205 protein-coding genes, 5 tRNA genes, 1 other RNA gene and 1 pseudogene (1 of these 212 cut by a window edge) are annotated in these 230686 nt (G+C 70.0%); 136 read left to right on the top strand and 76 right to left on the bottom strand.

Features of this window, described 5'->3' with window-relative positions:
* Positions 1-18: 18 nt before the first annotated feature.
* Complete coding sequence (locus HSO01S_RS05035) at positions 19-333, top strand: YbjQ family protein (protein ID WP_066039465.1); 315 nt, start codon at positions 19-21, stop codon at positions 331-333.
* A 252-nt stretch (positions 334-585) separates the two neighbouring features.
* On the top strand, positions 586-1890 hold the full coding sequence (locus HSO01S_RS05030) for an LCP family protein (RefSeq protein WP_066039464.1): 1305 nt from the start codon (positions 586-588) through the stop codon (positions 1888-1890).
* Here the strand turns inward: HSO01S_RS05030 and HSO01S_RS05025 are convergent.
* Both HSO01S_RS05025 and HSO01S_RS05020 read right to left on the bottom strand, forming a co-directional pair.
* Entirely contained in the window at positions 1836-2831 is a 996-nt protein-coding gene (locus HSO01S_RS05025; protein WP_157078917.1) for a hypothetical protein, read from the bottom strand. The two genes, HSO01S_RS05030 and HSO01S_RS05025, sit on opposite strands and share 55 nt — an antisense overlap.
* A gap of 190 nt (positions 2832-3021) precedes the next feature.
* Positions 3022-4299, bottom strand: a complete 1278-nt coding sequence (locus HSO01S_RS05020; RefSeq protein ID WP_066039462.1) for an extracellular solute-binding protein — start codon at positions 4297-4299, stop codon at positions 3022-3024.
* Between the two features lie 136 nt (positions 4300-4435).
* On the opposite strand from HSO01S_RS05020, the gene HSO01S_RS05015 reads away from it, so the two are divergent.
* On the top strand, positions 4436-4909 hold the full coding sequence (locus HSO01S_RS05015) for a MarR family winged helix-turn-helix transcriptional regulator (RefSeq protein WP_066039461.1): 474 nt from the start codon (positions 4436-4438) through the stop codon (positions 4907-4909).
* Positions 4910-4920: 11 nt separating this feature from the next.
* Here the strand turns inward: HSO01S_RS05015 and HSO01S_RS05010 are convergent, their stop codons facing one another.
* Positions 4921-5880 (bottom strand): hypothetical protein, encoded by a 960-nt coding sequence (locus HSO01S_RS05010; RefSeq protein WP_066039460.1) that lies wholly within the window; start codon positions 5878-5880, stop codon positions 4921-4923.
* A gap of 85 nt (positions 5881-5965) precedes the next feature.
* A complete protein-coding gene (locus HSO01S_RS05005; protein WP_066039459.1) occupies positions 5966-6373 on the bottom strand; it encodes a hypothetical protein in 408 nt (135 codons plus the stop codon).
* Positions 6374-6529: 156 nt separating this feature from the next.
* Between HSO01S_RS05005 and HSO01S_RS05000 the strand changes: the two genes are divergently transcribed.
* Both HSO01S_RS05000 and HSO01S_RS04995 read left to right on the top strand, forming a co-directional pair.
* Positions 6530-7117, top strand: a complete 588-nt coding sequence (locus tag HSO01S_RS05000) for a DUF4232 domain-containing protein (RefSeq protein ID WP_066039458.1) — start codon at positions 6530-6532, stop codon at positions 7115-7117.
* Between the two features lie 143 nt (positions 7118-7260).
* Positions 7261-8676 (top strand): beta-propeller fold lactonase family protein, encoded by a 1416-nt coding sequence (locus HSO01S_RS04995; RefSeq protein WP_169799938.1) that lies wholly within the window; start codon positions 7261-7263, stop codon positions 8674-8676.
* 101 nt (positions 8677-8777) lie between these two features.
* Here HSO01S_RS04995 and HSO01S_RS04990 read toward each other — a convergent pair whose 3' ends face one another.
* The 4 genes from HSO01S_RS04990 to HSO01S_RS04980 form a co-directional block, all read right to left on the bottom strand.
* Positions 8778-9800, bottom strand: coding sequence for a hypothetical protein (locus tag HSO01S_RS04990; protein ID WP_066039456.1), 1023 nt, complete (start codon positions 9798-9800; stop codon positions 8778-8780).
* Entirely contained in the window at positions 9797-10720 is a 924-nt protein-coding gene (locus tag HSO01S_RS04985) for a cation diffusion facilitator family transporter (RefSeq protein ID WP_066039455.1), read from the bottom strand. The genes HSO01S_RS04990 and HSO01S_RS04985 overlap by 4 nt, the downstream gene beginning before the upstream one ends.
* Before the next feature lie 112 nt (positions 10721-10832).
* Complete coding sequence (locus HSO01S_RS18640; RefSeq protein ID WP_157078916.1) at positions 10833-10976, bottom strand: hypothetical protein; 144 nt, start codon at positions 10974-10976, stop codon at positions 10833-10835.
* A gap of 249 nt (positions 10977-11225) precedes the next feature.
* Positions 11226-13433: a cell wall-binding repeat-containing protein gene (locus HSO01S_RS04980; protein ID WP_066039454.1), complete on the bottom strand. Its 2208-nt coding sequence runs from the start codon at positions 13431-13433 to the stop codon at positions 11226-11228.
* A 136-nt stretch (positions 13434-13569) separates the two neighbouring features.
* Here HSO01S_RS04980 and HSO01S_RS04975 point away from each other — a divergent pair, with 136 nt between their 5' ends.
* Entirely contained in the window at positions 13570-16911 is a 3342-nt protein-coding gene (locus tag HSO01S_RS04975; protein WP_157078914.1) for an efflux RND transporter permease subunit, read from the top strand.
* A 19-nt stretch (positions 16912-16930) separates the two neighbouring features.
* On the opposite strand, the gene HSO01S_RS04970 is transcribed toward HSO01S_RS04975, so the two are convergent.
* Positions 16931-17320 carry a DUF1304 domain-containing protein gene (locus HSO01S_RS04970; RefSeq protein ID WP_066039453.1) on the bottom strand — a complete coding sequence of 130 codons (390 nt, stop codon included), beginning with the start codon at positions 17318-17320 and terminating at the stop codon, positions 16931-16933.
* A 50-nt stretch (positions 17321-17370) separates the two neighbouring features.
* Between HSO01S_RS04970 and HSO01S_RS04965 the strand changes: the two genes are divergently transcribed.
* Positions 17371-18291, top strand: a complete 921-nt coding sequence (locus tag HSO01S_RS04965) for an NAD-dependent epimerase/dehydratase family protein (protein WP_066039452.1) — start codon at positions 17371-17373, stop codon at positions 18289-18291.
* On the opposite strand, the gene HSO01S_RS04960 is transcribed toward HSO01S_RS04965, so the two are convergent.
* Complete coding sequence (locus HSO01S_RS04960; protein ID WP_066039451.1) at positions 18288-19820, bottom strand: amino acid permease; 1533 nt, start codon at positions 19818-19820, stop codon at positions 18288-18290. The genes HSO01S_RS04965 and HSO01S_RS04960 overlap by 4 nt on opposite strands.
* Positions 19821-19930: 110 nt before the next feature.
* On the opposite strand from HSO01S_RS04960, the gene HSO01S_RS04955 reads away from it, so the two are divergent.
* From HSO01S_RS04955 to HSO01S_RS04915, 9 genes are all read left to right on the top strand, one after another.
* Positions 19931-20515: a TetR/AcrR family transcriptional regulator gene (locus HSO01S_RS04955; RefSeq protein WP_157078913.1), complete on the top strand. Its 585-nt coding sequence runs from the start codon at positions 19931-19933 to the stop codon at positions 20513-20515.
* 77 nt (positions 20516-20592) lie between these two features.
* Positions 20593-23577 carry an MMPL family transporter gene (locus HSO01S_RS04950; protein ID WP_084361316.1) on the top strand — a complete coding sequence of 995 codons (2985 nt, stop codon included), beginning with the start codon at positions 20593-20595 and terminating at the stop codon, positions 23575-23577.
* Positions 23574-25478, top strand: a complete 1905-nt coding sequence (locus HSO01S_RS04945; RefSeq protein ID WP_066039450.1) for a YhgE/Pip domain-containing protein — start codon at positions 23574-23576, stop codon at positions 25476-25478. Before HSO01S_RS04950 ends, HSO01S_RS04945 begins: the two co-directional genes overlap by 4 nt.
* Positions 25479-25592: 114 nt before the next feature.
* The gene (locus tag HSO01S_RS04940) at positions 25593-26843 is read left to right on the top strand and encodes an MFS transporter (RefSeq protein ID WP_066039449.1); all 1251 of its coding nucleotides are present in this window, start codon (positions 25593-25595) and stop codon (positions 26841-26843) included.
* 83 nt (positions 26844-26926) lie between these two features.
* Entirely contained in the window at positions 26927-27853 is a 927-nt protein-coding gene (locus HSO01S_RS04935) for an LLM class F420-dependent oxidoreductase (RefSeq protein WP_066039448.1), read from the top strand.
* Between the two features lie 73 nt (positions 27854-27926).
* The gene (locus tag HSO01S_RS04930) at positions 27927-28223 is read left to right on the top strand and encodes a putative quinol monooxygenase (RefSeq protein ID WP_066039447.1); all 297 of its coding nucleotides are present in this window, start codon (positions 27927-27929) and stop codon (positions 28221-28223) included.
* A gap of 256 nt (positions 28224-28479) precedes the next feature.
* Positions 28480-30954 (top strand): DEAD/DEAH box helicase, encoded by a 2475-nt coding sequence (locus tag HSO01S_RS04925; RefSeq protein WP_066039446.1) that lies wholly within the window; start codon positions 28480-28482, stop codon positions 30952-30954.
* 15 nt (positions 30955-30969) lie between these two features.
* Positions 30970-31938: a DMT family transporter gene (locus HSO01S_RS04920; protein ID WP_066039445.1), complete on the top strand. Its 969-nt coding sequence runs from the start codon at positions 30970-30972 to the stop codon at positions 31936-31938.
* A gap of 190 nt (positions 31939-32128) precedes the next feature.
* Entirely contained in the window at positions 32129-33706 is a 1578-nt protein-coding gene (locus HSO01S_RS04915) for a hypothetical protein (RefSeq protein ID WP_066039444.1), read from the top strand.
* Positions 33707-33733: 27 nt separating this feature from the next.
* On the opposite strand, the gene HSO01S_RS04910 is transcribed toward HSO01S_RS04915, so the two are convergent.
* Entirely contained in the window at positions 33734-34084 is a 351-nt protein-coding gene (locus tag HSO01S_RS04910; protein WP_066039443.1) for a DUF202 domain-containing protein, read from the bottom strand.
* Positions 34081-34506: a YidH family protein gene (locus HSO01S_RS04905; RefSeq protein ID WP_066039442.1), complete on the bottom strand. Its 426-nt coding sequence runs from the start codon at positions 34504-34506 to the stop codon at positions 34081-34083. The genes HSO01S_RS04910 and HSO01S_RS04905 overlap by 4 nt, the downstream gene beginning before the upstream one ends.
* A 102-nt stretch (positions 34507-34608) precedes the next feature.
* Here HSO01S_RS04905 and HSO01S_RS19000 point away from each other — a divergent pair, with 102 nt between their 5' ends.
* Entirely contained in the window at positions 34609-34764 is a 156-nt protein-coding gene (locus HSO01S_RS19000; protein WP_169799937.1) for an LPXTG cell wall anchor domain-containing protein, read from the top strand.
* 15 nt (positions 34765-34779) lie between these two features.
* Here HSO01S_RS19000 and HSO01S_RS04900 read toward each other — a convergent pair whose 3' ends face one another.
* Positions 34780-36063, bottom strand: coding sequence for an isochorismate synthase (locus tag HSO01S_RS04900; RefSeq protein WP_066039441.1), 1284 nt, complete (start codon positions 36061-36063; stop codon positions 34780-34782).
* A gap of 190 nt (positions 36064-36253) precedes the next feature.
* Between HSO01S_RS04900 and HSO01S_RS04895 the strand changes: the two genes are divergently transcribed.
* Genes HSO01S_RS04895 through HSO01S_RS04885 form a run of 3 tightly spaced genes read left to right on the top strand, consistent with a single transcriptional unit; the run spans position 36254 to position 39402 of the window.
* A complete protein-coding gene (locus HSO01S_RS04895) occupies positions 36254-36958 on the top strand; it encodes a demethylmenaquinone methyltransferase (protein ID WP_169799936.1) in 705 nt (234 codons plus the stop codon).
* Positions 36959-36968: 10 nt separating this feature from the next.
* Positions 36969-38024 carry a polyprenyl synthetase family protein gene (locus HSO01S_RS04890; RefSeq protein WP_066039439.1) on the top strand — a complete coding sequence of 352 codons (1056 nt, stop codon included), beginning with the start codon at positions 36969-36971 and terminating at the stop codon, positions 38022-38024.
* Positions 38025-38049: 25 nt separating this feature from the next.
* Entirely contained in the window at positions 38050-39402 is a 1353-nt protein-coding gene (locus HSO01S_RS04885) for an FAD-dependent oxidoreductase (RefSeq protein WP_066039438.1), read from the top strand.
* Positions 39403-39552: 150 nt separating this feature from the next.
* Here HSO01S_RS04885 and HSO01S_RS04880 read toward each other — a convergent pair whose 3' ends face one another.
* Positions 39553-40515, bottom strand: a complete 963-nt coding sequence (locus HSO01S_RS04880; protein ID WP_084361315.1) for a DMT family transporter — start codon at positions 40513-40515, stop codon at positions 39553-39555.
* Between HSO01S_RS04880 and HSO01S_RS04875 the strand changes: the two genes are divergently transcribed.
* The 3 genes from HSO01S_RS04875 to HSO01S_RS04865 all read left to right on the top strand — a co-directional run bounded on the left by HSO01S_RS04875 (position 40514) and on the right by HSO01S_RS04865 (position 51429).
* Complete coding sequence (locus HSO01S_RS04875) at positions 40514-41968, top strand: aminotransferase-like domain-containing protein (RefSeq protein WP_066039436.1); 1455 nt, start codon at positions 40514-40516, stop codon at positions 41966-41968. The two genes, HSO01S_RS04880 and HSO01S_RS04875, sit on opposite strands and share 2 nt — an antisense overlap.
* Positions 41969-42222: 254 nt before the next feature.
* Positions 42223-49908, top strand: coding sequence for a DUF5979 domain-containing protein (locus HSO01S_RS19585; RefSeq protein ID WP_157078910.1), 7686 nt, complete (start codon positions 42223-42225; stop codon positions 49906-49908).
* Between the two features lie 117 nt (positions 49909-50025).
* Positions 50026-51429 (top strand): FAD-binding oxidoreductase, encoded by a 1404-nt coding sequence (locus tag HSO01S_RS04865; protein WP_066039434.1) that lies wholly within the window; start codon positions 50026-50028, stop codon positions 51427-51429.
* Positions 51430-51444: 15 nt separating this feature from the next.
* On the opposite strand, the gene HSO01S_RS04860 is transcribed toward HSO01S_RS04865, so the two are convergent.
* Together HSO01S_RS04860 and HSO01S_RS04855 are read right to left on the bottom strand one after the other, a co-directional pair.
* Complete coding sequence (locus HSO01S_RS04860; protein WP_245635890.1) at positions 51445-52158, bottom strand: NUDIX domain-containing protein; 714 nt, start codon at positions 52156-52158, stop codon at positions 51445-51447.
* Between the two features lie 5 nt (positions 52159-52163).
* Positions 52164-52652 (bottom strand): YajQ family cyclic di-GMP-binding protein, encoded by a 489-nt coding sequence (locus HSO01S_RS04855; protein ID WP_066039432.1) that lies wholly within the window; start codon positions 52650-52652, stop codon positions 52164-52166.
* A gap of 45 nt (positions 52653-52697) precedes the next feature.
* Here HSO01S_RS04855 and HSO01S_RS04850 point away from each other — a divergent pair, with 45 nt between their 5' ends.
* The 4 genes from HSO01S_RS04850 to HSO01S_RS04835 all read left to right on the top strand — a co-directional run bounded on the left by HSO01S_RS04850 (position 52698) and on the right by HSO01S_RS04835 (position 56201).
* The gene (locus HSO01S_RS04850) at positions 52698-53465 is read left to right on the top strand and encodes a lytic murein transglycosylase (protein WP_084361361.1); all 768 of its coding nucleotides are present in this window, start codon (positions 52698-52700) and stop codon (positions 53463-53465) included.
* Positions 53466-53551: 86 nt separating this feature from the next.
* Positions 53552-53636: transfer RNA gene (locus tag HSO01S_RS04845), tRNA-Tyr, on the top strand.
* A 16-nt stretch (positions 53637-53652) separates the two neighbouring features.
* Positions 53653-54531 carry an inositol monophosphatase family protein gene (locus HSO01S_RS04840; protein WP_066039430.1) on the top strand — a complete coding sequence of 293 codons (879 nt, stop codon included), beginning with the start codon at positions 53653-53655 and terminating at the stop codon, positions 54529-54531.
* A gap of 293 nt (positions 54532-54824) precedes the next feature.
* Positions 54825-56201 carry a M23 family metallopeptidase gene (locus HSO01S_RS04835; protein WP_066039429.1) on the top strand — a complete coding sequence of 459 codons (1377 nt, stop codon included), beginning with the start codon at positions 54825-54827 and terminating at the stop codon, positions 56199-56201.
* Between the two features lie 121 nt (positions 56202-56322).
* Here HSO01S_RS04835 and HSO01S_RS04830 read toward each other — a convergent pair whose 3' ends face one another.
* Positions 56323-58134: a glycoside hydrolase family 13 protein gene (locus HSO01S_RS04830; protein WP_084361313.1), complete on the bottom strand. Its 1812-nt coding sequence runs from the start codon at positions 58132-58134 to the stop codon at positions 56323-56325.
* 140 nt (positions 58135-58274) lie between these two features.
* Here HSO01S_RS04830 and HSO01S_RS04825 point away from each other — a divergent pair.
* Positions 58275-58346 (top strand) — tRNA-Thr (locus tag HSO01S_RS04825).
* A 48-nt stretch (positions 58347-58394) separates the two neighbouring features.
* A tRNA-Met gene (locus HSO01S_RS04820) sits at positions 58395-58468 on the top strand.
* Positions 58469-58551: 83 nt separating this feature from the next.
* Here the strand turns inward: HSO01S_RS04820 and HSO01S_RS18225 are convergent.
* From HSO01S_RS18225 to HSO01S_RS18995, 3 genes are all read right to left on the bottom strand, one after another.
* Positions 58552-59022 (bottom strand): tyrosine-type recombinase/integrase, encoded by a 471-nt coding sequence (locus HSO01S_RS18225; RefSeq protein WP_169799935.1) that lies wholly within the window; start codon positions 59020-59022, stop codon positions 58552-58554.
* 395 nt (positions 59023-59417) lie between these two features.
* Positions 59418-59711 carry a family 1 glycosylhydrolase gene (locus HSO01S_RS04815; protein WP_281177810.1) on the bottom strand — a complete coding sequence of 98 codons (294 nt, stop codon included), beginning with the start codon at positions 59709-59711 and terminating at the stop codon, positions 59418-59420.
* A 157-nt stretch (positions 59712-59868) separates the two neighbouring features.
* Complete coding sequence (locus HSO01S_RS18995) at positions 59869-60060, bottom strand: hypothetical protein (RefSeq protein WP_169799934.1); 192 nt, start codon at positions 60058-60060, stop codon at positions 59869-59871.
* On the opposite strand from HSO01S_RS18995, the gene HSO01S_RS04810 reads away from it, so the two are divergent.
* The gene (locus HSO01S_RS04810) at positions 60050-60364 is read left to right on the top strand and encodes an alpha/beta hydrolase (protein WP_169799933.1); all 315 of its coding nucleotides are present in this window, start codon (positions 60050-60052) and stop codon (positions 60362-60364) included. The genes HSO01S_RS18995 and HSO01S_RS04810 overlap by 11 nt on opposite strands.
* 11 nt (positions 60365-60375) lie before the next feature.
* Here the strand turns inward: HSO01S_RS04810 and eno are convergent, their stop codons facing one another.
* Entirely contained in the window at positions 60376-61650 is a 1275-nt protein-coding gene (gene eno / locus HSO01S_RS04805; RefSeq protein WP_066039426.1) for a phosphopyruvate hydratase, read from the bottom strand.
* Positions 61647-62663 (bottom strand): phosphotransferase, encoded by a 1017-nt coding sequence (locus tag HSO01S_RS04800; RefSeq protein WP_066039425.1) that lies wholly within the window; start codon positions 62661-62663, stop codon positions 61647-61649. The genes eno and HSO01S_RS04800 overlap by 4 nt, the downstream gene beginning before the upstream one ends.
* Positions 62664-62808: 145 nt before the next feature.
* On the opposite strand from HSO01S_RS04800, the gene HSO01S_RS04795 reads away from it, so the two are divergent.
* The 9 genes from HSO01S_RS04795 to HSO01S_RS04755 all read left to right on the top strand — a co-directional run bounded on the left by HSO01S_RS04795 (position 62809) and on the right by HSO01S_RS04755 (position 72653).
* Entirely contained in the window at positions 62809-63570 is a 762-nt protein-coding gene (locus HSO01S_RS04795; RefSeq protein ID WP_066039424.1) for a DeoR/GlpR family DNA-binding transcription regulator, read from the top strand.
* A 39-nt stretch (positions 63571-63609) separates the two neighbouring features.
* Positions 63610-64989, top strand: a complete 1380-nt coding sequence (locus HSO01S_RS04790; protein WP_066039423.1) for an ABC transporter substrate-binding protein — start codon at positions 63610-63612, stop codon at positions 64987-64989.
* Positions 64990-65139: 150 nt separating this feature from the next.
* Complete coding sequence (locus tag HSO01S_RS04785) at positions 65140-65973, top strand: carbohydrate ABC transporter permease (RefSeq protein WP_245635889.1); 834 nt, start codon at positions 65140-65142, stop codon at positions 65971-65973.
* Between the two features lie 50 nt (positions 65974-66023).
* Complete coding sequence (locus HSO01S_RS04780) at positions 66024-66827, top strand: carbohydrate ABC transporter permease (RefSeq protein ID WP_306306970.1); 804 nt, start codon at positions 66024-66026, stop codon at positions 66825-66827.
* Positions 66828-66874: 47 nt separating this feature from the next.
* Complete coding sequence (locus HSO01S_RS04775) at positions 66875-67681, top strand: class I fructose-bisphosphate aldolase (RefSeq protein ID WP_084361309.1); 807 nt, start codon at positions 66875-66877, stop codon at positions 67679-67681.
* An 11-nt stretch (positions 67682-67692) separates the two neighbouring features.
* Positions 67693-68703, top strand: a complete 1011-nt coding sequence (locus HSO01S_RS04770) for an NAD(P)-dependent oxidoreductase (RefSeq protein WP_066039419.1) — start codon at positions 67693-67695, stop codon at positions 68701-68703.
* Between the two features lie 4 nt (positions 68704-68707).
* Entirely contained in the window at positions 68708-70180 is a 1473-nt protein-coding gene (locus HSO01S_RS04765) for an FGGY-family carbohydrate kinase (protein ID WP_066039418.1), read from the top strand.
* Positions 70181-70193: 13 nt separating this feature from the next.
* Positions 70194-71204, top strand: coding sequence for an alcohol dehydrogenase catalytic domain-containing protein (locus HSO01S_RS04760; RefSeq protein ID WP_066039417.1), 1011 nt, complete (start codon positions 70194-70196; stop codon positions 71202-71204).
* Positions 71205-71219: 15 nt separating this feature from the next.
* The gene (locus tag HSO01S_RS04755) at positions 71220-72653 is read left to right on the top strand and encodes an aldehyde dehydrogenase family protein (RefSeq protein ID WP_066039416.1); all 1434 of its coding nucleotides are present in this window, start codon (positions 71220-71222) and stop codon (positions 72651-72653) included.
* A 31-nt stretch (positions 72654-72684) separates the two neighbouring features.
* Here the strand turns inward: HSO01S_RS04755 and HSO01S_RS19715 are convergent.
* The 3 genes and pseudogenes from HSO01S_RS19715 to HSO01S_RS04745 form a co-directional block, all read right to left on the bottom strand.
* Positions 72685-74058 (bottom strand): annotated as a pseudogene (locus HSO01S_RS19715) (YobI family P-loop NTPase).
* A complete protein-coding gene (locus HSO01S_RS19710) occupies positions 73982-74212 on the bottom strand; it encodes a YobI family P-loop NTPase (protein ID WP_373280204.1) in 231 nt (76 codons plus the stop codon). Before HSO01S_RS19710 ends, HSO01S_RS19715 begins: the two are co-directional and overlap by 77 nt.
* A 44-nt stretch (positions 74213-74256) precedes the next feature.
* Positions 74257-74871, bottom strand: a complete 615-nt coding sequence (locus HSO01S_RS04745; RefSeq protein WP_157078909.1) for an ROK family protein — start codon at positions 74869-74871, stop codon at positions 74257-74259.
* Between HSO01S_RS04745 and HSO01S_RS19705 the strand changes: the two genes are divergently transcribed.
* On the top strand, positions 74822-75007 hold the full coding sequence (locus HSO01S_RS19705; RefSeq protein ID WP_169799932.1) for an NPCBM/NEW2 domain-containing protein: 186 nt from the start codon (positions 74822-74824) through the stop codon (positions 75005-75007). The genes HSO01S_RS04745 and HSO01S_RS19705 overlap by 50 nt on opposite strands.
* Positions 75008-75962: 955 nt before the next feature.
* Here HSO01S_RS19705 and HSO01S_RS04740 read toward each other — a convergent pair.
* Complete coding sequence (locus HSO01S_RS04740; protein WP_066039413.1) at positions 75963-78104, bottom strand: alpha-galactosidase; 2142 nt, start codon at positions 78102-78104, stop codon at positions 75963-75965.
* Between the two features lie 169 nt (positions 78105-78273).
* Here HSO01S_RS04740 and HSO01S_RS04735 point away from each other — a divergent pair, with 169 nt between their 5' ends.
* From HSO01S_RS04735 to HSO01S_RS04695, 9 genes are all read left to right on the top strand, one after another.
* On the top strand, positions 78274-80673 hold the full coding sequence (locus HSO01S_RS04735) for a glycoside hydrolase family 97 catalytic domain-containing protein (protein ID WP_169799931.1): 2400 nt from the start codon (positions 78274-78276) through the stop codon (positions 80671-80673).
* 86 nt (positions 80674-80759) lie between these two features.
* Positions 80760-81986, top strand: coding sequence for an ABC transporter substrate-binding protein (locus HSO01S_RS04730; protein WP_245635888.1), 1227 nt, complete (start codon positions 80760-80762; stop codon positions 81984-81986).
* A 71-nt stretch (positions 81987-82057) separates the two neighbouring features.
* Positions 82058-82903, top strand: a complete 846-nt coding sequence (locus HSO01S_RS04725) for a carbohydrate ABC transporter permease (RefSeq protein ID WP_218003769.1) — start codon at positions 82058-82060, stop codon at positions 82901-82903.
* The gene (locus HSO01S_RS04720) at positions 82896-83741 is read left to right on the top strand and encodes a carbohydrate ABC transporter permease (protein ID WP_066039410.1); all 846 of its coding nucleotides are present in this window, start codon (positions 82896-82898) and stop codon (positions 83739-83741) included. The genes HSO01S_RS04725 and HSO01S_RS04720 overlap by 8 nt, the downstream gene beginning before the upstream one ends.
* On the top strand, positions 83738-84898 hold the full coding sequence (locus HSO01S_RS04715) for an ROK family transcriptional regulator (RefSeq protein WP_066039409.1): 1161 nt from the start codon (positions 83738-83740) through the stop codon (positions 84896-84898). The genes HSO01S_RS04720 and HSO01S_RS04715 overlap by 4 nt, the downstream gene beginning before the upstream one ends.
* A 193-nt stretch (positions 84899-85091) precedes the next feature.
* Positions 85092-86081, top strand: coding sequence for a permease (locus tag HSO01S_RS04710; protein WP_157078936.1), 990 nt, complete (start codon positions 85092-85094; stop codon positions 86079-86081).
* A complete protein-coding gene (locus HSO01S_RS04705; protein WP_245635886.1) occupies positions 86074-86946 on the top strand; it encodes a TIGR03943 family putative permease subunit in 873 nt (290 codons plus the stop codon). The genes HSO01S_RS04710 and HSO01S_RS04705 overlap by 8 nt, the downstream gene beginning before the upstream one ends.
* Positions 86936-88438 carry a hypothetical protein gene (locus HSO01S_RS04700; RefSeq protein WP_066039408.1) on the top strand — a complete coding sequence of 501 codons (1503 nt, stop codon included), beginning with the start codon at positions 86936-86938 and terminating at the stop codon, positions 88436-88438. Before HSO01S_RS04705 ends, HSO01S_RS04700 begins: the two co-directional genes overlap by 11 nt.
* A gap of 160 nt (positions 88439-88598) precedes the next feature.
* Positions 88599-88772 carry a CsbD family protein gene (locus tag HSO01S_RS04695; RefSeq protein ID WP_066039618.1) on the top strand — a complete coding sequence of 58 codons (174 nt, stop codon included), beginning with the start codon at positions 88599-88601 and terminating at the stop codon, positions 88770-88772.
* Positions 88773-88848: 76 nt separating this feature from the next.
* On the opposite strand, the gene HSO01S_RS04690 is transcribed toward HSO01S_RS04695, so the two are convergent.
* The 4 genes from HSO01S_RS04690 to HSO01S_RS04675 all read right to left on the bottom strand — a co-directional run bounded on the left by HSO01S_RS04690 (position 88849) and on the right by HSO01S_RS04675 (position 90953).
* Complete coding sequence (locus tag HSO01S_RS04690) at positions 88849-89157, bottom strand: DUF7882 family protein (protein ID WP_066039407.1); 309 nt, start codon at positions 89155-89157, stop codon at positions 88849-88851.
* Positions 89129-89467: a hypothetical protein gene (locus HSO01S_RS04685; RefSeq protein WP_157078908.1), complete on the bottom strand. Its 339-nt coding sequence runs from the start codon at positions 89465-89467 to the stop codon at positions 89129-89131. The genes HSO01S_RS04690 and HSO01S_RS04685 overlap by 29 nt, the downstream gene beginning before the upstream one ends.
* A gap of 130 nt (positions 89468-89597) precedes the next feature.
* Positions 89598-90551: an AraC family transcriptional regulator gene (locus HSO01S_RS04680; RefSeq protein ID WP_084361305.1), complete on the bottom strand. Its 954-nt coding sequence runs from the start codon at positions 90549-90551 to the stop codon at positions 89598-89600.
* 33 nt (positions 90552-90584) lie between these two features.
* On the bottom strand, positions 90585-90953 hold the full coding sequence (locus HSO01S_RS04675; protein WP_066039404.1) for a hypothetical protein: 369 nt from the start codon (positions 90951-90953) through the stop codon (positions 90585-90587).
* Positions 90954-91153: 200 nt separating this feature from the next.
* On the opposite strand from HSO01S_RS04675, the gene HSO01S_RS04670 reads away from it, so the two are divergent.
* The gene (locus HSO01S_RS04670; protein ID WP_066039403.1) at positions 91154-91642 is read left to right on the top strand and encodes a VanZ family protein; all 489 of its coding nucleotides are present in this window, start codon (positions 91154-91156) and stop codon (positions 91640-91642) included.
* Positions 91643-91653: 11 nt separating this feature from the next.
* Positions 91654-92475 (top strand): TrmH family RNA methyltransferase, encoded by an 822-nt coding sequence (locus tag HSO01S_RS04665; protein WP_066039402.1) that lies wholly within the window; start codon positions 91654-91656, stop codon positions 92473-92475.
* A 15-nt stretch (positions 92476-92490) separates the two neighbouring features.
* Here the strand turns inward: HSO01S_RS04665 and HSO01S_RS04660 are convergent, their stop codons facing one another.
* Positions 92491-93426, bottom strand: coding sequence for a Ppx/GppA family phosphatase (locus HSO01S_RS04660; protein WP_066039401.1), 936 nt, complete (start codon positions 93424-93426; stop codon positions 92491-92493).
* Between the two features lie 41 nt (positions 93427-93467).
* Between HSO01S_RS04660 and HSO01S_RS04655 the strand changes: the two genes are divergently transcribed.
* From HSO01S_RS04655 to HSO01S_RS04635, 5 genes are all read left to right on the top strand, one after another.
* Positions 93468-93917 carry an FAS1-like dehydratase domain-containing protein gene (locus tag HSO01S_RS04655; RefSeq protein ID WP_066039400.1) on the top strand — a complete coding sequence of 150 codons (450 nt, stop codon included), beginning with the start codon at positions 93468-93470 and terminating at the stop codon, positions 93915-93917.
* Positions 93914-94345, top strand: coding sequence for a MaoC/PaaZ C-terminal domain-containing protein (locus tag HSO01S_RS04650; RefSeq protein ID WP_066039399.1), 432 nt, complete (start codon positions 93914-93916; stop codon positions 94343-94345). The genes HSO01S_RS04655 and HSO01S_RS04650 overlap by 4 nt, the downstream gene beginning before the upstream one ends.
* A gap of 14 nt (positions 94346-94359) precedes the next feature.
* Entirely contained in the window at positions 94360-95556 is a 1197-nt protein-coding gene (locus HSO01S_RS04645) for a UDP-N-acetylmuramate dehydrogenase (RefSeq protein WP_066039398.1), read from the top strand.
* Positions 95557-95635: 79 nt separating this feature from the next.
* Positions 95636-96616, top strand: a complete 981-nt coding sequence (locus HSO01S_RS04640; protein ID WP_066039397.1) for an ATP-binding cassette domain-containing protein — start codon at positions 95636-95638, stop codon at positions 96614-96616.
* Between the two features lie 3 nt (positions 96617-96619).
* Positions 96620-97372, top strand: coding sequence for an ABC transporter permease (locus HSO01S_RS04635; RefSeq protein ID WP_066039396.1), 753 nt, complete (start codon positions 96620-96622; stop codon positions 97370-97372).
* Between the two features lie 37 nt (positions 97373-97409).
* Here the strand turns inward: HSO01S_RS04635 and HSO01S_RS04630 are convergent, their stop codons facing one another.
* From HSO01S_RS04630 to HSO01S_RS04610, 5 genes are all read right to left on the bottom strand, one after another.
* A complete protein-coding gene (locus tag HSO01S_RS04630) occupies positions 97410-98261 on the bottom strand; it encodes an ABC transporter permease (RefSeq protein WP_066039395.1) in 852 nt (283 codons plus the stop codon).
* Positions 98258-99166, bottom strand: coding sequence for an ABC transporter ATP-binding protein (locus HSO01S_RS04625; RefSeq protein WP_066039394.1), 909 nt, complete (start codon positions 99164-99166; stop codon positions 98258-98260). Before HSO01S_RS04625 ends, HSO01S_RS04630 begins: the two co-directional genes overlap by 4 nt.
* An 84-nt stretch (positions 99167-99250) precedes the next feature.
* Positions 99251-100450, bottom strand: a complete 1200-nt coding sequence (locus HSO01S_RS04620) for a pyridoxal phosphate-dependent aminotransferase (RefSeq protein ID WP_066039393.1) — start codon at positions 100448-100450, stop codon at positions 99251-99253.
* 9 nt (positions 100451-100459) lie between these two features.
* A complete protein-coding gene (locus tag HSO01S_RS04615) occupies positions 100460-101071 on the bottom strand; it encodes a MarC family protein (protein ID WP_157078907.1) in 612 nt (203 codons plus the stop codon).
* Positions 101072-101076: 5 nt separating this feature from the next.
* Positions 101077-102111, bottom strand: a complete 1035-nt coding sequence (locus HSO01S_RS04610) for an AI-2E family transporter (RefSeq protein WP_066039391.1) — start codon at positions 102109-102111, stop codon at positions 101077-101079.
* 142 nt (positions 102112-102253) lie between these two features.
* Between HSO01S_RS04610 and HSO01S_RS04605 the strand changes: the two genes are divergently transcribed.
* From HSO01S_RS04605 to HSO01S_RS04565, 9 genes are all read left to right on the top strand, one after another.
* Positions 102254-102326 (top strand) — tRNA-Trp (locus tag HSO01S_RS04605).
* Positions 102327-102353: 27 nt separating this feature from the next.
* The gene (gene secE, locus HSO01S_RS04600) at positions 102354-102629 is read left to right on the top strand and encodes a preprotein translocase subunit SecE (protein ID WP_066039390.1); all 276 of its coding nucleotides are present in this window, start codon (positions 102354-102356) and stop codon (positions 102627-102629) included.
* 35 nt (positions 102630-102664) lie between these two features.
* Entirely contained in the window at positions 102665-103582 is a 918-nt protein-coding gene (gene nusG / locus HSO01S_RS04595; protein WP_373280203.1) for a transcription termination/antitermination protein NusG, read from the top strand.
* A gap of 123 nt (positions 103583-103705) precedes the next feature.
* Positions 103706-104137, top strand: a complete 432-nt coding sequence (gene rplK, locus HSO01S_RS04590; RefSeq protein ID WP_066039388.1) for a 50S ribosomal protein L11 — start codon at positions 103706-103708, stop codon at positions 104135-104137.
* Between the two features lie 14 nt (positions 104138-104151).
* Entirely contained in the window at positions 104152-104841 is a 690-nt protein-coding gene (gene rplA, locus HSO01S_RS04585) for a 50S ribosomal protein L1 (RefSeq protein ID WP_066039387.1), read from the top strand.
* A gap of 182 nt (positions 104842-105023) precedes the next feature.
* Entirely contained in the window at positions 105024-106328 is a 1305-nt protein-coding gene (locus HSO01S_RS04580; protein WP_066039386.1) for a cell wall-binding repeat-containing protein, read from the top strand.
* A 147-nt stretch (positions 106329-106475) separates the two neighbouring features.
* Positions 106476-107747, top strand: coding sequence for a cell wall-binding repeat-containing protein (locus HSO01S_RS04575; RefSeq protein ID WP_157078906.1), 1272 nt, complete (start codon positions 106476-106478; stop codon positions 107745-107747).
* 158 nt (positions 107748-107905) lie between these two features.
* Positions 107906-108460 (top strand): GNAT family N-acetyltransferase, encoded by a 555-nt coding sequence (locus HSO01S_RS04570; protein ID WP_066039384.1) that lies wholly within the window; start codon positions 107906-107908, stop codon positions 108458-108460.
* A gap of 218 nt (positions 108461-108678) precedes the next feature.
* Positions 108679-109686, top strand: a complete 1008-nt coding sequence (locus HSO01S_RS04565; RefSeq protein ID WP_169799930.1) for a cell wall-binding repeat-containing protein — start codon at positions 108679-108681, stop codon at positions 109684-109686.
* 47 nt (positions 109687-109733) lie between these two features.
* Here the strand turns inward: HSO01S_RS04565 and HSO01S_RS04560 are convergent, their stop codons facing one another.
* Entirely contained in the window at positions 109734-110759 is a 1026-nt protein-coding gene (locus HSO01S_RS04560) for an NADP-dependent oxidoreductase (protein ID WP_066039382.1), read from the bottom strand.
* A gap of 228 nt (positions 110760-110987) precedes the next feature.
* On the opposite strand from HSO01S_RS04560, the gene HSO01S_RS04555 reads away from it, so the two are divergent.
* Positions 110988-111695 (top strand): DUF998 domain-containing protein, encoded by a 708-nt coding sequence (locus tag HSO01S_RS04555; RefSeq protein WP_084361301.1) that lies wholly within the window; start codon positions 110988-110990, stop codon positions 111693-111695.
* A gap of 97 nt (positions 111696-111792) precedes the next feature.
* A complete protein-coding gene (locus HSO01S_RS04550; RefSeq protein ID WP_066039381.1) occupies positions 111793-113088 on the top strand; it encodes a cell wall-binding repeat-containing protein in 1296 nt (431 codons plus the stop codon).
* 7 nt (positions 113089-113095) lie between these two features.
* Here the strand turns inward: HSO01S_RS04550 and HSO01S_RS04545 are convergent, their stop codons facing one another.
* Positions 113096-113887, bottom strand: a complete 792-nt coding sequence (locus HSO01S_RS04545; protein ID WP_066039380.1) for an alpha/beta fold hydrolase — start codon at positions 113885-113887, stop codon at positions 113096-113098.
* A gap of 79 nt (positions 113888-113966) precedes the next feature.
* Positions 113967-114605, bottom strand: coding sequence for a YqaJ viral recombinase family protein (locus HSO01S_RS04540; protein ID WP_373280202.1), 639 nt, complete (start codon positions 114603-114605; stop codon positions 113967-113969).
* 193 nt (positions 114606-114798) lie between these two features.
* Here HSO01S_RS04540 and HSO01S_RS04535 point away from each other — a divergent pair, with 193 nt between their 5' ends.
* From HSO01S_RS04535 to rplL, 5 genes are all read left to right on the top strand, one after another.
* Positions 114799-115545: a response regulator transcription factor gene (locus tag HSO01S_RS04535; protein ID WP_373280206.1), complete on the top strand. Its 747-nt coding sequence runs from the start codon at positions 114799-114801 to the stop codon at positions 115543-115545.
* Positions 115542-116993 carry a sensor histidine kinase gene (locus tag HSO01S_RS04530; protein WP_066039379.1) on the top strand — a complete coding sequence of 484 codons (1452 nt, stop codon included), beginning with the start codon at positions 115542-115544 and terminating at the stop codon, positions 116991-116993. The genes HSO01S_RS04535 and HSO01S_RS04530 overlap by 4 nt, the downstream gene beginning before the upstream one ends.
* Before the next feature lie 73 nt (positions 116994-117066).
* Complete coding sequence (locus tag HSO01S_RS18990) at positions 117067-117228, top strand: hypothetical protein (RefSeq protein WP_169799929.1); 162 nt, start codon at positions 117067-117069, stop codon at positions 117226-117228.
* Positions 117229-117491: 263 nt separating this feature from the next.
* Positions 117492-118007, top strand: coding sequence for a 50S ribosomal protein L10 (gene rplJ, locus HSO01S_RS04525; RefSeq protein WP_066039378.1), 516 nt, complete (start codon positions 117492-117494; stop codon positions 118005-118007).
* Positions 118008-118057: 50 nt separating this feature from the next.
* The gene (gene rplL, locus HSO01S_RS04520; protein ID WP_066039377.1) at positions 118058-118441 is read left to right on the top strand and encodes a 50S ribosomal protein L7/L12; all 384 of its coding nucleotides are present in this window, start codon (positions 118058-118060) and stop codon (positions 118439-118441) included.
* Between the two features lie 84 nt (positions 118442-118525).
* Here the strand turns inward: rplL and HSO01S_RS04515 are convergent, their stop codons facing one another.
* On the bottom strand, positions 118526-119548 hold the full coding sequence (locus tag HSO01S_RS04515; protein ID WP_066039615.1) for a LacI family DNA-binding transcriptional regulator: 1023 nt from the start codon (positions 119546-119548) through the stop codon (positions 118526-118528).
* Positions 119549-119855: 307 nt separating this feature from the next.
* Here HSO01S_RS04515 and HSO01S_RS04510 point away from each other — a divergent pair, with 307 nt between their 5' ends.
* The 4 genes from HSO01S_RS04510 (at position 119856) to HSO01S_RS04495 (ending at position 125398) form a co-directional block, all read left to right on the top strand.
* On the top strand, positions 119856-121178 hold the full coding sequence (locus tag HSO01S_RS04510; protein ID WP_066039376.1) for an ABC transporter substrate-binding protein: 1323 nt from the start codon (positions 119856-119858) through the stop codon (positions 121176-121178).
* A 147-nt stretch (positions 121179-121325) separates the two neighbouring features.
* Positions 121326-122456, top strand: coding sequence for a carbohydrate ABC transporter permease (locus tag HSO01S_RS04505; RefSeq protein WP_066039375.1), 1131 nt, complete (start codon positions 121326-121328; stop codon positions 122454-122456).
* Positions 122453-123436 carry a carbohydrate ABC transporter permease gene (locus HSO01S_RS04500; RefSeq protein ID WP_066039374.1) on the top strand — a complete coding sequence of 328 codons (984 nt, stop codon included), beginning with the start codon at positions 122453-122455 and terminating at the stop codon, positions 123434-123436. Before HSO01S_RS04505 ends, HSO01S_RS04500 begins: the two co-directional genes overlap by 4 nt.
* Before the next feature lie 72 nt (positions 123437-123508).
* Positions 123509-125398 (top strand): ABC transporter ATP-binding protein, encoded by a 1890-nt coding sequence (locus HSO01S_RS04495; protein ID WP_218003768.1) that lies wholly within the window; start codon positions 123509-123511, stop codon positions 125396-125398.
* Positions 125399-125519: 121 nt separating this feature from the next.
* Here the strand turns inward: HSO01S_RS04495 and fgd are convergent, their stop codons facing one another.
* Positions 125520-126533, bottom strand: a complete 1014-nt coding sequence (gene fgd / locus HSO01S_RS04490) for a glucose-6-phosphate dehydrogenase (coenzyme-F420) (protein ID WP_066039614.1) — start codon at positions 126531-126533, stop codon at positions 125520-125522.
* A gap of 321 nt (positions 126534-126854) precedes the next feature.
* On the opposite strand from fgd, the gene HSO01S_RS04485 reads away from it, so the two are divergent.
* Together HSO01S_RS04485 and HSO01S_RS04480 are read left to right on the top strand one after the other, a co-directional pair.
* Entirely contained in the window at positions 126855-128222 is a 1368-nt protein-coding gene (locus tag HSO01S_RS04485) for a cystathionine beta-synthase (RefSeq protein ID WP_066039372.1), read from the top strand.
* A gap of 35 nt (positions 128223-128257) precedes the next feature.
* Complete coding sequence (locus HSO01S_RS04480) at positions 128258-129475, top strand: cystathionine gamma-synthase (protein WP_084361299.1); 1218 nt, start codon at positions 128258-128260, stop codon at positions 129473-129475.
* Here the strand turns inward: HSO01S_RS04480 and HSO01S_RS04475 are convergent.
* Together HSO01S_RS04475 and HSO01S_RS04470 are read right to left on the bottom strand one after the other, a co-directional pair.
* On the bottom strand, positions 129472-131256 hold the full coding sequence (locus HSO01S_RS04475; RefSeq protein WP_218003767.1) for a M1 family metallopeptidase: 1785 nt from the start codon (positions 131254-131256) through the stop codon (positions 129472-129474). The two genes, HSO01S_RS04480 and HSO01S_RS04475, sit on opposite strands and share 4 nt — an antisense overlap.
* An 8-nt stretch (positions 131257-131264) precedes the next feature.
* Positions 131265-132185 carry a DMT family transporter gene (locus tag HSO01S_RS04470; RefSeq protein ID WP_066039371.1) on the bottom strand — a complete coding sequence of 307 codons (921 nt, stop codon included), beginning with the start codon at positions 132183-132185 and terminating at the stop codon, positions 131265-131267.
* Positions 132186-132225: 40 nt separating this feature from the next.
* Between HSO01S_RS04470 and HSO01S_RS04465 the strand changes: the two genes are divergently transcribed.
* The 6 genes from HSO01S_RS04465 to nrdF all read left to right on the top strand — a co-directional run bounded on the left by HSO01S_RS04465 (position 132226) and on the right by nrdF (position 138254).
* Positions 132226-132735 carry a MarR family winged helix-turn-helix transcriptional regulator gene (locus HSO01S_RS04465; protein WP_066039370.1) on the top strand — a complete coding sequence of 170 codons (510 nt, stop codon included), beginning with the start codon at positions 132226-132228 and terminating at the stop codon, positions 132733-132735.
* A 100-nt stretch (positions 132736-132835) separates the two neighbouring features.
* The gene (locus tag HSO01S_RS04460) at positions 132836-134176 is read left to right on the top strand and encodes an APC family permease (RefSeq protein ID WP_066039369.1); all 1341 of its coding nucleotides are present in this window, start codon (positions 132836-132838) and stop codon (positions 134174-134176) included.
* 259 nt (positions 134177-134435) lie between these two features.
* Positions 134436-134675 carry a glutaredoxin-like protein NrdH gene (nrdH, locus tag HSO01S_RS04455; protein ID WP_066039368.1) on the top strand — a complete coding sequence of 80 codons (240 nt, stop codon included), beginning with the start codon at positions 134436-134438 and terminating at the stop codon, positions 134673-134675.
* Positions 134676-134678: 3 nt separating this feature from the next.
* The gene (gene nrdI, locus HSO01S_RS04450) at positions 134679-135089 is read left to right on the top strand and encodes a class Ib ribonucleoside-diphosphate reductase assembly flavoprotein NrdI (RefSeq protein ID WP_066039367.1); all 411 of its coding nucleotides are present in this window, start codon (positions 134679-134681) and stop codon (positions 135087-135089) included.
* Positions 135074-137221, top strand: a complete 2148-nt coding sequence (gene nrdE / locus HSO01S_RS04445; RefSeq protein WP_281177807.1) for a class 1b ribonucleoside-diphosphate reductase subunit alpha — start codon at positions 135074-135076, stop codon at positions 137219-137221. Before nrdI ends, nrdE begins: the two co-directional genes overlap by 16 nt.
* Before the next feature lie 46 nt (positions 137222-137267).
* Positions 137268-138254: a class 1b ribonucleoside-diphosphate reductase subunit beta gene (gene nrdF, locus HSO01S_RS04440; RefSeq protein ID WP_066039365.1), complete on the top strand. Its 987-nt coding sequence runs from the start codon at positions 137268-137270 to the stop codon at positions 138252-138254.
* Positions 138255-138316: 62 nt separating this feature from the next.
* Here nrdF and HSO01S_RS04435 read toward each other — a convergent pair whose 3' ends face one another.
* Complete coding sequence (locus HSO01S_RS04435; protein ID WP_066039364.1) at positions 138317-139306, bottom strand: 2-hydroxyacid dehydrogenase; 990 nt, start codon at positions 139304-139306, stop codon at positions 138317-138319.
* Positions 139307-139440: 134 nt separating this feature from the next.
* Here HSO01S_RS04435 and HSO01S_RS04430 point away from each other — a divergent pair, with 134 nt between their 5' ends.
* From HSO01S_RS04430 to HSO01S_RS04385, 10 genes are all read left to right on the top strand, one after another.
* Positions 139441-140580 carry a glycerate kinase gene (locus HSO01S_RS04430; protein WP_066039363.1) on the top strand — a complete coding sequence of 380 codons (1140 nt, stop codon included), beginning with the start codon at positions 139441-139443 and terminating at the stop codon, positions 140578-140580.
* A gap of 32 nt (positions 140581-140612) precedes the next feature.
* Positions 140613-141182 carry a PadR family transcriptional regulator gene (locus tag HSO01S_RS04425; protein WP_084361298.1) on the top strand — a complete coding sequence of 190 codons (570 nt, stop codon included), beginning with the start codon at positions 140613-140615 and terminating at the stop codon, positions 141180-141182.
* The gene (locus tag HSO01S_RS04420) at positions 141179-142807 is read left to right on the top strand and encodes an MFS transporter (RefSeq protein ID WP_066039361.1); all 1629 of its coding nucleotides are present in this window, start codon (positions 141179-141181) and stop codon (positions 142805-142807) included. The genes HSO01S_RS04425 and HSO01S_RS04420 overlap by 4 nt, the downstream gene beginning before the upstream one ends.
* A 296-nt stretch (positions 142808-143103) precedes the next feature.
* Positions 143104-143631, top strand: coding sequence for a hypothetical protein (locus HSO01S_RS04415; protein ID WP_066039360.1), 528 nt, complete (start codon positions 143104-143106; stop codon positions 143629-143631).
* 154 nt (positions 143632-143785) lie between these two features.
* Positions 143786-144586 carry a CPBP family intramembrane glutamic endopeptidase gene (locus tag HSO01S_RS04410; protein ID WP_157078905.1) on the top strand — a complete coding sequence of 267 codons (801 nt, stop codon included), beginning with the start codon at positions 143786-143788 and terminating at the stop codon, positions 144584-144586.
* A gap of 128 nt (positions 144587-144714) precedes the next feature.
* Complete coding sequence (locus tag HSO01S_RS04405; protein WP_066039358.1) at positions 144715-145989, top strand: saccharopine dehydrogenase family protein; 1275 nt, start codon at positions 144715-144717, stop codon at positions 145987-145989.
* A 109-nt stretch (positions 145990-146098) separates the two neighbouring features.
* Positions 146099-147175, top strand: coding sequence for an o-succinylbenzoate synthase (gene menC / locus HSO01S_RS04400; RefSeq protein WP_444542529.1), 1077 nt, complete (start codon positions 146099-146101; stop codon positions 147173-147175).
* On the top strand, positions 147168-147833 hold the full coding sequence (locus tag HSO01S_RS04395; RefSeq protein WP_066039357.1) for a GNAT family N-acetyltransferase: 666 nt from the start codon (positions 147168-147170) through the stop codon (positions 147831-147833). Before menC ends, HSO01S_RS04395 begins: the two co-directional genes overlap by 8 nt.
* A 94-nt stretch (positions 147834-147927) precedes the next feature.
* Positions 147928-148641 (top strand): DNA polymerase beta superfamily protein, encoded by a 714-nt coding sequence (locus HSO01S_RS04390; protein WP_066039356.1) that lies wholly within the window; start codon positions 147928-147930, stop codon positions 148639-148641.
* Complete coding sequence (locus HSO01S_RS04385; protein ID WP_066039355.1) at positions 148638-149144, top strand: phosphatase domain-containing protein; 507 nt, start codon at positions 148638-148640, stop codon at positions 149142-149144. Before HSO01S_RS04390 ends, HSO01S_RS04385 begins: the two co-directional genes overlap by 4 nt.
* 15 nt (positions 149145-149159) lie before the next feature.
* On the opposite strand, the gene HSO01S_RS04380 is transcribed toward HSO01S_RS04385, so the two are convergent.
* From HSO01S_RS04380 to HSO01S_RS04370, 3 genes are all read right to left on the bottom strand, one after another.
* A complete protein-coding gene (locus tag HSO01S_RS04380) occupies positions 149160-149786 on the bottom strand; it encodes a hypothetical protein (RefSeq protein ID WP_066039354.1) in 627 nt (208 codons plus the stop codon).
* 268 nt (positions 149787-150054) lie between these two features.
* The gene (locus HSO01S_RS04375) at positions 150055-152574 is read right to left on the bottom strand and encodes a cell wall-binding repeat-containing protein (RefSeq protein ID WP_066039353.1); all 2520 of its coding nucleotides are present in this window, start codon (positions 152572-152574) and stop codon (positions 150055-150057) included.
* Between the two features lie 251 nt (positions 152575-152825).
* Positions 152826-153641 (bottom strand): alpha/beta fold hydrolase, encoded by an 816-nt coding sequence (locus HSO01S_RS04370; protein ID WP_066039352.1) that lies wholly within the window; start codon positions 153639-153641, stop codon positions 152826-152828.
* A 68-nt stretch (positions 153642-153709) separates the two neighbouring features.
* Here HSO01S_RS04370 and HSO01S_RS04365 point away from each other — a divergent pair, with 68 nt between their 5' ends.
* The 3 genes from HSO01S_RS04365 (at position 153710) to HSO01S_RS04355 (ending at position 159563) form a co-directional block, all read left to right on the top strand.
* Positions 153710-156130 carry a phosphoketolase family protein gene (locus HSO01S_RS04365; protein ID WP_066039351.1) on the top strand — a complete coding sequence of 807 codons (2421 nt, stop codon included), beginning with the start codon at positions 153710-153712 and terminating at the stop codon, positions 156128-156130.
* Between the two features lie 273 nt (positions 156131-156403).
* The gene (locus HSO01S_RS04360) at positions 156404-156841 is read left to right on the top strand and encodes a DUF3151 domain-containing protein (protein ID WP_066039350.1); all 438 of its coding nucleotides are present in this window, start codon (positions 156404-156406) and stop codon (positions 156839-156841) included.
* 103 nt (positions 156842-156944) lie between these two features.
* On the top strand, positions 156945-159563 hold the full coding sequence (locus HSO01S_RS04355; protein ID WP_066039349.1) for a LamG-like jellyroll fold domain-containing protein: 2619 nt from the start codon (positions 156945-156947) through the stop codon (positions 159561-159563).
* A 115-nt stretch (positions 159564-159678) separates the two neighbouring features.
* Here the strand turns inward: HSO01S_RS04355 and HSO01S_RS04350 are convergent.
* Positions 159679-159766 (bottom strand) — tRNA-Ser (locus HSO01S_RS04350).
* Between the two features lie 91 nt (positions 159767-159857).
* On the bottom strand, positions 159858-160511 hold the full coding sequence (locus tag HSO01S_RS04345; protein WP_066039348.1) for an SDR family oxidoreductase: 654 nt from the start codon (positions 160509-160511) through the stop codon (positions 159858-159860).
* A gap of 70 nt (positions 160512-160581) precedes the next feature.
* Between HSO01S_RS04345 and ffs the strand changes: the two genes are divergently transcribed.
* The 4 genes from ffs to HSO01S_RS04325 all read left to right on the top strand — a co-directional run bounded on the left by ffs (position 160582) and on the right by HSO01S_RS04325 (position 164947).
* Positions 160582-160678, top strand: an RNA gene (gene ffs, locus HSO01S_RS04340) — signal recognition particle sRNA small type.
* Positions 160679-160764: 86 nt separating this feature from the next.
* Positions 160765-161427, top strand: coding sequence for a hypothetical protein (locus tag HSO01S_RS19255; RefSeq protein ID WP_066039347.1), 663 nt, complete (start codon positions 160765-160767; stop codon positions 161425-161427).
* 62 nt (positions 161428-161489) lie between these two features.
* Positions 161490-163757, top strand: coding sequence for a phosphate acetyltransferase (pta, locus tag HSO01S_RS04330; RefSeq protein ID WP_245635885.1), 2268 nt, complete (start codon positions 161490-161492; stop codon positions 163755-163757).
* Positions 163754-164947: an acetate/propionate family kinase gene (locus tag HSO01S_RS04325; protein WP_066039346.1), complete on the top strand. Its 1194-nt coding sequence runs from the start codon at positions 163754-163756 to the stop codon at positions 164945-164947. Before pta ends, HSO01S_RS04325 begins: the two co-directional genes overlap by 4 nt.
* 1 nt (position 164948) lies before the next feature.
* Here the strand turns inward: HSO01S_RS04325 and HSO01S_RS19295 are convergent, their stop codons facing one another.
* Positions 164949-166088 carry a GNAT family acetyltransferase gene (locus HSO01S_RS19295; RefSeq protein WP_218003765.1) on the bottom strand — a complete coding sequence of 380 codons (1140 nt, stop codon included), beginning with the start codon at positions 166086-166088 and terminating at the stop codon, positions 164949-164951.
* An 87-nt stretch (positions 166089-166175) separates the two neighbouring features.
* Between HSO01S_RS19295 and HSO01S_RS04315 the strand changes: the two genes are divergently transcribed.
* The 9 genes from HSO01S_RS04315 (at position 166176) to HSO01S_RS04275 (ending at position 179095) form a co-directional block, all read left to right on the top strand.
* Entirely contained in the window at positions 166176-166649 is a 474-nt protein-coding gene (locus tag HSO01S_RS04315; RefSeq protein WP_245635884.1) for a GNAT family N-acetyltransferase, read from the top strand.
* 43 nt (positions 166650-166692) lie between these two features.
* Positions 166693-169509, top strand: a complete 2817-nt coding sequence (locus HSO01S_RS19190; protein ID WP_066039345.1) for a DNA polymerase III subunit gamma and tau — start codon at positions 166693-166695, stop codon at positions 169507-169509.
* An 86-nt stretch (positions 169510-169595) separates the two neighbouring features.
* The gene (gene recR / locus HSO01S_RS04305) at positions 169596-170195 is read left to right on the top strand and encodes a recombination mediator RecR (RefSeq protein ID WP_066039344.1); all 600 of its coding nucleotides are present in this window, start codon (positions 169596-169598) and stop codon (positions 170193-170195) included.
* A 27-nt stretch (positions 170196-170222) separates the two neighbouring features.
* The gene (locus HSO01S_RS04300) at positions 170223-172214 is read left to right on the top strand and encodes a bifunctional 3'-5' exonuclease/DNA polymerase (protein WP_066039343.1); all 1992 of its coding nucleotides are present in this window, start codon (positions 170223-170225) and stop codon (positions 172212-172214) included.
* A gap of 132 nt (positions 172215-172346) precedes the next feature.
* On the top strand, positions 172347-173615 hold the full coding sequence (locus HSO01S_RS04295; RefSeq protein WP_066039342.1) for an aspartate kinase: 1269 nt from the start codon (positions 172347-172349) through the stop codon (positions 173613-173615).
* A 30-nt stretch (positions 173616-173645) separates the two neighbouring features.
* Positions 173646-174734 carry an aspartate-semialdehyde dehydrogenase gene (locus HSO01S_RS04290; protein WP_281177805.1) on the top strand — a complete coding sequence of 363 codons (1089 nt, stop codon included), beginning with the start codon at positions 173646-173648 and terminating at the stop codon, positions 174732-174734.
* A 63-nt stretch (positions 174735-174797) separates the two neighbouring features.
* Positions 174798-175541, top strand: coding sequence for an SGNH/GDSL hydrolase family protein (locus HSO01S_RS04285; protein WP_066039340.1), 744 nt, complete (start codon positions 174798-174800; stop codon positions 175539-175541).
* Between the two features lie 31 nt (positions 175542-175572).
* Positions 175573-178071 (top strand): EAL domain-containing protein, encoded by a 2499-nt coding sequence (locus HSO01S_RS04280; RefSeq protein ID WP_066039339.1) that lies wholly within the window; start codon positions 175573-175575, stop codon positions 178069-178071.
* 55 nt (positions 178072-178126) lie between these two features.
* Positions 178127-179095: a glycoside hydrolase family 6 protein gene (locus HSO01S_RS04275; protein WP_066039338.1), complete on the top strand. Its 969-nt coding sequence runs from the start codon at positions 178127-178129 to the stop codon at positions 179093-179095.
* Positions 179096-179122: 27 nt separating this feature from the next.
* Here HSO01S_RS04275 and HSO01S_RS04270 read toward each other — a convergent pair whose 3' ends face one another.
* Positions 179123-179470, bottom strand: coding sequence for a hypothetical protein (locus tag HSO01S_RS04270; RefSeq protein ID WP_066039337.1), 348 nt, complete (start codon positions 179468-179470; stop codon positions 179123-179125).
* Between the two features lie 71 nt (positions 179471-179541).
* On the opposite strand from HSO01S_RS04270, the gene HSO01S_RS04265 reads away from it, so the two are divergent.
* Positions 179542-180471 (top strand): response regulator transcription factor, encoded by a 930-nt coding sequence (locus HSO01S_RS04265; protein ID WP_066039336.1) that lies wholly within the window; start codon positions 179542-179544, stop codon positions 180469-180471.
* A 37-nt stretch (positions 180472-180508) separates the two neighbouring features.
* On the opposite strand, the gene HSO01S_RS04260 is transcribed toward HSO01S_RS04265, so the two are convergent.
* Positions 180509-180856, bottom strand: a complete 348-nt coding sequence (locus tag HSO01S_RS04260; RefSeq protein WP_066039335.1) for a hypothetical protein — start codon at positions 180854-180856, stop codon at positions 180509-180511.
* Positions 180857-180879: 23 nt separating this feature from the next.
* A complete protein-coding gene (locus tag HSO01S_RS04255) occupies positions 180880-182328 on the bottom strand; it encodes a glycosyltransferase family 2 protein (protein WP_066039334.1) in 1449 nt (482 codons plus the stop codon).
* 104 nt (positions 182329-182432) lie between these two features.
* On the opposite strand from HSO01S_RS04255, the gene HSO01S_RS04250 reads away from it, so the two are divergent.
* On the top strand, positions 182433-183077 hold the full coding sequence (locus tag HSO01S_RS04250) for a hypothetical protein (protein WP_066039333.1): 645 nt from the start codon (positions 182433-182435) through the stop codon (positions 183075-183077).
* 38 nt (positions 183078-183115) lie between these two features.
* Here HSO01S_RS04250 and HSO01S_RS04245 read toward each other — a convergent pair whose 3' ends face one another.
* Positions 183116-184285, bottom strand: a complete 1170-nt coding sequence (locus HSO01S_RS04245) for a GGDEF domain-containing protein (protein WP_066039332.1) — start codon at positions 184283-184285, stop codon at positions 183116-183118.
* 40 nt (positions 184286-184325) lie between these two features.
* The gene (locus HSO01S_RS04240) at positions 184326-185960 is read right to left on the bottom strand and encodes a sensor histidine kinase (RefSeq protein WP_066039331.1); all 1635 of its coding nucleotides are present in this window, start codon (positions 185958-185960) and stop codon (positions 184326-184328) included.
* Between the two features lie 91 nt (positions 185961-186051).
* Here HSO01S_RS04240 and HSO01S_RS04235 point away from each other — a divergent pair, with 91 nt between their 5' ends.
* The 3 genes from HSO01S_RS04235 to HSO01S_RS04225 are packed head-to-tail and all read left to right on the top strand — an operon-like array spanning position 186052 to position 189037.
* Positions 186052-186708 (top strand): response regulator transcription factor, encoded by a 657-nt coding sequence (locus tag HSO01S_RS04235; RefSeq protein ID WP_066039330.1) that lies wholly within the window; start codon positions 186052-186054, stop codon positions 186706-186708.
* On the top strand, positions 186705-187907 hold the full coding sequence (locus HSO01S_RS04230; protein WP_066039329.1) for a sensor histidine kinase: 1203 nt from the start codon (positions 186705-186707) through the stop codon (positions 187905-187907). The genes HSO01S_RS04235 and HSO01S_RS04230 overlap by 4 nt, the downstream gene beginning before the upstream one ends.
* Entirely contained in the window at positions 187904-189037 is a 1134-nt protein-coding gene (locus HSO01S_RS04225; protein ID WP_066039328.1) for a hypothetical protein, read from the top strand. The genes HSO01S_RS04230 and HSO01S_RS04225 overlap by 4 nt, the downstream gene beginning before the upstream one ends.
* Positions 189038-189093: 56 nt before the next feature.
* Here the strand turns inward: HSO01S_RS04225 and HSO01S_RS04220 are convergent, their stop codons facing one another.
* Positions 189094-189558: a MarR family winged helix-turn-helix transcriptional regulator gene (locus HSO01S_RS04220; protein ID WP_245635883.1), complete on the bottom strand. Its 465-nt coding sequence runs from the start codon at positions 189556-189558 to the stop codon at positions 189094-189096.
* A gap of 4 nt (positions 189559-189562) precedes the next feature.
* On the bottom strand, positions 189563-190102 hold the full coding sequence (locus HSO01S_RS04215) for a MarR family winged helix-turn-helix transcriptional regulator (protein ID WP_066039326.1): 540 nt from the start codon (positions 190100-190102) through the stop codon (positions 189563-189565).
* A 130-nt stretch (positions 190103-190232) separates the two neighbouring features.
* Here HSO01S_RS04215 and HSO01S_RS04210 point away from each other — a divergent pair, with 130 nt between their 5' ends.
* Positions 190233-191207 (top strand): TetR/AcrR family transcriptional regulator, encoded by a 975-nt coding sequence (locus HSO01S_RS04210; protein ID WP_157078904.1) that lies wholly within the window; start codon positions 190233-190235, stop codon positions 191205-191207.
* On the opposite strand, the gene HSO01S_RS04205 is transcribed toward HSO01S_RS04210, so the two are convergent.
* Together HSO01S_RS04205 and HSO01S_RS18630 are read right to left on the bottom strand one after the other, a co-directional pair.
* Positions 191106-192281, bottom strand: coding sequence for a diguanylate cyclase domain-containing protein (locus tag HSO01S_RS04205; RefSeq protein ID WP_066039324.1), 1176 nt, complete (start codon positions 192279-192281; stop codon positions 191106-191108). The genes HSO01S_RS04210 and HSO01S_RS04205 overlap by 102 nt on opposite strands.
* A 2-nt stretch (positions 192282-192283) precedes the next feature.
* A complete protein-coding gene (locus HSO01S_RS18630; protein ID WP_157078903.1) occupies positions 192284-193078 on the bottom strand; it encodes a hypothetical protein in 795 nt (264 codons plus the stop codon).
* A gap of 49 nt (positions 193079-193127) precedes the next feature.
* Between HSO01S_RS18630 and HSO01S_RS04195 the strand changes: the two genes are divergently transcribed.
* A complete protein-coding gene (locus HSO01S_RS04195; protein ID WP_066039322.1) occupies positions 193128-193724 on the top strand; it encodes an arsenate reductase/protein-tyrosine-phosphatase family protein in 597 nt (198 codons plus the stop codon).
* Between the two features lie 75 nt (positions 193725-193799).
* Here the strand turns inward: HSO01S_RS04195 and HSO01S_RS04190 are convergent, their stop codons facing one another.
* Positions 193800-194507, bottom strand: coding sequence for a GntR family transcriptional regulator (locus HSO01S_RS04190; protein WP_066039321.1), 708 nt, complete (start codon positions 194505-194507; stop codon positions 193800-193802).
* Positions 194508-194657: 150 nt separating this feature from the next.
* Here HSO01S_RS04190 and HSO01S_RS04185 point away from each other — a divergent pair, with 150 nt between their 5' ends.
* The 4 genes from HSO01S_RS04185 to HSO01S_RS04170 all read left to right on the top strand — a co-directional run bounded on the left by HSO01S_RS04185 (position 194658) and on the right by HSO01S_RS04170 (position 198126).
* Positions 194658-195509, top strand: coding sequence for a cysteine hydrolase family protein (locus HSO01S_RS04185; protein ID WP_084361289.1), 852 nt, complete (start codon positions 194658-194660; stop codon positions 195507-195509).
* A complete protein-coding gene (locus tag HSO01S_RS04180) occupies positions 195509-195985 on the top strand; it encodes a cupin domain-containing protein (protein WP_066039320.1) in 477 nt (158 codons plus the stop codon). The genes HSO01S_RS04185 and HSO01S_RS04180 overlap by 1 nt, the downstream gene beginning before the upstream one ends.
* A gap of 90 nt (positions 195986-196075) precedes the next feature.
* On the top strand, positions 196076-197254 hold the full coding sequence (locus HSO01S_RS04175; protein WP_066039319.1) for a nitrate ABC transporter substrate-binding protein: 1179 nt from the start codon (positions 196076-196078) through the stop codon (positions 197252-197254).
* 80 nt (positions 197255-197334) lie between these two features.
* Positions 197335-198126 carry a creatininase family protein gene (locus tag HSO01S_RS04170; RefSeq protein WP_066039318.1) on the top strand — a complete coding sequence of 264 codons (792 nt, stop codon included), beginning with the start codon at positions 197335-197337 and terminating at the stop codon, positions 198124-198126.
* Between the two features lie 179 nt (positions 198127-198305).
* Here HSO01S_RS04170 and HSO01S_RS04165 read toward each other — a convergent pair whose 3' ends face one another.
* On the bottom strand, positions 198306-199502 hold the full coding sequence (locus HSO01S_RS04165) for an IPT/TIG domain-containing protein (RefSeq protein ID WP_066039317.1): 1197 nt from the start codon (positions 199500-199502) through the stop codon (positions 198306-198308).
* Between the two features lie 117 nt (positions 199503-199619).
* Between HSO01S_RS04165 and glgX the strand changes: the two genes are divergently transcribed.
* Together glgX and HSO01S_RS04155 are read left to right on the top strand one after the other, a co-directional pair.
* Complete coding sequence (glgX, locus tag HSO01S_RS04160) at positions 199620-201680, top strand: glycogen debranching protein GlgX (protein WP_066039608.1); 2061 nt, start codon at positions 199620-199622, stop codon at positions 201678-201680.
* 133 nt (positions 201681-201813) lie between these two features.
* Positions 201814-202206 (top strand): hypothetical protein, encoded by a 393-nt coding sequence (locus HSO01S_RS04155; RefSeq protein WP_066039316.1) that lies wholly within the window; start codon positions 201814-201816, stop codon positions 202204-202206.
* A gap of 79 nt (positions 202207-202285) precedes the next feature.
* Here HSO01S_RS04155 and HSO01S_RS04150 read toward each other — a convergent pair whose 3' ends face one another.
* Positions 202286-203068, bottom strand: a complete 783-nt coding sequence (locus HSO01S_RS04150) for a GNAT family N-acetyltransferase (protein ID WP_066039315.1) — start codon at positions 203066-203068, stop codon at positions 202286-202288.
* A gap of 211 nt (positions 203069-203279) precedes the next feature.
* On the opposite strand from HSO01S_RS04150, the gene HSO01S_RS04145 reads away from it, so the two are divergent.
* Positions 203280-203624: a DUF7882 family protein gene (locus HSO01S_RS04145; RefSeq protein WP_066039314.1), complete on the top strand. Its 345-nt coding sequence runs from the start codon at positions 203280-203282 to the stop codon at positions 203622-203624.
* Here HSO01S_RS04145 and HSO01S_RS04140 read toward each other — a convergent pair.
* Positions 203607-203861 (bottom strand): hypothetical protein, encoded by a 255-nt coding sequence (locus tag HSO01S_RS04140; protein ID WP_157078901.1) that lies wholly within the window; start codon positions 203859-203861, stop codon positions 203607-203609. The genes HSO01S_RS04145 and HSO01S_RS04140 overlap by 18 nt on opposite strands.
* A 255-nt stretch (positions 203862-204116) precedes the next feature.
* Positions 204117-204302, bottom strand: a complete 186-nt coding sequence (locus tag HSO01S_RS04135; RefSeq protein WP_066039312.1) for a hypothetical protein — start codon at positions 204300-204302, stop codon at positions 204117-204119.
* Positions 204303-204488: 186 nt separating this feature from the next.
* Here HSO01S_RS04135 and HSO01S_RS04130 point away from each other — a divergent pair, with 186 nt between their 5' ends.
* Entirely contained in the window at positions 204489-204854 is a 366-nt protein-coding gene (locus HSO01S_RS04130) for a hypothetical protein (RefSeq protein ID WP_066039311.1), read from the top strand.
* 142 nt (positions 204855-204996) lie between these two features.
* Here HSO01S_RS04130 and HSO01S_RS04125 read toward each other — a convergent pair whose 3' ends face one another.
* Positions 204997-206838, bottom strand: a complete 1842-nt coding sequence (locus tag HSO01S_RS04125; protein ID WP_157078900.1) for a pepsin/retropepsin-like aspartic protease family protein — start codon at positions 206836-206838, stop codon at positions 204997-204999.
* Between the two features lie 282 nt (positions 206839-207120).
* Between HSO01S_RS04125 and HSO01S_RS04120 the strand changes: the two genes are divergently transcribed.
* Together HSO01S_RS04120 and HSO01S_RS04115 are read left to right on the top strand one after the other, a co-directional pair.
* Positions 207121-209469, top strand: a complete 2349-nt coding sequence (locus HSO01S_RS04120) for a S8 family serine peptidase (RefSeq protein WP_157078899.1) — start codon at positions 207121-207123, stop codon at positions 209467-209469.
* Between the two features lie 361 nt (positions 209470-209830).
* Positions 209831-210037: a hypothetical protein gene (locus HSO01S_RS04115; protein ID WP_066039308.1), complete on the top strand. Its 207-nt coding sequence runs from the start codon at positions 209831-209833 to the stop codon at positions 210035-210037.
* A gap of 177 nt (positions 210038-210214) precedes the next feature.
* Here the strand turns inward: HSO01S_RS04115 and HSO01S_RS04110 are convergent, their stop codons facing one another.
* Both HSO01S_RS04110 and HSO01S_RS04105 read right to left on the bottom strand, forming a co-directional pair.
* Positions 210215-211057, bottom strand: a complete 843-nt coding sequence (locus tag HSO01S_RS04110; protein WP_066039307.1) for an aldo/keto reductase — start codon at positions 211055-211057, stop codon at positions 210215-210217.
* 146 nt (positions 211058-211203) lie between these two features.
* Positions 211204-212421, bottom strand: a complete 1218-nt coding sequence (locus tag HSO01S_RS04105; RefSeq protein ID WP_066039306.1) for a glycoside hydrolase family 3 N-terminal domain-containing protein — start codon at positions 212419-212421, stop codon at positions 211204-211206.
* Positions 212422-212635: 214 nt separating this feature from the next.
* Here HSO01S_RS04105 and HSO01S_RS04100 point away from each other — a divergent pair, with 214 nt between their 5' ends.
* The 3 genes from HSO01S_RS04100 to HSO01S_RS04090 all read left to right on the top strand — a co-directional run bounded on the left by HSO01S_RS04100 (position 212636) and on the right by HSO01S_RS04090 (position 213874).
* A complete protein-coding gene (locus tag HSO01S_RS04100; RefSeq protein WP_066039305.1) occupies positions 212636-213241 on the top strand; it encodes an ArsR/SmtB family transcription factor in 606 nt (201 codons plus the stop codon).
* The gene (locus tag HSO01S_RS04095) at positions 213238-213540 is read left to right on the top strand and encodes a hypothetical protein (RefSeq protein WP_066039304.1); all 303 of its coding nucleotides are present in this window, start codon (positions 213238-213240) and stop codon (positions 213538-213540) included. Before HSO01S_RS04100 ends, HSO01S_RS04095 begins: the two co-directional genes overlap by 4 nt.
* A gap of 79 nt (positions 213541-213619) precedes the next feature.
* Positions 213620-213874, top strand: a complete 255-nt coding sequence (locus tag HSO01S_RS04090) for a hypothetical protein (protein ID WP_066039303.1) — start codon at positions 213620-213622, stop codon at positions 213872-213874.
* Positions 213875-213944: 70 nt separating this feature from the next.
* Here the strand turns inward: HSO01S_RS04090 and HSO01S_RS04085 are convergent, their stop codons facing one another.
* From HSO01S_RS04085 to HSO01S_RS19425, 7 genes are all read right to left on the bottom strand, one after another.
* Positions 213945-215483, bottom strand: coding sequence for a glycosyltransferase family 2 protein (locus HSO01S_RS04085; protein ID WP_066039302.1), 1539 nt, complete (start codon positions 215481-215483; stop codon positions 213945-213947).
* A gap of 248 nt (positions 215484-215731) precedes the next feature.
* Positions 215732-216832: a glycosyltransferase gene (locus HSO01S_RS04080; RefSeq protein ID WP_066039301.1), complete on the bottom strand. Its 1101-nt coding sequence runs from the start codon at positions 216830-216832 to the stop codon at positions 215732-215734.
* Positions 216829-217905, bottom strand: a complete 1077-nt coding sequence (locus tag HSO01S_RS04075; RefSeq protein ID WP_066039300.1) for a WcbI family polysaccharide biosynthesis putative acetyltransferase — start codon at positions 217903-217905, stop codon at positions 216829-216831. Before HSO01S_RS04075 ends, HSO01S_RS04080 begins: the two co-directional genes overlap by 4 nt.
* Before the next feature lie 191 nt (positions 217906-218096).
* The gene (locus HSO01S_RS04070; RefSeq protein WP_066039299.1) at positions 218097-218924 is read right to left on the bottom strand and encodes a glycosyltransferase family 2 protein; all 828 of its coding nucleotides are present in this window, start codon (positions 218922-218924) and stop codon (positions 218097-218099) included.
* A 334-nt stretch (positions 218925-219258) separates the two neighbouring features.
* Positions 219259-220329, bottom strand: coding sequence for an ATP-grasp fold amidoligase family protein (locus HSO01S_RS19435; RefSeq protein ID WP_245635882.1), 1071 nt, complete (start codon positions 220327-220329; stop codon positions 219259-219261).
* A 48-nt stretch (positions 220330-220377) separates the two neighbouring features.
* Complete coding sequence (locus HSO01S_RS19430) at positions 220378-220833, bottom strand: winged helix-turn-helix domain-containing protein (RefSeq protein ID WP_306306969.1); 456 nt, start codon at positions 220831-220833, stop codon at positions 220378-220380.
* Positions 220830-221294, bottom strand: a complete 465-nt coding sequence (locus HSO01S_RS19425; protein WP_066039298.1) for a hypothetical protein — start codon at positions 221292-221294, stop codon at positions 220830-220832. Before HSO01S_RS19425 ends, HSO01S_RS19430 begins: the two co-directional genes overlap by 4 nt.
* Before the next feature lie 154 nt (positions 221295-221448).
* Between HSO01S_RS19425 and HSO01S_RS04050 the strand changes: the two genes are divergently transcribed.
* Together HSO01S_RS04050 and HSO01S_RS04045 are read left to right on the top strand one after the other, a co-directional pair.
* On the top strand, positions 221449-222057 hold the full coding sequence (locus tag HSO01S_RS04050; protein ID WP_066039297.1) for a TetR/AcrR family transcriptional regulator: 609 nt from the start codon (positions 221449-221451) through the stop codon (positions 222055-222057).
* Between the two features lie 68 nt (positions 222058-222125).
* Entirely contained in the window at positions 222126-223418 is a 1293-nt protein-coding gene (locus HSO01S_RS04045; protein ID WP_066039296.1) for a GDSL-type esterase/lipase family protein, read from the top strand.
* Between the two features lie 261 nt (positions 223419-223679).
* On the opposite strand, the gene HSO01S_RS04040 is transcribed toward HSO01S_RS04045, so the two are convergent.
* Positions 223680-224705, bottom strand: a complete 1026-nt coding sequence (locus HSO01S_RS04040; protein ID WP_066039295.1) for a LacI family DNA-binding transcriptional regulator — start codon at positions 224703-224705, stop codon at positions 223680-223682.
* A 45-nt stretch (positions 224706-224750) separates the two neighbouring features.
* Positions 224751-226442 (bottom strand): sugar ABC transporter ATP-binding protein, encoded by a 1692-nt coding sequence (locus tag HSO01S_RS19420; RefSeq protein ID WP_066039294.1) that lies wholly within the window; start codon positions 226440-226442, stop codon positions 224751-224753.
* A gap of 302 nt (positions 226443-226744) precedes the next feature.
* Between HSO01S_RS19420 and HSO01S_RS04030 the strand changes: the two genes are divergently transcribed.
* The 4 genes from HSO01S_RS04030 to HSO01S_RS04015 form a co-directional block, all read left to right on the top strand.
* A complete protein-coding gene (locus HSO01S_RS04030; RefSeq protein WP_066039293.1) occupies positions 226745-227755 on the top strand; it encodes an ABC transporter substrate-binding protein in 1011 nt (336 codons plus the stop codon).
* A 130-nt stretch (positions 227756-227885) separates the two neighbouring features.
* Positions 227886-229412, top strand: a complete 1527-nt coding sequence (locus HSO01S_RS04025; RefSeq protein ID WP_066039292.1) for a sugar ABC transporter ATP-binding protein — start codon at positions 227886-227888, stop codon at positions 229410-229412.
* The gene (locus HSO01S_RS04020; protein WP_066039291.1) at positions 229409-230527 is read left to right on the top strand and encodes an ABC transporter permease; all 1119 of its coding nucleotides are present in this window, start codon (positions 229409-229411) and stop codon (positions 230525-230527) included. Before HSO01S_RS04025 ends, HSO01S_RS04020 begins: the two co-directional genes overlap by 4 nt.
* Positions 230524-230686, top strand: partial view of an ABC transporter permease subunit gene (locus tag HSO01S_RS04015; protein ID WP_084361284.1) — the 5' end (the start) only. Its footprint extends 917 nt past the window's final position; only the first 163 of its 1080 coding nucleotides appear in the window; the start codon lies at positions 230524-230526; its stop codon lies beyond the right edge, outside the window. The genes HSO01S_RS04020 and HSO01S_RS04015 overlap by 4 nt, the downstream gene beginning before the upstream one ends.

Below are 230686 nucleotides of genomic sequence, written 5' to 3'. Positions count from 1 at the left end.
GTCTGGCATGATTTCGCCATGCTGATCTCCACGATGAACGATGTCCCCGGCCGTCAGATCACCGAGGTGCTGGGCGAGGTGACGGGCCTGACGGTGCGCTCCCGCAACGCCGGCGCGCAGTTCGGTGCCGGTCTCAAGTCGCTGGTCGGAGGCGAGCTCGCCGGCCTCACCAAGCAGCTCTCGCAGAGCCGCGAGGAGGCCAAGCAGCGACTCACCGAGGCCGCCCAGGCGCTCGGCGCCGACGCCGTCGTCGCGATGCGCTTCGATGCGAGCGAGGTGGGGCCGAACGCCCAGGAGGTCGTGGCCTACGGCACGGCCGTCAAGCTCGGCTGACCCTCCGGGCCCTCCCGGCTCTCCGGCCTCCCGGCTTCCGGGCCTCTCGGCTTCCCCGCGCATCCGTTCACTCGCTCGCCGGCTCCGGCACGATCCTCTAGCGGCCAAGTCCGCAAGAGGACACGACCGACGGATCCGCGGAATCACGCGGCGTGCGGGGGTTCCCGCAGGCAACGGACGGGCTACGCACCGGCGTCGCTCAGCTTCGGCCGCCCCTCCGCCTTCAGAGTGGACGACGGCGAAAGGAGCCGTATGTCCATCCACGAGCGCGAACCCCGGCACGAGAGGAAGCGCCGCTTCCGGCGACGACGTCTGTTCGTCGGGCTGGGCCTGGGACTCGTCGTCGTCCTGCTCGGCGCCGGCGGCTTCGTCGTCTACAACTACCTCGACCTCTCGAACGGCCTCCAGCGATCCGACATCGCGTTGCCGACCGGGACGTCAGACCCCGGGGTGCCTCAGAACACGGGTGAGTCGAACATCCTGGTGATGGGGCTCGACAGCCGGGTCGACCAGCAGGGTCAGCCCCTTCCCGACGAGATCTACAACGCCATCAACGCCGGCGACCAGTCCGACGGCGGGTACAACGCGAACGTGCTCATGCTGATCCACATCCCGGCGGGCGGTGGGCAGGCCGTCGGCATCTCGATCCCGCGCGACGACTACGCCCCCCTCGCCGGTGAGCCCGACGGGGTGTCGAAGTCGAAGATCAAGGAGGCCTACGGGCTGGCGCTCGACGAGAAGCTGACCGCGCTCACCGCCGACGGGGTGCCCGAGGCGGATGCCTACCAGCAGGCTCGGGATGCGGGCCGGCAGGCCGAGATCCAGACGGTCTCCGACTTCCTCGGCGGTGTGCGCATCGATCACTTCATCGAGATCACCATGGGCGCCTTCTACGAGGTCGCCAAGGCCGTGCAGCCGGTGACCGTCTGCCTCAACCAGGCGACCCAGGACTCCTTCTCCGGCGCCGACTTCCCCGCCGGGGTGCAGGAGCTCGACGCCTCGCAGGCGATGAGCTTCGTGCGCCAGCGCCGCGACACCGGACCCTCGGATCTCGAACTCACCGACCTCGATCGCACCCGGCGGCAGCAGGCCTTCATCGTCTCGCTGGCCTTCAAGCTGAAGCAGGCCGACACCTTCACCGACTTCGGCACGATGCGCAGCCTGATCGACACGGCCAAGCAGTACGTGGCCGTCGACAGCGGCTTCGACCTGCTCAGCTTCGCGAGCCAGGCGCAGCGGATGGCCGGGGGCGCCATCACCTTCCAGACCCTGCCGATCGATCGCTACGACACCATCGACGGCAAGGACGTCAACATCGTCGACGCCGATCAGATCCACGCGATCGTGCAGTCGCTGTTGTCGCCGCAGCCGAGCCCGACGGAGACGCCGGGCCCGACCGACCCGGCCGACTCGTCCGACTCGACCGACCCGTCGTCACCCGCGACCGGCGCCCCGGGCGATCCGTCGTCGACGGATGCGCCCGGCACGCCGCCCCCGACCAGCTATACCGACTCGAGCACCCCGCTCCAGTCGGGCGGCATCCCCTGCGTGAACTGAGGCCGGCCGCTGTCGCTCGCCGCCCAGGCGACCCCGAGGGCGAAGAGCGTGGCGACGCCGTAGTGCTCCATCGCCTTCGCGACGCGGCGGCGGCCGGTGCGCGGGTTGATGCCCAGCCGGCGGGAGGCGGTCTCGAGGGTGATCCCCCGTCGCATCAGCTTCAGCAGCGGCGTCCACGGTTCGCAGGCCTGGGTCAGGGGTTCGGTGCGCTGCCAGAGCTGATCGAAGTAGGCCTGGGCCATTCCCGCGAGTGCGGGGTTGCGCATCCCGAGTGCGCTCGTCGGCCGGTGCTCGCCCCACTCGAAGGGAAGGGCGAGCTGATCGCCGTCGACCCAGAACCAGCTCGGAGGCGCATCCAGCAGCCGGAACCGGACGCCGGCCGCCCGGTACTGCATCAGCCGCAGGATCGCGGTCTCCGTGTCGACCATCGCGGTCGGCACGATCACGCGCACGGCGTCCTTCCGCGCCAGGGCGCGGATGAAGCGTGCCGTCCACTCGAGGGAGGGGTCGAGAAAGCGGTCGAGCTGAGGCAGCACGGCGCAGAGCGTGCCGCCGTCGTGGCGGGCGGTCTCGTACCAGAGGTCCTCCGAGGCATGCTTGCCGTGGCGGGTGACCACGGGCACCGGGTTCTCCGACGCCTCGCCGACCGACCAGTGCTGGAGCAGTGTGGGGAGGTCGGACATGACCTGCTCGAGCGCGCCGAGGGCCTCCTGGGAGGTTGTCCGGAGCTCGGCCGACCTGGCGGCGACCGTGGCGGCCGCCCACGCGGCGGGGTCGAGGTATCGCAGCTCGTCGCCGCTTCCGTCGATCAGTCCCTGAGCCCGGAGTCCGGTCACGGCCGCCTCCGCCTCCTCGGGGCTGAGGTGGGCGAGCGTCGCGAGCTCCCGGGTCGTCCCCGGTCGTCCGCGATAGACGATCGCCAATAGAGTTTCGTCGTACATTTCCACGTCCTGGTCTCATGGTCATTGCGTACATGTGTATGTGATGCATACGTAAATGTAGACCTCGGGCGAGGGGGTGCAAGCCGGCCGGCGAAGACTGTGGAGACCTCACGATCAGACCGGTCGCGTGCCGTAATTTATGTATGTTCTACATAATCGACTGGATGCATCCAGGCGTCTGCCGCCGTCGTCAGGAGTTGAGGATGCCGTCGATCTTCTCGTCGAGCGCCTTCGCGAGGTCCTCGACATCACCGCCCTGCGCGATGCTGAGCGAGAAGTCCTGAAGAACCCCGGAGGCCTCGACGTCGGCCCACCTCGGCGAGGTCGGGGTGAGCTTCACGTTCGCCGCCGCCTCGCCGATCGCCGTCGCGACCTCGTCGGAGCCCAGGGTGGACGCCAGCGAGATCTTCGCCGGCACGAAGCCGTGCTGACCGAGGATCGTCTGGTAGTCGTCGCTGAGCATGATCTCCAGGGCGTCGGTGGCCAGATCGGGATGCTCGGACCTCGCCGAGACCGCGATGTTGGAGCCCCCGGCGAACACGTGCGCCGCCCCGCCGTCCTTCCCGGGCAGGGCGTAGACGCCGAGGTTCGCCGCCTGGTCGGGGCAGCCGGGCTCCGTCGCGTCGGCCGGAGCGAGGATGGCCTTGCTCACCCAGCTCGGTGCGACGAGCGTCGCGATGGTCCCCGCGCAGAACGGCACCTGCGGGTCGGCCTGGTTGCCGTCCTTCGGAGCGACGGAGGCCTGGTCCATCACCTTCTGCGCCTGCTCGAGGCCCGCGACCGACTCGGGGCTCGAGAAGCTCGAGGTCCAGGTGTCGCCGTCCTCGGTCGCGACCTCGCCGCCGTTCTCCCAGATGTAGGGCAGGAGGTTGTACCAGTCCTGACCCGGGAAGGAGATGCCCGAGACGCCGGGGTTGGCCTTGGCGAGGGCGATGCCGTTCGACACGTATTGGTCGAACGTCGTCGGCACCGTGAGACCTGCCGCCGCGAGCAGGTCCTTCCGGTAGAAGACCAGGCTGGCGCCGGAGTAGTAGGGAGCTGCGAAGAACTTTCCGTCGTAGGAGCCCGCCTCCACGAAGCCGGGCAGGAGATCGTCTCCGCCCAGCTGCTCCTTCAGGTCGGTGAGGTCGAGGAAGGCGCCGGCCGAGGTGAACGCCGCCGCCTGGGTGTTGCCGATCTCGACCACGTCGGGGCTGTCGGACCCCGAGAGGTTGGTGGTGAGCTTGTCGACGAGGCCGGTCCAGGCCTGCTCCTCGATCGTGAGGGTGGAGCCCGGGTGCTCCTTCTCGAACGTGGTCTTGAGGTAATCGCGCGCACTGTCAGGGGTGTCGGTGCCGTTCAGCCAGACGCGCACCTCGGCGGTCCCGCCGTCGCCCGGCCCGCCACCTGACGTCCCGCCCGTGCATCCGGCCAGGGCCAGGGCGGTGCTGATGCCGAGGGCGGCGGCCGCGAGTGCTTTCCGTCTCATCGTTTCTCTCATTCGTCCGGCCGCAGATCCGGCTGCGGGTCGGGCCGCGAATCGGGCCGCGGATCCGGGCTGGGCATCAGCGTCTCGCAGTCGGCCGCGAAGCGATAGTGCGAGCCCATTTGTGTATCCTTGAGATATGCAGCCGGTATACGACGAGGCAGACCCATTCGAGGAGCTGGCGCGAGCCGTCATCCGGATCTCGTTCGTGCTGCGGCAAGACCTCGAGACGGTATTCAACGACCTGTCGGAGGTGCCGCGCGAGCTCGTGCGCATCATCGTGCGGAGCCCTGGCCTCACCGTGGTCGAGCTGGCGGCCGCCACGGGCAAGCAGCGCAGCAACACCAGCGCCGCGATCGCCGAGCTCGAGCAGCAGGGTTTCGTCAGCCGCAAGCCGCACGAGAGCGACAAGCGATCGGTGCGGGTGTTTCCCTCGGCGAAGGCGCAGAACGAGATCCGCCGCATCTACCGTCACTGGGCGAGTGAGCTCAGCGGATGGGCGGACGATCTCGACGCCGCCCAGCGCGATGCCCTGATCGCCGGCATCCCGGCCCTGCGCCCCATCACGGACTCGGCCGAGCGCGGCCACGAGGCCCTCCCCGGCAAGGCCTGACCGGGGCGCTCTCAGTCCTCGTAGGTGATCGCGTCGGTGGCCCGGGCCGCGGTCCAGGCGGATCCGAGCGCGAACAGGGTCGGCGCGTCGTAGTGCTCCATCGCGGCCGCGACCCGGCGACGGCCGGTGCGGGCGTTGATCCCCAGCTCGTGCGAGGCCCCTTCCAGGGTCTTGCCCTGCTGCATCAGGCGCAGCAGCGAAGTCCACGGGTGCTGCTCCGCACCCACGGGTTGCGCGCGGCGCCACAGCTCGTCGAAGTACGCGCGGACGATGTTGGCCAGGCCCGGGTGGCGCGCCCCGAGGACGCTCGTGGGCACGGCCTCGCCCCAGACGAAGGGCAGGGCGAGGTGGTCGCCATCCACCCAGAACCAGGTCGGGGGCCGTTCCAGGGTGCGGTACTCCACGCCTCGGGGCCCGTACTGGGCGATGCGCTCGCGGACGAGCGGGTCGGCGACGGATGCGGCGGGAACGATCACGCGCACGGATTCCAGCTCGGCCAGGTCGGCGCTGAACCGCTTGGCGTGTTCGCTCGAGGGGTCCCTGAGCCGGGTGACGTCCGTGAAGACCGCGACGAGGCTGTCGGTGGGCTTGCCGACCAGCTCCCAGAGCATCTCCTCCGCCGCGTTCGGGCCGTGACGCACGAGAGTGTGCACCGGATCGGATGCGGATTCGCCCACCGACCAGGCGCGCAACGCGGCCGGCAGGTTCTGCACGATCTCCTCGATGCTCGCCAGCGCCTGTTCCGCCTCGGCGCGCACTCGGCGGGTGTGGGCCGAGACGGCCTCGTTCGCCCATTCCGTCGGCGGTGGGTAGGCCAGTGCGTCGTCGGTACCGGCGATCAGGCCACGCTCGCGGAGCCTCTGCACAGCGACCTCGGCCTGCCCCTTTTCGAGGTGCGCGACCCGGGCGGCTTCGTCGATCGTGGCCGGCCGGCCCCGGAGGAGAATGCCGAGCAAGGTCTCGTCGTCCATGTGTCCCTTCCCGGACCTGGGCGATCGACCGGATCGGGTTCCCGTCATGACCGCTCAGACCCCCAAGGTATTCGGGTGCTCGGTCTCATCGGTTTGGTGATGTGACCGTCACGGTGAAGGTCAGGGGCTGGATGCCGCCGTTGCTGTTGGTCAGGGTGACCGCGGTCGTGCCAACCGCCATGGCCTGGATGCCGGGGTTGAAGACGGCGCTGCCATCGGTTCTGCCCGCGGTGAAGACCGCGACGTCGGTGTCGGCGACCGTGCCCCGGTAGCTGTCGACGGCGAGGTCGCCGGTGGTGACGTTGAGCATCTGGCCGACGACGAGGTCGACGTCGGCGCCCTGCAGGCTGTTCGCCGACATGGTGACGGGTGCGATGACCGAGCCGCCTGCGGGGGCTCCGCCGGCGGGGGCTCCGGCGGCGGTCGTGCACGCACTCAGTGCGGCCACGACGACCACCATGGCAGCGGCGGTGAACAGTCCCTTGAATCTCATGACGACGACCTTTCCAATCGGTATATGAGTATATCTACCATATATTTTCTCGGCTTTCCGGAATCAGCTTGCGCCGCCTCGAACGCGAACCTATGTTTAGTTATGCGTAACATACACATCGAGTGTGGGACGGACCGAGAGAGAAGTGTGTTGACCATGATCCGCAACCTGATCACGACCACCGTCATCGCCGGAGCGGTGGCCGGCTGCGCCGCCGTCATCGGCGTCGCCAGCGCATCCCAGGCCGAGGTGATGACGTCGGCCGGCGCCGAGGACCGCTTGCGGGCCCCGCGCGTGACCGCGCCGGCATCCGACCCCTCCTCGGGCCTCGAGTTCGAGGTGTGCCGCACCCAGCGCGACGGTGCCGAGCGGCAGCTGGACTACGCGATCACGAACACGTCCACCGACGAGGTCATCGTCACGGGCGCACCGGATGCGGCGCAGCTGGTCGCCGGCGACCACCCCGGGCCGGGTTACCCCGTCACTGTGGGAGACACTCCCTTCACGAAGAACCTCGGGCGCGGGTCGGACGTCGTCCTGCGACCCGGCGAGACCGCGTACGGCGAGATCGCCTGGACCGTCAGCGACGCCCCGCAGTTCGCCCCGCACCGGCTCATGCTCTCCTTCGGCGGTGACGGCGGTGCCGGCGCCGACCCCCGCAGCCTCGGCGTGGTCGACACCTTCCCCGACCACCGCACCGGCGGCTACGTCGCCACGAACCTCCACCCCCACCCGCTGCCGTGACGCCCGGTCCCGCCCCCACCGAGCCGAGGGGCATCCGGAGGCCGGTCGCGCCCGGATCCAGACATGTCCGGAAGAGGGCCTTGCGCGGGTCGGGCCGGTCCGCCACAGTGAAGTCTTTGCCAGAGCCAAAAGGGGGGCCCATCGTGCGCCATGTGATCGGTTCGGCCGCCGCGGCCCTGCTCCTCGCGGGCGGAGTGCTGCTGGCACCCGCCGCGGCGCTCGCCGCCGGGCCACTCGGTGTGGTCCAGCTGCCGAAGGGCAGCACCCCGGTCACGGCGGCGGTGAGCCCCGACGACAGCACGGTCTACGTCGCCGACTACGGCACCGACTCCGTGACGGTGATCGACGCCGCCACCTTCGAGGCCGTCGACACCATCCCGGTGGGCGACCAGCCCTACGCGGTCGTGGTCAGCCCCGACGGCCGCAGCGCCTACGTCGCGAGCTCGGGGTCTGACGCCGTCTCGCGGATCGACACCGCCGCACGCACCTCCGTCGTCGACTTCGCGCCCGTGCCGGGTGTCTCGGCTCTCGCGGTCAGCCCGGATGGCAGCACGCTCTTCGCAGCCGGCCCGTCGTCGGACGCGGTCACCGTGATCGACACCGCGACGGGCGACGTCACCGGCACGATCCCGGTCGGACAGGGTCCGGACGCCATCGCCTTCTCACCCGACGGCACGGAGGCGTACGTGACGGTCGACGGGACAGATTCGGTCGCGGTCATCGACACGGCGACCCGCACGGTCGCCGCGACAGTCCCCGTCGGCGACGGGCCGGTCGCGGTCGCGTTTAGCCCCGACGGTGCCACCGCCTACGTCGGGAACTTCACCGGCAACTCCGTCACCGTCATCGACACCGCGACCCGCATCCCCACCACGGCGGGCTTCGCCACCCGCGCGCCGATCGCCCTCTCCGTCACCCCCGACGGAGCGGCGCTGTACGTCGCCAACAGCGGGGCCGGCACCGTCACGGTCGTCGACCCCACCACCCTGCAGATCACCGAGACCGTGCAGACCGGTGGGGGCACCGGCAAGCTCGCGGTGAGCCCCGACGGCGCGACGGTCTACGTCACGAACATCCGCTACGACACCGTCTACGCGATCGACCGCTCGGCGGCGCCCGTGCTCACCGCGGTGAGCCCGCCGGCCACGGCCACAGTCGGGAGCCCCTACAGCTACACCTTCGCCGCCACGGGAGTGCCGTCGCCCGTGTTCGCGGTTGCCTCAGGATCGCTCCCCGAGGGCCTCACCCTGACGACGGATGGCGTGCTCAGCGGCACGCCCACCCAGCCGGGCGCCGCCACGTTCACGGTCAGCGCCGGGAACGGCCGGACGCCGGATGCGGTCTCGGCGCCTCTCACGATCACGGTCGCCGCGGCCGTCCCGGCGCCCACACCGACTCCGACACCGACACCTCTGCCTGTGGTGACGCCGGCCGGGTCGGGCGGAGCAGCGCTCGCCGCGACGGGAGCCGAGCCCCTGTGGCCGCTCGTGGCAGCGATCATCGCCCTGGCCTCGGGGGCGATCCTGTTCCGCGCCCGGCGCACCCGCAGAGCCCGCTAGCCGCGCCCGCTGCCGCTGCCGCTGGCCCCGCGTCGCCCGACGCGAGCCGCTGATGCGACCGGGATGCGCGTCACCCGCGCATCCACACCGCTGGCCCCGCCTCAGCTCGAACAGTCCACCCCGCCCGGCACTTGGGGGTCGAGGATGTCGGCGATCGAGATCGTCCACCAGTGCGGAGCGTCGTCGCAGAGCTGCCGCGAGGTGATGTCGGCGGCGCTGACGAACTGCGCCGCCCCATCCGGCGCCGGGATGAACACCCCGCTCGCGCCCTGGAAGAGCACGAAGCCGGTGGCCGGGGCGCCGTTGTTGATCGACACCAGCTCGAGGGGCGCGAACCGGATCGGCTGGGTGAGGATGTTCAGGCCGAACAGGCCGATGAATCCGATGATGCCGGCGAACGCCAACCGGGTGACCGTCTTCGTGCGAGGGCTCCGGATGGCGGCGGTGCGCTCGTTCCATTCCTCCGCGACCGCGCTGAAGAGCTTGGGCTCCGGTGCGGGATCGAGCTCGGCCTCGGCCGGGGTGAGCGGCACGGGGGTGCGCGAGGTGACTCGCAGCATGGCCCGGCCCTCCGCCCAGAGCGCGCGTAGCCCGGAGTCGAGCGGGGGCACCGGAGATCGCAGTACCTCGCCGATGGTCATCCCGCTGAAGGACGGCTCGGGGGCCCTGCGGCTTCGAATGAGGATGATTCCGATCGCGAGGAACAGAGCGGCCAGCCCCGCCAGCAGCAGCCACGACGCCGTGTTGGCCAGAACGGCCCCGAGAAGGAGGAGGACGCCCGACCCGACGACCCTCGTCCAGAAGTTGTACCCGGGGTCGAAGACGAGCGGCATCGCCGCGACCATGACCCCGATCATGATGTAGGTGGCGAGGTTGAGGAGCACCACCACGAGCAGTCCGCTGAAGGTCAGGTGCTGCGCCACCGAGACGGCCAGCCCGACGTCGCCGCGCACCTGCACGAACAGGTTGATCGTGATGACCAGCGCGCCGATGAGCGGGAGCCGGGTGAGGGCGTGCTTGACGAACGTCGCCCGCACGTCGGCGTGCGTCTGCGCCTCGGTGGCCAGATCCCGAGCGGGCCGGATCCGTGCCGGTCGAGCCCGGGCGGGCCGATCCCGGCTCATCGGTGGCCGCTTCCCGGCTCGTGGGCGGCGTGGCTGACTGGTTCGAGCTGGAAGGTGCTGTGCTCGACATCGAAGTGCCCGACGAGGCAGGCCTGCAGCTCGTCGAGTACGCGGGGCGCGTGGCCGTCCTGGAAGCACTCGTCGGTCAGGGTCACGTGAGCGGAGAGGGCCGGCAGGTCGGAGGTCACGGTCCAGACATGAAGGTCGTGGACGTCGAGGACGTGCGGCGTCTCGAGGAGGTGCGACCGGACATCCGCGAGATCCATGTCGTCCGGCGTGCCCTCGAGGAGGATGCGGCCGGAGTCTTTCAGCAGCCCCCACGCGGCGTGGAGCATGAGCGCGACGACGATCAGCGAGGCGATCGAGTCGGCGCGCGTGAAGCCCGTGAGGAGGATGACGAGCCCGGCGATGACGGTGGCGATGAACCCGTAGAGGTCGGTGAGGATGTGCTGGAACGAGCCTTCGACGTTCAGGCTGGTGCGGTTCGCCTTGGCGAGCACCCAGACCGCCACGAGGTTCACGGCCACACCGAGGATCGCGACGGCGAGCACCGGCCCCCCGTCGACCTCGGGCGGGGTGATCAGCCGCTGGACGGCTTCGACGGCGACGATGCCGCTGATCACGACGAGGGTGATCCCGTTGATCGCCGCCGAGAGGATCTCGGCGCGCTTGAACCCGAACGTCCAGCGCGCATTGCCCGGCTTCGCGGCGAGGCGGATCGCGATCAGCGAGCCCACGATGGCCGCCGCATCCGTCAGCATGTGCCCGGCATCCGACAGCAGCGCGAGCGAACCCGAGAACACGGCGACCGTGACCTCGACGATCATGAACCCCACGATCAGAGCCAGCGCGATCGCGAGGTAGCGGCTGTTCGCGTCGGCGGCGACCCCGTGGGTGTGCCCGGGGCTGTGATCTGACATCGGAGTTCCAATCGTGGGCGCGAGACCCGGTGCGAGGCGGGCAGGTCGAAAGGTGAGCAGATTGAGGTGGAGGCCACCTGGCCGAATCCTGGCACAGCGTCGGGGCCGACCACTACGGCGGGAGCAGACGGATCGCGCCCAGACCGCCGATCACGAGGATGCCGAATGCCCGGCCGATCAGATCCGCGAGGGCGGTCAGGAATGCGTAGCCGATGGCGTCTGCAGAATCCGCTGTCGCGCCCGATCGTGGCGTCATACGCCATGGTGAACCTTCCCGGCGTGGGCAGTCCGCCCGCACGCTTCGAATCAGACACTGACGGGCCGCGGCACGGCCTTCAAGGCCCGCTAGCGGACATGTCCTCAAGCGGCGGGTCGTGCTGGCGCGCTGCTGGGCATGCGGAGTACGTCCGGGATCGCCACCGGACAGTTGATCGGGGTGCCTGCGATTCGCGAGGGTGGGTTCTAAATCGGCAGGTTAGGGAAAGGCGCCGCCAAGGGCACGACTCTAAGGAGCTACGACGTAGCTCTCCAGGGCGCCTAGTACCGCGTCGTTCACCGTCTCGGCGCCGCCTAGCACGAACGCCGCCGTCGGCCTCAGCCGGTCGAGCTCATCTGCGACTGACGCAGGGATGCTGTCGCGCGCGACGAGGAGGACGGGAGCTCCGGCCGCGATCGCTGCTGCAGATCCTGCAAGCGCATCCGGAAAGTTTTCTCCGGAAGCGATGTACACGGCGCCGCCCAGCGCGCGATCGGGGAACTCCTCCTGAGAGATTGCCGCAGCGGTGGCGTAGCGGTCCACTCCGCTGACGCGAGTGGTGTCCGCGATCATCGCAAGCTCGCGCTGCACCGCCGATGACACAGAGTTCACACCGCCCAGCACCACGATCGCCGTCGGATCGAGCGCTGCGATCTGATCATGCACGGCCGCAGGAAGGGCATCTTTCTGCGTGAGGAGCACCGGGGAATCCCGTCCGGCGCCGGCAGCCCCTACGAGTGCGTCGGCTGCCAACTCGCCGGACGCGACATAGACCGTCTCGGCGTGGGAGAACGAGTGTGCTGCAATGGCTGCCGACACGGCATACCGGTCCGCTCCATCGATGCGGCTCACGGTCTGGACCGACGCTCGCAACTGCTCCTCGACCAGAGAAGAGACACTGTTCGACCCGCCCAGGATCACGACACGCGTCGTGCCGAGCCGAGTCAGCTCGTCGGACACAACCGCCGGAAGCGGACCCGTCGAGGGCACCAGGAGCACCGGCCCCCCGTCTTTTCCTGCCGCGACCGCGCCGCTCAAAGCATCCGGATAGGTCTCCCCGGTGGCGATGTACGCGGTTGCGGCTCCATCTGCGAAGGCCGCTTTAGAGGTGGCGACGGCGGTTTCGTACCGGTCCGCGCCGGCGGCGCGCACGACGGTGCCGACATTACCGAGATTCTTCAACAAGGTGTGCCAGCTGAGGTGCGGGCCGTCGCTTCGATGGGAGTCGGCGGTCAGATTCGTCGAATCGGTGGTCCACGTGACGTATTGCCCGGTCGCCGACACCGACGGGCGGAACGAATAGGCATTCCCGGATTCACCGAGGAGGTTTTGGCTCACCAGCCGCGTGGTACCGGCGACACGGTCGCGCCGGTAGATCTGGCAGAGCTCCCGCGGGCCGTCGACGCACCCGGAGTAGACGAGAGTTCGTCCGTCGGCGGACAAGGAGGGGTTCTTCGTGCGGACGAAAGTGGCGGCGGCCGAACTGCTTTCCAGCATCGTGATGCCACGAGCGAGATCGCGGACGTATACGTGGGAGTCGCCCCCTGATATACCTCCGGCCAAATTCGTCGCAGTCGTGGTGAAGGCGACGCTCTTGGCGTCTCCGGAGATCGTCACTTCCGTCACCGGCTGATCGGAGACCGCGCCGGTGCCGTCAGAGGAAATGAGTGCCGTAGTGCTGAGTGCCGTGTCGCGGAGATAGGCCTGAACGATCCCGTGTGTGGGCGTGGTGGTGTGATCGTCCGCGGAAAGGAAGGCGACATACCGGCCGTCGGCCGAGATCGACGGGGAGGATGCGGACAGGACAGGATCCGATTCCACGATCGTCGTCACTCCCGTCGTCGCATCGAACCTGTAGACCCGCGAGCGGGGCACGACGTAAGGGTCGCCGGGAAGCACGTCGGTGGCCCTCGTCTCGTAGACGAGGGCGGCGCCGGAACCGGCGATGTCGAGAGAGAGGACGTCGTCGTTGATCGGACTCGCCGGTATCTCGTAGTTGAGGCTGATCTCGGTGCTGAGCCCAGTGATCGCGGACCACACGCGAACGCCCTCGGAGCGGTATGCGACCAGCATCCCGTCATCTGTCATCACCGGCAGATCCGACGGCATTGCAGTGACTCCGTCAGGGCCGTTCGGGCTGATCTGACGCGTCGAGTTCAGGACGGTGTCCCGGAGATAGATTCGGTCCGTCGCGGTGAACTCGTATCGCGGCACCGGGCGCAACACGTCCTGGGCGTTCGAACCGAAAGCGACGAAACGGCCGTCAGCCGAAACCGACGACGCGTTCGCGATGTATTCGTTCGAGGTCGAGGACGTGCCTGGGACCGACGAGACGGAAACGAGTTGGATGGCCCCGACGGCAGGGGGGGCGGCGCTCGCGGCGAGCGCCCCGGGCAGCGTTGCTGCGGCGGCGAGGGTGATCGCCAGAGCGCAGGCTGGAAAAGTACGGGTCGTCATAGTGAGAATATATCGACTACAGACGTAGAGCGTTATGAGTAATTCATCGCGGCGACGCCCGGCGGCCAGGGCGGAGGGCGGGAGGGTGCGATAGTTAAGGCTCCTAGACACTTCTGGCGCACAGAGAGACCACCACGTGCATTTCCTCGCCGTTCTGAGCATGAAGAACCGCGCGCTCATCGCGCTCGTCACGATCGTGGTCGCCGTGTTCGGCGGGCTCGCGCTCACCAGCCTCAAGCAGGAGCTGATCCCCTCGATCGAGTTCCCGCAGCTCGCGGTGCTGACGACCTACCCGGGGGCGAGCCCCGAGGTCGTGAACGACGACGTCTCGACGCCGATCGAGGCCGCCATCCAGGGCGTCGAAGGCATCGACACCACGAGCGCGACCTCGAGCACGAACCTCTCGATCATCTCGGCCACCTTCACCTACGGCACCAACCTGGCGACCGCCGAGCAGAAGATCACGCAGGCCATCAGCCGAATCAAATCGACCCTCCCGGCCGATCTCGACCCGCAGGTGCTGAGCGGCAGCCTGAACGACCTCCCCATCATCTCGATCGCGGTCTCCGACTCCTCGCAAGACACCAAGGCCCTCGCCCAGCAGCTCGAGACGGGCGCCGTGCCCGACCTCGAGGCCGTCGACGGCGTGCGCGCCGCCCAGGTGCTCGGCCAGATCGGGCAGCGCGTCACGATCACCCCGAACCCCGCCTCGCTCGCGACCGCGGGCCTCAGCGCCTCCTCGATCAGCGACGTCGTGAAGGCGAGCGGCCAGCTCATCCCGGCCGGAACCCTCACCGAGGGCGGCCAGAGCTACGCCGTGCAGGCCGGTCAGAAGCTCGGCTCGATCGCCGATCTGCAGGGCCTCCCGTTGCCGGCGCTGCAGGCCGACGGCACCCCCGTGACCCTCGGCGAGGTCGCGACCGTGCAGCTGACCGACGACCCGACCACCTCGATCTCCCGGGTCAACGGCCAGGATGCACTGACCATCTCGATCACCAAACTCCCCTCCGCCAACACGGTCGAGGTCTCGAACTCGGTGCGCGACCTGCTGCCCCAGCTCGAGAGCGCGCTGCCCGGTGCGACCTTCACGGTCGTGTTCGACCAGGCCCCGTTCATCCAGCAGTCGATCGAGTCGCTCGCGACCGAGGGTCTGCTCGGCCTCTTCTTCGCGGTGCTGGTCGTGTTCGTCTTCCTGCTCTCGATCCGCTCGACCCTGGTCACGGCGATCTCGATCCCGACCTCGGTGCTGATCACCTTCATCGGGCTGCAGGCCGCGAACTACACGCTCAACATCATCACGCTCGGCGCGCTCACGATCGCGATCGGGCGCGTGGTCGACGACTCGATCGTCGTGATCGAGAACATCAAGCGGCACCTCGCCCAGCTGACCGGAGCCACCCTCACGCCGAAGGAGGCCGGCGCCGCCCGCGCCGCCCTGATCGTCGAGGCCGTGCGCGAGGTCGCCGGCGCCATCACCGCGTCGACCATCACCACGGTCGCCGTCTTCCTGCCGCTCGCCTTCGTCGGCGACACGACGGGCGAGCTGTTCCGGCCCTTCGCCCTCACCGTGACGATCGCGCTGCTCGCATCGCTGCTCGTGGCCCTCACGATCGTGCCGGTGCTCGCGTACTGGTTCGTGCGCCCGCCTAAGCCGAAGACCGCGAAAACCGCGACGGCCGAGGGGCGGTCCGACGCGACCGGTACGACGGATGCGGCCGCCACGACGGCCGTCCCCGCCCCCGTTCCGGCCCCCACCCACGACCACGCCCTCCTCGCCTCCCGCGCGGCCGAGGAGGTTCTCACCGAGGACGCGGCGATCGCCGTGGTCGTCGCTGACCCCGCCCCGACCCGCCGCGCCCGCGCCTCCAGCCACCGCGCCGACCTCGACGACGAGCCGCCGACCGCCCTCCAGCGCCGCTACCTCCCGATCATCACCTGGACCCTGAAGCACTCCGTGGTCATGATCGTGCTCGCCGCCCTCGTGCTGATCGGCACCCTACCGCTGACCCTCCTGATGAAGACCAACTTCCTCGGCTCCAGCGGCCAGAACACCTTCACCGTGACCCAGACCGTGCCCGTCGGGTCGAGCCTGGAGGCGCAGTCGCAGGCCGCCATCCAGGTCGAGTCGGCGCTCGAGGGCGTCGAGGGCGTGCAGACCGTGCAGCTCACCATCGGCTCCAGCGGCAGCGCCCTCCGCGACGCCTTCGTCGGCGGCGGCGACAGCGCGATCACCTACAACATCACGACCGACGAGAACGTCGACCAGGATGCGCTGCAGGACACGGTGCGCACGAAGCTCGAGGCGCTCCCGGATGCGGGCGAGATCTCGATCGGCGGCTCCAGTGGCTTCGGCGGCTCGAGCGACATCGCGATCGACGTGACCGCGGGCAACCAGACCGACCTGAAGACGGCGGCGGATGCGGTGCTCAGCACCATGCAGGGCCTCGATGCGGTCAAGCAGGCCTCGAGCAACCTCAGCGACTCCCGCCCGTTCGTGCAGGTCGCGGTCGACCGCGACAAGGCGGCCGCCGTGGGACTCAGCGAGATCGCGGTCGGCTCGATCGTCTCGCAGGCCATGCAGCCCACGACGGTCGGCTCGATCGTGATCGACGACAAGAACTACACGATCTACATCGCCGCCGAGAACCCGCCCACCACCGAGGCCGATCTCGCCGCGCTGCAGATCCCGACCGCGGCCGGTCCGGTGCGGCTGGACAGCATCGCGACCGTCGCCGTCGCGCAGGGGCCGAACGCGATCACCACCGTCAAGGGCGTCCGCACCGCGACCGTCTCGGTCACGCCGAACTCCGAGGATCTCGGGACCGCGAGCTCCGAGGTGTCCAAGGCGCTCACCGACGTGCAGCTGCCCGCCGGGGCGGATGCCGCGGTCGGCGGAGTGGTGACCGACCAGTCGGACGCGTTCTCCCAGCTGGGGATCGCGCTGCTGATCGCCATCCTGATCGTCTACGTCGTGATGGTGGCGACCTTCAAGAGCCTGCTGCAGCCCATCCTGCTGCTGGTCTCCATCCCGTTCGCGGCGACCGGCGCCATCGCGCTGCAGGTGATCTCGGGCATCCCGCTCGGGGTGCCGTCGATCATCGGCGTGCTGATGCTGATCGGAATCGTGGTGACGAACGCGATCGTGCTCGTCGACCTGGTCAACCAGTACCGGGCGAAGGGACTGCACGTGCGCGAGGCGCTGATCGAGGGGGCGTCACGGAGACTCCGGCCCATCCTGATGACGGCGCTCGCGACGATTTTCGCCCTGCTGCCGATGGCGGTCGGGCTCACCGGGCACGGCGGGTTCATCTCGCAGCCGCTCGCGATCATCGTGATCGGCGGCCTGGTGTCGTCGACCGTGCTGACCCTGATCGTGCTGCCGGTGCTCTACAACCTCGTCGAGGGCGCCCGCGAACGCCGGCGGGACAAGCGGGAGCAGCGGGCGGCCGAGGCGCTGGCGACCGACGGCCCGCGCTGAGCGGGCCGCTGGAATCAGCTCAGACGGCGAGCGAGATGAGCAGGAACACGACCGAGAGCAGCGGGAACGTGCCCTGGATCGCGGCGCTGCGGATGCGGTCGCGCCCGGTGCTCACCAGCACGAGCGCCGCCGCGAGCATCGACCCGGTGCTGAGGAAGACGAGCGCGTAGCCCGCCATCGCGGCCGGCGTGAACAGCAGCACGAGCCCGATCACAGCCCCGATCGCGAGGAACAGGTTGTAGAACCCCTGGTTGTACGCCAGCGGCGCCGTGGTGTCGGCGTCGGCCTGCGAGGTGAGGCCGAAGATCTTCCAGGTCGCGGGCTGCCGCCAGCGCACACTCTCCAGCACGAAGATGTAGACGTGGATGAGGGCGGCCAGCCCGGCGAAGACGGCGGCGACGATGGTCATGCGGTCAGCCTAGGGTGGATGCTGACCCGCACCTCGAAGGAGCGCCCATCATGACTCGCATCGCCGTGACCGGTGGCAGTGGCAAACTCGGCCGCGCCGTCGTCGCCCATCTGCTCGAGCACGGCTACGAGGTCGTGAACCTCGACCGCGCCCCGGCCCCCACCTCGCCGTTCGCTTCGGCCTCGCAGCCGTCGCTGCAGACGGATGCGGGAGCCCGCCCCGAGGCGCTCTTCGTCCGCGTCGACCTGTCGGACTACGGCCAGGTCGTCCAGGCGCTCACCGCGGTCGACGACCGCTACGACGGCATCGACGGGCTCGTGCACCTGGCCGCGATCCCCGCCCCCGGCCTCACCACGAACGCCGCGACCTTCGCCAACAACGTGCCGAGCAGCTACAACGTCTTCGCGGCGGCGCAGGCCGCCGGCATCGACAACGTGGTCTGGGCCTCGAGCGAGACCGTGCTCGGGCTGCCCTTCGGCTCGAACCCGCCCCCGTCGTTCCCGGTCGACGAGGAGTACCCCGTGCGCCCCTCGACCACGTACTCCCTCGGCAAGGCGGTCGAGGAGGAGATGGCGCGGCACTTCACGCGCTGGAACCCCGACCTCAAGCTGATCGGGCTGCGCTTCTCGAACGTGATGGAGGTCGCCGACTACGCCGCCTTCCCGGCGTTCGAAGCCGACCCCGCGAACCGGGCGTGGAACGCCTGGGGCTACATCGACGCCCGCGACGGAGCCCAGGCCGTGCGCCTGGCGCTGGAGAGCACGCTCACCGGCTTCGAGGCGTTCATCATCGCCGCCGCCGACACCGTGATGTCGACGCCCTCGGCCGAGCTCGCCGAGAAGTACTTCCCGAAGGTGCCGTTCCGCCGCCCGGTCGAAGGCACCGAGACGCTGCTCGGCATCGACAAGGCCAGGCGGATGCTCTGGTTCGCCCCGACCCACTCGTGGCGCGACCACGTCCCGCAGGATTAGTCGGCAGGTCCCTCGTCGCCCGGGATCGCTCCGCGGTTCGCGATCGTCGGGTACGACCCCGTGAACCCCGAGCGTGCCGCCGCGATCGCCATGATGCGGTCGCGGTAGACGTACCAGCCCACGATCAGGAGCGGGATGATGATCACCAGCGACGCCACCGTGAAGGTGCCCGCCGGGTAGTCGAAGGCCATCAGCACGAGCACGGCGACCAGGAACGCCAGCGTGAGGTACGAGGTGAACGGCGCCCCGAACAGCCGGAACTTCGGCCGCACGTACAGCCCCTGGTCGGCGAGCTTCTTGAACTTCATCTGGCAGAGCACGATCGTGCCCCAGCTCGCGACGATGCCGAGCGCTGAGACGTTGAGCACGATCTCGAAGGCCTCGGCCGGCACCACGAAGTTGAGGCCGACCCCGAGCAGCGCGACGGCGGCGGTCAGCAGGATGCCGCCGAACGGCACCCCGCGCTTGTTCATCTTGCCGGTGAAGCGCGGTGCGGCACCGCTCGCCGACATCGAGTGCAGGATACGGCCGGTCGAGTAGAGCCCCGCGTTCAGGCTCGACAGCGCCGCGGTCAGCACCACGAAGTTCATCGCCGAGCCGGCGATCGCCGCGACGGTCGGGTTGCCGATGTGCGAGAAGAAGGTCACGAACGGGCTCTCGGTGGCCGAGTAGGTCGAGGCCGGCAGGAGGAGCGCCAGCAGCAGCACCGAGCCGCAGTAGAAGACGGCGATCCGGAAGACCACGCTGTTGATGGCGCGGGGCATGATCTTCTCCGGGTTCGCGGTCTCGCCGGCGGCGGTGCCGACGAGCTCCACGCCGGCGTAGGCGAAGACGACGCCCTGGATCATCACGATCGCGACCACGAGCGTGTTGATGCCGTTCGGGAAGAGCCCGCCCTCGGCGGCGATCATCGGGATGCCGGTGACCCCCTGATCCGTCGGGAAGGCGAAGGCCAGGAAGATCACGCCGATGATCAGGAACGCGACGAGGGCGACGACCTTGATCAGCGCGAACCAGAACTCCATCTCGCCGAAGACCTTCACCGAGATCATGTTGGCGCCGAGCACGATGGCGAGCGCGATGAGCGCGAGGGTCCACTGCGGCACGCTGGTGAACAGGCTCCAGTACTGCACGTAGACGGCCACGGCGGTCGAGTCGACGATCGCCGTCATCGCCCAGTTGAGGAAGTAGAGCCAGCCCGAGACGTACGCGGCCTTCTCGCCGTAGAACTCGCGCGCGTACGACACGAACGATCCCGACGAGGGTCGGTGCAGCACCAGCTCGCCGAGGGCGCGCAGGATCAGGAAGGCGAAGAAGCCGCAGACCGCGTAGTCGATGACCAGCACCGGGCCGGCCTCGTGGAGCCGTCCTCCGGCGCCGAGGAAGAGCCCGGTGCCGATGGCCCCGCCGATCGCGATCATCTGCAGCTGCCGCGGCTTCAACGACTTGTGGTAGCCGGCCTGCTCGTCCGAGAAGTCCTCGACCGACGTGGTGCGGTCGCCGACTTCTTCCCGTGGGGTCTCGTCCATGGCACGACGCTAGTGCACGACGGGTTTTGCCTCCGCGTCACCTGACAGGAAACTTGGAATCTGACCGATCGTGCAGGCGCTGACCGATCGGTCAGGTTAGGGTCGATCTCGTGCCATCCACCCCTCCGACCCCCGTGCAGCGCGTCCAGATCGACGCCGGGGCCGAGTTGCGCCTGGTGGCGCTCGAGATGTTCGCCGAGAACGGCTACTCGGGCACGAGCCTCCAGCAGATCGCGGATGCGGCGGGCTACTCGAAGTCGAGCGTGCTCTACCACTTCCGCTCCAAGGAGGCGCTGTTCGAAGCGGCCCTCACCCCCGCCGTCGCCGAGCTCGACCTGTTCCTGGAGTCGATCGTCGAGAAGCTGACGAACGACGAGCACCGCTCCGGGTTCGTCGAGGAGTTCATCGACCTGCTGCTCGAGCACCGGCTCGCGGCGCACATCATCATCAACCAGGGCCAGACCCTGTCCGACATCCCGATCATCGACCAGGCCACCGGCCTGATCGGCCGGATCGGCGAGTCGTTCATGTCCGGCCTGCCCACGACCCAGCAGCGCATCCGTCTCGGAATCGCGCTCGCAGGTGCCGCCTACGTCATGGTGGCCCTGCGCCCCAGTGCCGTCGAGCTCGACGACTTGGATGAGGTCAGGGAGGCCCTCATCGACGTCGTCACCGAGCTGATCACCCCGCTCTGATCAGCCCGCGCTGATCACCGCAGTTCGATCACCCCAGAACACCGAAGACACACCACCCGAACCCGAGGAGCCCTCCCGTGGCCACACTGCTCTACCGCATCGGACGATTCGCCTTCCGTCGCGCCTGGTACGTGATCGCGGCGTGGGTGCTCATCCTCGCCGGCGTCGTCGGCGGCGGTCTCGCCCTGGGCGGCCAGACCCAGGAGAGCTTCTCGATCCCCGGCACCGAATCGCAGCAGACGATCGACACACTGGAGAACCTCTTCCCCTCGGCCGCCGGCGCCGCCGCGACCGTGGTGATCGTCGCGCCCGACGGGCAGAGCGTCAACGACGACACGGTGAAGCAGGAGATCACGACCGCGAGCGACGACATCACGAAGATCGAGCACGTCGCCGCGGTCATCTCCCCGTACTCGGAGTACGCCACCAACGCCATCTCGGAGGACGGCACGACCGCCCTGCTCAAGGTGCAGTTCGACGGGCCGGCCACCGACATCCCCGACTCGACGCTGGACTCGCTGAAGACCACCGCCGACGCCCTCGACGCCGAGGGCATGCAGGTCTCCTACGGCGGTGAGGTGTTCCAGAACCAGACCTTCGGCCCGACCCTCACCGAGGGCATCGGCGTGCTCTTCGCCGGCGTGGTGCTGTTCATCACCTTCGGTTCGCTGCTCGCGGCCGGGCTCCCGCTCCTGACCGCGCTGATCGGCGTCGGGGTCTCGTTCGGCGGCATCTCGGTGGTCGCCGCCTTCACCACGGTGTCGAGCACCGCGCCGATGCTCGCGATCATGATCGGGCTGGCGGTCGGGATCGACTACGCCCTGTTCATCCTCTCGCGCCACCGGAGCCAGCTCGCCAAGGGGCTCGAACCCGAGGAATCGGCGGCCCAGGCGGTCGCGACCGCGGGCGCCGCCGTGGTCTTCGCCGGCCTCACGGTGATCATCGCGCTGCTCGGCCTCCTCGTGGTCGGCATCCCGTTCCTCTCGGTGATGGGCGTGGCCGCGGCCTTCGCCGTGTTCGCGGCGGTCGCGATCGCGATCACCCTGCTGCCGGCGATCATGGGCGTCGCGAAGCGGCGTCTCGCGCCGAAGCCCGGGTCGCGGGCCGCCCGCCGGGCCATCGCGGCGTCGGAGGAGACGGCGAAGCCCTCGCTCGGCGGCCGCTGGGTCGGCATCGTGATGAAGGCGCCGATCGTGTTCATCGTCGCCGTGGTGGGCCTGCTCGGGGTCGTCGCGATCCCGGCCTTCAGCCTCGACCTCAACCTCCCGACCGCCGCGTCGCAGCCCGAGGGCAGCACGGCGCGCACGGCCTACGACACCGTCGCCGAGAAGTTCGGCCCGGGGTACAACGGCACCATTGTCGTGGTGGCCGACATCACGCAGACGACCGACATCCAGAACGATCTCGCGGGCATCCGCTCGGATCTCGAAGCGGTCGACGGGGTCGCGACGGTCGGCCCCGGCCTGCCCGACCCGACGCTCGACACCGCGATCTTCCAGGTCGTGCCGACCACCGCGCCGGATTCGCCCGAGACCAAGAACCTGGTCGAGCGGCTGCGCGAGATGAAGGGCGAGATCGACTCGCAGTACGGCACGCCGATCACGGTCAGCGGCCAGACCGCCGTCGCGATCGACGTCTCCAACCAGCTGACGAACGCGCTGGTGCCGTTCGGCATCCTCGTGGTCGGCCTCTCGATCGTGCTGCTGGCGATGGTCTTCCGCTCCATCGCGGTGCCGATCAAGGCGGCGCTCGGCTTCGTGCTCTCGGTGGGCGCGTCGTTCGGTGTGACGGTGGCCGTGTTCCAGATGGGAGTGGCCGCCGACCTGCTGAACGTGCACGCCCAGGGGCCGATCATCAGCTTCCTGCCGATCCTTTTGATGGCGATCCTGTTCGGGCTCGCGATGGACTACGAGGTCTTCCTCGTCTCCGGCATGCGGGAGGAGTTCGTCAAGACGAAGGATGCGCGGCGGGCCGTGCGGGTCGGCTTCCAGAACGGCGCCCGCGTCGTCACCGCGGCCGCGCTGATCATGTTCTTCGTCTTCTTCGCGTTCATCCCGGAGGGGGAGGGGGCGATCAAGGAGATCGCGCTCGCGCTCGCGGTAGGCGTCTTCGTGGACGCCTTCCTGGTGCGGATGACGCTGGTGCCGGCCATCATGACCCTGCTCGGCAAGAGCGCCTGGTACCTGCCGAGGTGGCTGGACCGCGCGCTGCCGAACGTCGACGTCGAGGGCGAGAGCCTCCGCGAGCACATCGAGGAGCGCGAGTGGGCGGCCGGTCGCACCGGCGCGGCCCTCGGCGCCGAAGACCTGGTCGTCGCCGGAGCCGGGGCGCCGCTGGCGTTCACCGTCTCGCGGGGCGCGGTCGCCGTGCTCACCGGCGACACCGCCGCCCGCCGCCTGGTCGGCGCCACGATGGCCGGGCGCATCGCGCCGGAGTCCGGACACCTCCAGGTGCTCGGCTACAGCCTGCCCTCGCAGTCGGCTGACGTCGCCAAGCGGGTCAGCCTGGTCGACCTCGACTCGCGGCGGCTCGACGACAGCACCGCCGTCGGCGATGCGATCGGCGAGCGGATCGCGCTCAACCGCGCCCTGCCCCGGCGGGTGCCTCGGAGCGAGGTCGAACCGCTGGTCGAGCGGATCAACCGGGCGCTGGCGGAGGCGGGGGGATCGGCGGGTGGCGGTATCGGCTCGGGTGCGGCGTCGGGCCCTGCTGAGCCGGCCATCGACATCCACCGCACGCTCGGCGAGCTCTCACCGCTCGCGCTCTCGCTGCTGTACGTGGCACTCGGCGTCGCCGACGGCTCCGAGGTGCTCGTGGTCGACGCCGGCGACGGCGACTTCGCTCACCCCGCGACCCCGGCCTTCGCCGCCGCCGTCGCCCGGGTCGCAGGTCCCGGCACCACCGTGATCCTCGGGCTCGAGTCCGAGCCCGCCAGCCACGCGGCGACCGTGGGCGACCGCGCCCTCGTCCGCATCGCGGTCGGCGAGGCGCGCGAGCCCTCGCTGACCGGCGCCCCCACCCGTTCCGCCATCCGTCCCGCTTCGGAAGAAGGCATCCGATGAGCTCCTCCACCACCTCCGTCACCCCCACGCCCCGGATGCGGCGGCGCACCAAGATCGTGCTGGTCGTGCTCGCCGTGCTGGCCGTGGTCTTCACGCCGCTGGCCATCAACGGCCTGTTCTCCGGTGCCCTCGCGAACGCCGACACGAACCTCTCGACGGTGCCGGCCGCGATCGTCAACAACGACCAGATGACCACCACGACGAACGCCGACGGCACCCAGTCGGTCAACTTCGCCGGCCGCGGCCTCGTCACCGAGCTCACCGGAGCGGGCCAGACCGGCTTCGACTGGAAGGCCACGAGCGCCGACGACGCAGCCAAGGGTCTGGAGGACGGCCGCTACTACGCCGTGCTCACGATCCCCTCGGACTTCTCGGCGACGCTCAACACGCTCGGCACCCCCGACCCCAAGCAGGGCCTGATCGACATCACGACGGATGCCTCGCACGGCTACCTCTCGGGCATCGTGGCCTCCACGGTCGCCTCGGCCGTGCAGTCCGGCTTCGGCCAGACCGTCACGGCGCAGGTCGTGAACGGCATCTACACCAGCTTCGGAACGGTCGGCACGAGCCTCACGGATGCGGCGAACGGCGCGACCCAGCTGGGTTCGGGCGCCGACCAGCTCGCCACCGGTGCCACCCAGCTCGCCGACGGCGCCACGCAGCTCTCGGGCGGGGCCGGGCAGCTCACGACCGGGCTGACGCAGTACACCGACGGGGTGAGCGGGCTCGCGACGGGGCTCGATCAGCTGCGGACGGGGACGAGCCAGCTGGGGGCGCTCGGGACGGGCGTCTCGGACTACGTCAGCGGCGCTCAGCAGCTGTCCGACGGGTTCGCCCAGGCCATCGCCAACCCCCAGTTGGGGCTCACACCCGAGCAGCAGGCGGGACTCGGATTGTTCGGGGCGCAGCTGCAGGGTTATGCGGATCAGGGAGCGCCTCTGAAGGCTGGCGCAGCGGCCCTGCCGCAGCTGTCCTCGGGGATCGCGAGTGCCGCATCCGGTGCCGACCAGCTCGCGGCGGGCGGACCCGCCCTCGTCTCGGGCGCCCAGCAGCTCACCGACGGCGCGGCCCAGCTCGCGCCGGGCGCCACGCAGCTCTCGACCGGAGCCACCCAGCTCGGCGACGGAGCCCGCACCCTCGCCTCGGGCCTCACGACCGGGGCGCAGCAGATCACCGCGAACGCCTCGGGCGACTCCTCGAGCGCGGCCGGCGTGATCGCGCAGCCCGTGAAGGTCGACGTGTCGACCCAGAACCAGGTGACGAACGTCGGGCAGATCGTGTCGACCATCCTCGTGCCGACCGCACTCTGGATCGGAGCGCTCGCACTCTTCCTCTGGCTGCGGCCGTTCTCCCGCGCGGTGCTCGCCTCCTCGGCGACGACGGCACGGCTCACGCTCCGCACCTTCGGGCGGGCCGCGGTCATCGCCGCCGGCCAGGCCGTGCTGCTCGTGCTCTTCCTGCACCTGGCGCTCGGGGTGGCGTGGAGCTCGTTCCCGGCGACCCTCGGGTTCTCGCTGATCGTGGCGCTCGCGTTCGCGGCGTTCCACCAGTTCCTGACGACCGCGTTCGGGCGGGTGGGCGCGGTGATCTCGCTCGTGCTGCTCGCGCTGCAGCTCGCGTCGACCGGCGGGCTGTACCCGATCGAGATCCTGTCAGGGCCGTTCCAGGCGCTCAGCGCGATCACACCGCTCAGCTATGCGGTCGCGGGGGTGCAGGCCATCCTCACCGGCGGTGACGCGGGCACCGTCGTGCAGGCCGCGCTGGTCATGGCCGGGGTGCTCGTGGTCAGCGTGCTGCTGGCCGGAGCGGCGCTCGCGCGCCGACGCCGGCCGGTCGAGATCGGGTGGCTGGTGCCGAAGCGGGCCTCGCGCGCGCCGTCGGCGCGGGCGCGGCTGGCGTAGCGCGGGCGGGCTGGGCAGGCTGGGCTGGTCCGGCTGGTCTGGTCGGCCTTCTCACCGCCCGCGCGGCCCTTCGGCGCAGTCGTGCCGGCGTGACGGGGCTCTACGATTGAAGCGATGACCCCGACGTCCCGCTTCGTGAGATCCACCTTCCCCTGGAGCCTCCTGGTCGGCATCGTCTGCATCGGCTTCATCCTGCGTGGCCCCATCATCGCGGTCGCCCCGATCACCGGGACCATCAGCGCAGAACTGTCGATGTCGGCGGCCCAGGCGGGCCTTCTGACGACCCTGCCGGTGCTCTGCTTCGCGCTCGTCACGCCGCTCGCCTCGGTCTTCGTGGGCAAGGCCGGCGCGAACTTCGCGACGACGACCGCGATCATCGGCGTGGGCATCGGGTCGATCGTGCGCTCGGCCGGCGGCATCGAGGCGACCTTCGCCGGCACCGTGATCATGGGCGCGTTCATCACGATCGGCAACGTCGTGATCCCGGTGATCATCCGCCGCGACGTGCCCGCCGAACGGGTCGGCATCGTGACCGGCGCCTACACCTCGGCGCTCAACGTCAGTTCGATGATCACCTCGCTCGCGACCGTCCCGCTCGCCCTGGCCTTCGGCTGGCGGGGCGCGCTGCTGACCTGGCTGGGCTTCGTCGTGCTCGCCGCGGTGGCGTGGCTGATCGCGATGGGCCCGCGGAAGGCGTTCCGCTGGGGGCCCGTGCAGGCCGGGGTCGAGACTGGCGCGTTCGAGACCGTGGCGATCGACACCCGCGGCATCCCGCTCGCGGCCCCCGAGCCCCGCACCTGGCGCAACCTCTCGGCCCTCTTCCTCGCGCTGGCGTTCGCGGGCCAGGCCTTCTCCTACTACGGCCTCACGGCATGGTTCCCCACGATCCTCGAGCAGGAGCTGTCGTACAGCGCGGCGGATGCGGGCAGCAGCTCGTCCGTCTTCCAGATCGCCGCCGTGGTGGGGGCGCTCGGGGTGCCGCTGGTGTCGAAGCGGCTCGGCATCCCCGTCACCTTCGCGATCGTGTCGGCGCTGTGGATCAGCTTCCCGCTCGGCATGATGCTCGCGCCCGGCGCCTGGGCGGTCTGGGGATCGCTCGGCGGGGTCGCCCAGGGCGGTGGGATCACGATCGTGTTCATGCTGATCGTGCAGCTCTCGCTGTCCGGCACCCACGCCCGCCGGCTCTCGGCGATGGTGCAGGGCATGGGCTACGCGCTCGGCGCGACCGCCCCCACCGTGGTCGGGGCGGTGCACGACGCCACCGGTGCCTGGACGCTGCCGATCGCGACGGTGCTCGTCGCCACCCTCGTGTTCACGGCGGCGGGGCTGGCCGGGGCCGTGCGGGCGACGCACTTCCGGGCGTAGCCGCCGCTTGCCGACTGCGCCTCTCGCAGCGTGCACCTGCCGGGGCCAGCTCCGCTGTCGGCGGCGCGCTATAGCATTCCCCCATGCAGTTCAGGATCTTCACCGAACCTCAGCAGGGCGCCACCTACGACGAGCTCCTCGCGGTCGCGCAGGCCACCGAGCGCCTCGGCTTCGACGCCTTCTTCCGCTCCGACCACTACCTCCGCATGGGCGACGGCGACCCGGGCGCGGGGCCGACGGATGCGTGGACGACGCTGGCCGGCCTCGCCCGCGAGACCGAGCGCATCCGTCTGGGCACGCTCGTGTCGAGTGTGACGTACCGGTATCCCGGCATCCTCGCGATCCAGGTGGCGCAGGTCGACCAGATGTCGGGCGGGCGGGTCGAGCTCGGGCTCGGCACCGGCTGGTTCGAGCAGGAGCACCTGGCCTACGGCATCCCGTTCCCGGCGAAGCGCTTCGGCCTGCTCGAGGAGCAGCTCGAGATCGTGACGAGCCTCTGGGCCACCGAGCCCGGCGAGACCTACTCCTTCCACGGCGAGCACTACACGCTCGAGGATTCGCCGGCGTTGCCGAAGCCGGTGCAGTCGCCGCTGCCCGTGATCGTCGGGGGCAAGGGCACGACCCGCACGCCGCTGCTCGCCGCCCGGTACGCCAGCGAGTTCAACGTGCCCTTCCCCGACCCGGGAACCCTGCCGGGACTGTTCGAGAACGTGCGCCGCACCTGCGACGAGATGGGCCGCGACCCCGACACGATCGTCTACTCCACCGCGCAGGTCGCGGTGGTCGGGAAGGACGAGGCCGAGATCGAGCGCCGCGCCGCCGCGATCGGCCGCGCGCCGGAGGAGCTGCGCCGCAACGGCCTCGCGGGCACCCCCGCCGAGGTCGTCGACAAGCTCGCGGCGCTGCGGGAGGACGGGGCCGAGACGGTCTACCTGCAGATCCTCGATCTGCACGACCTCGACCACCTCGAGTTGATCGCCCAGGAGGTCGTGCCGGCGCTCGCCGAGTGACGGGTGGCGCGCGGCCGTGCCTGGCCCGGACAGGGTCTCGCGGAAGGCCGGAGGGTCGGCCTAGGGTGAGGGCATGACTGTTCTCTCGCTGCTCGACGTGCGCATCCGGCCCGACGCCCTCGAATCCGCTCCCTCGGTGATCTCCGACGTCCTCACCGCGACCCGGGCGTTCCCGGGGAGCCTCGGCGTGGAGGTCGTCGTCGACGTGGACGACCCCGAGCACTACGTGCTCGTCGAGCGCTGGGCCTCGATGGACGACGACGACGCGTACCGCGCCTGGCGGTCGACGCCGGAGGGTGCGAGCGACCTCGGGTCGATCCTCGCGGGCCCGCCGAGCCTGGTGCGCACCGTCGTCGCCGACGGGGTCTGAGCATCCGCTCGGTCGCCCGCTCTGGCGATCGACGGCCGACTCGTGTAATGTGAGTCGGTCGGCTCTGGACACCGCGAGTTGCATCGCGGATGGGTTTGTAAGTCTGGTGGGCCGGTTTCCCAGTCAGTGCATGGATGCGCTGGTCACTGGTGAATGTCGCGTACGACACGGCCCCCGCTACTCCCGGGGATCTAGTTAGCACTCCAACGCATTCGGTGTTGTGGTGCGCGCATTTCGAGATAACCCGGAAAGAATCATGCCCAAATCCAACAAGTCCGGTGGCTTCAAAGCCGCCAAGAACTACGAGCCCCGCACGCCCGGCAAGGGCGGCCCGAAGGCCGGCAGCCGGAGCCCCGGCCACCGCGGCTACAAGGCCGTCGACGAGGCCGTGCCCGCGCGCAAGCAGCGCTGGAACGCGGATGACCGCGCCACGCGCGGCGCAGCGCCTTCCGGCCGCGGTGCGTCCTACGGCGACCGCCCGGAGCGCGGCGGTTACGACCGCACCGAGCGCCCCTCGTACGGTGACCGTCCGGCCCGTGGTGGGTTCGACCGTTCCTCTTACGGCGACCGTCCGGCCCGTGGTGGTTCGGACCGTCCGTCGTACGGCGACCGCGGGGACCGCGGCGCGCGCCCGGCCCGCGACGGTGAGCGCGGCGGCTACGACCGCAACGAGCGTCCGTCGTACGGTGACCGTGCCGCGTCCGGCGAGCGTCCCGCTCGCGGTGGCTACGAGCGCCCGAGCCGCGAGAACGGCTTCAACAAGTCGGGTACCGGCACCGGCCGTTCCGAGCGTCCGTCGTACGGCGACCGTCCGGCCTCCGGCGACCGTCCCTCGTACGGAGACCGTCCGGCTCGTGGTGGGTACGACCGCCCCGCCTACGGCGACCGCCCCGCTCGCGACGAGGGAGCGCGCGGTCACGACCGCGGCCAGCGCACCGACCGTCAGAAGTGGAACGACGCCCGCAACGAGGAGCGTCGTGCCGCCGCTTCGGCCGAGCGCGACGCCGAGCGCGCCCAGCGCTTCGGCCGTCCGGCAGGCGGCAAGCCGCCGCGCGTCGACGACCGCGGCTACAACCGCAGCGCCCGCCCGACCGCCGACTTCCAGCCCGGCCAGCGTGCCGACCGCCCGGCCCGTTCCGGCGGCTACGACCGCCCCGACCGTTCCTCGTCGGACCGCGGCTACTCGCGTCCCGACCGCGGCGAGCGTTCCGAGCGTCCCTCGTACGGCGACCGTCCGGCGCGTTCCGAGCGTCCCGCGTACGGTGACCGTCCGGCGCGTTCGTTCGACGACCGCCCGAAGCGCAGCTTCGACCGCGACGACCGTCCGGCCCGCACCGAGCGTCCCGCCTACGGCGACCGCCCGGCCCGTGGCGACCGCCCCTCGTACGGCGACCGCGACAACCGGCCGGCCCGCGACTCGAGCTACTACCCGTCCCGCGACGCCAAGCCGGCGTTCCACGGAGATGACGACGTCGTGCTCGAGCGCCTCGAGGCCAAGGCCACCCTGGCCGAAGAGGTCGAGGGCGCCACGTTCTCGAGCCTGGGCCTCGGCGGCAACATCGTCCGCGTGCTCGGTGAGCTCGGGGCCGAGAGCCCGTTCCCGATCCAGTCGGCCACCATCCCGATGGTGCTCGCCGGTCGCGACGTGCTCGGCCGCGGCCGCACCGGTTCCGGCAAGACCATCGCCTTCGGAGCCCCGCTCGTCGAGCGCCTGATGGAGAACGGCGGCGGTGCGAACCGCAAGCCCGGTCGCAAGCCGCGTGCCCTCATCCTGGCCCCGACCCGCGAGCTGGCCCTGCAGATCGACCGCACCGTGCAGCCGATCGCCCGCGCCGTCGGTCTCTTCACCACGCAGATCTACGGCGGCGTGCCCCAGGCCCGTCAGGTCGGAGCTCTCCAGCGCGGTGTCGACATCATCATCGGCACCCCCGGCCGCATCGAGGACCTGATCGAGCAGCGCCGGCTCGACCTCTCCGAGGTCAGCATCACGGTGCTCGACGAGGCCGACCACATGTGCGACCTCGGGTTCCTCGAGCCCGTGCAGCGCATCCTGCGTCACACCAAGGACGGCGGGCAGCGCCTGCTGTTCTCGGCCACCCTCGACAAGGGCGTGGCGAAGCTGGTCGAGGAGTTCCTCGTGAACCCCAGCGTGCACGAGGTCGCCGGTGAGGACCAGGCGTCCTCGACGATCGACCACCGCGTGCTGATCGTCGAGCACCGCGACAAGGGCGCGATCATCGAGCAGCTGGCCGACCGCAACGGCAAGACGCTGATCTTCGCCCGCACCCGTGCCTACGCCGAGACGCTCGCCGAGCAGCTGGAGGATGCCGGGTTCCCGGCGACCAGCCTGCACGGCGACCTCAACCAATCCCGCCGCACCCGCAACCTGCAGATGCTGACCTCGGGACGGGTGTCCGTGCTCGTGGCGACCGATGTGGCGGCCCGCGGCATCCACGTCGACGACATCGACCTGGTCATCCAGGCCGACGCCCCGGACGAGTACAAGACGTACCTGCACCGTGCCGGCCGCACCGGCCGTGCCGGCAAGAAGGGGACGGTCGTCACGATCATTTCCCGCAGCCGTGCGCGCCGGATGGACGAGCTGCTCGGCCGCGCCGAGATCGCAGCCGAGATGGTCACGGTCACGCCGGGCGACCGGCTCGTGAGCGAGCTCGCGGCCGACCAGGCTCCCGTGGCTCTCGACGCCGCGGCCGTCGGGACCGACCGCTAGGGTCCACCGAACCGGATGATCCCCGTCACCACGCCGCGCGCCGGCCGTCTGCCCCTCTGGGTGGCGGTCGGCGTCGCCGTCGTGTGCGGCATCCTGATGGCGACCCAGTCGCGCATCAACGGGGAGTTCGGCCGCCGGCTCGGCGACGGGTTCACCGCCGCCGCGATCAGCTTCACGGTCGGGCTCGTCATCGTCGCGGTGATCGTGGCGCTCATGCCCTCGGCGCGCGTCGGTGCCCGGCGGGCGGTCGGCGAGGTGCGCGCGGGTCGGTTGCCCGGGTGGATGCTGCTCGCCGGTTTCGGCGGCGGCGTCTTCGTGCTGACGCAGGGGCTCGCCTCGGCGCTGGTCGGGGTGTCGCTGTTCACGGTGGCGTTCATCGGTGGGCAGACCATCTCGGGGCTCGTGGTCGACCGGGTCGGCATCGGGCCGGGTGGGCGGCGGTTGTTCACCGTGCGCCGGGTGCTCGGCGCCGCGATCGCGTTCGGGGTCGTGGTGTGGTCGGTCTCGGTGCACATCGATCCTGCCGTGCCGGTCTGGCTGCTCGCGCTGCCGTTCGTCGCCGGCGTCGCGCAGGCGGTGCAGCAGGCCGCCAACGGGCGGGTCGCCGCCGCCTCGGGGTCGGCCGTGAGCTCGACGCTGTTCAACTTCATCGCCGGGTCGGGGCTGCTGATCGTGATCGCGCTCGTGCACGCGCTGATCGTGGGCGGCCTGCCCCCGATCGCGGCGTACCCCGGCGACTGGTGGCTCTACCTCGGCGGCCCGCTCGGCGTGGTGTTCATCTTCGGGCTCGCGACCGCGGTGCGCGTGACCGGGGTGCTGCTGCTCGGGCTGTGCTCGATCACGGGGCAGCTGCTCGGGTCGATCGCGATCGACCTCGTGGCGCCGGGCGTCGGCCACACCGTCGACTGGACCACGCCGATCGCCGCCGTGCTCGTCGTCGTCGCGGTGCTCGTGGTGTCGCTGCCGTCGCGCGTGCGCCTCTGACCCTGCGCCCTCGGACCACCCCAGAATCTGTGGGGTCTGAAGAGCTTCCGGGCGGGGTGAAGGATGCGTATCCATGGAGATTTCTGTCTCGCCCTGGGTTTTTCCAGGGTCGGTTGCTAGGGTCGAAGGGCTTCGTTTTCGTGCCCCTCTGTGCGCACAACCGCTTGAACCCTCCGAAAGTGCTCCACGTTTGACTTCTCCCGACTCGCGCTCCGACGGTGCTGAACCGACCCGCGACGCGACCCTCGGCACTGCGCCGGCGGGTTCGCCGACACGTCGTCAACTCCGTGAACTGCGACTCCAGGAGCAGCAGCGCGCCGAGGCCCAGGCCGAGCCGGCCGCTCCCGCCGCTCCTCTGACGCGCCGGCAGCTGCGCGAGCGCGAGCAGGCCGAGCGCCTCCGCGAGCAGGAGCTCCGTGCCGAAGAACTGGCCACGATCGAGATCGCCGACTTCGGCTCCGGCCCCCTCGAGCCCCAGATCTCCCTTCCTCTCCAGGCCGTCACCGAGAGCCGCCCGGTCGAAGCCGACCCGGTCGCCGAAGACGTCGCACAGGCCTCCGAGGCCGACGAGCCCGTGTACGCCGAGATCGTCGTGGACGCCGAGCCCGTGGACGCGGTCGTCGTCGAATCAGCGGACACTGCCACCGACACGCACGACGAGCTCGAGTCGCACCTCGAGCCCGACGCCTCCGACACCACCCACGTCGAGACGATCGAGACCGTGCCAACCGGCCCGCTCGCCCTGATCGCGTTCGAGCCCGAGCAGCCCCTCCACCTCGCACCCGGCCGCCGGTCCGCGCGTGACGCAGCCCGCTCCTCCGCCGTCGCGGGCCGCTCCCCGCGCGCCTCACGCCCCCCGAAGAGCGGCTCGAACGACTCGTCCACCGGCCCGTCGCGCCGCGAGCGCAAGGCGATCGCGGCCGCAGCCGCGACGACGTCCACGACCGGCACCGGCAAGAACACCGGGAAGAGCAAGGGCTGGGCGAAAGCCGGCCTCAGCGCCGTCGCCATGGCCTTCGTGCTCGGCATCACCGCGGTCACGGGCCTCCCGAGCACCGTCTCGGCCAGCCCGGTCGACGCCAACGTCGTCAACCTGAGCCTCAACGCCAACACGAACTCGACCTCGCAGAAGCTGATCACCTCGGCCGGCTCCTCGACCTCGGTCGACCGCGACGGCTACGCGGTGTCGGATGCGGGCGAGCTGCAGGCCGCCGGCTACTCCACCGCCCAGCTGCTGGTGGGCCGCTCGCTCGCCCAGGAGCTCGTCAACGCGATGGACGCCGGCAAGCTCGTCGGCTCCGTGCCCGACCACCTCAAGGAGATCCGCTGGATCGCCCAGGGCGTCACCGTCGCCGACTGCGGCGTCGACTACCGGGTGCTCGAGATCATCGCGATCGCCGTGCGCAACTTCGACCAGGTCGGCGTCAGCGACATCAACCGCAAGTGCACCGGCCAGATCGAGGGCGCCGGCACGAGCTCGTCGCACTACATCGACGGTGGCGGCCACGCGGTCGACTTTTATCTGCTCAACAACAAGGGCCTGAACGGTGCGGATGCGGGCACGCTCAAGCTGATCAGCATCCTCGACCCGGTCATGCCGGTCGGCGCCCGCGTGGGCCAGGCCAGCTGCCGCACCTCGGCGGGTATCAAGCTCGACCTCACGAACTGGACCGAGTTCGACGACAGCTGCACGCACATGCACGTCGACGTGCCGGTGACGGATGCTCCGCTGCTGCTCAACGACAGCAACCTGCTTCCCGCCGGCTGACCCTCCTCTCGAAGCGGGGCGGGCGCCTCAGAACAGCACGATGGCGCCGAGGATGACGCCCAGCACCGCGGTGGCGACGATCACGACGGTCACCCGCGTGAGCGCGCCCCAGGGCGAGACGCGGCTGCGCGCGGCGGCGCGGCGACGGAGGCCGAAGAGCACGACGACAGCAGCGACCGTGATCAGGGCTGCGGCCAGCGCGCCGATCAGGAACCCGCCGCGCAGGCACGCGAACGCGAGCAGGAGCGCGACCATGGCGGTCGAGAGCGAGGTGCGCTGCCAGGCCAGTGCGGTGCGCTCGGGCTGAAGCCCGGGATCGCGAGTGGGATCCGGGGGGCCGGGGGAGCTCGCGGGACCGGCAGGATCTGCGGGACTCACAGCGCCCGCGCGAGCTCGAACACGGCGTACCCGGCGAGCACGAGGGCCAGCACGACCACCCCGCCCACGAGCCACGGCAGCGCCGCGGGCGCCGGCAGCGGCCGGTCGAGCCGCAGCGCCCGCTCGACACGGCGCCACGAGAAGAGCGCCGAGGCGGCGAGGGCTCCTCCGGCCAGGCACGCGACGAGGGCGATGACCTCGATCAGCCAGGGCAGGTCGGCCAGGGCCGAGAGCGTCGTGAGCGCGACCCCTCCGGCGACCAGCGACAACCCCGTGCGCACCCAGGCGAGGGCCGTGCGCTCGTTGGCGAGACTGAACCGCACATCCGGATCCGACCCCACCCCGTACACCGACCGGGGCCGCCGGTCGTCAGGGGCGGATGCCCCGGGATCCTCGGGGGGCAGGTCGGTCCCGGCGCTCATACCCGAACTCTAACCCGCGAGGGCGCACGCGCTCCCGCGCGACCCGAGCGGTCCGGAGGCGCCCGGGTTAGGCTGTGCGCAGCCATCCCAGGAGGAACCACCGTGACACTCGCCGCCACTTCGCACGCCGCCGCCGACCTCGCCGCGACCGGAGCCAACGGGCAGCTCGCCCTGATCATCGGCGGCATCGCCGTCGCCGTGCTCATCATCGGCGGCATCGTGCTGCTCGTCACGCGCCGCCGCCGCAACGGCAACTGACCCGCGCGACCCGCTCTAGCCGAAGGCCTCCACGATCGGCCTGAACTTCATCTTCGTCTCGAGGTACTCCCGCTCGGGCTCCGAGTCGGCCACGATGCCGCAGCCGGCGTACGCGGTGATGTCGCCCACTGCATCCACCTGCGCCGAGCGCAGCGCCACGGCCCACTCGCCGTCGCCGTCGGCACCCACCCAGCCCACCGGGCCGGCGTAGCGGCCGCGGTCGAAGGGCTCCAGCTCGTGGATCAGCTCGAGCGCCACGGCGGTCGGCGTCCCCGCCACCGCCGCCGTCGGGTGCAGCGCGGCGATCAGGTCGAGCGAGGTCGACCCGTCGCTCAGCGTGCCCTCGACGTCGCTCGCGAGGTGCCAGAGGTTCGGCAGCTTGAGCGTGAACGGCAGCTCGCTCGTGGTGAGCGTGCGGCTGTGCGGCGCGAGGGCCGCGACCACGCTGTTGACCGCGAAGCCGTGCTCGTCCAGGTCTTTCGTGCTGGTCGCGAGGGCGACGGCGCGGTCGTGGTCGGCCTCCGCATCCGCCCCGCGCGCGGTCGTGCCGGCGAGCACGCGGGCGCTCACCGCACCGCGCGAGACCCGCACGAGCGTCTCGGGGCTCGAGCCGATGAAGCCATCGACCGCGTAGGTCCAGCAGTCGGGGTAGCCGAGCGCGAGGTCGGTCAGCGGGCGGCGCAGGTCGGCACCCTCGGGCAGGTGGGCGACGAGGTCGCGTGCGAGCACGACCTTCTCGAGCTCCTGCGCCGCGATCCGATCGACGGCCGCGTCGACGGATGCGCGGAATGCGTCGGCGCTCACGGTACCCGGAAGGAGGGTGATCCGGTACTCGGGCCCGAGCGGCCGGGGCGACAGCACGGGCGTCGGGACGGTGCGCAGGGGCTGCCCCGCGGCATCCACCGCACCGGCCGGCCACTCGGCGACGACCCGGGTGATCCAGAACTGCCCGTCGCGCTTGCCCAGTACGACCTGCGGAACGATGAGAGTGCTGACGGCCGCGGAGTCGTCGGCGAACGCGAAGGTGCCGAACGCCACCAGTCCCGAGCCGGGGAGGGCGATCGGGTCGCTCACCGAGGCGGCCGCGACCACGTCCTTCCAGACCGCGCAGGCGTCGAGCATCCGCGTCGGGCCGCTGAACTCCAGGCGCAGCGCCTCGCCGACGCCGGCGATGCCCTGGCCCTTCCGGATCCAGAGAAGAGGATGACGCGGGTGGAGCAACGGGATGAGGAGCTTCAGGTCGTCGACCCGGCTCGTCTCGACGCGCAGCCGGGGGATCGGACGTGGTGTGGCACTCACGTATTCAGCCTACGCCCGCCGAACGGGCCCCCTGCCGCGCGGAGAGAGGCTCCGACCGGGCTGTCAGGTACCACCCGGAGCGGGACTCCGACGGGGCCGTCCGCGATGCCGGAAGCCCGGCTGCACGCACCCGATCGACTGAACAGCGGCTCCGACGCGGCTGTCAGGCAACTGAACGTAAACTGTCCAGGTGACTAAGGCTGACCTCACCAAGCGACCCGAGCAGGTCTCCGCCATGTTCGACCAGGTCGCCGCCGGCTACGACCGCACCAACAACGTGCTCTCGGTCGGCAACGCGGTGCTCTGGCGTGTGGCGACGACCCGCGCCGTCGACCCGCGCCCCGGCGAGAAGATCCTCGACCTCGCGGCCGGAACCGGGACCTCGAGCGCCTCGCTCGCGAAGAGCGGCGCGCACGTCGTGGCCGCCGACTTCTCCCCGGGCATGATCGAGGTCGGCAAGCGCCAGCAGGCGCACACCCCGAACATCGAGTTCGTCGTGGCCGACGGGATGGCGCTGCCCTTCGCCGACGACGAGTTCGACGCCGTCACGATCTCGTTCGGCCTGCGCAACATCGTCGAGCCGCAGACGGCGCTCGCCGAGCTGTATCGGGTGACCAAGCCCGGCGGCCGCATCGTCATCTGCGAGTTCTCGACGCCGATCAAGCCGCTGCGCTCGATCTACTCCTGGTACCTCGAGAACGTGATGCCGACGCTCGCGAAGGCCGTCTCCTCCAACGTCGACGCCTACGACTACCTCTTCGAGTCGATCGAGTCCTGGCCCGATCAGAAGACGCTCGCCTCCTGGCTTCGCGCCGCGGGCTTCCGGAACGTCGGTTACCGCAACCTCACCGCGGGCATCGTCGCTCTCCACCGCGGAATCAAGCCGGGAAAGTAGGCTAGACCCCGTGCCCTCCAGTCTTCGCCGTGCCACCGGCCGGTCGACCCCGCTCTCCCTGGCCGACCGACTCTTCTCGACCGGGGAAGACCGCCGCACCGCGCGCGTGATCGAAGCCGGGATCGAGGAGCTCGAAGCGCGCCTGGCGCTGGAGACCACCTTCACCGGCGGACTGGTCGACGTCGTCTCCCGCTACCTGCTCGAGGCGGGCGGCAAGCGGGTGCGTCCCGTGCTCGCCTTCCTCACCGCGCAGCTCGGCGACGGCATCACCGACGAGGTGATCACCGCCGCCACCTCGATCGAGCTCACCCACCTCGCCTCGCTCTACCACGACGACGTGATGGACGACGCCGACCAGCGCCGCGGCGTGCCCAGCGCGCAGAAGGTCTGGGGCAACTCGGTCGCCATCCTCACCGGCGACCTGCTGTTCGCCCGGGCCAGCGCGCTGCTCGCGCGCCTCGGCGAGCGGGCCATCCGTCTTCAGGCCGACACCTTCGAGCGGCTCTGCCTCGGCCAGCTCAACGAGACCATCGGGCCCGCGCCCGAGGCCGACCCGGTCGAGCACTACATCGCGGTGCTAGCCGACAAGACGGGCTCGCTGATCTCGGCCTCGGCCCAGCTCGGCGTCATCTTCTCCAACGGCGACGCCCGCTACGAGCAGCCGGTGCGCGACTTCGGCGAGAAGGTGGGCATCGCCTTCCAGCTCGTCGACGACGTGATCGACATCGCGCCGAGCGACGAGGAGACCGGCAAGACGCCCGGCACCGACGTGCGCGCCGGGGTCGCGACCCTGCCCGTGCTGTACCTCCGCGAGCAGGCGGCCTCCGACAAGACGGCCGCGGCCCTGCTCGAGCGGCTGAGCCCCGAGGCCCTCGAGGCCGACGGCGCCGCCGCGTCGGGTGAGGCGATCCGGATGCTCCGCGAGAACGCGGTCACCCGCCGCACGATCGACGAGGCCCGTCGCTACGCCCGCGAGGCCGTCGAGGCGCTCGCCCCGCTGCCCGAGGGCACCGTGAAGAAGACTCTCACCCGCTTCGCCGACACGGTCGTCGAACGCACCAGCTGACCCACAACCGAAGGAAACACTCACCGTGACCAAGCTCCGTTTGGCCATCGTCGGAGCCGGCCCCGCCGGCATCTACGCCGCAGATCTTCTCGTGAAGGCCGAGCGTCACTTCGACGTCTCGATCGACCTGTTCGAGCAGCTGCCCGCCCCTTACGGCCTCGTGCGCTACGGCGTCGCGCCCGACCACCCGCGTATCAAGGGCATCATCACCGCGCTCCGCGAGGTGCTCGACTCGGGCGTCATCCGTTTCTTCGGCAACGTGCGCTACGGCGTCGACATCACGCTCGACGACCTGAAGAAGCACTACAACGCCGTCATCTTCTCCACCGGCGCCATCCGCGACGCCTCGCTCAACATCAGCGGCATCGACCTCGAGGGCTCCTACGGCGCCGCCGACTTCGTGAGCTGGTTCGACGGGCACCCGGACGTGCCGCGCACCTGGCCGCTCGAGGCCGAGTCGGTGGCCGTGATCGGCAACGGCAACGTGGCGCTCGACGTCTCGCGCATCCTCGCGAAGCACGCCGACGACCTGCTCGTCACCGAGATCCCGTCGAACGTCTACGAGGGCCTCAAGGCCTCGCCGGTCACCGACGTGCACGTCTTCGGCCGCCGCGGACCGGCGCAGGTGAAGTTCACGCCGCTCGAGCTGCGCGAGCTCGGCGAGATGAACGACGTCGACATGGTCGTCTACGACGAGGACTTCGAGCTCGACGAGGCCTCCAAGCTCGCGATCGCCTCGAACAAGCAGGTCTTCGTGATCAACAAGGTGCTGAACCAGTGGCGCGAGCGCCCGGTCGGCCAGGCCTCGCGCCGGCTGCACCTGCACTTCTGGGCGAAGCCGCTCGAGATCGTCGGCGACGAGAACGGCCGCGTGGCCGCGATCCGCTACGAGCGCACGGTTCCGGATGCGGCGGGCGGCGTGGTCGGGACCGGTGAGATCCGCGAGATCCCGATCCAGGCGCTCTACCGCGCGGTCGGCTACTTCGGGTCGCCGCTGGACGAGATCCCCTTCGACGAGCAGCACGGCGTCATCCCGAACCATGAGGGACAGGTGCTCGACGACGAGAACCAGATCATCCCCGGCGTCTACGCCACGGGGTGGATCAAGCGCGGACCGGTGGGCCTGATCGGGCACACCAAGTCCGACGCCATGGAGACGCTCTCGCACCTCGTGCGCGACCAGGGCAACTGGTGGACCCCGGCCGACCCCTCCGAGGAGTCGGTGCCCGCCCTGCTCGAGGAGCGTGGCGTGGCGTACACCGATCTCGACGGCTGGCACAAGCTCGACCAGCACGAGTTGGCGCTCGGCGAGGCCGAGGGGCGGCTGCGGGTGAAGGTCGTGCCGCGCGACGAGATGATCTCGATCTCCCGGGCTTGAGCCCGATTTTTTGCCGCGCCGCCGCCTCTGCGGCGCGGGCGACATGCGACGGCGGTGTCGCTGCGCGGCACCGCTGCCGCCTTGGGTCGGGTGGGCGCGGCCGGCGGCCTGCACCACCCGGGCAGAGGCTCGGGGTGCAGGAACGTTGGTTCAGCGGGGCGCCCGGGTCACCCGGGAGCGGACTGCTAGGGCGGCACAGGCTATGACTGCTGCGGCGCCCGCGAGGGTGAGGGGCGTGAGCGGCTCGCCGAGCAGGAGGGCCGCCCAGACGATCGTGAGCACGGGCTGGAGCAGCTGCATCTGGCTGACCGTCGCGATCGGACCGATCCCGAGACCCCGGTACCAGGCGAAGAACCCGAGGAACATGCTGAACAGGCTGACGTAGCCGAAGGCGATCCAGCCCTCCACGCCCGTGCCCTGGTCGAGCGGTGGATGCTGCACCGCCGACACCCCGGTCAGCACGATCATCAGCGGCGCCACCGCCACCAGGGCCCAGCAGATCACCTGCCACGACCCGATCTCCCGTGCCAGCAGCCCGCCCTCGGCGTACCCCACCGCGGCCGCGACGACCGCGCCGAGCAGCAGCAGATCAGAGACGTGCACACCCCCGAACCCGCCCGAGCTCAGCACGGTGAACACCAGCACCGCCACGGCGCCCGCGACCGACGCCACCCAGAACACCCGGCTCGGCCGCTCGCGCCCGCGCAGCACTGCTACCGCCGCGGTCGCCGCCGGCAGCAGCCCGATCACCACGGCTCCGTGCGCGGCCGGCGCGGTCTGCAGCGCGATCGAGGTCAGCAGCGGGAACCCCACCACGACCCCGCCCGCCACGATCAGGATGCGCGGCCAGAACCGCCGCGCGGGCAACGGCGTGCGGGTCACGATCAGCACCACGGCGGCCAGCACTGCGGCGACGAGGGCTCTCCCCGCGCTCACGAACAGGGGGTCGAGGGTGGCGACCGCGATCCGGGTGAACGGCAGCGTGAACGAGAACACGAGCACGCCGGCGAAGCCCCAAGCGAGTCCGGCGACCGGCGTCGTACCCGCTCGTCGCGCCGGAACGGCGGGTAGCGGTACGGTTCCCGAAGCGATAGCGCTATCGTTGTGAGTCATGAACCACGGTAGCAGTTCCGAACGTATCGCCGCAGCCCTCCGCGACGACATCCGCGCGCTGCCGTCCGGCTCGGCACTGCCTGCCACCCGCGCGCTGACGCTCCGGTTCGGCGCCGGCCCCGTCACCGTGCAGCAGGCCGTGCGCACCCTGGTGCGGGAGGGCCTGGTCGAGACGCGACCCGGAGCGGGCACGTTCGTGAGGCGACCCATGGCGTCGCCGCCCGCCGACTACACCTGGCAGACGGCCGCTCTCGGGCCGCTCCGCGCGGAGGGCGCGTTCGTCGGCTCCACGATGCAGACCCCGCCGGTCGAGGTGATCGGCCTGCACAGCGGCTACCCGGCCGACGAGCTGCTGCCCGCGCGGGCCGTGCAGACGGCACTGGCCCGGGCGGCCCGCTCCCGCTCGGCGCTCGATCGCCCGCCCGCCTCCGGCCTGCCCGAGCTGCGCGCCTGGTTCGCCGACGAGCTCGCGCACTCCGGCACGCAGCGGGCGGCCGCCGAGCAGTCGACCGGGGGAGCGGTACTCACGGTCGCCGCCCCGTCCGCGGGCGACGTCACGATCATGCCCGGCGGCCAGAGCGCCCTCTCGTCGGTGTTCCGCGCGCTCGGCCGGCCCGGCGACGCGATCATCATGGAGTCGCCCGGCTACTGGGGCGCCATCGCCGCGGCCCGGCAGGCCGGGCTGGTGATCGTGCCGGTCCCGCGTGACGGCGCGGCCGTCGATCCGGTCGTGCTCGCCGAGGCCTTCGAGCGCTCCCGGGCGCGGTTGTTCTACGCCATGCCGCACTTCGCGAACCCGACCGGCGGGAGCTGGTCGCCCGGCGAGGCCGACCGCATCCTCGCCGTCGTGCGCGAGAACGGCGCCTTCCTGATCGAGGACGACTGGGCGCACGACTTCGCCCTCGACCTCCCGGTGCGCCCGCTCGCGGCCCGGGATGCGGGGGGCCACGTCGTCTACGTGCGCTCGCTCACGAAGAGCGTGTCACCCGCGGTGCGGATCGCGGCCGTGGTGGCGAGGGGCCCGGCGCGCAGCCGCATCCAGACCGACCGGGTGGTCGACGGCCTGTACGTCAGCGGCGTGCTGCAGACCGCCGCGCTCGAGGTCGTCGGCGCACCGAGCTGGCCGGGGCACCTGCGACGGATGCGCGAGCAGCTGCGGCTGCGGCGCGACTCGCTGGTGGCGCTGATCGACGAGCTGTTGCCCGCCGGCACCCTGACCGCGGTGCCGCAGGGCGGGCTCAACCTCTGGCTGCGGCTGCCCGCGGGCGTCGAGGCGCCGGAGTTCGTCGCGCGAGCCGCCGAGGCGGGCGTGCTCGTCTCGCCCGGCGACGAGTGGTTCCCGGCCGAGCCGACCGGCGGGTTCGTGCGGCTGAACTACTCGGGGCCGGACCCGTCGCGCTTCGGCGAGGGCGTCCGCATCCTCGCGGCGACGCTCGACCGCCTCGTGCGCTGACCGTCTCACGCGCTGACCGTCTCACGCGCTGACCTCCTGACCCGCTCGCGCAACCCCGCGAGGCCCTCCGAGACCCTCGCCGAGACCCCCGCCGGCCAGGAGGGTGAATCGTCGGGTGAAAGCCCCGCCATCCCACGATCGCGCGCTCACCGCCCTCCCTAGGCTCGCACTGGCCCGCCACCTGCCCTCCTCCTACCCAGGGGAGGCGGCGGCGGCGCCCGCACCAGCATCGCTGTACGAGGGGACCCCAGCACGTGACGTTCGACCCATTCTTCGCTTCCGCCGAGCCTGAAAAGCCCGGCCGTTCCGCACGCCGCTGGTACCAGCGACTGGCTCCCGTGGCCGCCGCGCTCACGGTCGCGCTCGTCGCTGCCATGCTCGCCGTGGTGCCCGCGACCGCCGCCCAGGCCGCGAACCCGAGCTTCCTCGCCATCGCGAAGACCGTCGACGGCCAGGAGGCCGTGACCATCGCGCCGGGCGACGAGTTCACCTACACGATCTCCGTCAGCTGCAGCGACGAGGACTGCGTCGACGCCACCCTCACCGACCCGCTGCCGGCCGCCTTCGGCCTCCCCGGCCAGGGCTTCGACATCCTCTCCACCGCGACCGTGCCCTCCGGCATCGCCACGGTCTCGTTCGGCGGCTGCAGCACGTCCGTCACCGGCGACTGCACCCTGACCGCGGTCTACTCGCAGGATCTCGGCGGCGGCAAGGTCGGCATCAGCGCCGGCGAGTCGGTCGACGTGCAGGTCACCCTCCGCGCCCCGCAGAACCTCCCGGCCACCTGGCCCTCCAACGGCGTCACCGTGCCGAACACCGCCACGGTGAAGGCCGCGAACGCGATGAACGAGCCGAGCGACGGCGCCGACGTCACGGTCGCCATCCCGGTCAGCGTCGGCACCGACGTCACGAAGACCTGGCAGCCCGCGAGCCAGCAGTTCCAGCCCGGCGCCGCCTCGGCTATCACGCTCGGCAGCCGCAACACCTCGAACGTGGCCGCCGAGAGCCTCGTCGTGCAGGAGCCCTCCTCGGCCGACGACGGCGAGGCCGGTCTGGGCGGGGACAACCCCTTCCTCCTCACCGACTTCACCGGCTTCGGTGCCGTGACCCTCCCGGCCGGCGCCACCACCGTGCAGGTCGACGCCTACGTCTTCGACACCGCCGGGGGCGGCTACCGCTGGGTCCCCGGATCGCCGCGTGCGCCGGGCGCCATCGCCCTGCCCACCGGCGTCGCCGCATCCGCCGTCGCCGGCCTCCGCTTCACCTTCGCCGGCGACACCGGCACCGTGGCCGTCGCCCCCTCCGGTACCGCCGGCAGCGTCGTGGTGAACGTCGCTCAGCGCTCGACCGACCGCGCCACCGGCGACTCCCTGGTCGCGGGCGCCTCGCTCACCAACAAGGTCACCGGCACGGTCGACGTGCCCGGCCAGCCCTCCGCCACCGACACCGCCGAGGCGCCCTACGCCATCGGCAGCCTCACCGTCGCCGTCAAGGCGGCCAAGTCGATCACGCCCTCCCGCGTGCCCGCCGGAGTCACCGCGAAGTCGGTCATCACCGGCCAGAACGACTCCAACGGACCGCTCAGCGTCTTCACGCTCGACGACCTCGACTTCTTCACCGACAGCGTGCACTTCGCCGGCTTCCAGGCCCCGCTGAGCTACCCGACGGGTGCCACGGGCGCCACGGTCACCTGGCACTTCGCCTCCGCGGCGCCGGTCGTGGCCCCCTTCGCCAGCGGCTCGACCCCGACCGCCCCGGCCCCCGCATCCGGCGACCACCTGACCGGGTTCTCGATCTCGTACACCGGAGCCGTCGCCCCCGGCGCGCAGGTCTCCGCGCAGTTCGGCATCACGCCCGGCGTCGGCCTCGTCGCCGACCCGTCGGCCCCGGTCGACCTGACCAACACCCTCGTGGTCTCCGGCAGCAACCCGGTCGGCAGCGCGAGCGCCGACGCGACCGCCCCGCTCAAGGTCTTCTCGCCCGACATCGCCCTCAGCATCGTGAAGACGATCCAGCCCGGCGCCCCGGTATCGCCCGGTGCGACCGCGGTCGTGCAGCTGCCGACCTCCACCTCGACCGACTCGGCGTTCGTGAACCCCGAGAAGATCGTGGTCGAGGATCTCTTCCGCCCCGGTGTCTCGGACGACTACTGGAACGCCTTCCAGCCGATCGCGATCGCCCCGACCCAGGTGCTCGCGGGCTCCACCCTCACGATCGAGTACACGCTCGACGGCACGACCTGGACCACGTTCCACGTCGTCGACGCGAGCGCGGGGACCCAGGTCTACTCGGGTAACCTTCCGACCGCCGCGATCCCCGGCATCGTCGGCCTCCGCTACACCTTCGAGAACCCGGCCGGCTTCGCCCAGGGCACCACGGTCAGCCCGAACGCGGTCTTCCAGGCGCTCGGCACTACCCGCTCCGACGGCACCCCGACCTCCGTCGCGAACGGCCCCGCCTCCGCGTACACCGACATCGCCACCGCCCAGGGCGAGGGCTCGGTCGCCGGTGGCACGGTCCCGGTCGTGAGCGACGTGGTGCAGGATGACGCGGTCGCGCAGATCCGCAGCGAGAGCGGCGCGGGCACCCTCGCCGGCACCAAGGCGTGGCGGACGACCGACTTCTCGGCCGACGCGAACCTCCTCAGCTCGCAGTCCGGCGCCCGCGTCGGCACCGCGCTCGGCTGGGGCGTGACCTCGACCGGGTACTCCCGCGTGGTCGTCTCCGACCCCGCCTCGGGCGAGGCGACCCCCCGCGGCACCGTCTTCCAGGCCTTCGACCTGAAGTCCGTGCCGGCCATCCCGTACTCGCTCGACCCGCGCCTGCGCTGGGACACCGTCACGAACGTGCAGTTCTACTACGACGGCGCCTGGCAGGATGCCATGCGCGCTCCGGCCGGCGGCTGGATGGGCCAGAACGGCTTCGTCGGCTACACCCTGACCGACGACGAGTCGCGTGACGCGACCGGCGTGCGGTTCGTCGTGACCCCGAACGACCAGGCCCGCGCCTCGAGCACCGACCCGCTGGCCCCGCCCGTGGGCTCCGGCGTCGCGACCAGCGCCTTCGGCGACACCCGGCCGTTCCGCCTGATCTGGGAGCTCCGCAACACGCTCCGCGATCCGGCCGACCCGTCGTCGCCCTGGGTGACCGCGAAGCAGGTCTTCAACGACCCGGCCGCCGGCACGATCGTGAACACGATGGCCGTCACCGGTGTGCAGAACGGCACGCCCGTCGGGCCCCGCACCGCGGCCGACACGATCGCCCTGGTCGACCAGCCCCCGGCGGTCGACGTGCAGAAGAGCACCCAGAAGAGCCGGATGGTCGTGCCGAACTTCGGCGACGTGCCGGCGTCGGGCTACCCGACCAACGACTTCACGCTGACGGCGACGAACAACTCCTCGTCGCGGGCCTCGTACCTGCGGGTCACCGACCCGATGCCGTGCCAGAACGTGGCCGACTGCGCGCAGCCGGCCGACGCCTGGGGCTCGAATCCCTTCGCCCAGACGGCCTACGTCGCGGCGACCAACCCGTTCGAGCGCTTCACCCTCACGAAGATCGCCTACACGGTCGACCAGTCGCAGATCGACCCGGCCGCCTCCACGGTCTTCCTCCAGCAGCGCGCGGCCGACGGCACCCTGTCGACCCGTACCGTGTCGCTCGCCCAGGCGGCGGCGCTCACCGACCTGCAGGACGTGGTCGGCGTGAGCGTCACCTTCGCCGGCCTCGACCCCGCGGTCGACGGCGGCTCCATCGCCACCGGCAGCCAGGCGAAGCTCGTGCTCTCGACCCAGCTGCGCCAGACCCTGCGGAGCGACAGCGCCGTCCCGGTCGCGCCGTTCACCGTCGAGAACTCCGCCTTCGCGCAGAGCTACGACCCGGTCCTCTACCCCGAGGGCACGCCCGGCGCACGCCCGTTCGACAGCGACACCAAGTCGGTCGCCCTGGTGCAGGGCGCGCTCGACGTGACCGCGTCGAAGCAGTTCGCGCCGGACACGATCCTCGAGAAGGATCGCGGCACGGTCGTCACGGCGACGCTCGGCGCGACGCAGGGCTCCTCCACGGTGCCGACCAACCAGGTCACGATCACCGACACCGACACCGAGTTCTGGAACGAGTTCGCGCTCACCGGTCTCGTCGCGTCCGACGTGACGCTCCCGGCCGGTTCGGACCGGGTGCGTGTCGACGTGCAGCTGGACGGCACCGCCGACTGGCTCGCCGGAACCGCGGCACCCACCGCCGCCCTGCCGGCCTTCCCCGCCGGGAAGACCGTGGCCGACGTCACGGGTATCCGCTTCGTCTTCGATCGCGCCGACGGCGGGCTCCTCTCCAACACCGCGATGCCGGCGAACTACTCGGCCACCGCGCTGCTCAAGGTGAGCCTGCTCGACGTGGCGCGGAACGGCGGAGCGATCCTCTTCCCGAGCTCGGTCGACAACACGGTGCAGACGAACTCGCACCGCACCGACCAGCCGTCGGTGTACCCGGACGCGAACGCCGAGAGAACGGACACCGTCTCGCTCCTGGCCGGCACGTTCTCGATCGACGTCTCGAAGTCGCCGTTCTCGAACATCCACACGGTCACCCCGCTGACCCCGAACGAGTGGACGATGACCTTCCGCAACAGCGGAACGGGCATCCTCACCATCGGCGACCTGACGGACAGCCTGCCGGACAAGCTCGACTGGGACGGCGAGGCCCCGGTCTTCGCGACCAGCACCGGAGGCACGCTCTCCAGCGACGTCACCGTCGCCTACGACCAGGCCACGAAGAAGATCGTGTTCACCTGGCCGACCGGCGGGCAGCGGATGCAGCCCGGTGAGACCTTCACCGTCAAGCTCGGCATCGTGCTGGGCGTCGGCCTCTCGGCCGGCGAGCGGGCCACGAACCAGATGGTCGTGACCACCGGTCAGACCCTCCAGGCCTGCACCAACACCTCGGGCAACATGCAGGGCACCCTCGCCGGTGTCGGTCCCACCCAGTGCGGCACGACGAACTTCGTCGGCCCGCAGCCGGGCAGCGCCGTCGTCTCGACCAAGTCGGTCAAGGGCGACGTCACGGGCGGCACCGTCAGCGGCGCCGTGAACACCACGAACCCGGCGCTGCCGTGCCTGGCCGACTCGCAGGGCTTCTACAAGTCCCCGTGCGCCGCCCAGACCGTGGTCGGCGGCACCGACACCTGGAAGCTCGTGCCCGTCAACAACGGCACGATCGCCTCGACGTCGCTGACCGTGGTCGACGCGCTGCCCTTCGCGGGCGACCGCCGTCTCGCGACCGGCGCCCCGCGTGGCTCCACCTTCCAGCCGGTGCTGGATGCGGCGACCCCGGTCACCGTCTCCGCCCCCGCGGGATCGACCAGCACGGTCGAGGTGACGACCGCCGCTGCGGTCTGCGTCGGCACCGACCCGGCCTCGGCCTGGCCGACCGACCCGACCTGCTCGACGCACCCGGTCGCATCCGAGTGGACCCCCATCGCCTCGTACACGGGTGACTGGGCCGCGATCACCGGCCTCCGCGTCGCGGTCGACTTCGCCGGCGCGGCCGGCGGCGTGCTGCCTCCCGGCGGATCGGTCACGATCCTCTACAACACCGTGAACAAGCCGGTCACGGCGACGGATGCGGCGCTCGCGCCGGTCGACGCCCCCGTCGGCCCCGAGTTCGCCTGGAACCAGATCGGCCTCGTCGCCCAGTTCGTCTCGGGTGCCCCGAAGAGCGCGGCGTCGAACTACGCCGGAGTCACCCTCCAGGGCGGCCCGCTGCAGATCACCAAGACGGTCACGGGCGCCGGCTCGGCCTTCGCGCCGAAGTCGTTCACCGCGACCGTGGCCTGCACGGTCGCGGGCGCTGCGGTCGAGTTCACCACCGACCAGGTGGTGCTGGATGCGGCGCACGACTACATGGCGCGCCTGGACGGCATCCCGCTCGGCGCCGTCTGCTCGGTCACCGAGAACGGCACGACCGGGTCGTACGGCGAGACCACGCGCTCGGTCAGCCCCGCGTCGGTGACGATCGCGGCCCCGGCCGCCGCCACCGCCCCGGTGCCCGCTGCGCAGCAGGTCGGGATCGTGAACGACTACGCCCTGGCGTCGCTGACGGTCTCGAAGACCGTCGACACGCGGGCCACGGTGGGCTCGTTCGGTCCGTTCCAGTACACGGTCAGCTGCGTCGCGGCCGGCGGCCAGGCCGTCGCGCTCGCTCCGGCGGACGCCGCCTTCAGCCTCGCGGCCGGAGCGTCGCGGACGATCGCCGGCCTCCCGGTGCTCGCCGACTGCACGGTCGTCGAGACCGGAGCCGACGGCGCGCAGGATGCGGGCAACGCGATCCACGTCAGCACCAACGGCGGCTCCGCGACGGCCGGCGCCCAGACGGTCGTGCCCATCCGTGCCGCCGGCAGCACCGCCGCGTACACCAACACGTACGCCGCGGGCACGCTCACGGTCACGAAGACCCTGGCCGGCACCGGAGCCGGTGACGGCACCGGGTCTCCCTCGCCCGAGGACGGCTACGGCCAGGGACCCTTCACGATCGCAGTGGTCTGCACCTACGACGGCCAGACGCTGTACGACGACGACCTCGTGCTCACCGGCGGGCAGTCCCGCACGCTGGGCGACGTCTTCCCGATCGGCACCCTGTGCTCGGTCGAGGAGACGGTGAACGGCGGAGCGAACGAGTCGACCCCGGCCGCCTCGGTGCGCATCGTGGGCCCCGGCGACGGCCAGACCGTGGGCTCGGTCACGGCCGACGTCACGAACCGGTTCAACGCCGGCCGCGTCGAGGTCACCAAGGTGATCGACGGAGCGGGTGCCGAGACCTACGGCGCCGGCCCCTTCACCGCGGTCGTCACCTGCACCTGGGTGAAGGACGGCCAGACCCTGACCATCCCGCTGCCCGGCGGCGGAGTGCTCGAGCTCAGCGAGGCGAACGGCTACGCCGGCGCCATCGAGGGCCTGATCCAGGGCGCCGACTGCACCGTCGAGGAGACGGTGGCGGGAGGAGCGACCAGCACCACCTACTCGCCGGCCGGCGGCACGGTCACCGTTCCGGCCGACGCGGCGGCGGAGGTCACCATCACGAACACCTTCGACACGGGATCGCTCGAGATCGTGAAGAAGCGCGTCGGCGACGGCGTCGCCGCCTTCGGAAAGGGACCGTTCACGATGCAGGTCGTCTGCACGTGGGAGAAGGACGGCGTGATCACCCCGATCGCGCTGGCAGACGACGGCGAGGTCGTGCTCTCGGACGAGAACGGCTACCACGCCTCGATCGGCGACCTGATCGCCGGAGCAGAGTGCGTCGTGACCGAGACCGACCGCGGACTCGCGACCGCCTCCTCGATCGACCCGGAGGAGGGGATCACGATCCTCGCCGACGGCGACACGGCAGGCCCGGCGACCGTGACGGTGACCAACACCTTCGACGTCGGACGGCTCTCGCTGCAGAAGACGGTCGACAAGGCGGCGGCGACCGTGGGTGACACCCTCGTCTACACGATCACGCTGACCAACACGGGGCAGATCGACGCCACCGGCATCACGGTGACCGACGTCTTCCCGTCGGCCCTGACCGTGGTGTCGACGGACCCGCCGGCGACCACGACGACGATCGACGGGGTGGGCGGCGAGCTCGCCTGGCCCGTCGAGAGCCTGCCGGTCGGCGCCTCGAAGGTGTTCACCGTGACGACCGTGGTCAACTCGGCCGGTGCGATCGCCAACCTGGCGGACGTGACCAACCCGACCGGCCCCTGGGGCGAGGTCGACCACGTCGGCGACGTCTCGCCGGAGGGGATGTCGGAGGCGCAGACGGTAGTCACCGTGCCGGTGCTGCCCGGGCCCTCGGGCCTGGCGAGCACGGGCTCGGGCCTGGCCTTCGGCCTGGCGGGTGCAGGCGGTGCCCTGCTGCTCGGCCTGTTGCTGGTCGGTCTGCGGCGGCGCCGGACGGTCTGACCTGCGGTTCCGGGCTGAGCGTGCACGGCATGCTCGGCCCGGCCTGAGACGCGGCGGCGGGATCCCTTCTGGGATCCCGCCGTTCCCGTCCCGCCCGATCCTCGATAGCGTCTGCTCATGACATTCACGACGGATGAGCTCGACGCCCTGGACCTCGCCGTGGAGGGCCCGGTCCTCCGGCGCGGCGACAGCGGTCTGGCCGCCGAGGCGGCGGGCCAGAACACGACGGTCGTGCGCGATCCCGACGTGCTCGTCGGTGCCCTGACCGAGGCCGACGTGCAGGCGGCCGTGCGGTTCGCGGCCGCCCACGGGCTCGCGGTGCACGTGCTGGCGACCGGCCACGGCGTGTTCGCGCCCGTGACCGGCGGGATGCTCGTCACCACCCGGCGGCTCGACGCGCTTGAGATCGATGCCGAAGCCCGTGTGGCGAGGATCGGCGCCGGCAACCGCTGGGGCGCGGTGATCGAGGCGGCGGCGGTGCACGGTCTCGCGCCGGTGACCGGTGCCTCCGGCCACGTCGGGGCGATCGGGTACACGCTCGGCGGGGGTCTCGGTCCGCTCGCCCGGAGCCACGGCTACTCCTCCGACTACGCCCGGACCTTCCGGCTGGTGACGGCGACCGGCGAGGCGATCACGGTCCACGCGGGCGAGGACGGGCATCCGGAGCTCTTCTGGGCACTGCGGGGCGGCAAGGGCGGATTCGGCGTCGTCACCTCGATGGACTTCGAGCTGGTGCCGCTCACGACGTTCTACGGCGGGTCGCTCTTCTTCGACGCCGAGCACATCCCGGCCGTGCTGCGGGCCTGGGCGCGGTTCACCGATACGGCGCCGGAGGAGGCGACCTCCTCGGTGTCGCTGCTGCGGTTCCCGCCGCTGCCCGTGGTGCCCGAGGCGCTGCGGGGCAAGACGGTGGTGTCGCTCCGTTACGTGCACGTGGGGGAGCCGGAGGAGGCCGAGCGGGTGTTCGCACCGCTGCGGGCGGTGGCGCCGGCGGTGTTCGGCCGGGTCGGCGAGATGCCGGCGGCCCAGATCGGGCTCGTGCACAACGACCCGGTCGACCCGGGTCCGGCGTGGGACAGGGGGATGCTGCTCGACCTGATCGACGACGACCTGATCGAGGCGTTCCTCGACGTGCTGGGGCCCGAGCGGGAGGTGCCGATCGTGGCCGCCGAGCTGCGGCATCTCGGTGGCGCGACGCTGCGGGACGTGCCGGGAGGCAGCGCTGTCGGTGGCCGGCCGGCCGCGGGGACCCTCGTGCTGATCGGCGTGCCGGATCCGGCCCTGTTCGACGGCGTGCTGCCCGCGGTGGCCGACGGGATCACCGCTCGCCTCGCGCCTTGGGTCTCGGCGTCGAACACGATCAACTTCGCCGGCGACCTCTCGGTGCCGGGGTCGTTCGAGTCGTGCTGGGCGCCGGAGGTGCTCGAGCGGCTGGCGCGGGTGCGGGCGGAGTGGGATCCGGCCGGGATGTTCCCCTACCCCGTGGTGGGGCGGGTCAGCGCCGGAGCAGGATCCCGCTGAGCACGGCGGGGCGGGTCAGCGCCGGAACGGGCCGCTGAGCGCCGCCCATTGCAGCAGCATGATCGTCTTGGCATCGACGATGTCGGTGCCGATGCGGGAGAGTGCTTCGTCGATGCCCAGCTCGACCAGCTCGATGTCCTCGCCCTCCTCGGCGAGCCCGCCACCGGCATCCGTTCGCGTCGACGCACCCTCGGCAGCCGCGTCGTACGAGGCCGCGTAGAAGTAGAGCTTCTCGGTGACCGAGCCCGGGCTCATGTAGACGTCGAAGAGGTGCTCGACCTCGCCGATGCGGTAGCCCGTCTCCTCCTGGGCCTCGCGGCGCACGGCCTCCTCGGGCGCGTCGTCGTCGAGCAGGCCGCCCGGCACCTCGAGCAGCATCCCGTCGGGGTGGCCGTTGACGTAGGCCGGGTAGCGGAACTGGCGGATCAGCAGCACCGTGCGCCGGGTCGGGTCGTAGAGCAGCACCGTCGCGCCGTTGCCGCGGTCGTAGGTCTCGCGCTCCTCGGTCGACCAGTGGCCGTCGCGGTGCTGGAAGGCGAGGCGGGTGGTGCGGGTGATGTACCAGTTCGAGGTGAGCAGGCGCACCTCCTCGACCCGCACCCGCGGGTTGCCGGTGAGGTCGAGGCCCTCGCGGTCGAGGCCCGTGCGGCCCCGGCGGTCGGGGACGTCGATGCCGGGGGTGCCGGTCGCGGGCGTGCCGGTCGCGGCCTGCTCCGTCATCCCGCTCATCCCGCTCAGCGGAAGTTGATGAACTGGAGCGCGACGTCGAGGTCGGCGCCCTTGAGCAGCGCCATGGTGGCCTGCAGGTCGTCGCGGCTCTTGGACGAGACGCGCAGCTCGTCGCCCTGGATCTGCGACTTGACGCTCTTGGGAGCCTCGTCGCGGATGAGCTTGTTGATCTTCTTCGCGTCGTCCTGCGCGATGCCCTCCTTCATGGAGGCCTCGAGGCGGTACTCCTTGCCGCTCGCGAAGGGCTCGCCGGCGTCGAGGCTGCGCAGCGAGATGCCGCGCTTGATCAGCTTCGACTCGAACACCTCGAGGATCGCCTTGACGCGCTCCTCGGAGTTGGCCTTCATCAGCACCTTGTCGCCGCTCCACTCGATGGAGGCGCCGATGTTCTTGAAGTCGTAGCGCTGGGCGACCTCTTTCTGAGCCTGGTTGAGGGCGTTGTCCGCCTCCATCTTGTCGACCTTGCTGACCACGTCAAACGATGAATCTGCCATGGGGCCATTTTAGGACTGTCAGCCGGTGATGGTTGAGTGGACTTCATGAAGCTGCGCGTCCCGACCCTCCCCGGCCTGATCGCGGTGGGTGCGCTGGGAGCGCTGCTGAGCGGATGCACGGGGCTCGGACTCGGGAGCGGGAGCGGCGGCGGTGACCAGGGCTCGAGCGGCCCGTCCTTCGCCCCCGAGGCGACCGTGGACGAGTCCGGCGCCGGATCGTACGACGCCGGGACGCCGACGGCCGAGCTCGCCGACCCCGCCTGGCTCGACCGGGTCGCGGAGGCGACCGGCATCCCGCGCCGTGCCCTGACGGGCTACGCCGGGGCCGCGATCGCCGAGAGCGAGGTGCGCCCGGACTGCCGGCTCGGCTGGAACACGCTCGCCGGGATCGGTTGGGTCGAGTCGCACCACGGCACCATCTTCGGCGGCAGCATCGGCGAGAACGGGGTGACGAGCGACCTGATCATCGGGGTGCCGCTCGACGGCGACGGCTTCCAGGAGATCCCCGACACCGACGCCGGCGCGGTCGACGGCGACACGGAGTGGGATCGCGCGGTCGGCCCGATGCAGTTCGTGCCCGCGACCTGGGCCGCCTGGGCCACCGAGGCCAACGGCGACGGGGTGCCCGACATCCACAACATCGACGACTCCTCGCTGTCGGCGGCCGAGTACCTCTGCTACACCGGCGGCGACCTCGCGACGGAGAGCGGATGGCGGGCCGCCATCGCCGGGTACAACGAGTCGCCCGCGTACCTCGACGAGGTGCTCGAGTTCGCGGTGCGGTACGGCGAACAGGCGGCGGCGGCCGGGTAGGCGGAGGCGATTTCGCTCCAGCCCGGGTCATGGGTATCCTTGTCCAGCGCCTTCGGTTGTGTTCTGTAACGTGGTCGGGTGCGCCTGGCGAGTTACCCAAGCGGCCAAAGGGATCTGACTGTAAATCAGACTGCTCAGCATTCGGGGGTTCGAATCCCTCACTCGCCACCACACACGGAGTAATTCCATGACTTCCTCCTCCTCCGCTTCCTTCTCCTCCGATTCGGCGGCACCCGCTTCGGCCGAGCTCCTCGAGCTGGCCCGCTCGATCGCGATCGACGCCGCCGAGCTCGTCGCCCGGCGTCGCGCCGATGGCGTCACGGTCGCCGCGACCAAGTCCTCGCTCGAGGACGTCGTGACCTTCGCCGACCGCGAGTCGGAGGACTTCATCCGTGCCCGTCTCGCCGAGGCGCGGCCGGAGGACGGCTTCCTCGGCGAGGAGTCGGAGGCCACCCCCGGCAGCTCGGGCATCACCTGGGTCGTCGACCCGATCGACGGCACCGTCAACTACCTCTACGACATCCCGGCCTACGCGGTCTCGATCGCGGCGGTCACCGGCAGCACGGACCCCGCGGAGTGGACCGCGCTCGCCGGCGTGGTCGTCAACCCCGTGCTCGGCGAGGTGTTCTCCGCCTCGGCGGGTGGGGGCGCGTTCCTCGACTCGCCCCGTGCGGCGCACCGCCGGCTCGCGGTCAACGAGGATGTCGCGCTCGCGCAGGCGCTCGTCGGCACCGGCTTCTCGTACAGCGCCGAGGTGCGGGTCAAGCAGGGGCAGGTCGTGACCGGTCTGGTCGGCAAGGTGCGCGACATCCGCCGCGCCGGCTCGGCGGCCCTCGACCTCTGCTCGGTCGCCCTCGGCCGCCTCGACGCCTACGCCGAGCGCGGGCTGAACCCGTGGGACCACGCGGCGGGCGCGCTGATCTGCCGGGAGGCCGGTGCCCGCGTCGGCGGCTTCGGTGACGCCAAGGAGAGCGGGGTCATGACCCTCGCGGCGGCTCCCGCCCTGGCGGCGGAGCTCGAGCCCCTGGTGCGCGAGCTGCACCGGAACGCCGATCTCCCGCTCTGAGCGGTGCGGCGTTCGCGCGACACGCGGGCCGGGCGCGTGAATCGTGCGCTCGCTGGCAATTCAAATGTTGGCTGGTTAGCCTTGACCGACCTTTTCGCCCCGCACCACGGGGCGGCCCCACGCACCGACCGGAGATACCCGAACAATTGGCACGGATGACTTCACGCCCGGATGACGACGCATCCAAACGCGAGGCCCCTGGTTCGACGAAGCACCAATCCTCTTCCCCTTCTTCTGCACCCTCCTCTTCGCCGTCCTCGGGGTCGGCTCTTCCGTCCCGGCGGAGCCTGCGCGTGACGACGCCCGCCGCGCCGCCGGAGGTCACGACCGCGGCGATGAGCCGCCGTGCGGCGCGCCTCGCCGCCCTCGAGGCCGCCGCTGCGGCAGCGGCTTCCGCTGCTGTGTCGGCTCCGGCAGCGGCACCGGCTTCCGCCTCGCCTGAAGGCACCGAGATCACGGTCGTCACCGGATCCGTCGACATCGTCGGGACACCGGCCGTGTCGGTCGCGGCGAGCGTCGTGACGGCTCCGCGTCCCCACGCCCAGAAGGGCGGCCGCCGTGCCGCTCCCTCGTTCAGCGACTCGATCGAGAAGCCGGCCGGTGGCCGCCGCGCCCGCATCTCGACCCCGACGACCGCCGAGGCGGTCGAGCCGGCGGTGGAGGCTGCGCCGGAGTCCGAGGCCGGGTCGGCCACTGCTGACATTGCTCTCGGTGCTCCCGTTGCCGCGGCCGTCGTTCCCGTCGCCGACGCGACCGCTGTGCCGGCGCCGAAGGCGGTCTCGCGTCGGTCGCTCCGCACCACGTCGCTGACGCCCGCCTCCACCCTCAGCTCCACCTCCACTTCCGGCACCGACGTGGCCCCGGCCTCCGGCGGCACGCACGGCGGGGCAAAGGACTCGACTCCGGGTTCCGGTGCGGGCGGCGGCAGCTCAGCGCCCAAGGCCGGCGGGCGGCGCAGCCGCCGCGGCGACATCGCCAAGGGCACCTTCAGCGTCGTGGCCATGCTCTTCGCCGCGGGCATCGCGGTCGCGACGACCATGCCCGCCTCGGCCTTCCACGCCGCCTCCGCGGGTGCGCCCGAGACCGTGCTCGCCGACGTGGCCCCGCTCGCGGCCCAGGAGCTGACCACCGGCACCGGCAGCTCCGGCGCGAGCATCCTCCGCGACGACTACAGCGTGCGCGACGTCGCCGCCCTGAAGGCGGCGGGCCTCCGGGTCGCCGACACCTTCACGAACAACGTGACCAGTGCCGTTCAGTGGCCGTTCCCGGTCGGCGTGCCGATCAGCGACGGCTTCGGGCCGCGCGAGTCGCCCGGCGGCATCGGCAGCACCGACCACAAGGGCGTCGACTTCACGCCCGGCCAGGGCTCCGACATCCACGTGGTCGCCGACGGGGTCGTGAGCAAGGTCGTGCGCTCGGACGGCGGAGGCCTCGGCGTCTACGTGATCGTCGACCATGTCGTCGACGGCGAAGAGGTCTCGAGTGTCTACGGCCACATGCTGACCGGATCGATCGAGGTCGAGACCGGCCAGGTGCTCAAGGTCGGCGAGGTCATCGGCCGCGTCGGCAACACCGGAACCTCGACGGGCGCGCACCTGCACCTCGAGATCCGTCTGAACGGCACGACCGCGGTCGACCCCTACGCCTGGCTCAGCGAGCGCGTGGCCTGACCGGCCCGCGATCGCCGGAGTTTCACTGCAAATAACGAGGACCGACCCCGTATAGGGCGTCGGTCCTCGTTATTTGCAGAGTTACTCGGTCAGGAGCCGCTCGACGTGGCTCCCGAAGGCGTCAGGCGAGCCAGATCGCCGTGTCCGGCGGCAGCGCCGCCTCGGTCAGGGCCTCGCTCATCAGCAGGATGCCGTCCGGTGTCGTCTCGACCGGCAGTTCGACCGCGGTCTCGCCCATGTTGGCGATCACGGTGACGCCGTTGTTGCGGAACGCGATCACGTTCTCGCCGTAGCCCGGCAGCCACTCGAGCACGCCGGTGCCCAGCTGCCGCTCGGCCCGCAGGCGGAGCGCCAGCTTGTACAGCTCGAGCGTCGACCCCGCGACGCCCTCCTGGCTCGCGCGGGCGAAGCGGTCCCAGTCGTCCGGCTGCGGCAGCCAGCTCGCCGAGGTGCCCTCGAGACCGAAGCCGTAGCTCGGCACCTGCGGCTCCCACGGGATCGGCACCCGGCAGCCGTCGCGCCCGTACTTCTCGTGGTGGGTGCGGAACCAGGTCGGGTCCTGTCGCGCCTCGTCCGGCAGGTAGATGTCCTCGGGCAGACCGAGCTCCTCGCCCTGGTAGACGTAGGCGCTGCCCGGCAGCGCGAGCATCAGCGAGGTCGCCGCGCGAGCACGCCGGAGCCCCACCACGGGATCGGGCAGGCCGGGGGACTTCGGCCCTATGCCGGCACCCTGCAGGTTGTCGGCGCCGAGCGCGAGCCGCGAGGCGTGGCGCACCACGTCGTGGTTCGAGAGGACCCAGGTGCTCGGGGCGCCGACCGAGGAGAACGCGGCGATCGAGGTGTCGATGACGACGCGCAGCTCGGGAGCCGACCAACCGGCCGAGAGGTAGGTGAAGTTGAAGGCCTGGTGCATCTCGTCGGGTCGCACCCAGCGGGCGAGCTTCGTCAGCGGCTCCACCCAGGCCTCGGCGCAGAGCACGCGGTCGCCCTCGTACTCGGCGAGCAGATCGTGCCAGTCGCGGTAGATCTCGTGCACGCCGTCCTGCGCCCAGTAGGGCGGGGTCGGCGGGTCGAGCTCAGCATCGGAGTCGATGCCGGGCTCGAGCCCGACCGGGACGACACCGCCGCCCATGCTGCCGGCGTCGGCGGGAGGCGTGTAATCGGGCAGCCCGGCCTCCTTGATCAGGCCGTGCGCCACATCCACCCGGAACCCGTCGACCCCGCGGTCGAGCCAGAACCGCAGGATCTCGCGGAAGCGCTCGCGCACCCACGGGTTCTCCCAGTCGAGGTCGGGCTGCGACTTGTCGAAGAGGTGCAGGTACCACTGGCCAGGCGTGCCGTCGGGGTTCGTCGTGCGCTCCCACGCGGGGCCGCCGAAGACCGACTCCCAGTTGTTGGGCATCTCGTCGCCGTTCGGGCCCTTGCCGTCGCGGAACATGTAGCGCGCACGCTCGGGGCTGCCGGGTGCGGCGGCGAGGGCCTCGCGGAACCACGCGTGATCCCACGAGGTGTGGTTCGGCACGAGGTCGACGATGACCCGGATGCCGAGGCCGTGGGCGGTTGCGAGCAGCCGGTCGAAGTCCTCGAGCGTGCCGAAAAGCGGATCGACGTCGCAGTAGTCGGCGACGTCGTAACCGGCGTCGTGCTGGGGAGAGGTCATGAACGGCGAGAGCCAGACCGCGTCGACCCCGAGCTCGGAGAGGGCCGTGAGCCGCGCGGTGATGCCGGGGAGGTCGCCGATGCCGTCGCCGTCCGAGTCCGAGAAGGAGCGCGGGTAGATCTGGTAGATGACGGCCGAGCGCCACCATTCCCCGCCGGTGCCGACCAGCGTGGTGGCGGGTTCCGCCTCCGTCGTGGTGGGCGAGGTCGTGGTCGTCCCGTCGGTGACCGCGGCCTCCGGCGGGCCGGATTCGGGAGAGGTCTCGATAGTCATGCCGAGAACTCTAACCGGAGGACCGGTCGTGTGGAACCGTTTGCAGACAGGTCGCCGAACGGGTCGGCCGGATGCGGCGAAAGCGGTCCCCGAGGGATGCTATTCTCTACTGGTGCCAAAAACCGCTCGCGGTTGTGCGCGCCCCCTTAGCTCATTGGTAGAGCACTTCCTTGGTAAGGAAGAGGTAGTGGGTCCGATTCCCACAGGGGGCTCCGGCTTCCGGCCGGCTCCGGCCTCTCGGCCGCAGTCGCAGAAGTCTTGGCGGGATAGCTCAGTTGGTTAGAGCACACGGCTCATAATCGTGGGGTCGCGGGTTCAAGTCCCGCTCCCGCTACGAAAACCCCCAAGATCTCGCCATCTTGGGGGTTTTTGCTTTGCTTCGAGCGGTCGACCCCGCATTAACCCCGCACTTTGAAATCACTGGATGATCGCATTCAGGGCGTGCGCGGCCTTGACGCCGCCTGTGTTCTTCGCCATGTAGACGTCTTGCGTGAGGGACGGATTGGCATGGCCCAGGTACTCGGCGATCTCGCGAGCACTAAGGCCCGCATGGTCTAGTGCTGTCGCAACTGTCTTTCGGAAGCTGTGTGTAGTTACCGTCGGATACCCGAGCCGCTCACGAGCATTCCGCCAATCCCTCGATGTGTTCCTTGGATCGCGTATGTTCCCTCGAACTGTTGGGAACACGAGGTCGTGCTCATTGTGGATCTTGAAGTTGGTCTTGCGGTCCAGCAGTCGCTTGATGAGCGACCCAGGAACTGCGATGGTGCGCATGCCGGCACGCGTTTTGACATGGTCCTGGATGATGAGGCCGCGCCCATGCGCCCGGACGACGTTCGCGTCGAATGTCACCGTCTGCGCGGCGAAATAGACTGCTGACCAACTCAAGGCGAGCCGGAATCTGAAACGTATGTAGACTCCCGTGACTGGCTGTACACGCAGCCAGAAGTGTTGTGTGTACTGGAGCGAGCTTCCGTCGCGCCCTACTTGCTCCTGGATGCAGTCCGCGACAGCGACCTAGAGGACGTCGTTCGACGCACCTGTGTCGCGGCGGGAGCGAAGCTTCCGACCGGTTAGGCCCCGGAAATCGGTGTTGACATAATCCCTATCCTCGGCGGCCCGCAGATGGTGGGAGTGCGGTTTGTGGTGCTGAGGCGTGACCACATTTTGACCACACATGGGTTCTATCGTCCTGATTCGACGGGCATCGACATGAACAAAGATCCTTGAGTTTCCGGGGATCAGCGCTTTCTCAGGCGTCATTTCAGGCACGCATATAGAGTTCAAATTCTACCGTCTCCGCACAGGAGATCGTCAACCATGCGACTTTCCGAGGCAAGGCCGCCGAGCCAGGCGAGTGCAGGCTTGGGCGCTCGCTCGAACGTGGTGCGGTCGACGGCGACGAGCCCGAAGGTCGGCTCCCAGTGGCCCCATTCCCAGTTGTCGAGCAGGTTCCAGTGAAAGTAGCCGCGCGCGTCGACGCCGTCGTCAACAGCGGCGACCACTGACCTCAGCGCTGCCGCGGTGAATTCGATCCTCTCTTCGTCGTCCGGTACGGCGACCCCGTTCTCGGTGATGATGATCGGGCACGCTCGGGATGACGCGTGAGACTCGACGGATGGCGCCGCCGAGCGATTCGGGCCGGTATTGCCAGCCGTTCATCGTTCTGCGGGCCGCGTGGTTCACGATCGGCTATCCGACGGTGCCGATGATTCCGCCGGTGTAGGTCTGCACTTAGACGAAGTCATCGCCTTCGCTCGCTCTCAGGAACACCTGGTCGCGCGGTTCGGCATAGCGGTCCGTTGGCCCGTCTGTTCCGGGTGCGGGCAGGCAGTCCTGAACCGACAAATCCCATCCGACGGCCACGCCGGGATGATTGCGGCGGATGCGGGCGACCGCGGATCGGTGCATCGCGATGTCGGTCACGGACACGGCGACGAACGCGTTCCCGCCCACCTTCCTCAGCGTCGGAGATGCCGACCCGTTCCGCCCCCAGGTGACCGAACTCGCTGCCGCACTTCAGGCCCGAGGCGTGCCGGTGACGACGCTGATGTGGGATGGCACGGGCGACAAGCTGGGTCACGAGTATCATTTCGACTTCTCGCTGCCGCTGCCGGTGCCGCTGCCGCTGCCGCAGGCGCAGACCGCACTCCAAGCGACGCTCGACTTCCTCGACTCACTGGACCTGCTGCCGTTGCGCTGGCCTGACACCACGATCGAAGACTCATGAGGCCGCGCCTGTCAGCGCGCTAGGGCGGCCGACCCGGCGTAGACGGTCTCGGTGGCCGACTCGATCTCGAGCAGGCGGTTCCACTTGGCGGTGCGCTCCGAGCGCATCGTCGATCCGACCTTGATCTGCCCCGCTCGCCAGCCGACGGCGAGGTCGGCAAGCCAGTGGTCTTCGGTGTCGCCCGAGCGGGCACTCACGACAGGCGCGAAGCCGGCGGCCTGCGCCGACTCGACGACGCGGCGGGCGCGGGTGACGGTGCCACCCTGGTTCGGCTTCACGAGCACAGAGTTCGCGACACCCGCACGGATGCCGCGGGCCAGTCGCGCGTCGTTCGTCGCGAACAGGTCATCGCCGAGCAGCTGCAGGCCGGTGAGGGTCGCAGCGGCTTCGGCCCAGCCCTCCCAATCGCTCTCGCCCAGCGGGTCTTCGATCGAGACGATCGGAAAGCGGGAGACCCACTGCGCGAGCCGATCCACCCACTCCGTCGTCGGAAGAACGCGATCCTCGGTGCGCAGCCGGATGCCGCCGGCGTCGACGAGTTGCGAGGCGGCCACGTCGATCGCGATCGAGACGTCGTCGCGCGGAGTGAACCCCGCGGCCTCGATCCCGCGGGTCACGAGGTCGAGGGCCGACTCGTTGTCGGCGAGCCGCGCGCTCAGCCCGCCCTCGTCGGCCACCAGAGCCGACCATCCGCCCAGCTGCTCGAGCAGTTCCGCCGTGGCCCGGCGCACGCGGTCGACCCATTCGATGCCCTCGCGAAAACTGTGGGAGCCGACCGGGATGACGAGGATGTCCTGGATGTCGATGGCTTTTCCGGCGTGCGCCCCGCCGGAGACGATGTTCACCATCGGCAACGGGATGAGCGGCACGCCATCGGGATCGAGGTGGCGCCACAACTCGGTGCGCGTCGACGCGGCGGCGGCGAGCAGGGTGGCGAGCGAGGCCGCCAGCACCCCGTTCGACCCGACGGCGCTCAGCTCGGGATCGGGGTCGAGCGCTTCCATCGCGGCATCCACCGCGACCTGATCGACCGCATCGAGCCCGACGACGGCCGCGGCGACCGCGGTGTTCGCCGACTCCACGGCCCGCCGAACCCCGAAGCCGGCGTATTCGGGGCCGCCGTCGCGCAGCTCCTTGGCCTCGAACGCACCGGTCGAGGCGCCCGAGGGCACGATGGCGCGCCCGACGGCCCCGCCGGCGAGGGTGATGGTGCAGGCCACCGTGGGGCGGCCGCGCGAGTCGAGGGCTTCCCAGGCGTGCAGGGCGGTAATGGTGGTGTCGGTCATGCTCCGGCTTTCGTGCTCGAGGGGATGAGGTCGCGCTCGCCGAGGAGGGCGGCACGACCGAGTCGTTCGACGACCTCGCGGTCGGCGGCGGTGAGGTAGGTGGCGGGCGACTTGCCGTGCACCCGGGCCAGCAACAGGCAGCCGAGCTGACGGTTCAGGTGCGCGGCGTCGAGATCGAGGGTTCCGGATGCACCGCCACGATACTCTTCCACGAAAGCCGCCGCGGCTTGCTCCAGCAGCGCCGCCGAGTCGGGCAGGTGCACCGCCTTCATGGTGAGGTGGCTGAGCAGGAAGGCCACATCGAAGCTCGGGTCGCCGACGTGCGCGACCTCGTGATCGATCACCCAGAACGAGCCGTCGCTCGTCGCGCCCGGCGCGGTGAGGATGTTCTTCGGCGAGAAGTCGCCGTGCACGAGGCAGAGCCGGGTCGCGGCCATCCGGTCGGCCGTCTGCATGATCGCGTCGGCGAGATCCGGCAGGCGCTCGGCCGTCGTGCGGTAGTAGGGCGCGATGCGCAGGCTCTCGAACGCCGCCGATTGATCGCGCAGGATGGGGGCGACGGTGGCGGGATCTTTGGTTCTGACGTGCCAGCGGGCGAGTACCTCGCCCAGCCGGGCTGCCGTGGGCACGTGCACGTCGCCCGCCATCAGCAAAGACTTCCACTCCACCCATGTGGCCGGAGCGTGCGCGATGACGAGCACCCGGCGACCCGGGTCGATGTCGAGCACCTCGGGAACCCGGCCGGGCGTGAGTGCCGCGGTCATTTCGAGCATGGCGGCTTCGGAGAGGATGCGGTCGGTCGGAGCCAGCCATTCCTCGGCCACCCGGAGCTTCGGCAGGGATTGCTTCACGATCAGGGCCTGCGTCGGAGTGTGCACGGCGATGACGACGCTGCTCACTCCGCCGGAGAGTTCGGCCACGGTGATTTCCGGCGAGCGGGCTTCGACCTCTGTCAGCACGCCTCGCAGCACGAGGTGCTCGATCACGGAATCCACTCCGAGGAGTTCGGGCATCGACGTCTCCGTTTCTTCTGCGTCATTGCGGGCTCCGGGCCGACCCAGCGAGCAACCCCAACTATATACATCAAAAACAAATTGGATCTACTTGCGTTTAATTGGGTATGCGTGCAACACTGGCTTCGCTGACGAAGGAGAGAGCATGTACCTGGAGGAACGCCGGCGGTTGATCATCGCCAAGGTGCAGACCGACGGCCGCATCGACGCGACGCAGATCGCCGCCGAACTCGATGTAACCACCGAGACCGTGCGAAAAGATCTGGTCTCCCTCGAACGACAGGGCTTCCTCACCCGCACGCACGGTGGAGCGATCAGCGTACAGCGACTGGGTTTCGAACCCGAGACGTCGGTGCGTCAGGCCGTGATGTCCGACGCCAAGCTCCGCATCGCCGAAGCCGCGATGAGCGAAGTGCCCGCCGACGGCTCCATCATCATCGACGGCGGCACGACCACCGCGTTGATGCCCCGATTCTTCTCCGTCGACGCCAACCTGCACGTCGTCACCAACTCGTTGCAGATCCAGAACGCCCTGTCCGACCGGCCCAACACCACCGTGATGGCCGTCGGCGGGGTGGTGCGCCCGGTGAGCCAGTGCAGCGTCGGCCCGTGGGCCGTCAACGCCCTCGTCGACGTGCGCGTCGACGTGGCGTTCATCGGCGTCAACGGATTCAGCCTCGACCACGGATTGACCACCTCCGACCAGGCCGAAGCCGAGGTGAAGCGGCAGATGATGAAGTCCGCCCGCCAGGTCGTGCTGCTGGCCGACAGCTCCAAGCTCGGAGCCGACTACTTCCACCGCTTCGGAACCCTCGCCGACGTCGATGTCATCATCACCGACTCCGGCGTCGACGACGAACTCGCCGCCGACCTCCGCACCGAAGGTCATCGACTCGTCATCGCCTGAAAGACCCGCCCTGCACCACTGATCCCAGAAAGAAGAGAAATGAGCACCATGCACCCCTCGAAGACGCGGATCGTGCAATTCGGAGCGGTGGCCGTCGGCCTCGCCCTGGCCGTGAGCGGTTGTACCGCGAGCACATCCGGATCCAGCAGCACCGACGGCGTCACCACCCTCACGGTGGCCACCGCCTCCGTTCCCCAGTTCGACGACATCCGCGCTCTCACGAAGCAATTCGAAGACGCCAACCCCGACATCAAGGTCAAGTACGTCAACCTCCCCGAAGACCAGCTGCGAGACCAGCTCACCCAGGGCGTCGCCACCGGGTCGAGCCCCTTCGACGTCGTCAGCATCGGGCCGTACGAAGTGCCGATCTGGGCCAAGAACGGCTGGCTCTCGTCGATCGACGACCAGGTGCAGAAAGACACCGCGTTCGACGAGCAGGACATCATCCCCGCCGTGCTGAACGGCCTGGAGTACGACGACAAGCTGTACGCAGTGCCGATTAGCGGCGAATCGTCGATGCTGATGTACAACAAGGACATCTTCGCCGCCGCCGGCGTCACCATGCCCGAGAACCCCACCTGGGATCAGGTGCGCGAGCTCGCCGCCCAGGTGCAGGACACATCGAAGAACGTGGCCGGGATCTGCCTGCGCGGCGACGCGTCGTGGGGAGCCTCGATGGCGGCGCTGAACCCCATCATCAATGCCTACGGCGGAACCTGGTACGACGACGACTGGAACCCGCAGTTCTCGAGCCCGGCAGTGAAGAAGGCGATCGACATGTACCTCGATCTGCAGCAGAACTACGGCATCCCGGATGCATCGACCGCCGGCTTCCCCGAGTGCCTGACCGCCTTCGGGCAGGGCAACGCGGCCATGTGGTTCGACGCGACCTCCGCCGGTTCATCGGTCGAGGACGCGGCGACGAGCACGGTCGCCGGCAAGGTCGGCTACGTGGCCGCGCCGGTCGAGTCGTGGAACGGCAACGGCTGGCTGTGGTCGTGGAACCTCGCCATCACCGAGACGTCGAAGAACCAGGACGCCGCGTGGAAGTACCTCGCTTTCTTCGGATCGAAGGACTACGTACAGCTGGCCGGCACCGAACTCGGCTGGGAGCACGCCCCGGCGGCGACGCGCACATCGACCTACGGCATCCAGGACTACCTCGACGCCGCACCGTTCGCTGACGTCTCCCTGGCCGCGGTCGACAACGCCGACCCCACCGATCACGCCACGCCGACGCCCTACAGCGGCATCCTGTTCCTCTCCCTGCCCTCGTATCAGGACTTCGGAACACAGATCGCGAAGCACGTCTCCGCCGCCATCACCGGGGCTGAGACCACGGACCAGATCTCCGAAGCGGCAGATCAGATCCTCGGCAAGTTCGCCGAGGAGAACCGCGACTGGGTCGACGGGAAATAGGACATCGTGAATTCACCCTCTGCCACGCTGGTGCGAACCACGCGAGACGGAGCCGCGTCCGGCCGGCGGGGCGACTCGCCCCCCGGCCGGGCCCCCCGGAAGGGCGCTGCGCGCGAGCGCTTCTGGCGTCGGCTCCCTCTGTTCCCCATGATGATCGTGGTGCTGATCGTCACCCAGCTCCCCTTCCTCATCACCGTCTACTACAGCCTCACCGACTGGAACCTGACGACCAGCAGCGACGGCCCGGTGTTCGTGGGTTTCGCGAACTACGTCGAGATCTTCTCGGAGCCGGAGTTCCTCCAGGCCGCCGGCAACACCGTCGTCATGACGGTCGGCGCGGTGGTCGTGTCCTTCCTGCTCGGACTGGGCCTGGCCCTCCTCGTCAACCGCGAGTTCTTCGGCCGGGGGATCGCCCGCACCCTGCTGATCACACCGTTCCTGGTGCTCCCCGCCGCCACCGCCCTGCTCTGGAAGACGAGCATGTTCAGTGCGTCGTACGGCATCATCAACTGGGTGCTCAGCCCGCTGGGCCTCGGGCCGATCGACTGGCTCGGGCAGTTCCCGATGCTCTCGGTCATCACGATCCTGTCGTGGCAGTGGACGCCCTTCTTCATGCTGATCCTGCTGGCCGGGCTGCAGAGCGAGGACCCGTCCATCATCGAGGCAGCATCGGTCGACGGTGCCGGGCCGTTCCAGCGCTTCAGGCACCTGACGGTTCCCCACCTCCGGCCCTACTCCGAACTCGGGATCGTGCTCGGAACGATCTACATCCTGCAGACGTTCGACGCCGTCTACCTGGCGGCGCCCGGATCGGCCACCACCAACCTGCCGTACTACCTGTACCAGCGCGCCTTCCGAGGACTGGAGATCGGCCAGGCCTCCGCGATGGCCGTGGTGGTGCTGATCGTCACGCTCATCATCGCCTCGTTCGGCCTCCGTGTGGCCTCCGGCCTGCTGAAGGACGCGGAAGGGAAGAGAAAATGACCGCGACCGCGATCCGCCCCCGTTCCCGTGCTCGGGTTCGACGCAGAGGGGTGGGAGGAAAGCTTCTCACGGCGCTCACCTGGGTGCTCGCCGTGGTGATGTTCTTCCCCTTCTTCTGGATGGTGCTCTCGGGTTTCAAACCCGAGGCGGCGGCGGTGACCAGCCCCCCGCAGTTCTTCTTCCAGCCCACCCTCGACCAGTTCGCCATCGCGTTCGACAACAATTTCCTGCCGTACTTCATCAACTCGGTCACGGCGAGCGTTGCCTCCGTGCTGCTGGTGATCGCGCTCGCCCTGCCAGCCGCCTACGCGCTGGCGATCCGGCCGATCCGCAAATGGCGAGACGTGATGTTCTTCCTGCTCACCACGCGGATGCTGCCGATCGCCGGCGCGATCATCCCGATCTACCTGATCGCGAACAGTCTCGGAATCCTCGACCGGATCGTCACCCTGGTGATTCTCTACACCGCCATGAACCTGCCGCTGGCAGTCTGGCTGATCCGCTCGTTCCTGATCGAGATCCCGATGGAAGTGATCGAGGCGTCCCGGGTCGACGGCGCGAACTTCTTCCAGCAGCTGACGCGGGTCATCCTGCCGATGGTGGCGCCCGGGCTCGCGGCCACTGCGCTGCTGTGCTTCATCTTCTCCTGGAACGAGTTCTTCCTCGCCAGAAGCCTGACCTCGGTCGACGCCCAGACGGTGCCGCTGTACCTGGTCAGCTTCATCAGCACCAAGGGGCTGTTCTGGGCGAAGCTCTCGGCCGCATCGCTCCTGGCCACGCTGCCCGTGGTGATCGCGGGCCTCGTAGCCCAGAAACAACTCGTTCGCGGACTCTCCCTCGGCGCGATCAAGTAGCCCTCCCTTTCATCCACGAATCACCAGACCAAAAGGACTATCGACACATGGAAACACACGACTTCCGGCTCGGACGACTCTTCGACCGAACCACAGGACGCACGATGGTGGTCGCCTTCGACCGCGGCCTCGGAGCCGACGCATCGCAGGGCGGAGAATCCACCTCTCGCATCGTCGAGGCCGTCGTGGACTCGGGCGCCGACGGCATCCTCCTCTCGCCGGGCGTTCTCGACCGCAGCCGTCACCTGCTCGCTCACCGCGACGCACCGGCCGTGCTCGTACGCACCGACTTCATCTTCCTCGGCGACCTGCAGCCCGCCGGCACCGCGGGAACGGGCGAGGTGTACCGCACACTGATCACCGCTTCCGAGGCTGCGGCACTCGGCGCCGACGGCATCGTGATGTTCCTCATCCTCGGCAACGCCGACGACGCCGTCACGGCCGACAACGCGCAAGCAGTCGCCAAGGCCGCGCGCGATGCCCACCGTGTCGGGCTGCCGCTGATCGTGGAGACCGTGCTGTGGGGTTCGCGGGTGAAGAACCAGAACGACGTCGACGCGCTGATCTACGTGAACCGGCTCGCGGCCGAGCTGGGGGCGGATGCCGTGAAGACCCAGTTCACCGGCGACGCCGAGTCGATGCGCCGGGTGATCGCCAACTGCCCCGTTCCGCTCCTTCTGCTCGGTGGCCCGCGCACCGACTCCGACGACGAACTGGTGGCCTCCACCACCGAGGCGCTCGCGTCCGGTGCGCGCGGACTCGTCTACGGGCGCAACGTCTGGCAGTCGGCCGACCCCGAGGCCACGGCCCGGCGGCTGCACGAGCTCGTTCACGGCCTCGCCTTCGCGGTCTGAGCGGGCCGCAGATGCGCATCGTCGTCATCGGAGACGCCTTCGTCTCCGGAAAGAGCATGGCTGCAGCCCTCGAGGCCGATCCCGGCATCCCGATCGACTCGATCGACGTGGCCGACTGGGCCGTGGAGGGCGGAGGGCCGGCTCTGCACGCCCTCCAGCACCAGGTGGAACTCCACGGCCCCGATGCGGTGGAGATCCCCGAAGAGCTACGGGCAATGGCCGCGTCGGCCGACGTGCTCGTGGTGCACTTCCTGCCCGTGGGCTCGGGGATCATCGGCGCCGGCGGGCCCCTGCGCACCGTCGCCATCGCTCGGGCCGGAACCGAGAACGTCGACACCGATGCGGCCGCATCGGCCGGCATCCGGGTGGTCAACATCGGAGGTCGCAATGCTCCCGCGGTAGCGGAGATGGCGCTCGGTCTCATCATCGCGGAGCGGCGCAACATCGCCAGGGCCCACCTCAGCATCGCCACGGGCGGCTGGCGCAAGGACTTCGTCTCGCGTTCCCGGGAACTGGGCGGGTACACCGTCGGGCTGGTCGGGTACGGGGCGGTCGCGCGCCATTTCGTGCGGCTGCTCTCCGGATTCGGTGTGCGCGTGATCGCCTACGACCCGTACACCCCGGCTGAACTGCTGAGCGGTGACGGAGTGTCGGCGGTGGAGCTGGACGAGGTGTTCCGCGAAGGCGATGCCATCGTGATGTTCGCCCGGCTCACCGACGACAACGACCGGTTTATCGGTCGGGAGCTGTTCCGGTCGATGCGGCCCACCGCCACCTTCATCAACACCGCACGCAGCCGGCTGGTCGACTACGACGCCCTGTACGAGGCGTTGGCCTCGCACTCGATCGCCGGAGCCGGGCTGGATGTCTTCGACGAAGAGCCGCTGCCGGCCGACAGCCCCTGGCGCAGCCTCGACAACGTGACCCTCAGTCCGCATGTCGCCGGCGACACACCGGAGTCATTCGAACGCTCGGGCGCGCTCGTCGCGTCAGCGCTCGCCCGCGTGCTCGGGGAGGGCTGAGCGGATGCTGCTCGGAATCGACAGCGGACAGACCGCGCTGAAGGCCGTGCTGTTCAGCGACGACGGCCGTGAACTCGGATCGGCCTCACGCCCGTCGGCGTCTCTCACGCCCCGGCCGCACTGGGTCGAACGTGACGCCGAGGCGTTGCGAGTTCAGTTGTTCGAGGTGATCGCCGAGGTGCTGAGCACCACGGCGACGCGCCCGGCCGACGTGACCGCCGTCGGAGTGGTGGGGCACGGCGACGGGCTGTACTTCGTCGGCGACGACGGACGGGCGAGCCGGGAGGCGATCCTCGCGGTCGACACCCGGGCCGAGAGCGTGCTCGATGAGTGGCGGGTGCACGGCGTGATCGAGCGGGCGGTCGCCCTGACCGGTCAGGAGCCGTTCGCGGCCTCGCTGGCTCCGCTGACCCACTGGCTGCTCGTGAACGAGCCAGAGGCCCTGGCGCGCACCCGCTGGCTGCTGGCATGCAAGGACTGGTTGCGCTACTGCCTGACCGGAGAGATCGCGACCGACTTCTCCGAGGGCAACTCGAGCGTCGGGCGATTGGACGGCCTCGACTACAGCCAGGAGGCTCTCGAGCAGTACGGGATCGAGGCGATCGCCTCGAAGCTCCCGCCGCTGCGCCGGCCCACAGAGGTCGCGGGCGGGATCACTGCCGTCGCGGCGGAGCGATCAGGCCTCGCGATCGGCACGCCGGTGGTGATCGGTACCCACGACGCCGTCGCCGCCATTTTGGGAGTCGGCGCGGGCGGGCCGGGCGAACTCTCGGCGCTCGCCGGCACCTACAGCGTCAATCATCTGGTGTCGACGGACCGCATCGTCGACCCGCGCTGGCAGGCACGGCCCTGGGTGGAGAGCGGACGGTGGGTGCTGATGGGCGCCTCGCCGGCCTCGGTGACGAACTTCGAATGGTATCTACGCACGCAGATGAGTGAGGTGCGCGATCCGGTCGCGGTGGCCAACCGCGAAGTGGCCGAAGCGCTGACGGAGGAGTCGCGACTGGTCTTCCATCCATTCCTCTACGGCTCGCCCGAGGGTGGGCACGCGAGCGGCAGCCTCCTCGGCCTCCAAGGCTGGCACTCGCGGCGACATGTCCTGCGGGCCATCTGGGAGGGCATCGTGTTCAACCACCGCACCCACCTCGATGCACTCGGCCGTGGCCGACCGCGAGAGCGCATCCGACTGGCCGGCGGGGCGTCGAAGAGTGCGGTGTGGACCCAGCTGTTCGCCGATGGACTGGGCTGCGTCGTCGAGGTCACCGAGTCCTCGGAGCCGGGCGCCCTCGGCGCGGCCATGCTGGCCGGCATCGGCACGGGCGTCTACCCCTCGATCGAAGCGGCCGAGGCAGCCGTGGTGCACCGGGCCGCGAGCTTCGAGCCCCACGAATCGCAGCGCCCCCGCTGGGAAGAGGCTTTCGGCCGCTACACCGAGACGGTCGACGCGCTCCGACCACTTCGCCACCTGTTCGATTGATGAGGAACCACCGATGAAAGCACTGGTCTTCCGTTCCGGCCTCGAGGTCGGTGTCGAGCAGGTGCCCGATCCGGTCGCCGGGCCCGGCGAGGTCGCGCTCGCGGTCGAAGCCGCCGGAATCTGCCACACGGACCTCGACATCCTGCACGGGCGCTATCCCGCGGAGCTGCCCCGGATTCCGGGGCACGAGTTCGCCGGCACGATCGTCGCGGTCGGCGACGGCGTGCCGCGGTCGCGGATGGGGGAGAGGGTCGCCATCGATCCGCTGCTGCCCTGCGGTTCCTGCCGCAACTGCCTCCGCGGGCATCCGAACCTCTGCGCCACCCTGCGGGCCTACGGAGCACATCTTGACGGCGGGCTGGCCGAGTTCGCCGTGGTGCGGGCCGGCAACGCACATCCGATCGGCGATCTCGACGCCCACCTCGCGGCGCTCGCCGAACCGGTGGGGTGCGCCGTCAACGCCATCGAGCGTGCCGCCCCGGGCATCGACGACCGCGCCGTCGTGATCGGCGCCGGACCGATGGGAATGCTGCTCGGCATCGTTCTCGAAGGTTCTGGCGTGCATGACCTCACCGCCGTCGACGTGGCCCTGCCCCGGCTGGAGCGGGCCGGGAGTTTCGGATTCCGGCACACTATCGACTCATCGGCGGGACTCGTGGAATCGGCCGGTGCGCGCGGCTTCGACCTCGTGATCGACGCCACCGGGCGGCCCGCCGTGGTGCAGGATGCGATCGGACTGCTGGCCGATGCCGGCACCCTGGTGCCGTTCGGCGTCTGCCCGCCAGGTTCGAAGATCGTGATCGATCCGAACGAGGTCTACGCCCGCCAGCTGCGCATCATCGGCTCGTTCAGTCTCGCCTCCACGATCCCACGCGCCGTCGAGATCCTGCGGGCATCGAGTCTGCCGCTCGGTGAACTGGTGACCCACCGCTATCCCCTCGACCGCGCTGCCGAGGCGCTCGCCGCCGTCGGTACGCCCGAGAGCCTCAAGATCCACGTCAGCCCGACCATCCCATCAAGTTGAATCGAAGGACACCTCATGCGTGACTACACCGACATCTACGTCGACGGCGAGTGGATTCCCTCCACGGGAGTTCAGCGGATCGACGTCGTCAACCCGGCGACCGAAGAACTCATCGCCACCGTGCCCGACGGCACGGACGACGACGTGGCGCGAGCCGCCGCGGCAGCGAAAGCCGCCTTCCCGGCGTGGGCCGCGCTCAGCCCCGTCGAGCGTGCCGATTGGATGCAGAAGCTCACCGACGGGCTGCAGGCCCGGGCCGACGAGATCGCCCGCACCGTGTCGTCCGAGATCGGCATGCCCTACGCGCAGTCGATCGAGTGGCAGTCGGCGCTCCCCATCCGCAACTTCCAGTTCTACGCCGACCACCTGCGCGAGTTCTCCTACGACGCCGGCGCGGTGAAGCACTCCCTCGTCGTGCGTGAGCCGGTGGGCGTCGTCGGCTGCATAACACCGTGGAACTACCCCTTGCACCAGATCGCCCTGAAGGTCGCGCCGGCGCTGGCTGCGGGCTGCACCGTCGTTCTGAAGCCGAGTGAGGTCGCTCCGCTGACGGGCTACATCCTCGCAGAAGTGGCCGACTCGATCGGGCTTCCGGCCGGAGTCTTCAACCTGGTGATCGGAGTCGGCCACACGGTCGGCGAGGCGATTGCGGCGAGCGAGGACATCGACATGGTGTCGTTCACCGGATCGACTGCGGCCGGCATCCGGGTGAGCGAGGTCGCGGCGAAGACGGTGAAGAAGGTCGCGCTCGAACTCGGAGGCAAGTCGGCGAACCTCATCCTCGACGACGCCGACCTCGAAGCGGCGGTGATCGACGGGGTGGGCAACTGCTTCTTCAACGCCGGCCAGACCTGCACCGCACTGACCCGCATGCTCGTGCCCCGCTCGCGGCTGGAGGAGGCCGAGGGCTATGCCAAGGCGGCCGCCGAGGGTTACCTCACCGGTGATCCGTTCGCGTCGACGACCCTGCTCGGCCCGGTCGTCAGCGAACGGCAGCACGAGAGGGTCGTCTCCCTGATCGAGCAAGGGATCGCCGAGGGCGCCTCGCTCGTCACCGGAGGAACGACGACCGTCTCCGACACCGGCTACTTCGTGGCGCCCACGGTATTCTCGGGGGTCGAACCGGACATGGCCATCGCTCGGCAGGAGATCTTCGGGCCGGTGCTCGCGATCCTTCCCTATGACGACGAGGAAGCGGGTATCGAGCTGGCGAACTCGTCGGAGTACGGGCTCGCCGGCGGTGTGTGGGCGGGCAGTGAGGAGCGCGCCATCCGTGTCGCCCGGCGCCTGCGCACCGGTCAGGTGTCGATCAACGGCGGCGGCTTCAACAATGAGGCGCCGTTCGGGGGCTACAAGCGCTCAGGCAACGGCCGCGAGGCGGGTGCGGCCGGATTCGAGGAATTCCTCGAGACCAAGTCGCTGCACCTGCGAAGCGTTCGCGCCGAATAGCTGTGCGTGGAGTCGCCGTCACCAGCGCCGGTCAGTGCCCTCCCGAGCGCTGACCGGCGGCGGCCGCCGCGCCGGCCCGACGGCCGGTGAGGAGGGCGCCTTCGATCGTGCCGAAGCACTCGATGGCGAGGTCTCCTCCCGCGAAGTAGAGCCGGTCATCGGCCAGCGGTGCCGTCGCCAGGCTTGCCATTTGGACCGGCCCGGGAACGAACCACGTTCCACGGTAGTGGGCGTCTTCCAGCGAGTCCTTTTCATACGACGACGCGACGGACGCTTCGGGCAGATACTTGCGCACGGCAGCACTGAGTTCTTCGGCACCGAGCGGGTGCCCGGTGTCGGGCCCGAGCGCGACAGCGAGCATGCGACCGTCTCCGAAGTCATGCTCCGACCGGAAGTACGCGAACGGCGGGTCGGCGGCGAACACCCGGAAGTGATCGTGGACGTTCTCCAGAAGCATCCAGGTCTTCCGTGACCTCCCGACGTGTCCGGTGGCCGCGAGGGCCACGATGGCCTGAGGCACGGAGGCGGGCAGCTCGATCCGGCTCAACGTATTGAGCGGCACCGCAACGACAACCGAGGATGCCATGAACGTCTCGCCGGTCTGCGTCGACACGCGATAGCGATCGGCGTCTCCGTCGCGGACGACCGCGGTCACCGGGCAATTCGTCGTGATCGCGTCTCCCAATGAGCCGGCCAGGGCATCGACGAGGCGCAGCGTCGTTCCCTCGATCGTGATGCGGTAATGGTCGGGGTCGCACATCGCATCGAACGGCATGCCCAGGTGAGCGGAATCGATTCGGTCAAGACTAGTGCCGCCCATGTACGCGATGCTCGGATCCTCAAACCTATCTAGGTCCTCGATGATGACCACGTCGCGGTTGGTTTTCTCAAAGAAGTAAACGATCTCGTCGACTTACGTGTCTGACTTGTCATTGGCGGTGAGACTTATCGAAGTCGAAGGGGTCCCGATCTTGTCAAATCTCCAACGGTTTGCCAGCAACAGCTGCGCGAAGTAGAGCAACGCCGCTGTTAGGACGCCATTGGTCATGAGAAGCCAGGGCCGAAGCCATTTGGACTCGACAGGAAGTGCGAGGGGTACGCCCCACCCCGAGAGCCACAACAGTCCGACGAAAGTTCCCGCTCCAAGCAGCGCCCCGAGGAACGCTCGCGTCTTTGAAGGGACGCTCAGTCGCCTGAACCGGGACCCGGGCACCCGAGATGGGCGCACCTGATATAGGAGCTGTTTGACGATCTCCTTCTGGATGTAGTTCGTCAGCCCGTTGGGTGCCAGGGGGTCCTCGGATTCCCCGGCAGACGAGACCCCAACGTCACTCAGGGACGACAGCGAGATTTGAACCGCTCGTGGCTTCCTCTCCGGCCAAGATGCTGCTCTTTCCGCTTCCATAGTTGCCGGTGAGCGCAATGTTCCAAACGGTGGCTCTACGTTTGTCGTCCCGGAGCAGATCGATCAGCTCGTCGCTATACAGCTTGTGCTGAGCATCATCGTGAGCGGCGGTCAGTGGCTGCAGCTTGAGTGCTATACGACCTCCACGACGCATGACCTTCCGCGTCCACGAACAGCGCCACTGGGGTGAGCGTCGGCTCAGCTCGTCAGCTCGTACGCCGAGAGCCGCGTCGAGAACGACTGGTCGAATACGAGACTCGCCGCACCGACCGCGCCCACGGCGTCACCCATGACGGTGGACTCGATCCGCGGATGGCTGGGAAGGCCTTCCGGCGTGGTGGCGAGGTGCTTGCGGATGACGTCGATGTAGAGATCTGCGAGCGTGTTCCAGAAGGGTCCGCCGAACACGACGAGCGAGGCGTCGTAGGCGCTGACGAGAACGCGGGTGGCCTCGGCGATCGCGTCGGCGGCGCGGGCGAGGAGCTCGGCGGCTTCTGGAACGCCCTCGTCGGCGAGCCGGCGCAGTTCGGTCAGCCAGGCGTGCGCCTCGTCGGATGTCGGTCTCCGCGCGGATTCGGGAAGGATACCGAGGTCGACCGCGTCCTCGACCAGCAGGTAAGGGTCGGTCGCGCGGCCGAGACAGCCGCGCCTTCCGCAGAAGCACGGGGTGTCGCGGGAATCCTTCGAGAAGGGGCCTCGGCACGCACGCGAACTCGGAGATCGTCTACGACCTGTCGGGCAGAACCTCGACGCGTTCCATGCTGTGGTCGGCGTCGACCAGGAAGTGCCGAGCGGGGGAGCGACCTCGCTCACCTTCCAGGTGCTGCTGGACGGGAAGAGCGCATTCGAGAGCGGACCGATGAAGCGGGACACGCCCTATGGGCAGTTTTCATGGCCACCAACGGGCAGCTCTACTGGCCGCCTATGGGCAGTTTTTCATGGCCACTAACATTGATCCAAAGGTGCCGTTGGCTGTGGCTGATACAGATCCCCACCCGGCGCCATCCTCGAGGAGAGTGCGTCACTGGCGAAACGTCGTCATTCGGCGAGGGGAGGTACGTCAGAGGGCAAAACAAATGCTCGTCGGTCTTGGGGACAAGTGGCTGGACGCGAGCTCACCACCCATCGAACACGAGAGCGCAGACGAAGCGGTACTGCTGCTCATCAGGCACCTGGCGGACTTACGCTCGGACGTCCGCGCGATGGCGAAGAATCCGTACTTTTCAGACGAGCATGAGCAACGTGTGACGGTCGAGACGTTCTCCCGCACGCGCTCACGACGACACCGAGCAGCATGGGACCGAGGCCTCCACATGAGGTTGGTTGCGGGCGAGGATCGCTGGGGCGGGGTCTATGAAAGAGCCGATCTAGCGCCGAGACTGCCGATCCGGGCAGTCCGATTGGGGCCGAACGTGCCCGAAAGCGCGCACAAGGCGACTCGGTGGCTGCTCCTTGCCCACGGCTACCCGCTCGATGCGGGCTGTGTCGGTGACGATCCGGTCGAGGTGCCCTGCAAACATGGGAAGAGAGCGTCATCATCGATCACTCTGTTCACCCCTATCGATCGAGGTGACGCGGTCACCGCCCTCGGATTTACCGGATTCGTGCCCCTGGTCGGGTTGTGAATTACGAGCCTGCTCAAGTCGAATGGTCCATGGTCGAGCCCGCCACTCAACAGTAACCAAATCCCGCATTTACTCCGCAGATTCAAATAGATTCAACTACATCGACGTGATTGACCAAGATCATGAAGCCAGATCAAGTACCTATTTGTAATTGACGACCACCGACGAAATGCATGCGGCTGATAATCGTGGGGTCGCGGGTTCAAGTCCCGCTCCCGCTACGAAAACCCCCAAGATCTCGCCATCTTGGGGGTTTTTCTTTTCTCGTCCTGATCGACCTCAGCCGACGGCCACGAGTTCGAAGAGCATGGCGTTTCCGGGGTTGAGCAGCGGTAGGGGCAGTCCTTCCGAGACGAGAACGCGGCCCGTCAGCACGACGCCGTCGAATGCGGCGTCGAGCCAGGCGGGTCCTGAGATCTGGTGCAGCTGAGGCAGACCCGCTTCGGAGCGGACGGTCACCCGATAGCGGAGCAACGCGTCGAGTCCCGGCATCGGTACCCGCGGAGTGTGAGCCGTGGGACTGGTCTCCGTGCGCACCCAGGCGAAGATCGCATGCCGTCGGTCGGGCGAGACGACTCCAGCGAGTGACGCGCCTGCGTCGACGGCTTCGGCATGGACTGACCGGCCGGCGTGGAGCAGTGGCCGGAGTTCTTTGTAGGTTGCCCCCCACCGGGTGATGCTGGCGAGCTCGTCGTCGGTGCAGGCGAGGAGGTCCCACTCGAGACCGGCATGTCCGAACAAAGCCGTGACCAGCCGGAACGACAGTGACGAGGTTCGGTGCGTCGTGTGCGCTTCGGCGGGACCGACGTGCGAGCCGACGAGCTCCGGTGGCAGCAGAGCCTGGGTCCAGCGCTGGATCCATTGGCGCTCGTAGGGGTCGTTCGTGTCCGAGGCCCAGAGTCGCTGAGTTCGCGAGAGTATTCCGAGGTCCGGGCGAGCGCCGCCGCTGGCACAGCTCTCGATCTCGAGGTGCGGGTGCCGGCGACCGAGCTCGTCGAGCATCCGATACGTCGCCATCGTGTGCTCGTGCACCCCCGGCCGTCCCGTGGCAGTGGACTGCGCTGCGTGCAGATCTCGGTTGTGGTCCCATTTGATGAAGTCGACGCCGCACTCGGTGACCACGGCGTCGATCTGGCCGAGGACGTGGTCGAAGGCCGCGGGATTGGCAAGGTCCACCACGAATTGGTTCCGCCAACTAAGTTCCGGTCGTTCTCCGAGTATCCAATCCGGATGTTCGCGCGCCAGCGACGAGTCCGGATTGACCATCTCGGGCTCGAACCAGAGACCGAATTCCATGCCGAGGTCGTGGACGCGCTGAGATATCTGCGACAGGCCTGTAGGCCAGACCGACTCATCGACGACCCAGTCTCCGAGTCCGGCCGAGTCATCCCGCCTGCCGAGAAACCAGCCGTCGTCGAGCACGAATCGCTCCACCCCGACGGAGGCCGCCTTGTCGGCGAGTTCGGCGAGTCGTGTCCGATCGTGATCGAAGTACACGGCCTCCCAGGTGTTGAGCACCAGGGGGCGAGGCCTGGCGGGGTACGACGGCAGATGGCGCACCGCGTCATGAAATCGGGCCGAGACGTCGTCGATCCCTTCGCCCCCCCAGGCGAACCACACATCCGGTCCGCGATACACCTCGCCTGTCTTGAGAACGATCTCATCGATGTCGAGCGCTTCACCGCCGCCCAACACGACGGAGTGGACTCCCGCGCCCTCCGGGCTTCGCTCCACGATGCTCTGCTGGTTTCCGCTCCACGCGACATGGCATGCCCATATCTCGCCGGAAAGCGCGGTGAACCCGGTCGTGCCGACCATGGTGAGGTACGCCGAATCGTGACCCGGGCGTCCGCGGCGCGAGGTGCGCAGCCACGTGCCGTCGGCCACACGGCGCCGTTGGGGGCGTCGCTCGCCGCTCCACTTGCCCGTGAAGTCGAGGGTCTCCTGTGCTCGCGCAGGCAGGGGCAATAAGGTGACCAGCGATCGCACGCGGACTCGTTGAGCGACGCCGAGGTTCGCCACTGACCCGTTTAGGCGGACCAAGCCGAACTCATCGATCTCGACGCGGAGGGTTGCCTCGAGAATGTCGTTGTCGTCACGAAAACGGAAGGTCGCCGATGCCCGGGTCTCTTCCGTGCCGGTGACCCTCAGTGCGGAGCTCGCGAATCCATCCGCGCTCCATTCCAACCCAGGGGTACCCGACCAGCCGTGGTGGATCGTCGGAATCAGCGAGAACGAGCGCGCCGCATCCAGCGAACTGTTCAAGACCGCGGGGACCGCTGTGGCGGTCAATCCGGAGAGATCGGCGTCGGCGAGTTCCGCACCCCAATGCGCCACGACGGGCATGCCCCAGTGATCTCGGGTGATCACCAGGCTCACTCCGCCGGATCGGAGATGGACGGTGTTCGCGGAGTTGCTCATCGGGAGCCTTTCGGTGGAACCATAATTACATTCTTGACATCATAAACTAATTGGATCTACGCTCGCCAGGCGGATATCCACCGATCCGCCCCCAAAGACGAAGGAGTCCCTGTCGATGACCCGAACCTCCAGCGCAACCTCGCTATTCGCTCAGGAAGGCTCCTCCGACGTGGCGCTGCACCTCCACGAGGTGCCTGCATTGAGCATCACGGTGGGCGGTCACCTCTGTGCGCGGATCGAGCTGGGTCTGACGGTCGACGGGGTGCCACTCGGCAGGGGGTCCGAGTTGCTGTCGGTCACCCGGCGTCACATCTCGGACAGCTACCGCGCCTTCACGGGAAAGACCGCAGGGGAGCGGATGGTCGAGCACGACGAGGCTGAGCTCTGGTTCGAGGATGTCGATGGGCGCCGCTGGGGTCTCCTGGTGAGGAGCTCGCACGATGGCGTCGCGTTTCGATACCGGTTGCCGTACGAGGCGCCGGCGACGCTTGGGGCTGAGGCGACTCGTATCGCGCCGGTCTCGGCAAGCCGCGCGTGGGTCTTGGACTACCAGACGTGGTACGAGACTCCTCGCTTCGGCGCCGACCTCGATGAGCTCGCGGCCGGCGACTATGGATTTCCCATCCTCGTAGCCGCTCACGATGACCGCTTCTTCCTCCTCACCGAGTCCGACATCGACGGTCGCAGCTCGGGCGCTCACGCACGCTTCTCCGCCGGGAGCTTCTCGGTGGTGACGGCCGATGATGAATTAGCTGTCGACGCGGGGTACCAGACGCCGTGGCGTGTACTGATCATCGGTTCTCTGGCCGACATCGTCGCATCAACGATGGTCGACGATCTCGCCCCAGCAGCCGATTCGGCCGCGGTCGTGGTGCCACGACCCGGACGGGCCGCCTGGTCCTGGTGGTCGAGTCAATATTCGGGTGCCTATCTCGACGTCCAGAAGCGCTTCACCGACTTCGCCGCGGAGCAGGGGTGGGAGCACGTGCTGGTGGACTGCGGATGGGATGCCTCCTGGATGCCCGAGTTGGTCTCGTATGCGAGCGCTCGGGGAATTCAGGTCCATGTGTGGAGTTCGTGGTCCGATCTCGACGGCGACGAGGCGCTCCGGAAACTGGCGCTCTGGCGATCGTGGGGCGTGGCGGGGATCAAGGTCGACTTCATGGAGTCGGAATCGCGCGATCGATACCGCTGGTACGACGCCATCATCGCCGAGACCGCTCGAGTGGGCCTGATGGTAAATTTCCATGGCTCGGTCATCCCACGCGGCTGGGCGAGAACCTTCCCGCACGTGGTCAGTTACGAAGGCATCCGGGGTGCCGAGTACTACGTCTTCTACGGAGATCCCCTCACGGCAGCTCATAATGTCATTCAGCCGTTCACGCGCAACATCGTGGGTGCGATGGACTACACGCCGGTCACGTTCAGTGCCCCGCAACGCGAAACGACCGATGCGCACGAACTGGCTCTCGGGGTCGTTTACGAATCCGGCATCACGCACTTCGCCGACGATCCGGACCAATACCGTGCCCGTCCGCACGCTGCGCGATTCCTGGCCGAGCTGCCCGCGACCTGGGACGAAGTGCGTCTCATCTCCGGTACCCCCGACACGGAGGCAGTCATCGCCCGTCGGTCCGGTGATCGCTGGTTCCTGGGAGGGATCAGCTGTACACCCGCCCACTCGATCTCCTTCCCGCTCGGTGACCTGATCGCCGGGCCCTCGGTCGCCTGGGTAGTCACCGATGGGCCTGGTCACCTGGTCGAGTCCTGGGTGGACGGACCGGGCGATGTCGCCGTAGTTCTAGAGGATCTCGGTGGATTCGCCGCCATCGTCGCCCCGACGGGAACGCAGCTCCATCGAGCAACGGCCCGGGCGGAGCAGATTCTGCCTCAGATCGAGCCCCCCGTCCTGGTTCTGAACGATTCCGAGCCCTCGTCGTTCAAAGTCAGTGCCCATGCCACGCTCCGCACCCCTCCCGGGTGGGCGGCGACCCCCGCTAACGACGGAATCACGTGGTGGGTCCAGAGACCTGACTCGGCGGAGGCCGGTGACCTCGTGGTCTTCGCCGCCGAGGCTGAGGGTCCGGACGGGGTGCCACTCCTCTCGCATGCGAAGGTCTTGATTCCCTATGCCGGGGACGGTGGCACCGACCTGTCCGACATTCCATTCCTCGATGCCGCCAACGAGGTCGGGCCGGTCGAGCGGAATCTCAGCAACGGTGGCGGTGATCCACGCGACGGAGGCCCGCTGACCGTCGGGCGGACTCAGTACACGCATGGGCTCGGAGTCTCGCAGAATTCCCGCGTCATGTTCGCTCTCGACGCAGCACCCTCGTTGGTGTCGGGATCGGTGGGTATCGATGACGAGACGCCCGGCACGCAAGCGGGTGCGCTCATCCTCCTGGACGGCATCGAACAGGCCCGCTTCGTGCTTCAGGCCGGGGCTCAACCGCACCCGTTCCAGCTGGATTGCGGCGGCGCTTCCGTTCTCGAGCTTCGAACGTTCGACCTGCCCGGCAGAGCCGAAGCCCATGTCGACTGGCTCGACCTCCGCCTGACCAGAGCCTGACACGGAACAACCCTCCGGCTCCGCCTGGAGACGGAATCCATCGAATGAAAGGAAAGCCCATGAGACGGTGGTTGGCGATAACGACGGTGTCCGTCGCCGCAGCCGCGCTGCTCACCGCCTGCTCCGCAGGTGGCTCTGACAACAATGCGGAGAGCGGCGAGAAGGTGACGTTGACCTACGGGGTGTGGTCGCAAGAAGACACGATGCAGCAGGTTGTCGACGCGTTCGAAAAAGAGAACCCGAACATCGACGTCCAACTCCAGGTAAATCCCTTCACCGACTACTGGACGAAGCTCCAGGTCAGCGCGCAAGGCGGGACGGCTCCCGATGCCTTCTGGATGCTGGGCGATCGTTTCCAGCTCTACGCCGCCAACAACCAGCTCCTCCCGCTGGACGACGCGATCTCCGACGCGGGAGTCGACCTGGGCGTGTACCCGAAGGCGCTGGTTGACCTCTTCACCTACGACGGCGCGCACTACGGGCTCCCGAAGGACTTCGACACGATCGGCCTCTGGTATAACAAGTCGCTCTTCGACGCTGCCGGGGTGGCGTACCCCACCGCCGACTGGACATGGGCCGACGTCCAAGCGGCCGCGCCAAAGCTGACCGATCCAGCCAACGGCACCTTCGGAATAGCTGCGCCTCTCAACCGCCAGGAAGGCTATTACAACACCATCGCTCAAGCCGGAGGTCACGTGATCGAGGACGGGATGTCGGGATACTCCGACCCGAAGACCCAGGCGGGCCTGCAGTACTGGGTCGACTTCCAGAAGAACGGCAGCTCGCCGAACCTCCAACAACTGGCCGACACGGAAGCCGTTGCTCAGTTCGAGAACGGCAAGGTGGCGATGTATTACGGCGGTTCGTTCTACGCGCAGCGCTTCTACGACAACCCCGACCTCCGCTCGAAGATCGACGTCACCGTTCTGCCTGCAGGCGAGACCCGGGCGACGGTCATCAACGGCATCCAGAACGTCGGCTTCGCCAACTCGAAACATCCCGAGGAACTGAAAAAGTTCCTTCTCTTCCTCGGAGGTAAGGAGGCGGCCGAGATCCAGGCGGCCACAGGAGCGGTCATCCCGGCCTACGAGAACACGCAGCAGGCCTGGGTCGACTCGATGCCGGAGTTCAACCTGCAGGCCTTCCTGGACGAGGTGCCCGACGGAGTCCTCTACCCGGTGTCTGCCAATACCGCGGTCTGGAATGAATACGAGGACGACCTCTTGACGCCGGCGTGGGACGGATCCGTCTCCGTCGAGCAGGCCGCCGATGACCTGGCCACGAAAATGGACGAGGCCCTCGCAAAAGAATGAGCGCAGTCACGTCCAGGCGGGGCGCCACTCGGCGCCCCGCCCTACTCCGCATCAGCAACGCCCTGACGGGCTTGGCGTTCGTCGCACCGGCCCTCGTGGGGCTGTTGGCTCTCTACATCGTGCCGCTGATCTCGACCTTCGTGACGAGCTTCACCAAGACCGGCCCCTTCGGCGGTTCGACATTCGTCGGCGCTGACAACTACCTGTCACTCTTCCTCGATGCCGAATTCTGGACCGCTTTACGCAACAGCCTTATATTCACGGCCATCGTGCTCCTGGGCGTCCCGATCGCGATTGTCCTCGCGGCACTCATCAACTCGGTGAAGCGGTTCAGGACCACCTACCGGGTGTTGTTCTTCCTGCCCGTGGTCACCTTGCCCGTTGCTGTGGGAATGGTCTGGCGTTACATCTACAACGGAGATTTCGGGGTGATCAACCAGGCGCTGGCCGCCTTCGGCATAGACGGACCGAGCTGGGTCGCGGATCCCGACGTCGCCATCTATGCAGTCGCCATCGTCGGCATCTGGTCCAGCCTCGGGACGAACATCATCATTCTGGGCGCCGGAATCCAAGCCATATCGCAGGACCTCTTCGAGGCGTCATCTCTGGACGGCGCCGGTTCGATCCGACAGTTCTTCGCAATCACCCTGCCGCTTCTGAGCCCTAGCGTGTTCCTCGTCTCCGTGCTCTCCGTCATTTCGTCCCTGCAGATGTTCGACCTGATCTACGTGATGATCGGTCGCGGTTCGCCCGCTGAACAGGGGTCGCAAACCGTCGTGTACCTGTTCTTCCAGAAGGCGTTCGTGGAATACGACCGCGGCTACGGTGCCGCAATAGCGATCGTTCTCCTCGTGATCATCATGGCCGTCACCGCACTCCAGTTCCGTCTCCAGCGAAAGTGGGTCTTCTATGGTTGATGCGAATCCCCGGGCTCGGCGACGGGTCAAATCGACCTGGGCGGCGCACGCCGTGCTGGTGGTCGCCGCAGCGGCAATGGTCTTCCCGTTCCTGTGGCAACTCCTGACCGCGCTGAAGACGGTCGCCGAGTCGCGAGCCGTGCCTCCCGTCTTCTTCCCCAGCGACCTGACGGTTGACGCCTTCGCACGATTCTTCGACTCGGTTCCCGTCGTCGGGATGGTGGGGGTTTCGGCTGCGGCCCTCGTCATCCGAGTAGGAGGTCAACTTCTGATCTGTTCCCTCGCCGCCTATGGGTTCGCCCGCATGACATTTCCCGGACGGAATGTCCTGTTCGGGTTGTTCCTCATCATGCTCATGGCGCCCAGCCAGTTGTTCTTGATCGCTCAGTTCGATCTGATGAAGAGTCTCGGTCTCCTGGACACGATTCCGGCGATCGCACTTCCGGGGATCTTCTCGGCATTCGGGACGTTCCTGCTCCGGCAAGCCTTCATGAGTGTGCCCAAGGAATTCGAAGAGGCTGCCCGCCTCGACGGTGCTAATGCGTTCCAGATCTTCTGGAGAGTCATGCTGCCCATGGTGGGACCGACACTCGCCGCACTCACAGTATTGACCGCGCTGTACTCTTGGAACGACCTGTTGTGGCCGCTCATCATCACCTCCTCGAAGGAGAACATGACTCTGCCAGTCGGGCTCGCAACGCTGCAAGGGCAGTACGGCACGGACTATCCGACTCTCATGGCGGGTTCACTTCTCGCCTCACTGCCACTCATCGCGGTATTCATCGCGCTGCAGAGACAATTTTTCGCCGGCATCGCGAGTTCAGGACTCAAGGGATGAACACGCTCAACCGGATACCCGTCAGCTCACCGGCCTCGGTCGCGGTCTTCCGCCGCATCCTCACCCATGGGCCTCTCGGCCGGATCGACGTGGCTCGAGCCACCGGACTCTCGCAATCCGCCGTGACAAAAGCAGTGAACCCCTTGATCGAGGCCGGTTTCGTCGTCGAGACCATTCCCGATGACCGTGGAGAACTCGGAGTCGGTCGCCCGGTTAACCCACTTGCCGTTGCGCACGGCCGCGCCCACATCATCGGTGTGAAAGTAACCGGGACCACCACGTACGGCGTTCTCACCGATCTCAGCGGAGTACAGATTGCCTTCGCGACAGCACGGAACAGAGCCCACGACGTGCGGGAGATCATCGACTCGATCGCAGAGGTGGTCGACCAGATCCGCGAGACGAATCCCGGGCCCGCCGTGGATGGACTCGGGGTCGCCATCTCCGGTGACGTCGATCGCACCGCAGGAATCATCCGCGACTCGCCCCTCCTCGGCTGGACGGACGTGCCCCTCCGGCACCTACTCGAAACGCGACTGGCCTTGCCGGTGACCGTCGAGAACGACGTTCGAGCGCTGACGATCGCGGAGCACCTCTTCGGAGCAGGTCGAGACGCCAGATCCTTCGCGGTGGTCACGATCGGTGAAGGCATCGGTTGCGGCCTCTTCGTAAACGGAAGGATCGTCGATGGCGCATACGGGGTCTCAGGGGAGATCGGCCATCTCCCGCTCGCCCCGCGCGACCTGGTCTGCAGCTGCGGCCGCCACGGATGCGTAGAGACGGTGGCATCGACGCGGGCCATCGTGGACAGGGTCAGAACTGCGACCGGCATGCCCGATCTGGAGGCCGCCGACGTCATCCGTCTCGCGCACGAGAATCATCTGCCGTCGATCGAGGCCTTCGAAGCCGCGGGCGAGGTGATCGGGGCCGCCCTGGCTGCGCTGATCAACATCATCGGCCCGGAACGGGTCATCATCGCGGGAGAAGGCGCGCTCGAGTACGAGCTCTACGCCGACCGATTGAAATCGACGATCGCGGAGCACGCTTTCGGTGCGGCGGCCAAGGCTGAACTGACGCTCACCAAACACACCTTCTTCGACTGGGCGCTCGGTGCCGCAGTGTGCGTGATCGAAGAAATTGCGGCGGGATCGATCTGACGAGAGCATCGAGCGGGCGATGGGCACGCGTCGATCGCCGCGTTCCTCGGTCGAGCAGATGCGGTTCCCCAGGGTTCGCCACCGCCCGTCCTCTACCCTGGCGGATGTGACCCAGGACCTGATCGCTCGAGGAGCCACCCGCCCGGTGGGCACTCCGGGCGGCCGGCCGCCGGGGTCGCGGTCTCGGTCGCGGATGATCGGGCTCGTGATCGGCGCCGTGGTCGCCGCCGCCCTGATCGTGCTCCGCCTGGTCACGAGCGACCTCGACGCCGGGGCGCTCCCGAACCGGATGCGCGACTTCGTCACCCTCGCGACCAGCGTCGTGATCGAGTCGCTGCCCTTCGTGTTCCTCGGCATCCTGATCTCGATCGTGGTGCGGTTCTGGGTGCCGGATCGGTGGCTGCACCGGATCATGCCGCGCACGCCCTGGCTCCGCCGGGTCGTCATCTCGCTGGTCGGCGTGCTGCTGCCGGTCTGTGAGTGCGGCAACGTGCCGCTGGCCCGCGGCTTCATCATGAAGGGCTTCAGCGTCCCCGAGGCGATGACCTTCCTGCTGGCCGCCCCGATTCTCAATCCGGTGACGATCGTCACCACGTACCAGGCCTTCGGCTGGAACGACGGGATCCTGGCCGGCCGGATCATCGGCGGCTTCGTCATCGCGAACCTCGTGGGCTGGGTGTTCAGCCGTCACCCGCAGCCCGAGGCGCTGCTCACCCCGCGCTTCGAGGCCGCCTGCCGGATCGAGGCAGGCCCCTCCGGGTCTGGCTCGGCGGGCGCCCGCCCGCGCCTCCGCCGCTCGGTGGTCGCCTTCGCCGAGGAGACCTCGACCATGCTGCCCGCGCTGATCGTGGGCTCGGCGATCGCGGGTGCGATCCAGGTCGGCCTCTCCCGCGACATCCTGGTGGCCCTCGGAAGCAACCCGATCTGGTCGGTGCTCGCCCTGATGCTGCTGGCCTTCGTGGTCGCGATCTGCTCGAACGTCGACGCCTTCTTCATCCTCGCCTTCGGCTCGACCTTCCTGCCGGGCGGGGTGGTCGCCTTCCTCGTCTTCGGCGCCATGGTCGACGTCAAGATGATCACCCTCATGCGCACGACCTTCACGACGGCGGCCCTGGTGCGCCTCGTCGCGATCGTCGCCCTCGCCTCCATCGCCCTCGGATTCGGAGTGAACCTCATTGCGTGACCGTCTGCTCTCCCGCTGGCGCGGGATCGTCCTCAGCCTGATCGGCGTCGTCGCGATCGTCTGGCTGGCCGCGACCGGCCAGCTGGGCCTCTACATCCACCCCCGCTACTACGAGTTCACGGTCGTCATGGCGGTGCTCGCGGGCATCGCGGTCATCGCGGCGTTCGCGCTCGTACCGGGTGCGGCGGATGACGACGGTCACGACCACGGCGACGGGCACGGGCACGCAGACGGCGGCGGGCACGGCCACGCAGACGGCGACAGGCACGACCACGACCATGTCCACGACGACACGGCGGTGGCAAGGACGGGCTCCGGATGGCGCACGACCGCGTGGGTCGCCGCCACCGCGCTCATCGTCGCCGGGACGGTCGGCGCCCTGCTCGTCGTGCCGCCCTCGACCCTCACCTCGGCCACGGTCGACCAGCGCGACCTCAACGCCTCGGCCGCCCTGACGAACGCGGCGGCCGACGCGGCCGGCCAGTCGGCGACCGATCTCGTCGGCAGCGACACCACGACGTTCACGGTCAAGGACTGGGCCTCGCTCCTCCGCCAGGGCGCCGGCGAGGACTACCTCGCGGGCAAGACGGCCGACATCACCGGCTTCGTCACGCCCGACCCCGCCGACCCCGACAACGTGTTCTACGTCGCCCGGTTCGTGGTGACCTGCTGCGCCGTCGACGCCCAGCCCGTGGGCGTGCCCGTCTATCTGCCGGGGTGGCAGAGCGACTACGCCGTCGACAGCTGGGTGCACGCGACCGGCGGCTTCGGGTCGAACCCGAGCACGTCGAGCACCCAGGCGATCGTGCTCGAGCCCACGGCGCTCGCCGCGGTCGACCAGCCCGCGGAGCCGTATGTCTACTGAGCAGCAGCCGACTGAGCAGCCGCCGACGACCGGCCGCCCCGCGACCGCCCGGCGGTCGAGCGACCAGCCGACGAAGCGCGGCGCCGACCGCCGCTGGCGCCGCTACCGCCGCACGACGACGGCCACCATCGCCGCGCTCGCCCTGCTCTCCGTCGGGCTCGGCGCTGCGGCCGTCCTCCGCGGGCCCACGATCGACTCGGCCTCCATCAACCTCCCGGCCGTGATCGCCCGCGACGGCCAGAAGCTCGTGCTGCACGCCGACCAGTCCCTCGCCCCGATCACGCCCGACCAGGTGAGCGTCTCACCGGCCGCCCCGGTCGACGTGACCGCGTCCGGCCCCGACGTGACCCTCGCCTTCTCCGGCCTGCTCGACTACGCCACGACCTACCATGTGCGGGTCGACAGGGTCGTCGGCGCCGACACCGGACTCTCCGGTTCGCTCGACTACAGCTTCGACACGCCCGACGTGCCCGTCTACACCCTGCTCCGGCAGGGCGGGGCGGCGGCCCGCGACCCCGGCCGGCCCGAGGACCAGGTGCTCCGCTCCGGCATCGCCGCGGGTCCGGATGCGACGAGCGAGGTCGTGTTCGAGGCCCCGCACATCCTGCAGTACGCGGTCACCGACGTCGCCCTCGCCGCGATCGTCGCCGACGACCAGGGCAACACCAGCCTCGAGGTCGTGCCGGACGGCGGCTCGGCCGTCACCGTGCCGACCCCCACCGGTGCGCGCCTGCAGAACCTCCGCTCCTCGCCGACCTCGCGCCTGTTCGGCTTCACGGTGAGCGGCGGGGCCGATGCGGCCGGCACCCCGTATCAGGATGCCGTGTTCGTCTTCGACCCCCTCTCCGCCTCCGGCCGCGCCGACCCGGTGGCCGGGTTCGGGGGCGCTCCGCTGCCGCTCGTCGACTGGCGGTTCGTGCCGGGCACCTCCTCGCTCGTGGGCCAGGGCTCGGATCAGCAGCTCTACCTCGTCGATCCGCTGAAGGGCGGCGAGCCGACACCGCTCGGCCGACACACGCAGATGCGCGGGTTCCTGCCGGGCGGGGTGCAGCTCGTGGTGGCCGACGGCGAGGGCGAGTCGACCATCGACCTGTCCACCGGCGCCGTCACCGCGTTGCCCGTCTTCGTGCCCGTTGTCGACCCGAAGTACTACCCGAAGAAGATCGTGGTGCAGGCCGGGGGAGTGACGATCCGGCAGTACGACGACGTCGACTACAGCAGTGACAGCCCGGTCGCGGCATCCGTCATCGCCCTCGCGGATGCGGCCGGCACCAGGGAGCTCTACCGGTCGACGACCGCCGGCTCCCGGGTGCGCGACTTCTGCGTCTCGCCGAACGGCCAGTACCTCGCGGTCGAGGTCGTGCCGGCCGGGGCACTCAACGACGGCTACGCGCTGCCCGGGTACTCGGACATGTCGACCTACTTCGTCGACATCGCCAGCGGGGCGACCACGCGGGGTGTCGCGGGATTCCTGCCCGACTGGTGCGGATGACCCGCGACCCGATCATCCGCGAACCCCGATCATCCGTGAACCCGGATGTTCCGCGAGCCCCGTTCATCCGCGATCGCTGACAATCTGTTGCGGTTCTCGGCGACTGGAGCATCCTGGAATCACCGCCACTCGCGGTTCTGACGAAGGAAAGGTGCTCATCATGGGTATTGGAGACAAGATCGGGAACGCGGCCGAAGACCTCGGCGGCAAGGCGAAGGAAGCATTCGGCAAGGCCACCGACGACGACTCGAAGGTCGCCGAGGGCAAGGCCGACCAGTCGAAGGCCGACCTCAAGAACGCCGGCGAGAACGTCAAGGACGCATTCAAGCACTGACGTTCGCACAGTCCCGACGAAGGCCCGCCCGCATCGCTGCGTGGCGGGCCTTCGCACGTCCTGACGCCTACGGGGTCTAGGGGGCCTCTTCCACCGGCTCGGCCGTGACCCGGAGGTCGCCGCGCTCGGCCGACTGCGCGAGCAGGTCGAGCCACGCGCGGTTCAGCGGCCCGGCCTCGGCGTTGTCGATCCAGAACCGCAGCGGGATTGACGGGGAGAGCCAGATGGTCTCGCGCCCGCTGCCGCTGGCCTGCGAGCGGGCCCAGGAGAGCGCGAACGACTCCTGGCGCCGCAGCTTGCCGATGATGACGAGCTTCAGATGCGCGAGGGTGCGGTCGTCGAACTCGACGCCCTGATCATCGTTCGCGTAGAGCAGTAATCCCACCGCCGGCCTCTCCTGTCGTCATGGTCATCGCCCTCGACCGGCTCTCGAGGTGATCGCACAGCGCCGAGGCGTTCTTCAGCTCCTCGCTCAGCAGCAGGAGCTGGAGCGAGTCGATGGTCACCTCGTTCGCCAGGGCCGCGATGGTGACGACGAAGCGGGATTCACCGGGCGAGGCCGGCAGCAGGTAGAGCTCGGCATGGACGCCGCGGGGGCGGACCACGACGAGTCCACCGTCCTCGCCGTCGAAGCCGTCCTGGTGCAGAACCTCGATCGAGCTGGAGGTCGGGGTGGTCCTGACGAAGTCAGCCACCCACCGGGTCAGTAGGGCGTGGCTGTGGCAGGGCACGGATGATCCTCGATTCGTCGCGCACCGAAACGGTGTGCTCGCACCATTGCATCGCACCGGGACGCGTTCTGCTGGACTCTGTCCAGAAAACGCGTCAGCGTCCCAGGGTGTCGCGCGGATACTCGCCGAAACGGGCCAAATAGGCCCCGGCGAAGCGGCCCGGGTTCGTGAAGCCCCAGCGCGCGGCGACCTCGCCGACGGTGCTGTGCTCCGGTGCGAGGTGGAGGAGCTCGACGTTCACGCGGTCGAGCCGGATGCCGCGGAGGTACTCCGTGGGGCTCACACCGAGCTGGCGCTGGAAGGCCTGCTGGAGGCTCCGGGGCGAGAGGCCGACCACCTCGGCGACGTCGCTGGTGGTGAGCGGCTCATGGGCGTGCGCGTGCAGGTGGTCGACGGCCCGCCGGAGCCGCACGTTCCGCGGCTTGAGGAGGACGGGCGGCAGCGGGGTCGTCTCGTGAGGGAAGGTGTCGAGCAGGGCCGTCGCCGTCCGCCGGCTGAGTTCGGACATCTGCAGCGGAGTCGGCGCCCCGGTGAGGATGAGGAGCGCGCTCTCGTCGACGACGCCCTTCCATCGCACCAGCGCCTCGGGCGCCGGCGCCGCGGCGTGGTCGAAGTGGATCGGCGCGTGCAGAGCGTCTTCGTGCTCGGCCGCGACCCGTTCGAGGAAGCCCGCATTGAAGTGGATGAGGCTCTGCCGGTAGTCCTGGAACTCGAACGCGAACGGCCGCCCGGTGGGGAACATCGCCGGCCGCCCGAGCACCAGCGCCGTCTCGTCTCCGCCCAGGTCCATCACTCCGGAGCCGCCGAGGATCCAGGAGACGACGTACTCGTTCTCGGGCTGGATCGTGCCCTGGATGGAGCCGAGGAACATCGACGACCGCAGGGTCATGTTCGCGTCGCCGGCGACCGTGTAGCGGTACGCGAAGGCCTCGTCGCTGAGCTCGGCCACGAACCCCGTGCCCGAGTAGTCGTCCTCGTACATGGCGCGCGCCTCGTCGAGGTCACGGCCGCCCATCCCCGCTCGGGAGACCGAGAGTTCGTCAGTCATCGAGACGAATCATGGCATACCGTGGCCGGTAATTCACAGGGGGCGGCGGGATGCCGTCCCGGGCTGCCCGAGCAGCCTCGTCAGGGTCCTCGTCAGAGGGGGTTCGAAGGTCGCCGAGAGGCGTGCCTCGAGCGGGTCGCCGGCCGTCGGGCACAGGCGGAGGAGGAGCACCACGCCCCGGCGCTCGATCTCCCAGCTCTCGATCCGGGAAAGGGCGAGGGTCGCCGGGGGCCGGTCGCCGGTGGGGCGGATGACGAGGCGGTCCCGGTAGACCAGGAGGTCGTCGTCGCACTCCGGCTCGTCGGTGCGGCACTGGAACACCACGGCCGGGTCGTCCGACCACGGGGTCCCCACCGCGAAGTCACCCCACGCTTCCGGAACCGGTGCGTTCGAGGTGGACACGACAGTCTCCTCGTTCCGGTAGCAGCGACCCTTCGTCCCTCAGACTGCACTACGAGCCCGCCGCCCACGCCTCCGGGGCCGCAAACCGCGCTCCGGCTCCGCGCTCGTCCACGTCTGTCGATCAAACGCGGTCGACCCACCCCCAGCCCCTCCCGGCGCACGCCCAGGCGGCGGGCCCCGCCGCATGACACCATCACTGCATGCTCGAATACCTCCTGAGCCTGCTGTTCGCCGGGCTCCTCGTGGCGCTCGGCATGGTCGCGGTCGGCCGCGGGCTGATCCCCGGGCCCGTGTCACGCGGCCCGGTGGTGCTGCTCACCCTCATCTGGGCCGCCGGGGTGGCGTTCATGACCCTGCGCCCGGGCAGCGGGCTCGGCGTGCGGCTCAACCTGGTGCCCCTGCAGTTCGACGGCCGCGGCTCGGCGGTCGACGCGGTGCTCAACGTCTTCGTCTTCGTGCCGCTCGGCCTGCTGCTGGTGCTCGCGGGCGCGCGCATCCTCACCGTCCTCGGCATCGCGCTGGCCGCGACGCTCACGATCGAGATCACGCAGTACCTGCTCGACGACGGCCGCACCGCCGACGTCAACGACCTCATCACGAACACCGCGGGCGCCCTGCTCGGCGCGGTGCTCATGCTCGGCGTCCGCGCGCTGGCCCGTCGCCGCATCCGGCCCGCGCCCGCACCCTAGACTCTCGTTCCATGCCCGTCATCCGCGTCGAGGATCTGCAGGATCCGCGTCTCGCCGACTACGCGCACGCGACCGATGTGGCGCTCAAGAACGCGAAGCGCAGCGAGCCGGGCCGCGAGAACGGGCTGTACATCGCCGAGTCGCTGCTGGTGCTCGAACGCGCCCTGCGTGCCGGCCACGTCCCTCGCTCGGTGCTGGCCCTCGGGGCGAGCGAGCACGAGGCGGTCGCCGCACTCGAGGCGGGCGGGCACCCCGACGTCCCGGTGTTCGTCGGCCCGGCCGAACTGCTCGGCGAGCTCACCGGCTACCTGTTGCACCGCGGCCTGATCGCCGCCATGACGAGGCCGCCGCTGCCCGACCCGGCCGAGCTCCTCCGCGGCGCCCGCCGGGTGGTGGTGATCGAGGACGTCGTCGACCCGACCAACGTCGGCGCGATCTTCCGCTCGGCCGGCGCGATCGGGGCCGACGCCGTACTGGTCTCGCCGCGCTGCTCCGACCCGTTCTACCGCCGCGCGATCCGCGTGAGCATGGGCACGGTGCTGCAGGTGCCGTGGACGAGGGTCGGCGAGTGGGACGAGCTCGGGCCGCTGCTCCACGCGCACGGCTTCCACATCGCGGCGCTGGCCCTGACTCCGGATGCGGTGAGCCTCCGCGACTTCGAACGGAACGTCCCCGAGCGGGTCGCCCTGGTGCTCGGCACCGAGGGTGCGGGACTCACCGCCGAGGCGATCCGGGCGGCCGACACCGTCGTTCAGATCCCGATGCTGCACGGCATCGACTCGCTCAACGTCGCCGCCGCGAGCGCGGTCGCCCTGTGGGCGGTCTCGGGCTAGGGTGCGGCGCCGGGCTTAGCCGAGCCCGTCGAGGTAGCGCAGCAGGATGCCTTCCCGCAGCGCCCACGGCGAGACCTCGAGCTCGTCGACGTCGTACAGCTTCATCGCCGAGTGCAGCACCACGGCTCCGGCCACGATCTGGAAGGTGCGGTCCGGCGTGATCCCGGGCAGCGCCTGCCGGGCCTCGGCGGGCAGTTGCCCGAGGCGCGGGATCCAGTCCTTCAGCTCCGAGCGCCGCAGCGTCAGCCTGTCCTCGCCGCCGATCGAGCTGCTCGCGAACGACGAACCCGCCAGTCGTGCGAGCGAGCGGATGGTTTTCGACGACCCGACCACGTGCTCGAACGGCGGCAGCTGCTCGAACAGGGGCAGCGCATCCGCTCGCATCACCGCACGGGAGTGCGCCCGCAGTTCGAGCATCTGCTCGGGCGAGGGCGGATCGTCGGGGAAGAACTGCACTGTGGTGCGGCCGGCGCCGAGGGGCAGCGAGACGGCGACCTCGGGGTATTCGTCGCTGCCGGCGGCGATCTCGAGCGAGCCTCCGCCGATGTCGAAGAGCAGGATGTTGCCGGAGGACCAGCCGTACCAGCGGCGGATGGCCAGGAAGGTCAGGCGCCCCTCGTCCTCGCCGGTCAGCACCCGCAGCGCGACCCCGGTCTCCTGCTCGATCCGGGCGAGCACCTCCTCGCCGTTCCGGGCCTCGCGGAGGGCCGAGGTGGCCATCGGCAGCAGCTCGTCGATGCCCTCGCGGCGGGCGACCTCGGTGGCGGCGGAGATCGCGGCGATGATCGCGAGTACGCCGTCCTCGCTGATCCCGCCGTCGGGTTCGAGGTAGCGCATCAGGCGCAGTACCGACTTGTGCGACGCAGCGGGCACGGGCCGGGCGCCGGGATGCGCATCCACGACGATGAGATGGACCGTGTTGGATCCGACGTCGAGCACACCTAGTCGCACGCCACCGACCCTACTGGAGCCGCGAACGTAAGATGAGAAGCGTGCCAGTCAACCAGGACCTGATCGAGCGGGAGTTCGCCAAGACGAGCCCCTATCTCGTCGGACGCGAGAAGGTGCGCGAGTTCTCGCGCGCCGTGTTCGCCTCCGACCCCGTGAACTACAGCGTCGAGTCGGCGCGCGAGGCCGGTTACGCCGACGTCGTCGCGCCCCCCACGTTCGCGATCGTGGTGCAGCAGCTCACCCTCGACCAGCTCTTCGCGATCGAGGACTCGGGGATCGAGCTCACCCACGTCGTGCACGGCTCGCAGCAGTTCTCGTACACCCGGCCGATCGTGGCCGGCGACGAGCTCACCGCGCAGCTGTCGATCACGAGCATCAAGACCCTCGGGGGCAACGCCATGGTGGCCGCCGAGACCACCATCCGGGATGCGCGGGACGAGCACGTGGCCACCGCCACCTCGACCCTCGTGGTGAGAGGGGACGCGGCATGACGAGCGACGAGGTCCTGGTCCACCCCTTCGTCCCCGGCGATGTGGTCGCCGAGGCGACCTACCACCTGACGCGCGAGTCGCTCGTGCGCTACGCGGGCGCCTCCGGCGACTTCAACGCCATCCACTACCGCGACGACGTCGCTGCCGAGGTCGGCTTGCCGGGCGTGCTCGCCCACGGGATGCTCACCATGGGGCTTGCCGTGCAGCCGGTCGTCGACTGGTTGCGCGACCCGGCGCGCGTGCTCGACTACCAGGTGCGGTTCACGCGGCCCGTGGTCGTGCATCCCACCGAGGGCGCCGACGTGTCGGTGCGTGCGGTGATCGGGAAGGTCGACGAGGCCGAGAGGACCGCGCGCATCGACCTGACCGTGACCGTCGAGGGCGGCACCGTGCTGGGCAAGGCCCAGGTGCTCGTCAGGCTGCCGTGACGGATCCGGGTTCGGTGTCTTCAACGGGCTCGGCGGCGACTCCGCTCGCCCGGCTCACGACCCTGCGCGTCGGCGGCCCGGCCGAGCGCCTGCTGACCGCGACGACCGAGCCCGAGCTGCTCGACCTCGCCCGGCAGGCCTGGGCCGACGAGGACGACGACCCCGAGCGCTGGTTCGTGCTCGGCGGGGGCTCCAACGTGGTCGTCGCCGACGAGGGCTTCGAGGGAACCGTCATCCGGGTCGCCACCCGCGGGATCGCCACGCTTCCGGCGAAGTCGGGCACCGTGCGACTCCGCGTGCAGGCGGGCGAGTCCTGGGACGGTCTCGTGCGCTACGCCGTCGAGAACGGGCTGAGCGGCATGGAGGCGCTGTCCGGCATCCCCGGTTCGGTGGGGGCCGCGCCCATCCAGAACATCGGCGCCTACGGGCAGGAGGTCGAATCCTCGATCGTTTCGCTCGACTTCCTCGACGCCGACTCGGGCGAGGTCGTCCGGCTGCGGCGCGAGGAACTCGGGCTGGGCTACCGCACCTCCGTCTTCAAGCGCGGCCGGCGCGGTGTCGTGCTCTCGGTCACCTTCGACCTGACGGATGCGCGCGACGGCGACACCGTGCCCCTCAGCCGTCCGATCGCCTACGGCCAGCTCGCGACCGCGCTCGGGGTCGAGGTCGGCGAGCGGATGCCGCTGACCGAGGTCCGCGCGACGGTGCTCGGCCTTCGCGCCTCGAAGGGCATGGTCCTGGATGCGGCCGACCCGGACTCGGTGAGCGCCGGCTCGTTCTTCACCAACCCGATCGTGACCGAGGCCTTCGCGCGCACGCTCCCCTCGGATGCACCGCGCTGGCAGATCGAGCCGGACGAACCGGATCTGGTCGTGCCGATCGGCGACGCCGGAACCGGGGTGTCGATCGACGGCGACCACGCCGCGCGACGACTGCCGGCCGAGTACCACGTGAAGCTCAGCGCCGCGTGGCTGATCGAGCGCGCCGGGGTGCGGAAGGGGTTCTCGCTTCCGGGATCGACGGCGGCGATCTCGTCGAAGCACACGCTGGCGATCGTGAACACGGCGGGCGGCGCCGCAGCATCCGGGCCCTCCGGGGGCGGCCTGGCCGCCGATGTGGCCGAGCTCGCGCGCTTCGTGCAGGGCCGGGTGATGGCCGAGTTCGGCGTGCTGCTGCAGCCCGAACCGGTGTTCCTCGGCCACGGGATCTGAGCCGGGTCTTCCGCAGTCGGCACTCCGGGCCCTAATGTGAACGATGTCCACATTGCCGCAGGGCCGAGAAGGAGACCGGATGATCCACGCGCGAGGGCTCGCCCGCACGTTCGACGGGCGGGGGCGGGGTAAGCAGAAGGAGCAGGTCAAGGCGGTCGCCGGGGTCGACATCGACGTCGCCGAGGGGGAGATCGTCGGCTTCCTCGGCCCGAACGGAGCCGGGAAGACGACCACGCTCCGGATGCTGACGACGCTGCTCAAGCCCACGGCCGGGTCGGCGACGGTGGCCGGCTACGACGTCGCGACCCAGTCGCAGCAGGTGCGCCGCAGCATCGGCTACGTCTCGCAGAGCGGCTCGACCTCGCCCGAGGCGCGGGCCGGCGAGGAGATCATGGATCACGGGATGCTCTACGGCATCAGTCAGAAGCAGGCCGAGACGCGCGGCCGCGAACTCTTCGAGCAGCTCGACCTCGACGGTCTGTGGGAGCGCCAGCCGCGGGCGATGTCCGGCGGGCAACGTCGTCGCCTCGACATCGCGATGGGGCTCGTGCACGACCCGACCCTCGTGTTCCTCGACGAGCCGACCACGGGGCTCGACCCGCAGGCGCGCGCGAACCTCTGGACCCACATCTCCGATCTCCGGGTGAAGCGCGGGGCCACGATCTTCCTCACCACCCACTATCTCGACGAGGCCGACGCACTCTGCGACCGCATCCTCGTCATCGACCACGGGGTGATCGTCGCGAGCGACACTCCGGATGCACTGAAGCGGCAGGTCTCGGGCGATCTCGTCGAGCTCGTGGTCGCCGATCCGGCGCAGGCACCGGCGGCGGCACGGCTGCTCGCCGCCATCGCCGACTCGGAGCCGGCCGACGGCGCCGCGGGTGCCGGAGCCGCCACGGTGCGCGCCCGGGTGCGCGGGGCGGGGCACGAGGTCGCGGGCCTGATCCGCGCGCTCGACGCCGAGGGCATCGCGCTCGAGTCGATCGAGGTGCGCCGGCCCACGCTCGACGACGTCTTCCTCACCCTGACCGGCCGTTCGCTGCGAGAAGGAGCCTGACCAATGTTCTGGAGAGAGACCTACATCGTCTTTCGCCGCCAGCTGCGACTGGCGCTGCGCAACCCGGCCTGGGTGATCATCGGTCTGGTGCAGCCCATCCTCTACCTGGTGCTCTTCGGCCCGCTGCTCGAGCCGCTCGCCGGTTCGCTCGGCGCGCAGAACGCGTACACGCTGTTCGTGCCGGGGCTGCTCGTGCAGCTGGGCCTGTTCGGGGCGCTGTTCGCCGGGTTCGGGCTGATCGCCGAGTGGCGGGCGGGCGTGATCGAGGCCGAGCGGGTGACGCCGGCGAGTCGCACCGCGCTGCTGCTCGGGCGCATCCTGCGCGACGTGCTGCAGCTGTTCGTGCAGGGGCTCGTGCTGATCGGCCTGGCGTTCCTGTTCGGACTCACCGGGTCGATCGGGGGCATGGCACTCGGCCTCGTGCTGACCGTGCTGCTCGGCGCCGCGTGCGCTGCCGCCTCGAACGCGCTGGCGCTCACGACCAAGAGCGAGGATGTGATGGCGCCGGTGATCAACAGCATCGCGCTGCCGGTGCTGCTCCTGTCGGGCATCCTGCTGCCGATGACGATCGGACCGCAGTGGCTGCAGGTGGTCAGCGACTTCATGCCGACGAAGTACATCGTGAACGCGATCCGCGAGCTGTTCGCCGGGAACTTCTTCACGATCACGACGATGTGGGGCGTGATCTGGACGCTGGCGCTCTTCGCGGCCGGGCTGTACGTAGGGACGCGGACGTTCCGGAAGGAGAACGCGTAGGGGGTAGGCGGCTCGCTCAGCTGTCCTTGCGGCTCGCTCAGCTGTCCTTGCGGATCCAGCGGAAGCCGATCCGGCACACCACGAGCCCCACGACCAGCCAGATGCCGAGCACGATCGCCACGCCCGGCAGGTCCCAGCTGCCGCCCACCTCGGCGGCCGCGAAGTCGTCGGGGAGGAAGACCGAGCGCATCCCCTGCGCAATCCACTTCAGCGGGAAGACGCTCGAGATCGCCTGCAGCCAGTCCGGCAGCAGCGAGAACGAGATGTAGACGCCCGAGATGAACTGCAGCACGAGCAGCGGCGGGATGATCACGGGCGAGGCGCTCTTGCCCGATTTCGGCAGCTGCGAGATCGCGATGCCGAGCACGGCCGCGGTCGAGATGCTGAGCAGGTAGACCCAGGCGAAGGTGAGCCACTTGGCCGGCTCCGTGGGCAGTTCGACGCCGAACGCCACCCGGGCGAGCAGGATGAGGATGGCGATCTGTGCGAGCGAGGTCACCAGCACCTGGCCGATCTTACCCATGAAGTACGACACTACGGGCAGCGGGGTGCCGGCGAGGCGCTTGAGCGTGCCGTCGCTCCGCTCGACGGCGATGTCGATGCCGAGGTTCTGCACCCCGCTCAGCAGGATGCCGGCGGCGATCATCCCGGGCAGGTAGAAGGCGGCCTGCGAGACGCCGCCCTGACCGTTCACCTCGCCGACGTTGCCGAGGCCCTGGAATGCGACCGAGAAGATGCCGAGCAGCACGACCGGGAAGAGGAAGGTGAAGAAGATCGTGTCGCCGGCGCGGAAGTAGATCGTCGTCTCGTAGACCGCGCGGGCGAGGCCCAGTCTCAGGGTGCGGAGGGGGCCGAAGGATGCGGTGGGCCGGGTGGGCGTGGTGGTCATGCGTCGACTCGTGTCTGTTCCTGTGTCGGGGTCTGTGCGCGCGTCTCGGCTTCGGCGGTGGCGACCAGGTCGAGGTAGATGTCCTCGAGGCCGGGGCGGATGACCTCGAGCTCGGGCAGCTCTCCGTGGGCCGCGACCAGGGCGGCGACGCGGGCGGCCGGGGTCTCGGTCCGCTCCTCGTGAAGCCCCGACGCATCCCGCCACCGCACGATCGGGATGCGGGCCTCGGCCGGCCCGAGCTCGTGGACCGGGCCCATCTCGATCAGGCGTCCTCCCGCGATGACGGCGGCGCGGTCGCTCAGCTGAGCGGCCTCGTCGAGGTAGTGGGTGGTGAGCACGATCGTGGTGCCCTCGCGGGAGAGCGACCGGATGAGCTCCCAGAACTGGCGGCGCGCCTCGGGGTCGAACCCGGTGGTCGGCTCGTCGAGGAAGAGGAGTTCGGGGCGCCCGACGATCCCGAGGGCCACGTCGACCCGGCGCCGCTGGCCGCCGGAGAGCGACTTGATGCGGGTCTTCGCCTTCTCCTCGAGCCCGACGGCGGCGATCACCTCGTCGACGTCGCGCGGGTTCGGGTAGAGCGAGGCGAAGTGGGCGAGCTGCTCGCGCACCGAGACGTTGCCGCTCTCTCCGGTCTGCTGCAGCACGATGCCGAGGCGGGCCTTCCAGGCGAGTCCGGCGTGCCGCGGATCCTGGCCGAGCACGCTGACCTCGCCGCTGGTGCGCTCGCGGTACCCCTCGAGGATCTCGACCGTCGTGCTCTTGCCGGCCCCGTTCGGCCCGAGGAGCGCGAAGGTCTCGCCGCGCTCGATGTCGAAGCTGATCCCGTCGACGGCGTGGAAGTGCCCGTAGTCCTTTCGCAGGTCGCGCACGCGCACGGCGGGGTCGGAGGTGTCGTCGGTGCTCATTGGTCCATCGTGTCGGCAACCAGCCGCCCGCACCACCTTCACCGGCCTATCCGCCGCGATTCGAGGATCGCGGCGGCCGGCAGCTCAGGCGAACAGTCGCTGCAGCCGGCCCACGCCCTCGAGCAGCGCCTCGTCGCCCAGCGCGTACGACAACCGCAGGTACCCGCTCGGCCCGAACGCCTCGCCCGGAACCGTCGCCACCTCGATCTGGTCGAGGATGAGGTCGGCCAGCTCGAGCGAGGTCGTCGGCGTCACTCCGCCCCAGGTGCGCCCGAGCAGTCCGGTCACGTCGGCGTAGACGTAGAAGGCGCCCTCCGGCGTCGGCACGTGCATCCCGTCGATCGCGTTGAGGCCGTCGACGATCAGAGAACGGCGGCGCTGGTAGGTCTCGCGCATCACGTCGACCGTGTCCTGCGGCCCGTTCAGGGCGGCGATCGCGGCACGCTGCGAGATGTTCGCGACGTTCGACGAGAGGTGCGACTGCAGGTTCGACGCGGCCTTGATCGCATCCTGGGGGCCGACCATCCAGCCCACCCGCCATCCGGTCATCGCGTAGGTCTTGGCCACGCCGTTGACCAGAAGGGTGCGGTCGGCCAGTGCGGGCACGGCCTCGACGATCGAGACGGCGCGGAGGCCGTCGTAGACCAGGTTCTGATAGATCTCGTCGCTGATCACCCAGAGGCCGTTGGCCTCGGCCCACTCGCCGATCGCCTTCGTCTGCTCGGACGAGTAGACGGCGCCGGTGGGGTTCGAGGGCGAGACGAACAGCAGCACCTTCGTGCGGGGCGTGAGGGCTGCTTCGAGCTGCTCGACCGTGACGAGGTAGTTCTGGTCGCTGCCGGCGAAGACCTCGACGGGCACGCCGCCGGCGAGAGCGATGGCCTCGGGGTACGTGGTCCAGAACGGGGTCGGCACGAGCACCTCGTCGCCCGGGTCGAGCAGGGTGGCGAACGACTCGTAGACGGCCTGCTTGCCGCCGTTCGTGACGATGACCTGCGAGGGCGCGACCTCGAGCCCGCTGTCGCGGAGCGTCTTCGCGGCGATCGCCTCGCGCAGCTCCGGCAGCCCCGCGGCCGGCGTGTAGCGGTAGTTCTTCGGCTCGAGCACCGCGGCGGCTGCGGCCTCCACGATGTGCGCCGGGGTCGCGAAATCGGGCTCGCCCGCCGCGTAGCTGATCACCGGGCGACCGGCGGCCTGCAGGCTCTTGGCCTTCGCGTCGACCTTGAGGGTCGCCGATTCGGCGATGGCGGCGATTCGTTTCGAGATGCGGGGGTGGTTCGTCACACCCCCAGGCTACTTGGTGAGCACCGGGAAGACGGTGGTGAGCGCGCCGAGGATGGACTGCACCGCGATCGAGAGCAGCAGCAGACCGAAGATGCGGGTGACGATGCTCATCCCGGTCGGTTTGACCACCCGCGCCACCTCGGGCGCGAAGAACAGCGCGACCGCGATCACGAGCGCGATGCCGAGGTTCACCAGCACCCCGGCGAGCAGGTCGAGCGGAGTGCCGTAGTTCTCGGCGAAGGTGATCACGAGACTGATCGCACCCGGCCCCGCGATGAGCGGGATGGCGAGGGGCACGACCACGGGCGACTGCGAGTCCGAGACGGTCAGCACGTTCGCCTTCGCGGTCAGCATGCCCCAGCCGATCGAGGCGACCAGCAGGTTGCCGGCGATCCGGAACGACGTGATGTCGATGCTGAACGCCTCGAGGATGAGCTTGCCGAGAAGCAGCGACACCGTCAGCACCGCGAAGACCGCGATGCCCACCAGGATGCCGATCCGGCGCTGACGGGCCCGGTCGAAGTCCTTCGTCAGGTTGAGGAAGATCGGCAGGCTGCCGATCGGGTTCGCGATGGTCAGCAGTGCGATCGCGCTCGTCATGATCGTCGGAGCGCTGATCATGTCGCTCACGCCTTGGCCTGCCTCGGAACCACGACCTGCTTGACGATGATGAGGAGCGAGGCGACCACGGGCACCGCGATCAGGGCGCCGAGCACGCCGAGCAGCGTGCCGCCCACCAGCGCGCCGATCACCACGAGGATGCCGGGCACGTCGACCGCTTTGTTCATGACCCGCGGGCTCAGCACGTACGCCTCGACCTGCATGTACACGAGGAAGTAGATGCCGATCGCGATGGCGACCCCGGGCGAGACGGTCAGGCCGATGAAGGTCACCAGCACCGCGCTGATGATCGTGCCGACCAGCGGGATGAGCGCCAGCAGGAACGCCACCACGGCGAGGGCGCCCGCGTAGGGCACCCCGATGATCACCATCGCGATGAAGCCGAAGACGCCGTTGGTGCCCGCGAGGATCACCTGGCCGCTGACGTACTTGCCGATCGAGCGCACGATCTGCTCGGTGATCGAGACGACCCCCTCGCGCTTGGACATCGGCACGAGCACGTAGAGGCTGCTCTTCACGGCCTCGAGCGAGCCGAGGAAGAACAGGGTCAGCACGAGCACCAGGATGCCGCCCGAGATCCCGTTGACCAGCGCGACGCCGATCTTCAGCACGCCGCCGCCGAGAGCCGCCAAATTGTTCGGATCCGACAGGTAGCTCTCGAGGTCGCTCACGAGTTTCTGGGTGTCGACCGACGACCCGAACACCTCGCCGAACCACTTCTCCTCGGTCACGGCCTTGACCGCCCCCGGCAGGTTCGACACCAGCTCGGTGGTCTGGTCGACGACCGCCGGGATGACCAGGAAGACGACCAGCACGGCGAAGGCGATCACCAGGGCGAAGACCAGCAGGATGGCCCAGCCGCGCGGGATCCGCCGCCGGGTGAGGAAGCGCACGAGCGGGTCGAGCCCGAGGGCCAGGAACAGCGACGCGAGGATGCAGATCACCACCGTCGAGAGCTGGATGAAGGCGAACCCGAGGGCCACGGCGATCAACGCCCCCAGTGTGGCCACGAATCCGACCCGGAACGGACTGGTGCGCATGGTGCTCCTTGCTCGCCTTTGCAGTCGTATCGGAAGTCGCTTACACTGGCTGACGGTGGTTGAATCCGCCAAGCTTTTCTATGCCAATTTTTCAGGTCTTCCCTGAGGTGAGTGTAGCGAAGCGGCGCGATTTGTCTCCCCAAGGGCGGTGGCTCAATTGGTAGAGCAGCGGTCTCCAAAACCGCAGGTTGCAGGTTCGAGTCCTGTCCGCCCTGCACCGGCTTGTGAAAGGTACTGAAACGGTGGCACGAAAAATAGTCGACGAACCCTCCGAGGACGTCGTAGAGAATGCCAAGAAAGATCGGGCTGCCAAGCGCAACCCCTTCGCCCGGATCGCCCTGTTCATCAGGCAGGTCTTCACAGAACTGAAGAAGGTCGTCACCCCGACCCGTCGTGAGCTGCTGAACTACACGCTCGTCGTGCTGGTCTTCGTGGTCATCATGATGGCGATCGTGTTCGGTCTCGACCAGCTGTTCGGCTGGCTCGCGGTGATCGTCTTCGGAAATCCCCCGGCCTGAGCCGGCTGAACCAACAAGAATTGGAATACAACTCCGTGTCTGACTCAAAGCCCGAAGAAGTCGGCGTGCCGGCCGACCTCGACGCCCTGCTCGAGGCGATCGACGAGGCAGCAGACCCTGAAGCGGATGCTGTGGTCGACGACGCGCTGAACATCGGCGACTTCGACGAGGCCGCAGCGGTGCTCGACGTGCTCGAAGACCCGGATGCGGCGATCGCCGACCAGCCGGTGGATGCGGATGCTGCGTCTGACGACTCCGACGAGTCCGCCGCTGCTGCTGCCGACGCCGTCTCCGGCGAGGGCGATGGCGAAGGCGACGAGGATGCGGCCGAGGTCGACCCCTACGACGCCTTCCGCGCCGAGCTGCGTTCGCTGCCCGGCAAGTGGTACGTCATCCACTCCTACGCCGGCTTCGAGAAGCGCGTGAAGTCGAACATCGAGAGCCGCAAGACCTCGATGGGCATGGAGGACTTCGTCTTCCAGGTCGAGGTCCCGATGGAGGATGTCGTCGAGATCAAGAACGGCCAGCGCAAGCTGGTGACGCGCGTGCGCATCCCGGGCTACGTGCTCGTGCGCATGTTCCTCAACGAGGACAGCTGGTCCGTCGTGCGCCACACCCCCGGTGTCACCGGGTTCGTCGGCAACTCCCACAACCCGACGCCCCTCCGCTTCGAGGAGGCCTTCAACATGCTGAAGAGCCTCGTCGAGGTCAAGGAGGTGCCGACCGCCAAGACCGCGGGCGGCAAGGGCGGCAAGGCCGTGGCGCGCAGCATCCCGGCCGAGATCGACTTCGAGGTCGGCGAGACCATCACGATCAAGGAGGGCTCGTTCGCGGGTCTTCCGGGGTCGATCAGCGAGATCAAGCCGGAGAGCGGCAAGCTCACGGTGCTCGTCTCCCTGTTCGAGCGCGAGACCCCGGTCGAGCTGTCGTTCGACCAGGTCACGAAGCTGTAGGGCCTCTCAGGCTTTTCAGCTAGAATCTTGCGGTTGCCCTCGCGGGCATCCGTCACACCGCTGCGGGGAGAAGCCCCGTGGTGGGAGCGCCGCGTTCGCGCGGCTCGATAGAAAAGAGAAGAAATGGCACCGAAGAAGAAGGTCACAGGTCTGATCAAGCTTCAGATCCAGGCCGGCGCCGCCAACCCCGCCCCGCCCATCGGCCCGGCGCTCGGTCAGCACGGCGTCAACATCATGGAGTTCTGCAAGGCGTACAACGCCGCGACCGAGTCGCAGCGCGGCAACGTCATCCCGGTCGAGATCACGGTCTACGAAGACCGCTCGTTCACCTTCGTCCTGAAGACCCCGCCCGCGGCGGAGCTCATCAAGAAGGCCGCCGGCGTCGCCAAGGGCTCCTCGACTCCGCACACCGTCAAGGTCGCGAAGCTCACCAAGGACCAGGTCCGTCAGATCGCCGAGCAGAAGCAGGTCGACCTGAACGCGAACGACGTCGACGCTGCAATGAAGATCATCGCCGGTACTGCCCGTTCCATGGGCATCACGGTCGAGGCATAAGGAGGAGGCTGGAAATGGCACAGAAGTCAAAGGCCTACCGGGCCGCGGCCGAGAAGATCGAAGCCGGCAAGTACTACACCCCGTCCGAGGCAGTGAACCTGGCTCGTGAGACGGGCTCGTCGAAGTTCGACAGCACCGTCGAGGTCGCGCTCAAGCTCGGCGTCGACCCCCGCAAGGCCGACCAGATGGTGCGCGGCACCGTCATCCTCCCGCACGGCACCGGCAAGACCGCCCGCGTCATCGTGTTCGCGACGGGTCCGGCCGCTGAGGCCGCGATCGCCGCGGGTGCCGACGAGGTCGGCGGCGACGAGCTGATCGAGAAGGTGGCCGGCGGCTACACCTCGTTCGACTCCGCCGTCTCGACCCCGGAGCTCATGGGCAAGGTCGGTCGTCTCGGAAAGGTGCTCGGCCCCCGCGGCCTCATGCCCAACCCGAAGACCGGCACCGTGACCCCCGACGTCGCAAAGGCCGTCAACGAGATCAAGGGTGGAAAGATCGAGTTCCGCGTCGACAAGCACTCCAACGTGCACTTCGTCGTGGGCAAGGCCGGCTTCACCCCCGAGCAGCTCGACGACAACATCAAGGCCGCTCTCGAAGAGGTCGTGCGCCTCAAGCCGAGCGCCTCGAAGGGCCGCTACATCCAGAAGGGCGCCGTGTCGACCACCTTCGGTCCCGGCATCCCGCTGGACGTCAACGCGATCTAGTTCGCTGTACCGCCGCTGCGCTCGTCGCACGGCACGGAAAGGGCTCGCCTCACGGCGGGCCCTTTCTGCGTTGGTGGTTGGGTTGCTCGATTGAGTAGAAATTGCTCATAACGGTGGCTCGCCAGGCCGGGGGATGATCGGACGTCAACCATTCGATACCCCCTGAAGAAGAAGGCCCGTCCATGTCATCCCTCTCGCTCCAGCACCCGCGCCTCATGATCGGTGCCGGTCTGGCGCTCGTCCTCGCCGCGTCTGCCACTCCTCTCGCCGAACAGTCCGCCTCGGCCGCGCCGTTCATGGTGCCCACGCCGATCTGTCCTCAGGCGGTGGCCTCGGCCGGCCTTCCGATCATTCCGGTCTCGCCCCTCGACAAGGCGGCGACGGATGCCGGCTTCACGGTCGTCCGCACCGGGGAGTACCCCGACGGCATCGTCGACCTCAACGGCGTGATCAAGGGCGTCGCCGCGCACACGCAGATGTCGAGCTTCATGCTGAAGGCGCAGGGCTTGGACGACATGGGCATGCCCGTCGAGAAGCAGGTGACCTGCACCATGGAGGTGAAGGCTGCCCCGACGGTCACGCGCACGGCGGGTACGGATCGGTACGACCAGAGCGTCCAGGTGTCGAAGGCGACCTACCCGACCGGTGCCGACGTGGTCTACCTCGCGAGCGGCGAGAAGTACCCGGATGCACTCAGCGCCGCGGCGATCGCCGGTGAGAAGAAGGCGCCGCTGCTGCTCACCCAGGCGGGGGCGATCCCCGCATCGGTCCTCGCCGAGATCAAGCGCGTCGACCCGGCTGACGTCGTCATCGTGGGTGGTCCTCTGACCGTCTCCGATGACGTCATCCTGACGCTCGAGGCCGCACTGCCGGACGCCACCGATGTCACGCGCATCGGAGGGGTCGATCGCTACGCCGTCTCCCGCGCCCTCATCGCGAACGACGACTTCGGAATCGCGACCTCGGACGACGTGTTCGTCACGACAGGCGCCTCCTTCCCCGACGCTTTGAGCGCTGCGCCCGTTGCGGCACTCACCGGTGCGCCGGTGCTGCTGGTGAACGGGGCCGAGACGGTCCTCACGACCGACGAGAAGGCGATCCTCACCGATCTGGCCGCGAAGAACGCGGTCATCGTCGGGGGCGAGGCCTCGGTGAGCGCCGGCCTGCAGACCGAGCTGGCCAAGGGATTCACCACCACCCGCCGGGCCGGAGCGAGCCGCTACACCACGAGTGCCGCCGTCAACGCGGGGTTCACGACCGCCGACACCGTTTATCTCGCGAGCGGTGAGGTCTTCCCCGACGCGCTGACCGGTGGGGCTGCTGCCGGCGCGAAGGGTTCGCCGCTGGTGATCAGCTCGGCATTGTGCTTGGGCGTGGATGCGGCTCAGACGATCGGTCGTCTGGCTCCGTCCAAGGTCGTCATCCTGGGTGGCACCGGAACGCTCGGCGCCGGGTTCGACACCCTGAACGTCTGTAAGACCGACTGACCACACTGCGTCTGTTCGCGGAAGGGCTCGCCTCACGGCGGGCCCATTCTGCGTTGGTGGGTAGGAAGTACTCATAACGCTCGGGGGCGGTGAGCACACAGGATGACAGAACCCGTTCCCGTGTTCTTCTCCCGAAAGTGATCCGTCGTGACTCGTTCTGTTCTTCCTTCCCGCCTTCATCGCGGCGCTCTTCTTGGCGCTGTCGCCCTCGCCGCTCTCGCGGTCGCCGCACCCGCCGGGGCGGCCTTCGCCATCGGCGCCGGGCCGGTGTGTCCTCAGGCCACGGCGTACCGCGGGATCGACCTGGTGCCGTCCAGCGCTCTGTCCGAGGTGGATGCGCGGGCCGTCGCATCGGTGTCAGTGGGCTCCCTGCCGCCCGGCGTGACGCTCACCGGCAACACCTTCTCGGGAACACCCACCACCGCGGGCATGACCACCTTCACCCTGACGGTGCAGAAGGAGGACGTTCCGGCCGAGAGCATGGTCTGCATGATGACGGTGAAGACCGCGCCGACGCCGACGCGCATCCAGGGGGTCGATCGGTACGACCAGGCGGCCAAGGTGTCGGCGTCGCAGTTCACTATGGGATCGAACCTGGTTTACGTCGCCAGCGGCGAGAAGTTCGCCGATGCATTGAGCGCCGGATCGGTCGCGGGGGTGCAGGGGGCACCGCTGCTGCTGACCCAGGCGGGCGCGCTGCCTGCGAGCACCCGTGCGGAGCTGACGAGGCTGTCGCCGGATGACATCGTGGTGGTCGGAGGCGCGGCGTCCGTGTCCGAGGCCGTGGTCGCCGACCTGACCGCGTCCTTCGGTGACGCGACGGTCACGCGGGTCTGGGGTGCCGACCGCTACGCCGGATCCCGCGCCCTGATCGCGGATCCGATGTTCGGAGTGCCGGTAGCGACCGAGGTATACGTGGCTGCGGGCAACACCTTCCCTGACGCGCTCGCTGCATCGCCCGCCGCCATCGCGGTCAACGGGCCGGTCCTGCTGGTCGACGGCACCGCCACGGCGGCCACGCCGGCGGAGATCGGCCTCCTCACCGACCTCGGCACGACCACGGTCCGCATCGCGGGCGGCCCGCTCACGGTGAGCCAGGGCATCCAGGATTCGCTGGGCGCCGATCTGTTCTCGGTCACCCGCGCGAGCGGCCCCGACCGGTACAGCGGCGCGGTCGCGGTGAACCAGGCGTTCACCACCGCTTCGACGTTCTACCTGGCCAGCGGCGAGGTGTTCCCGGATGCGCTCAGTGCCGCCCCGGTCGCCGGCGAGCAGGGCGCCCCGGTCTACCTGGTCCAGAAGCACTGCGTGCCGAAGCCGGTGCTGCAGGAGATCGTGCGGCTCGAGCCGACGAAGATCGTCATCCTCGGCGGCGATGCGACGCTCAGCTCGCAGGTGGACATGCTGAAGCCCTGCTGACCTGAGGCGCACGTCTGAGACGCACGTCCGAGCCGCGCGACTGAGCGCGGCCTCCGACCTGGAACGCCCGGCCCGTCGTGGCCGGGCGTTCTTCATCGTTCTGTCGGGAAGCGGTTCGGCGGCGGGGCGGAAACGGCAAGTCCGGGTAGTTTGTGAACATGGTCACGAGGGTTCGCCGGGCACGTCCGGAAGACGCGAGAATCGTCGCCGCCGTCGCAGCGGAGACGTTCGAGCTCGCCTGCCCTCCCGGCACCGCGCCCGAGTCCATCGCCTCGTTCATCGCCGCGAACCTGTCCGAGGCCGAGTTCACCCGGTATCTCTCGACCGACAGCGCGATCGTTCTGCTCGCCGACGTCGACGGCGAGATCGCCGGTTACACCCTGGTGATCCTCGGCGACCCGGCTGACGAGAACGTCGTACAGGCCGTTCGCAACCGGCCCACCGCGGAGTTGAGCAAGTGCTATGTGCGCGCGAACTTCCACGGGCACGGAGTGGCCCGGGCACTCATGGAGGCGTCGATGGAGGCCGCCGCCGAGGCGGGCGCGGTGAGCATTTGGCTCGGCGTCAACCAGCGGAACGAGCGGGCTCAGCGCTTCTACGAGAAGAGCGGCTTCGAGCGGGTCGGCGTCAAGACGTTCCTCGTCGGTGACGAACTCCACGACGACTTCGTCTTCGAGCGGGTGCTTCCGGTCAGAACGGACGCTTCGGCGTAAGCATCCGATCGCCCGCCTTGGGGCTGGACGGTGAGGAACCCGCCGCCGACAGCGGTGGGTAATGATTGCTCATACCGCCGTTCGAGCGTTGCGGGCGATGATCGTGCCATGAACTCGTCGAACCCCCGCTTATGACCCCCGGTCGGCCGGCCTGGCACCGATTGCTCGTCCTTGCACTCGGTGCGCTGATGCTCGGGGCGCCAGGGCTTGTTGCATCGGTGGCCCGAGCCACGGCGGCACCGCTGCCCGCGGGTGTGGGGGTGGGTGCGGCTGCGACTCCCGGTGGGGGCGTCTCTGCGGCGCGACGCGTCCTCCCCGTCCCAGAACGGCTCGCGGCCGCCGACCGTTACGCCCAGGCCGCCCTCGCGTCCCGCTCGCTCGGCTTCACCCAGAGCGAGCTGGTCTACGTCGCGAGCGGCGAGGCGTTCCCGGATGCGCTGACCGCCGCATCCGTCGCCGCGACCAGGGATGCTCCGCTCCTGCTGACCATGGCGCGCAGCGTCCCTGTCAGTACCGCCACCGAACTCAACCGTCTCGCCCCGGACGTGATCGTCGTCGTCGGCGGCGAGAGAACCCTGTCGGACGAGGTGATGGACCAGCTCTCCCGGGCCAGTGCCGGGTCCACCGTGATCCGCGTGGCCGGCGCGGACCGGTTCGAGGTATCACGGGCCCTCATCGGTGACGGCGCGGTGGGCGCACCGGCGTCGTCGCGCATCCATCTCGCCGGGGGAGCGTCGTTTCCGGATGCCCTGACCGCGGCACCCGCGGCCAGCAGCTCGGGCTCGCCGGTCCTCCTCGTCGACGGGTCAGAACCCCGGCCGACCGATGCCGAACTCGCCCTGCTCGACACGCGAGGTGTGGATCAGGTCGACGTCGTCGGCGGCACGTCGACTGTGAGCGCAGAGCTCGAGGCCGCTCTCGCGACGTCCCGAACCGTGAGACGGGTGAGCGGGCCGGACCGGTACTCGACCGGCGTGCGCATCAACCAGCTCGCCTTCGGCGCAGCCACGACGGCCTATCTGGCCAGCGGGATGTCGTTTCCGGATGCGCTGAGCGGCGGACCGCTCGCCGCTCACGATCGCGCGCCCCTCTACGTGGTGCAGCAGAACTGCGTGCCGCAGGCGGTGCTCGACGACCTGGTCCGGCTCCACCCGACTCGCATCGTCGTGCTCGGTGGCCCGCTGACGCTCACTCCCGCGGTCGAGGCGCTGACGCCGTGTCCGTGACGGTGAACCTGACGGCGCCCGTGGTGGCGGGCACCACCGGCCAGGCCTCAGAAGGGCAGCTCGCCGATCTGCAGCACGAGCTTGCCGCGCGTGTGGCCGGATTCGAGGCTGGCATGGGCCGCGGCGATGTCGGCGAGCGGAAAAGTCTTGTCGATGTGCACGCGCACGTCGCCCGAGTCGATGAGCCGGGCGACGACGGCGAGGGTCGCCGCATCCGGAGCCACCTTGAAGGTAGTCGCGCGCACGCCCGCCTCGGCCGCCTCCTCGTCGAGGGTCGGCCAGCTGCCCGTCGGAGCGTTCACCATGAGACCTCCGGGCCGCAGCGTCGTGAGCGCGCGCCGCCCGGTGTCGTCGACGGTGTTGCCGACGAGGTCCACCACGACATCGAGATCCGAGAGCTGGTCCTCCCAACCGGTTAGGTCGTAGTCGAGCACGGTGCTCGCGCCGAGCTCGCGCAGCCAGGCCTGGTTGCGGGCCGATGCCGTCGCCGCGACCCTCACCCCGAAGTACGAGGCGAACTGCACCGCGAAGTGGCCGACGCCACCCGAGGCGCCGGTGATGAGCATCCGCTGCCCCTCGTGCGCCTTGGCGAGATCGACGACGAGCCCCCAGGCGGTCAGGGCCGCGAGAGGCACGGCGCCCGCCTCAATGAGGGACAAGGTCTTGGGCGTCCGGGTGACCTGCAGGCTCGGCACCGAGACGTACTCGGCGTAGGAGCCCTCGCCCCGCGGGGTCGACATCATGCCGAAGACCTCGTCGCCGACGTTCAGCGGATGCCCTGCGAACGGGATCTCGACGACCACACCGGCGAAGTCGTACCCGAGGATGCACGGAAGGGAGGTGACCGCGTCGGCCACGCCCTTCCCGGCCCGCGTCTTCGCGTCGATCGGATTAACGCCGGCGGCAGCGACCTTGACGAGCACCTCGGCGTTGATCCGAACGGGGGTCGGGACCTCGGCTATCCGGAACGCGTCCGGCGCCCCGAACTCGGCGAGCACCGCCGCGCGCATGGTCTTCGGGTGCGTGAGTGTCGGACTCGATGTCCTCGACGATCCACTCCATTGCTCGATCATCGTCAGCCCTTCCGGTCGTCTCGGCCACACAACAGCTTCTGTCACACACCAGGGGGCTCGGGCTCCCGCTCCACTGCGTCGCCTTGTCGGCTGATCCTCACGTTATGGGGTGAATGATTCACCGGTGTTACGGTCAGGTCACTGGGGTGCAAACTCGCGACAGACGTCGTACGCTTCAGTGACTTCGGCCTGCATCCGGCCGTCCGAGCAGGAAGCCCCGAGACCGCCATGAGCACGTTGCGCACGATCGGGCTCTCGATGGCTGCGCTTCTGGCGGGCTCGGGTCTCGTGCTCATCTGGGTCGCCCGCCTCGGCGCCGACCGCTTCCTCTACGTCAGCGAGCTCGGCGCGACGGGCGAACCGACCGCCGGCGTGTTCCGGGTGGCCATGACACTGGTCGCATGTTCGGCGATCGTGTGCGCCCTGGCGGCGCCTCGACTCAGACCCCGGATGCGATGGCTCGCGTTCGTGCCGTCGTCGATCGTCCTCCTCGTGGCCGGCCTCATGTTCGGCATCGCGTCGCAGGTCACCTGCACGCGCTACTGCCCGCTGCCGGTCGGCGCGGCGTTCACCTGGCAGGACCTGATCCACACGGTCTGCGCGGTCATCGGCTTCGCCGCGGCCGCCCTCGTGATGCTGCAGGCGGCGGCCGACCGCCGCTTCCGCCGCCTCGCTCGCTTCTCCCTCGTCTCGGCGGTCGTCGTCGCGGTCATCGCGGGATTCGGCGGCATCCTCTCGCTCCTCCAGCTCGCGACGCAGCTCGGCGGCATCCTGGAACTCGTGGCGACGACCGTGGCCCTCGCCTGGCTCGTCGGCCTGGCGGCCATCCTCGCCCGCGAGTCCGCCCGTGGCCCTGCTCCCGCCGTCTTCGATGGTGCTGGTCTCGACAAGCCGACGGGAACCCCTGCAGAGTCGATCTCGACGCTCTGGTCATAGTTCCGGCTAGCGGCAATTGAGTAGCAATTGCTCACGAGGGGGTGCGGTGTTCCTCCGCCAGCATGGGTGAAAAGACCCTTCGGCGATCGGACACCCCATGATCCCTGCACTCACCTCGCACCTCACACTGAGACGAGCCATCGCCTCCACAGCCGCCGCCTTGCTGCTCGCCGGTGGTCTCAGCGTGGTCGGCGCACCGGCGGCGGAGGCCGCCGACAACGTCGTCACTCCGCTCTGCCCGCGCGCAGCGATCGTCGGTCATCCCATCCCGCTCACGCCGGCGCGCGACAAGCCGATCGGGACGGTTCGAGTCAACGGGCCGCTCCCTCCCGAGCTCATCCTCAACAACGACTTCGAGTACGCGGGCACCCCGACGGCAGTGGGCACCTACAACTTCGTCGTCACGAGCTCGTATCCTCGTGAAGACGGTTCCACCGGCCAGCGCGACACGATCTGCCAGATGCTCGTCAAGGCGGAGCCGACGGTGACCCGCATCGAGGGTGCGGACCGCTACCAGACCGCGGTGGCGACCTCTGCGCGCATGTTCATGGCGTCGCCGATCGTGTACGTCGTGAGCGGCGAGAAGTTCGCTGACGCGCTGAGTGCCTCCGGCGTCGCCGGTATCCATGACGCACCGATCCTTCTCGCGCAGTCGGGCGCGGTGCCGGCAGAGGTCCTGGCGGAGATCAGGCGGCTGGGCGCCACGGACATCGCCCTGGTCGGGGGTGCCCTGACGCTCTCGCCGGCGGTCGAGGCTCAGCTCGCGACGACGGGCGCCCGGGTCACCCGCATCGTCGGTGAAGACCGTTACGCGGTCTCTCGAAATCTCCTTGCGAATCCCCTCTTCGGCAACTCCGCCTCCAAAGCGCCCACTCTGGTCTCTGGTCTCGGCTTCCCGGACGCCTTGACCGCCGGCCCCGCAGCCACCCACACGGGTCAATCGGTGCTGCTGCTGAATGGCGCAAGCACGTCCCTCACTCCTGCGGAGATGAGCTTCTTCCAGTCCAGTGGATTCACCTCGGCCCACGTCGTCGGAGGTCCGGCCTCCTTCACCGGTGAGCTCGCCCGGAGCGCTTCCACGACGATCAATCCGGACGGCGGGATCGGGCCGCGGGTCAACGGGCCCGACCGCTACGCCACGGGAGTGGCCGTGAACGAGGCCTTCACCTCGTCGGGCCGGGTCTACGTGGCCAGCGGTGTCGGATTCGCCGATGCGCTCAGCGGCGGTGCGGCCGCCGGACACGACGACAGCCCGCTGTTCATCGTGCCGACGGGCTGCATCCCGTCGAGCGTCCTGACGGCCATCTACCACCTGGCACCTTCGGAGGTCGTTCTTCTGGGAGGGCCGTCCACCTTGTCGCCAGCGGTGCAGGCCCTGACCCCGTGCCCGTGAGCGAGCGTCAGGACCAGTCGAGGTGGGCGGCGAGGGTGGTGCGGGTGGCCTCGAGGTAGGCGACGGGGTCGTCGTCCCGGGCCGGGAGGGGGAGGCTGACGGCACCCTCGAGCTCGTCCATCCAGAGCTCGGCGACGGAGATCGGATGCACGGGGTCGCGCGGGGCCCACACGATCGCGGTGGGCACGACGATGTCGGCCAGGCTCTCGGAGTCGTCGAAGGCCACCGAACGCGGGATCTCGAGAAGACGACGTGAGCGGGCGGCGGCATCCGGGCTGTGGAACTGGCCGAGCAGGGCCTCGGCCGCCGTCGGCGACTCGGCCAGGGTGTCGGCGTAGACCTCGGTACCGAGGAAGATCCGGGCGCCCTCCTCGGGGCCCACGTCGGCGAGAAGCTCACCGATCACGGGGAATGCCCGCAGATTGTGCGGCAACGGCACGTCGGTGAAGGCGGGGCGCACGAAGACCAGACGTTCCAGCTCGCCGGGCTCGGTTCCGAGGCGCATCCCGAGCCGGAGGGCGATGGCGGCACCCATGGAGGTGCCGATGACCGTCAGGGGCTCGGCCGCCTGAGCGGCCGGAAGGGTCGCCCGCCACTCGGCGATGCGCGCGGCGATGTCGTCGGTCAGGGCTTCGATCGAGAAGGCCGAGGCCGGGAGCGACGGGTCGAGCGGCGCGGTCGAACCGTGCCCGCGCACATCCGGAGCGAAGACCGGGAGGCCGGACGGGATGATCGGGCCGAGCTGGTCGAGCAGATCGGCACCAGATCCACCGAGGCCGTGGAACAGAACCACGCTCATGAGAGCTCCTCTTCGTAGGACATCCGGTCGAGCAACCGCGCGACCAGTCCCGCCGAGGCCGACTGCACCAGGACGACGCTCATGCGCGACCCCGCTCGCCGCGCATCCACTCCAGCAGCTCATCGGCCCGGTGCACGAGGAGCTCGATCTGCGACTCGTCGCGATCGACCCACTGGCAACGCGGATCGCTCGCCAGGGGCACGAAATCGACGTGCTGCTCCCAGACCACGAGCGTGCGCTCCGCCCCCAGCACGTACTGCTGCCACCAGACCTGGCGCAGATAGCTGCGCGGGATGCGGGTCCACGGCTTCGACGTCGTCTTGATCTCGGCGAGCTCGAGTGCGCCGGAGGTGGTGACACGGATGCCGTCGGGCGTCGCCAGGTGGTGACGCGAACGAGCCGCGTGGAAGAGCGCCACGCTCGGTTCGATCGCGTACTCGTTCTGCACCCAGGCCGCGATCTCGGGCTCGCGTGCACGGCCGTGATCGGTGAAGGCGTTGCCGCCGAAGCCCGAGCCGTTGAATTTCTCCCAGGCGACCGCGCGCACGGCGGCGGCGCTGGCGAGCCGGGCGGCATCCGTCGCGGTGACCCCGCGGCTGCGGGCCCGGAGCCAGGCGACGCGGTCGGTCGAGCGAGCGACGATCCGCCGCTCGTGCGGGGGAGGCGGCGCGGGGACGGCATGCTCCTCCCACGGGAACGAGAGCATGAGATCCGACACCCCTCCATTGTCTCCCGCCCGACCGACACCGAGCCACCGACACGAGCAGCCCGGCCCCACCGACACGAGCAGCCCGGCCCCACCGACACGGGCAGCCGGCACCCACCGACAGATCAGCCCGGCACCAGCCCGAACTCTCAGACACCACCCCGACCCCTCATAGACTCCTCATAGCCGATTGCCAATACTGGTAATCGTGAGTATCGAAGCGACCCCCGCCAAGCAGCCCCGTCTGCGCCGAGCCGATGGTTCGCCGGTGCGCGCCCTCGTGGTCGACGACGAGAACACCCTCACCGACCTGCTCTCGATGGCCCTGCGCTACGAGGGCTGGGAGGTCAAGACCGCCAGCGAAGGCCGGCAGGCCATCACGATGGCCCGGGAGTTCCGCCCCGACGTCATCGTGCTCGACGTGATGCTGCCCGACATCGACGGGCTGCAGGTGCTGAGCCGCGTCCGCGGCGACGGACACGAGACGCCGGTGCTCTTCCTCACCGCGAAGGATGCGCTCGACGACCGCATCGCCGGGCTCACCGCGGGCGGCGACGACTACGTCACGAAGCCGTTCAGCCTCGAAGAACTGGTCGCGCGCCTGCGCGGGCTCATCCGCCGTTCCACCCTCGTCGTGGCTGACGCCGACGACCCGATCGTCACGATCGGCGACCTCGAGCTCAACGAGGACAGCCACGAGGTCTTCCGCGACGGCGACCCGATCGAGCTCACCGCGACCGAGTTCGAGCTGCTCCGCTACCTCATGCGCAACCCGCGCCGCGTGCTCAGCAAGGCGCAGATCCTCGACCGGGTCTGGAGCTACGACTTCGGCGGCAAGTCCAGCGTGGTCGAGATCTACATCTCCTACCTCCGCAAAAAGGTCGACGCCGGCCGCACCCCGATGATCCACACGGTGCGCGGCGCCGGCTACATGCTGAAGCCCGCCCTGTGACCCTCCGGCGAACGCTGATCCTGAGCGTGCTCGGGCTGATCGCGCTCGCCGGGGTGATCATCGGGGTGGTCAGCACTGTCGCCCTGAACGGCTTCCTCCTCAACCGCCTCGACTCACAGCTGCACGAGGCCTCGAACCGCACGATCATCTCGCTCTCGCAGACCGCGCAGGGCGGGCCGGGCGCCCAGTCGGGGCTCACTCTCGGCCAGGCATCCGGAACCGTCGTGGCCGTGGTCTCCGGCGGAGTCGCGACCAGTGGCTTCGTGCTCGACCAGAACGGCGCGCTGCAGGGTCTCACGGCGAGCGAGCTCGCCTCGCTCGACGGTGTGGAGCCCGGGCGCCAGGCCACGAGCGTGTCGATCGAGTCCCTGGGCGATTACCGCATCGAGTCGCAGACCGTCACGACGGCGGGCGACATCGTGGTGACCGGCCTCCCGCTCTCCGACGTCACGAGCACCCTCTCGCAGCAGATCGTCGTGATCGTCGCCGTCACCGCCGGCGCGATGCTGCTGGCCGGGATCGCCGGCTTCCTCGTGATCCGCCTCGCCCTGCGCCCGCTCGACCGCGTGACGGCGACCGCGAGCCGGGTCGCCGAGCTTCCCCTCGACCGCGGTGACGTGGCGCTCGGCGAACGCGTCCCCGTCGGCGACACAGATCCACGCTCCGAGGTGGGCCGGGTGGGCCTGGCCTTCAACCGGATGCTCGAGCACGTCGCCTCGGCCCTCACCTCCCGCCAGCAGAGCGAGAACAAGGTGCGGCAGTTCGTCGCGGATGCGAGCCACGAGCTGCGCACGCCCCTTGCGAGCATCCGCGGGTACGCCGAGCTCACCCGCCGCACCTCCGGCGAGCTGCCCGAGGACGTGTCGCACTCCCTTGGCCGAATCGAGTCCGAGGCGACCCGGATGACCTCCCTGGTCGAGGACCTGCTGCTGCTCGCGCGGCTGGACGCGAAGCCCGAGCTCGCGGTCACGCCGGTCGACCTCTCGCTCATCCTGGTCGACGTCGTGAGCGACGCCCACGCCGCCGGTCCCGCCCATCTCTGGGAGCTCGACCTCCCCGAGGAACCGGTCGAGGTCGCCGGAGACGCGGCCCGACTGCACCAGGTCTTCGCCAACCTGCTCGCGAACGCCCGGGTGCACACCCCGGCCGGCACGACGGTGCGGGTCTCACTCGACCGCACACGGCCACAACCAGATGCGGACGGCACGTCGCACGCGCCGGCCGCCCGCGTCACGATCGCCGACGACGGCCCGGGCATCGACCCCGAGCTCCTCCCGACGCTGTTCGAGCGCTTCGTGCGCGGCGACTCGTCCCGGTCACGGCATGCCGGCAGCACCGGTCTCGGCCTCGCGATCGTCAAAGCGGTCGTGGATGCGCACGGCGGCGCGGTCTCCGTCCGGAGCACTCCGGGCAGCACCGTGTTCACGGTCACCCTCCCGCTCGCCTGACGATCGCGGTACGTTGACAATCACGGCCACGGGGCCGAGGGACACGATCCCGCCTACGGAAGGTCTGGAATCAATGAACATCCTCGTCATCATCATCGTCATCGTGGCGATCATCCTGCTGTTCACCGGTGGATTCGTGTCGTCGCTGCAGTTCCTCCTGTACGTCGGCATCGCGCTGCTCGTGATCGCGCTGATCGTGTTCCTGCTGCGCTTCATCACCGGCAACCGCCGCTGACCTGAACACCGAGCGGCCCGTCACCTGCGATTTGCGTCGCGGTGCCGGGCCGCTTAGTATGTACGAGGCCAAAGACCGCCGGTCATCAGATAATGCGCAAGCAGCATCCGATCGAAGATTCGCATGAGCGAAGACCTGCGCAGGTGTACGAAGCAAGCGTCTCAGCGTTCTCGCTGGTTCTCCCGCTCCGGCCTCCTGTGCCGGAGCTTTTTTCGTGTGTGCCGATGGTCATTCCGGTCACATCAACGATTACTAGGAGCGCCATGGCGAACAAGGAAGCCTCGGTAGCCGAGCTCACGGAACTCTTCCAGAGCTCGACCGCCGTTCTGCTGACCGAGTATCGCGGTCTCACGGTCGCCCAGCTCAAGCAGCTGCGCGGCAACATCCGTGAGCACGCGTCATACGCCGTGGTAAAGAACACGCTGACCAAGATCGCGGCGAACAACGCCGGCATCTCGTCGTTCGACGACGAGCTCGCCGGTCCGTCCGCGATCGCCTTCGTCCACGGTGACCCCGTGGCCGTCGCCAAGTCGCTGCGTGACTTTGCCAAGGCAAACCCTCTGCTGGTCGTGAAGGGCGGGTACTTCGACGGTAACCCCCTCACCGCAGCCGAGGTCACCAAGCTGGCCGACCTCGAGTCCCGTGAAGTCCTGCTGGCGAAGCTCGCCGGTGCCTTCAAGGCCTCGCTGTTCGGAGCCGCCTATCTCTTCAACGCACCGCTGTCGAAGGCCGTTCGCACGGTCGAAGCGCTGCGCGAGAAGCAGGAGTCCGCGTCCTGAGCTCTCGCTCGGTCACGCGGTTGAACTAACTACCAAACAAGGAGAACAACATGGCAAAGCTTTCCACCGAGGAACTGCTCGAGGCTTTCAAGGAGCTCACGCTCATCGAGCTGAGCGAGTTCGTCAAGGCGTTCGAGGAGACCTTCGAGGTCACCGCCGCCGCCCCCGTCGCCGTTGCCGGTGCTGCCGGCCCGGCCGCCGCCGCTGAGGAGGTCGAGGAGCAGACCGCTTTCGACGTCATCCTCGAGTCGGCCGGCGAGAAGAAGATCCAGGTCATCAAGGAGGTGCGCGCCCTCACCAGCCTCGGCCTCGGTGAGGCGAAGGCTCTCGTTGACGGCGCCCCCAAGGCCGTGCTCGAGGGCGCGACCAAGGAGGCCGCTGACAAGGCGAAGGCCCAGCTCGAAGAGGCCGGCGCCACCGTCACCCTCAAGTAGTCTCACTGCTTCGAAACGGATGCCCCGGGCCACTGGCCCGGGGCATCCGCCGTTAACCCGCAGCGTCGATGTGGCGATCGGTGCTCAGGACGTGCGCCGCGGCCGCCCCGTCGACGACCGGATGATCAGGGTCGCGGGCAGGTAGGCGTGCTCGGTCGGCGGCATCCACCCCGGCTCCTCCAGCTGGCGGATGACCCAGTCGACCGCGAGTTCGCCCTGCTCGTCCGGTCGCTGCTCGATCGAGGTCAGGCCGAACATCTCGGCCAGGGGGTGGTTGTCGATGCCGATGACCGACAGGTCCTCCGGCACCGAGAGGCCGAGCTCACGCGCGGCGAGGATGATGCCGATCGCCACCTCGTCGGCGGCCGCGAAGATCGCCGTGGGGCGACGTCGCGGATCGCCGAGGATCTGCTTGCCCGCGCGGTAGCCGCCCGGGATGTCGAAGTGCGTGGGCACGAACGACTTCTCGTCGTACCGGATGCCCGCAGCCTCGAGGGCCTGCAGGTAGCCCTTGAGGCGCTTGGTGTGGACATGGAAGTCCATCTGCTCGTCGAGGTCGCCGCCCACGTGCATGATGTCGCGGTGCCCGAGCAGCAGCAGGTGCTCGGTGGCGAGCCGCGCGGCCTCGACGTCGTCGATGCCCAGGGTCGGGATGCCGGCGAGCGGCCCGCCGATGCCGGCGATGGGCTTGCCCAGGGCGAGCAGCTGCTCCGCTTCCTCGGGGGTGATCTCGAGGGTCACGGCGATCACCGCATCCACCCGCTTGCGCACGAGGAAGTACTCGAACACCCGCGTGCGCTCGGCGTGCGACTTGGTCAGGTTGTAGAGCATCAGGTCGTAGCCGCGGTCGAGCAGCGCGCGTTCGACGCCCTCGATGATGCTGCCGAAGAACCACTGGTTGATCACCGGGATGATGACGCCGACGTTGCTCGTGCGCCCGGTGACCAGACTGGATGCGCTGGAGGAGACGACGTAGCCGAGACTCTGAGCGGCCTCGGTGACCCGGGTGCGCGTCTCGCTCGAGACGTAACCACGCCCGCTGAGCGCGCGCGACACGGTCGCCTTCGATACTCCCGCGAGACTCGCGACGTCTTCGATGCCCGACATCACGACCTCCTCGTCATACGCCTGCAAACGCTTCCACAATCCTAGTGGGTAGGAGCGGTTCCGCGTCAGTACTGGGCTCCGGAGGGGTTGCTCGTGAGCATCTCGTGAGAGCGCTCTCTGCAACCAAATCGTTACCTTCTTCACCGGTGTTCGAAGTCGCTTGTAAATTGCTGAGACTTATGGAAAGGTTTCCCTACACCCGCTCCCTGAGGCACCTTGACGGGGGCGTTCTGTCCTAGTCCGATCGGTCGATCGGAGAGTGGGCGGGCCCATCGGTCCGTTCACGTCTACTCAATGAGGAGGAGAAATGCGGTCCATCTTGCACCGCCGTGTCACAGCACCCATCGCCCTTGCGACGGGCCTCGGGCTCGCGCTCGTCGGTTGTTCGGGCGGCGCCGGCGGGGGTTCTTCCGCCAACACCGTCGGTGAAGCCGACGGCGTCGTGACCGTGTACGGAACGATCGCCGACACCGAGGCCGAGCTGCTCGAGCAGTCCTGGGCCGACTGGGAGAAGGCGAACAACATCGACATCCAGTACGAGTCGTCCAAGGAGTTCGAGTCGCAGATCGGCATCCGTGCCCAGGGCGGCAACCCGCCCGACCTCGCGATCTTCCCGCAGCCGGGTCTGCTCGCCGACCTCGCGTCGCGCGGCTTCATCCAGAAGGCGCCCGAGGGCGTCGAGTCGAACGTCGACCAGTACTGGTCGAGCGACTGGAAGACCTACGGCACCGTCGACGACACCTTCTACGGTGCTCCGCTGATGGCCAGCGTCAAGGGCTTCATCTGGTACTCGCCGAAGCAGTTCGCGGCGAACGGCTGGGAGGTCCCGAAGACGTACCAGGAGATGGTCGACCTGACCGCCAAGATGCAGACCACCCTGGGCGCAGCCCCGTGGTGCGCCGGCTTCGGCTCGGGCGACGCCACCGGCTGGCCGGGCACCGACTGGGTCGAAGACCTGGTCCTGCGCCAGTCCGGCCCTGACGTCTACGACCAGTGGGTCAAGAACGAGGTCAAGTTCACCGACCCGCAGATCTCCGACGCGTTCACCGCGGTCGGCGACATCCTGCTGAACCCGAGCTACGTCAACGCCGGCTTCGGTGACGTCAAGTCGATCAACGCCACGGCGTTCGGCGACGTGGCGACCGCCATGGCCTCGGGCACCTGCTCGCTCACCCACCAGGCGTCGTTCTTCGACGGCTTCCTCACCGACGCCGGCGCGACCGTCGGCCCCGACGCCGACATCTGGGCCTTCGTGACCCCGGCCGTCAAGGCGGGCGAGACGGCAGTCACCGGTGGTGGCGAGATCGTCGGAGCGTTCTCGAACGACGCCGACACCGTCAAGGTGCAGGAGTACCTCTCGAGCCCCGAGTGGGCGAACAGCCGCGTCTCCCTCGGTGGCGTGATCTCGGCGAACACGGGTCTCGACCCGAAGAGCGCGACGAGCCCGATCCTGCAGCAGGCCATCAGCATCCTGCAGGACCCGGACACCACGTTCCGCTTCGACGCCTCCGACCTGATGCCCGGCGCCGTGGGTGCCGGAACGTTCTGGAAGGGAATGGTCAGCTGGATCGACGGCACGCCGCAGTCCGATGTCCTGACCCAGATCGAAGGCGGCTGGCCGACAGAATAGGTCGTCCGTCCCTCCGGTAATCGAATGGATGCAAGGAGGCCGCCCGAAGAGATTCGGGCGGCCTCCGCGCACCCCGGTGCTACGGTGTCTCAACGACGCCGGGCGTCGGGCCGATCCTGAGTTCAGAGCTGCACTCGAAAGGTTGTCATGTCGGATTTCCTCCTCTGGGTGGGGAAGCTGCCTCCGTTGGCGCAGATCCCCATCGTCGTCATCGCGTTCGGCATCGTCGTCGCGTTGATCCTCTTCTTCGTGGAGATCGCGCCCCGTACGGGGCGTAAGTACACGATCATCCGCCTCGCCGTGTGCGTGGTCGCGCCGTTCCTGGCGCTGGTGCTGCTCGGCTCGGTCTGGTGGGCGGCGCTCATCGCCGCGGCCCTGGGTCTGCTGTTCTTCTACCTCGACCGCCGCTCCAAGCAGGGCGCGGGCTACCTCTTCCAGCTGGTGGGCTTCCTGGCCCCCGCGATCATCCTGCTGCTGGTGGGCCTGATCTACCCGACGATCAAGACGGCGATCGACTCGCTGTTCTCCAGCCGCGGCAACTTCGTCGGGCTCGACAACTTCGTCTGGGTGCTCACGCAGCCGCAGAACCTCCGCGTGATCCTCAACACCATCATCTGGGTGCTGGTCGTGCCGGCCGCCTCGACGATCTTCGGCCTCGCCTACGCGGTCTTCATCGACAAGAGCCGCGGTGAGAAGTTCTTCAAGATCCTCGTCTTCATGCCGATGGCGATCTCGTTCGTGGGCGCCTCGATCATCTGGCGCTTCGTCTACACCTACCGCCCGGTCGACGAGAACCAGATCGGTCTGCTCAACCAGCTCGTGGTCTGGTTCGGCGGGCAGCCCGTGCAGTGGCTGCAGGAGTCGCCCTGGAACACCTTCTTCCTGATCGTCGTGCTGATCTGGATCCAGACCGGATTCGCGATGGTCGTGCTCTCGGCCGCCATCAAGGGCGTGCCGACCGAGCAGCTCGAAGCCGCAGAGCTCGACGGCACCAACGCCTGGCAGCGCTTCGTCAACGTCACGGTGCCGGGCATCCGCTCGTCGCTGATCGTGGTGATCACCACCATCTCGATCGCGTCGCTGAAGGTCTTCGACATCGTCCGCACCATGACGGCCGGCGCTAACGACACCAGCGTGCTGGCGAACGAGATGTACACGCAGTTCAAGAACTTCGAATACGGGCGGTCGGCGGCCTTCGCCGTCATCCTGTTCATCCTGGTGATGCCGATCGTCATCTACAACGCCAGGCAGATCAAGAAGCAGAGGGAGATCCGATGAGCGCCGTGCAGCCGATCGACCTGCCGGTCGACCCCAACACCCGCAAGCAGCTGCGGGGCGGCGAGAAGGCCATCGAACGCGAGGAGTCGCCGGTCAAGCGCACGAAGCGCCGGCTCACCAGCCGTGGCGCGACGATCGCGGCCCTGATCATCGCGATCATCTGGACCGTGCCGACCTTCGGCCTGTTCATCTCCTCGTTCCGCGACCGCAACGCGATCCAGACCACCGGGTGGTGGACGACCCTCTTCAACCCGGGCTTCACGCTCGACAACTACACCGAGGTGCTGCAGGCCGGCAACTCGCAGGTGACGATCGCCTCGTCGTTCGTCAACTCGATCGCGATCACGATCCCGGCCACGCTGATCCCGCTGGTGATCGCGGCGCTGGCCGCCTACGCCTTCGCGTGGATCGACTTCAAGGGCAAGGACTGGCTGTTCATCGGCGTCTTCGCGCTGCAGATCGTGCCGATCCAGATGGCGCTGGTTCCGCTGCTGTCGCTGTTCTCGCGCGGACTCTCGGTCGGCGACGACTGGCTCTTCGCCGGGATCCCGTCGAACGGCACCTTCTCGCAGGTCTGGATCGCGCACACGATCTTCGCCCTGCCGCTCGCGATCTTCCTGCTGCACAACTTCGTGTCGGAGATCCCGCGTGAGGTCATCGAGGCGGCCCGGGTCGACGGCGCCGGTCACGGGCAGATCTTCTTCCGCATCATCCTGCCGCTGACGATGCCGGCGCTGGCGTCGTTCGCGATCTTCCAGTTCCTCTGGGTCTGGAACGACCTGCTGGTGGCGCTGATCTTCGCCGACGGCGGGGTGGCTCCGATCACCAAGCTGCTGGCCGAGATCACGGGTTCGCGCGGTCAGGACTGGTACCTCCTCACGGCGGGCGCGTTCGTGGCCATCGTGGTGCCGCTGATCGTGTTCTTCGCCCTGCAGCGCTTCTTCGTGCGCGGCCTGCTGGCGGGTTCGACGAAGGGGTAGTCGCGGGGTGCCGGTGTTTCGCCCGTGGAGGAACGGGCCTCCGGCGTCGGAGGCCCGGCGTACGCTGAGCGCATGAGCGGTGTTGGTGGCGGCCGGATGGCTGCAGTGGCGGCAGCGGGCGGGCGCAGCCACCCGGGTGGCGGGCGGGTCTCCGGCGGAGACCGCAATGCGCAGAAGGCGGCGAACGCCGATGCGCCGAAGATCCCGAACCTGTTCCGCCGTATCTCGACGCTGTTCATCCCGTACCGCCGTGCGCTCATCGTCACCGGTGCGCTCGTGCTGGTCGGAGCCGCCCTCACGGTGATCCCGCCGCTGCTCACCCAGCAGGCCTTCGACCTGGGGCTGTTCCCCTCGGGCGGCCCGAACATCCCGGTGCTGATCGAGCTCGTCGGGCTGATGGTGCTGATCTGGATCGTCTCGGCGGCGCTCGGCGTCTGGCAGACCTACCTGACCGCGCGCGTCGGCAACCGGGTGATGGGCGACCTCCGCATCCGCCTGTTCTCACACCTGCAGAGCATGGAGCTCGCGTTCTTCACCCGTACGAAGACCGGCGTCATCCAGTCGCGGCTGCAGAACGACGTCGGCGGGGTCGCGAACGTGCTCACCAACACCGTGTCGAGCGTGCTCGGCAACACGGTCACGGTGATCGCCGCGCTCGTCGCCATGCTGCTGCTCAGCTGGCAGCTCACGCTGGTGGCGGTCATCCTGATGCCGATCCTGGTCTGGGTGCAGCGCCGGGTCGGTCAGGTGCGTGCGCGGATCGCGTCGCAGACGCAGGAGTCGCTGTCGGAGATGACGGCGATCACACAGGAGACACTGAGCGTCTCGGGCATCCTGCTCGCCAAGAGCTTCAACCGGCAGAACGCCGAGATCACCCGCTATTCGGATGAGAACGACACCCAGATCTCCCTGCAGGTGCGCCAGCAGATGAGCGGTCAGTGGTTCTTCGCGATCGTTCAGATCGTGCTCTCGATCGTGCCGGCCGTGGTCTACCTCGTCTCGGGCTACCTGATCGCGGGCGGCGTCGACATCACGGCGGGAACGATCGTCGCCTTCACGACCGTGCAGGCCCGGTTGATGTGGCCGCTCCTCGGGCTCATGCGGGTCGGCCTCGACCTGCAGACCTCGGGCGCCCTGTTCGCGCGCATCTTCGAGTACCTCGATCTTCGGCCCTCGATCACGGATGCGCCGGACGCCGTCGACCTCCCGCGCTCGGGCATGGCGGGTCGCGTGCAGTTCGACCACGTCGGCTTCGTCTACCCCGACGGCGAGCCCGAGCATCCCACCCTCGACGACGTGTCGTTCACGGTCGAGCCCGGGCAGTTCGCGGCCTTCGTCGGCCCCTCCGGCGCCGGCAAGACGACGGTCTCGTACCTGGTGCCCCGGCTCTACGAGGCGACCTCGGGTGCGGTGCTCGTCGACGGGCGGGACGTGCGCGAGCTGCGGCATCAGTCGCTGATCGACCGGCTCGGCATCGTGAGCCAGGAGACCTACCTCTTCCACGCCACGATCGCCGACAACCTGCGCTACGCGCGGCCCGACGCGACGGCCGACGAGCTGGTCGACGCGGCCCGGCAGGCGAACATCCATGAGCGGATCATGAGCTTCCCCGACGGGTACGACACCGTCGTGGGGGAGCGCGGCTACCGGCTCTCCGGCGGCGAGAAGCAGCGGATCGCGATCGCCCGGGTGCTGCTGAAAGACCCGGCCGTGCTCATCCTCGACGAGGCGACGAGCGCGCTCGACTCGATCTCGGAGCGGGTGGTGCAGGATGCGCTCGACACGGCCGCCCGCGGCCGTACGACCATCGCGATCGCGCACCGGCTGTCGACGATCGTGAACGCCGACGTCATCTTCGTGGTCGACGCGGGGCGGATCGTGGAGTCCGGCTCGCACAGCGAGCTGCTCGCCCGCGACGGTGCGTACGCGCGACTGTACGAGCAGCAGCTGTCGACGGCGTAAGGGCACGCCGCCGCGGCTCCGCCGCAGAGCACTCGCGGCCGGCCGCGTCGGCAGCGTCGGCGTCAGCGGCAGCGGCAGCGTCAGTGTCAGTGTCAGCGTTCGCCGGAGCCCTCCGCGCGGCTCAGCCGAACAGCGCCCGCAGCCGCGGCACGACCTCGCTGCCGAACACCTCGAGGAACCGCGTCTGGTCCGGTCCGGGGGCGTGGAACACCAGGTGCCGGAAGCCCAGCTCGACGTAGGGGCGGATGCCCGCCACGATCTCCTCCGGGTCGTCCGAGACCACCCAGCGCGTCGCCACCCGCTCGATCGGCAGCTCGTCGGCCCGGCGCTCCATCTCCATCGGGTCCTCGATGCCGGTCTTCTCGTCCGGGGTCAGGGCCAGGGCGCCCCAGAAGCGCGTGTCTTCCAGGGCGCGGTGCTTGTCGTGGTCGTACGAGACCTTCATCTCGAGCATCGTGTCGACCGGCGAGGTGCGCTCGCCCTTCGCGATGCCGTCGGCCAGCGCCGGCATCAGCGTCTCGGAGTACAGCTCCGGCGCCTTGCCCGAGGTGGTGATGAAGCCCTGCGCGATGCGGCCCGCGAGACGCGTCGCCGCCGGCCCCGCGCCCCCGATGTAGATCGGCACCGGGTTCTCGGGCCGGTCGTAGATCGTGACGTTCTCGGTCGTGTAGTACTCGCCCTCGTGCGTGACCCTGTCCTCGCGCCAGAGCTGCTCGATCAGCATCACGGCCTCCTTGAGGCGCGCGAACCGCTCCTTCTGATCGGGCCAGGGCAGCCCGAGGGCCACCTCGTTGAGCGACTCGCCCGTGCCGACGCCGAGGATCACGCGCCCGGGGTACATCGACCCCAGGGTGCCGAACGCCTGCGCGATCACGGCGGGGTGGTACCGCATGGTCGGGGTGAGCACGGAGGTGCCCATCAGGATGCGCTCGGTGCGCGCCCCGAGCGCCCCGAGCCACGGGATGGCCGCGGGAGCGTGGCCGCCGGTGTGCCGCCACGGCTGAAGGTGGTCGGAGATGAAGACGGAGTCGAAGCCCGCCTGCTCGGCGAGCACCCCGTAGTCCAGGAGCTCGGACGGCGCGAACTGCTCGGCCGAGGCCTTGTAGCCGATGCGGAAGGGGGAGGTGTCGCTCACGAGGGTTCTCCGTTCGGCGGCGTCGGAAGTCACCGCGTTTTCATCGTAGGCCGCATCCGCTCGCGAGGCCCCGGAACCGCGCGACCGTACCCGCGCCCGCGGTGCCGGAATTCGACGGCCACGGAGATGCGGGCGGCCCGGCGGCCCGGCCCCCGCGTGGGATACAGTGGAGGGGTGTTCGTGAATCTCCTCTGTTGTCGTCGCTGAGCGACGTCCCTTCTTCACAGACGATTCGCCACCCCCCAGCCGCCGCTCTCGCAGCGCGCCGTGCACGCTCGTGCACGTAGCGGGTGCGAGGCCCAGCCTCACCAAGGACACTCCATGAAGTACGCAGAAAGCGTCATCGACCTCGTCGGCGACACCCCGCTCGTGAAGCTCAACAGCGTCACCAAGGGCATCGCCGCCACCGTGCTCGCCAAGGTCGAGTACCTCAACCCGGGCGGCTCGTCGAAAGACCGGATCGCGACCCGCATCATCGACGCGGCCGAGCGCGACGGACTGTTGAAGCCCGGCGGCACGATCGTCGAGCCCACCTCGGGCAACACCGGCATCGGGCTCGCCCTGGTCGCCCAGCAGCGCGGCTACCGCTGCGTCTTCGTGCTGCCCGACAAGGTCGGCGAGGACAAGCGCAACGTGCTCACCGCGTACGGGGCCGAGATCGTCGTGACGCCGACCGCGGTCGCGCCGGAGGACCCGGACTCCTATTACTCGGTGTCCGACCGCCTCGCGAGGGAGATCCCCGGCGCGTTCAAGCCCAACCAGTACTCCAACCCGAACGGGCCGCTCAGCCACTACGAGACCACCGGCCCCGAGATCTGGCGCGACACCGAGGGTGAGATCACCCACTTCGTCGCGGGCGTCGGAACCGGCGGCACGATCAGCGGCGTCGGGCGCTACCTGAAAGAGGTATCCGACGGGCGGGTCACGGTCATCGGCGCCGACCCCGAGGGCTCGGTCTACTCCGGCGGTACCGGCCGCCCCTACCTGGTCGAGGGCGTCGGCGAGGACTTCTGGCCGGCCGCCTACGACGGCAGCGTGGTCGACGAGATCATCGCCGCCTCCGACGCCGAGTCCTTCGAGCTGACCCGCCGGCTGGCGCGCGAGGAGGGACTGCTCGTGGGCGGCTCCAGCGGCCTCGCCGTCGCCGCCGCCCTGAAGGCCGCGCGCGACCTCCCGGCCGACGCGGTAGTCGTCGTCCTCCTGCCGGACGGCGGGCGCGGCTACCTCGGCAAGATCTTCAACGAGAAGTGGATGCGCTCCTACGGCTTCGCCTCCGAGAGCGAGGGGTCGACCGTTCGCGACATCCTGGCCCGCAAGGAGGGCGGTCTTCCTGCTCTCGTGCACGTGCATCCGTCGGACACGGTGCACGACGCCATCGAGATCATGACGACCTACGGCGTCTCGCAGCTGCCCGTGCTGACCGCCGAGCCGCCGGTCGTGATGGGCGAGGTCGTCGGATCGCTCGACGAGCAGGCCCTGCTCGACCAGGTCTTCGGCGGCAAGGCGGCGATGACCGACAAGGTCGGCGACTTCGTCGGCGAACCCCTGCCCCTGATCGGCGCCAACGAGCCGCTGTCGGCGGCCCGGGCGGCGCTGAAGGACTCCCCGGCCCTGCTCGTGAGCGACGACGGCAAGCCCGTCTCGGTCATCACGCGGCAAGACCTCCTCACCTTCCTGAGCGAAGCGTGACCGCGCCCGAGCGCGACGACGAAAGGACAGACGACATGACTGAGAACACACCCCGGCCCGACGACTCCGAGAAGGCCCACCGCACGGTCGCGGACGACGACTTCGCACGGGACGAGGCCTTCGAGACCCGTGCCATCCACGCCGGTCAGGAGTTCGACCCCACCACGGGCGCGATCATCCCGCCGGTCTACTTCACCAGCACCTTCGTGCAGGACGGCATCGGCGGGTTCCGCAACGGCTACGAGTACGCCCGCGGCGGCAACCCCACGCGCACCTCGCTCGAGACCCTGCTGGCCTCGCTCGAGGGGGCGAAGCACGGCCTCTCGTTCGCCTCCGGGCTCGCCGCCGAGGACGCGCTGCTCCGCGCGGTGCTCGAGCCCGGCGACCGGATCGTGCTCGGCAACGACGTCTACGGGGGCACGCACCGGCTGATCGAGCGCATCCACGGCAAGTGGGGTGTCGAGAACGTCGTCGTCGAGATGAGCGACCTCGACGCGGTCGCCGCGGCCGTCGCCGGCGGACGCACCAAGCTGCTCTGGCTCGAGACGCCGTCGAACCCGCTGATGAAGATCAGCGACGTGGCCGCGCTCGCCGAGATCGGCCACGCCGCCGGCGCCCTGGTCGTCGTCGACAACACCTTCGCCTCGCCCTACCTGCAGCAGCCGCTCTCGCTCGGCGCCGACATCGTCGTGCACTCGACCACCAAGTACCTCGGCGGTCACTCCGACGTGCTCGGTGGCGCGGTCGTGCTGAACGACGACGAGCTCGAGGAGAAGGTGCGCTTCCTGCAGTTCGCCTCCGGCGGGATCTCGGGGCCGATGGATGCCTGGCTCACCACCCGCGGAATCAAGACCCTCGCGGTGCGGATGGACCGGCACTCGTCCAACGCCCAGACGATCGCCGAGCACTTGGTCGGTCACCCCGCGCTCGACGCGGTGTACTACCCGGGCCTGCCCACGCATCCGGGGCACGAGCTGGCCGCGCGGCAGATGAAGTCGTTCGGCGGCATGATCTCGCTCGCGCTCTCCGGTGGGCCGGCGGCGGCACGGAAGCTCGCGGAGTCGACGCAGCTCTTCCAGCTCGCGGAGTCGCTCGGCGGCGTCGAGTCGCTGATCGGCTACCCGTCGGAGATGACGCACGCCTCGGTGAAGGGGACCGTGCTCGAGGTGCCGGAGAACGTCATCCGCCTCTCGGTCGGCATCGAGTCGGTCGACGACCTGCTCGCCGACCTCGACCGGGCGCTGCCCCGCTAGAGCGCGGGCTTCGCGCCCGTGTGCAGCCAGGCCGTGAACAGGGCGTCGAGGTCCTGGCCCGAGACCTGCTCGGCGTAGGCCTCGAACTCGGCGGTCGACGCCGAGGTGCCGCCCTTCTCGCTCGCCCAGCCCTTGAGGATGGCGAAGAAGGCCGTGTCGCCGACCTCGTTCCTGAGCGCCTGGAGGGTCATCGCTCCGCGGGTGTAGACGGCGGAGTCGAAGATGCCGGCCGCGCCCGGGTCGGCGACCACGGTCGCCCAGAACGCGGCGTCGTCGGACGCATCGCCATCGGTCGGGTCGGCGTAGTACGCATCGAACTCCTGCTGCGGCGTGAAGCCCGTCTGGTCTTCCGTCCAGAGCCACTCGGCGTAGGTGGCGAAGCCCTCGTTCAGCCAGATGTCCGACCAGCGCTCCATCGAGACGCTGTCGCCGTACCACTGGTGCGCGAGCTCGTGCACGACGACCGACGCATCCGCGTCCGCCGGGAACGACCAGGCCGGGTAGATCGGACGGGTCTGGTTCTCGAGCGCGTACGGCAGGTCGTCTCCGGTGCCGATCTCGCCGATCGCGATGCCGCCGGCCTCGCTGAACGGGTAGTCGCCGAAGGACTTCTCGAGGAACGCGATCACCTGGGGCTCGGTCGCGAAGATCGAGGTCGCGACATCTCCGACGGTCGCACCACCGCCCTCGGCCTCGCGGGTGAACAGGGCCGGGTCGATCGCGTCGTAGTAGGTGATGCCGGTCGCCGCATCCGTCTCGGCGTCGATGCGGTAGTCGCCGACCGTCGCGGTGGCGAGATAGGTGGCCATCGGCTTCTCCATCTCCCAATCCCAGGTGGTCTGCCCGTTCGCGCTCTGCTGCGAGGCCAGGCGGCCGTTGCCGATGACCTGCAGGCCGTCGGGCACGGTCATCTTCGTGCTGAAGGTGGCCTTGTCCGAGGGGTGGTCGTTGGCGGGGAACCAGGTCGCGGCGACGCGGGGCTGGCCGACGATCACGGCGCCGGTCGGGGTGCGGAAGACTCCGGCGGGGCCGAAGGCGTCGTCGACCTCGATCGGCACGCCGCTGTAGGTCACCGTGGTGGTGATCGTCGAGCCGGTCGGCAGGCCGGCGTGCGGGATGACGGTCAGCTCGGTGCGCGGCGGGGTCGCGTCGTCGTCGGTCGAGCCCGGGAGCTGCGGCTGGCCGGAGTCCTTACTGATCTGCGTGGTCGCGAGGCTCCAGTCGGCGGCGGCCCCGTTGACCGTGACGGCCGAGATGACGATCGAGTCGCTGCCGTCGGCCTCACGGGTGTCGAAGTCGAGGTTGAAGGCCGAGAGGTTCTGGGTCGCGAGGGCAGTGACGGTGACCGTGCCCGAAAGCACGTCCGTGGCGGGCGCATAGGCCAGGTCGAGTCCGTAGTGCTGCACGTCGTAGCCGCCGTTGCCGTCGAGCGGGTAATAGGGGTCGCCGATGCCCGCGGCACCCGGGGTGTAGTCGACCGGGGTCGCGGTCTCGGTGGGGGTGGGAGTCGGCGCGGGCGCCGGCGTCTGGGTCGCGGGAGCCGCCGCGGTGCCGGTCGGGCAGGGCTCGGCGGCCTGGGCCGGTGCCGGGGCGAGGCCGCCCGAGGCGAGCAGGGCGATCACGAGCAACGGGATGGCGGCGAAGGCGGCCAGGCTGCCCCGCCGCCCGTCACGGCGTGCGCGCCGGCGAGCGAGCAGCAGCCAGGTGGCCCCTGATCCGATCGCGATTACGGCGAGGGCCAGCAGAAGCGGCCCCGAGTCGAATCCTGTCGCTGCCAGCACGCATCCGGTCACGAGGCCCCGTTTCGATCGGTGGGATGAAGAGTTCCTTGGACGGTACCGTATCCGGAGCCTCCCCGGCGACGCTGGCCGAGCAGCACCCCGCCGAGCACGAGGGCGGTGCCGATCGCCTGCTGCGGGCCGAACGCCTCTCCCGCGATCAGGGTGCCGAGCAGGACGCCGGTGACGGGGTTGAGCAGACCGATCAGGCCCACCGAGCCGGCCGGCAGGTGCCGAAGGCCGGTGAACCACGCCAGGAAGGCGAGCGCCGTGGCGATCACGGTGACGTAGGCGAAGCCGAGCAGTGCCGTGGGATCGAGTGCGGGCGGCGGCCCCTCGAGCGCGGCGGCGACGGGGAGCACGACGAGACCGCCGGCGACGAGCTGCCAGGAGGTGACCGCGAGCACCCGCTGCTCCTTCGCCCATCGGGTGGTGAGGATGAAGCCGACCGAGGACATCAGCATGGCGGCGAGGGAGACGAGGATGCCGAGGGGCTCGATCGCGCTCGAGCCGCCGTGTCCGCCTTGGGCGAGCATCACGCAGACGCCGGCGAAGCCGACTGCGGCGCCGATGATCCCGAACAGGCCGGGCCGCTGACCGAGCAGCGGCCACGCCAGCAACAGGAGTACGGCCGCCGAGGTGGCCATCACGGTGGACGCGATGCTCGTCGGCAGAAGCTGCGAGGCTGCGTAGATCAAGACGAAGAACGCTCCCACGTTGAGCACGCCGAGCGCGAGCGACTTCCACCACCAGTCGCCCCGGGGCCGCTGCCGAGCCACCAGCAGCAGGATGAGGCCGGCCGGCAGCGCGCGCAGCACAGCGCCCCAGAGCGGCACGTCGGCCGGGAGGAACTGCCGGGTCACGAAGTAGGTGGAGCCCCAGGCGACCGGGGCGATCGCGGTGACGGCGATCCAGCGCCATTTAGCTTCCATGGAAGCGACTATAGCTTCCCGGGAAGCTATAGTCGAGGGTATGAGCACAGTGGACGACCGGGTGGGGCGCATCCAGGCGGAGTGGCGTGACGCGCGGCCCGACGTCGACGTCTCGCCCCAGGGGATCATCGGGCGGCTGCACCGGCTCGCGGATGCGCTGACCGCCGAACTCACCGCCGTCTACGCCGAGCACGGCCTGAGCGAGGGTGAGTTCGATGTGCTGGCCACGCTGCGCCGAGCCGGCCCTCCGTTCGAACGGGCGCCGGGCGAGCTCGCCGAGCACACGATGGTGACCACCGGGGCGATGACCAAGCGTCTCGACCGGCTCGTCGCGGCCGGTCTGGTCACGCGGCGGCTCGCCGGGGGCGACGGCCGGCGGCGGGTGGTGGCGCTGACGACGGAAGGCCTCGAGCGGATCGACGCGGCGTTCACCGACCACATGATCAACGAGCGCCGCCTGGTCGACGAGCTGCCGGCGGCCGACCGGGCCGCACTCGAGCGCATCCTGACCTCCTGGCTCAGTCATCACGATGCGGCCGGCCCCGCCTGAGCCGTCCACTTCGGCACCCGAACATCTACTGGCAGGATGTCGACGGAGACTGGCGTAAGCGCCATTCCGCCGGCGGGCGAGGGCTGGGCAGACTGAACGCATGACCTCCCCGACGCCCGCCCCCACCTCGGTCACCGCCTCCGCCACCGCCGGGCAGCGCGTCCCGAGCGTCGGGCTGGCGCAAGGCTCGGCCCTCTACATCGCGGCCGTGCTCGGCACCGGCATCCTGGTGCTGCCGGCGCTCGCCGCTGCGGCGGCCGGGCCCGGCTCGATCCTCGCGGTGCTCGCCCTGATCGTGCTGTCGGTACCGCTCGCGGGCACCTTCGCCGCACTCGCCTCGCGACATCCGGATGCCGGCGGGGTCGCCACCTTCGTGCGGCTGGCCCTCGGGCCGACGGCCGCGCGGATGGCCGGGTACTGGTTCTTCTTCGGCGTGAGCGTGGGCACCCCGGTCGTCGCGCTGCTCGGCGCCGAGTACCTGGTGGCGGTGCTGGGCGCTCCCGGCTGGATCGCCTTCGTCGTCGCGCCCGTGCTGCTGGTGCCGCCGTTCGTCTCCAACCTGTTCGGGTTGCGCTTCTCGGGGCGCGCGCAGCTGGTGCTCTCGGGGTTGCTGGTGGCGGTCGTGGTCGGGGTCGTCGTCGTGGCGGCGCCGGCGGGAGAGGCCTCCAACCTCGATCCGTTCCTCCCGAACGGCTGGGCGGGCGTCGGCGTCGCGGTGAGCCTGTTCGTCTGGGCCTTCGCCGGCTGGGAGGCGGTGACCCACATCGCGGGGGAGTTCCGCCGGCCGCGCCGCACGATCCCGCTCGCCACGGCGATCGCGATCGTCGTGGTCGGGGCCTGCTACCTCGGGCTGCAGGTCGTGACGGTCACGGTGCTCGGCGACCGCGCCGGCGACACCGCGGTGCCCCTCCTCGACCTGGTCGAACGGACGGCTCCGGCCTGGGGGCGGGTCGCGGTGGCCTCGATCGCCGGCATCGTGGCGCTCGGGGTGCTGAACGCCTACCTCGCCGCCTTCGCCAAGCTCGGCGCTTCACTCGGGCGCGACCGCGACCTGCCGCGCTGGTTCGGGCGCGGGGCCGAGGCCGGAGGGGTTCCGCGGCGGGCGCTGGGGCTGGTCGCCGTCCTGGTGGCGGCCTACTACACCGCGATGGTGCTGACCGGGGGGATGCTGACCCCGTTCATCCTCATCCACACCTCGAGCATGGTGGCGGTGTACGCGCTGGGCGTGGTCGCGGCGCTGCGACTGCTTCCTCGTTTCGGGGTGGGCTGGTGGCTCGCCGCGGTGTCGGTCGTGCTCGTGGCGGGCCTCGTCGTGCTCGCCGGAGCCAACCTCCTGGTGCCGGTCGCGCTCGCCGTGGTCGCGGTACTCGTGACGCTGGTGCGACACGCCCGACACGCCCGGTGTCGGAGGTCGAAGTTATCCTCAGACCAGAGTCGCTGAGCTCTCCACAGGAGAGGTGATTTCGGCGGATTTCCGGCCTTCGTCCTGTGGATGGATGGAGCGGAAACGCTGTGCATAAGCCCGGTGCCCCTGTGGATAATTACACGGGTGTAACACTTCATCTAGGGGTGCTCGCCTTCGCCGCCAACTATATGTAGTATTGAAGTCCCGGAGCTCGAGGCCCACTGAAACAGTGCGGAAGGCCCGGAATCTCCAGATTTCATCACAGTCGTTCGTCCCGCGAGAAAGGTGCTTGTCCATGGCAATCACGGTCTACACGAAGCCCTCCTGCGTCCAGTGCACCGCTACCTATCGCGCCCTCGAGAACAAGGGTCTCGAGTTCGAGATCTTCGACCTCTCGGTCGACGAGAAGGCGCTCGAGACGGTCAAGGAGCTGGGCTACCTCCAGGCTCCCGTCGTCATGACCTCGGAGGGCGACCACTGGTCCGGCTTCCGTCCCGACAAGATCGAAGAGCTCGCGCGTCTCGCTGCGAGCTAGGCCGTGCCCGAAGCCGCCGAGATCGTCTACTTCTCGAGCGTGTCGGGCAACACCCATCGCTTCGTCGAAGGCCTGGGGCGCCCCGCGTCCCGGATCCCGATCTACTCACGTGAAGAGAAGCTGAAGGCCACCCGGCCCTACGTCCTCGTCCTCCCCACCTACGGCGGGGGCGGGATGGGCGGGGCCGTGCCCAAGCAGGTCATCCACTTCCTGAACGACGAACACAACCGTTCACTCATCCGGGGCGTCGTCGCCGCCGGCAACACCAACTTCGGCGAGGCCTACTGCCTTGCGGGCGACATCGTCGCGCGCAAATGCACGGTGCCTCTCCTCCATCGATTCGAAGTATTCGGAACCCCGGATGACCGCGAGGCCGTCCAGAACGGATTGGACAGACTGTGGAAGCAACTCTGATCGACGCCCCCCAGGCGGCGCCCGCACTCGATTACCACTCGCTCAACGCGATGCTCAACCTCTATGACGAGAACGGGCTGATCCAGTTCGACAAGGACAAAGAGGCGGCGAAGCAGTACTTCCTGCAGCACGTCAACCAGAACACGGTCTTCTTCCACAACCTGAAGGAGCGCCTGGACTACCTGGTCGAGAAGGAGTACTACGAGAAGGCGGTGCTCGACGAGTACTCGTTCGAGTTCATCCAGCAGCTCAACGACCTCGCGTACTCGAAGAAGTTCCGCTTCGACACCTTCCTCGGCGCCTTCAAGTACTACACGAGCTACACGCTCAAGACCTTCGACGGCAAGCGTTACCTCGAGCGCTTCGAGGACCGCGTGGTCATGACCGCGCTGGGGCTCGCCCAGGGCGACGAGAAGCTCGCCACCAACCTGGTCGAGGAGATCATCGGCGGCCGCTTCCAGCCGGCCACCCCCACCTTCCTCAACACGGGCAAGGCGCAGCGCGGCGAGCTCGTCTCCTGCTTCCTGCTCCGTATCGAAGACAACATGGAGTCGATCGCCCGCGGCATCAACTCGGCGCTGCAGCTGTCCAAGCGCGGCGGCGGCGTGGCCCTGCTGCTGTCGAACATCCGTGAGGCCGGCGCCCCGATCAAGCAGATCGAGAACCAGTCCTCGGGCATCATCCCCGTGATGAAGCTGCTCGAAGACAGCTTCAGCTACGCCAATCAGCTCGGTGCCCGTCAGGGTGCGGGTGCGGTCTACCTGAGCGCCCACCACCCCGACATCATGAAGTTCCTCGACACCAAGCGCGAGAACGCCGACGAGAAGATCCGCATCAAGACGCTGTCGCTCGGCGTCGTGGTGCCGGACATCACGTTCGAGCTCGCGAAGAACGACGAGGACATGTACCTCTTCTCGCCGTACGACGTCGAGAAGGTCTACGGCCTGCCCTTCGGCGACATCTCGGTGACCGAGAAGTACCGCGAGATGGTCGACGACCCGCGCATCCGCAAGACCAAGATCAAGGCCCGCGAGTTCTTCCAGACCCTCGCCGAGATCCAGTTCGAGTCCGGCTACCCGTACATCATGTACGAAGACACCGTCAACAAGGCGAACCCGATCAAGGGCCGCATCAACATGTCGAACCTCTGCTCGGAGATCCTGCAGGTCAACACCCCGACGACCTACAACGAAGACCTCTCCTACGCCGACATCGGCAAGGACATCTCGTGCAACCTCGGGTCGCTGAACATCGCGCTCACGATGGACTCGCCCGACTTCGGCAAGACCGTCGAGACCGCGATCCGCGGCCTCACCTCGGTGTCGAACCAGTCGCACATCACCTCGGTGCGTTCGATCGAGGACGGCAACGACAAGTCGCACGCCATCGGCCTGGGCCAGATGAACCTGCACGGCTACCTCGCCCGCGAGCGCGTGTTCTACGGGTCGGAGGAGGGTGTCGACTTCACGAACATCTACTTCTACACCGTGCTGTTCCACGCCCTGCGCGCCTCGAACGCCATCGCGATCGAGCGCGACGAGCGGTTCGACGGCTTCGAGGACTCGACCTACGCGTCCGGTGAGTTCTTCGACAAGTACACGGACGAGGCCTGGGTGCCGGCGACGGCGCGCGTCGCCGAGCTGTTCGCGTCGTCGGAGATCCACATCCCGACGCAGGACGACTGGCGGGCGCTGAAGACCTCCATCCAGGAGCACGGCATCTACAACCAGAACCTGCAGGCGGTGCCGCCGACCGGATCGATCTCGTACATCAACAACTCGACCTCGTCGATCCACCCGGTCGCCTCGAAGATCGAGATCCGCAAGGAAGGCAAGATCGGGCGCGTCTATTACCCGGCGCCGTTCCTCACGAACGACAACCTCGAGTACTACGACGACGCCTACGAGATCGGCGCCGAGAAGATCATCGACACCTACGCTGCTGCCACGCAGCACGTCGACCAGGGCCTGTCGCTCACGCTGTTCTTCAAGGACACCGCGACCACGCGCGACATCAACAAGGCTCAGATCTACGCCTGGCGCAAGGGCATCAAGACGATCTACTACATCCGTCTCCGTCAGCTGGCGCTCGAGGGCACCGAGGTCGACGGCTGCGTCAGCTGCATGCTCTAGCAGCCCACACCTCCCGCGTCACATATTCCGAATCGAGAATGAAACGATGACTCCCCCTCCTTCCGAGCCGCTGAAGCTCCTCAACAAGGTGCAGGCCATCAACTGGAACCGCATCCAGGACGAGAAGGACGTCGAGGTCTGGAACCGCCTCGTCAACAACTTCTGGCTGCCCGAGAAGGTGCCGCTGTCGAACGACGTGCAGTCCTGGGCCACCCTGACCCCCGCCGAGCAGCAGCTCACCATGCGGGTGTTCACGGGCCTGACCCTGCTCGACACGATCCAGGGCACGGTGGGGGCGGTCTCGCTCATCCCCGACGCGATCACGCCCCACGAGGAGGCCGTCTACACGAACATCGCGTTCATGGAGTCGGTGCACGCGAAGTCGTACTCGTCGATCTTCTCGACGCTGTCGAACACGAAGGACATCGACGAGGCGTTCCGCTGGTCGGTCGAGAACCCCAACCTGCAGAAGAAGGCGTCCATCGTCCTCGACTACTACCACGGGGACGACCCGCTGAAGCGGAAGGTCGCGTCGACGCTGCTCGAGAGCTTCCTGTTCTACTCCGGCTTCTACCTGCCGATGTACTGGTCGAGCCGAGCGAAGCTGACGAACACGGCCGACCTCATCCGCCTGATCATCCGGGACGAGGCCGTGCACGGCTACTACATCGGCTACAAGTTCCAGCGCGGGCTGGAGACGGTCGACCAGGCCAAGCGCGACGAGATCAAGGACTACACGTTCTCGCTGCTCTACGACCTCTACGACAACGAGGCGCAGTACACGCAGGATCTGTACGACGAGGTCGGGCTGACGGAGGATGTCAAGAAGTTCCTCCACTACAACGCCAACAAGGCGCTGATGAATCTCGGCTACGAGCCGATGTTCCCGAAGTCGGTGACGGATGTGAATCCCGCCATCCTCTCGGCCCTCTCGCCGAACGCCGACGAGAACCACGACTTCTTCTCGGGGTCGGGTTCGTCGTACGTGATCGGCAAGGCCGTGAACACGGAGGACGAGGACTGGGACTTCTGAGTCCAGCTTTCCGGTAGGCGATCGGGGCTCGTCGGGCGTGAGCTCGGCGGGCCCCGATCGCGTCAGACCGGGTTGGGGGCGGTGGCACCGCCGAGGACCGCGAGAGCGTTCTCGACGGCCACCGCCCCCATCCGTTCGCGGGTCGCGATGCCGGCGCTGCCGATGTGGGGTGCGGTGATCACGTTCGGCAGCGCGAGGAGCCCTGCCGTCACGCGGGGTTCGTGCTCGTAGACGTCGAGGGCGGCGCCGCCGATCGTGCCCTCGAGCAGGGCCTCGAGCAGCGCGTCCTCGTCGACCACGGCGCCGCGGGAGGTGTTGACCAGCAGCGCGCTCGACTTCATCGCGGCGAACTGGGGTGCGCCGATCAGGTGATGGGTTTCGGGGGTGAGCGGGCAGTGCAGAGTCACGACGTCGCTCGTCGCCAGGAGCTCGGGGAGTTCGACGGGGGTCACGCCCAGGGCGGCGGCCTCGGAGCTCGAGGCGCGGGATCCGGTGGCGACGATCCGCATCCCGAACGCGGCCGCCCGGCGGGCCACGGCGAAGCCGATGCGGCCGAGCCCGACGATGCCGAGGGTGGCGCCGGCGCTCACGTCGAGGCCGACGAAGAAGTCGGGCTCCCAGCTCCACTCGGCCCCCGAGCGCACGAAGCGGTCGGCCTCGACCACGCGGCGGGCACCGGCGAGCAGCAGGGCGAAGGCCAGGTCGGCGGTCGCCTCGTCGAGCACGCCCGGGGTATTGGTGACGACGATGCCGCGGTCGTGCGCCGCCGCCACGTCGATGTTGTCGTAGCCGACGCCGTAGTTCGCGATCACGCGGAGGCCGGGGCCCGCGGCATCCATCACCTCGGCGTCGACCAGGTCGGAGACCGTGGCGATGATGGCGGAGGCGCCGGGCGCGGCGGCGACCAGGGCCTGCCGGCGGTCTTCTTTCGAGCCGTCGACGTCGGCGGTGCTGGTGGTGGGGTGGCCGCTCGCCGCGAGGTCGGCGGCGGCCTTCGGCGGGAGATCGAAGGTGAGGTGGATGCGGGTGGGGGCGTGATCGGGCTCGGCCATGCCTCCAGTGTTCCGTGCGGTGGCGTGCGGCGAGAGGCGACGCACCGATGACGGGCAGCGGCGATGGGGGATGAGCGTGCCGGCGGCGGCAGGGCGGCATTGACAGGCCGGGCGCGGCGTGAGGGGATGAGCGGGTGAAGCGCACCGTGGTCGTCGCCCCCGATTCCTACAAGGGCACGGCGCGGGCGGTGGAGGTGGCCGAGAGCATCGCCGCGGGCTGGCGCTCGGTGCGGCCGGACGACGACGTGCGGTGCGTGCCGATGGCCGACGGCGGCGAGGGGACCCTCGAGGCGTTCGAGCGCGCGCACCCGGGCGCGCAGCGGATGCCGGTGGCCGTCTCGGGGCCGGACGACCGGCGGGTGGATGCGTACTGGTTGCTGCTGCCGGACATCGGCACGGGTGGCACGGGCGTGGTCGAGCTGGCCGGCACGAGCGGGATCACGCTGCTGCACCGCCTGCTCCCGCTCGAGGCCCACACCGTCGGCTTCGGCCAGGCCGTGCGCGCCGCCCTGGCTGCGGGGGTCGACCGGCTCGTGCTCGCGATCGGGGGGAGCGCCTCGACCGACGGCGGTGCCGGCTTCCTCACCGCCCTCGGTGCTCGGTTGCTCGACCACGACGGCAGGCCCGTCCAGCCCGGCAACGCCGGCCTCGCCGAGATCGCCCAGGTCGACCTCGGACCCCTGCTGCCGCTCCCGCCCCGCGGGGCGGTCGTGCTCAGTGACGTCACCAATCCGCTCGTCGGCCGGCGCGGCGCCGTCGCGGTCTTCGGTCCGCAGAAGGGCATCGAGACCGGCCTCGAGCGCCGCGCCGAATCCGCCCTGGCCCACTTCGCCGAGCTGCTCGGCGAGGCCACTGGGGCCGACCCGAACGCCGCTGGCGCCGGCGCGGCCGGGGGAACTGGCTTCGCTCTGTCCGCGTGGGGCGCGACCACAGCATCCGGAGCCGCCGCCGTCGCCGACGAACTCGGCCTGGCCGCCCACCTCGGCGTCGCCGACGTCGTGATCACGGGGGAGGGAAGCTACGACGCGCAGTCGGAGGCGGGCAAGGTGCCCTCGCTCGTGCGCGACCTCGCCCATAGCGCCCGCGCCGTTCGTCCCGGCGCCTTGGTCCCGGTTTCGGTCGCGCTCGTCGCGGGCCGGTTCGGCGCCGCTCCCCGCGGCTTCGACCACGCCCTCGAGCTCGCCGCTCTGGCGGGCGGGGTGGATGCGGCCACGTCCGATCCGCTCCGCTGGCTGCACGAGGCCGGCCGCCGCCTGGCCTCGAGCCCGCTTTGACATCACCGAACTAGTCGTGCGAGAGTAGTCCCATGAATCCCATGCGTTTGTTCATCCTCGGTGCGCTCGACGCGCGCGGCGAGATGCACGGGCACCAGCTGCGACTGCAGGCCGAGGAGGAGCGCATCCACCTCTGGGCCGACGTCACGGTCGGGGGTCTCTACGGCGCGATCAAGCGCTTGGCGAACGAGGGGCTGATCCGCGAGGTGCGCACCGAGCGGGAGGGCAACTACCCCGAACGCCAGGTCTACGCGATCACGGAGGAGGGCCGCACGGCGCTCGGCGTGCAGCGCGACGAGGGCCTGCGGTCGATCGTCTTCCGGCCCGATCCCTTCGACCTCGCCGTCACCCGGCTCGACCCGGACGGTCTCGACCGCATGGGCCCTGCCCTCGAACTCCGCATCCTGGGACTCGAGCGTCTGCTCGCCGAACAGGAGGCGATGCTGGTGCGGGCCGCGCCCCACCTCAGCATCGCCGAGACCTGGGTGATGCATCACCGCGCAGACCGTATCCGCGCGGAGATCGCCTCCCACCGCACACTCCTCTCCCTCGTCCCCGAGATCATCGACGACGAGCTGGCACGAAAGGCCGATCCGCAATGACCGACACCCGAACCACAAAACCCGCCGCGCCGGCGGTGCCCCGCCGGGCGTGGCAGGCGCTGATCGTGCTGCTCGCCGGCATGTTCATCGCCCTGCTCGACACCACGATCGTGAACGTGGCGCTGCCGAGCATCCGCGACAGCATCGACGCCTCCGAGGCCACGCTGTCCTGGATCATCTCGGGCTACGCCCTCGCCTTCGGCCTGGCGCTCATCCCGGCCGGCCGGATCGGCGACCGGGTCGGCCACAAGTGGGTCTTCTTCACCGGACTGGCGCTGTTCACCGTCGCGAGCCTGGCCTGCGGACTGTCACAGAACGACTTCCAGCTCGTCGCCGCCCGCGTCGTTCAGGGCCTCGCGGGCGGTATCTTCGTGCCGGCCGTGACCGCGTTCATCCAGCTGCTGTTCCCGCCGCAGTCGCGCGGCAAGGCCTTCGCCGTCATGGGCGCGGTCATCGGTGTCTCGAGCGCGCTCGGCCCGATCGTCGGCGGCCTGATCATCGAGATCTTCGGCGCCGAGCAGGGCTGGCGCCTCGTCTTCGGCGTCAACCTGCCGATCGGCATCGCGACCCTGATCGCCGCGATCGTGCTGCTGCCGGGCCGTGCCGAGGCCGCCGCAGTGAGCGCTGCGGCGTTCGGCGGTGCCGGGAACAAGGCCGGGGGTGCTCCGGCCGCCGGGGCTGCAGGTGCTGCCGGGGCACCGGCCGCGAAGGGCGTCCATGGTGCCCACGCCGCTTCGCCGGCAGCCGCAGCCGCAGCCGCTCCCGCCACCGGCCGCACCGGCCTCGACTGGATCGGCCTCGTCCTCATCTCCGCCGGTCTCGTCGCGCTCCTCGTTCCCCTCATCCAGGGCGAGGACGAGGGCTGGCCGCTCTGGACCTTCCTCTCCCTCGCCGGCGGCGCCCTGCTCCTGGTCGCCTTCGGCGCCTGGGAGGTGCAGTACTCCAAGCGCGGCCACAGCCCCCTCGTCCCTCCGCGTCTGTTCAGCCACCCGGCGTTCACCGGCGGCACGATCCTCGCCCTGGTCTACTTCGGCGCGTTCACGAGCATTTTCTTCACCATTTCCCTGCTCTGGCAGGCCGGGCTCGGGCACACCGCGCTCGAGTCGGGTGTCGTCTCGATCCCCTTCGCGATCGGATCGATCATCGGCTCCTCGCAGAGCAGCCGCCTGGCCCAGCGCCTCGGACGGCTCGTGCTGACGATCGGAACCGGGCTCGTCGTGATCGGCCTCGCCTGGGTCTGGCTCGTGCTGATGCTCACCGCACCGGCCGACCTCACCAACTGGGCACTGATCGCCCCGCTGTTCATCGCGGGTGTCGGCAACGGCCTGTTCATCGCCCCCAACGCCCAGTTCATCGTGGCGACCGTCGACCGCTCCGAGGCGGGTGCCGCATCCGGTGTCATCAGCGCCATGCAGCGCGTGGGTTCTGCCGTCGGCATCGCCGTGATCGGCAGCGTGTTCTTCGGCAGCCTGGTGATCCAGGGCCAGGGTCAGGATGCGGTCGCGACCGGCTTCGTCAACAGCTCGGCGGCCGCGATGGCCGTGAGCGTCGGGTTCAGCGTGCTCGCGTTCCTGCTCGTGTTCGCGCTGCCGCGTCGCACGGGGGCGCCGGGCGGCGGGCACTGAGCCACGTGATCTGAGCTGCTGGGACAGGGCTACGGCAACTCGCCTCCGTCGGCGGGCGCTGATCCTCGAAAAAGGGTTGCGCCCGCCGAACGGATGGCGATACTGTCGGAACCCGCGACACACGGTCGCCCGAGAGAATGAGGAGGTGAAACACATGATCGAACCGGCTAAGAAGTTTCCGGCTTCCCTCGTGATGCTTCCCCCGTTCTCCCGTCTCGCGGCCTGATCCAGAGCCGCCCGGGTCTCCTCGGGGAAGCGTCTTCATCCACGCTCATCCCAACTCTGAGGACATCATCGTGTTCACATCATCCCTCCGCGCGTCCGACGCGCAACTGCTTCATCTGAACAACCACGATCCGTCGCACTGGGTCGATCCCATGCGGTTCGGCCGGGGCCTCGCCACCGGCACCTATCGCCGCGAATGGACCTGGCTCGCCTTCGTCGACGACGCCGCCACCCTCCCGGTGGCGCGCGGCGTCTGGTGGGGGCCCGTCGGGTCGGTGCACCCGGTCGAGCTGCACTGCCTGCTCGTGCACGCCTCGATCCCGCACCCCGAGGTCTGGGGCGCGGCGCTCGTCAGGTCGGCCCACCGGGCCTTCGCCGACGCGGGGGCGCTCCTCGCGCCCGACGTCGTCGTCGAGGTCTCCACGGCCCGGCGGCACGAGCCCGACGTCGAACGCGCACTCGACTGGCGGCGGCTCTCGGCCGCGGCGGCCGGGATGCCGGTCGTCACCGAGACGGCCGGCGACGAGGTGACGCGGGTCTCGTTCACGGCCCGTCCGCTCACCGCGGCGCGTCCGCAGCTCGCCGGCAGTCGCCGGTGAGGCTGCGGACGGGTTCGGCGCGCGGCCGGGCTGCCACGCAGCCAGCTGCCGCGGGGCCGTTCGCCGCGGCTTCGGCTGCCTCGGCCGGCCCATCCGCCGCCTCCACGGCTCGTCCGTCGCCCTCCCGCGGTACCGTTCGCGATACCGTGTGGGGGTGACGGACGAGCGGGGCGCGACCAGGACCAGACCGCGCTGGGGGCTCCTCGACGTGGCGGCCGGGATCGTGCTGTTCGTCTTCCTCTCCTCCGCCGCCCGGTTGCTCGCAGAGCTGCCGGCGATGGCGGCGCAGCCCCGCCTGGCCTACGGCGTCGAGCAGGTCGTCGGAGGTTGGCTTCCCCTCCTGATAGTCGTGCTGATCGCCTCGCGGATGCGCGGCCGTGGCAGCCTGGCGGCGGATTTCGGGCTGCGTTTCCGCCCGCTCGACCTGGCCATCGGGTTGCTCGCCGGCATCCTGCTGCGGTTCACCGCGATCGGGATCGCCGAGGCCGTGCGGCTCGCGACCGGCACTCCGGCCACGCCGTTCACGGGTGGGGTGGGGGGCGACCCCGTCTGGTTCGTGCTGACCGCGGTGGTGGCGGCATCCGTCGTCACCCCGGTGATCGAAGAACTGTTCTTCCGCGGGCTCGTGCTGCGCTCGGTCGAGAACGCGGTGCTCGGCTCGCACGACGGGCCCCGGCTGCCGGGTGCCCGTGGCGGCCGGGAGATCACCGCCGGCGTCGTCGCCGTCGTGGCGTCGTCGTTGCTGTTCGTCGTCTTCCACATCGACGGGGTGCCGGAGTCGGCGGCCGCCGTCTCCCGGCTCATCACGCTCTTCGTCGTGGGCCTCGTGCTCGGCAGCCTCGCGCTGCTGACCCGGAGGCTCGGGCCCTCGATCGCCGCGCACGCGGTGTTCAACGTCTCGGTCGCGGTGCTCGACATCCTCGTGGCGCCGGCGGTCGCGCCGGGTCTGTCCTGACCAATCTGGTTCGGACGGCCCAGGCCGCTCTGTGGGCGTCTGAGCCGGCTGTCGACAGGCCGGGATGCGTTATCCAGAGGCGCGCGGGATCCGTTCCGCTCGCGGGGGCTTACCGATAGCGTCGACCCATGAGAATTCTCCTGGTGGGTGCCGGTGGCGTGGGTGACGCTATCGCGAAGATCGCAGCGCGGCGTGACTTCTACGAGCAGATCGTCGTGACCGACTACGACCTGGCGCGTGCGGAGCGCACGGTGGCCTGGGTCGGGTCGCGGCACGGTGACGAGATCGCGGCCCGCTTCAGGGCCGACCGCATCGACGCGTCCGATCCCGACGACGTGGCCCGCGTCGCGCGCGAGCACGGCGCCACCCATGTCATGAACGCGGTCGAGCCGAAGTTCGTACCCACGATCTTCGCGGGCGCGCTCGCAGCCGGCGCCGACTACCTCGACATGGCGATGAGCCTGTCCGAACCGAACCCGGTCGACCCCTACGCCGAGACCGGCGTCAAACTCGGCGACGACCAGTTCGCTCAGGCGCCCGACTGGGAGAAGGCGGGCCGGCTGGCACTCGTGGGCATGGGCGTCGAGCCCGGGCTCTCGGACGTCTTCGCGCGGTACGCCGCCGACCACCTCTTCTCCGAGATCGACGAGCTCGGCACCCGCGACGGGGCGAATCTCGTGGTGCGCGACTCGGAGGGCAACGAGATCTTCGCCCCCTCGTTCTCGATCTGGACGACGATCGAGGAGTGCCTGAACCCACCGGTCATCTGGGAGAAGGACAAGGGCTGGTTCACCACCCCGCCGTTCTCCGAGCCGGAGGTCTTCACCTTCCCCGAGGGCATCGGCGACGTCGAGTGCGTCAACGTCGAGCACGAGGAGGTGCTGCTGATGCCGCGCTGGGTCGACGCGAAGCGGGTGACCTTCAAGTACGGGCTGGGCGAGGAGTTCATCGGCATCTTGAAGACCCTGCACCAGCTCGGCCTCGACAAGACCACCCCGGTCACCGTGCGCTCGGCGGCCGGGCCGGTCGAGGTCGCGCCGCGCGACGTCGTCGCCGCGGGGCTCCCCGACCCGGCGACCCTCGGCCCCTTCATGACCGGCAAGACCTGCGCCGGGCTGTGGGTCACGGGCACCGGCACCGACGGCGAGCCGCGGGAGGTCTACCTCTACCACGTCGCCGACAACGAGTGGACGATGCAGGAGTACGAGGCCCAGTGCGTGGTCTGGCAGACCGCGCTCAACCCGGTGATCGCACTCGAGCTGCTCTCGAAGGGCGTCTGGTCGGGGGTCGGCGTGCGGGGTCCGGAGGCCTTCGACGCCCAGCCCTTCCTCGACCTGATGGCCGCCCCGATCGACGAGGGTGGTTACGGGCAGGCCTGGGGCCTCGAAGACCGGCTCGCCTGACGCCATGAGCACCCCACCCCTCGTGCACCGTGGCGCGGACGACGGCTTCCGGGCCGGGGCCGCGTCGCTGCCGATCGAGATCGAGGCGATCGAGCTGCATCGCATCGCGATGCCCCTGGTGCGCCCGTTCGAGACCAGCTTCGGGCGGCAGACCGCCCGTGAGGTGCTGCTCGTCCGGGTGCTCGCCGAAGAGGGAGAGGGCTGGGGGGAGTGCGTCGCCATGTCGGCGCCGGTCTACTCCAGCGAGTACCTGGCCGGCTGCGTCGACGTCATCCGCGATCACCTCGCGCCGGCGCTGCTGGCCGCCCGCACGGTGCGCGCCGTCGACGTGGCGAGCATCCTCGGCTTCGTGATCGGGCACCGGATGGCGAAGGCTGCCCTGGAGTCCGCCGTGCTCGACGCGCAGACCCGCGCCGCCGGGATCAGCTTCGGGGAGTACTTCGGCGCCGTCCGTCCCGAGGTCGACTGCGGGGTCTCGGTGGGCATCTCCTCCTCTCTCGACGCGCTGCTCGACGAGGTGTCGGGCTACGTCGACGAGGGCTACCGGCGCATCAAGCTGAAGATCAAGCCGGGGTGGGATCTGGAGCCGGTGGCGGCCGTGCGCTCGATGATCGGCCCGGATGCCCTGCTCCAGGTCGACGCGAACACCGCGTACACGACCGCCGACATCGACCACCTCCGCGAGCTCGACGCGTTCGGGCTGCTGCTGATCGAGCAGCCCTTCGTGGAGGAGGACATCGCGGCGCACGTGCGACTCGCCCACGCGATCGACACCCCCGTCTGCCTGGACGAGTCGATCGTCTCGGCCGCGGTCGCGATCGACGCCATCGACCGCGATGCCACCTCGATCATCAACATCAAGGCGGGCCGCGTCGGCGGCTACCTCGAGGCGGTGCGCATCCACGACGTGTGCCTCGAGCGCGACGTGCCGGTCTGGTGCGGCGGGATGCTCGAGACCGGGCTCGGCAGGGCGGCGAACGTCGCGCTCGCGGCGCTCCCCGGATTCACGCTGCCGGGCGACACCTCGGCCTCGAGTCGCTACTTCGCCGACGACCTCACCGAGTCGTTCGTGCTGGTCGACGGCCGCCTCGCGGTGCCGACCGGGCCGGGAACCGGAGTGACGGTTCGCCCCGAGCTGGTCGCGGCCTGGCGGACCACGGCGCCCGAGCTGCTCGCCCGTGTCTGAGACTCCGGGCGACGAGCATCCCCTGGCCGGTTCGGCCGCTTCGGCCGCTTCGGCCGGTTCGGCCGACCGCCGGGGCGCGCCTGCCGAGGGGCGGCCGGAGCCCATCGTGCTCCGTGGGTTCGACGAGCGGAATGCCGCCGAGCGGGAGGCGGTGCTGCAGATCTGCGTGCTGACCGGTGACGCGGGAGCGGATGCCACCCGCACCCTGGTCGGCGACGATCCCGACCCGCTCACCGAACGCTGGGCAGCGCCCTACCTCGATCTCGAGCCGCGCTTCGCCCTGCTCGCCCAGGCGGCCGGACGGGTGGTCGGCTATGCGCTCGGCGCGCCGGACACCCGGCGGTTCGCCGAGCAGTTCCGCGACCGCCCCACCACCCTCACGCCCGAGGAGCGGCGGCAGCACGCGCTCGGCCTGGTCATTCCCGAGGTCGACGAGTACCCGGCCCACCTGCACGTCGACCTGCTCCCCGAGGCCCAGGGTCGCGGTGTCGGCCGGCGACTCGTCGAGGGCGTGGTCGCGCGACTTAAGGCGGCGGGCGCATCCGGGATCCACCTCGTGGTCGACCCCCGCAACACCGGGGCTCTCGCGTTCTACCCGCGGGTGGGCTTCCGCGAACTGCGGCGCGACGAGCAGGGTGTGCTCTTCGTGCGCGCCTGATAGCCTGGCGGACTTCGATCGTCCGGGACACCGGATCCGGGGACGCCGGCCGCAGAGCGCGACGGGCGCGGTCCGCCCGACGACAGGAGCTGCGATGGACGCCCGACAGGTGATCGTGAGCGCCGAGTACGGCTCGACGGCCCTCGGGGTCGCGACCGCCGGCTCGGACCGGGACGTGATGAGCGTCTTCGTCGAGGAACCCCGCCAGGTCACCGGCATCGAGCCGCCCGCCCGCGCGGTCAGCGCCCACGCGGACGCTGAGGGCATCGACCGGGTGCTGTACCCGCTCCGCAAGTGGGCGGCGCTCGCCGCGGCCGGCAACCCGACGACCCTGCTGCTGCTCTGGGCGCCCGCGCTGCTCGACGACTCGGCGGAGTGGCAGCGGGTGCTCGGCATCCGCGACGCCTTCGTCTCCCGCGAGGCGGGTGAACGGTTCCGCGGCTACGCGCGGAGCCAGCGGGAGGCGATGACGGGCGGGCGCAGCGGGCACCCGGCGCGGCCCGAGCTGGTGCGCGAACACGGTTTCGACACCAAGTACGGCTACCACCTCGTGCGCGTCGCCCTGCAGGGGATCGAGCTGATGGAGACCGGAGCGCTCCAGCTGCCGCTGGTGCCCCGCACCGCCGAGCTGCTGGGCGCGATCCGGCGCGGGGCCGTGCCACTGGAGGAGGTGCTCGCGCTCGCGGACGAGCTCGACGTCCGGCTGGCCGAGGCGATCGCCGCCTCCTCGCTTCCGGACGAGGCCGACCGCGCGCGCATCGACGAGGCGCTGCACGCCGTGCACCTCTCCTGCTGGGCGAGATCGTGACCGCGCCCGGCGAGCCCCGGGCCGACGAGCAGCGGCCCGGCGAGCCCCGGCGCCCCGCGGTGATCGTCGACGTCGACGGCACGCTCGCCGACGTGTCCGGAATCCGCCACTACGTGCTCGACGACCCCCGCCGGCGCAACTTCGAGAAGTTCCACCGCGCGGCGAGCTGGGTGCCCCCGGTCGCCGAGGTCGCGGCGCTCACCCGCGCTCTCGACCGGGCCGGCTTCGACATCGTCGCGCTGACCTCGCGCACCGAGCGCTGGCGCCATCGCACGCGCAGCTGGCTCACGAAGTGGGAGGTCCCGTTCGTCGCGCTCGGGATGCGCGCCCATGCCGACCAGCGCCCCGATGCCGTCGTGAAGCGCGCCCTCCACGACCGGATGCGATCGCTCGGCCACGAGCCGGTGCTCGCGATCGACGACAACCCCGCGGTGGTCGCGGTCTGGCGCTCCCTCGGCATCCCGACCGTGAGGGTGCCGGGCTGGGACGACCCGCTCGACTGACCTCTGACAGCCGCGTCAGCTGACGACGAGGCTCGCCGGCGACATCAGCGCGATCAGCACGAGCGCGAGCAGCGCGATCACCCCGGCGGCCGCGAGCCGGCCGGCCCACGGCCAGCGCTCGAACCAGTAGAGCAGCTCGGGCAGCTCGGCACGCAGCTGCGCCGAGGTGACGGGATCCGGCCGGCGTCGCACCGGCACGTCCACGGCCGTGGCCACGGTCTCGATGTCGTCGTTCGACCAGAACTCCCCGCGCATCCTGAGCAGCAGAACGCCCGCCGAGTCGAGCAAGAACAGTTGCCGGCTGGTCTCGGACGACGCACCGCGGTAGACGTCGAGGATCACGGCCGACGCCACCCGCTTCGCGGGGATCCGGTTCTCGCGGAGGAAGAAGCCGCGCTCCACGATGGCGTCGTGATCGAGCCGGATGCTCACCGCCCGCAGCAGCGCCGCCCCGGTCGCGTAGATGGCGAGCACGAACGCGAAGGCGATGATCACCCGCGGCCAGGTGCCGCGCGGGATCGCGAACCAGAGCATGGCCGCCATGATCGGCAGGATGAGGGCGGCGGCGACGAGGCGGGTCTGGGCGACGAGCTGCGCCCTCGGCCGTACGATCGTGGCCGTGGTGCGGGGCCGAGTGCTCATCCGCGGTCACCTCTACTGTTCGATGGTCCCCTCCACGCTAGAGCGTGGGGGGAAGCCGCTGTAGAGGCCGAACGGGGGACAACCACGATCCGGCCCCCAGCATCCGTCCAGCGGATGCCCGGAGAAGGATGCCCGAAAAAGGTCGATCGAGAAGGATGCCCCGGGAATAGGACGATGGCCGACCGCGTGCGGGGGGACACGCGATCGGCCATCTGGGGTGGTGCCGGTTATCGGGTTCGGGGTGCGCGGTGGGGACTGCGCAGGCCGATCAACCGATGTAGCCCTGCAGCGTGCCGACGAGTGAGTCCGACACGGTGTTGGGGCCACCGAGCACCACGATTTTCGCCGGGTTCAGCCGGTTCAGTTCGGTCGCGACGGCCGCCGGGATGCTGTCGGAGTTGACGAGCAGCACCGGGCCTCCCTTGACGATCGCGGCGGCCGATCCCGACAGTGCGTCGGGGAACACGGCTCCGGAGGCGATGTAGACGACCGGGACACCGGGGGTGAAGGCCGAGGCCGACACGGCCGCGGAGGTGGCGAAGCGGTCTGCTCCGGTCACCCTCGTGGTCGGTGCGATCGTTCCGAGCGAGTTGATCACCGAGTCGGCGACCGTGTTCGCTCCGCCGAGCACGACGATCTTCGCCGGCTTGAGGCGCTTGAGCTCGTCGCTCACGCTGCTCGGGACGCCGGTCTTGGTGACCAGCAGCACCGGGCCGCCGAGCTTGCCCGCCACGGCCGAGGCCGAGAGCGCATCCGGGAACACCTCGCCGGAGGCCACGTAGGCGACCGGGACGTTCGGCGAGAACACCGACGCCGAGACGGCGGCGGAACCCGAGTACCGATCGGCCCCGGCGACCCGGGTGGTGGGTGCGGTTCCCTGGAGGGACTGCACTACCGCATCCGAGATCGTGTTCGGGCCGCCGAGCACGACGATCTTCTTGGGAGCCAGACGGGCGAGTTCGGCGCCGATCGAGTTCGGGATGCTGTCCTTCATGACCAGCAGCACCGGGCCGCCCTGCTTGCCGGCCGCGGCCGATCCGGAGAGCGCGTCGGGGAAGGTCTCGCCGGAGGCCACGTAGGCCACCGGGACACCCGCCGCGAACGTGCTGGCCGAGACGGCGGCCGAGACCGCGTAACGGTCTGCGCCACCCAGCCGGACGACGGTGGCAGCAGCGGCGGTCACCGCGGCGGTCGGAGCCGAGACCGTGGAGAGCGGCTCGTAACCGGTCTTCGTGCCCGAGACGGTGAAGGTGATCGCCTTGCCCACGTCACCGGAGACCGGCGTGTAGGTCAGGCCTGTCGCTCCGGCGATGGCCGTGCCGTTCGCGTTCCACTGGTAGGTGAGCGCCACCGGGTCCGGTGCCCACGGGGCCACGGTCGCGGTGAGCACGGAACCGACCTGGGCGGTCCCTGCCACGGTCGGGGCGACCGGGCTGAGGGCGAGCAGCGGCGCACCGTCACTGTCGTACATCCCGTAGTCATCCGTGACCAGCTCGCCGTTCGAGGTGAGGTTCAGGCCGAAGCTGATGCCGGTGATGTCGGCCGGGATGGCCGGGGTCGTGAACGAGGCCTGGGTGTAGGCGGTCGCCGGGCTGTAGAGCGGGCTCGAGGTCCAGTAGGTCCAGGTGCCGAGCGTGTTGCGGGTGTAGATCGCGAACTGGGTGGGCGCGGTCGAGGTGTAGAAGGCCCGCAACGAGTACGTGTGGCCCGGTGTCACGCTGGGCGAGCATCCGGATTCGTCGAACAGGGCCAGCAGCTTCGCATCACCGCTCACGTAGTTCGTGACGGTGACCTTCGCCGCGGTGGCGCCGGTGTGGCCGGGGGTCACGGTGGTGAAGACGGGCGTGTTCGTGCCGAAGCTCGAACCCCACCAGCACTGCGGCATGTTGACGACCGTGCCGGGGGTCTCCAGGCTCGGGTTCTGCGTGCCGTTCTGGCCGGGGCCGGGCGCGGGGGCGAGCGGCGGGCCGGCGATGACGGGCTTCACGGCGCCGCCGATCACGTCGTTGACCGTCTTGACGGTGCCGTTGCCGTTGGCCTGCCACTGCTGCAGCCAGGTCGTGAACTGGTCGAACAGGTCGGACGAGATCGTGGCGTTCACCGGGGCGGTGTCGCAGGTGGTCGCGCAGATGTGGTGGAAGGTGAACTGCACCCATCCGCCCGTCGCATCGGCCTGGGTCACGCGGGACTGCAGGGTGGCGAGGTCCCAGGTGCTGTCGACCTGGTCGGCGGCGCGGGTCAGCAGCGGATCGGTCGGCGGGATCGTCTCGGAGACGTCGCAGTCGGGGCATCCGGTGCCGGGGGGCGTCTTCAGGTCGCCGAGCCCGCGAGCGCTGTTGTAGCCGCACTCGCCGGCCACGGCCTCGACCGAGTCGTTCACCGAGGCGTAGGGGTAGGCGAAGCTCGTGACGGGGAAGCCCCAGTTGGTGAGGTTCACGCGGTCGTTGCAGATCTCGCGCTTCACGTCGTCGGTCGCGAGGGTCGTCAGATCCTGGTGGTGGACGGTGTGACCGCCGATCTCGTGGCCCTCCGAGTGGATCGTCTGCAGGTTCGCCTGGGTGAGGTAGTCGGGCTGGCCGACCGCGCCGGAGATGATGTAGAAGGTGCCCTTCAGGCCCTTCTGCGTGAGGGTCGCAGCGGCGGCCAGCTGGTCGGCGTTGCCGTCGTCGAAGGTGAGCGAGACGACGGTGTTGCCGGCGGCCTGGGCGGGAGCGGCGGTGCCGGGGAGCGCGGCGCCGGCGACGACGCCGAGGGTCGCCGCGACGGCGAAGACGGTGGCCGTGGCCACAGAGGCGAGCCGTCGCCGGCGAGCTGCCGGCGGAACGGACTCATGGACGATGTGCATTGGAGACCCCCTGGATTGTGTGACGCGGATGCTGGTGACGCGGGTTCTCGTGTCGCGTCGTTGCAGAACACGAAGAGCGTGCTTGAGGGGGCAAGCTAGCAGCGGGTTCCGCACCGGGCCCAGGATGTTTCCCGCACCGTTCGGGTGCGGGTTCCGCGCGGTTTCCCGCACCGGGGGTCAGACGGCAGGGTTGCTCAGTCGCGCAGCTCGCCGAGGAACTGCAGCAGCTGCTCGTCGAACAGCGCCGGCTGCTCGATGTTCGCAGCGTGGCCGGCCTTGTCGATCACGACCGACCTGCCCTTCTTCGCCAGGGCGGCAGCCGCGGCGGCGTGCTCGCTCGGCCAGTACTCGCTCTCCCGACCTGCGACGAAGAGCACGGGCATCCGGCTGCGGCCGATCACCGCGCGCCAATCCGATTTCGCGTAATCGTTCAAGAGCGCCTTCTCGGTGTCGGAGAGGCGCTTGGTGTCGCCGCGGCCGAACGCCTTCACGAGCCGGGCGATCCGCACCGGGCCCTTGGACAGCAGGCTCACCCGCCCGGGGTCGGGGAAGGAGTCGGCGAAGTAGGTGTCGCGGTTCGACTCGTCGTAGCCGTAGAAGCCGTAGGGCCAGTCGTCGTCGTTCAGCATCCTGGGGGTCTGGTCGACGATCACGACGCCGCGGATGTTGTCCTCGTCGTGCGCGTCGAGGTAGGCCCAGATCGCGTCGCCGCCCATCGAGGCGCCGATGAGCACGGTGTCGGGGATCGCGAGCTCGATCAGGAACGCGGCCAGGTCGTCGCCGTGCCGCTTCATGGAGTCGCCGCCTCCCGGAGGCTCGTCGGATCCGCCGTGACCCCGGCGATCGAGCGAGAGCACCCGGTAGCCGGCCTCGGCGAGCGTCGCCTGCTGGGCGCTCCAGCTCGTGGCCGGGGACGTGAATCCGGCGACCAGCACCACCACGTCGCCCATCGGGTCGCCGTGCTCCAGATAGTGCAACCGCACCCCGTCGTCGGTGGTGACGTAAGGCATCCGTGAACTCCTTCTCCCTGTGGGATCGAACCCGTGTTTTTCACGCTACTCCCGCCTAGGCTGATGCCATGACCTCCCCCGGAACGGTCCCACTGCCCGTCGTCGACGCCTGGTGGCGGGCGGCGAACTATCTCTCGGTCGGGCAGATCTACCTGCTCGACAACCCGCTCCTGAAGCGGCCCCTTCGTTCCTCCGACATCAAGCCCCGGCTGCTCGGCCACTGGGGAACGACGCCCGCGCTCAACTTCATCTGGGCGCACCTCAACAAGGTCATCGTCGAGCGCTCCTCGAACGTGCTCTACATCGCCGGACCCGGGCACGGCGGCCCCGGGGTGGTGGCGAACGCCTGGCTCGACGGCACCTACTCCGAGCTCTTCCCGCCCATCACCCGGAACGGCGAGGGCATGCGCAAGCTCTTCCGCCAGTTCTCCTTCCCCGGCGGCATCCCCTCGCACGCGGCCCCCGAGACCCCCGGCTCGATCAACGAGGGCGGCGAGCTCGGCTACTCGCTCGTGCACGCCTACGGGGCCGTGCTCGACAACCCGTCCCTGATCACCGCCTGCGTCGTCGGCGACGGCGAGGCCGAGACGGCGACCCTCGCCACGAGCTGGCACCTGAACAAGTTCATCAGCCCGGCGACGGACGGGGCGGTGCTGCCGATCCTCAACCTCAACGGCTACAAGATCGCCAACCCGACCGTGCTCGCCCGCATCCCGGAGCACGAGCTCGAAGCCCTGTTCGTCGGCTACGGCTACCGCCCCCGGATCGTCTCCGGCGGCTTCGACGACGAAGACCCGGCGCTCGTGCACGAGCGGTTCGCGACGGCGCTCGCCGAGGCCTTCGACGAGATCACCGCCATCCAGGACGCGGCGCGTACCGAGGGCCGCACCGAGCGCCCGGCCTGGCCGATGATCATCCTGAAGACCCCGAAGGGCTGGACGGGGCCCAAGTTCGTCGACGGCCTGCCGGTCGAGAACACCTGGCGCGCGCACCAGGTGCCGCTGTCGTCGGTGCGCGACAACCCCGAGCACCTCGCCCAGCTCGAGGAGTGGATGACGGGCTACCGCCCCGAGGAGCTCTTCGACCAGCAGGGCCGGCCGGTGGCGCTGCTCGACGGCGACCGCCCCGAGGGCGAACTGCGGATGAGCGACAACCCGAACGGCAACGGCGGCCTGCTCCGCCGCGCCCTCACGATGCCGCCGCTCGAGCCGCAGGCCGTGGACATCTCGGGCGGGCGGGGGACCGTGGTCGAGCCGACCCGCATCCTCGGCCGCTGGCTCCGTGACCTGATCCGGGTGAACCCGGACAGCTTCCGCATCTTCGGGCCGGACGAGGTGGCCTCCAACCGGCTCGACGACGTCTACGAGGTGACGGCCAAAGAATGGCAGGCCGAGGTGCTGGAGACCGACGAGCACCTCTCGCACAACGGCCGGGTGATCGAGATCCTCAGCGAGAACCTCGCACAGGGGCTGCTCGAGGGCTACCTGCTGACCGGCCGGCACGGGCTCTTCACCTCGTACGAGGCCTTCATCCACATCGTCGACTCGATGTTCAACCAGTTCGCGAAGTGGCTCGAGTCGGCCGCGGAGGTCGACTGGCGGCGGCCGATCTCGTCGTTCACCTACCTCCTGTCGTCGCACGTCTGGCGGCAGGACCACAACGGGTTCTCGCACCAGGATCCGGGCTTCCTCGACCACGTCGTCAACAAGAAGGCGAGCGTCGTGCGGGTGTACCTGCCGCCGGACGCGAACACCCTCCTGGTCACGGCCGAGCACTGCCTGGCGACGCGCGACCACGTGAACGTGATCGTCGCGGGCAAGCAGCCGACCGCCACGCTCCTCTCGCTCGAGGAGGCCCGGACGCACGGCGCCCGCGGGCTGAGCGTCTGGGAGTGGGCCGGCACCGAGCGGGAGGGCGAGGAGCCCGAGGTCGTCGTGGCGGCGGCCGGCGACATCCCGACCGTCGAGGCCATGGCGGCGGTGCAGATCCTCCGCACCGAGATCCCGGATCTCGCGGTGCGGTTCGTCAACGTCGTCGACCTGATGCGCCTGCAGGACAGCACCGAGCATCCGCACGGCCTCGACAGCGACGCGTTCGACGCCGTGTTCACGGACGACAAGCCCGTCGTGTTCGCGTTCCACGGCTACCCCTCGCTCATCCACCGTCTCACCTACCGGCGCAGCAACCACAGCAACATCCACGTGCGCGGGTTCAAGGAGATGGGCACGACGACGACCCCGTTCGACATGCTGATGCTGAACGACCTCGACCGGTTCCGGCTGGTGATGGACGTGATCCGGCGGGTGCCGCGGCTCAGCACCGCGTACGCGGGATTGTCGCAGCGGATGGACGACGAGCGGGCCGCGCACCGCGCCTACACGCGGGAGCACGGGGAGGACGCGCCGGACGTGCAGGGGAGCGCGGGCTTGCCGTTCGGCGAGAACGGGCGGGCTGTGGCGGCGGACACCGGGGACGACAACGGGCGGTGAGCTGCGGGCGTGCTCGGGCTCGGTACTCGCTGCTCGGTGTTCGCCCTGAGCGCGCTGGATCTTCGCTCGAATTCTCGACAGCCACTGGCGTCCGGCGACGGACGGGTTCAGAATGGGTGCACGGAACAACGAAGGGAGTCGATATGAAGGTGCTTATTTCATTGGGCTCGATTCAGAAGGTGCTGGCCTGACGCTCAGGCGCAAGCATTTCCAGCTCGAATTCGAGAACGCCCCCGCCGATCGGCGGGGGCGTTTCCCGTTTAAGATCGGAGCATGAGCAACGCGAACCTCCTCGGCCTGCCCGAGACCCTCCTGCCCGAAGAGCCCGGCGTCGCCGACTCGCTGTCGCGCGCCATCGGCTACGACGTCGACGAGGTGCTGGAGCAGACCGTGAAGTCGTTCCCGACCTCGTCGCTGGCCTGGGCCACCCTGGCCGACCGCGCCTGGTACCGCGGCGAGCCCGTGCAGTCGTACGCCTTCGCGCGCGTCGGCTACCACCGCGGGCTCGACGCCCTGCGCCGTGCGGGCTGGAAGGGCCAGGGTCCGGTGCCGTGGTCGCACGAGCCGAACCGGGGCGTGCTGCTCTCGCTCTACATGCTGCGTCGCGCGGCCGAGAGCATCGGCGAGACGGGCGAGGTCGAGCGCCTGACGGAGTTCCTCGACGGTGCCGACCCCCGCGCGGTCGAGGCGATCGAGGCCGGCGAGCGGTAGACACCTATCCGTTAACCTCCCGCCGGGATCGTTCACCCTCGGATAGGGGTCAGTTCAACCAGCGTCCAGAAGCCGGTCGGCGCTCTCGCCGAGCGTGGGGTGCGTGAAAAGACTTCTCTCCACCATCCCAGCCGCAGCGCTGGCGGGGTGCCTGGCGGCCGGGGCGCTCGTCGCCGCGGCCCCGGCCTCCGCTGCGCCGGCGGTTCCCGCATCCGTTCCCCTCGCCGCACCCGCGGCGCCGACCACCGAGGTCGCCGCCGACCAGGGCGACGCCTCGCGCTTCACCCTGGTGGTGCTGCCCGACACGCAGTTCTACTCGCGGTACTCGGCCGACCAGTTCATGCCGCGCTACGGCGACGACCCGTTCTCGGTGCAGACCGAGTGGCTGGCGGCCAACGCCGACGACCTGCAGATCCCCTTCGTCACGCACCTGGGCGACATCGTCGACCGGGTCGGCGTCAACAACGAGTGGGTCGCCGCCGACAACGCGATGAAGAACCTCGACGAGGCGAAGCTGCCCTACTCGATCCTGGCCGGCAACCACGACGTGCGCGACAGCAACGACAACCTCTACGACGACCAGTACAACCTGCCCAACGAGCCGTTCCTGCAGTGGTTCGGCCCGAAGCGCGCGGCGAACGTCAGCACCTTCCAGGGCAGCGACCCCACCGGGTTCAACCAGTTCCACATCTTCGAGGCCGACGGGCAGCAGTACATGGTGCTCGCGCTCTCCTGGCGGGCCTCGGACGCCACTCTGAAGTGGGCGAGCGACGTGATGGCCGCGCATCCCACCGTGCCCGTCATCCTCACCACCCACCAGGTGATCGACATCGACCCCGATGGCGAGTCGCCGCGCGAGACCGACTACGGACTGCGCCTCTGGGACAAGCTGATCAAGGGCCACGACCAGATCTTCCTCACCCTGAACGGGCACTTCCACGGGTCGTCGCGTCTGCAGAAGACCAACGACTTCGGGCACGCGGTCACCGAGGTCGTCATCGACTACCAGATGGCCTACGAGGGCGGCGACGGCTACCTCGGGCTGTACGAGTTCGACCTCACGCACGACGTGATCAACGTGCAGACCGCGTCGCCGTGGGTCACCTGGAAGCCGCAGGACACGCTCACCAGCTACGACCAGCCCTTCCTCGAGGGGTCGCAGCAGCAGTTCACCCTGCCGATCGACTTCTCCGAGCGCTTCAAGGGCTTCAACCCCACCTTCGCCGCCGGGCCGGCCGACTCGGCGTCGCTCTCGCAGAAGGCCCGCGACATCCTGCTCGACGGCTTCGAGGGCCCCGACCCGATCACGACGCAGTTCCCGGGTTCACCCGCCGACTACCCCGAGGTCGACGGCACGCTCGCACACTGGCAGTTCAACGGCCTCGACGGGGTGGTGGGCACCGACGTCACGATCCCGGATGTCGCGACCTCCGTCTCGGGCGCGGCCCCGGGTGCCAACGACCTGCACCGCGCCGACCCGGCGAAGACGAACTCGGTGGGCACCGAGATCGCCGACGTCACCGTGGAGTCGGACGACGTGCACGGCTACTCGGCCGACCAGGCCGGCGTCTGCTTCGCCGACTCGAGCGGCTCGCGCTACAGCTACCTGACGACGGATGCGGATGCGCCCGTCAACAACGCCGACTTCTCGAAGGGGTACACCATCGAGACCTTCGTGAAGATGGCTCCTGAATGGGACTCGTCCGTGAACGGCTGGTCGAAGTTCCTCGTGCACACCGGCAACCGCTCGAAGATCGACGGCTTCGCGAAGACCCAGTGGGACTGGACCGCATCGCCTACGGCGCTCGGCATCTCGAACCTGCGCGAGTTCCAGTGGACCGCCGTTCCCGGCGACCCCACCAAGGGCGACAAGACCAACTGGTCGGGCGAGATCATGGTCGACTCCTGGGCGCACGTGGCCGTGGTCGGAGACGCGATCGCCGGCACCATCACGATGTACGTCGACGGGGCTCCCGTGCTCCGCAACGCGATCGATGCCGCCGGGCTCGCGGCCAACCCCGACATGCCCTGGATCATCGGCTCGGACTGGGTGGATGACGCCGCCCGCAACGGCTGGAACGGCTGCGTCGGCGAGACCCGCATCATCGACCACCCGACCGGCCCGGCCGAGTGGCTCACCTCGCGCGCCGACCTCACCGGGTTCTCGGTGACGGATGCCCCGTCGGGCTCGCTGCCGGCGGGCTCGAAGGTCACGACGCTCTCCGGCACCGGGCTCCCCGGGGCGTCGGTGCAGATCGAGGGCGGTGCCGTGGCGCTGGCCGCCGAGTCGGCCCGCACCGAGTCGAACGCGCACCTCACCGCCCTGGAGGTCGCGACGATCGTGGGTGCGGACGGCACCTGGTCGTACTCGTTCCCCTCGACGCTGACCGCGGCGGGGTCGTACTCATACTCGGCGGCGCAGGCGCTCGGCGCCCGCAGCTCGGAGCCGGTGACGGTCGCGTTCTCGATCGCGGCGGCACCGGGTGCCGGGCCGACGCCGACGCCGACGGCCACGCCGACGCCCGCGCCGACCGCTGGTCAGCCGACCCCGGGGTCGACGACCGCGCCGGCCGGTTCGGCGACGTCGACGACCGGAACGGGCAGCCTCGCAGCCACCGGCTTCGCGCCTCAGCTCGGGCTCGCGGCCGGGGTGCTCGTGCTGCTCGCCGGTGGCGTGCTGCTGCTGGTGCTGCGCACCCGCCGCGCCCGCTCCGAGGGCTGACCCACCGCGGACGGCGCTACTCGCTCCCGAACGGAATGAGAAACGGGGCCCTCGCGTGCACTATGCACTCGAGGGCCCCGTTTTTCATTCGGTCCGTCGCGGACCGTGAAACGACTGGCGGAGAATGGGGGATTCGAACCCCCGAGGGCTTGCACCCAACACGCTTTCCAAGCGTGCGCCATAGGCCACTAGGCGAATTCTCCTGGAGCATCATTCCCGCGAACGGGCGATGACCAAGAAGCATCCTACCTGGTCATCGCGCCCGATCACGATTCGGGCCCGCGCTGGGCCCGCTCAGAGCGCGCGGAGCGCCTCGGCGATCGGCGTCGGCCCCGAGATTGCCTCGAACTGCCGGTGCACGGCATCGCCCGTGGTGAGCAGCTGGGTCACGATCCAGGCGACGTCGGCGCGCGGGATGCTGCCGCGCCCGGTCTCCTCGGCGAGCGTGACCGAGCCGGTCGCCGCATCGTCGGTCAGGCCGCCGGGGCGCACGATCGTCCAGTCGAGCTCCGAGGCGCGCACCGCCGCATCCGCTTCGCTCTTCGCGCGCAGGTAGACCTGGAAGACGTCGTCGCTGTCGGGGTCGAACGAGTCGGCACCCATCGACGAGATGAGCACGTAGCGCGAGGCCCCCGCTCGCCAGGCCGCGTCGGCGAGCAGCACGGCGCCGTCGCGGTCGACCGTGAGCTTGCGCTCGGCCGTGCTGCCCGGGCCGGAGCCGGCGGCGAACACCACGGCCTCGATCGAGCGTGACGACAGCTCGGAGGCGAGCTGCTCGGAGTCGGATTTCTCGAGGTCGAGCACGAGCGGCTGACCTCCGGCCTCCTCGATGTCGGCCCCGTGGTCGGGATTGCGGGTGATGCCCCAGACCTCGTGGCCGGATGCACTGAGCAGCTTGGTGGTGAGCAGGGCGATCTGCCCGTGCCCACCCGCGATGGCGATCTTCATCTCCCCAGTCAACGCCTCGGGCGGGGCATCCTCAAGGCGCGAGTGCTCGGCGGGACTTGCTACACTGGTCGACGGCTCCCCGTGTGGCGCCATCCAGGCCAACTCCCCCAGGACGGAAACGTAGCAAGGGTAACCGGGCTCTGGCGGGTGCGCGGGGAGTCCTTCTCTTTTAACCCGCGGTCGACTCTTTTAACCCGCGGTCGATTCTGCTCGACACGTGTACCGTGAGCTTCACCGATCAGGGGGAGCATCGATGAGAGCACGACACCGCATCGTCACGGCGGTTCTGGCCGCGGCCCTCGCGCTGACGGCATCCGGATGCACGGGGCCGGCTGCGGCGCCGAGCCCCACCCCCACGGTCACCGTGACCCCCACCCCGACCCGCACGCCGACGGCCGCCCCCACGCCGGCACCCCCGGTGACACCCACCCCGACCGAGCCGCCGACCCCGTCGGCCGACGCCTACGACCCCGCCGACATGGCGACCTGGATCATCTCCGCCGGGGGCATCGGCCCCGTGCAGCTCGACCGGCCCCTCGCCGAGGTGGTCGACGAGGTGGTGCCGCCTGGGGAGAGCTGCCGGCCCGGGGTCGCGATGTTCTTCAACTCCGGCGTGGTCGCCGTGGGGGACGGCTCGGAATCGCCCGTCGTGGCGGTCGCGATCACGGGGCCCTCCCAGACCGTCGACATCTCGGGCCGCCCGCACACCGCGAGCGGCATCTCCGCGGGATCGACGTTCGATCAGCTGCTCGCCGCCTACCCCGACGCGCAGTCCTATACCGACTCACAAGGACGCCCGGGCTATCTGGTGCAGGAGGGGTCGAGCTTCATCCACTTCACCAGCGTCGACGCCGCCACCGTCAACATCATCGAGGTCAGCCGCGACAGCGTCGACCTCAAGGAGTACTGCGGCTGACGGCAGGGCGTTTCCCAGAGGCCCCGGCCTAGGATTGGAAGCGGACGACCGAAGAGGATTCCGTGACACCAGTCGACAACATCCCTGCCCCCGCTCCCGCGCAGCCCACCGGCGTGAAGAGCATCTACATCACGAGCGCTGAGGGCCATTCCGGCAAATCCACGATCGCCCTCGGGGTGCTCGAGATGCTCCGCCGCTCGGTGCGGCGGGTGGGCGTCTTCCGCCCGGTGGCGCGCTCGGTCAGCTCGCGCGACTACGTGCTCGAACTGCTGCTCGACCACGACGGCAGCGACCTCGCGTACGAGCAGGCGATCGGCGTGACCTACGACGACGTGCACGAGGATCCGGAGCGCGCGCTCTCGCGGATCGTCGAGCGGTACAAGGCGGTCGAGCGCGAGTGCGACGCCGTCGTCATCCTCGGCTCGGACTACACCGACGTCGGCAGCCCCACCGAGCTCGGCTTCAACGCCCGCATCGCCGCGAACCTCGGCGCCCCCGTGCTGCTCGTGCTCGGCGGCCGTCGCGGGCAGGGCTCGGATGAACTGCTCGGCCACACCGAGGCGCGCTCGGCCGACGAGATGCGCCAGATCACCGAGCTCGCCCTGGTCGAGTTGCGGAACGCGCACGCGACGCTGGTCGGCATCATCTCGAACCGGTCGGATCCGGGGCACCTGGAGAAGATCCGCGACGCGATCGGGCTGGCCTCGCGCGACGCCGCGGACAGCCTGGCCGCATCCGCCGCCGCATCGGGCGCTGGGTCCGGCTCGGGCGGCTCGTCCGCCGACACCGCGACCGGCGCCATCCCCGTACAGCCCCGCCGCATCCCGGTCTGGGCCATCCCGGAGGACCGCGTGCTGGTCGCCCCGAGCGTGGGCGGCATCGTCGAGTCGATCGACGGAACCCTCGTGCTCGGCGACCCGCGCCTGCTCGCCCGCGAGGCGCTCGGCGTCGTCGTCGCCGCGATGTCGATGCGCAACGTGCTGCCCCGGCTCACCGAGGGCGCCGTCGTCGTCGTGCCCGGCGACCGGGCCGAACTGCTGCTGGCCGTGCTGATGGCCAACGCCTCGGGAACCTTCCCGTCGCTGGCCGGCATCGTGCTGAACGGCGGGTTCGAGGTGCCCGAGCCGGTGATGCGGCTGATCGAGGGCCTCGACCCGAAGATCCCGATCATCTCGACTGAGCTCGGCACCTACGAGACCGCCGTGCGCATCACCTCGACCCGCGGCCGGCTCGCCGCCGACTCGCAGGTGAAGTACGACAACGCGCTCGGCCTGTTCGAGCAGTACGTCGACGGAAAGCAGTTGCTCGAGCTGCTCGACGTCTCGAAGGCCGATGTCGTCACGCCGCTGATGTTCGAGTACGGCCTGCTGGATCGCGCGCGGCTGGCGGGCCGGCACATCGTGCTGCCCGAGGGCGGCGACGACCGCATCCTCCGGGCCGCGAGCACGGTGCTCAAGCGCCAGGTCGCCCGGCTCACGATCCTCGGCGAGGAGGAGGAGGTGCGCGGCCGGGCCGCCGAGCTCGGCCTCGACATCGACGGCGCCGCGGTCGTCAGCCCCTTCGACGCCGTGCTGCGCGCACGCTTCGCCGAGGAGTACCAGAAGCTCCGCGCCCACAAGGGCATCACCTACGACATGGCCTTCGACACCGTCGCCGACGTCTCGTACTTCGGCACGATGATGGTGCAGCTGGGACTGGCCGACGGGATGGTGTCGGGTGCGGCCCACACGACAGCCCACACCATCCGGCCCGCGTTCGAGATCATCAAAACGCGCCCCGAGGTCTCGGTCGTGTCGAGCGTGTTCCTGATGGCGCTCGCCGACCGGGTGCTGGTCTACGGCGACTGCGCCGTCGTGCCCGACCCCACGAGCGACCAGCTCGCCGACATCGCGGTCTCGTCCTCCGAGACGGCAGTGCAGTTCGGAATCGACCCGCGGGTCGCGATGCTGTCGTACTCGACCGGGTCCTCCGGTTCGGGCGCCGACGTCGAGAAGGTGCGCGAGGCCACCGCCCTCGTGCGGGCGGCCCGCCCCGACCTGCCGGTCGAGGGGCCGATCCAGTACGACGCGGCGACGGATGCGGTGGTCGCCGCGGCCAAGATGCCCGGTTCGAAGGTGGCCGGCCGCGCGACGGTGTTCATCTTCCCCGACCTGAACACCGGTAACAACACCTACAAGGCCGTGCAGCGCAGCGCCGGAGCCGTGGCCATCGGGCCCGTGCTGCAGGGGCTGCGGAAGCCGATCAACGACCTGTCCCGAGGAGCGCTCGTGCCCGACATCGTGAACACCATCGCCATCACGGCCATCCAGGCGGAGGGGCTGTCCGCGTGAGCGCCATCCTCGTCGTCAACAGCGGCTCGTCGTCGTTCAAGTACCAGGTGATCGAGATGGAGGGCGAGGAGGTGCTCGCCTCCGGTCTCGTCGAGCGGATCGGCGAGGAGTCGGGGCACACCCGCCACACCACGCCATCCGGAACCTGGGAGAGCACGCGGCCGATCGCCGACCACACCGCGGGATTCGGGGCGATGCTCGACGCGTTCGCGGAGCACGGGCCGTCGTTCGACGAGCATCCGCTGGTCGCGGTGGGGCACCGGGTCGTGCACGGCGGCAAGCGGTTCCACGAGGCGACGATCGTGACGCCGCTGGTGAAGATCAACATCGAGGATCTGAGCGAGCTCGCGCCGCTGCACAACCCCGCGAACCTCGCCGGGATCGACGCGGCCGAGAAGGCCTTCCCGTCGGTGCCGCAGGTGGCGGTGTTCGACACGGCGTTCCACCAGACGCTGGCGCCCGCGGCCTACGCCTACGCGATCGACAAGGCGCTGGCCGAGAAGCAGCGGGTGCGGCGGTACGGGTTCCACGGAACCTCGCACAAGTACGTGGCGGGAGCGACTGCAGAGTTCTTGGGCAAGCCGCTGTCGTCGCTGAAGATGATCATCCTGCACCTCGGCAACGGCGCCTCGATGTGCGCGGTCGACGGCGGTCGCTCGGTCGAGACCTCGATGGGCATGACCCCGCTCGAGGGGCTCGTGATGGGCACGCGGTCGGGCGATCTCGACCCGGCCGTTCTGTTCCACCTGCACCGCAAGACCGACATGTCGTTCGGCGAGCTCGACGAGCTGCTGAACCGGCGGAGCGGGCTGCTCGGGCTCTCGGGGCACGGCGACATGCGGGATGTGCAGACGGCGGCGGCATCCGGTGACGAGGCGGCGCAGCTGGCGCTGGAGGTGTACCTGCACCGGATCCGCGGGTACATCGGCGAGTACTGGGCTCAGCTCGGGCACCTCGACGCCGTCGTGTTCACCGCGGGAGTGGGGGAGAACAACCCGCTCGTGCGGGCGGGCTCGGTGGCCGGGTTGTCGGAGATGGGGGTCGCGGTGTCGCCGGAACTCAACGAGGCTCCCGGGTCGGGCGCACGGGTGATCTCGCCCGAGTCGTCGCGGGTGAAGGTGCTCGTGGTGCCGACGAACGAGGAGCTGGAGATCGCGCGGCAGTCGCTCGCAGCGGTGAACGGGGAGTAGCTCAGGCGTCGGGAATGAGGCGCTTGCCGAAGCTGACGGCGGCGTCGCGCTCGTAGCCGAGGGCTCGGTAGAACGCCATGACGCCTTCGTTGCCCTCGCGGATCTGCAGGTTGATCTTGGGGCAGCCGCGCCGGGTGAGTTCGTCCTCGACGGCGGACATCAGGGTGCGGGCGTGGCCGGCTCCGCGGTGGGCGGGGTCGACGGCGAGGTAGTTGACCCAACCGCGGTGGCCATCGAAGCCGGCCATGACGGTGGCGATCACGCGGTTCGCGTCCTTGGCGGGCTCTTCGACGAGCTCATCGGCTTCGGCGGCCGCTTCGATGACGAGGAAGAGCTCGGGCTGCACGGTGAGCTTACGGGCGATGTCCTTCCGGGGGTCGTTCCACGGTCGGGTGAGGCCGACCTCGGCCCAGAGGGCGACGACGGAGTCCTCGTCCCCGGGCAGGTAACGACGGATCCTCGATCCGCCCGAAGCCGCACCCTCCGTCGTACCGGCCACCGCGGCGGCGGACTCCGCCGCGCCGGCCACCGTCGTGACGGCCTCGGGTGCGGGGACGGCGTCGAGGGCGCGACGGAGGGCATCCGTCATGGCGCGGCGCTGGGCCTCGGGGGAGTACGTCTCGGGGTCGGCCGCGCTGAGGGAGTTCATGCCCTCGGCCAGCGCGATGAGTGCGAGGGCCTCGTCGCGGGCGCGGCCCTCCGGCCACCCGGGGCGGGCGGCGGTGAGCAGGCGGGTGATCCGGGCGACGAAGCTGCGGTTGCCGGTGGTGTGGCGCTCGGCGAGGGCGGGATCCACGAGCGACGCCGCCAGGAAGCTCACCCAGACCCGGGCCTCGTCGGCGCTGGCAGCGTCGAGCGACATCGCGTTCAGCAGCACGGCCTCGAGGGCCGCCTCGGGGTCGGGCGCCGATTCTTCGGCGGCATCCGCTCGTCGACCCGTGCGGGAGTGGAGCAGGTCGCGGGCGTGGAGGAGGAGCGCCTCCTTCGTGGGGAAGGCGTGCATGACCAGGCCGGTCGTGCAGCCGGCGCGTTCGGCGACGGCGCGGATGGTCAGGCCGGGCAGTCCGCGCTCGGTGAGTACCGACCAGGTCGCCTCGGAGAGGAGGCGCTGCTGCTCGGGCAGGTCGCGGGTGCGGGGCATGGGCGGATCCTCTGCTGTCGTCGTCCGGTGGCGGAATTTGATATCGTAACAACTGTTCCCGAAAGAGTCCCTGAGGAGAGTCGCGCCGTGACCCGATCCGTTCTGCCCGTCGTCGTCGCGAGGGAGTCGTTCGACTCGCCCGATGCATCCGCTCTTCGTGCCGCGCAGCAGGCCGAGCTCGACGTCCGCTACGGCACCGGCGACCACGAGCCGGGCGAGAAGCCGACGGCGGCGTCGGTGCCGGTGTTCCTGGTGGCGCGCACGGCCGAGGGCGAGGCGGTCGGATGCGGTGGGCTGCGCCCGCTGGCCGGCGGCGGCGCCGAGATCAAGCGGATGTACGTCGTGCCCGACGCCCGAGGTCAGGGAGTCTCGATCGCGGTGCTGCGCGCGATCGAGGAGGAGGCGCGCGCGATCGGGGTCGAGCGGCTGCTGCTGGAGACAGGAACCGAGCAACCGGACGCCATGCGGTTCTACGAGCGGGAGGGTTATGAGCTCATCCCCAATTTCGGACCGTATGCCGGCTCCGACATCTCGGTCTGCTACGCCCGGACGCTCGTCTAGGGACACCGGCCCCGGTGTCGGTGGGCGCGGGTAGTCTTGATCCGTGGTCACCGCCCTGTATCGCCGCTATCGGCCTGAGACGTTCGCCGAGATGATCGGGCAGTCGCAGGTGACCGATCCGTTGATGACGGCACTGCGCACGAACCGCGTGAATCACGCCTATCTGTTCAGCGGTCCTCGAGGGTGTGGCAAGACGACGTCGGCGCGCATCCTGGCCCGGTGCCTCAACTGCGCGGAGGGTCCGACCGACACCCCGTGCGGCGTCTGCCCGAGCTGTGTCGAGCTGGGTCGCGACGGCCCCGGGTCGCTCGACGTGGTCGAGATCGACGCGGCGAGCCACAACGGCGTCGACGACGCCCGTGACCTGCGCGAGCGCGCGGTCTTCGCTCCGGCGCGCGACCGCTTCAAGATCTTCATCCTCGACGAGGCCCACATGGTCACGCCGCAGGGCTTCAACGCGCTGCTCAAGATCGTCGAAGAGCCGCCGGAGCACATCAAGTTCATCTTCGCGACGACGGAGCCCGACAAGGTGATCGGCACGATCCGGTCGCGCACCCACCACTACCCCTTCCGTCTGATCCCGCCGGCGCAGCTGCTCGAGTACGTGCAGCACCTCTGCGAGACCGAGGGCGTCGAGGTCGCGCCCGGTGTGCTCCCGCTCGTCGTGCGCGCGGGCGGCGGGTCGGCGCGTGACACGCTGTCGCTGCTCGACCAGCTGATCGCGGGTTCTGAGAACAACCGCGTCGAGTACGAGCGCGCCGTCGCGCTGCTCGGCTACACGCACGGCGCCCTCCTCTCCGAGGCCATCGACGCGCTCGGCGCCCACGACGGAGCCGCGGTGTTCGACGCCGTCGACCGCGTCATCCAGACGGGGCAGGATCCGAGGCGCTTCGTCGAAGACCTCCTCGAACGACTTCGCGACATCATCGTCGTCGCGGCAACCCGCGAGCAGGCCTCCTCGGTGCTGCGCGGAGTGCCCGCCGACGAGATCGAGGTCATGCGCCGCCAGGCCGCGCTGTTCGGTCACGCCGAGCTGTCGCGGGTGGCCGACATCGTGAACTCGGCGCTCTCCGAGATGACGGGGGCGACCTCGCCCCGGCTGCACCTCGAGCTGATGGTGGCGCGGGCCCTCGTGCCCGCGTCGGACGACACGCAGCGCGGTGCGCTCGCCCGCGTCGAGCGCCTCGAGCGGCGCATCGGCGTCGACTCACCGGATGCGGGGGTCGCCTCGTTCGCGGCTCACCACTCCGCTGCGACTCAGGATGCGCCGCCCCGGCAGACCGCGCCGGCTGCGGGTGCGACCAGCGGGGCGCTTGCTGGTGCTGGTGCTGGTGCTGGTGCGATCGCGACTGGTGGCGCTGGCGCGACGGACCGGTCTGTCGGTTCCGCTGCGCCGGGCGCGGCCGCGGGCTCGGTGACAGGCTCTCAGGCTGAGGCGACGAGTGGTTCGCCGGAGAAGGTCGACTCGGGCCCGGCCGAGTCGGCGACCAGCGGGGCCGACAGCAGCGGCGGAGCGGGGATCGCGACGCCCGACGTCGTGGCTGTGCCCGCATCCGCAGTGCCCGTGGCAACGCCTCCTGCCGCCGCGGCCGAGGCTGCCGGCGAGGTCACGCTGCAGCAGTTGAAGGATGCGTGGCCCGAGATCCTCGAGGCCGTGCAGAAGGCGAAGATGACGGCGTGGCTCGTCGTGTTCACCGCACAGGTGCGGTCGCTCGACGGAGACGTGCTGACCCTGGCGTTCCCCAGCGAGAACGACGTGGCCAGCTTCAAGGAGCGGTCGGCTCCCGGGCAGGGCGTGAGCGAGTTCCTGCGTCAGGCGATCCTCGATGTGCTGGGCCTCCGGGTGAAGTACATCGCCCGCGTCGACACGACCCTCCGCCCCCACGATTCCGACGCTCCGGATGCGCGTCCCGCGGCCAGCGCGCCCGACACCGTAGCGCCGACCTCGGGTGCGAACGCGTCCGCTGCGCCGGCCGCTGATGCGAGTGCTCCCGCTGCCCCGGCCGCAGGTACGAGTGCGCCGGCTGGGCCGGCTGCAGGTGCGAACGCGCCCGCTGCGGCAACGGCTGGAGCGAGTGCTCCCGCTGCCCCGGCCACTGCTGCGCCCGAGCCGGCACCGGCTGCGCCGCGGCGCCCGCCGGTGGATGCGTCCGGCTGGGCCGTCCCCGGCCTGGCGACCGAGCCAGAGACCCCCGCCGTCGTCGAAAGCACGCCCGCACAGGGTGGACACGCATCGCAGGGCGGAACGGAGGCGAAGAGTTCGGGGTCGTCCGCGGCTCAGGTTCAGGCTCCTCCGGTGAGGCAGGAGCGGCGGAACGCTGCGCCCACCAAGTCGTCCGGGTCTGCGGGAGCCAAGGCCGCCGCACCGACGACGTCGTGGGACGTCGTCGCGATCCCCACCTCCTCGGGCGATGACGACGACGTGCCGCTGGCCGACGAGCCGATGCCGAGCGACGAGCCCGAGCTGCCCGCCGACCGCGCCGAGTCCATCCCGTCGGCCGGCTCGAGTCGAAACGACTCCACGATCGCTGCCGACCCCACGCGGGCTCCCGAGACCGCCGGCGATGGTGCGCAGACCGGCGACGGTCCTCGGGCCGGCTCGGCCGCGGGCCGCCCGTCGGCCGCAGGTTCCGCCGCCGGCCGCACGCCCGGCGGCGACCCTGCCGCCCGGCCTGGCGCGCTCCGTTTCGAGGCCCAGCCGGAGGCCGCGGGCGCGCCCGCCGCGCAGTCGGCACCCCGAACCCCCGCCACCCCGGCCCCCACGGTCGGCGGCCGGCTTCGGTACGGCGAGGCGGTCGTGCGCGAGATCCTCGGCGCGAACTTCATCGAGGAGCAACCGCTCCCCGGCCGCGAAGGCTAGACGGCACAAAGGCTAGACGCCACATCGGCCAGAACGCCACAACGGCCAGCACGCACCACGGCTAGCGGGAGCAGGAGCGGAGAGACATGTACGAAGGAATCGTCCAAGAGCTGATCGACGAGCTCGGCCGCCTGCCCGGAATCGGGCCGAAGTCGGCCCAGCGCATCGCGTTCCACATCGTTCAGACCGAGTCGTTCGACGTGTCACGCCTGGCCGAGATCCTGACCGACGTGCGCGACAAGGTGCACTTCTGCCAGATCTGCGGCAACGTCTCCGAGCAGGAGACCTGCGGCATCTGCCGCGACCCCCGCCGCTCCCAGATCTCGATCTGCGTGGTCGAGGAAGCCAAAGACGTCGTCGCGATCGAGCGCACCCGCGAGTTCCGCGGTCTCTACCACGTGCTCGGCGGCGCGATCAGCCCGATCGACGGCATCGGGCCCGACAACCTGCGCATCCGCGAGCTGATGCAGCGCCTGGCCGACGGCACGGTCACCGAGGTCATCATCGCCACCGACCCGAACCTCGAGGGCGAGGCCACCGCGACCTACCTCTCGCGCCTGCTGACCACGCTCGAGATCCGCGTCACCCGCCTCGCCTCCGGCCTGCCGGTCGGCGGCGACCTCGAGTACGCCGACGAGGTCACCCTCGGCCGCGCCTTCGAAGGCCGCCGTCTCGTCGAGAGCTGACGTGCCCCGCCCCCGCACCTCGCGCTCGTGAGTCCGTTCATCGTCGTCTCGGCGACCCCGCACGGGGTGACCCTCCAGCGAGTGGATGAACGGGGCGCGACCGCGAGCAACATCGACGGCCCGCTGACCTGCAGCCTCGACGAGCTGCCGGATGCCGTCGCCCGGCTCGAACGCGTTGAGCGTCCGCGCTGGGTGTGGAGCGACTCGGCGCGCTGGTACCCCGGGCTGCTCGCCGCCAGCGTGCGGATCGAGCGCTGCGTCGACCTCCGGCTCGCGCACACGATCCTTCGCGCCTCCGAGCTGACCGCCGCGTCCGAACTCGCGACCGCCCCCGCATCCGAGTGGGACTCGATGCCCGCCCTCGGCAACCCCGGCACACCGGGCAACCCGGGCGGTGCCGGCGGACCCGGCGGCTCAGGCGGATCCGGCAACCCGGGCTATCCAGGGGGCGCGGTAGCCCCCGACGGCATCCTCGACGTGGTCACCCACCGCCGCACCCACGACACCGCGCTGTTCGACGACGACCTCGTCGAGGCCGCCCCCGTGTCGCACACCGCGGCCGGCCCGTCATCCGGCCGGCCGAGGATCACCGAGGCCGAAGAGTTCCGGCGACAGCGCGCCGCCATCGCCGGAGCCACCGACCCGAGCCGCATCGCCCTCCTCGTCGCCGCCGAGTCGGCCGGAAGCCTCGCCGCGGCCGAGATGCAGCACGTCGGCCTCCCGTGGAGCGCCGCCGAGCACGACCGCATCCTCACCGACCTGCTCGGCCCCCGCCCCGGTTCCCAGGCCGCCGCTGCACCCGCCGCATCCCACCCCACCACCGCACCCGGCACCGCATCCCCTCCCGCCGCACCTCGCGCCGCAGCAGGAACCCCCGCCGCAGGCACCGCCGCCACCACCGCCACCCCCACCCGCCCCGCCCGAATGGCCGAACTCCTCGACCGCATCCGGGCCGAGCTCGGCGACCCCACCGCCAATCCCGACTCCCCGGTCGAGCTGCTGAAGGCGCTGCGCCGCGCCGGCATCGACGCCCGCAGCACCCGCTCCTGGGAGCTCAAATCGCTCGACCACCCCGCCATCCCCCCGCTCCTGGAGTACAAGAAGCTCAGCCGCCTTCTCTCGGCCAACGGCTGGAACTGGCTCGACACCTGGGTGCGCGACGGCCGATTCCACCCGCACTACATCCCGGGCGGGGTCGTCACGGGCCGCTGGGCCTCCGAGGGCGGCGGTGCCCTGCAGCTTCCGAAGCAGGTGCGCGGCGCCGTGCGGGCCGACCCGGGCTGGACCTTCGTCGTCGCCGACGCCGCCCAGCTCGAACCGCGCGTGCTCGCCGCCCTCGCCGGTGATCGGGCGATGGCCGCCGCGGGCCGCGGCCTCGACCTCTACGACGGCATCGTCGCCTCCGGCGCCGTCGACACCCGCGCCCACGCCAAGCTCGGGATGCTCGGGGCCATGTACGGCGGCACCTCCGGCGAGAGCGGGCGCATGCTCCCGCGCCTGGCCCGCGCCTACCCGGCCGCGATCGCCTTCGTCGAGGCCGCCGCCCGCGCGGGCGAGGCGGGCAACCGCGTGAGCACGCGACTCGGCCGCACGTCTCCGCGCCCGGGCGACGACTGGCTCGACGTGCAGGACGCCGCGCGCGCCGACGGGGCCACGGATGCGCAGCGCAGCCGCGCGCGCTCGGCCGCGCGATCCTGGGGCCGGTTCACCCGCAACTTCGTGGTGCAGGGCACCGCGGCCGAGTGGGCGCTGTGCTGGCTCGCCTCGCTCCGCACCCGCCTCTGGGAGCTGGGCGCGCCGACCGCGACGGCCGAGGCAGCGCCCCTCGAACGCCGCCCCCACCTCGCCTTCTTCCTCCACGACGAGGTGGTCGTCCACACCCCCCGAGAGCACGCCGAGGCCGTCGCCGAAGCCCTCCGCCACTCCGCCGCCGAGGCCGGCCGCCTGATCTTCGGCGACGCCCCGGTCGAGTTCCCCATCACGGTGGCGACGGTGGACAGCTACGACAAGGCCAAATAGGCCGATCAGTCCGAGGTGGCCGTCTCCGGATGGCCCGGGGACCCGCATCCGCCCGCGATATAGTGGGCAGTCGGGTCGAGAGACCCCGTCCCCAGCGCCTTTCCCGCAGGCGCCGTCCCTCCAGGAGTCCACGTGAGTTTGATCGTGCAGAAGTTCGGCGGATCATCCGTCGCCAACGCGGAGAGCATCAAGCGGGTCGCCAAACGCATCGTCGAGACCCGCAAGGCCGGCAACGAGGTCGTGGTCGCCGTCTCTGCGATGGGCGACACCACCGACGACCTGCTCGACCTCGCGCACGCGGTCGCCCCCATCCCGGCCCCGCGCGAGATGGACATGCTGCTCTCGGCCGGCGAGCGCATCTCGATGGCGCTGCTCGCGATGGCGATCGAGTCGCTCGGCCACGACGCCCGCTCCTTCACCGGCAGCCAGGCCGGCATGATCACGGATGCACGCCACGGCGCCGCCCGCATCGTCGACGTCACGCCGGTGCGGCTCCGCGAGGCCCTCGACGAGGGCGCGATCGTGATCGTCGCCGGCTTCCAGGGCTTCAATCGCGACACGAAGGACATCACGACCCTCGGCCGCGGCGGCTCCGACACCACCGCGGTGGCCCTCGCCGCCGCGCTGAACGCCGACATCTGCGAGATCTACACCGACGTCGACGGCATTTTCACGGCCGACCCCCGGGTGGTGCCCAAGGCCTCGAAGATCGACCGCATCACGAGCGAGGAGATGCTCGAGCTCGCCGCCAACGGAGCCAAGGTGCTCTACATCCGTGCCGTCGAGTACGCCCGCCGGCACGGTGTCACCCTGCACGTGCGCTCGAGCTTCAACAACAACGAGGGCACCATCGTCTACAACCCCAGTGAAACGGAGCCCGCAGTGGAAGAGCCCATGATCGCCGGTGTCGCCACCGACCTGAGCGAAGCGAAGATCACCGTCGTCGGCGTGCCCGACATCCCGGGCAAGGCCGCCCAGATCTTCACGATCGTGGCGAAGACCGGCGCGAACATCGACATGATCGTGCAGAACGTGTCGGCCGCGAGCACCGGCCTCACGGACATCTCGTTCACCTTGCCCAAGAGCGAGGGGCAGCTGGTGCTCACCGCGCTCCGCGCCGAGCAGGAGGAGACCGGCTTCAAGGCGCTGCAGTACGACGACCAGATCGGCAAGCTCGCCCTCGTCGGCGCCGGCATGCGCACGAACGCCGGCGTCTCGGCGAAGCTGTTCACCGCGCTGTTCGACGCCGGCATCAACATCGAGATGATCTCGACCTCCGAGATCCGGATCTCGGTCGTCACCCGCGCCGACACGATCAACGACGCCCTCCGCGTCGTGCACACGGCCTTCGGCCTGGACGCGGACGAAGAGGCCGTCGTCCACGCCGGCACCGGCCGCTAGACTGACTGATTCACCGAACGAGGGATAACAGTGGGCAAGGCACTCAACGTCGGCGTCGTGGGCGCAACCGGTCAGGTCGGCAAGGTCATGCGCCGTCTCCTCGAGGAGCGCGAGTTCCCGATCGCGTCGATCCGCTTCTTCGCGACCGCTCGCTCGGCCGGTACCGTGCTCCCCTTCAAGGGCGAGGACATCGTGGTCGAAGACGTCGAGACCGCCGATCCCGCCGGGCTCGACATCGCCCTGTTCTCAGCCGGAGCGACCGGCTCCCGCGCCCAGGCCCCGCGCTTCGCGGCGGCCGGCGTCACGGTGATCGACAACTCCAGCGCCTGGCGGATGGACCCGGATGTGCCGCTGGTCGTCTCCGAGGTCAACCCGCACGCGATCGCCGAGGCGCGCAAGGGCATCATCGCGAACCCGAACTGCACCACGATGGCGGCCATGCCCGTGCTCAAGGTGCTGCACGAGGAGGCCGGCCTCGAGCGCCTCATCGTGAGCACCTACCAGGCCGTCTCGGGCTCCGGCCTCGCCGGCGCCGAGGAGCTCGCGAACCAGGCGATCGCCGCGACCGCCGACCCCGAGGCCCTGCTCGCGCTCGTGCACGACGGGCACGCCGTCGACTTCCCGGCCCCGGTCAAGTACGTCGCCCCGATCGCGTTCGACGTCATCCCGCTCGCCGGCTCGATCGTCGACGACGGCGACCTCGAGACCGACGAGGAGAAGAAGCTCCGCAACGAGAGCCGCAAGATCCTCGAGCTCCCCGACCTCCTGGTCGCGGGCACCTGCGTGCGCGTGCCGGTGTTCACCGGTCACTCGCTCTCGATCAACGCCGAGTTCGCCCGGGACATCACGCCCGAGCGCGCCCAGGAGCTGCTCGCAAGCGCTCCCGGCGTGCAGCTGGCCGACGTGCCCACCCCGCTCACCGCGGCCGGCACCGACCCGAGCTATGTCGGCCGCATCCGCCAGGATCAGAGCGCACCCGGCAAGCGCGGGCTCGTGCTGTTCATCAGCAACGACAACCTGCGGAAGGGTGCGGCGCTGAACGCGGTGCAGATCGCCGAGGTCATCTCCGAAGGCACCGTCCAGCCGAAGACCGCCGCGACCGCCGGCGCCTCCGCCTGATCGCGGCCCGGATCCGTTTCAATCCGATCCAATCCGATCCGGCGAGGGCGACGAACACCGGATGTGCGTGAAACCCGGAAGCTCGTGATCCTCGCCGCCGGATTCGTGGCGGTCGTCACACTCGCGCTCTTCACCGTCTCCGCGGTCGCGGGCCGCAACACCGGCAGCGCCGAGCGTGCCGGCGGCAGCAGCACGAGCGGCGACACCGACCGCACCGCGGGCACCGCCGCCACGGGCCCTCGCGTCGCCTTCTACGGCGACTCCTACACGCTCGGCACCGGCGCCTCCGACCCGGCTCGGCGCTGGTCGAGCATCGTCTCGGTCGAGCGCGGCTGGAACGAGTTCAACCCGAGCGTCAACGGTCTGGGCTTCGTCAACAACCGCAGCAGCACGCCGCCCGACTACGACGCGGACGACGAGGTGCCGCAGGTCATCGCCGACAACCCCGACATCCTCTTCGTCACGATGGGGTTGAACGACAACTTCTCGATGCCCGAGCGCGCCGACGAGATCCAGGATGCGATCAGCACCGATCTCCGCTTCCTGCACGACTCGCTCCCGGCGACCCGCATCATCGTCGTCGAGCCGTTCTGGTACACCGACGACCGACCCGAGTCGGTCGAGACGATCATCGGCTGGGTGCGCTCGGCCGCGGACGACATCGGGGCCGACTGGGTGCCGGACGCCTCGCACTGGATCGAAGGCCACCCCGAGTGGATGGCCTCGGACGGCCTGCATCCGAACGACGACGGCTACGCCGAGATGGCGACGAGGATGGACGCCGAGCTCGGCCGACTCGGTCTCTGACCCGAGCCCGCCGGAGAGCTAAACTCCAGGCATGGACGAGCTGCCGGTGAGACGCGACCCCCCGGTCCTGCTGTCCTGGGCCCTGGTTGCAGTCGTGCTGGGAACCGTGGCCGCCGGAGTCGTCGCAGCGATCTCCGACCCGCCGCCGAGCTGGCTCAGCTGCGCGGTCTTCCTCGTCAGCGTCGCGGTCACCGCGGTCTACGAGCTGCCCACCGGCCGCGCCGCGGGGCTGCCTGCCGTGGGGGTCGCGAACACGCTGCTCGTCGTCGGCACGCTGGGCGAGAACCCGGTCTTCGACGTCGGATTGTGGACGATGGCGTTCCTCGTCTCCAAAGCCATGACCACCAGGTCGCTCTGGCGCTCCCTCCAGTGGACCGGTGTCGCCACGGTCGGCGCCTTCGGGTTCGTCGGCGTCTCCCGCGCGCTGATCGACCTCGGCTGGTACCCCTTGGCCGCGGTGCCTGTCGGCGTGGCCTTCTACCTGCTCGTGGCACTCGCCCTCGACTTCGTGCTCGACCGCGGTCGCTGGAACGTCGACCACTCGGTCGGCATGAACGGCCTGAGCCCCTGGCGGATGCTCTTCATCTTCGCGCTCGGCTCAGTCGTCGCGATCGCGCTGTACGCCGCGACCTCGGGCCTCCTGCGCATCGTCGACGGGCCCGAGGAGCAGCTGGTGCTCGCACGCTCGACGGTTCCGCTGCTGGTCGTGGCGCTCGTGTTCTACGGCGCGGCCAAGCGTGGGCAGACCCGCAGCAGCGAGCGGCGGCTGAGCGGGGTCGTGGAGGCCGCGCGGGCGTTGCCGTGGGACGCGGCCGACGACCCCAAGCAGATCATGGTCGAGTTCGCCCGGCGTGCCGTCGACGCCACCGACTTCGAGGTGCGGCGCACGCCGCCGGGCCGCAACGAGATCGGCACCCGCTTCGCCGCGATCGACGGGACGGATCCGCAGCTCGTCGCGGGTCCGATGGAGGCCGAGGAGGACGGGGTCTCCAGCGAGCACCAGCAGGATGCGGTGGAGCCGCCCGAATACCTGGTGGCCAGCCGCAAGAACGGGGGAGCCCCGTTCACCGCCGACGACGAGCTCGCCCTCGACGCGATCGGGCACATCGCCTCCGAGAACGCCCGCGTCCGGGGCGCCTACGACACGCTCCTGGATCGCGTCGACCGCGACTCGCTCACCGGGCTGCCGAACTACAACGCCTTCCAGCGCTCCCTCGCGCGGCTGAACGAAGACCGCAGCTACGCCTCCGGGATCGCCGTGCTGTTCATCGACCTCGACCAGTTCAAGCGGCTGAACGACTCCGAGGGCCACCACATCGGCGACGAGGTGCTCTCGATCGTGGCCGGCCGGCTGCGCGCCTCGGTGCGGCCGCACGATTTCGTCGCTCGCGTCGGCGGCGACGAGTTCGTGATCATCCTCACCAAGCTGCAGTCGCTCGCCGAGTCGAAGGCGGTCGCCGACCACATCATCGCGAACGTCGGCGTCGCCGCCACCATCGCCGGGCGCGAGTACCGCCCGCTGGTGAGCGTGGGGCTGGCCTACTCGGGGCACCAGGAGACCGATCCGCAGTCGATCGTGGTCGACGCCGATCACAGCATGCTCGCGATCAAGAAGTCCCGGCGCCAGGGCGGCCCGTCGTTCGAATCGAGCATCGGAATCTCGCCGCACCGCTCGAGCCGCATCAATGAGATCGTCGCGAAGGCGATCGACGACGGGGTGCTGAACGTCGTCTACCAGCCGATCGTCAACACGCTCGAGGACAAGATCTGGGCCTTCGAATCGCTCGTGCGCTACACGCATCCGGAGCTCGGCCGCATCTCGACCTCGTCCCTGATCGAGAAGGCGAAGGGGCTGGGCCGGATGGACCTGCTCACCAAGCAGGTCATCGCCGCCTCGCTCAAGTCGGCCCGCGAGTTCCGCAAGATCGTCCCCGGCATCACCGTGATGACGATCAACCTCGAGGTCGAGCAGATCCGCGACGAGCACGTCGGGGCGTTCCTCAAGGAGATCGTGCCGCAGTACCCCGACGTGTCGCTCTGCCTCGAGCTCAACGAGCGCTCGACGAAGGACATCGACGACGACCTTCGCGCGCAGGCCGAGCACTTCCGCGAGCTCGGGATGCTGATCGCCCTCGACGACTACGGCTCCGAGGCGTCGAGCGTGGGCGCTCTCGTGCGCATCCCGATGGACATCCTGAAGATCGACCGCTCGCTCGTCGACAACCTCGACGACACCCGTCAGCGCGAGGTCGTGCGGGCGCTGCAGGGCTTCGGCGACGCCTTCGACTACTCCACCGTGGTCGAGGGCATCGAGACCCAGGATGCGGTGGACGTGCTCGTCGGGATCGGCGTGCGCCACGCGCAGGGCTTCTTCTACGGCCGGCCCGTGCCGTTCGCGCAGACCATGTCGCGGCTGAAGGCCTACGGCGCCGCCGGGACGGTGGGCCGCCCGGCCGCCGCCTCGCCTGCGCCGGCTCCCGTTGCACCGAGCTCGGCGAGCGAATCGGCGCCGGCGTCGGCCACGGGATAAGGTGAGACGACGTCCGATCGGGGAGGGCCATCCGTTGTCCAATGTGCTGCCACGCGTGGGTCTCTGGGTCGCGATCGTCGCCATCGTCGGCGTGCTGGCGGCCCTCGTGATCGGGGTCGGTTCGATCTTCTCGGCCGGCGGCGTCGCTTCGGACAACCCCTTTGCGAGCCGCAACCTGTTCTCGGATCCCGGGTCGAAGGCCGCGCAGGCCTCCACCGCTGCCGAGCAGTCCGGCGACTCGGCCGACGCCGCCACCTTCGGCCGCATCGCCGCCGTGCCGACCGCGGTCTGGCTGGTTCCGGAGGAGCACCCCGCGGGTGAGGTCGGGGGCTACGTGCAGGGGCTGGTCGGCCAGGCCGAGAAGCTCGGCCAGGCGCCCGTGTTCACCGTCTACGGCATCCCGAACCGCGACTGCGGCGGTCAGTCCACCGGCGGCCTCTCGGCCGAGGAGTACCCGGTCTGGGTGCAGGAGATCGCGACCGCGCTCTCGGGCAGCGAGGCCGTCGTCATCCTGGAGCCGGATGCTCTCGCGCTCGCGAGCGAGTGCAAGAACGTCGACGAGCGGCTGAGCGAGGTGAGCGGGTCGGTCGACGCGCTCGTCGGCGCCGGCCTCGTCGTCTACATCGACGCGGGGCACTCCAACTGGGGCCCGGCCGCCGAGATGGCCGACCTGCTGAACAAGGCCGGCGTCAGCCGGGCGCGCGGCTTCTCGACCAATGTCTCGAACTACAACTCCACCGACCGCGAGCAGTACTACGCGAACGCGATCTCGGCGCTGACCGGGGGCGCCCACTACGTGATCGACACCGGCCGCAACGGCAACGGGTCGACCGGCGAGTGGTGCAACCCGCCCGGGCGGGCCCTCGGGGCGACCCCCTCGCCGACCAAGTCGGGCTCGGCTCAGGACGCGAACCTCTGGATCAAGCCGCCCGGCGAGAGCGACGGCACCTGCAACGGCGGCCCGGTGGCCGGACAGTGGTGGGATGCGAACGCGCGCGAGCTCGCGGCGGACGCCGGCTTCTAGCGCACCGGTCCGGGACGACGCCGGCTTCTAGACCGGCAGCCCGACCGCTCCGCGGCCCATCTCGGCGATCAGGGCGGCGGGGACCGTGCGCTCGAGCGCGCAGAAGGCGCCGGCCGTGACGGCACGGAGGGCGCTGCCCGGGTCGTCCGGCGGGGTGATGACGATCACGGCCGTGCCGGAGGACCGGATCGTGCGCACGCGCGACTCGACGGGGTTGCGGGTGCTCGAGGCGGCATCCAGCACGACGAGGTCGGTCGGGAACGCGGCGTCGTGGAGGAGGTCGCCCCAGGCCGCCACCACGAGCACCACCCGGAGGCGGCCGTCCTCGGTCAGCCAGTCGGTCAGACGGATAGCGAAGGCGGTGTCTTTGCTCACAATGGCGAGCGTCGGGATTCGGTACCGAGATTCAGCCATCAGTTCGCCCATCCGTTGATACGATCAGGGCGATGGACGCAAATGGGGAACGACGAGTCGCGGTGATCATCGAAGATGACGCCGACATCCGCCACCTTCTGGAGACGGTTCTGACGCAGGCCGGGTTCGAGGTCATCGCGACCGGCAACGGCCTGGACGGGGTGCAGGCGGTGCGCGCCTACGACCCCACGGTCACCACGCTCGACGTGAGCATGCCCGGCATCGACGGCTTCGAGGCCGCGAAGCGCATCCGCACCTTCAGCAACACCTACCTCGTGATGCTCACCGCTCGCGACGAGGAGATCGACACGCTGCAGGGCCTGGAGGCCGGCGCCGACGACTACCTGACCAAGCCGTTCCGCCCGCGCGAGCTGCGTGCCCGTGTCGAGGCCATGATGCGCCGCCCCCGCCAGGTGCTGGCGAGCGATGGCTCGGGGCCCGTCGCTCCCGTCGCCGTGCAGCCCGCGGCCGCCCAGGCTCCGGTCTACGCCGCTCCGGCCGCTCAGGCGCCCGTCGCTGCTGCTCCGGTCGCGGCCGCGCCCGTGGCTGCTGCGCCCGTGGCCCAGGCTCCGGCTGCCGCCGCTCCGCCCGTCGCGGATGCCGGCCCCAAGAACTACGACCGGGAGGACGGCTGGCTCGAGCACAACGGCCTGCACGTCAACTCCGAGATGCGGCTGGCCGAGAAGGACGGGAAGGCCATCGACCTCACCCGCAGCGAGTTCGACCTGCTCAACGCCCTGATGGAGAGCCAGCGCCGCGTGCGCAGCAAGGCCGACCTCGCGCTCCTGCTGCGGGGCGAGAGCTACGTCACCGCTCACTTCGTGAGCGAGGCCGACAAGCGCGCCATCGAGGTGCACATGGCCAACCTGCGTCGCAAGCTCGCCGACTCGATCACGACCCCGCGCTGGATCGAGACGGTCCGGGGCGTCGGCTACCGCCTGGCCGCCTCCGAGGACGACTGACCTCTCCGCTGTCCGCGGGGCCGCCGCCGGCATCCGCCTAGGCCCGCTCGTCGGTGAGCTGACGCAGCGACTCCAGCCGCACGAGCAGTTCGCGGCAGGTGTTCGTGCCCACCTCCTGCAGGCGGGCCAGATGCACCAGGCTGCCCTGCAGGTCGAAGGCCTTCACCGCCGAATGCACCATGCCGGCGATGGCCTCGAGCGGCCAGGCGCCGAGCATGGTGCTGCTGCTGCGGATGCTGAGCAGAACGACATCGGCATCCTCGAAGTCGTGGTTGCCGAGCGCTTTCATCAACCTCTGGGATCGGGTCTCCCAGAGGTTGATGAAGTCGTGCACGAACCGGCCGCGCCCCTCGTCGTCTCCGATGGTGCTGAGGAGCGAGGTCATCACGCCGGGTTCGACGTAAGCCGTCAAACCTTGTACCCCCGGTAGCGGCGGAGGACCTTGACCACCATGCTCAGGGTCTGCATGATCGTGATGATCCCGAGCACGGGCCAGCCGATCCACAGGATGGTCGACTGGATGAACGGGTCGAGCTGGAACCAGACCAGCACCATCACGGCGACGACCAGGATGAGGACGACCAGCGGAACGAGGTAGCCGTTGCCGCGGCCTCGCTCGGCCTTGGCCTGGGCGGCCCAGTTGTCGGTCTGCTTACGGCTCAGGAACTTGGTCCACGCCCGGATGAAGTGCCCGAGTCTGACCCACATGTAGATCTCGGCGGGGAACAGGAACAGGGCGAAGACCACGTCCCGGCCGTTGCGGTTCTTCATCGACAACGCGGTGCGGAGGTTCAGCAGGATCGCGACGACCGGCGGGATGAGCCAGACCGGCGAGAAGACGAACGCGCTGATCGACAGCGAGCCCATCAAGAGCAGCACGAAGAGCACGCGGGTGGCGAGGTTGGTGAGCATCGAGAGGTTCTCGAGCCAGCGCAGCCGGAGGTTCGGGTGGAAGGGCTGGCCCTTGGTGTCGCCGCGCTGCCCGGGCCACATCAGTTCGATGGCACCGAAGTTCCACTTCACCTGCTGGGCGTCGAGGCCGCGGAGGGTGGTCATGCCACCGACGTCGGCGCGGGCCTGGGCCGAGATCTTGGTCAGGTAGCCGGCGCTCTTGATCTGCAGCGACAGCAGCGAGTCCTCGACCTCGGAGTCTTTCACCCACGGGGTGTTCTGGTGGTTCTCGACCATGATCTGGCGGAGCGCCTTGGTCGAGAAGATCGAGAACTGGCCGCCCAGCACCGCCATGTTGCGGCCCTTCAGCATGTTCTGCATGTTGAAGGCGGCGAACTGGAAGCGCTGACCGGTGATCAGGAACTTCGCGATGAAGCCCTTGATCGGCTGGTCGTCGATCGAGAAGATCGCCGAGATGCCGCCGATGCGGGAGTCGGAGGTGATCTCCTCGGCGAGGCGCTCGACCGCGTCGGGGGCCGCCGTGGTGTCGCCGTCGACACCGAGCAGGAAGTCGCAGCCCTCGACCAGCTGGTAGCCGTAGTTGAGGGCGCCGACCTTCTTGTCCTTGTTCTTGCCGATGTCGTGGACGTAGACCTCGGTGAACTGCTCGACGCCGTCGACCTCCTTGAGGTGGGGGCCGGCGTACTGGGCCGCGATCTTCACGGTGTCGTCGGTGGTGTTGTTGACGACGACGTGGATCACGTCGGGGAGCCGGGTCTGCGTGAGCAGCGACTCGAGGACCTCGCCGATCGACTCGGCCTCGTTGTACGCGGGGATGATGCAGCCGATGGTGGGCCGGTACGACGGAAGCGACTCGACCGACTCGATGAAGTCGTTCTGGAAGTCGTCGCGCTCGTCTCCGAGATCGGTGCGATCCGTGACGTACGGGTTGATGCTCTCTGCCATGCGATAAGTCTCCGTTACCGGGCCAAGGGTTCGATTGCGAATACGCCAGGGTCGCGTCAGGATCAGCTTAAGATTGGATCAGGGTCAGAAGCGAGAGGAAATTCATGCGATTCAGTGGGCGTGCAGCGGGCAGAGCAGCGCTCACCGCGGGGTTGGCGATCGCGACCGTGGTCGGGTTGAGTGCCTGCGGGACGGCTCCGTGGGATCAGTCGCGCTTCAACTCGGATGCTCCGGTCTCGCCGACCGCGTCCCCGACGGCGGCCCTGCCCAGCCCCACGGCCACCATCACCCCCATCGTGAACGAGCTGGCCACCGGCTCCACGCAGCACGAGCTGCAGGCCGGCGACATCTCGCTCACCGTGACCTACTACTCGACGCTGAGCATGGATCAGTGGACGGCGGACGCCAACAAGCCGATCAGCTTCTCGATGGTCGGCACCTTGGGCAGCGACCAGGGGCAGAAGATCTACCTCTCCCGTGTCTCTGTCACTCCCGCGATCGACGGCGCCACCGGCGCTCTGCCGGCCCCCGCGGCACTGATGGACCAGGCGTCGGTCGCACCCGGCTACCTGATCAAGGCGCCGTACAGCTACAGCCAGACCTTCATCCTGCCCGCGGTCGACCCGGCAGCCACCTCGATGACGCTGTCGTTCACCTACGAGATCCTGCTGCAGTCGGCGCCCGACTCCAACGACTACGCCAAGCAGACCGCGGCCGACCAGCTGACGATCGCCATCGCCCAGCCCTGATCGCCCAGCCCTGATCGCCCAGCTCTGATCGCCCAGCCCTAGGCCGGGGTGGGGGCCTTACCGACGACGATGCGGTTGCCGCCCTCGTCGCGGGCCGTCGCGGTCGTGTCGTCGAGCGCGCGACGGAGCACCGGCAGGCCGTAGCCGAAGGTGTCGGTGTCGACCACGCCGAAGCTCGCGGTGGCGCGGAGCGACTGCTGCGGGTCGATCGGCTCGTCGACCAGCGCGGTCTGCAGCCGGATGGCGAGGTGCTCGGCGTCGTTGGTGGAGGCGGTGACCACGACGATCACGAAGCGCCCCGCGCCCGTGTGGCCGAGCAGCGAGTCGGTGGGCGCGTGGTGGCGGATGATCTGCGCGACCGAACGGATCGCGGTGTCGCCGAAGGTGCGGCCGAACGCGGTGTTCATCTGGGGCAGGTTGTCGACATCCATCGCGATCATCGCCAGACGGTCGCCGTGGAACGAGGCGCGCTCGACCCAGTCGGCCCACTGCTGCATGAACGAGGTCGCCGACAGCACGCCGACCACGGAGTGCACGCCGACCGTCACATCCCCGAGCGCGCGGGCGCCGGAGCGCTCGGCCTGCAGGATCGACATCGAGATCGTGCCGAGCAGCACGAGGAGGATCGTGATGATCGTGGTGATCGCCGACCCGAAGTACTGCTGGAAGATCGGGGAGTCGGGCCCCATCGTGACGAAGACCGAGCTGCGCAGCACGTAGTAGGCGCAGACGATCCAGAGGCAGAAGCTGAGGATGCGCGCGTTCAGGTTGCGCCGCATCCGGGATCGCATGGTCTCGGCCGCACCGAGCCCGGAGAAGGCGGCGACACCGATGAACAGCGGGGTCGACCCCGTCCAGATGCCCGCGGACTGGCCTTCGAGGAGGGTCAGGGCGGCCGTGGCGACGCCGGCGGCGAGGGGGATCCAGATGTACGACGAGCGGCCGTTGAACACGCGTGCGCCCGACCAGATCGCGCCGACCGAGACGACGTAGGCGGCGTTGCCGGTGACCAGGATCCACCACAGGTGCGGCGAGAAGCCCCAGACCGCGAACGACAGGGCGGTCAGCATGCCCGCGATGAACGAGATGCTCCAGAGCCGCCCCGAGGCGTCGTTCCGCCGCATGGCGGTGTTCAGGATGAACGAGATGCCGCACAGGATGACGATGAGCCCCGAGATGAGCAGCAGCGTGGTCATGTCCAGCGTCACGCCGACTCCTTCTCCCGCACTCGCCCGGTCTAAGCGGAGTTTAGCGCGAGCGGGGGATGGATGCGGTGAATCGCGTTCCGACGCCGAGACTGCTGGTCACCGTGAGGTCGCCGCCGTGCCGGCGCACGATGTCGCGGCTGATCGTGAGGCCGAGTCCCGAGCCGTGGATGGTCGACTGCCGCACCCCTTCGGCGCGGAAGTACCGGTCGAACAGCTTGGACTGCTCGAGGTCGCTGAGGCCGATGCCGGTGTCGCTGACGACCAGGTCGACGCGCTCGTCCGCGGCGGCGACCGCCACGGTCACCGACCCGTTCTCGACGTTGTACTTGATGGCGTTGGTCAGCAGGTTGTCGACGACCTGGCGCAGGCGGAAGCCGTCGGCCTCGATCAGCACCGGCTCGAGGGAGGCGTTCTCGATCGTGATGCCCCGCTCGGCCGCCGCCGGCGTCTGGGCCTGGATCGACTGCGCCACGATCTCGGAGAGGTCGCACTGCGAGAACGACATCACGATCTGCTGGTCCTTCTCGCTCGCCGCGGTGAGGAGGTCGGCGACCAAGGCGAGGAGGCGGTCGGCGTTCGAGGACGCGACCTCGAGCATCGAGCGCGTCGTCGCGTCGAGCTGCTCGTCGTCGAGCGCGAGCTCGAGGTAGCCGAGGATCGAGGTCAGCGGGGTGCGGAGCTCGTGCGACACGGAGGCGACCAGATCGTCGCGGGCCTGGATGGCGTTGATCTCGGCCGTCACGTCGCGGGAGACCATCACGCCGCCGTCGAGTTCGCCGTCGGGGGAGGTGAGGGGCCGCGAGCTGACCGAGAGAGCGATGCGGTGCTGACCGGGCTCGCCGAGCCAGGTCACCGTGTCGTCGAACCGCTCGCCCCCAACTGCTCGGGCGAACGGTCGTTCGTCATCGGCGTACGGGGTCACGCGGTCGGGCCTGTAGAGCACGGGATGCTCGATCGTCGACTCGGGGAGCCCGAACTCGGTCTGGTAGGCGCGGTTGGCGCGGTTGACGATGGTCTGCACGCCGTTCTTGTCGAAGGCCACCACGCCGAAGGTGACGGCGTTGAGCACCTCGTCGAGCGTCTGCTCTTGCCGGCGGGCCCGGCGGAGGGCCACCTCGAGCAGGTCGGCCTGCTGGCGCAGGAGACCGCGCTGGGCGGCCGTGCGGCTGGAGGTCGCGAGGGTGGTGGTGGCGATGAACGAGAGGGTGATGGGCAGCACCAGCAGGGACGGGATGCTGTTGATCACGAGCGGTGCGCCGGCCAGCCCCGCGGTGATCCAGAGCAGCACCGAGCTGGTCACGACGCTCACGATCGCGCCGAGCAGCCCGAAGTAGCTGGAGAGCCAGATTACCGGGAAGACCAGCAGGAGTCCGGCACCGAGCTGCGAGTTGCCCTCGCGGACGGCGATGATCGCGAAGATGTCGATCAGCGGGAGGATCCCCGCCCACTGCCGCGGGAAGTTCGACCAGGGCACGAGCGCCGAGGCGGCCGTGAGCACGAAGACGACGGCGACCCCGCCGAAGAACCGGGGGTCGAGCACCGCGGTGGGCTGGAAGATGTAGGCCGCGCAGACCATCAGGAGAAGGGCGGCCGCGAGCAGCAGCTGCGACTGGAAGACGGCCCGGTCGAAGCGGGAGCGCCGCTCCGCCTCGGTGAAGTCGCTCCCCCTGCTCATGAACTGAGGGTACAGCCCCGGCGTACAGCCGATTGGACGGGGCAATCGTGTCCCGGATATCCTCGATCAGGGGGTCTGGAGTGAAGTCGTCGTGAACGCGCGCAACCCGGTGCCGCACACCGTGGCGATCGTCGACGACCACGCGCTCATCCTCGACGGCGTCTCGAACTGGATCAGCGGCAACGCGCCCGACCTCGACGTCACGATCCGCGCCACCTCGTGGGTCGAGGCGGTGCGCCACCCGGCCTTCCCGCCGGAGGTCGTGCTGATGGACCTGCAGTTGAAGGAGCCGATCTCGGTCGAGGCGCGCATCCGCATCTGCCGCTCGGTGGGCGCGGCCGTCGTCGTGATGAGCGCCCTGGATGCGCCGGAGACGATCCGCCGGGTGCTCGACGCCGGCGCCGCCTCGTTCGTCTCCAAGGCCCAGCCGGCGACCGACCTGCTCGACGCCGTGCGCGCGGTGCTCGGCGGGCAGACGGGATCCGTCGTGGCGTGGGACGAGCCCGACCGGGGCGGGCCGCGGGTGATGACCTCGAGCATCCGGTTCAGCGAGGAGGAGGAGGAGACGCTCCGCCTCTACGTCTCGGGCCACACACCGGTCGAGGTGGCCATGATCCTCGGCACCAACATCCAGGCCGTGAAGAACGCGCTCGAGCGCGTGCGCGAGCAGTACGCGTCGGAGGGCCGGGTCGCCGAGCGCAAGCAGGATCTCGCGCTCCGGGCGGCCGAGGACGGCTACCTGGCATGACCCTGCAGATCGCCGCCGACGTCGACGGCGTCGCCACCAGCCGTGCCCTCGCCCGGGGAGGGACCTGGTTCGCCTCCGTCTTCCTCGGCGCGACCTTCCTGATCGCGGCTCTGTTCATCCCGGTCACCGGGCACCTGGAGATCCTCCTCTCCCTCGCCGGGCTCGTCGTGGTGGCCGCCGGCGTGATCGCGGCCCTCCGGGCGCGATCGTTCGTCTGGGCGGTCGGGGCCACGCTCGTGGCCTGCGCTGGTCTCTACCTCTACGCCGCGGTGACGACCGCCGTCTCCGTGACGGTCCCGGGGAGCACGCCCTCCAGTGACTACGTGCTGCTCTCGATGCCCGAGTTCGCGGTGCTGGTGGTGGGCATCCCGGCCCGCTCGCTCGGCAAGGCCATCACGCTCGGGTCGCTCGCCTTCGTGGCCGGGCCCGGGCTCGTGCAGGTGGCCGCCTGGCAGTCCGGCATGCCGCTCGCGATCGACGTGCCGGTCGTGACCTCGTTCGTGGCGCTGGGCCTGTTCGTCTCCGCCCTCTGGCTCGGGCGCCGTGACGCCGCCCGCGGCACGGCCGTGATGTCGACCGCGGCGCTCGCCGAGGAGCGGGACGTGGCGATCGCCCGGTTCGCGGACACCGCCTCGGCTTGGGTGCAGGAGAACGTGCTCGCCGACCTCCGGGCCCTCGCGCAGAGCGCTCCCGGCCCGCTCCGCGACGACCAGCTGCAGGCGATCGACCGTGACCTCGCGAACCTCGCCGACATCGGCCCGGTGCTGTCCGGCCCGGGTTCCGCGGGCGCCGCGGCGCGCTCGCTGTCGAAGGCGCCGCTGCTCATGACGGTCGTGCGCGACGCCGAGCAGAAGGGGTTGCAGCTGCGCGTCACCGGTGACGTCGAGGCGGTCAACGGCGTCTCCGCCTCGGTGGCCCGCAGCCTCGAACGGGCGATGACCGAGTGCCTCGAGAACGTGCTGCGGCACTCCGGTGTGCGCGAGGCCGACATCGCGGTGATGTCCAGCCCGCCCGAGCTCAGCGTGATGGTCTCGGATGCGGGCACCGGCTTCGACGTCGACGCGACCGGCGACGACACGGTGGGCCTTCGCATGATCGTGGTCGACAGCATCGTCGAGGTGGGCGGCTCGGTGCAGATCTGGACCCGGCCGGGCGCCGGGACGGCGGTCTTCATGACGGTGCCGGGAGGCGACCGGTGAGGCCCCTCAGGCCGCCGCGGGGGACGACGGCGCTGCAACTGGACCCGCTGGCCTCGATCAGCGCCCGGGGCTTCCTGGTCGTCGTGGCCGTCGTCTCGATCACGTGCAGCATCGGCCTGACGATCGCGACCGCCGGCCAGGTCTCCTCCTGGCCGCTGGCGATCGCTGCGATCGTAGCGCTGGCCGGGGGATTCGCCTGGTTCATCCGGAGCGCCTTCCGCTTCGACTCCGGCGTCACGAGCGACCGGTTCGCGACCTCGTTCGCCCTCGTCGCGATCGCCGCGGTGCTGAACTCGCTCAGCTGCGTCGGCACCAACTCCGCGGTGCGGGACGACTGGGGACTGCTGACGATCGGTCTGGTGCTGATGGCGGCGGCGCCGTTCCGCACCCACGTCGAGCTCGGCACCTACACGGGCGTGGCCGTCGGTCTCTCGGCGCTCCTGACCGTGCTGCACCTGTTCACCGGCTTCGGCGAGGTCGTGCCGGCCCCGGTCATCCTGCTGGTGGCGATCGCCCCGGCTCTCGCGATGGGTCTCGGGGCGGTCGCGTACGCGCGGTCGCTGGTGCTCGACATCTACGCCGAGCGCATCGACCAGGCCGAGCAGCGCGACGATCAGCTCGACCGCCTTCGGCAGGAGTTCGTCGACGACGACGTGATCGGCGAGGTGGGCGGTCTGCGCAGCGACGTCGTGCCGTTCCTGGCCCGGCTGCGGATGGCGGGTACCCTGACGGTGGAGGACCGCGTGACCGCCGGCGCGCTCGCGACCGCACTGCACACCGCGCTCGTGCGCGCCGGGGAAGCCGACTCGCTGGGCGACCACGTCGGCGTGCTCGTCGACGAGAGCGCACTCTCGCTGCGCCTGCACGAGGACGACCGGGCCACGATCCGGGCGCTGCTGGCGGCGCTGGAGGCCTCACCACTCACCCGTCCGGGCTCGATCGTGCTCGAGCTGATCGAGGGCGAGGAGGACCGGTTCGCCATGGTGCGGTGCTCGAGCGACGACGTGCGCGGGCTCCGGGCCGACGTGCTGCCGTTCATCCGGATGATCAGACTGATGTTCCCCACCGCCAGCGAGCAGATCGCCGGCGAGGAGCTGCTGGTGCACTTCGACGTGCCGCGCCTGGCCTGAGACGTCAGACCTGCCCGAGCCCGAGGGAGGCAGAGGTGGTCAGGCGGTGGTGGTCGTCAGGCGGCGGTGTCGGTCGTGTCGACCTGTGAGGCGGCCTCGGTCATCGCGAGCAGGAACGTGCGCACGGCCTCGGCCTGCTGCTCGTCGAGCCGGGAGGTCACGGTGATCATGCGGCGGTGGAGCCGGCCGAGCGTGGCCCTCACCTCGTCGTCGGACCCCGGGGTCGCCACGACGGCGAGGCTGCGGCGGTCGGAGGGATGCGGCCGACGGTCGAGGTGACCCGAGGTGGTGAGCCGGTCGAGCATGACCGTGACCGACGCCGACTTCATGCCCAGGTGGTCGGCGAGCATTCCGGGCGTGACGACGCGGCCCTCGCCCTGCGCCTTGAGCAGGTAGCGGAGGGCGGTCAGGTCGTTCTCGCCCATCTGCATCGATTCGCGGGTGCGCCGGCGCATGGCAGCCTCGGCGGTGCGGTAGGCGCGCATCGCACTGAGGACCTCGGCCGCGAGCGGGGAGGCCACGCGGTCAGCCGCGCTCATCGCGCCGGGCGGTGTGCGGGGCGACGTGGTTGTCGATCTCGTCGACCGCATCCCGCATCGAGTCGAAGAAGTCGATGATCGTCCGCGCATCCTCGGGGCTGAGGTGCTCGACGACCTCGACCAGTTCGGGGCGCACCTCGCCGAGGGTCGCTGCGGCGAGCTCGTCGGTCGGGACGGTCGGGACGATGATCAGGGCACGGCGGTCGAACGGGCTGGGTTCGCGGTGGATGTGGCCGTTGCGTTCGAGCCGGTCGAGCAGCACGGTGATCGAGGCGCTGGTGATGCCGAGGTACTGGGCGAGCTCCTTCGGGCCGACGGCCCGGCCCTGCTCCTGGGCACGCAGCAGATAGCGCATCGCGATCAGGTCGTTCTCGCCCATTCCCATCGACTCCTGGGAGCGGCGGCGCATGGCGGTCTCGGCGGCACGGTAGGAACGGAGGGCCTCGAGCACGGCGACGCTGCGCGCGCGGTCGGCTTCGTCACCGTACCAATAGTGCGGTGAGGCCTCGGGTCGCTGGGTGCTCATCCCACTAAGCGTAGACCAACTGCTTACTAGAGTGGCTAGCGGTCGTGTCCGGATGTGTCGCGGCCTACGATCACCGTACCGCGCGCGCTGGTACATTCGAACGACACGTGGGGCTATGGGAGGTGCACTGGTGAGCTTTTCTCCAGACGCCGAGGACCGGCACACGCCGCGGTCGCGCATCCGCGCATCCGAGGTCAGGCGACGGGTTCTCGACGCCGCTCTCGAGAGGGTCGAGAGCATCGGCTTGACCATCGGGTTCGAGCACATCGTGATGGACGACCTGATCCGGGAGGCCGGGGTCCCGCGGAGCTCGACGTACCGGCTCTGGGATTCCAAGGACGCCTTCATCACCGACCTCCTCAAGGAGATCGCGGCCGAGACCTCCAACAAGCTCGCCGACGACGAGACTCTCGAGCTCAGCGAGAGCATCCTGTACGCCAACCTCGACCGGCTCGAGAACGCGGACGACCGGCGCCGGGTGATGTACGAGGTGATCCGCGTCGCGCTCGAGCACAACTACCGTGCCGTGATCGCCTCGGTCGCCTGGCAGTCCTACGTCGGCCTGTCGGCCACCCTCCTCAGCCATCTGGAGTGGTCGGCCCGCGATGAGATCGAGCGGGCGCTCCGCGAGGGCAGCGACTCGTTCATCGAGCGGATGGCCGAGTTCCACCACTGGTTCTCCTCGATCCTGGGCTACCGGCTCCGGGCGGAGTGGAAGGGTGACTACCGGCCCTACACGGTCGTCATCTCGGCCGTGGTCGAGGGGCTGGGGCTCCGCCACCTCGGCAACCCAGGCCTGGTGGATGCGGCGTACGCCGGTCCGGCGACGATCAGCTCGGACGACCCGGAGTGGTCGCTGCCCGCGATCGCGCTGGTCGCCATCCTGGAGCGGTTCCTCGAACCCGACCCGGACTACGACGCGGCGGCGACCGTCGCGGCGTTGCGGGCGCGGGCGGCGGAGGCCGAGGTTGCGGTTGCGGCTGCGGCTGCGGACGCCGCTCCGTCAGAGCTGGTCGGCGAGCACGATCCGGCCGACCCTGTCCCGGGCGTCCCGGCCGAGGGCGCCCGCGGCGGACTCGATCAGGCGGGCGAGCAGCACCGCTGAGGGCAGCGGGTCGTCGAGCGCCGTGCCGCTCCGCGGCCGGGAGCGGCTGAGCCCGAAGCTCACGTCCGAGCCCTCCTCGACGTCGGCGGTCGCGGCGCGGTACTCGGCCTGCATCCGCTCGGCCAGCTCCGCGGCCCCGTCGAGGTCGGTGCCCGGGAGCAGGATCGCGAAGCGGTCGCCCGGCAGCCGGCCCAGGAGCGCGTCGTCCGGCACGTTCGCGATGATCGCGCGGGCGAGGGCGGCGAGCAGCGCGTTCGCATGGGCGACCCCGTATGCGCCGCGGAGGTGCTCGAGCAGGTCGACGTCCGCGACGAGGACGACGGGACGGCGACTGTCGTCCCGGGCCTCCAGCCGGGAGGCGGCCTGCCGGATGAACACGGCCCGCTCCTCGAAACGCTGCCGGTGCCCGTCGGCGCCGAGGCGGGTGTAGACGGCACGCGCCTCCTGCAGCCGGATGACGATGATGCCGGCGCCGCCGCAGACGACGAGCACGAGATTCATCGCCGAGACGAACTCGGTGCCGAAGAAGCGCTGATAGACCGCGCTGTCGGGGCCGGCCACCAGGAACGCGGCCGAACGCCCGAGGATGTACACGCTGTGCACCCCGAGCACGACGGTGAGGATGCGCGCCCCCACGAAGGTGCGGAGCCGCGGTCTCAACGACTCGACGACGATCAGCACCGAGAAGAGCGCCAGCGCCAGCATCTTCTCTCCTGCGCCGGCCCACCGCGGACCGGCGTCCGTGGGCAGGGACGCCGTGACCGCGACGACCAGACACACCCCGAGCACGAGCCAGAGGGGGCTCTTCCGGCGGTTGAAGGCGCGGCAGCCCATCCACAGCGCGCCGAGTGTCAGCACCATCATCGAGTTGCCGACGGCGACCGCCCACCAGATGTCGTCGGCGCGTGCGGCGACGAAGTACGCGACCGTGCTGAGGCTCGCGGCGATGAAGACGACGGCCCAGAACCGCGCCGCCGACTCGCTCGGGCTGCGGAACCGCTCGACGAAGAAGAGCACGCCGAGCACGGCGACGGTGAGCACCATCGCCGGCAGGAGGATCGTGAGATCGAGCACGCTCAGCAGTCCGCGGCGAGATCGGCGGGCGCGGCGATGACGGCGATCGTGCCGTCCTGGGCGGTGACGACGACGCCGTAGGTGGAGCGGGTGTCGTCGCGCACCGTGTCGACGACCACGTCGAAGGTCGAGCCGGTGAGCCGCTCGTTTCCGGCGACCGCGGGCGCGTAGGTCTCGAAGGGGTCGCCCACGCGGGCCCCGTGCGGGGAGACGACGTCGACGAGCGTCCCGCCCGTCCCGGCCGCGGGCACGGAGCGGGTGACGACCGTGAAGTCGGCGCCCGTCGCGGAGGGGTCCTGCCCGGGGTAGTCGATGCTCAGCGAGGACCAGGTGGCCGTCGTCGAGCCGGCCTCGCATTTGCCCGGTGCGGCGTAGGTCGTGACCGGTGCTCCGAGGAGGGCGGTCAGGGCGGCGATCGCGGGCGCCGCAGGCTCGGAGTAGCCGTAGTCGACGGCTCCGGCGTCGGTGACGACCGTGAGGGCGCCGGCGTCGATCACGAGGTAGGGGACCGAGGCTCCGGCGGGGCCGGCCGCGGCCGCCTCGGTCGGAGGGGCGGCCGTGCCGCCGGGAGGCACCGTGGCGCCCAGGCCCGGGTCGCCAGACGGTGCGGGGGTGGCCGGCGCGGGCGCAGCATCCGGAGCGGCCGTGGACGAGGCGCCGGCGGACGTCGAGGGTCCGGAGCCTGCGGGGACGCACCCGGTCAGCAGCAGGGAACCGAGAGCGATCCCGATCAGGCCCAGGAGGGCCGGCCGCGCCGATCGGGTGGGGGCCCGCCGGCCGCCTCGCATCGCTTGCACTGTCATCCCCCTGTGCGCCGTGAAGGTGGTCACACAGTAGCGTAGACGGGTGGCCGACTTCTCCGTTCTCACCGTGTGCTCCGGCAACATCTGCCGCTCGCCGCTCGCCGAGCAGGTGCTCCGGGCGCGGCTCGCGGACCTCCCTGGCATCGACTTCTCCAGCGCCGGCACCTACGCCGGCGAGGGCGACCGGATGCCCGACCAGGCCGCCGCCCTCTCGGTGCGGTTCGGCGGCGACCCGAGCACGCATCGCGCCCGCTACTTCACCGAGCCGATCGTCGGCGGCGCCGATCTCGTGCTCGCCATGTCGCGGAGCCATCGGCGCGAGATCGTCGAGCTCGTGCCCCGGAAGGTCGGGGTGACCTTCACCCTCCGCGAGTTCGCCCGGCTCTCCGAGGGGCTGGACGACGCGGCGATCGTGGACGCGTCGGCCGTGGCGCCGAACCTCCGTGCGGGCCTCGCCGAGGTCGTGGCGCTCGTCGCCTCCCGGAAGGGCCAGGTCGGGCCGCCCATCGCGAGCGAGGACGACGACGTGATCGACCCCTACCGCCGGAGCGACGAGACCTACGAGCGCTCGGCCGCCCAGCTCGTGCCGGCGGCCGAGGAGGTCGCGCGGGTGCTGCGGCTGGCGGCGTCGGCGCACTGAGCTGAGGGGTGCTGAGCGTCGGCGCCCTGAGCCTTTCGTGCACCGGGTCTCCCGGCTGCGCGCTGGGGTCGCCGGTCAGCGGTGCGGAACCGTGCGGATGAGGCCGTAGGGCACGACGCCCTGCCGGTGGGTCTCCTCGGCGAGGTAGAGCTTCGCGCCGAGCACCGAGATGCCGGCCATGGTGATTCCGAGCACGCTCTCGGCGCCGGCCAGCCCCAGCATCCGCTGTTCGTCGGCGTCGGCGACCTTCGATTCGAGCCAGGTCAGCTCCCACTCGATGGTCGAGCCGCGCAGCTCCTGCACCAGGGCGAAGACCGTCAGGGAGGCGTCGGGCAGCGGGTCGCCGGGCTTCGGCGCGGGCGCCGGGATGACGTCGGTCGCGACCATGGTGGGGATTCCGTTCGCGGTCCAGCGCTTGGTGGTCGTGAAGGCGGGGGAGCCCGGTCGCACGCCGAGCCGGTCGGCGCGGAAGGCGTCGAGCTCGCACCAGGAGGAGGAGAGCACCTCCATGCCGGGTTCGAAGCCGGCCTCCCGGAGCATGTCCGAGAACTCGTAGCTCTGGTCGAGCCGCAGCCCCATCTCGAGCGCCGAGCGGTTGGGGAAGGTGCCGCTGTTGGGCAGCCGGGTGAGCAGACCCGCCGATTCGAGCCGGATGAGCTCTTCGCGCACGGTCGGGCGGCTCACCCCGAGCTCGGCCGCGAGCGCCGCCTCGGAGGGCAGCGGGGTGCCGGATTCGGCGGCGGCGCGCCAGAGCTCGAGCAGTCGATCTCGGGTGCCGGACATCGATTCCTCGCTCGTCGGGGGCCGTTCGGAAGTGAAACGTCCGCGTGACGCTGCCGAAATGTCGCCGTTATAAACCGGTCTTACCATCGGGATTACCGGCGGCCGGGAGAGGCCCACCGCCATTATGCAGGACACCCCGGAGGTGCGGAGATGCGAGGACCACGCCGCTGGACCGTGACCGGCACCGAGGTCGACCTGACCGCTGCGGCGGGTGCCGGCGCTTTGGGTGCTGCTGCCGGTGCCGCTGCAGCCGGGACCGCGCCGACCGTGCGGGTGCCCACGCGGGCCGGCGCCATCCGCTTCGACCCCGCCCGTACCGCCTTCGTGGTCGTCGACATGCAGAACGACTTCTGCACCCCCGGCGGCTGGCTCGACTCGATCGGCGTCGACGTGACCCCCGCCCGCTCGGCGATCGAGCCGATCGCCGAACTGCTGCCGGTGCTGCGCGCGCTCGACGTGCCGGTGATCTGGCTCGGCTGGGGCAACCGGGCCGACCGGGTCAACCTGCCGCCCAACGTCATCCACGTGTACGACCCCACCGGCACGGGGGAGGGCATCGGCGCGAGCCACGCCGACAGCCCGAGCGTGCTGACCGAGGGATCGTGGGGAGCGGCCGTCGTCGACGAGCTCGAGATCCTGCCCGCCGACATCCGTATCGCGAAGTACCGGATGAGCGGTTTCTGGGACACCCCGCTCGACTCGACGCTCCGGATGCTCGGGGTCGACACGATCCTGTTCGCCGGCGTCAACGCCGACCAGTGCGTGTACGCCACGCTGATCGACGCCGCCTGCCTCGGCTACGACTGCGTCTTCGTCGAGCAGGCCAGCGCCACCACGTCGCCGGCGTTCTGCCTCGACGCCACGATCTACAACGTCGACCAGTGCTTCGGTTTCTGCGTGACGGCGGCCGACCTCACGGCGTCGCTGCTCTCGACCGCTGCGCCGCTCTCCGCCGGTACCCCGACCACCGCCCCGCTCACCTCCCTGGAAGGAACCCGCTGATGGCCGACGCCCCCGTGCTCACCGCGCTCGACAGCTACACCGCCTACCGCATCTCGCCCGAGGACACCGTGCGGCTGGTGCCGCTCACCGGGCCGGTCGACGGGTCGCCGTCGAGCGTGTTCCTGGAGATCTGGGACCCGGAGGGCGCCCAGCCCGACAACTCGCACCCCGACTCGGTGGAGGTCTTCCTCTTCCTCAAGGGATCCGGCGTCGCCTACAGCGACGAGAACGAGGTGCCGGTCACCGCGGGCGACGTGCTCACGCTGCCGATCGGGTCGGTGCATCACATCGTCAACACCTCCACCACCGAGAAGCTCTACTCGGTCACGATCATGACCAACGACCTCGGCTCGCAGCCCGAGGAGTCGACCCTCCCCGGCTTCTACGACCTCGTGGTCGCCGGCACCCCCGAACCGCTCGACGACGACGACCTCGCGGTCGTCTTCGCGGGCCGCCGCGCGCTCGCGCTCGGCTGAACCAGCCCCACCCCGCACCACAGCACCTCCCGATCACACAGCACCTCCCGATCACCCCGGCATCCCCAACCCGCACCCACAAGGAGACCCATGTCCCGCAGAACATCCCGAGTGATCCTGGCCACCGGCCTCGTGGTCACCGCGGCCGTCGCCCTCACCGCCTGCTCCAGCGGATCGTCGTCGGGCGGCGACAGCAGCCCGGCCGCCGACCTCGCGATCGGCTCCACCGACCTCTCGGGCGTCTGCCCGGCGAACGTCGTCATCCAGACCGACTGGAACCCGGAGGCCGAGCACGGCCACCTCTACGACATGCTCGGCACGGACTACACGATCGATGCGCAGAACAAGACCGTCTCCGGCCCCCTGATGTCCAAGGGCGAGTACACCGGCGTCAACGTCGAGATCCGGGCCGGAGGGCCTGCGATCGGCTTCCAGACCGTGACCAGCCAGATGTACACCGACCCCGACATCCTGCTCGGCTACGTCTCGACCGACGAGGCCGTGCAGCTCTCGGCCGACATGCCCACGACGGCCGTCTACACGCCGCTGGACATCGCGCCGACCATGATCATGTGGGATCCGGAGACCTATCCCGACGCGAAGGGCGTCAAGGACGTGCTGGCCGACGGCGCGACCGTGCGCTACTTCGGTGGCTCGGCCTACATGGAGTACCTGATGGCGGCCGGGATCATCCCCGAGTCGCAGACCGACGGCTCCTACGACGGCACCCCCGCATCCTTCGTCGCCGCCGGCGGCAAGGACGCCCAGCAGGGCTTCGCCTCGGCCGAGCCCTACATCTACCAGAACGAGGTCGCAGACTGGATGAAGCCGGTCAAGTACCAGCTGATCAACGACCTCGGCTACCCGATCTACTACGGCGCGGTCTCGGTGCGCAGCGAGGACGTCACGGCGAAGGCCGACTGCCTCAAGGCGCTCGTGCCCGTCATGCAGCAGGCCGAGGTCGACTTCTACACCGACCCGCAGCAGACGGTCGACCTCATCCTGAAGCTCGTCGACGAGTACGACACGGGCTGGGTCTACACCCAGGGCGTCGCCGACTACTCGATCGACACCTCGCTGGCGATCGGCCTCGTGAGCAACGGCCCGAACGACACCATCGGCGACTTCGAGGACTCCCGGGTCTCGGACGTCTTCGACAAGATCGTGCCGGTGTTCGAGAAGCTCGGCACCCCGCCGGCGGACGGGCTGAAGGCCACCGACATCTACACCAACGAGTTCATCGACACCTCGATCGGGCTCAGCAAGTAACTCCCGCCCCACCCGTGAGGCCCCGTCGTCCGCCGTCCGGCGCGCGGCGGGGCCTCTTCTTTTGTACGAAAGGCCGCCCCATGACCACCAGCCCCCTGCTCGCCCGGCTCACCACCGACGAGATCGCCGCGATCGACAAGTCGGATGCGGTCGTGGTGCAGCCGATCGGCGCGATCGAGCAGCACGGGCCGCACCTGCCCGTCGTGACCGATGCTCTCGTCGCCGAGCGGATGAGCGAGCTCGCGATCGCACGGCTCCCCGAGGGCTCCAACGTCTGGCAGCTGCCGACGCTGAGCTACGGCAAGTCGACCGAGCACCTCGGCCGCGCCGGCACGGTCGCCCTGAGCGCGGCGACCCTGATGGCGGTGTGCCTGGACCTCGGGCGGTCGCTCGCGGCCTCGGGATTCCGCAAGCTGGTGTTCGTGAACGGCCACGGCGGGCAGCCGGGGTTGCTGGACGTGGTCGCGCGGGACATCCGGGTCGAGGCCGGCCTCGAGGTCTTCCCGATGATGCCGGGGCGGCTGGGCCTGCCGGACGGGATCGAGCCCGTGGATGCCGACTGGGGCATCCACGGTGGTCAGATCGAGACGAGCATCGTCTGGGCGCTCGAGCCGGCACTCGTGCACATCGACCGCGCGGTGCGGGACGGCGCCGGGGCGGGGTCGGTGTTCGAGGGCTTCCGGCACCTGAGCCTCGAGGGGGCGGTGCCGACGGCGTGGGTGACCGACGACCTCTCGGTCTCGGGGGTGCTGGGCGACCCGACGGCGGCGTCGCTCGAGCTCGGGCAGGCGATCGTGGAGCACCAGGTCGCGGGGCTCGCAGCGGTGCTCCTCGAGATCCGCGCCTTCGCGTTCCCGCCCCTCGCCCCGTGACCTCGTGGCCCTGGGCCCGTGACCTCGTGGCCCGTGACCCCTTAACCACCTCACCGAGAAGTCACTTCTACGTCTAAACCCGGGGATTTGGACGTGAAGGTGACTTCTCGGCGAAGTGGGGAGGGGTGCTGGGCGCCCCGGGTGGTGCGTGGTGCGTGGTGGTGGGGCGCCGCCCGGGGTTAGAGGGCGCGGCGGCGCAGGCGCGCGGCGGCAGCCAGGAGGAGGCCGAGGCCGAGCACTCCGGCGGCACCCGCGGCGAGCGGAGCCGGGTCGGTTCCGGTCGCGGCCAGCGTCGTTCCGCCCGTGCCGGCCGGGATGATCGGCGTCACCGGGGTGACGGGGACGATCGCGTCGTAGGCGTAGCCGAGCGTCGCGGTCGTGCCGTTCGGGTTGGTCAGCAGCACGGCGGCGGTCGAGCCCGCGGTGCCGGCCGGGGTGACGGCGGTCAGCGAGGTGCCGTCCTCGGCGACCACGACGTTCGTCGCGGGGACGCCCGCGAAGGAGACCGTGGTGCCGGGCACGAAGCCGGTTCCGGTGACGGTGACCGTCTGGCCGCCGGCCGAGGTGCCGTGCGCGGGGGTGATGCCGGTCGCGGTGAGCGGGGTCACCGGCGCGACGGCGGGCGTCTCGCAGCTGGCGCTGGCCAGGATGAGGTTGGTGGCGACGGTCGCGGGCGGCAGCGTGACGACGGTGGCGTCGGTGTCGGTGAAGCTGCCCTCGACGACCACCTGCACGGCCAGCGAGATGCCGACCGCGAGGTCATCCGTGGCTTCCTGGATCTGCGCGACGTTGACCGTGACCTTGACCCCGCTGAGGTCGACCGTCTCGGCGCCGTTGCCGGTGCCGACGGCTGCCGGGAAGTTCGCGGACTGCGACACGGCCGGGGTGTTCTCGTCGAGCGTGACCGGGATGCCGAGGATGCGGAGCCCCGCGACGTCGACCGCGGCGGCCGGGTCTCCGCCCACCTCGCACTGAGCTGCGGCCGTGGCCGAGTCCAGGCTGACCAGGCTGAGGCCGAACAGGTTCGCCGAGGTGGTCGCGACCGAGGAGAACGCCCGCGCGGCGGTGTCGTCGCTCTGCACGGCAGAGGTCACGTTCGCCAGGGTGAGCGAGGCGAAGGGGATCTGCAGCAGCGTCTGGTTGTTCAGCGAGGTCTCATCCTGGCCCGGGTTCGAGACCCCCAGCACGCCGAGGGCGTTGGACTGCTCGTAGTTGAAGACCTTGCCGAAGTGGAAGGTGAAGACCCCGGCGGCACCGATGGCGGATGCATCCCCCGGGTCGGCGTTCGCGGGACCCGCGACGAGGAGGCTCGAGCCTCCGACGAGCCCGGCTGCGACGAGCCCGGCGATGACTCTGTTCTTGACACGCGTGTTCACTGTGGTCCCCCCATAGGATCTGCTTCGCGCAGCCTCCATCGGACACGCGGCATTGCACACGATACAGGTCGCAGCACCCCCGTGCCGATCGGGTCTTCTCATGCCTTGATGGAGATCATGCCCGAATCGCGTTCCCTTCCCTATCCCCTCGGCGTCAGCATGATCGACGGCCGCGTGAACCTCGCCATCTACTCCGAGACCGCCGACAGCGTCTACGCCTGCACCTTCGACGAGTCCGGCTCCGAGACCCGCCTGCGCCTGAGCGAGCGCACCGGCCACGTGTTCCACGGCTTCGTCGACGGCGCCGGCGTCGGCACCCGCTACGGCATCCGCGTCGACGGCCCGTGGGATCCCGCCCGGGGCCTCCGGCACAACGTCAACAAGCTGCTGCTCGACCCGCACGCCACCGCGATCGAGGGCGCCTACGACTGGGCCGCCGACAACCAGGCGTTCTTCGGCCACGACCTCGACGACCCGGAGACGCGGAACGACACCGACTCCGCCCCCGTGACCCCGCGCTGCGTCATCACGGACGCCTCGTTCGACTGGGGAGACGACCGGGCGCCCCGCCGCCTGCTCTCCGAGACCGTCGTGTACGAGACGCACGTCAAGGGCTTCACCATGCAGCACCCCGACGTGCCCGAGGAGATCCGGGGCACCTACGCCGGTCTCGCGCATCCTGCCGCCCTCAAACACTTCACCGACCTCGGGGTCACCGCCGTCGAGCTGCTCCCCGTGCACCAGTTCGTGCAGGACAGCCACCTCGAGGAGAAGGGCCTCCGCAACTACTGGGGCTACAACTCGATCGGGTTCTTCGCCCCGCACAACGAGTACAGCCTCGGTGGGGCCGACCAGGCCGACGGCCGTCAGGTGGTCGAGTTCAAGCAGATGGTGAAGGCCTTCCACGAGGCCGGGCTCGAGGTCATCCTCGACGTGGTCTACAACCACACCGCCGAGGGCAACGACCTCGGCCCGACCCTGAGCTTCAAGGGCATCGACAACCCGGCGTACTACCGCCTGGTCGAGGGCGACGAGCAGCACTACTTCGACACCACCGGCACGGGCAACAGCCTCAACGTGAGCCACCCCGCGGCGCTCGGCCTGATCATGGACTCGCTGCGCTACTGGGTCACCGAGATGCACGTCGACGGCTTCCGGTTCGACCTCGCCACGACCCTGACCCGGCAGGGCGGCGACGCAGAGCTGCACAGCGCCTTCCTCGACCTGATCGCCCAGGATCCGACCCTCGCGCCGGTCAAGATGATCGCCGAGCCCTGGGACACCGCGGGTTACCAGGTCGGCGGCTTCCCCGCCGACTGGTCCGAGTGGAACGGGAAGTTCCGCGACGACGTGCGCGACTTCTGGAACGGCACCGACTCGGTGCTCGGCACCGTCTCGCAGCGCATCCTGGGTTCGCCCGACGTGTACGAGGCCTCCCGGCGTTCGCCGCTGTCGAGCGTCAACTTCGTCACCGCGCACGACGGGTTCACCCTCGCCGATCTCACCTCATACGACGTCAAGCACAACGCGGCCAACGGCGAGGACAACAACGACGGCGAGAGCGACAACCGCTCGTCGAACGGCGGCGCCGAGGGGCCGACCGACGACCCGGGCGTGAACGAGCGCCGCGCCCGCAAGCGCCGCAACCTGATGGCGACCGTGCTGCTCTCGGCCGGGGTGCCGATGATCCTCGGCGGCGACGAGATCGGGCGCACCCAGGGCGGCAACAACAACGCCTACTGCCAGGACAACGAGGTGTCGTGGTTCGACTGGGCGCACGTCGACGAGTCGCTGCTGGCGTTCACGCAGAAGCTGATCGCACTGCGGGCCGAGAACGTCGCCCTGCACCCGGCCTGGTTCCGCCAGGCTCCGGATGCGCCGGACGACCCCCAGGACACGGTCGACACCATGCGTTCGGACGGCCACTCGTTCAGCGACGACGACTGGGACAACCCCGACGCCCGCTCGATCACCTTCGTGCTCGGGCATCCGGGTGCCGACTCGTTCGCGCTGCTGCTGAACGCGGCCGAGAACGGGGTGGAGTTCGCGCTGCCGGAGGCGCCGGGCGACGCCTGGGAGCTCGCGGTCTCCTCTGACGAGGAGCAGGACGTCGAGGAGGGGGCCACCACCCTCATCGTGCGGGACGGATCCTTCACCCTGCTCCGCTCGCGCGCATGAACCGGCCCGGCGGTGCCGGTGGCCGGGCGATCGCGGCGGCGGGGTCGCTCCGGCGCGGTCTCCAGGGTGCCGGTGGCCGGGGACTTGCCGGGCATCGGATGCGGGAACTCCGCGTCGGGGGGAGGGTGAGGAGATGAAGCGGATCTCGTACGCCGGCGAATCGGTGCTGACCTCGGATGACGTGGCACGCGCCCTCATCGAGCTCACCGCCGCGCTCACGACGAAAGGCGTCGCCGAGGTGATCGAGATCCCGATCCTCGCCGAGCCGCCCGCCGACTCCGCCGCGGAGGACGGGTTCAGCTCGGCCGCCTTCGTCGTCGGCCGGGGCACGCCGATGCTGGCGGTGCCGGAGGGAGGACACGGGGCCGAGCCGGACTTCTCGCGATCGGTCGACGAGCTCACCCGGCGGCTGGGCACGGTGAGCCCGGCCCGCTCGGTGGCCGTGCCGGCGGCGCGGCTCGACCTCGACCTGCCGTTCGAGGAGCTCGATCTCGATCTCGGCGACCCGAACGTCGACCCGGCCTAGCGGCGGTTCGGACGCGGGCGCGGCTTAGCGGGCGGCAGGGTCGCGCCCGGTCTGACGGGCGGCGGGGTCGTTTGCGGGCCTATCGGGCCGCGACGAGGTAGCTCCAGCTCTCGAGGCGTTCGAAGCCGAAGTCGGAGTAGCGCCGGGCGGATTCGGCCGGCGCCTGCAGGTAGGCGCGACTGGCTCCGCGGGCGTAGCCGTCGAAGAGGATGCGCGCGAGCACCGCGCGCCCGGCACCCCGGCCGCGGTGAGCGGGGTGGGTCGAGACCCCGAAGATGCCGAGCGCCCCGTCTTCGAGGGCGCTGAACCCGGTCGCGACCGGCAGCTCGCCCTCCTCGCCGAGGTAGGCGGTGAAGTGCTCGTCGTCGAGCACGGCCCGCGAGCAGAGGTCGCCGAATGCGGCCGGCGGCATCCCGAAACCGCGGGAGAGGGCACCGGCCCAGGCGCGCCGGCTCCGGCCGTGCCTGGCCTGAACGGGGCGCACCCGGAACCCGGCCCGCGCGGCGGGTTCGGCGCCGTGCGCGTCGAGATCGGGCAGACCGAGAAGGTCGAGAGTGCGGTCTCGGGCGAGGCCGTGCCCGCTCGCCACCCCCAGCACGAGGGGGGACGGGGCGCGGCGCAACTGGATGCTCCAGGGCGGTCCGGCCGCGGCCGCCTCCCCGGCGAGCATCCCCACGGTGGAGGGGTCGGGGGCGGGCACCCAGCTGACGACGCCGTTGAGGGTCGGCACAGCACTGCCGGAACGGAGGACGGCGAGGCCCGGGGAGGACTCGGAGAAGGACCCGTGCGGTGCGACCAGGGCCAGGCGTCGCAACGCCCGGGTCAGGTCGCGGGCAGCGGTGTCGGCGAGGGCACTGTTCATCGTGTTTTCAGTGAAGCGCACGGGGCCGGGCCGGGAACCGCAATCCGGGGGCCGCGACCGCAAACCTGCCGGGGAGAACCGCACGCCCGGTGACGCCCGGGAGCGTGGCGCGGTGCGCGACTCGTCGTGGATGCGCGGATCGTTGTCAAGCCCGGAAGGCGGACGGTTCGGCTTGCTAGATTGGGAGCACGACGACGGAAGAGCGGGCCTGGTGGGAAAGCTGATCTACGGTGGCCGCGACGGCTACGAGGTGGAGATCGACGACCGCGCCCTCGCCCACCTGAAGGTGGCGGTGTTCGCGAAGCTGCGCCGCAACGAGTCGTTCTCGTTCTCGTGGGAGTCCGGCTCGGACGACGAGGGCGGCCGGCACTCGATCTGGGTGAGCCCGGCGTCGATGATCCACTTCTACTTCTACGGCACCCGCCCGCCGGTGCTGAACCGCACCTGGCTCAAGCAGCTGATCTCCTCGGCGAACGACGGCGACCTGCGCCTGATCGAGGAGCCGGTCGAGGATCCCGCCGCCGCGACCGAGGCGTCCTCACGCGGACGCTGGTGACCCGCCGGCGCTTCCAGCCCTGCCGCCGGCGCTTCTCGCGCTCGTCGCGCTGTTAGCGCTCCCTGCGCCGCTCGCGCTTCCCACTGCGTGATCGCCGCCCTCGACGACCCACTCCTCGAGGCTGAAGCCCCACGAGCTCGTGCGGTCCATTGCGCTGATCGCGGCATCCCGGGTGGCGAAGACCCCGACGATGTCGCGCGACCACTCGGTGATGTCGAGGACCACCCACACCGTCACGCTCACCGTCTTCCTGACCGACGCAGCTGAAATCCCGGCCGCGTCACATCGATCTATCGCATCGATCTGTCGTCAACCTACGCCGCGGGCGTCGATCCCGCACGGGGGTCGATGACTCGGCGCGCCGGGTGGGTGACGGGGCGCGCCGAGTCAGTGCGAGCGTATCGTTCGCGCGCCCACGCCCCGGGCCCCGACGAACCCCCAGTTCTGGGGTGCGCGACTCGGGGCGATCGGGATCCTGATTGCCGGGCGCGATCAGGGCGTCTGTTCGTCGCCGCGGGCGGGGCGGGTGTCGCGGGTGGCATCGGCCTCCCGGCCGTCGAGTTCGGCGCGCCTCTCGACGTCGAGCTTGCCCTTCTCGCCACGCCAGTAGGAGTAGCCGACCATGACGATCGCGATCACGAGGATGAGGCCGATGGGTATCCAGTAGATGGGGTCCATGGTCGATTCAACCGTGACGGGCGCGTGGGCGCCAGGTGGCGCATCCGATCGTCGGGTGGGGAGGTCGCCACGCATCCGTCGTCGGACGCTCTGCTACGGAGAGCGCACGGGCTGGGGCCGGCGCTCTGCTAGTAATAGAGGGACACGCCGGGACGGGCTCGGCGGCGAGCACGGGGGGAGTCGGTCATGCCATTCCGCACCAAGGAGATGCTCGAACAGTGGGTGCAGGAGTTCGAGCCCGGTGAGATCCCGGATCGCGGGCTCGACGTGCTGCGGCACGACGACGGGCCGGACTCGGACACGGGACTGATCGTCGTGCGGCTGTCGAACGCGTCGACCGAGGTGTATCTGCATCCGACCGCGCCGGGCGAGGCCTCCTGGGAGGTGCACTTCGCGCCGCGGGACGAGTACCTCGTGCTCGACGCGACCGGCGTGCAGACGCTGTCGGATCAGCTCGCGCGGGCGTCGGCCCTCTGCGTGTTTCTCGAGGAGCGGTCGCGGACGCGGATCGCCGCCGATCTGGCCGGGAGCGCGGCGGGGGCTGCGGGCTGAGGGGTGGGGGCCGGGCTCAGGCTCGGGCTCGCGTGGCGGTCTGAGTTCGGGGTCGGGCCGGCTCGCCTGGCGGTCTGGGCTCGTGGTCGCGTGCGCCCGCGTGGCCGTCCGACGGCTCGCGCTCGGGGGCGCTGCTCGGGGGTCAGAGGGTGTCGCGGCGGCGACCTCGGGTGGCGGTCGCGAGCAGGGCGCCGGCCAGGATGCTCGCGGCGACGAGGCCGAGCGCGAGCGGCGAGGACAGGGCCGCGAGGATCGGTGACGAGGCCGTGACGCCCGTGTCGGCGAGGCGCGTTCCGGTGGGCCCGGCCGAAGCGGCGGGTGCTGTGGTGTTCCCGGCATCGAGGGTGACGGTCGCGGCGGCGTAGTCGCTGACTCCGCGGTGGTTGGCCGAGGCGATCTCGACCGAGTAGGTCTGCCCGTCGACGAGGCCCGTGATGGTGGTCGTGGTGGCCTCGCCCGGGAGGTTGAAGCGGCGGACCGTGTGGCCGGCCGCATCCTTCACCCGCACCAGACGGTCGGTGAGGGCTTCGGCGGGGCGCGGGGCGGCGGCTGCGAGGGTGGATGCGGTGGTGGCGGCGGCAGCGGGCTCGGTGGCGCCGGCGCCGGCAGCGGGGTCGGCGGCGGGCTCGGGCTCGGGGTCGGACCAGAGGGCCGTGACCGTTCCCGAGCCGGTGGCCGTGGCCGTGACGGCGGGGGAGACAGGGGCGGGGGCGCCCGCCTGCACGAGGATCTGGCCGGTCGCGGCGTCGTAGGAGAGGGTGCGGCCGATGAAGAAGGCGTTGCCGGTGTTGAGGTGCCCATCGGGGATGGAGTCGTAGAGCTCCACGCGGTGGATGCCGCGGGTCGCGACCCAGCTCGCGATCGAGGAGCCGCCGGCGGTGGCCGAGAAGGAGAGGCTCTTGCCGTCGGCGATCGTGCCGATCACGGTCTCGGGGTCGAGGCCGGTCTGGTCGGAGACGAGGTCGGTCGAGAGGGACGAGAACTGCGAGCCGGTGAGCATCGCGACCGGTGCGCCGCTGTCGATCGTGGTCGCCTGGCAGAGCGGAGCGACCTCCTCGACGCTCCAGCAGAGGGGGACGGCCTTCTGGTAGACCGGGCTGCCGAGGGCGTTCGGGTAGCTGCCGGAGTCGAGGGCGGCCTGGATCGCCGTCACGCCGGGAGTGCTCGCCGTGACGGACGGGGCGCCGAGGGTCAGGGTGCCGGAGGTCATGACGTTGTCCTGCTCGGTGAAGCCGAGGCTGTAGCCGGCGCTCAGCGCGGAGTCGTCGAACTGGCGGAGCGGGCTGTACCAAGGGTAGGTCGTGGGCGAGGAGGAGCTCTCCTGCTCCTGCAGCGTCTGGCCGATGCCCATGATGCCGTCGAAGGCCATGCCGCCGAACAGGCAGCTGGTCGCGGTGCAGTCCCCGGCGAGGAAGTTCACGTCGCTCGCGGTCTGGCCGCCGATAGAGAAGTCGGCGGTGGCGATGGTTCCGCTCGTGCCGGAGCCGACGTACTGCACCTTGGCGGGCGCATCCGTCGTTGTCGCGCCCGGGATCTCGTCGTGGAACATGACGAGCGCGGTCGAGCCGGTGTCGAGGATGACGGTGTACGGCTCGGGGTTGGTGCCGAGGAGGATGTCGACGGTGGGGTAGAACCGGCCGTTGCTGTCGGCGATCGTGGCGAAGTCGACGGGGATGGAGACGGGGGTGGTTTCGGTGGGGGTGGGTGCGGGTGCGGGTGCGGTCGTGGTGGTAGCGACGGCGGTGGACGCGGCGGCGACGGTGGATGCGGTGCCGGTAGCGGTGGAGGCGACGGGCGCGCTGGCGATGGTGGATGCGGTGGGCGCGGCGGGAAGGGGGGATGCGGTGGCCGGGGCTGCGAGGCCCAAGGTGAGAACGCCCAGGGTGAGGGCCGCGCATCCTGTTGCGGCCAGGCGTGCTGCCCTCGTGCCCGCACTCGTCGTGCGGGGTGCGGTGGCTCGTGCGGTGCGTCGGGTCGCGCCCATGGTCTTCCCCCATCGTCGATGGCGCCGACCCCCGGCGCCTGCCCCGCGCGCGGCGGGGACGTCTCACGATAACAACGGGCGGGCGGTCGGCCCCAATCGTGCGCGGGTGCCTTGACGCGGCTTGCTCCGGCGTGCGAACGGCAGCGCCCCGGCGGTAACGACGGAGGGTGTGCGCTCGTTGGGGCTGACGATCCGTCGGTGGCCGCGCCGGGGCGGATTCTCCGTCGTTGCCGCGGTGGGGGAGGTTGCGGAGGGGCCGGACCGGTGCGCTAGCGTGTGGCTGTGCTGTGGGGGAACATGACGACGACCGGGAGGGTGTCGCGGCTGCTGGCCGGCGCGAGCCTCGTGACCATCGGACTGCTGGCCCCGGGGGTGGTGGCCCCGCCGATGGCGGCGGTCGCTGCGACGGATGCGCCGGGCGGGCCGGGTGCTGCTGGGGGGCCGGGCGGGCCGAGTTCGCCGGGCGGGTCGAGCGCTCCTGGCGGGCCGGGTGCTGCTGGCGGGGACGGAGCGGGCGGGGACGAGGTGTTCGCCGACGTGGTGGGGCTGTCGGATCGGCTTGAGGCCGTGGCCGAGCTGCCCGCGGGATCCGACCCGGACGACAGCGCCGACGAGCTCGGGATCGCCGAGGACGGCGCCGGGAGCCTCCAGGTCGAGGAGGGGCGGGTGGCGGTGTCGATCCGCTACGCCACCCGGCCGTCCGAAGCCGACTTCGCCGCGCTGGCGGCGCTCGCCGACGTGCAGGCGACCTCGATCGACTTCGCCCGGGCGAGCGCCTACGTGGCACCCGGCAGTCTCGAGGCGGTGGCCGCGTTGCCGCGTGTCGCATCCGTGGTCGAGGCCCTGCAGCCCGCGACCTCGGACGAGGGGCGGACGCCGACGGTCGCTGAGGCCGCCGGCGCGACCGGCGCCGCATCCACCACCGTCGCATCCACTGCCTCTGTCGTCGGGGCCGCGGCCGCGGGCGGGTGCCGGGCCGTCGAGGCGGTGGGGGCCGCACCGCTGCGGGCCGACCTCGCTGCCGCCACGCGCGGGGTCGACGGGAGCGGGGTGACGGTCGGGATCATCTCCGACTCCTACGCGCGTAGCACGACCGCCCTCAGCACCCCCGACCAGGACGTCGCCGACGGACTGCTGCCCGGGCCGGGCAACCCCTGCGGGCACGAGCAGCCCGTCGCGGTGATCACCGACGACGGCACCCAGGGCGTCACCGACGAGGGCCGCGGGATGGCGCAGGTGGTGCACAGCATCGCTCCGGGTGCGAAGCTCGCCTTCGCCGCGGTCGGGATCGACGACATGACGTTCCACGACGCGATCCTCGCCCTCACCGCGGCGGGTGCGACGGTGATCGTGGACGACATCTTCCTGTTCGGGGAGCCGTTCTACCACGACGGCCCGGTCGCCTGGGCGATCACGGAGGCCGAACGCCAGGGCGTGACCTACCTCACCAGCGCCGGTAACTACAACAACGTCGGTGAGCCGGGGTACGACAGCGCGGGCTACGCCGTGAACGGCTGGCAGACCACCGCCTACCGCCCGACCGGTTGCCCGGCCGCGGTGCTCGACGCACTCGCCTCCCGCCCGAGTGCCACGTCCGGACCCTTCGACTGCATGGACTTCGCCCAGGGCGGCCCCGCCGACCCGACCGACCGACTCGGGCTGCCCGCGACCGCCGACCCGGTCACGTTCGCACTGCAGTGGTCCGAGGCCTGGGGCTTCGCGAAGGGCGCCTTCCGGCTCGCGGTCACCGACCCGGCGGGTGCCACGAGCATCCTGGGTGAGACGGCCGACGGGCTCGCCATCGACTCCGGGGGCTACAAGCCGCCGCTCGACGGCGCCTACGGCTTCTCGATCGTGCGCGACCTGAGCGCCGGGGCGCCGGCGGCGATCACTCCCGCGTTGAAGTGGATCTGGGCCTTCCGCGGCACGATCATCGCCTCGGAGTACTACGGCACGGTCGGCGACGACCGCGTCGGGTCGACGATCGCCGGCCACGGCGGGAGCCCGCTCGCGGTCTCGGTGGCGGCGGCCCCGGCGGAAGCTCCGGGAACGGCCGAGGACTTCAGCTCGGTCGGACCCGTCTCGGAGTACTTCGCGGTCGACGACCTCGTGTCGCCGGTGCCCCGGCCGCTGCCCGCTCCCGTGACCCGGCCGAAGCCCGATGTCACGGGTGTCGACCGCATCCTCACCAATTTCTTCAGCAGCCACCGCCCGGTCGAGGGCCGGCCCGGCGTGTACGCGTTCTGGGGCACCTCGGCGGCGGCGCCCTCGGTGGCCGCTGTCGTCGCGCTCGGGCGGCAGTACTCGCCGGCGGCCACGCCGGCCGAGCTGCGGGCCGCTCTGTTGTCGACGGCGGTGCCCGTATCGAGCGGGTTCCCGGCGATCGCCGACCGAGATGCGACCGGCAGCGGGCGAGTGGATGCGGCGGCGTTCCTGGCCGCTCTCCCCGCTCCCGCGGTGGTGCCGGTGCCCGTGCCGGCCGCGCTGCCGGACCGTCAGCTGGCCGCGACGGGTGCAGAGGGGCCGGGCTTCGCCGCCGGGCTCGTCGGCAGCGCCCTCGCCGCGATGCTGCTCGGCGGAATGGTGCTCGGGCTGCGCCGCCGGAGTCGGGCGGACGGGCGGAGCGCCTGAGCGCCGGCGCACACGCCGGGCCCTCCGCAGATCTTGAGTGCCGGCGCGCATGCCGAGTTCTCCGTGGTGTCTGAGCTCCTGCGCGTGCGCCGAGCACTCCGTGGAGCTTGAGTTCCGGCGCGCATGCCGAGTTCTCCGCGGTGTCTGAGCGCGGGCGCGTAGCCGACCCCTCCGTGGAGTCTGAGGTCCGGCGAGTACGCCGAGCCTTCCGTGGCGTCTGAGCTCGCGGGCGCGCCTCGGTGCTGCCGCGCCCGGCGCGCTCGCGCGGCACCCTCCCTGGCAGTCCCGTGGGTATTCATCACCCGTGGCCCGAGCGACGAAAGACTGGAGGCACGACGCACCGCGACGAAAGGAGCACCCCATGGGACTCTGGATCACGATCGGCGCCCTGGCCGCGCTCATCACGACGTTCGGCACCGTGATGGGAATTCGGCAGCGACGTTCCGACGACTACCTCGAGCGCCTCGAAGCGCGCGACCAGCCGGACCGGATGCACGACGAAGGCCAGAAGATGGCGGCCGTCGGTCTCGCCCAGCGCTCCGGTGGCGGGCGCTTCGGTTCGTTCTGACCCCAGCGCCGACTGGCGCCATTGCCGCGAGCGAACGTAGCGGGCGACGCAGCGGACACCAGCAGCGGGTAACCGTAGCGGGCTATGGAGGGTCGACCGTAGCGGGCAACAGCAGCGATCGACCGCAGTGGGTGAAGCAGCGCCGGGCGAGGAAACCCCCACCCGGCGCCGCAGTCCCTATTGCTCCTCGTGCACGTCCGGGTCGCCGCCGAAGAGGCGTCCGTCGGGCCGGCCGAGCGCGGTGATCGCCGCCACCTCGGCGTCGGTCAGCTCGAAGCCGAACACATCGAGGTTCTCGGCCTGGCGCGAGGGAGTCGCGCTCTTCGGGATCGGAACGCTTCCGAGCTGCACGTGCCAACGCAGGATGACCTGGGCCGGCGTCACCCCGTGGGCGGCTGCGGCGGTCGCCACCGGCTCCTCCTCGTAGGGCGCGCTGCCCTTGCCGAGAGGGCTCCACGCCTCGGTCTGGATGCCGAGCTCGGCGTTCACCGCGCGCATCCCGGTCTGCGGGAAGTACGGGTGCATCTCGATCTGATTGACCGCGGGTGTCACATCCGTGGCGGCGATGATCCGCCGCAGATGCTCCTCGGTGAAGTTGCTGACGCCGATGGACCGGACGAGGCCTTCCTGCTGGGCGGTGACCAGCGCATCCCACGCCTCGGCGAAGCGGTCGACACTCGGGTTCGGCCAGTGGATGAGGTACAGGTCGAGGTGCTCGAGCCCCAGCCGCCAGAGCGATTCGCGCACGGCCTGCGCGGTGAGGTCGCGCCCGTGGTAGCGGCCCGGGAGCTTGGACGTGATGAACAGCTCGTCGCGTGGCACGGCTGCCCGGCGCACGGCCTCACCGACGGCGCCCTCGTTCTCGTAGTTGAAGGCGGTGTCGAGCGAGCGGTAGCCGACCTCGATGGCCGAGGTGATGGCATCCACACCCTCCTGGCCCCGGAGAGGGTAGGTGCCGAAGCCGATGGCCGGGATGCGGTTGCCGTCGTTGAGGGGGAGCGTGGGTGCGAGTTCCGTCATGCCCACCACGCTACGCCGACTCGCCGACACCCGCCCCGGCGCCCGCGACCCGTTACAAACCGCCCCTAGAACGCATCCATGGGGCGGTTTGTGACGGTTCGCTGCCGCGGGGCGGGGTGGGGTGGGGTGGGGTGGGGTGGGTGGGGCTAGGCGAGGGAGGTTTTGGCAGCCAGGACGCGGGTGGCCGCCGCATCGACTTTGGACGCGAAGGCGGGGTCGGATTGGGCGCGGGCGAGGACGGCCTGGTACATCTCGGGGAAGACCGAGGGATCGGCGGAGACCAGCACCAGGTCGACGCCGGCGTCGATCGCCATGGTCGCCCGGTCGGCCGGCGACCAGGCCGAGACCTGGGTCGCCGCCGACAGGTCGTCGGTGGTGATGACGCCCTGGAAGCCGACCTTGTCGCGCAGCACCCCGGTGACGACCGCCTGGGAGAACGCGGCCGGCAGGGAGGGGTCGATCTGGTCGTAGATCGCGGTGGACATCATGACGAGGGCCGGTCCGCCCGCGAGCAGGCCGCGGTAGGTGTCGACGTCGGGGCCGTCGGCGGTGACGAAGTCGTCGGTGACGCCGGCCGAGAAGTCGGTGTTGCCGCCGACGTGGCCGAGGCCCGGGAAGTGCTTGAAGGTCGGCATGACCTTCGAGTCGCGCATGCCCTGGGCGAAGGCTCCGGCCTTCGCGACCACGGTCGACTCGTCGTAGCCGTACTCGCGGTCGAGCTCGCCGATCGGGGGGTTGCTCTGGGCCGTGTCGGCGTTCGTCACGATGTCGGCGACGGGGGCGAGGTTGAGGTTCACCCCGGCCTGGGCGAGCTCGGCCGACCAGCTCGCGGCATCCGTTCGCAGCGTGTCGGTGTCGAGGGAGCCCTGGTCGAGGCCCGAGGGGATGGTGTCGAAACCGGGACCGCTCAGCACCTGGACGTCTCCGCCCTCCTGGTCGGTCGAGACCCAGAGCGGGGCGGGCTGGCCGGTGGCCGCGGCGGTGAAGGTGGAGATCAGCTGGGCCGTCGCATCCACCCCGGCCGTCGAGCGGCCCTGGAGGAAGATGCTGCCGACGTGGTCGTCGGTCACGGCCGAGAGGGTGGTGGGGTTCGCGCCGTCGACCGAGGTGCCGACCATGAAGAGCTGGCCGACCTTCTGCTCGAGGGTGAGGCCGGCCAGGGGATCGGGCGTAGGCGTCGGAGTGGGGGTCGGCGTGGGGGTGGGGGTCGGCGTGGGCGTCGCCGTCGGGGTCGGGGAGGGTGTGCTCGTCGGGCTGGGCGCGGGGGTCGCGGCCGTGCATCCGGCGACGGTGAGGAGGGCGGCGGAGAGGAGCGCCGCGCACAGCAGACGTGCGGCGGGTCGGCGCGGGAACAGCGTGGTCATGCGCCGAAACTATCGGGTTCTGCGGGCGGCTGTCTGGATGCTCGATGGGAGTCGGTTATGAGCCCCGAGTGAGTGGGCTGTGACGCCGGACGAGTCTGCTACGCCGGCACCCGGCCAGTAAAGGCGTACGCGATGCCGGTCACCCCTCACGATGCAAAGGAGCGGTTGCAAAGGAGGGCTTGCAAAGAACATGTTGCAAAGTTATCTTTGTAACATGACCGAGGAGTTGCCGCACCGCATCATCGACCTGACCAGCCTCAAGGGGCTGGCGCATCCGCTGCGCGTGCGCATCCTCGACACGCTGTCGGTCTACGGCGCGTTCACCGCGAGCGGGCTCGGGGAGCGGCTCGGCGAGTCGAGCGGGTCGATGAGCTATCACCTGCGCCAGCTCGAGAAGCACGGCTTCGTGCGCGAGGACACGTCGCGCGGTTCGACCCGCGAGCGCTGGTGGGAGCGGGTGCCGCAGGGCATCGACGTCGCCGACAGCTACCCGCCTCAGAGCGCGGAGCGGGCGGCGAGCGACCTGGTGCTGCGGGAATGGCAGGTGACGCGCGATGCGCTGTTCGCCGACTATCTCGCGCACGGGCGCGACCGGCTCGACCCGCGCTGGCTGGAGGCGTCGGCGGTCGACACGTCGAACATCCGCCTCACCTCGGAGCAGCTGGCGGCGCTCGTCGCCGAGCTGCAGGCCGTGACAGACCGGTACGTCCAGAGCTACCGCGGACAACGGCAGCCGGGCTCGCGGCCGGTGCAGATCCAACTCAACGCCTTCCCCGTCATGGACGCGGAGGAGATCCCAGGAAGGGAGCAGGAATCATGAACGCAGCATCGACGATCGACCGCCGGGAGGTCTCGGCCCTGGAGCGGGCGGCGCATGCCGTGGGCACGAGGCTCGTGACGTGGAGTGAGCGGCGGACTGCGTCTGTTGCTGCGCCGGTCTCTGCTTCGGATGCTGTGGCCGCGTCGGTCGCTGCGGCTGCGTCGGTCTCTGCTTCGTCGGCCGCGACGGCGGCGGGCTCGGGCGACCGTGAGGTGCACGAGCTGCGGCGGGCGGCGGCGCGGCAGCTGCAGGTGATCGAGGCCGAACGCGACCTGGGGATCCACCGGTTGTTGCGCTGATTCGGGGTGCCGGGCAGGCGCATCCGGCGACGGGGGCGTAAGCATGAGGGAACCACAGCCAACGACGTCAGGAGACATCATGACCGACCAGCCCCCGGCAGACCGCGACGCGAGCGTCGACAGCTCTTCGTCCGCTGAGGCTTCTGCGCCCGAGTCGGGCGACCAGGCCGGATCGCAGGACCAGACCGAGCGCCAGCCCGGAACCGACGGGCCGAACCTCGGAAGCGACGGCACCATCCCGAACTCCGACACCGGGATCGCCGTCGGCCACGACCCGGACGGCTCGCACTTCAACCCCGAGGAAGACCCGGACCCGGCGCCTGAGGCCGACTGAGCCCTGGCCCTCGGCCCCTGGTGCCCGGCTCCCAGTTCCCTGATGCCCTGGCTCGCTCGTCAGCGGTGGGTCAGTCGGCCCATCCGGAGAGGTGGGCCTCGAGGTCGGGCTCGGGCGGGAGCGTCAGGAGCGGGGCGGGGGCCGTCTCGGCCGTGAAGCCGTGAGCATCCGGCCGCCACGCGCGGCGGCGCTCGGCGCGCATCGCGGCCACGAGTATCTCGGTCGTCCCTGCGCCGCCTGCCAGTGTCGACGGGGGCTCGGCGGGGTCAGGGGTGAGGCGCACCCAGCCGAGGGTGCCGTTGCCGACCGCGTCGACCGCATCCTGGAGCTGGCTGGCGAACTCGGAGCGCGCACGGCGGGGCACGGTGAGGGGGCGCGGGATGCGGATGACGACGCGGGCCGCGTCGAGGAGGGCGGTCGAGTCGGTGCGGCCGGAGATCCGCGGGTCGCCCGCGAGTGCAGCGGCGTGGGCGTCGTCGACGACGACCCTCGCGAGGGGCAGCGCCGCGAGCAGCACGTCGGCGCACACCGCGACCGCCGCCGTCGAGGTGCGGTCGGCGGCGGGGGCGGCGGTGAGGTCGGCGACGATGTCGGGAGCGGCGGTGCCGAGGCCGCGGAGGCGGGTGCCGGGGACTCCGATGCGGTCGAGCAGCGCGAGGGCCTCGGCGTTCTTGCGGCGGACGAGGTCGGCGCGGTCGAGGGCGCGGCCGGCGAGATCGGGGCCGTTGTGCCAGGCGATCGCGTCGGGGATGTGGGCGAAGGCGGCGCCGGAGGTCCAGGCGCGGTGGGCCCACTCCCAGTCTTCGCCGCCGTACCGGTCGAATCGCTCGTCGAAGCCGCCCGTCTGGGCGAAGAACCAGCGCGAGCAGCACAGCGCGGCGCCGATCATGAAGCGGTAGGAGCGCTGGTCGGCATCGAGCAGATTGCGCGAGCCGGCGTAGGCGTCGCGCAACCAGGCCGGCTCGGGCAGCCCGTGACGCGGCCCGAGCACCTCGACCGGCGGCTCGGTGGCGGGGTCGGTGTGCACGGTGTCGGATTCGAGATCTGGATGCGCGGTGGCGGTGAGTTCGGGATGCGCGGCGTCGGCGGCCGCGTCGGGATGCGCGGTGGCCGGGCTGGGACCGGAAGGCTCGGTCGTGGTGGTGGCATCCTGGCCACCGGCGATGTCGCCAGCAGCGGGATCGGCCTGCACGGCATGGAAGGCCGCGTGCAGGCGGCGGCCCACCGTGACCGCCTCGGGGAGGAGCGCGGGGAGGCGGGTCAGGCGCTCGACGTATTCGGGCTCGGGGGCGGTGTCGGCGTCGAGGAAGCAGAGCACCTCGCCCGAGGCGCGCGCCGCGCCCGCATTGCGTGCCGCGGCGGCGCGGAAGCCGCGGTCTGGAAGGAGGACGAGCTGGATCCCCTCCGGCACGACACCGGGCCGGGCGGCCGCTTCGGCATCCACCTGCCCGTCGATGCGGGGCGGTGTCGGGGAGCCGTCGTCGACCACGATCACCTCCAGCCGCGGGTACGTTTGCCGCGCGAGGGCGCGGAGGGTACGGGCGAGGTCGCCGGGCTGGTCGTAGTGCACGACGACCACCGAGACGAGCGGCGGTTCAGCGGCGACCATGCCGTCGAGCTGATCCCAGGCGTTGCCGGGGACGCCGGTGCCGTAGGGCGGCGGGGCGAAGGGGCCGCGCGTGGGTGGGAGGGGTGGCGCATCCGCTGGGTCGGGATGCGGTGGGGGTTGTGACGGGAGGGTGCCGGGCGACGTCGGGGTGGCGACGGCTTGGGCGGGTCGCGCGGCGTGAGCGGTATCGGCCCCGGGAGCGCGGACGTTCGCGGTCGCGGGATTCGATCCGGGGTCGGGCGGCGGGGTCACCAGGGCACCGCGTCCCAGAAGGAGCGGTAGCGCGCGGCGGTTTCGGCGAGGGTGGGGCCGAGCGAGGCGCGGCCTTCGAGCCAGGTCGAACCCGGGTCATCCAGGGCTCGGCCGATCGCCCCCGGCAGGTCGCGCGCCGACACGAGCGTGAGGGCGCCGCGGTGCAGCTCGGCCATCTCCTCCATGTAGGGGCTCCGCAGCACGAGCGGGCGGCGGCCGGCGCCGAGCCAGGTGGCGAGCGAGCCGGAGGCCGAGACGTGCTGGTGCGCGATCACCGGGACGTCGGCGAGCCGGCACCGCGCGAGCAGCTCGGCGTCGGGCAGAAATCCCGAGACCTCGAGCGCCACAGCCGAGTGGCGGGCGATGCGGCGGATCGACTCGAGGTCGCGCTCGTGCCCGTCCGACGCGCGTCCGAGCGCCTCGACCACCACCCGCGGCCACCGGTCGAGCGCGGCGACGGCGCGGATCGTGCGGTCGTGGCCCTTGCCCGGGTACACGTAGCCGAGCACGCTCACGCGGGGTGAGCGGGTGGGGTGGGGACGGGGGCGGGTGGATGCGGTGGTGGGCGAGGGCGCTGGGGCCGGCGGGGGCGTCGTGGCGGGCAGGGGCTCCGCATCCACGGGCAGCGGGATGACCGCCGGCGCGATCGACGGGTCGGTGTAGCGCGCGAGCAGGTCAGCCTCGTGGCGGCTGTTGCAGACGACACCGGATGCGGCCGCGACCACGCGCCGGTAGCAGCGGGCGCGGCGGGCGAGGCCGCGCATCCCGTCGGAGGGCTGCGGCAGGTCGTGCAGGGTCACCGTCACGGGGCCGCGGCGGGCGATCTCCTCGATCGCGTCGGCGGCCGACTCGGGGTCCGAGCCCCACAGCCGATCGGTGAAGTGCAGGTGGATGCGGCCCGGGCCGGCGCTGTGATCGGCGAGTTCGGCCGAGGTGAGGGCGTCGGCGAGGCGCTGGGCGTAGAGGGTGACGCCGTGACGCGGGTCGCGCGTGATGTGGAGGTGCGGCGGGGCCGCCGCCGGGAGTGAGGAAGACGGCGTGCGGTGGGACGGGGTCGGAGGGTGCGGTGGGGTCGCGGGGCGGAGGAGGTCGGTCATGCGGCGGCGAGCTCCCGGAGGGTCGAGGCGTGGCGGACGAGTCCGGCCTGCACGGCGTCGGGGTGCTCGGCGTACCAGGCGAGGTGAGCGGCGCGCACCGCGTCCGTCGACAGGGATTGGCCGTCGACGATCCACTCGGCGCGCGGGGCCTCGTCGAGCCCGAACGCCTCGATCACCGCGGCCTCGCGTGGGGCGTGCACCGAGCCGAGGATCTCGCGCCCGGGGTCGCGCACGTCGGCCGCGATGCCCAGGGTGTCGAGCACGCGGCGCGCGAGCTCGGCCCAGATGGGGTTGCCCGGGTGGTTGATCGTGCGCATCAGCGCGAAGCCCGGCGAGGCGAAGAGGTCGGAGACCACCACCGCGCCGTGCCGCTGCTCGCGCTCGCGGAGTTCGGCGAGCGAGGCCTCGGCCACGGCTCGGATGGCGCGGGTGGTCAGCGGGGGCAGGGCGATTCCGGCGGCCTTGGCCAGGATCGCAGCGTCGTGGTAGGCCACGAGCGGCGGCACGAGCGAGGTGTCCGACGGCGGCCGGATGATCAGGTGCCGCGGGTAGAGGCCGGCGAAACGGATGACGGGCACGATCGCCGAGCCGGTTCCCGGCCGGGTCTCGGCGAGGAGCTCGCGGGTGCCGATCGGGAGGCCTCGGTAGCCGTCGCGGATGGGCTGCAGCACCACATGGTCGGCCCGCGCCAGCCAGGCGCGGAGGGGTGCGAGGTCGGCGGCCGTCAGCTCGTGCACCGGTGGGATGCGCACGGTCGTGAGGGGGCGGGAAGCGTCGGCGGTGGTGCCGGCGGTGCCGGTCTCGCTGGTGCTGGTGGTGCTGGTGCCGGTCGCGTCGGTCGCGCCGCTCGGCGTGGTGCCCTCGTTCGCGCCGGCCGTCTGAGCCGTGGTCTCGGGCAGGAAGATGCGGAGCGACTCGGCCTGGCAGTTGCCCACCGTCAGGATGACGATCGCGTCCGGGTCGGCGGTCTGCTCCGGCGGCAGGTGGAAGGCGCGGAGGTGGGGCGGGACGGATGCGGGGGAGTCGGAGACGCGGAGGGCGGAGTCGCGGGTGGCGGCGGAGGCGGAGGGCACGTACCTACTCTGTCTGGTCCCGGCCTCGTCCGCTCGCCCGCGCCGTGCATCCGAAGCCCGGGGTCAGGCTCTGGCAGCCCGAATCAGACGGTTCCGCAGGCAGCCGGACTGGAGAGGGTCGGCCATGGCGGCCTCGTCTGCTCGCCGGCACCGTGCATCCTCACCCGGTAGTCAGTGCTGGGCGCCGCGGGTCAGGCGGCGGTGGTGGGGAGGCGCGAGGGGCCGGCCGCCGCGAGGGAGCGCGCTCGTCGGGCGCGGTGGGCCCGCACGAGACGGCGCCAGCGCAGCCAGGGCAGCTCGTGCGGCCAGTGCCGCGCCACGGTGTGGAATCCGCGGCGGAAGCGACGGACGAGCGCGCGGCCGTCGGTGAACGGGCGGGCCGAGATCGGCATCTCCATGGCGGGGTCGAAGCGGAGGATCCACGGGGCTCCCAGGTGGAACGACAGGTCGAGGTCGTCGTGCAGCTCGGTGTCGGTGCGGTGCACGTCGTCGCGCACCTGCAGCCACGCATCCCGTCGCAGCGCGAAGTTCGAGCCGAACAGCGGCACGTGGCCGAGTGCCGGGGTGAGCGAGCCGAAGTAGGCGAAGAGGTACAGGCGTGCACCGACGCGGCGGAGGGCACGGGGGCCGTCGTGGAATCGGGCGGGCCCGGTGACGGCCGTGACCTCCGGATGCGCGGTGAGGGTGGCGGCGAGCTCGGCGATCCAGGTGGGGGTGGGGACGCAGTCGGCGTCCAACCGGGCGATCACGTCACGGGTCGCGGCGTCGTAGCCGCCGGCGCTCGCCGCGGGGATGCCGGGGCGGAGTTCGCGCACGACGCGGGCTCCGGAGCGGCGGGCGACCCCGGCGGAATCGTCACGCGAACCGTTGTCGACCACCACGATCTCGTCGGGTGCGAGGGTCTGCCGGGCGAGGGCGTCGAGGCAGCGCTGGAGGTTCTCGGCGTCGTCGAGCACGGGGATGACGACGGAGACGGTGAGGCGTCGGGCGCGCTCGGTGTGCTCGGCGTGTTCGCGCACGGGATGTGGGACACGGCGCGAGGCGCCGCGAGTCGGGGCTGCGGGGGAGGTGGTCTCGGGGCGGGGCATGTGTCTCCGGCGCGGTCGGGGTGGATGCGGGTGGCTGCGCTGGTTCCAGCCTGCCTCGGTGGGCCCCGTGCGCAGCCCCCTTGCGCATCCGGCCCGAACGCGCTCAGCGATGCGGATGGGCGTCACGGGGGCCACCGAGATCACGCCGGCTCGCGGGCCGTAAACGGCTGAATTTCTCGGACCGCGGACGCCATGGACGGTCATGGACGGCCGCAGATCGCGGGCCACCACGGCCACTGACGGCCAAGGATGGCCGCGGGCGGCGCTAGCGGTAGCGCCGCGGCACCGTCCAGTGGCGGCCGAACTCGAGGTCGAAGCTCTCGGGGTCGAAGGGGCTGTCGCCACCGGCGGGGTAGCTCGTCAGCTCGCCGAAGACGACCCGGTCGGGCAGGTGGTAGAGGTCGACGCGCACGAAGTCGGTGTCCTGGCCGAGGCGCTCGGCGATCGAGATCATCTCGTCGAAGCGGGCCGGGCGGGGCGGCTCGGGGTCGGCCCAGGCGGGGCCGCCGCTCATCGGGAGGTGGTTCCACTCGGCGTCGAAGAAGTCCTGCGTGCGCCCGCCGAAGCGGCCCGCGTCGACCTGGATGAAGCGGCAGCGGCCGTGGAAGACGAACAGCTTGTAGTCGTCGGGGATGCCGTCACCGGGTGGTGCAGTGGGGGTGCCGCCCTGCGGGACGGGGGTGTCGTCGGTCGCGGCCGGGATGGCGGGGCCGCCGTGCGCGACGGGGGTGTCGTCCGGCGCGGGGGCGGCGGTCTGCAATGTCGATGCAACGGATGCGGTCGGCTGCAACGCGGGCGCGGCGCCGAGCTTCTCCTCGACGATGACCCGCGGCGGCACCAGCCCGTAGGCCCACTCGCGATTCGGGCCCTGGCCGTAGAGCTTGCTCGACCAGAACCGGGCCGTGGCGGCGAGTTCGTCGCGGGTGACCGCATCCGGACGCACGTGCGAATACCCCCACCACGTTCCGGCCGGGGGCAGCACCGCATCGGCCGGGGCCGCCGGCGACACCACGACACAGGCCCCGCTGCCGTGGGTGGGCTTGACGACGTAGCTCGCCGGGAGTTCGAGGTCGAGCAGCCCGCTCGGATCGTCGAGCACCGCGTAGGCCTCGGGGAGCACGTGCGCTCCGACCCGCTCGGCCACGTGGTCGCGCACGGCGGCCTTGTCGGCGAAGGTGACGATCAGCGGGCGGTGGTCGCGCAGCATCTTGTACCGCACCTTCTCGCGGAAGGTCGTCGGCCTCCTCGTGCGCCACAACCGCACCAGGCGCACCAGCCGGCTGCGCTCGCGAGGTTTGGCTCGGGGGTCACGGGCGGGGTGGATGCGCGGACTCACCGCACCAGTCTGCCCCGAACGGCGGGTCAGGCGGATGCGGTGGGCCGGTCAGCGCGAGGCGGAGGGCGTGGATGCGGCGGTGTGGATGTGGGCTGTCGCACCCGCACCAGCACCCGCATCCAGATCGCCGTCCCGCGCATCCTCACCCTCGACGATCGCCGTGAGGGCCGCGAGGTGGCGGCGGAGGGCGCCCCGGCCCTCCGCTGTGACGGAGAGCCAGGTGCGCGGACGCTTTCCGAGGTAGCCCTTGCGCACCGTCACGTACGAGGCCTGCTCGAGCGCCGCGAGCTGCTTGCTGAGGGCGGAGTCGGAGATCTCGATGCTGTCGCGGAGGATCCGGAACTCGATCTCGTCGGCCCGGCTGAGCGCGGCGACGATGCTGAGGCGGATGGGGGCGGTGAGCAGGTCGTCGATGCGGTGACGCGGGTGCGTGGCGGGGGTGGGGGCATTCACGTCTGGCGAGGTGGCCGGCACGGTCGCGGTCCCGGGTGCGTGCGACGTCACGACCGGCTCCGACGGGTGCCGAGGATCGCGACGGGCAGCGCGACGGCGATCGCGAGCGGCACCCAGAGCACGAGCGACCGCTCGCCGACCAGGAACGACAGCGCCAGGGCCACGAAGAACACGCCGCTCGAGATGGCGACGCCCTTCGAGTAGCGCTCGACCCATCCGCGGGTCACGACGCGGCGACCCAGGTTGTACGCCCCGACGACGAGCAGGATGCCCGCGGCGTAGCCCGCCGAGATCAGCGCCGCCTCGGGCGCGGTCGCCACCGGGAGCAGGTACACGCCGGCGAGGAGGAAGGCGCCCATCAGGGCTCCGAGGAAGATGCTGAGCGCCGGGGCGAGCCAGGCGCGGGCCGAGATGGCGTCGCCCTGGGCCGCCCCCGACTCGGCGGCCGCGATCAGGGCGCGGGCGTCGCTGGGGGTGAGGTGCTGGGGCTGGAACTGCTCGGTGGGGGGCATGGGAACCGCCTCTCGTGTGGAAGTGATTCCATCCTCGCATTAACTTTCTACTCTGGAAAGTTAATTCTCAGCCGGCACGCCTCAAGCCACCGATTGGATCGACCCGGCATCCTATGACCCGTCGGTACTTGCCTACGAAGTGTAGGCTGGTCGCATGGCTGCACCCAAGAACGAACGACGCGGGCTCGACCGGGCCGCGGTCATCCGCGCCGCCGGCGACCTCGCCGACCGCGACGGGTTCGACGCGCTCTCGGTCTCGGCCGTGGCCCGCGACCTCGGAGTGCAGCCGGCGAGCCTCTACTCGCACGTGCGCGACCGGGCCGCCGTGCTCGACGGCGTGCAGGAGGCCGCGCTCGGCGAGCTGGCCGACCTCATCGCCGCCGAGACCGCCGGCCGCGCGGACCGCGACGCGCTCGCCGGGATGATCGGGGCGTACCGGAGCTTCGCACGCGAGCATCCGGGTCGCTGGGCCGCGCTACAGAGGCCGGCGGCGCCGTCGACGAGCGGATCCGAGGCGGGCGCCCGCCTGGTCTCGTTCACCTGGGCGGTGCTGCGCGGCTACCGGCTGCCCGAGGCCGAGCTCGTGCACGCGACGCGGTTCGTGGGGGCGACGATCAACGGCTTCCTCGCGCTCGAGCGCGCGGGATCGTTCTCGCACCGTGACCCGGCCACCGAGACGTCGTGGGCGCGGGCGGTCGACGTGCTCGATCGGGCGCTCGGCGACTGGCCGACGGAGGCCGCTCCGGCGGATGCCGAGCGTTAGGCGCACGGCACCTCTCACTTCTTGACAGTCCCATCCACCCGGAATCACGCGAAAGTCCTGACGACCCCATGACGAACTCGACCTTCACCACCCCCTTCACCCCCGCCCTCGTGCGCGGCGCCGCCGAACTCGAGCCGACCGCGCGCGGAGTGCGCCCGCACCGGCTGCCGGCCGCGGTGCGCGAGCGCTACCCCGACCCGCAGCTGCTGCTCGTCGAAGCCCAGCCCTCGGGCGTGCGGCTGGCGTTCCGCACGGCCGCCACGCGCATCCACCTCGTCACCCACCCCTCCCGGGTCGGCTACGTCGGCGTCGACCGCCCCCGCGGACGCCTCGACGTCTACGTCGACGACGAACTCCGGATGCGCGACGCACTCACCGCGGGCGACCTCATCGAGGTCGACCTGCAGACGGGCACCTCGGCCTTCGTGCCCGGCGACGACCATGTCACCGTGCTCGAGGGCCTCCCATCCGGAGTCAAGGACGTCGAGATCTGGCTGCCGCACAACGAGGCGATCGAGCTCATGTCCCTTCAGGCCGACGCCGAGCTGCACCCGGCCGGCGAGCTGCGGGCGATGGGCGAGGTGCGGGCGGGCGCGACCGAAACCGCGACCGCGACCGCGACCGAAACCGCAACCGAGGCCGCGACCGCGCCGGCGCACGATCCCGAGACCGCGCATCCGGTCCGCCCCCTCTGGCTGCACCACGGCAGCTCGATCAGCCACGGCTCGAACGCCATCGCCCCGAGCGAGATCTGGCCCGCGATCGCCGCGCGCCGCGGGGGTGTCGAGCTGCGCAACCTCGGTCTCGGCGGCAGCGCCTTGGTCGATCCGTTCCTCGCGCAGGTCATGCGCGATGCGCCGGCCGACCTGATCAGCGTCAAGCTCGGCATCAACGTCGTGAACCTCGACGGCATGCGGGTGCGGACCTTCGTGTCCGCCGTGCACGGGTTCCTCGACACGATCCGGGAGGGGCATCCGGACACGCCGCTCGTGCTGATCTCGCCGATCTTCTGTGGCATCCACGAGCGCACGCCGGGGCCAGGCGCGATCGACCCGGCGAGCATCGGCACCGACCAGGTGCGCTTCATCGCCACCGGAACCCCGGGCGACGAGGCGCAGGGGAGGCTGACGCTCGAGGTCATCCGCCGTGAGCTCGCGTCGCTTGCCGAGCGCCGCGCCGACGACGCGAACCTGCACTACCTCGACGGCCTCCAGCTGTTCGGCGAGACGGATGCGGTGGCCCACCCGCTCGCCGACGCCCTGCACCCCGGCCCCGAGGCCCACGCCCTCATCGGCACCCGCTTCGCCGACTACGCCTTCGCTCCCGCCGGCCCCTTCGGCCCGGTGGCGGTGGTGGCGTAGTACGGAGCCAGCGTCCTCCGTCGGCGTACTGATCCGTCGTTCGCCCCCGGGAGGCCGAGACTCCGTCGTTGCCCGGGGCGGGTCAGGCGCGCTGCTGCTCGAGGATCCAGCTGATGTCGAGGGGCTGCGTGGGCGGAAGGTCGAGGTCGGCCGGGTCGATGCGGTACTGGTCGTCAGGCATGTCGTCTCCTTGTCGGTGCTCTTGATGAGGAGTGTCCGATGGGGGCGAAACGGTTCCATCCGCTACGGCTGTCGACCCCGCTACGGCTGTCGACCCGCCGATCGTGGTGGCGCCGTCGAGGAGCGCTCGACGAACTCCGGCACCGACTGAGGCCTCGGCGTCGCGGCAGCGCCGTCGATCCGCTCCAGGAGCGTGTCGAGCATGTCGTGGCCGATCCGCCGGAAGTCCTGCCGCACGGTCGTCAGCGGCGGCGAGAGGTGGGCGGCCTCCGGGATGTCGTCGAAGCCGATCACGCTGACGTCCTCCGGCACCGAACGCCCCCGCACGGTGAGCGCGTGCATGAGCCCCACGGCCATCTGGTCGTTGGCGACGAACACGGCCGTCGCCGCATCCGGATCGAACGCCATGCCGAACGCGAACCCGGCCGCCGGCGACCAGTCGCCCACCCCCGAGACCGCGGCGACGAGTCCGTGCGCGGCGAGCTCGTCGCGCCAGCCCCGCTCGCGCTCCTGCGCGTCGACCGACTCGGGCGGCCCGGCGAGGTGGGCGATCGACCGGTGGCCGAGCCCGATCAGGTGCGCGACGGCACTGCGCGCCCCCCGGTACTGGTCGGCGCCGACGGTGTCGAGCCCGGCACGGCGGGTGGCCTGCAGCACGACCAGCGGGATGGTCAGGTTCATCGCGGCCACCACCTCGGCCGCGACCTCGAAGCCCGCGATCACCGCGATGCCCTCGACGTTCTGGCGCAGGAAGGCCTCGACGGCCGAGCGGATGGCGCCCGGATCCGAGTCGACCATGTCGGCGGTGAAGACCGACCACCGCGCATCCCGAGCGGCCGAGTTGAAATAGAGCACGGTCGACGACGGCCCGAACTCGGGGCCGCCGGTGGCGATCAGCCCGATCGTGCGGGAGCGCCGGGTGACCAGGGCGCGCGCGGCCGGCGACGGCACGTACCGGAGCTTCTTGATCGCATCCTCGACCCGCGCCCGGGTCGCCGCTCGCACGTTGGGGAGGTCGTTGACGACCCGGGAGACCGTCTGATGCGACACCCCTGCGAGGCGGGCCACGTCGAAGATCGTTGCCTGCCGAGGGGACTCTTCAACCACGCATCCTCCTCGCCCTCAGAGAAGGATAGTCGTACCGCGCGGCGCTCAGCTCGGCACCTCGTCGGCCGGTGCGGCGGCGATCACGGCGAGCACGCGGTCGACCGTCAGGTCGTAGTTGACGAGGTCGCCGACCTTGCGGCGCTCGCGCAGCACGGCGATGCGGTCGCTGATCCGGATGACCTCCTCGAGCTCGGCCGAGATGAACAGCACCGCGAGCCCGTTCTCGGCGAGGTCGCTGACGAGCTTCTGGATCTCGGCCTTGGCGCCGATGTCGATGCCGCGGGTGGGCTCGTCGAGGATGAGCAGGCGCGGCGCGATCGCGAGCCAGCGCGCGAGCAGCACCTTCTGCTGGTTGCCCCCGGAGAGCGTGCTCATCCGCGCCTCCGGGTCGGCCGGCTTGATGCCGAGGGCCTGCATGTAGCTCACGGCGAGCTCGGTCTGACGGCGGATCGGGATGCGCCGGAACCAGCCGAGATCGGCCTGCAGGGCGAGCACGATGTTCTCGCGGATGGTCAGATCGCCGAGGATGCCCTCGGTGCGCCGGTTCTCGGAGGCGTAGACGATCCGCCGCTTGAGCCCGCCGCTCGGGCCGCGGAAGCGCTGCCGCTCCCCGTCGACCAGGAGCTCGCCCTCATCGGGCCGGTCGGCGCCCGCGAGCAGGCGCGCGAGCTCGGTGCGGCCCGAGCCGAGCAGGCCGGCGACCCCGACGATCTCGCCCTCGTGGATGCACAGGTCGAGGGGTTCGATGCCCCCGCGCCGGCCGAGACCGATGGCTTCGACGAGCGGATGCGCGGCGCCGTGCGCGCCGAGACCGCTCGCAGCGGCGTCGACCGCGTCGAGCCCGCCAGGGCCGTCGAGGCCGCCAGTGCCGTCAAGCCCGCCAGTGCCGTCGAGCCCGCCAGCGCCCTCGTGCCGGCCAGTGCCGTCGAGCCCGTCACGGCCATCGAGCCCGTCACCGCCCCCGCTCCCATCGCCGTGCCGGATGCTCGCCAGGGCTGAGAGCTCCTTGCCCACCATCTTCTGGATCAGGTCGATCTTGAGCAGCTCGTCGGTGAGATACTCGCCGACCAGCCGCCCGTCCCGCAGCACGGTGAGCCGGTCGGAGATCTCGTAGACCTGCTCGAGGAAGTGGGAGACGAACAGGATGGCGACGCCGGACTCCTTGAGGCCCCGGATCACGCGGAACAGCTCGGTCACCTCGTCGTTGTCGAGGCTCGAGGTCGGCTCGTCGAGCACCAGCACCTTCGCCTGCACGCTCGTGGCGCGGGCGATCGCGATGAGCTGCTGCACCGCGGGGGAGTGGTCGGCGAGCAGCGATCGGGGGTCGACGTCGAGGCGCAGGCCCGCGAGCACCTCGCTCGTGCGGGCGCGCGCCGCCTTCCAGTCGATGCCGCCGAAACGGTGCCGCGGCTCCCGGCCGAGCAGCACGTTCTCGGCGACCGTGAGGTTGGGCAGCAGGTTCACCTCCTGGTACACCGTGCTGATTCCGGCGGCCTGGGCCTCCGCCGTGCTGGCGAACGAGACGGGGCTGCCGTCGAGCTCGATCGAGCCGGAGTCGATCTGCTGCACGCCGGTGAGCGCCTTGATGAGCGTGGACTTGCCGGCGCCGTTCTCGCCCATCAGCGAGTGCACCTCGCCGGGGAACAACCGGAAGTCGACCCCGTCGAGCGCCTGGACTCCGGGGAACCGCACCGAGACGTCGGTGAGCTGCACCACGGGCGCGGTCGCCCTGATCATCGACTCACCATCGAGCTCTCCCAGGTTGTTAGGGTTCACATCCTAGTGTCCACGCGACTTCGCCCTGGGAAAGTTACGGTTCGGAAACAGTGTTGACACGGCGAATCGGCCGGGGATACTCTCTCCAGCAACGCTCTTGTGAGCGCTCACAACTAGGCGGCACGCCGAGTCAATGAAGACCAGTCGACGTGTCGGCCGGCCCTCGCTGACATATGTGAGCGATCACATTGCGGAGCATCCAGAGAACCACACATTCACCCGCCGCACCGATTTCGACCGGCGGGATCTCGAGGAGGAGATCAATGTTCACGACAGCACAGGTCCGGAGGATCGCCGCAGTAGCGGTCGCCGGCGCCATGGCCATCAGCCTCGCCGCCTGCTCAGGCGGATCCGGTTCCGGTTCGACCGACTCGGCCGGCAGCGGAAGCGGCGACGGCGAACTGACCACGGTCGGCTTCGTCGCGGTCGGCCCCGAGGGCGGCTGGCGCACGGCGAACGAGCAGAACATCCAGGACTCGTTCTCGAAAGAGAACGGCTTCGACCTGAAGTACGCCCCCGCCACCAACGGCGACCAGAACTCGCAGATCACCGCGTTCACCTCGTTCATCGACGAGGGGGTCGACGCGATCATCCTGTCGGCCACCGAGGCAACCGGTTGGGACAGCGTGCTGAAGCGCGCCCAGGAGGCCGAGATCCCCGTCGTGCTGCTCGACCGTGGCATCGAGCCGAACGACCCGTCGCTCTACACCAGCCACATCGCGCCCGACAACGTGGGCATCAGCGCCTCGGCCGCGGAGTGGGCGAACGCCCAGTTCCCGTCCGGAGCCAAGTACGTCGTGCTCGAGGGCCCTCCCGGCCTCTCGGTCGTGAACGACCGCAACAAGGGCTGGGACTCGACGATCGACGCCAACTTCACCAAGCTGGAGAGCCAGTCGGCGAACTGGTCGACCGAGGACGCGAAGAGCGTGTTCGAGACGATCCTCAAGGCGAACAACAACGACGTGCAGCTGGTCTTCGCGCAGAACGACGAGATGGGCCTGGGCGCCGCCCTGGCCGTCGAGGAGGCGGGCCTGAAGCCCGGCACCGACGTCAAGATCATCACGATCGACGGCACCAAGGCGGCCCTCGAGGCCCTCGCGGCGGGACGCCTGAGCTTCGTTGCCGAGTACAACCCGCTGTTCGGTGACACCGCGATCGGTGTCGTGAAGGATGCTCTCGACGGCAAGACGGTCGAGAGCGACATCGTGGTGCCGAGCGTGACCTTCGACTCGCCCGCCGCGGCGACCGAGGCCCTGCCGACCCGCAAGTACTGAGACCGGTCCGCCGGACGACACCCTCTGCCGGCCCGCGCCCCACCACCGCGCGGGCCGGCCGAGGGCCTCCGGCACCACCCCACCACCCATCGACGACGCCGGGCAGCCGGCAGAACGACCAGGCACACCAATGGCACTCACCGACGCGATCGTCGAGATGGAGGACATCTCGATCGAGTTCCCCGGGGTCAAAGCGCTCCAGCACGTCGACTTCCGTCTGTTCCCCGGAGAGATCCACACCCTGATGGGCGAGAACGGGGCCGGCAAGTCGACGCTGATCAAGGCCCTGACCGGCGTCTACAAGATCGACGGCGGCTCCATCGCCGTCGCGGGGGAGCCCCGGATGTTCACGGGCACCGCCGACGCCCAGAGCGCCGGGATCTCGACCGTGTACCAGGAGGTCAACCTCTGCGACAACCTCACGGTCGGTGAGAACGTCATGCTCGGCCACGAGATCCGCGGCGCGTTCGGCATCAACTGGCGGAAGACGAACGAGGCCGCCCGCGAAGCCCTCGTCGGCCTCGGCCTCGGGCACCTCGACCCGAAGCAGCCGCTCTCCAGCATCTCGCTCGCCCTGCAGCAGCTGGTCGCCATCAGCCGGGCCATGGTCGCCAAGTCGAAGGTCCTCATCCTCGACGAGCCCACCTCGAGCCTCGACGCCAACGAGGTCGAGGGGCTGTTCGGCGTCATGCGCCGGCTCCGCGACCAGGGCGTCGCCATCCTCTTCGTCTCCCACTTCCTCGACCAGGTGTACGCGATCAGCGACCGGATGACGGTGCTCCGGAACGGCGAGTTCGTCGGCGAATACCTCACCGCCGACCTCGACCGCACCCAGCTGATCTCGAAGATGATCGGTAAGGACTTCGGCACCCTCGCCGCCCTCGGCTCCAACCGTGGACGCGTCGCCGCCCCCGACGCCACCCCCTTCTACAGCGCGACCGACCTCGGCCGGAAGGGGTCGATCGACCCGGTCGACATCGAGGTGCACGCGGGCGAGGTCGTCGGTCTCGCCGGCCTCCTCGGTTCCGGGCGCACCGAGCTCGGCCGCCTGATCTACGGCGCCGACCGGCCCGACACCGGCGAGGTGCGGATCGGCGGCGTCTCCGCCGAGGTGCACAGCCCGATCGCCGGCCTGTCCAAGAAGATCGCGTTCTCGACCGAGAATCGGCGCGACGAGGGCATCATCGGCGACCTCACGGTGCGCGAGAACCTCATCCTCGCGGTGCAGGCCGAGCGCGGCTGGGCCCGCCCGCTGTCGCGCCGTGAGCAGAAGGAGCTCTGCGACAAGTACCTCGTCGAGCTCAACGTGCGCCCGGCCGATCCCGAGCGCCCGATCAAGAACCTCTCCGGCGGCAACCAGCAGAAAGTTCTGCTCGGCCGCTGGCTGGCCACGAACCCCGAGCTGATCGTGCTCGACGAACCCACCCGCGGCATCGACATCGGGGCCAAGGCCGAGATCCAGGAGGCCATCGCGGCCCTCGCCGAGAGCGGCATGTCGGTCGTGTTCATCTCGTCGGAGCTCGAGGAGGTGGTCCGGCTCAGCGAGCGAATCGTCGTGCTGAAGGACCACCGCAAGATCGGCGAGCTCGTCAACGGCCCCGACGTCACCGCCGAGACCATCGTCGACCTCATCGCAACGGAAGGAAGTGCCGCATGAGCACGGCATCCACGACGCCCGCCCGCTCCCGCGACCGGTCGCTGCTCGGCACGATCATCCATCAGCCCTACATCTGGGCGGTGGTGGCCCTCGTGCTGCTGCTCGTGATCAACCTGGTGAAGGATCCCGGCTACCTCGGTGTCGCCGTCAACCCGACGACGGGCAACCTCTCCGGCAATCTGATCGACCTGCTGCGGGCGAGCGCCCCGGTGATGATGATCGCGGTCGGGATGACGCTGGTGATCGCCACCCGCGGCATCGACCTCTCGGTCGGCTCGGTCATGGCCGTGTCGGGCGCCGTCTCGATGGAGTTCATGAGCAACGCGGGCGACGGCAGCGTCGGCACGGCGCTCGCCGCCGCCGGCCTCGCCCTCGCGATCAGTGCCGGCCTCGGCGCGATCAACGGCGTGCTGGTCTCGATCGTCGGCCTGCAGCCCTTCATCACGACCCTGATCACGATGCTCGCCGGGCGCGGGCTCGCGAAGGTGATCACGGCGGGGCAGAACACGTCGGCCACCAACGAGCCCTTCCGCTGGATCGCCAACGGCACGGTGCTCGGCTTCCCCGTCGTCTTCGTGATCGCCGGCGTGATCGTCGCGATCGTCGCCGTCTTCATCCGCCGCAGCGCGCTCGGCCTCATGATCGAGTCGATCGGCATCAACCCGAAAGCCGCGCGGATGGCGGGCATCCGGCCCATCGGCATCCTGATCTCGGTCTACGTCGTGAGCGGCATCCTCGCCGGTGTCGCCGGGATCTTCAGCGTCGCCAGCGTGATGACCGTCGAGGTCTCCAAGACCGGCCTCGCCGCCGAGATGGATGCGATCCTCGCGGTCGTGATCGGCGGCACCTCGCTGGCGGGCGGCAAGTTCTCGCTCACCGGCAGCGTCATCGGCGCGCTGCTGATCGCGACCCTCGACAAGACGATCGTGTTCCTCTCCATCCCGTCGGAGGCGACCCCCGCCTTCAAGGCGGCCGTGATCGTCGTCATCTGCCTGCTGCAGTCCCAGCGCGTGCGCGCCCTGTTCGCCCGACGGCGGGCGAAGGCCGCGCCGACCGACCCCGGCGCCGGATCACCCCGGCCGACCGCCCCGCGAAAGGAATCGGTGCCGGCATGAGCGCGCTGATCGAACGACCGACGTCCGGCCCCTCCGACCCGTCCGATCCGTCCGGCCCGGCCGGTGGACCGCACCGGACCCTGCTGTCGCGCCTGTCGCGGCTGAAGCCCAACCTCGAGACGCTGCCCACGCTCGCGGCCGTGGTGATCTTCATCGCGA

Source organism: Herbiconiux solani NBRC 106740, from assembly GCF_001571005.1.
GTDB classification, from domain to species: Bacteria; Actinomycetota; Actinomycetes; order Actinomycetales; family Microbacteriaceae; genus Herbiconiux; species Herbiconiux solani.
This window is presented reverse-complemented; position numbering and strand designations above follow the sequence as displayed.

Excerpts from the sequence above, each read along its gene's own strand:
- HSO01S_RS05035 (WP_066039465.1), top strand. The coding sequence starts at position 19 with ATGCTGATCTCCACGATGAACGATGTCCCCGGCCGTCAGATCACCGAG.
- HSO01S_RS05030 (WP_066039464.1), top strand. The coding sequence starts at position 586 with ATGTCCATCCACGAGCGCGAACCCCGGCACGAGAGGAAGCGCCGCTTC.
- HSO01S_RS05025 (WP_157078917.1), bottom strand. The coding sequence starts at position 2,831 with ATGTACGACGAAACTCTATTGGCGATCGTCTATCGCGGACGACCGGGG.
- HSO01S_RS05020 (WP_066039462.1), bottom strand. The coding sequence starts at position 4,299 with ATGAGACGGAAAGCACTCGCGGCCGCCGCCCTCGGCATCAGCACCGCC.
- HSO01S_RS05015 (WP_066039461.1), top strand. The coding sequence starts at position 4,436 with ATGCAGCCGGTATACGACGAGGCAGACCCATTCGAGGAGCTGGCGCGA.
- HSO01S_RS05010 (WP_066039460.1), bottom strand. The coding sequence starts at position 5,880 with ATGGACGACGAGACCTTGCTCGGCATTCTCCTCCGGGGCCGGCCGGCC.
- HSO01S_RS05005 (WP_066039459.1), bottom strand. The coding sequence starts at position 6,373 with ATGAGATTCAAGGGACTGTTCACCGCCGCTGCCATGGTGGTCGTCGTG.
- HSO01S_RS05000 (WP_066039458.1), top strand. The coding sequence starts at position 6,530 with ATGATCCGCAACCTGATCACGACCACCGTCATCGCCGGAGCGGTGGCC.
- HSO01S_RS04990 (WP_066039456.1), bottom strand. The coding sequence starts at position 9,800 with ATGAGCCGGGATCGGCCCGCCCGGGCTCGACCGGCACGGATCCGGCCC.
- HSO01S_RS04985 (WP_066039455.1), bottom strand. The coding sequence starts at position 10,720 with ATGTCAGATCACAGCCCCGGGCACACCCACGGGGTCGCCGCCGACGCG.
- HSO01S_RS18640 (WP_157078916.1), bottom strand. The coding sequence starts at position 10,976 with ATGACGCCACGATCGGGCGCGACAGCGGATTCTGCAGACGCCATCGGC.
- HSO01S_RS04980 (WP_066039454.1), bottom strand. The coding sequence starts at position 13,433 with ATGACGACCCGTACTTTTCCAGCCTGCGCTCTGGCGATCACCCTCGCC.
- HSO01S_RS04970 (WP_066039453.1), bottom strand. The coding sequence starts at position 17,320 with ATGACCATCGTCGCCGCCGTCTTCGCCGGGCTGGCCGCCCTCATCCAC.
- HSO01S_RS04965 (WP_066039452.1), top strand. The coding sequence starts at position 17,371 with ATGACTCGCATCGCCGTGACCGGTGGCAGTGGCAAACTCGGCCGCGCC.
- HSO01S_RS04960 (WP_066039451.1), bottom strand. The coding sequence starts at position 19,820 with ATGGACGAGACCCCACGGGAAGAAGTCGGCGACCGCACCACGTCGGTC.
- HSO01S_RS04945 (WP_066039450.1), top strand. The coding sequence starts at position 23,574 with ATGAGCTCCTCCACCACCTCCGTCACCCCCACGCCCCGGATGCGGCGG.
- HSO01S_RS04940 (WP_066039449.1), top strand. The coding sequence starts at position 25,593 with ATGACCCCGACGTCCCGCTTCGTGAGATCCACCTTCCCCTGGAGCCTC.
- HSO01S_RS04935 (WP_066039448.1), top strand. The coding sequence starts at position 26,927 with ATGCAGTTCAGGATCTTCACCGAACCTCAGCAGGGCGCCACCTACGAC.
- HSO01S_RS04930 (WP_066039447.1), top strand. The coding sequence starts at position 27,927 with ATGACTGTTCTCTCGCTGCTCGACGTGCGCATCCGGCCCGACGCCCTC.
- HSO01S_RS04925 (WP_066039446.1), top strand. The coding sequence starts at position 28,480 with ATGCCCAAATCCAACAAGTCCGGTGGCTTCAAAGCCGCCAAGAACTAC.
- HSO01S_RS04920 (WP_066039445.1), top strand. The coding sequence starts at position 30,970 with ATGATCCCCGTCACCACGCCGCGCGCCGGCCGTCTGCCCCTCTGGGTG.
- HSO01S_RS04905 (WP_066039442.1), bottom strand. The coding sequence starts at position 34,506 with ATGAGCGCCGGGACCGACCTGCCCCCCGAGGATCCCGGGGCATCCGCC.
- HSO01S_RS04875 (WP_066039436.1), top strand. The coding sequence starts at position 40,514 with ATGAACCACGGTAGCAGTTCCGAACGTATCGCCGCAGCCCTCCGCGAC.
- HSO01S_RS04880 (WP_084361315.1), bottom strand. The coding sequence starts at position 40,515 with ATGACTCACAACGATAGCGCTATCGCTTCGGGAACCGTACCGCTACCC.
- HSO01S_RS04865 (WP_066039434.1), top strand. The coding sequence starts at position 50,026 with ATGACATTCACGACGGATGAGCTCGACGCCCTGGACCTCGCCGTGGAG.
- HSO01S_RS04860 (WP_245635890.1), bottom strand. The coding sequence starts at position 52,158 with ATGAGCGGGATGACGGAGCAGGCCGCGACCGGCACGCCCGCGACCGGC.
- HSO01S_RS04855 (WP_066039432.1), bottom strand. The coding sequence starts at position 52,652 with ATGGCAGATTCATCGTTTGACGTGGTCAGCAAGGTCGACAAGATGGAG.
- HSO01S_RS04850 (WP_084361361.1), top strand. The coding sequence starts at position 52,698 with ATGAAGCTGCGCGTCCCGACCCTCCCCGGCCTGATCGCGGTGGGTGCG.
- HSO01S_RS04840 (WP_066039430.1), top strand. The coding sequence starts at position 53,653 with ATGACTTCCTCCTCCTCCGCTTCCTTCTCCTCCGATTCGGCGGCACCC.
- HSO01S_RS04830 (WP_084361313.1), bottom strand. The coding sequence starts at position 58,134 with ATGACTATCGAGACCTCTCCCGAATCCGGCCCGCCGGAGGCCGCGGTC.
- HSO01S_RS04810 (WP_169799933.1), top strand. The coding sequence starts at position 60,050 with ATGTCGGTCACGGACACGGCGACGAACGCGTTCCCGCCCACCTTCCTC.
- eno (WP_066039426.1), bottom strand. The coding sequence starts at position 61,650 with ATGACCGACACCACCATTACCGCCCTGCACGCCTGGGAAGCCCTCGAC.
- HSO01S_RS04800 (WP_066039425.1), bottom strand. The coding sequence starts at position 62,663 with ATGCCCGAACTCCTCGGAGTGGATTCCGTGATCGAGCACCTCGTGCTG.
- HSO01S_RS04795 (WP_066039424.1), top strand. The coding sequence starts at position 62,809 with ATGTACCTGGAGGAACGCCGGCGGTTGATCATCGCCAAGGTGCAGACC.
- HSO01S_RS04790 (WP_066039423.1), top strand. The coding sequence starts at position 63,610 with ATGAGCACCATGCACCCCTCGAAGACGCGGATCGTGCAATTCGGAGCG.
- HSO01S_RS04785 (WP_245635889.1), top strand. The coding sequence starts at position 65,140 with ATGATCGTGGTGCTGATCGTCACCCAGCTCCCCTTCCTCATCACCGTC.
- HSO01S_RS04775 (WP_084361309.1), top strand. The coding sequence starts at position 66,875 with ATGGAAACACACGACTTCCGGCTCGGACGACTCTTCGACCGAACCACA.
- HSO01S_RS04770 (WP_066039419.1), top strand. The coding sequence starts at position 67,693 with ATGCGCATCGTCGTCATCGGAGACGCCTTCGTCTCCGGAAAGAGCATG.
- HSO01S_RS04765 (WP_066039418.1), top strand. The coding sequence starts at position 68,708 with ATGCTGCTCGGAATCGACAGCGGACAGACCGCGCTGAAGGCCGTGCTG.
- HSO01S_RS04760 (WP_066039417.1), top strand. The coding sequence starts at position 70,194 with ATGAAAGCACTGGTCTTCCGTTCCGGCCTCGAGGTCGGTGTCGAGCAG.
- HSO01S_RS04755 (WP_066039416.1), top strand. The coding sequence starts at position 71,220 with ATGCGTGACTACACCGACATCTACGTCGACGGCGAGTGGATTCCCTCC.
- HSO01S_RS19710 (WP_373280204.1), bottom strand. The coding sequence starts at position 74,212 with ATGCGTCGTGGAGGTCGTATAGCACTCAAGCTGCAGCCACTGACCGCC.
- HSO01S_RS04740 (WP_066039413.1), bottom strand. The coding sequence starts at position 78,104 with ATGAGCAACTCCGCGAACACCGTCCATCTCCGATCCGGCGGAGTGAGC.
- HSO01S_RS04720 (WP_066039410.1), top strand. The coding sequence starts at position 82,896 with ATGGTTGATGCGAATCCCCGGGCTCGGCGACGGGTCAAATCGACCTGG.
- HSO01S_RS04715 (WP_066039409.1), top strand. The coding sequence starts at position 83,738 with ATGAACACGCTCAACCGGATACCCGTCAGCTCACCGGCCTCGGTCGCG.
- HSO01S_RS04710 (WP_157078936.1), top strand. The coding sequence starts at position 85,092 with ATGATCGGGCTCGTGATCGGCGCCGTGGTCGCCGCCGCCCTGATCGTG.
- HSO01S_RS04700 (WP_066039408.1), top strand. The coding sequence starts at position 86,936 with ATGTCTACTGAGCAGCAGCCGACTGAGCAGCCGCCGACGACCGGCCGC.
- HSO01S_RS04695 (WP_066039618.1), top strand. The coding sequence starts at position 88,599 with ATGGGTATTGGAGACAAGATCGGGAACGCGGCCGAAGACCTCGGCGGC.
- HSO01S_RS04680 (WP_084361305.1), bottom strand. The coding sequence starts at position 90,551 with ATGACTGACGAACTCTCGGTCTCCCGAGCGGGGATGGGCGGCCGTGAC.
- HSO01S_RS04670 (WP_066039403.1), top strand. The coding sequence starts at position 91,154 with ATGCTCGAATACCTCCTGAGCCTGCTGTTCGCCGGGCTCCTCGTGGCG.
- HSO01S_RS04665 (WP_066039402.1), top strand. The coding sequence starts at position 91,654 with ATGCCCGTCATCCGCGTCGAGGATCTGCAGGATCCGCGTCTCGCCGAC.
- HSO01S_RS04650 (WP_066039399.1), top strand. The coding sequence starts at position 93,914 with ATGACGAGCGACGAGGTCCTGGTCCACCCCTTCGTCCCCGGCGATGTG.
- HSO01S_RS04640 (WP_066039397.1), top strand. The coding sequence starts at position 95,636 with ATGATCCACGCGCGAGGGCTCGCCCGCACGTTCGACGGGCGGGGGCGG.
- HSO01S_RS04635 (WP_066039396.1), top strand. The coding sequence starts at position 96,620 with ATGTTCTGGAGAGAGACCTACATCGTCTTTCGCCGCCAGCTGCGACTG.
- HSO01S_RS04630 (WP_066039395.1), bottom strand. The coding sequence starts at position 98,261 with ATGACCACCACGCCCACCCGGCCCACCGCATCCTTCGGCCCCCTCCGC.
- HSO01S_RS04625 (WP_066039394.1), bottom strand. The coding sequence starts at position 99,166 with ATGAGCACCGACGACACCTCCGACCCCGCCGTGCGCGTGCGCGACCTG.
- HSO01S_RS04615 (WP_157078907.1), bottom strand. The coding sequence starts at position 101,071 with ATGATCAGCGCTCCGACGATCATGACGAGCGCGATCGCACTGCTGACC.
- HSO01S_RS04610 (WP_066039391.1), bottom strand. The coding sequence starts at position 102,111 with ATGCGCACCAGTCCGTTCCGGGTCGGATTCGTGGCCACACTGGGGGCG.
- rplK (WP_066039388.1), top strand. The coding sequence starts at position 103,706 with ATGGCACCGAAGAAGAAGGTCACAGGTCTGATCAAGCTTCAGATCCAG.
- rplA (WP_066039387.1), top strand. The coding sequence starts at position 104,152 with ATGGCACAGAAGTCAAAGGCCTACCGGGCCGCGGCCGAGAAGATCGAA.
- HSO01S_RS04580 (WP_066039386.1), top strand. The coding sequence starts at position 105,024 with ATGTCATCCCTCTCGCTCCAGCACCCGCGCCTCATGATCGGTGCCGGT.
- HSO01S_RS04570 (WP_066039384.1), top strand. The coding sequence starts at position 107,906 with ATGGTCACGAGGGTTCGCCGGGCACGTCCGGAAGACGCGAGAATCGTC.
- HSO01S_RS04560 (WP_066039382.1), bottom strand. The coding sequence starts at position 110,759 with ATGATCGAGCAATGGAGTGGATCGTCGAGGACATCGAGTCCGACACTC.
- HSO01S_RS04555 (WP_084361301.1), top strand. The coding sequence starts at position 110,988 with ATGAGCACGTTGCGCACGATCGGGCTCTCGATGGCTGCGCTTCTGGCG.
- HSO01S_RS04550 (WP_066039381.1), top strand. The coding sequence starts at position 111,793 with ATGATCCCTGCACTCACCTCGCACCTCACACTGAGACGAGCCATCGCC.
- HSO01S_RS04545 (WP_066039380.1), bottom strand. The coding sequence starts at position 113,887 with ATGAGCGTGGTTCTGTTCCACGGCCTCGGTGGATCTGGTGCCGATCTG.
- HSO01S_RS18990 (WP_169799929.1), top strand. The coding sequence starts at position 117,067 with ATGAACATCCTCGTCATCATCATCGTCATCGTGGCGATCATCCTGCTG.
- rplJ (WP_066039378.1), top strand. The coding sequence starts at position 117,492 with ATGGCGAACAAGGAAGCCTCGGTAGCCGAGCTCACGGAACTCTTCCAG.
- rplL (WP_066039377.1), top strand. The coding sequence starts at position 118,058 with ATGGCAAAGCTTTCCACCGAGGAACTGCTCGAGGCTTTCAAGGAGCTC.
- HSO01S_RS04515 (WP_066039615.1), bottom strand. The coding sequence starts at position 119,548 with ATGTCGGGCATCGAAGACGTCGCGAGTCTCGCGGGAGTATCGAAGGCG.
- HSO01S_RS04510 (WP_066039376.1), top strand. The coding sequence starts at position 119,856 with ATGCGGTCCATCTTGCACCGCCGTGTCACAGCACCCATCGCCCTTGCG.
- HSO01S_RS04505 (WP_066039375.1), top strand. The coding sequence starts at position 121,326 with ATGTCGGATTTCCTCCTCTGGGTGGGGAAGCTGCCTCCGTTGGCGCAG.
- HSO01S_RS04500 (WP_066039374.1), top strand. The coding sequence starts at position 122,453 with ATGAGCGCCGTGCAGCCGATCGACCTGCCGGTCGACCCCAACACCCGC.
- HSO01S_RS04495 (WP_218003768.1), top strand. The coding sequence starts at position 123,509 with ATGAGCGGTGTTGGTGGCGGCCGGATGGCTGCAGTGGCGGCAGCGGGC.
- HSO01S_RS04485 (WP_066039372.1), top strand. The coding sequence starts at position 126,855 with ATGAAGTACGCAGAAAGCGTCATCGACCTCGTCGGCGACACCCCGCTC.
- HSO01S_RS04480 (WP_084361299.1), top strand. The coding sequence starts at position 128,258 with ATGACTGAGAACACACCCCGGCCCGACGACTCCGAGAAGGCCCACCGC.
- HSO01S_RS04470 (WP_066039371.1), bottom strand. The coding sequence starts at position 132,185 with ATGGAAGCTAAATGGCGCTGGATCGCCGTCACCGCGATCGCCCCGGTC.
- HSO01S_RS04465 (WP_066039370.1), top strand. The coding sequence starts at position 132,226 with ATGAGCACAGTGGACGACCGGGTGGGGCGCATCCAGGCGGAGTGGCGT.
- HSO01S_RS04460 (WP_066039369.1), top strand. The coding sequence starts at position 132,836 with ATGACCTCCCCGACGCCCGCCCCCACCTCGGTCACCGCCTCCGCCACC.
- nrdH (WP_066039368.1), top strand. The coding sequence starts at position 134,436 with ATGGCAATCACGGTCTACACGAAGCCCTCCTGCGTCCAGTGCACCGCT.
- nrdF (WP_066039365.1), top strand. The coding sequence starts at position 137,268 with ATGACTCCCCCTCCTTCCGAGCCGCTGAAGCTCCTCAACAAGGTGCAG.
- HSO01S_RS04435 (WP_066039364.1), bottom strand. The coding sequence starts at position 139,306 with ATGGCCGAGCCCGATCACGCCCCCACCCGCATCCACCTCACCTTCGAT.
- HSO01S_RS04425 (WP_084361298.1), top strand. The coding sequence starts at position 140,613 with ATGAATCCCATGCGTTTGTTCATCCTCGGTGCGCTCGACGCGCGCGGC.
- HSO01S_RS04420 (WP_066039361.1), top strand. The coding sequence starts at position 141,179 with ATGACCGACACCCGAACCACAAAACCCGCCGCGCCGGCGGTGCCCCGC.
- HSO01S_RS04405 (WP_066039358.1), top strand. The coding sequence starts at position 144,715 with ATGAGAATTCTCCTGGTGGGTGCCGGTGGCGTGGGTGACGCTATCGCG.
- menC (WP_444542529.1), top strand. The coding sequence starts at position 146,099 with ATGCCCCTGGTGCGCCCGTTCGAGACCAGCTTCGGGCGGCAGACCGCC.
- HSO01S_RS04390 (WP_066039356.1), top strand. The coding sequence starts at position 147,928 with ATGGACGCCCGACAGGTGATCGTGAGCGCCGAGTACGGCTCGACGGCC.
- HSO01S_RS04380 (WP_066039354.1), bottom strand. The coding sequence starts at position 149,786 with ATGAGCACTCGGCCCCGCACCACGGCCACGATCGTACGGCCGAGGGCG.
- HSO01S_RS04370 (WP_066039352.1), bottom strand. The coding sequence starts at position 153,641 with ATGCCTTACGTCACCACCGACGACGGGGTGCGGTTGCACTATCTGGAG.
- HSO01S_RS04365 (WP_066039351.1), top strand. The coding sequence starts at position 153,710 with ATGACCTCCCCCGGAACGGTCCCACTGCCCGTCGTCGACGCCTGGTGG.
- HSO01S_RS04360 (WP_066039350.1), top strand. The coding sequence starts at position 156,404 with ATGAGCAACGCGAACCTCCTCGGCCTGCCCGAGACCCTCCTGCCCGAA.
- HSO01S_RS04345 (WP_066039348.1), bottom strand. The coding sequence starts at position 160,511 with ATGAAGATCGCCATCGCGGGTGGGCACGGGCAGATCGCCCTGCTCACC.
- HSO01S_RS19255 (WP_066039347.1), top strand. The coding sequence starts at position 160,765 with ATGAGAGCACGACACCGCATCGTCACGGCGGTTCTGGCCGCGGCCCTC.
- HSO01S_RS19295 (WP_218003765.1), bottom strand. The coding sequence starts at position 166,088 with ATGCCCCGCACCCGCGACCTGCCCGAGCAGCAGCGCCTCCTCTCCGAG.
- recR (WP_066039344.1), top strand. The coding sequence starts at position 169,596 with ATGTACGAAGGAATCGTCCAAGAGCTGATCGACGAGCTCGGCCGCCTG.
- HSO01S_RS04280 (WP_066039339.1), top strand. The coding sequence starts at position 175,573 with ATGGACGAGCTGCCGGTGAGACGCGACCCCCCGGTCCTGCTGTCCTGG.
- HSO01S_RS04265 (WP_066039336.1), top strand. The coding sequence starts at position 179,542 with ATGGACGCAAATGGGGAACGACGAGTCGCGGTGATCATCGAAGATGAC.
- HSO01S_RS04260 (WP_066039335.1), bottom strand. The coding sequence starts at position 180,856 with ATGACCTCGCTCCTCAGCACCATCGGAGACGACGAGGGGCGCGGCCGG.
- HSO01S_RS04255 (WP_066039334.1), bottom strand. The coding sequence starts at position 182,328 with ATGGCAGAGAGCATCAACCCGTACGTCACGGATCGCACCGATCTCGGA.
- HSO01S_RS04250 (WP_066039333.1), top strand. The coding sequence starts at position 182,433 with ATGCGATTCAGTGGGCGTGCAGCGGGCAGAGCAGCGCTCACCGCGGGG.
- HSO01S_RS04240 (WP_066039331.1), bottom strand. The coding sequence starts at position 185,960 with ATGAGCAGGGGGAGCGACTTCACCGAGGCGGAGCGGCGCTCCCGCTTC.
- HSO01S_RS04230 (WP_066039329.1), top strand. The coding sequence starts at position 186,705 with ATGACCCTGCAGATCGCCGCCGACGTCGACGGCGTCGCCACCAGCCGT.
- HSO01S_RS04215 (WP_066039326.1), bottom strand. The coding sequence starts at position 190,102 with ATGAGCACCCAGCGACCCGAGGCCTCACCGCACTATTGGTACGGTGAC.
- HSO01S_RS04190 (WP_066039321.1), bottom strand. The coding sequence starts at position 194,507 with ATGTCCGGCACCCGAGATCGACTGCTCGAGCTCTGGCGCGCCGCCGCC.
- HSO01S_RS04185 (WP_084361289.1), top strand. The coding sequence starts at position 194,658 with ATGCGAGGACCACGCCGCTGGACCGTGACCGGCACCGAGGTCGACCTG.
- HSO01S_RS04180 (WP_066039320.1), top strand. The coding sequence starts at position 195,509 with ATGGCCGACGCCCCCGTGCTCACCGCGCTCGACAGCTACACCGCCTAC.
- HSO01S_RS04175 (WP_066039319.1), top strand. The coding sequence starts at position 196,076 with ATGTCCCGCAGAACATCCCGAGTGATCCTGGCCACCGGCCTCGTGGTC.
- HSO01S_RS04170 (WP_066039318.1), top strand. The coding sequence starts at position 197,335 with ATGACCACCAGCCCCCTGCTCGCCCGGCTCACCACCGACGAGATCGCC.
- glgX (WP_066039608.1), top strand. The coding sequence starts at position 199,620 with ATGCCCGAATCGCGTTCCCTTCCCTATCCCCTCGGCGTCAGCATGATC.
- HSO01S_RS04155 (WP_066039316.1), top strand. The coding sequence starts at position 201,814 with ATGAAGCGGATCTCGTACGCCGGCGAATCGGTGCTGACCTCGGATGAC.
- HSO01S_RS04150 (WP_066039315.1), bottom strand. The coding sequence starts at position 203,068 with ATGAACAGTGCCCTCGCCGACACCGCTGCCCGCGACCTGACCCGGGCG.
- HSO01S_RS04135 (WP_066039312.1), bottom strand. The coding sequence starts at position 204,302 with ATGGACCCCATCTACTGGATACCCATCGGCCTCATCCTCGTGATCGCG.
- HSO01S_RS04130 (WP_066039311.1), top strand. The coding sequence starts at position 204,489 with ATGCCATTCCGCACCAAGGAGATGCTCGAACAGTGGGTGCAGGAGTTC.
- HSO01S_RS04125 (WP_157078900.1), bottom strand. The coding sequence starts at position 206,838 with ATGGGCGCGACCCGACGCACCGCACGAGCCACCGCACCCCGCACGACG.
- HSO01S_RS04115 (WP_066039308.1), top strand. The coding sequence starts at position 209,831 with ATGGGACTCTGGATCACGATCGGCGCCCTGGCCGCGCTCATCACGACG.
- HSO01S_RS04110 (WP_066039307.1), bottom strand. The coding sequence starts at position 211,057 with ATGACGGAACTCGCACCCACGCTCCCCCTCAACGACGGCAACCGCATC.
- HSO01S_RS04105 (WP_066039306.1), bottom strand. The coding sequence starts at position 212,421 with ATGACCACGCTGTTCCCGCGCCGACCCGCCGCACGTCTGCTGTGCGCG.
- HSO01S_RS04100 (WP_066039305.1), top strand. The coding sequence starts at position 212,636 with ATGACCGAGGAGTTGCCGCACCGCATCATCGACCTGACCAGCCTCAAG.
- HSO01S_RS04095 (WP_066039304.1), top strand. The coding sequence starts at position 213,238 with ATGAACGCAGCATCGACGATCGACCGCCGGGAGGTCTCGGCCCTGGAG.
- HSO01S_RS04090 (WP_066039303.1), top strand. The coding sequence starts at position 213,620 with ATGACCGACCAGCCCCCGGCAGACCGCGACGCGAGCGTCGACAGCTCT.
- HSO01S_RS04085 (WP_066039302.1), bottom strand. The coding sequence starts at position 215,483 with ATGGTCGCCGCTGAACCGCCGCTCGTCTCGGTGGTCGTCGTGCACTAC.
- HSO01S_RS04080 (WP_066039301.1), bottom strand. The coding sequence starts at position 216,832 with ATGACCGACCTCCTCCGCCCCGCGACCCCACCGCACCCTCCGACCCCG.
- HSO01S_RS19425 (WP_066039298.1), bottom strand. The coding sequence starts at position 221,294 with ATGCCCCCCACCGAGCAGTTCCAGCCCCAGCACCTCACCCCCAGCGAC.
- HSO01S_RS04050 (WP_066039297.1), top strand. The coding sequence starts at position 221,449 with ATGGCTGCACCCAAGAACGAACGACGCGGGCTCGACCGGGCCGCGGTC.
- HSO01S_RS04045 (WP_066039296.1), top strand. The coding sequence starts at position 222,126 with ATGACGAACTCGACCTTCACCACCCCCTTCACCCCCGCCCTCGTGCGC.
- HSO01S_RS19420 (WP_066039294.1), bottom strand. The coding sequence starts at position 226,442 with ATGATCAGGGCGACCGCGCCCGTGGTGCAGCTCACCGACGTCTCGGTG.
- HSO01S_RS04030 (WP_066039293.1), top strand. The coding sequence starts at position 226,745 with ATGTTCACGACAGCACAGGTCCGGAGGATCGCCGCAGTAGCGGTCGCC.
- HSO01S_RS04025 (WP_066039292.1), top strand. The coding sequence starts at position 227,886 with ATGGCACTCACCGACGCGATCGTCGAGATGGAGGACATCTCGATCGAG.
- HSO01S_RS04020 (WP_066039291.1), top strand. The coding sequence starts at position 229,409 with ATGAGCACGGCATCCACGACGCCCGCCCGCTCCCGCGACCGGTCGCTG.